The organism is Rhodococcus sp. KRD175 (assembly GCF_017168275.1).
Lineage (GTDB): Bacteria > Actinomycetota > Actinomycetes > Mycobacteriales > Mycobacteriaceae > Rhodococcoides > Rhodococcoides fascians.
On sequence record NZ_JABFAQ010000015.1, the window covers coordinates 79,499 to 275,588 of the forward strand.

The 196,090-nt window shown below is 64.9% G+C and carries 187 protein-coding genes, 1 tRNA gene and 3 pseudogenes; 99 read left to right on the forward strand and 92 right to left on the reverse strand.

Annotated elements, in window-relative coordinates; translation table 11 throughout:
• Both J1M81_RS26490 and J1M81_RS20670 read left to right on the forward strand, forming a co-directional pair.
• Positions 1 to 1,107, forward strand: a pseudogene (locus tag J1M81_RS26490) (ATP-binding protein); the annotation flags it as partial.
• Positions 1,097 to 1,648: a phosphatase PAP2 family protein gene (locus tag J1M81_RS20670; protein ID WP_027495902.1), complete on the forward strand. Its 552-nt coding sequence runs from the start codon at positions 1,097 to 1,099 to the stop codon at positions 1,646 to 1,648. The pseudogene J1M81_RS26490 and the gene J1M81_RS20670, both read left to right, overlap by 11 nt.
• Here the strand turns inward: J1M81_RS20670 and J1M81_RS20675 are convergent.
• A complete protein-coding gene (locus tag J1M81_RS20675) occupies positions 1,617 to 1,760 on the reverse strand; it encodes a hypothetical protein (RefSeq protein WP_167327272.1) in 144 nt (47 codons plus the stop codon). The genes J1M81_RS20670 and J1M81_RS20675 overlap by 32 nt on opposite strands.
• Positions 1,761 to 1,901: 141 nt before the next feature.
• A complete protein-coding gene (locus tag J1M81_RS20680) occupies positions 1,902 to 2,141 on the reverse strand; it encodes a DUF2530 domain-containing protein (RefSeq protein WP_027495903.1) in 240 nt (79 codons plus the stop codon).
• 59 nt (positions 2,142 to 2,200) lie between these two features.
• On the opposite strand from J1M81_RS20680, the gene J1M81_RS20685 reads away from it, so the two are divergent.
• From J1M81_RS20685 to J1M81_RS20695, 3 genes are read left to right on the forward strand one after another with little or no spacing between them, the layout of a single operon-like run.
• Positions 2,201 to 3,652 carry an NCS2 family permease gene (locus J1M81_RS20685; RefSeq protein WP_027495904.1) on the forward strand — a complete coding sequence of 484 codons (1,452 nt, stop codon included), beginning with the start codon at positions 2,201 to 2,203 and terminating at the stop codon, positions 3,650 to 3,652.
• Between the two features lie 52 nt (positions 3,653 to 3,704).
• Positions 3,705 to 4,133, forward strand: coding sequence for a MarR family winged helix-turn-helix transcriptional regulator (locus tag J1M81_RS20690; protein ID WP_027495905.1), 429 nt, complete (start codon positions 3,705 to 3,707; stop codon positions 4,131 to 4,133).
• A gap of 57 nt (positions 4,134 to 4,190) precedes the next feature.
• The gene (locus tag J1M81_RS20695; protein WP_032365881.1) at positions 4,191 to 5,462 is read left to right on the forward strand and encodes an MFS transporter; all 1,272 of its coding nucleotides are present in this window, start codon (positions 4,191 to 4,193) and stop codon (positions 5,460 to 5,462) included.
• A gap of 6 nt (positions 5,463 to 5,468) precedes the next feature.
• On the opposite strand, the gene J1M81_RS20700 is transcribed toward J1M81_RS20695, so the two are convergent.
• From J1M81_RS20700 to J1M81_RS20720, 5 genes are read right to left on the reverse strand one after another with little or no spacing between them, the layout of a single operon-like run.
• The gene (locus tag J1M81_RS20700; RefSeq protein WP_027495906.1) at positions 5,469 to 6,074 is read right to left on the reverse strand and encodes a response regulator transcription factor; all 606 of its coding nucleotides are present in this window, start codon (positions 6,072 to 6,074) and stop codon (positions 5,469 to 5,471) included.
• Positions 6,071 to 7,207, reverse strand: coding sequence for a sensor histidine kinase (locus tag J1M81_RS20705; RefSeq protein ID WP_045842048.1), 1,137 nt, complete (start codon positions 7,205 to 7,207; stop codon positions 6,071 to 6,073). Before J1M81_RS20705 ends, J1M81_RS20700 begins: the two co-directional genes overlap by 4 nt.
• Positions 7,208 to 7,243: 36 nt before the next feature.
• Positions 7,244 to 8,017, reverse strand: coding sequence for an ABC transporter permease (locus tag J1M81_RS20710; protein ID WP_032372958.1), 774 nt, complete (start codon positions 8,015 to 8,017; stop codon positions 7,244 to 7,246).
• A complete protein-coding gene (locus J1M81_RS20715; protein ID WP_032372957.1) occupies positions 8,014 to 8,964 on the reverse strand; it encodes an ABC transporter ATP-binding protein in 951 nt (316 codons plus the stop codon). Before J1M81_RS20715 ends, J1M81_RS20710 begins: the two co-directional genes overlap by 4 nt.
• A complete protein-coding gene (locus J1M81_RS20720; protein ID WP_206498738.1) occupies positions 8,961 to 9,188 on the reverse strand; it encodes a hypothetical protein in 228 nt (75 codons plus the stop codon). Before J1M81_RS20720 ends, J1M81_RS20715 begins: the two co-directional genes overlap by 4 nt.
• 167 nt (positions 9,189 to 9,355) lie before the next feature.
• On the opposite strand from J1M81_RS20720, the gene J1M81_RS20725 reads away from it, so the two are divergent.
• From J1M81_RS20725 to J1M81_RS20735, 3 genes are read left to right on the forward strand one after another with little or no spacing between them, the layout of a single operon-like run.
• Entirely contained in the window at positions 9,356 to 9,910 is a 555-nt protein-coding gene (locus tag J1M81_RS20725; RefSeq protein ID WP_027495911.1) for a CcdC protein domain-containing protein, read from the forward strand.
• Positions 9,907 to 11,025, forward strand: a complete 1,119-nt coding sequence (locus J1M81_RS20730) for a sensor histidine kinase (protein ID WP_206498739.1) — start codon at positions 9,907 to 9,909, stop codon at positions 11,023 to 11,025. Before J1M81_RS20725 ends, J1M81_RS20730 begins: the two co-directional genes overlap by 4 nt.
• A 21-nt stretch (positions 11,026 to 11,046) precedes the next feature.
• Positions 11,047 to 11,694 carry a response regulator gene (locus J1M81_RS20735; RefSeq protein WP_206498740.1) on the forward strand — a complete coding sequence of 216 codons (648 nt, stop codon included), beginning with the start codon at positions 11,047 to 11,049 and terminating at the stop codon, positions 11,692 to 11,694.
• Positions 11,695 to 11,699: 5 nt separating this feature from the next.
• Here the strand turns inward: J1M81_RS20735 and J1M81_RS20740 are convergent, their stop codons facing one another.
• A complete protein-coding gene (locus tag J1M81_RS20740; RefSeq protein WP_032365886.1) occupies positions 11,700 to 12,899 on the reverse strand; it encodes a GNAT family N-acetyltransferase in 1,200 nt (399 codons plus the stop codon).
• Between the two features lie 75 nt (positions 12,900 to 12,974).
• Between J1M81_RS20740 and J1M81_RS20745 the strand changes: the two genes are divergently transcribed.
• Together J1M81_RS20745 and J1M81_RS20750 are read left to right on the forward strand one after the other, a co-directional pair.
• The gene (locus J1M81_RS20745) at positions 12,975 to 13,778 is read left to right on the forward strand and encodes an RNA methyltransferase (protein ID WP_032372954.1); all 804 of its coding nucleotides are present in this window, start codon (positions 12,975 to 12,977) and stop codon (positions 13,776 to 13,778) included.
• Positions 13,775 to 14,038, forward strand: coding sequence for a DUF2537 domain-containing protein (locus tag J1M81_RS20750; protein ID WP_206498741.1), 264 nt, complete (start codon positions 13,775 to 13,777; stop codon positions 14,036 to 14,038). The genes J1M81_RS20745 and J1M81_RS20750 overlap by 4 nt, the downstream gene beginning before the upstream one ends.
• 92 nt (positions 14,039 to 14,130) lie before the next feature.
• Here J1M81_RS20750 and J1M81_RS20755 read toward each other — a convergent pair whose 3' ends face one another.
• From J1M81_RS20755 to J1M81_RS20775, 5 genes are all read right to left on the reverse strand, one after another.
• Positions 14,131 to 14,898: a hypothetical protein gene (locus tag J1M81_RS20755; protein ID WP_206498742.1), complete on the reverse strand. Its 768-nt coding sequence runs from the start codon at positions 14,896 to 14,898 to the stop codon at positions 14,131 to 14,133.
• 63 nt (positions 14,899 to 14,961) lie between these two features.
• Positions 14,962 to 15,861, reverse strand: coding sequence for a septation protein SepH (gene sepH / locus J1M81_RS20760; protein ID WP_032399886.1), 900 nt, complete (start codon positions 15,859 to 15,861; stop codon positions 14,962 to 14,964).
• 111 nt (positions 15,862 to 15,972) lie between these two features.
• Positions 15,973 to 16,644, reverse strand: a complete 672-nt coding sequence (locus J1M81_RS20765) for a rhomboid-like protein (RefSeq protein ID WP_206498743.1) — start codon at positions 16,642 to 16,644, stop codon at positions 15,973 to 15,975.
• 91 nt (positions 16,645 to 16,735) lie between these two features.
• Positions 16,736 to 17,857, reverse strand: coding sequence for a phosphoserine transaminase (gene serC, locus J1M81_RS20770; protein WP_032371301.1), 1,122 nt, complete (start codon positions 17,855 to 17,857; stop codon positions 16,736 to 16,738).
• A gap of 69 nt (positions 17,858 to 17,926) precedes the next feature.
• The gene (locus J1M81_RS20775; RefSeq protein ID WP_032371300.1) at positions 17,927 to 19,045 is read right to left on the reverse strand and encodes a citrate synthase 2; all 1,119 of its coding nucleotides are present in this window, start codon (positions 19,043 to 19,045) and stop codon (positions 17,927 to 17,929) included.
• A gap of 134 nt (positions 19,046 to 19,179) precedes the next feature.
• On the opposite strand from J1M81_RS20775, the gene pdxH reads away from it, so the two are divergent.
• The 5 genes from pdxH (at position 19,180) to J1M81_RS20800 (ending at position 24,375) form a co-directional block, all read left to right on the forward strand.
• The gene (pdxH, locus tag J1M81_RS20780; RefSeq protein ID WP_206498865.1) at positions 19,180 to 19,797 is read left to right on the forward strand and encodes a pyridoxamine 5'-phosphate oxidase; all 618 of its coding nucleotides are present in this window, start codon (positions 19,180 to 19,182) and stop codon (positions 19,795 to 19,797) included.
• A 5-nt stretch (positions 19,798 to 19,802) separates the two neighbouring features.
• Complete coding sequence (locus J1M81_RS20785) at positions 19,803 to 21,125, forward strand: MFS transporter (RefSeq protein WP_052053171.1); 1,323 nt, start codon at positions 19,803 to 19,805, stop codon at positions 21,123 to 21,125.
• Positions 21,109 to 22,038, forward strand: a complete 930-nt coding sequence (locus tag J1M81_RS20790; protein ID WP_032385849.1) for an aldose 1-epimerase family protein — start codon at positions 21,109 to 21,111, stop codon at positions 22,036 to 22,038. The genes J1M81_RS20785 and J1M81_RS20790 overlap by 17 nt, the downstream gene beginning before the upstream one ends.
• Positions 22,035 to 23,006, forward strand: a complete 972-nt coding sequence (locus J1M81_RS20795; RefSeq protein WP_206498744.1) for a carbohydrate kinase — start codon at positions 22,035 to 22,037, stop codon at positions 23,004 to 23,006. The genes J1M81_RS20790 and J1M81_RS20795 overlap by 4 nt, the downstream gene beginning before the upstream one ends.
• A gap of 70 nt (positions 23,007 to 23,076) precedes the next feature.
• Positions 23,077 to 24,375, forward strand: coding sequence for a citrate synthase (locus J1M81_RS20800; RefSeq protein WP_027495925.1), 1,299 nt, complete (start codon positions 23,077 to 23,079; stop codon positions 24,373 to 24,375).
• A gap of 198 nt (positions 24,376 to 24,573) precedes the next feature.
• Here J1M81_RS20800 and J1M81_RS20805 read toward each other — a convergent pair whose 3' ends face one another.
• Complete coding sequence (locus tag J1M81_RS20805; RefSeq protein WP_032372949.1) at positions 24,574 to 25,191, reverse strand: TetR/AcrR family transcriptional regulator; 618 nt, start codon at positions 25,189 to 25,191, stop codon at positions 24,574 to 24,576.
• A 95-nt stretch (positions 25,192 to 25,286) separates the two neighbouring features.
• On the opposite strand from J1M81_RS20805, the gene J1M81_RS20810 reads away from it, so the two are divergent.
• Positions 25,287 to 26,057, forward strand: coding sequence for an alpha/beta hydrolase (locus tag J1M81_RS20810; protein ID WP_308051294.1), 771 nt, complete (start codon positions 25,287 to 25,289; stop codon positions 26,055 to 26,057).
• Positions 26,058 to 26,118: 61 nt separating this feature from the next.
• Here the strand turns inward: J1M81_RS20810 and J1M81_RS20815 are convergent, their stop codons facing one another.
• Positions 26,119 to 26,919, reverse strand: coding sequence for a carbon-nitrogen hydrolase family protein (locus J1M81_RS20815; RefSeq protein ID WP_027495928.1), 801 nt, complete (start codon positions 26,917 to 26,919; stop codon positions 26,119 to 26,121).
• Positions 26,920 to 26,965: 46 nt separating this feature from the next.
• Between J1M81_RS20815 and J1M81_RS20820 the strand changes: the two genes are divergently transcribed.
• Positions 26,966 to 27,607 (forward strand): GntR family transcriptional regulator, encoded by a 642-nt coding sequence (locus J1M81_RS20820; RefSeq protein WP_032365894.1) that lies wholly within the window; start codon positions 26,966 to 26,968, stop codon positions 27,605 to 27,607.
• On the opposite strand, the gene J1M81_RS20825 is transcribed toward J1M81_RS20820, so the two are convergent.
• On the reverse strand, positions 27,579 to 28,928 hold the full coding sequence (locus J1M81_RS20825) for an MFS transporter (protein WP_032372947.1): 1,350 nt from the start codon (positions 28,926 to 28,928) through the stop codon (positions 27,579 to 27,581). The two genes, J1M81_RS20820 and J1M81_RS20825, sit on opposite strands and share 29 nt — an antisense overlap.
• A 130-nt stretch (positions 28,929 to 29,058) precedes the next feature.
• On the opposite strand from J1M81_RS20825, the gene J1M81_RS20830 reads away from it, so the two are divergent.
• Positions 29,059 to 29,733 (forward strand): DUF2848 domain-containing protein, encoded by a 675-nt coding sequence (locus J1M81_RS20830; RefSeq protein ID WP_094666158.1) that lies wholly within the window; start codon positions 29,059 to 29,061, stop codon positions 29,731 to 29,733.
• A gap of 84 nt (positions 29,734 to 29,817) precedes the next feature.
• Positions 29,818 to 30,177: an FKBP-type peptidyl-prolyl cis-trans isomerase gene (locus J1M81_RS20835; protein WP_027495932.1), complete on the forward strand. Its 360-nt coding sequence runs from the start codon at positions 29,818 to 29,820 to the stop codon at positions 30,175 to 30,177.
• Between the two features lie 11 nt (positions 30,178 to 30,188).
• Here the strand turns inward: J1M81_RS20835 and J1M81_RS20840 are convergent, their stop codons facing one another.
• Genes J1M81_RS20840 through J1M81_RS20850 form a run of 3 tightly spaced genes read right to left on the reverse strand, consistent with a single transcriptional unit; the run spans position 30,189 to position 32,431 of the window.
• Positions 30,189 to 31,490: a sensor histidine kinase KdpD gene (locus J1M81_RS20840; RefSeq protein WP_027495933.1), complete on the reverse strand. Its 1,302-nt coding sequence runs from the start codon at positions 31,488 to 31,490 to the stop codon at positions 30,189 to 30,191.
• The gene (locus tag J1M81_RS20845; RefSeq protein WP_032388603.1) at positions 31,487 to 32,215 is read right to left on the reverse strand and encodes a response regulator transcription factor; all 729 of its coding nucleotides are present in this window, start codon (positions 32,213 to 32,215) and stop codon (positions 31,487 to 31,489) included. The genes J1M81_RS20840 and J1M81_RS20845 overlap by 4 nt, the downstream gene beginning before the upstream one ends.
• Before the next feature lie 9 nt (positions 32,216 to 32,224).
• Positions 32,225 to 32,431: a hypothetical protein gene (locus tag J1M81_RS20850; RefSeq protein WP_032365896.1), complete on the reverse strand. Its 207-nt coding sequence runs from the start codon at positions 32,429 to 32,431 to the stop codon at positions 32,225 to 32,227.
• A 151-nt stretch (positions 32,432 to 32,582) separates the two neighbouring features.
• Here J1M81_RS20850 and J1M81_RS20855 point away from each other — a divergent pair, with 151 nt between their 5' ends.
• Positions 32,583 to 33,911 carry a deoxyribodipyrimidine photo-lyase gene (locus J1M81_RS20855; protein WP_206498746.1) on the forward strand — a complete coding sequence of 443 codons (1,329 nt, stop codon included), beginning with the start codon at positions 32,583 to 32,585 and terminating at the stop codon, positions 33,909 to 33,911.
• 6 nt (positions 33,912 to 33,917) lie between these two features.
• Here J1M81_RS20855 and J1M81_RS20860 read toward each other — a convergent pair whose 3' ends face one another.
• Both J1M81_RS20860 and J1M81_RS20865 read right to left on the reverse strand, forming a co-directional pair.
• The gene (locus J1M81_RS20860) at positions 33,918 to 34,820 is read right to left on the reverse strand and encodes a DMT family transporter (RefSeq protein WP_032372942.1); all 903 of its coding nucleotides are present in this window, start codon (positions 34,818 to 34,820) and stop codon (positions 33,918 to 33,920) included.
• 70 nt (positions 34,821 to 34,890) lie between these two features.
• Positions 34,891 to 36,747 (reverse strand): propionyl-CoA synthetase, encoded by a 1,857-nt coding sequence (locus tag J1M81_RS20865; protein ID WP_206498747.1) that lies wholly within the window; start codon positions 36,745 to 36,747, stop codon positions 34,891 to 34,893.
• Positions 36,748 to 36,939: 192 nt separating this feature from the next.
• On the opposite strand from J1M81_RS20865, the gene J1M81_RS27055 reads away from it, so the two are divergent.
• The gene (locus J1M81_RS27055) at positions 36,940 to 37,371 is read left to right on the forward strand and encodes a hypothetical protein (RefSeq protein ID WP_032372940.1); all 432 of its coding nucleotides are present in this window, start codon (positions 36,940 to 36,942) and stop codon (positions 37,369 to 37,371) included.
• A gap of 18 nt (positions 37,372 to 37,389) precedes the next feature.
• Here J1M81_RS27055 and J1M81_RS20875 read toward each other — a convergent pair whose 3' ends face one another.
• The 6 genes from J1M81_RS20875 to J1M81_RS20900 all read right to left on the reverse strand — a co-directional run bounded on the left by J1M81_RS20875 (position 37,390) and on the right by J1M81_RS20900 (position 42,343).
• Positions 37,390 to 38,883 (reverse strand): carboxyl transferase domain-containing protein, encoded by a 1,494-nt coding sequence (locus tag J1M81_RS20875; RefSeq protein ID WP_206498748.1) that lies wholly within the window; start codon positions 38,881 to 38,883, stop codon positions 37,390 to 37,392.
• A gap of 10 nt (positions 38,884 to 38,893) precedes the next feature.
• On the reverse strand, positions 38,894 to 40,093 hold the full coding sequence (locus tag J1M81_RS20880; RefSeq protein WP_206498749.1) for an ABC transporter permease: 1,200 nt from the start codon (positions 40,091 to 40,093) through the stop codon (positions 38,894 to 38,896).
• Entirely contained in the window at positions 40,090 to 40,983 is an 894-nt protein-coding gene (locus tag J1M81_RS20885; protein WP_032381681.1) for an ABC transporter ATP-binding protein, read from the reverse strand. Before J1M81_RS20885 ends, J1M81_RS20880 begins: the two co-directional genes overlap by 4 nt.
• A 16-nt stretch (positions 40,984 to 40,999) precedes the next feature.
• The gene (locus J1M81_RS20890; RefSeq protein ID WP_206498750.1) at positions 41,000 to 41,554 is read right to left on the reverse strand and encodes a hypothetical protein; all 555 of its coding nucleotides are present in this window, start codon (positions 41,552 to 41,554) and stop codon (positions 41,000 to 41,002) included.
• Complete coding sequence (locus J1M81_RS20895) at positions 41,551 to 41,823, reverse strand: helix-turn-helix transcriptional regulator (RefSeq protein ID WP_032365905.1); 273 nt, start codon at positions 41,821 to 41,823, stop codon at positions 41,551 to 41,553. Before J1M81_RS20895 ends, J1M81_RS20890 begins: the two co-directional genes overlap by 4 nt.
• A gap of 64 nt (positions 41,824 to 41,887) precedes the next feature.
• Positions 41,888 to 42,343, reverse strand: coding sequence for a MarR family winged helix-turn-helix transcriptional regulator (locus J1M81_RS20900; RefSeq protein ID WP_206498751.1), 456 nt, complete (start codon positions 42,341 to 42,343; stop codon positions 41,888 to 41,890).
• Positions 42,344 to 42,411: 68 nt separating this feature from the next.
• On the opposite strand from J1M81_RS20900, the gene J1M81_RS20905 reads away from it, so the two are divergent.
• Positions 42,412 to 43,254, forward strand: coding sequence for an alpha/beta fold hydrolase (locus tag J1M81_RS20905; protein WP_206498752.1), 843 nt, complete (start codon positions 42,412 to 42,414; stop codon positions 43,252 to 43,254).
• A gap of 64 nt (positions 43,255 to 43,318) precedes the next feature.
• On the opposite strand, the gene J1M81_RS20910 is transcribed toward J1M81_RS20905, so the two are convergent.
• The gene (locus J1M81_RS20910; protein ID WP_206498753.1) at positions 43,319 to 44,950 is read right to left on the reverse strand and encodes an ABC-F family ATP-binding cassette domain-containing protein; all 1,632 of its coding nucleotides are present in this window, start codon (positions 44,948 to 44,950) and stop codon (positions 43,319 to 43,321) included.
• Positions 44,951 to 45,007: 57 nt separating this feature from the next.
• Between J1M81_RS20910 and J1M81_RS20915 the strand changes: the two genes are divergently transcribed.
• Together J1M81_RS20915 and J1M81_RS20920 are read left to right on the forward strand one after the other, a co-directional pair.
• On the forward strand, positions 45,008 to 45,856 hold the full coding sequence (locus J1M81_RS20915) for an aldo/keto reductase (RefSeq protein WP_063216894.1): 849 nt from the start codon (positions 45,008 to 45,010) through the stop codon (positions 45,854 to 45,856).
• A gap of 69 nt (positions 45,857 to 45,925) precedes the next feature.
• Complete coding sequence (locus tag J1M81_RS20920; RefSeq protein ID WP_206498754.1) at positions 45,926 to 46,747, forward strand: uroporphyrinogen-III synthase; 822 nt, start codon at positions 45,926 to 45,928, stop codon at positions 46,745 to 46,747.
• Here J1M81_RS20920 and J1M81_RS20925 read toward each other — a convergent pair.
• Positions 46,744 to 47,817: an NAD(P)-binding domain-containing protein gene (locus J1M81_RS20925; RefSeq protein ID WP_206498866.1), complete on the reverse strand. Its 1,074-nt coding sequence runs from the start codon at positions 47,815 to 47,817 to the stop codon at positions 46,744 to 46,746. The genes J1M81_RS20920 and J1M81_RS20925 overlap by 4 nt on opposite strands.
• Before the next feature lie 55 nt (positions 47,818 to 47,872).
• Here J1M81_RS20925 and J1M81_RS20930 point away from each other — a divergent pair, with 55 nt between their 5' ends.
• The 3 genes from J1M81_RS20930 (at position 47,873) to J1M81_RS20940 (ending at position 50,802) form a co-directional block, all read left to right on the forward strand.
• Positions 47,873 to 48,604: an enoyl-CoA hydratase gene (locus J1M81_RS20930; protein WP_206498755.1), complete on the forward strand. Its 732-nt coding sequence runs from the start codon at positions 47,873 to 47,875 to the stop codon at positions 48,602 to 48,604.
• On the forward strand, positions 48,601 to 49,935 hold the full coding sequence (locus tag J1M81_RS20935) for an ammonium transporter (RefSeq protein ID WP_206498756.1): 1,335 nt from the start codon (positions 48,601 to 48,603) through the stop codon (positions 49,933 to 49,935). The genes J1M81_RS20930 and J1M81_RS20935 overlap by 4 nt, the downstream gene beginning before the upstream one ends.
• A gap of 192 nt (positions 49,936 to 50,127) precedes the next feature.
• Entirely contained in the window at positions 50,128 to 50,802 is a 675-nt protein-coding gene (locus tag J1M81_RS20940) for a hypothetical protein (protein ID WP_027495954.1), read from the forward strand.
• Between the two features lie 67 nt (positions 50,803 to 50,869).
• Here the strand turns inward: J1M81_RS20940 and J1M81_RS20945 are convergent, their stop codons facing one another.
• Positions 50,870 to 51,817: an alpha/beta fold hydrolase gene (locus J1M81_RS20945; protein WP_206498757.1), complete on the reverse strand. Its 948-nt coding sequence runs from the start codon at positions 51,815 to 51,817 to the stop codon at positions 50,870 to 50,872.
• A gap of 196 nt (positions 51,818 to 52,013) precedes the next feature.
• On the opposite strand from J1M81_RS20945, the gene shbA reads away from it, so the two are divergent.
• Together shbA and J1M81_RS20955 are read left to right on the forward strand one after the other, a co-directional pair.
• Entirely contained in the window at positions 52,014 to 52,595 is a 582-nt protein-coding gene (shbA, locus tag J1M81_RS20950; protein WP_135046580.1) for an RNA polymerase sigma factor ShbA, read from the forward strand.
• Positions 52,596 to 52,708: 113 nt separating this feature from the next.
• A complete protein-coding gene (locus J1M81_RS20955) occupies positions 52,709 to 54,355 on the forward strand; it encodes a cytosine permease (RefSeq protein WP_206498758.1) in 1,647 nt (548 codons plus the stop codon).
• A gap of 313 nt (positions 54,356 to 54,668) precedes the next feature.
• Here J1M81_RS20955 and htpG read toward each other — a convergent pair whose 3' ends face one another.
• Complete coding sequence (gene htpG, locus J1M81_RS20960; protein ID WP_032385717.1) at positions 54,669 to 56,594, reverse strand: molecular chaperone HtpG; 1,926 nt, start codon at positions 56,592 to 56,594, stop codon at positions 54,669 to 54,671.
• Between the two features lie 85 nt (positions 56,595 to 56,679).
• On the opposite strand from htpG, the gene J1M81_RS20965 reads away from it, so the two are divergent.
• The 13 genes from J1M81_RS20965 (at position 56,680) to J1M81_RS21025 (ending at position 71,769) form a co-directional block, all read left to right on the forward strand.
• Positions 56,680 to 57,804: an MBL fold metallo-hydrolase gene (locus J1M81_RS20965; protein ID WP_371833685.1), complete on the forward strand. Its 1,125-nt coding sequence runs from the start codon at positions 56,680 to 56,682 to the stop codon at positions 57,802 to 57,804.
• A gap of 19 nt (positions 57,805 to 57,823) precedes the next feature.
• Entirely contained in the window at positions 57,824 to 60,220 is a 2,397-nt protein-coding gene (locus J1M81_RS20970; RefSeq protein ID WP_206498760.1) for an HAD-IC family P-type ATPase, read from the forward strand.
• 41 nt (positions 60,221 to 60,261) lie between these two features.
• Positions 60,262 to 60,450 carry an antitoxin gene (locus tag J1M81_RS20975; protein WP_032373084.1) on the forward strand — a complete coding sequence of 63 codons (189 nt, stop codon included), beginning with the start codon at positions 60,262 to 60,264 and terminating at the stop codon, positions 60,448 to 60,450.
• Between the two features lie 76 nt (positions 60,451 to 60,526).
• A complete protein-coding gene (locus tag J1M81_RS20980) occupies positions 60,527 to 62,152 on the forward strand; it encodes a Na+/H+ antiporter (RefSeq protein ID WP_032399860.1) in 1,626 nt (541 codons plus the stop codon).
• Between the two features lie 29 nt (positions 62,153 to 62,181).
• Positions 62,182 to 63,363, forward strand: a complete 1,182-nt coding sequence (locus tag J1M81_RS20985; protein WP_206498761.1) for a S9 family peptidase — start codon at positions 62,182 to 62,184, stop codon at positions 63,361 to 63,363.
• A complete protein-coding gene (locus J1M81_RS20990; protein WP_206498762.1) occupies positions 63,360 to 64,532 on the forward strand; it encodes a sensor histidine kinase in 1,173 nt (390 codons plus the stop codon). The genes J1M81_RS20985 and J1M81_RS20990 overlap by 4 nt, the downstream gene beginning before the upstream one ends.
• A complete protein-coding gene (locus J1M81_RS20995; RefSeq protein ID WP_206498763.1) occupies positions 64,529 to 65,332 on the forward strand; it encodes a LytTR family DNA-binding domain-containing protein in 804 nt (267 codons plus the stop codon). Before J1M81_RS20990 ends, J1M81_RS20995 begins: the two co-directional genes overlap by 4 nt.
• A gap of 13 nt (positions 65,333 to 65,345) precedes the next feature.
• Positions 65,346 to 65,705 (forward strand): hypothetical protein, encoded by a 360-nt coding sequence (locus tag J1M81_RS21000; RefSeq protein WP_027495968.1) that lies wholly within the window; start codon positions 65,346 to 65,348, stop codon positions 65,703 to 65,705.
• A gap of 6 nt (positions 65,706 to 65,711) precedes the next feature.
• A complete protein-coding gene (locus J1M81_RS21005) occupies positions 65,712 to 67,454 on the forward strand; it encodes a cation acetate symporter (RefSeq protein ID WP_032399855.1) in 1,743 nt (580 codons plus the stop codon).
• Between the two features lie 201 nt (positions 67,455 to 67,655).
• Complete coding sequence (locus J1M81_RS21010; protein ID WP_063216896.1) at positions 67,656 to 67,955, forward strand: DUF485 domain-containing protein; 300 nt, start codon at positions 67,656 to 67,658, stop codon at positions 67,953 to 67,955.
• A gap of 11 nt (positions 67,956 to 67,966) precedes the next feature.
• Positions 67,967 to 69,601 carry a cation acetate symporter gene (locus J1M81_RS21015; protein WP_206498867.1) on the forward strand — a complete coding sequence of 545 codons (1,635 nt, stop codon included), beginning with the start codon at positions 67,967 to 67,969 and terminating at the stop codon, positions 69,599 to 69,601.
• Positions 69,602 to 69,685: 84 nt separating this feature from the next.
• Positions 69,686 to 70,117: an SRPBCC family protein gene (locus tag J1M81_RS21020; protein ID WP_027495972.1), complete on the forward strand. Its 432-nt coding sequence runs from the start codon at positions 69,686 to 69,688 to the stop codon at positions 70,115 to 70,117.
• Between the two features lie 20 nt (positions 70,118 to 70,137).
• On the forward strand, positions 70,138 to 71,769 hold the full coding sequence (locus J1M81_RS21025; protein WP_206498764.1) for a substrate-binding domain-containing protein: 1,632 nt from the start codon (positions 70,138 to 70,140) through the stop codon (positions 71,767 to 71,769).
• A gap of 114 nt (positions 71,770 to 71,883) precedes the next feature.
• Here the strand turns inward: J1M81_RS21025 and J1M81_RS27060 are convergent, their stop codons facing one another.
• Complete coding sequence (locus J1M81_RS27060; protein WP_346742265.1) at positions 71,884 to 72,327, reverse strand: hypothetical protein; 444 nt, start codon at positions 72,325 to 72,327, stop codon at positions 71,884 to 71,886.
• 110 nt (positions 72,328 to 72,437) lie between these two features.
• Here J1M81_RS27060 and J1M81_RS21030 point away from each other — a divergent pair, with 110 nt between their 5' ends.
• Positions 72,438 to 73,493, forward strand: a complete 1,056-nt coding sequence (locus tag J1M81_RS21030; RefSeq protein WP_241258319.1) for a VWA domain-containing protein — start codon at positions 72,438 to 72,440, stop codon at positions 73,491 to 73,493.
• A gap of 1 nt (position 73,494) precedes the next feature.
• On the opposite strand, the gene J1M81_RS21035 is transcribed toward J1M81_RS21030, so the two are convergent.
• On the reverse strand, positions 73,495 to 74,232 hold the full coding sequence (locus J1M81_RS21035) for an energy-coupling factor transporter transmembrane protein EcfT (protein WP_094621639.1): 738 nt from the start codon (positions 74,230 to 74,232) through the stop codon (positions 73,495 to 73,497).
• On the reverse strand, positions 74,229 to 76,259 hold the full coding sequence (locus J1M81_RS21040; RefSeq protein WP_283348542.1) for a DUF2232 domain-containing protein: 2,031 nt from the start codon (positions 76,257 to 76,259) through the stop codon (positions 74,229 to 74,231). Before J1M81_RS21040 ends, J1M81_RS21035 begins: the two co-directional genes overlap by 4 nt.
• 39 nt (positions 76,260 to 76,298) lie before the next feature.
• On the opposite strand from J1M81_RS21040, the gene J1M81_RS21045 reads away from it, so the two are divergent.
• Positions 76,299 to 77,555 carry an MFS transporter gene (locus tag J1M81_RS21045; RefSeq protein WP_283348543.1) on the forward strand — a complete coding sequence of 419 codons (1,257 nt, stop codon included), beginning with the start codon at positions 76,299 to 76,301 and terminating at the stop codon, positions 77,553 to 77,555.
• A 29-nt stretch (positions 77,556 to 77,584) separates the two neighbouring features.
• Here J1M81_RS21045 and J1M81_RS21050 read toward each other — a convergent pair whose 3' ends face one another.
• The 7 genes from J1M81_RS21050 to J1M81_RS21080 form a co-directional block, all read right to left on the reverse strand.
• Complete coding sequence (locus J1M81_RS21050) at positions 77,585 to 78,967, reverse strand: DEAD/DEAH box helicase (protein WP_027495978.1); 1,383 nt, start codon at positions 78,965 to 78,967, stop codon at positions 77,585 to 77,587.
• A gap of 223 nt (positions 78,968 to 79,190) precedes the next feature.
• Positions 79,191 to 80,546 carry an HNH endonuclease signature motif containing protein gene (locus tag J1M81_RS21055; protein WP_206498766.1) on the reverse strand — a complete coding sequence of 452 codons (1,356 nt, stop codon included), beginning with the start codon at positions 80,544 to 80,546 and terminating at the stop codon, positions 79,191 to 79,193.
• 106 nt (positions 80,547 to 80,652) lie between these two features.
• Positions 80,653 to 80,728 (reverse strand) — tRNA-Arg (locus J1M81_RS21060).
• Between the two features lie 115 nt (positions 80,729 to 80,843).
• On the reverse strand, positions 80,844 to 81,470 hold the full coding sequence (locus J1M81_RS21065) for an isochorismatase family protein (RefSeq protein WP_206498767.1): 627 nt from the start codon (positions 81,468 to 81,470) through the stop codon (positions 80,844 to 80,846).
• A 142-nt stretch (positions 81,471 to 81,612) separates the two neighbouring features.
• Positions 81,613 to 84,084, reverse strand: a complete 2,472-nt coding sequence (locus J1M81_RS21070; RefSeq protein ID WP_206498768.1) for an FtsX-like permease family protein — start codon at positions 84,082 to 84,084, stop codon at positions 81,613 to 81,615.
• On the reverse strand, positions 84,081 to 84,797 hold the full coding sequence (locus tag J1M81_RS21075; protein ID WP_196250983.1) for an ABC transporter ATP-binding protein: 717 nt from the start codon (positions 84,795 to 84,797) through the stop codon (positions 84,081 to 84,083). Before J1M81_RS21075 ends, J1M81_RS21070 begins: the two co-directional genes overlap by 4 nt.
• A 74-nt stretch (positions 84,798 to 84,871) precedes the next feature.
• Positions 84,872 to 86,104, reverse strand: coding sequence for a CdaR family transcriptional regulator (locus J1M81_RS21080; RefSeq protein ID WP_032399852.1), 1,233 nt, complete (start codon positions 86,102 to 86,104; stop codon positions 84,872 to 84,874).
• Between the two features lie 334 nt (positions 86,105 to 86,438).
• Between J1M81_RS21080 and J1M81_RS21085 the strand changes: the two genes are divergently transcribed.
• A complete protein-coding gene (locus tag J1M81_RS21085; RefSeq protein WP_206498769.1) occupies positions 86,439 to 87,344 on the forward strand; it encodes an acyl-ACP desaturase in 906 nt (301 codons plus the stop codon).
• A 103-nt stretch (positions 87,345 to 87,447) separates the two neighbouring features.
• Positions 87,448 to 88,308: a universal stress protein gene (locus tag J1M81_RS21090; RefSeq protein ID WP_032365951.1), complete on the forward strand. Its 861-nt coding sequence runs from the start codon at positions 87,448 to 87,450 to the stop codon at positions 88,306 to 88,308.
• On the opposite strand, the gene J1M81_RS21095 is transcribed toward J1M81_RS21090, so the two are convergent.
• The 3 genes from J1M81_RS21095 to J1M81_RS21105 are packed head-to-tail and all read right to left on the reverse strand — an operon-like array spanning position 88,301 to position 89,988.
• Positions 88,301 to 88,627, reverse strand: coding sequence for a cupin domain-containing protein (locus J1M81_RS21095; RefSeq protein WP_027495987.1), 327 nt, complete (start codon positions 88,625 to 88,627; stop codon positions 88,301 to 88,303). The genes J1M81_RS21090 and J1M81_RS21095 overlap by 8 nt on opposite strands.
• Before the next feature lie 54 nt (positions 88,628 to 88,681).
• Positions 88,682 to 89,191 (reverse strand): dihydrofolate reductase, encoded by a 510-nt coding sequence (locus J1M81_RS21100; protein WP_206498770.1) that lies wholly within the window; start codon positions 89,189 to 89,191, stop codon positions 88,682 to 88,684.
• Positions 89,188 to 89,988, reverse strand: coding sequence for a thymidylate synthase (locus tag J1M81_RS21105; RefSeq protein ID WP_283348544.1), 801 nt, complete (start codon positions 89,986 to 89,988; stop codon positions 89,188 to 89,190). Before J1M81_RS21105 ends, J1M81_RS21100 begins: the two co-directional genes overlap by 4 nt.
• A gap of 29 nt (positions 89,989 to 90,017) precedes the next feature.
• Between J1M81_RS21105 and J1M81_RS21110 the strand changes: the two genes are divergently transcribed.
• Positions 90,018 to 90,884, forward strand: coding sequence for a DNA-formamidopyrimidine glycosylase family protein (locus tag J1M81_RS21110; RefSeq protein ID WP_206498771.1), 867 nt, complete (start codon positions 90,018 to 90,020; stop codon positions 90,882 to 90,884).
• On the opposite strand, the gene J1M81_RS21115 is transcribed toward J1M81_RS21110, so the two are convergent.
• Positions 90,877 to 92,421, reverse strand: coding sequence for a carboxylesterase/lipase family protein (locus J1M81_RS21115; protein WP_206498772.1), 1,545 nt, complete (start codon positions 92,419 to 92,421; stop codon positions 90,877 to 90,879). The two genes, J1M81_RS21110 and J1M81_RS21115, sit on opposite strands and share 8 nt — an antisense overlap.
• 74 nt (positions 92,422 to 92,495) lie before the next feature.
• Between J1M81_RS21115 and J1M81_RS21120 the strand changes: the two genes are divergently transcribed.
• The 5 genes from J1M81_RS21120 (at position 92,496) to J1M81_RS21140 (ending at position 97,724) form a co-directional block, all read left to right on the forward strand.
• A complete protein-coding gene (locus J1M81_RS21120; RefSeq protein ID WP_206498773.1) occupies positions 92,496 to 93,056 on the forward strand; it encodes a molybdenum cofactor biosysynthesis protein in 561 nt (186 codons plus the stop codon).
• 125 nt (positions 93,057 to 93,181) lie between these two features.
• Positions 93,182 to 94,573, forward strand: coding sequence for a GntP family permease (locus J1M81_RS21125; protein WP_032399900.1), 1,392 nt, complete (start codon positions 93,182 to 93,184; stop codon positions 94,571 to 94,573).
• A gap of 29 nt (positions 94,574 to 94,602) precedes the next feature.
• Positions 94,603 to 95,814 carry a CaiB/BaiF CoA-transferase family protein gene (locus tag J1M81_RS21130; protein ID WP_206498774.1) on the forward strand — a complete coding sequence of 404 codons (1,212 nt, stop codon included), beginning with the start codon at positions 94,603 to 94,605 and terminating at the stop codon, positions 95,812 to 95,814.
• Positions 95,815 to 96,738, forward strand: a complete 924-nt coding sequence (locus tag J1M81_RS21135) for a hydroxymethylglutaryl-CoA lyase (protein WP_032365945.1) — start codon at positions 95,815 to 95,817, stop codon at positions 96,736 to 96,738. It abuts the gene before it with no gap.
• Positions 96,735 to 97,724, forward strand: coding sequence for a D-glycerate dehydrogenase (locus J1M81_RS21140; protein ID WP_032373066.1), 990 nt, complete (start codon positions 96,735 to 96,737; stop codon positions 97,722 to 97,724). Before J1M81_RS21135 ends, J1M81_RS21140 begins: the two co-directional genes overlap by 4 nt.
• Here the strand turns inward: J1M81_RS21140 and J1M81_RS21145 are convergent.
• Positions 97,712 to 98,485 (reverse strand): IclR family transcriptional regulator, encoded by a 774-nt coding sequence (locus J1M81_RS21145; protein ID WP_080733203.1) that lies wholly within the window; start codon positions 98,483 to 98,485, stop codon positions 97,712 to 97,714. The two genes, J1M81_RS21140 and J1M81_RS21145, sit on opposite strands and share 13 nt — an antisense overlap.
• 90 nt (positions 98,486 to 98,575) lie before the next feature.
• Between J1M81_RS21145 and J1M81_RS21150 the strand changes: the two genes are divergently transcribed.
• Positions 98,576 to 99,982 carry an APC family permease gene (locus J1M81_RS21150; RefSeq protein WP_032373064.1) on the forward strand — a complete coding sequence of 469 codons (1,407 nt, stop codon included), beginning with the start codon at positions 98,576 to 98,578 and terminating at the stop codon, positions 99,980 to 99,982.
• 5 nt (positions 99,983 to 99,987) lie between these two features.
• Here the strand turns inward: J1M81_RS21150 and J1M81_RS21155 are convergent, their stop codons facing one another.
• Entirely contained in the window at positions 99,988 to 101,418 is a 1,431-nt protein-coding gene (locus tag J1M81_RS21155) for an NAD(P)/FAD-dependent oxidoreductase (RefSeq protein ID WP_206498775.1), read from the reverse strand.
• 29 nt (positions 101,419 to 101,447) lie between these two features.
• Here J1M81_RS21155 and J1M81_RS21160 point away from each other — a divergent pair, with 29 nt between their 5' ends.
• Entirely contained in the window at positions 101,448 to 102,206 is a 759-nt protein-coding gene (locus J1M81_RS21160) for an SDR family oxidoreductase (RefSeq protein WP_032381715.1), read from the forward strand.
• 101 nt (positions 102,207 to 102,307) lie between these two features.
• On the opposite strand, the gene J1M81_RS21165 is transcribed toward J1M81_RS21160, so the two are convergent.
• The 3 genes from J1M81_RS21165 to J1M81_RS21175 are packed head-to-tail and all read right to left on the reverse strand — an operon-like array spanning position 102,308 to position 104,587.
• Positions 102,308 to 102,553 (reverse strand): DUF2630 family protein, encoded by a 246-nt coding sequence (locus J1M81_RS21165; protein ID WP_027496002.1) that lies wholly within the window; start codon positions 102,551 to 102,553, stop codon positions 102,308 to 102,310.
• A 16-nt stretch (positions 102,554 to 102,569) separates the two neighbouring features.
• Positions 102,570 to 103,826 (reverse strand): hypothetical protein, encoded by a 1,257-nt coding sequence (locus tag J1M81_RS21170; protein ID WP_206498776.1) that lies wholly within the window; start codon positions 103,824 to 103,826, stop codon positions 102,570 to 102,572.
• The gene (locus J1M81_RS21175; RefSeq protein ID WP_027496004.1) at positions 103,823 to 104,587 is read right to left on the reverse strand and encodes a crotonase/enoyl-CoA hydratase family protein; all 765 of its coding nucleotides are present in this window, start codon (positions 104,585 to 104,587) and stop codon (positions 103,823 to 103,825) included. The genes J1M81_RS21170 and J1M81_RS21175 overlap by 4 nt, the downstream gene beginning before the upstream one ends.
• A gap of 60 nt (positions 104,588 to 104,647) precedes the next feature.
• Here J1M81_RS21175 and J1M81_RS21180 point away from each other — a divergent pair, with 60 nt between their 5' ends.
• The gene (locus J1M81_RS21180) at positions 104,648 to 105,250 is read left to right on the forward strand and encodes a TetR/AcrR family transcriptional regulator (RefSeq protein WP_027496005.1); all 603 of its coding nucleotides are present in this window, start codon (positions 104,648 to 104,650) and stop codon (positions 105,248 to 105,250) included.
• Positions 105,237 to 106,853: an acyl-CoA dehydrogenase family protein gene (locus J1M81_RS21185; protein ID WP_206498777.1), complete on the forward strand. Its 1,617-nt coding sequence runs from the start codon at positions 105,237 to 105,239 to the stop codon at positions 106,851 to 106,853. Before J1M81_RS21180 ends, J1M81_RS21185 begins: the two co-directional genes overlap by 14 nt.
• Positions 106,854 to 106,918: 65 nt before the next feature.
• On the opposite strand, the gene J1M81_RS21190 is transcribed toward J1M81_RS21185, so the two are convergent.
• Both J1M81_RS21190 and pgi read right to left on the reverse strand, forming a co-directional pair.
• Positions 106,919 to 107,887, reverse strand: coding sequence for a type IV toxin-antitoxin system AbiEi family antitoxin domain-containing protein (locus tag J1M81_RS21190; protein ID WP_206498778.1), 969 nt, complete (start codon positions 107,885 to 107,887; stop codon positions 106,919 to 106,921).
• 154 nt (positions 107,888 to 108,041) lie between these two features.
• Positions 108,042 to 109,691 carry a glucose-6-phosphate isomerase gene (pgi, locus tag J1M81_RS21195; RefSeq protein WP_206498779.1) on the reverse strand — a complete coding sequence of 550 codons (1,650 nt, stop codon included), beginning with the start codon at positions 109,689 to 109,691 and terminating at the stop codon, positions 108,042 to 108,044.
• An 83-nt stretch (positions 109,692 to 109,774) separates the two neighbouring features.
• On the opposite strand from pgi, the gene J1M81_RS21200 reads away from it, so the two are divergent.
• The gene (locus J1M81_RS21200) at positions 109,775 to 111,226 is read left to right on the forward strand and encodes an NAD-dependent succinate-semialdehyde dehydrogenase (RefSeq protein ID WP_032385838.1); all 1,452 of its coding nucleotides are present in this window, start codon (positions 109,775 to 109,777) and stop codon (positions 111,224 to 111,226) included.
• A 44-nt stretch (positions 111,227 to 111,270) separates the two neighbouring features.
• Here J1M81_RS21200 and J1M81_RS21205 read toward each other — a convergent pair whose 3' ends face one another.
• The gene (locus tag J1M81_RS21205) at positions 111,271 to 111,561 is read right to left on the reverse strand and encodes a chorismate mutase (protein WP_027496010.1); all 291 of its coding nucleotides are present in this window, start codon (positions 111,559 to 111,561) and stop codon (positions 111,271 to 111,273) included.
• Between the two features lie 328 nt (positions 111,562 to 111,889).
• Here J1M81_RS21205 and pcrA point away from each other — a divergent pair, with 328 nt between their 5' ends.
• Positions 111,890 to 114,379 carry a DNA helicase PcrA gene (gene pcrA / locus J1M81_RS21210; protein ID WP_032388643.1) on the forward strand — a complete coding sequence of 830 codons (2,490 nt, stop codon included), beginning with the start codon at positions 111,890 to 111,892 and terminating at the stop codon, positions 114,377 to 114,379.
• Between the two features lie 73 nt (positions 114,380 to 114,452).
• Here pcrA and J1M81_RS21215 read toward each other — a convergent pair whose 3' ends face one another.
• On the reverse strand, positions 114,453 to 115,457 hold the full coding sequence (locus J1M81_RS21215; protein WP_027496012.1) for a M23 family metallopeptidase: 1,005 nt from the start codon (positions 115,455 to 115,457) through the stop codon (positions 114,453 to 114,455).
• A 232-nt stretch (positions 115,458 to 115,689) separates the two neighbouring features.
• Here J1M81_RS21215 and J1M81_RS21220 point away from each other — a divergent pair, with 232 nt between their 5' ends.
• From J1M81_RS21220 to sucD, 3 genes are all read left to right on the forward strand, one after another.
• Positions 115,690 to 117,552: a hypothetical protein gene (locus tag J1M81_RS21220; protein WP_206498780.1), complete on the forward strand. Its 1,863-nt coding sequence runs from the start codon at positions 115,690 to 115,692 to the stop codon at positions 117,550 to 117,552.
• 146 nt (positions 117,553 to 117,698) lie between these two features.
• The gene (gene sucC, locus J1M81_RS21225) at positions 117,699 to 118,862 is read left to right on the forward strand and encodes an ADP-forming succinate--CoA ligase subunit beta (RefSeq protein ID WP_027496014.1); all 1,164 of its coding nucleotides are present in this window, start codon (positions 117,699 to 117,701) and stop codon (positions 118,860 to 118,862) included.
• An 8-nt stretch (positions 118,863 to 118,870) separates the two neighbouring features.
• Positions 118,871 to 119,782 (forward strand): succinate--CoA ligase subunit alpha, encoded by a 912-nt coding sequence (gene sucD, locus J1M81_RS21230; protein ID WP_027496015.1) that lies wholly within the window; start codon positions 118,871 to 118,873, stop codon positions 119,780 to 119,782.
• A 118-nt stretch (positions 119,783 to 119,900) separates the two neighbouring features.
• Here sucD and J1M81_RS21235 read toward each other — a convergent pair whose 3' ends face one another.
• Positions 119,901 to 120,074 (reverse strand): hypothetical protein, encoded by a 174-nt coding sequence (locus tag J1M81_RS21235; protein WP_155288490.1) that lies wholly within the window; start codon positions 120,072 to 120,074, stop codon positions 119,901 to 119,903.
• A 155-nt stretch (positions 120,075 to 120,229) separates the two neighbouring features.
• Between J1M81_RS21235 and J1M81_RS21240 the strand changes: the two genes are divergently transcribed.
• The 11 genes from J1M81_RS21240 to J1M81_RS21290 all read left to right on the forward strand — a co-directional run bounded on the left by J1M81_RS21240 (position 120,230) and on the right by J1M81_RS21290 (position 133,156).
• On the forward strand, positions 120,230 to 120,718 hold the full coding sequence (locus J1M81_RS21240) for a hypothetical protein (protein ID WP_094716661.1): 489 nt from the start codon (positions 120,230 to 120,232) through the stop codon (positions 120,716 to 120,718).
• 9 nt (positions 120,719 to 120,727) lie between these two features.
• Positions 120,728 to 121,069, forward strand: coding sequence for a DUF2200 domain-containing protein (locus J1M81_RS21245; RefSeq protein ID WP_206498781.1), 342 nt, complete (start codon positions 120,728 to 120,730; stop codon positions 121,067 to 121,069).
• A gap of 65 nt (positions 121,070 to 121,134) precedes the next feature.
• Positions 121,135 to 122,358: an acyl-CoA dehydrogenase family protein gene (locus J1M81_RS21250; RefSeq protein ID WP_206498782.1), complete on the forward strand. Its 1,224-nt coding sequence runs from the start codon at positions 121,135 to 121,137 to the stop codon at positions 122,356 to 122,358.
• 107 nt (positions 122,359 to 122,465) lie between these two features.
• Entirely contained in the window at positions 122,466 to 123,590 is a 1,125-nt protein-coding gene (gene sfnG / locus J1M81_RS21255; protein WP_027496019.1) for a dimethylsulfone monooxygenase SfnG, read from the forward strand.
• A gap of 93 nt (positions 123,591 to 123,683) precedes the next feature.
• Positions 123,684 to 124,901, forward strand: a complete 1,218-nt coding sequence (locus tag J1M81_RS21260; RefSeq protein ID WP_206498783.1) for a DUF5336 domain-containing protein — start codon at positions 123,684 to 123,686, stop codon at positions 124,899 to 124,901.
• Positions 124,902 to 124,973: 72 nt separating this feature from the next.
• Entirely contained in the window at positions 124,974 to 126,443 is a 1,470-nt protein-coding gene (locus J1M81_RS21265) for a DUF6350 family protein (protein WP_206498784.1), read from the forward strand.
• A gap of 79 nt (positions 126,444 to 126,522) precedes the next feature.
• Entirely contained in the window at positions 126,523 to 127,137 is a 615-nt protein-coding gene (purN, locus tag J1M81_RS21270; protein ID WP_032365923.1) for a phosphoribosylglycinamide formyltransferase, read from the forward strand.
• Positions 127,134 to 128,690, forward strand: a complete 1,557-nt coding sequence (gene purH / locus J1M81_RS21275; protein ID WP_032365922.1) for a bifunctional phosphoribosylaminoimidazolecarboxamide formyltransferase/IMP cyclohydrolase — start codon at positions 127,134 to 127,136, stop codon at positions 128,688 to 128,690. Before purN ends, purH begins: the two co-directional genes overlap by 4 nt.
• 149 nt (positions 128,691 to 128,839) lie before the next feature.
• The gene (locus J1M81_RS21280; protein WP_241258320.1) at positions 128,840 to 129,754 is read left to right on the forward strand and encodes a hypothetical protein; all 915 of its coding nucleotides are present in this window, start codon (positions 128,840 to 128,842) and stop codon (positions 129,752 to 129,754) included.
• 70 nt (positions 129,755 to 129,824) lie between these two features.
• Positions 129,825 to 131,210: a sigma 54-interacting transcriptional regulator gene (locus J1M81_RS21285; protein WP_027496024.1), complete on the forward strand. Its 1,386-nt coding sequence runs from the start codon at positions 129,825 to 129,827 to the stop codon at positions 131,208 to 131,210.
• Positions 131,210 to 133,156 carry a VWA domain-containing protein gene (locus tag J1M81_RS21290; protein ID WP_206498785.1) on the forward strand — a complete coding sequence of 649 codons (1,947 nt, stop codon included), beginning with the start codon at positions 131,210 to 131,212 and terminating at the stop codon, positions 133,154 to 133,156. The genes J1M81_RS21285 and J1M81_RS21290 overlap by 1 nt, the downstream gene beginning before the upstream one ends.
• Here the strand turns inward: J1M81_RS21290 and J1M81_RS21295 are convergent, their stop codons facing one another.
• From J1M81_RS21295 to rpmB, 7 genes are all read right to left on the reverse strand, one after another.
• On the reverse strand, positions 133,157 to 133,729 hold the full coding sequence (locus J1M81_RS21295; protein ID WP_308051295.1) for a DUF1707 domain-containing protein: 573 nt from the start codon (positions 133,727 to 133,729) through the stop codon (positions 133,157 to 133,159).
• 25 nt (positions 133,730 to 133,754) lie between these two features.
• Positions 133,755 to 134,219, reverse strand: coding sequence for a hypothetical protein (locus J1M81_RS21300; protein WP_027496026.1), 465 nt, complete (start codon positions 134,217 to 134,219; stop codon positions 133,755 to 133,757).
• A gap of 46 nt (positions 134,220 to 134,265) precedes the next feature.
• Entirely contained in the window at positions 134,266 to 135,192 is a 927-nt protein-coding gene (locus J1M81_RS21305) for an AEC family transporter (RefSeq protein ID WP_032365917.1), read from the reverse strand.
• 81 nt (positions 135,193 to 135,273) lie between these two features.
• Complete coding sequence (gene rpsR / locus J1M81_RS21310) at positions 135,274 to 135,528, reverse strand: 30S ribosomal protein S18 (protein WP_008719028.1); 255 nt, start codon at positions 135,526 to 135,528, stop codon at positions 135,274 to 135,276.
• Between the two features lie 14 nt (positions 135,529 to 135,542).
• Positions 135,543 to 135,848: a 30S ribosomal protein S14 gene (rpsN, locus tag J1M81_RS21315; RefSeq protein WP_094644502.1), complete on the reverse strand. Its 306-nt coding sequence runs from the start codon at positions 135,846 to 135,848 to the stop codon at positions 135,543 to 135,545.
• A 3-nt stretch (positions 135,849 to 135,851) separates the two neighbouring features.
• The gene (gene rpmG / locus J1M81_RS21320; RefSeq protein WP_170944568.1) at positions 135,852 to 136,022 is read right to left on the reverse strand and encodes a 50S ribosomal protein L33; all 171 of its coding nucleotides are present in this window, start codon (positions 136,020 to 136,022) and stop codon (positions 135,852 to 135,854) included.
• The gene (rpmB, locus tag J1M81_RS21325; RefSeq protein WP_032365915.1) at positions 136,019 to 136,255 is read right to left on the reverse strand and encodes a 50S ribosomal protein L28; all 237 of its coding nucleotides are present in this window, start codon (positions 136,253 to 136,255) and stop codon (positions 136,019 to 136,021) included. Before rpmB ends, rpmG begins: the two co-directional genes overlap by 4 nt.
• Before the next feature lie 137 nt (positions 136,256 to 136,392).
• Here rpmB and mrf point away from each other — a divergent pair, with 137 nt between their 5' ends.
• From mrf to J1M81_RS21350, 5 genes are all read left to right on the forward strand, one after another.
• Positions 136,393 to 137,625 (forward strand): ribosome hibernation factor-recruiting GTPase MRF, encoded by a 1,233-nt coding sequence (mrf, locus tag J1M81_RS21330; protein WP_094716652.1) that lies wholly within the window; start codon positions 136,393 to 136,395, stop codon positions 137,623 to 137,625.
• Entirely contained in the window at positions 137,622 to 137,882 is a 261-nt protein-coding gene (locus J1M81_RS21335; protein WP_032385686.1) for a type B 50S ribosomal protein L31, read from the forward strand. Before mrf ends, J1M81_RS21335 begins: the two co-directional genes overlap by 4 nt.
• 3 nt (positions 137,883 to 137,885) lie before the next feature.
• Positions 137,886 to 138,053, forward strand: coding sequence for a 50S ribosomal protein L32 (rpmF, locus tag J1M81_RS21340; RefSeq protein WP_206498787.1), 168 nt, complete (start codon positions 137,886 to 137,888; stop codon positions 138,051 to 138,053).
• A 76-nt stretch (positions 138,054 to 138,129) separates the two neighbouring features.
• On the forward strand, positions 138,130 to 139,194 hold the full coding sequence (locus J1M81_RS21345; RefSeq protein ID WP_206498788.1) for a VIT1/CCC1 family protein: 1,065 nt from the start codon (positions 138,130 to 138,132) through the stop codon (positions 139,192 to 139,194).
• Between the two features lie 315 nt (positions 139,195 to 139,509).
• Positions 139,510 to 140,691 (forward strand): RtcB family protein, encoded by a 1,182-nt coding sequence (locus J1M81_RS21350; protein ID WP_206498789.1) that lies wholly within the window; start codon positions 139,510 to 139,512, stop codon positions 140,689 to 140,691.
• A 93-nt stretch (positions 140,692 to 140,784) separates the two neighbouring features.
• On the opposite strand, the gene J1M81_RS21355 is transcribed toward J1M81_RS21350, so the two are convergent.
• The gene (locus J1M81_RS21355) at positions 140,785 to 141,081 is read right to left on the reverse strand and encodes a hypothetical protein (protein WP_032399837.1); all 297 of its coding nucleotides are present in this window, start codon (positions 141,079 to 141,081) and stop codon (positions 140,785 to 140,787) included.
• A gap of 434 nt (positions 141,082 to 141,515) precedes the next feature.
• Between J1M81_RS21355 and J1M81_RS21360 the strand changes: the two genes are divergently transcribed.
• Positions 141,516 to 143,234: a metallophosphoesterase gene (locus tag J1M81_RS21360; RefSeq protein WP_206498790.1), complete on the forward strand. Its 1,719-nt coding sequence runs from the start codon at positions 141,516 to 141,518 to the stop codon at positions 143,232 to 143,234.
• Positions 143,235 to 144,325: 1,091 nt separating this feature from the next.
• Here the strand turns inward: J1M81_RS21360 and J1M81_RS21365 are convergent.
• Both J1M81_RS21365 and J1M81_RS21370 read right to left on the reverse strand, forming a co-directional pair.
• Entirely contained in the window at positions 144,326 to 144,736 is a 411-nt protein-coding gene (locus tag J1M81_RS21365; protein WP_206498791.1) for a nuclear transport factor 2 family protein, read from the reverse strand.
• Between the two features lie 95 nt (positions 144,737 to 144,831).
• On the reverse strand, positions 144,832 to 145,392 hold the full coding sequence (locus J1M81_RS21370; protein ID WP_032386475.1) for a PadR family transcriptional regulator: 561 nt from the start codon (positions 145,390 to 145,392) through the stop codon (positions 144,832 to 144,834).
• A 90-nt stretch (positions 145,393 to 145,482) separates the two neighbouring features.
• Between J1M81_RS21370 and J1M81_RS21375 the strand changes: the two genes are divergently transcribed.
• Positions 145,483 to 146,262 carry an SGNH/GDSL hydrolase family protein gene (locus tag J1M81_RS21375; protein WP_206498792.1) on the forward strand — a complete coding sequence of 260 codons (780 nt, stop codon included), beginning with the start codon at positions 145,483 to 145,485 and terminating at the stop codon, positions 146,260 to 146,262.
• Positions 146,263 to 146,296: 34 nt separating this feature from the next.
• On the opposite strand, the gene J1M81_RS21380 is transcribed toward J1M81_RS21375, so the two are convergent.
• Genes J1M81_RS21380 through J1M81_RS21390 form a run of 3 tightly spaced genes read right to left on the reverse strand, consistent with a single transcriptional unit; the run spans position 146,297 to position 149,457 of the window.
• Positions 146,297 to 147,613 (reverse strand): triacylglycerol lipase, encoded by a 1,317-nt coding sequence (locus tag J1M81_RS21380; RefSeq protein WP_206498793.1) that lies wholly within the window; start codon positions 147,611 to 147,613, stop codon positions 146,297 to 146,299.
• 54 nt (positions 147,614 to 147,667) lie between these two features.
• On the reverse strand, positions 147,668 to 148,654 hold the full coding sequence (locus tag J1M81_RS21385) for a phytanoyl-CoA dioxygenase family protein (protein WP_052061261.1): 987 nt from the start codon (positions 148,652 to 148,654) through the stop codon (positions 147,668 to 147,670).
• A complete protein-coding gene (locus J1M81_RS21390) occupies positions 148,645 to 149,457 on the reverse strand; it encodes a class I SAM-dependent methyltransferase (RefSeq protein ID WP_057473594.1) in 813 nt (270 codons plus the stop codon). The genes J1M81_RS21385 and J1M81_RS21390 overlap by 10 nt, the downstream gene beginning before the upstream one ends.
• Positions 149,458 to 149,520: 63 nt before the next feature.
• Between J1M81_RS21390 and J1M81_RS21395 the strand changes: the two genes are divergently transcribed.
• Positions 149,521 to 150,381 carry a methyltransferase domain-containing protein gene (locus J1M81_RS21395; RefSeq protein ID WP_206498794.1) on the forward strand — a complete coding sequence of 287 codons (861 nt, stop codon included), beginning with the start codon at positions 149,521 to 149,523 and terminating at the stop codon, positions 150,379 to 150,381.
• 48 nt (positions 150,382 to 150,429) lie between these two features.
• Here the strand turns inward: J1M81_RS21395 and J1M81_RS21400 are convergent, their stop codons facing one another.
• The 5 genes from J1M81_RS21400 to J1M81_RS21420 form a co-directional block, all read right to left on the reverse strand.
• Positions 150,430 to 151,359 (reverse strand): aldo/keto reductase, encoded by a 930-nt coding sequence (locus tag J1M81_RS21400; protein ID WP_206498795.1) that lies wholly within the window; start codon positions 151,357 to 151,359, stop codon positions 150,430 to 150,432.
• Positions 151,360 to 151,425: 66 nt separating this feature from the next.
• Positions 151,426 to 154,311: an aminotransferase gene (locus J1M81_RS21405; protein WP_206498796.1), complete on the reverse strand. Its 2,886-nt coding sequence runs from the start codon at positions 154,309 to 154,311 to the stop codon at positions 151,426 to 151,428.
• Entirely contained in the window at positions 154,304 to 155,965 is a 1,662-nt protein-coding gene (locus tag J1M81_RS21410) for an amidohydrolase (RefSeq protein ID WP_206498797.1), read from the reverse strand. Before J1M81_RS21410 ends, J1M81_RS21405 begins: the two co-directional genes overlap by 8 nt.
• Positions 155,962 to 157,203, reverse strand: coding sequence for an MFS transporter (locus J1M81_RS21415; protein ID WP_032391862.1), 1,242 nt, complete (start codon positions 157,201 to 157,203; stop codon positions 155,962 to 155,964). Before J1M81_RS21415 ends, J1M81_RS21410 begins: the two co-directional genes overlap by 4 nt.
• A gap of 2 nt (positions 157,204 to 157,205) precedes the next feature.
• On the reverse strand, positions 157,206 to 159,230 hold the full coding sequence (locus J1M81_RS21420; RefSeq protein WP_032399240.1) for an amidase: 2,025 nt from the start codon (positions 159,228 to 159,230) through the stop codon (positions 157,206 to 157,208).
• A gap of 105 nt (positions 159,231 to 159,335) precedes the next feature.
• Here J1M81_RS21420 and J1M81_RS21425 point away from each other — a divergent pair, with 105 nt between their 5' ends.
• Positions 159,336 to 159,959 (forward strand): TetR/AcrR family transcriptional regulator, encoded by a 624-nt coding sequence (locus J1M81_RS21425; protein WP_032367318.1) that lies wholly within the window; start codon positions 159,336 to 159,338, stop codon positions 159,957 to 159,959.
• A gap of 24 nt (positions 159,960 to 159,983) precedes the next feature.
• On the opposite strand, the gene J1M81_RS21430 is transcribed toward J1M81_RS21425, so the two are convergent.
• The gene (locus tag J1M81_RS21430; protein WP_206498798.1) at positions 159,984 to 162,194 is read right to left on the reverse strand and encodes a bifunctional diguanylate cyclase/phosphodiesterase; all 2,211 of its coding nucleotides are present in this window, start codon (positions 162,192 to 162,194) and stop codon (positions 159,984 to 159,986) included.
• Positions 162,195 to 162,427: 233 nt separating this feature from the next.
• On the reverse strand, positions 162,428 to 163,027 hold the full coding sequence (gene wrbA / locus J1M81_RS21435) for an NAD(P)H:quinone oxidoreductase (RefSeq protein ID WP_032367317.1): 600 nt from the start codon (positions 163,025 to 163,027) through the stop codon (positions 162,428 to 162,430).
• Positions 163,028 to 163,164: 137 nt separating this feature from the next.
• On the opposite strand from wrbA, the gene J1M81_RS21440 reads away from it, so the two are divergent.
• Positions 163,165 to 164,343 carry an acyl-CoA dehydrogenase family protein gene (locus tag J1M81_RS21440; RefSeq protein WP_206498799.1) on the forward strand — a complete coding sequence of 393 codons (1,179 nt, stop codon included), beginning with the start codon at positions 163,165 to 163,167 and terminating at the stop codon, positions 164,341 to 164,343.
• A 29-nt stretch (positions 164,344 to 164,372) separates the two neighbouring features.
• Here J1M81_RS21440 and J1M81_RS21445 read toward each other — a convergent pair whose 3' ends face one another.
• Positions 164,373 to 164,978, reverse strand: coding sequence for an NAD(P)H-dependent oxidoreductase (locus J1M81_RS21445; RefSeq protein WP_206498800.1), 606 nt, complete (start codon positions 164,976 to 164,978; stop codon positions 164,373 to 164,375).
• A 79-nt stretch (positions 164,979 to 165,057) separates the two neighbouring features.
• On the opposite strand from J1M81_RS21445, the gene J1M81_RS21450 reads away from it, so the two are divergent.
• Complete coding sequence (locus tag J1M81_RS21450; protein WP_206498801.1) at positions 165,058 to 165,633, forward strand: TetR/AcrR family transcriptional regulator; 576 nt, start codon at positions 165,058 to 165,060, stop codon at positions 165,631 to 165,633.
• 19 nt (positions 165,634 to 165,652) lie between these two features.
• Here the strand turns inward: J1M81_RS21450 and J1M81_RS21455 are convergent, their stop codons facing one another.
• Positions 165,653 to 167,077: an amidase gene (locus J1M81_RS21455; RefSeq protein WP_206498802.1), complete on the reverse strand. Its 1,425-nt coding sequence runs from the start codon at positions 167,075 to 167,077 to the stop codon at positions 165,653 to 165,655.
• Positions 167,078 to 167,382: 305 nt separating this feature from the next.
• Between J1M81_RS21455 and J1M81_RS21460 the strand changes: the two are divergent.
• A pseudogene (locus J1M81_RS21460) lies at positions 167,383 to 168,902 on the forward strand (AbgT family transporter).
• Between the two features lie 27 nt (positions 168,903 to 168,929).
• On the opposite strand, the gene J1M81_RS21465 reads toward J1M81_RS21460, so the two are convergent.
• Positions 168,930 to 169,919: an Lrp/AsnC family transcriptional regulator gene (locus J1M81_RS21465; RefSeq protein WP_094650787.1), complete on the reverse strand. Its 990-nt coding sequence runs from the start codon at positions 169,917 to 169,919 to the stop codon at positions 168,930 to 168,932.
• A 108-nt stretch (positions 169,920 to 170,027) separates the two neighbouring features.
• Complete coding sequence (locus J1M81_RS21470; RefSeq protein WP_206498804.1) at positions 170,028 to 171,032, reverse strand: 1-aminocyclopropane-1-carboxylate deaminase; 1,005 nt, start codon at positions 171,030 to 171,032, stop codon at positions 170,028 to 170,030.
• Between the two features lie 99 nt (positions 171,033 to 171,131).
• Between J1M81_RS21470 and J1M81_RS21475 the strand changes: the two genes are divergently transcribed.
• On the forward strand, positions 171,132 to 171,806 hold the full coding sequence (locus J1M81_RS21475; protein WP_206498805.1) for a GntR family transcriptional regulator: 675 nt from the start codon (positions 171,132 to 171,134) through the stop codon (positions 171,804 to 171,806).
• 60 nt (positions 171,807 to 171,866) lie between these two features.
• On the forward strand, positions 171,867 to 172,292 hold the full coding sequence (locus tag J1M81_RS21480) for a nitroreductase/quinone reductase family protein (protein WP_032407238.1): 426 nt from the start codon (positions 171,867 to 171,869) through the stop codon (positions 172,290 to 172,292).
• Between the two features lies 1 nt (position 172,293).
• On the opposite strand, the gene J1M81_RS21485 is transcribed toward J1M81_RS21480, so the two are convergent.
• Positions 172,294 to 172,443, reverse strand: a complete 150-nt coding sequence (locus J1M81_RS21485) for a hypothetical protein (RefSeq protein ID WP_206498806.1) — start codon at positions 172,441 to 172,443, stop codon at positions 172,294 to 172,296.
• Positions 172,444 to 172,548: 105 nt separating this feature from the next.
• Between J1M81_RS21485 and J1M81_RS21490 the strand changes: the two genes are divergently transcribed.
• On the forward strand, positions 172,549 to 173,268 hold the full coding sequence (locus tag J1M81_RS21490) for a GAF and ANTAR domain-containing protein (RefSeq protein WP_032366830.1): 720 nt from the start codon (positions 172,549 to 172,551) through the stop codon (positions 173,266 to 173,268).
• Between the two features lie 13 nt (positions 173,269 to 173,281).
• On the opposite strand, the gene J1M81_RS21495 is transcribed toward J1M81_RS21490, so the two are convergent.
• Positions 173,282 to 174,517: a glycosyltransferase gene (locus J1M81_RS21495; protein WP_206498807.1), complete on the reverse strand. Its 1,236-nt coding sequence runs from the start codon at positions 174,515 to 174,517 to the stop codon at positions 173,282 to 173,284.
• A 549-nt stretch (positions 174,518 to 175,066) separates the two neighbouring features.
• On the opposite strand from J1M81_RS21495, the gene J1M81_RS21500 reads away from it, so the two are divergent.
• The 4 genes and pseudogenes from J1M81_RS21500 (at position 175,067) to J1M81_RS21515 (ending at position 179,062) form a co-directional block, all read left to right on the forward strand.
• Positions 175,067 to 175,546, forward strand: coding sequence for an STAS domain-containing protein (locus J1M81_RS21500; protein WP_206498808.1), 480 nt, complete (start codon positions 175,067 to 175,069; stop codon positions 175,544 to 175,546).
• A gap of 82 nt (positions 175,547 to 175,628) precedes the next feature.
• Positions 175,629 to 176,768 (forward strand): glutamate--cysteine ligase, encoded by a 1,140-nt coding sequence (locus J1M81_RS21505; protein WP_206498809.1) that lies wholly within the window; start codon positions 175,629 to 175,631, stop codon positions 176,766 to 176,768.
• Between the two features lie 106 nt (positions 176,769 to 176,874).
• On the forward strand, positions 176,875 to 177,348 hold the full coding sequence (locus tag J1M81_RS21510) for a Fur family transcriptional regulator (RefSeq protein ID WP_045842162.1): 474 nt from the start codon (positions 176,875 to 176,877) through the stop codon (positions 177,346 to 177,348).
• A gap of 131 nt (positions 177,349 to 177,479) precedes the next feature.
• A pseudogene (locus J1M81_RS21515) lies at positions 177,480 to 179,062 on the forward strand (peroxidase family protein).
• A gap of 11 nt (positions 179,063 to 179,073) precedes the next feature.
• Here J1M81_RS21515 and J1M81_RS21520 read toward each other — a convergent pair.
• Entirely contained in the window at positions 179,074 to 179,358 is a 285-nt protein-coding gene (locus J1M81_RS21520; protein ID WP_052061266.1) for a DUF3263 domain-containing protein, read from the reverse strand.
• Positions 179,359 to 179,645: 287 nt separating this feature from the next.
• Here J1M81_RS21520 and J1M81_RS21525 point away from each other — a divergent pair, with 287 nt between their 5' ends.
• Positions 179,646 to 180,155 carry a CinA family protein gene (locus J1M81_RS21525; RefSeq protein WP_032399247.1) on the forward strand — a complete coding sequence of 170 codons (510 nt, stop codon included), beginning with the start codon at positions 179,646 to 179,648 and terminating at the stop codon, positions 180,153 to 180,155.
• A gap of 52 nt (positions 180,156 to 180,207) precedes the next feature.
• Complete coding sequence (nadE, locus tag J1M81_RS21530) at positions 180,208 to 181,062, forward strand: ammonia-dependent NAD(+) synthetase (RefSeq protein WP_032399248.1); 855 nt, start codon at positions 180,208 to 180,210, stop codon at positions 181,060 to 181,062.
• An 18-nt stretch (positions 181,063 to 181,080) separates the two neighbouring features.
• Here nadE and J1M81_RS21535 read toward each other — a convergent pair whose 3' ends face one another.
• The 3 genes from J1M81_RS21535 to J1M81_RS21545 all read right to left on the reverse strand — a co-directional run bounded on the left by J1M81_RS21535 (position 181,081) and on the right by J1M81_RS21545 (position 183,060).
• A complete protein-coding gene (locus J1M81_RS21535; RefSeq protein ID WP_032399249.1) occupies positions 181,081 to 181,584 on the reverse strand; it encodes a DUF6328 family protein in 504 nt (167 codons plus the stop codon).
• A 51-nt stretch (positions 181,585 to 181,635) separates the two neighbouring features.
• Complete coding sequence (locus J1M81_RS21540) at positions 181,636 to 182,097, reverse strand: STAS domain-containing protein (RefSeq protein ID WP_206498810.1); 462 nt, start codon at positions 182,095 to 182,097, stop codon at positions 181,636 to 181,638.
• 132 nt (positions 182,098 to 182,229) lie between these two features.
• Entirely contained in the window at positions 182,230 to 183,060 is an 831-nt protein-coding gene (locus J1M81_RS21545; RefSeq protein ID WP_052061267.1) for a GAF and ANTAR domain-containing protein, read from the reverse strand.
• Positions 183,061 to 183,350: 290 nt separating this feature from the next.
• On the opposite strand from J1M81_RS21545, the gene J1M81_RS21550 reads away from it, so the two are divergent.
• Both J1M81_RS21550 and J1M81_RS21555 read left to right on the forward strand, forming a co-directional pair.
• Complete coding sequence (locus J1M81_RS21550; protein WP_032399250.1) at positions 183,351 to 183,764, forward strand: hypothetical protein; 414 nt, start codon at positions 183,351 to 183,353, stop codon at positions 183,762 to 183,764.
• 214 nt (positions 183,765 to 183,978) lie between these two features.
• The gene (locus J1M81_RS21555) at positions 183,979 to 184,890 is read left to right on the forward strand and encodes a manganese catalase family protein (RefSeq protein ID WP_206498811.1); all 912 of its coding nucleotides are present in this window, start codon (positions 183,979 to 183,981) and stop codon (positions 184,888 to 184,890) included.
• Between the two features lie 69 nt (positions 184,891 to 184,959).
• Here J1M81_RS21555 and J1M81_RS21560 read toward each other — a convergent pair whose 3' ends face one another.
• From J1M81_RS21560 to J1M81_RS21580, 5 genes are all read right to left on the reverse strand, one after another.
• Positions 184,960 to 186,492 carry a YdiU family protein gene (locus tag J1M81_RS21560; protein WP_206498812.1) on the reverse strand — a complete coding sequence of 511 codons (1,533 nt, stop codon included), beginning with the start codon at positions 186,490 to 186,492 and terminating at the stop codon, positions 184,960 to 184,962.
• 77 nt (positions 186,493 to 186,569) lie between these two features.
• Positions 186,570 to 187,610: an agmatine/peptidylarginine deiminase gene (locus J1M81_RS21565; protein ID WP_206498813.1), complete on the reverse strand. Its 1,041-nt coding sequence runs from the start codon at positions 187,608 to 187,610 to the stop codon at positions 186,570 to 186,572.
• Positions 187,610 to 189,001, reverse strand: coding sequence for an NAD(P)/FAD-dependent oxidoreductase (locus J1M81_RS21570; protein ID WP_206498814.1), 1,392 nt, complete (start codon positions 188,999 to 189,001; stop codon positions 187,610 to 187,612). The genes J1M81_RS21565 and J1M81_RS21570 overlap by 1 nt, the downstream gene beginning before the upstream one ends.
• A 174-nt stretch (positions 189,002 to 189,175) precedes the next feature.
• A complete protein-coding gene (locus J1M81_RS21575) occupies positions 189,176 to 190,324 on the reverse strand; it encodes a hypothetical protein (protein ID WP_052061275.1) in 1,149 nt (382 codons plus the stop codon).
• A 47-nt stretch (positions 190,325 to 190,371) separates the two neighbouring features.
• Positions 190,372 to 190,632 carry a hypothetical protein gene (locus J1M81_RS21580; protein WP_155288564.1) on the reverse strand — a complete coding sequence of 87 codons (261 nt, stop codon included), beginning with the start codon at positions 190,630 to 190,632 and terminating at the stop codon, positions 190,372 to 190,374.
• Positions 190,633 to 190,776: 144 nt separating this feature from the next.
• Between J1M81_RS21580 and J1M81_RS21585 the strand changes: the two genes are divergently transcribed.
• The 3 genes from J1M81_RS21585 to J1M81_RS21595 all read left to right on the forward strand — a co-directional run bounded on the left by J1M81_RS21585 (position 190,777) and on the right by J1M81_RS21595 (position 193,772).
• A complete protein-coding gene (locus J1M81_RS21585; RefSeq protein WP_155288565.1) occupies positions 190,777 to 191,307 on the forward strand; it encodes a hypothetical protein in 531 nt (176 codons plus the stop codon).
• A 148-nt stretch (positions 191,308 to 191,455) separates the two neighbouring features.
• Complete coding sequence (locus J1M81_RS21590; RefSeq protein ID WP_206498815.1) at positions 191,456 to 192,898, forward strand: PepSY domain-containing protein; 1,443 nt, start codon at positions 191,456 to 191,458, stop codon at positions 192,896 to 192,898.
• A gap of 70 nt (positions 192,899 to 192,968) precedes the next feature.
• Positions 192,969 to 193,772 (forward strand): DNA-formamidopyrimidine glycosylase family protein, encoded by an 804-nt coding sequence (locus J1M81_RS21595; protein ID WP_032399285.1) that lies wholly within the window; start codon positions 192,969 to 192,971, stop codon positions 193,770 to 193,772.
• Positions 193,773 to 193,784: 12 nt separating this feature from the next.
• On the opposite strand, the gene J1M81_RS21600 is transcribed toward J1M81_RS21595, so the two are convergent.
• The gene (locus J1M81_RS21600; protein ID WP_032374855.1) at positions 193,785 to 194,504 is read right to left on the reverse strand and encodes a GAF and ANTAR domain-containing protein; all 720 of its coding nucleotides are present in this window, start codon (positions 194,502 to 194,504) and stop codon (positions 193,785 to 193,787) included.
• A gap of 219 nt (positions 194,505 to 194,723) precedes the next feature.
• The gene (locus tag J1M81_RS21605) at positions 194,724 to 194,894 is read right to left on the reverse strand and encodes a CsbD family protein (protein WP_027495724.1); all 171 of its coding nucleotides are present in this window, start codon (positions 194,892 to 194,894) and stop codon (positions 194,724 to 194,726) included.
• A gap of 151 nt (positions 194,895 to 195,045) precedes the next feature.
• On the opposite strand from J1M81_RS21605, the gene J1M81_RS21610 reads away from it, so the two are divergent.
• The gene (locus tag J1M81_RS21610; RefSeq protein WP_027495725.1) at positions 195,046 to 196,038 is read left to right on the forward strand and encodes a YihY/virulence factor BrkB family protein; all 993 of its coding nucleotides are present in this window, start codon (positions 195,046 to 195,048) and stop codon (positions 196,036 to 196,038) included.
• Positions 196,039 to 196,090: the final 52 nt, after the last annotated feature.

Below are 196,090 nucleotides of genomic sequence, written 5' to 3' on the forward strand. Positions count from 1 at the left end.
CTTCCGGGGTGGCTCGGGAGTCTGCCACTCGAAGACGACGAGGGCGAATTGCGCAGTGCGGACGAACTGTTGCTGCCCGGTGCACCGTTGGCGAGGCTGTTGGTTCGGGATTCGCCGTTCGGTGTTCTGTCGGCGGCCTCGGTGGCCAGGTTCGGTGAGCGGGCCCTGCGCGCGGTGGGCGTCGGCTGGGGGTTCTCGGTGGTGCGCGACGAGTGTCCGACGGGGCCGGATCACGACCTGGACGACGAGCCCGCCTGGTGGTCGAGTCTGGCCACGGAGCCGGAAACCCTTGTTGCGGTTCGTGATCTCGACCTGGTCCGGTCGGATGCCTGGGCCGAAGCTCTGACGATTCTGCTCGACGAACCGAGTACCCGTGCAGCCATGACCGACCGGGACGGCTACACGGCATGGTGGCTGCGACGTCATGCGCTGATCGACAACCGCTCGCCGACCACGTTCCGGGCGCCGTCGGACGAGACGTTCGCCGGTCTGCTCGATCCGTTCGATCATCCGCGCGCCGACGAACTGCACGCGGTGCTCGCCGCGTCGACGTGTGAGAGCGTCGAGAGCGCGCGGGTGTTGTTGCGTGCACTCGAGGACCCGCAGCGACATCCGACGGCGGCGGTGATCGCGCGCACGCACACGCTGATCGCCAGTGCCGTCCTGGATCGACGCATCGACGTGGCGGATCTCGATCCACCGGATCGCGTGCGCACTCTCGGCGGCACCGTGGCCGATGCGTCGGACGGGTTGGTCGTCGATGCGCCATGGCTGGCACCGGTCGTGCCACCGGAGGTGGCGGTGCTCTCGGACATGACCACGGCAGCCGCGTTGGCCGATGTCCTCGACATCAGGCGGGCGTCGGAGGCCATCACCGGCGAGGTTCGCGGAGTCGGACGCGTCAGCTCGTGGGATCGAGAGCCCGGGGCCGTGCTGGCCTGTGCGGTGCTGGGTCTACCGCTGCCGACAGGTTCGGTGGTGGTGCACCGCGAACTCGTGGTGCGGTTGTCGGGGGCTGTCAGCGGTGACCGTGCTGTGCCGTGGTGGGTGACCGCGGACGGAACAGTGCATTGTGTGGAAAGTTGGGAGCGACCTCGTGGGGCCTGACCATGCCGTGTTGGAGTGGATGGTCGAGCATCGAGTCGGCTGGGTCACGACGATGTTCTGGATCATCACCACGGTGGGGAACACCTTCATGATGTTCGTGTTGTCCGCGGGGGTGTGGGGCGCGTTGCTGACGTCCAAGAGGACTGTCGACGCGTGGATGGTCGCGGGTTCGATGCTCACCGGGTGGGGGCTGATGAATGCGCTGAAGTTCGCGTTCGCGCGGGAACGTCCACCGATTCCTGAACGCCTGGTGGAGATTTCGAGCCATTCGTTTCCGTCCGGCCACGCGACGATGTCGATGTTGCTTGCCACGGTGGCGATCGCGGTGATGCTGCGATCGTCCACTCCGTGGCTGCATCGGCCGGTGCTACTGACGTTGCCTGTGGTCGCGGCCCTGCTGATCGGATTCTCTCGGATCTATCTGGGTGCGCACTGGACGACGGACGTGCTGGCCGGCTGGGTGTTCGGTGCCCTGTGGGGGCTGGGTTGGATCTACGCCGAAAAAGCGATCAGCGCGAGAAATCCGAGCGCTGCGCGATAACGAGGAGCTCGTCACGCATGGCCGGGCTGGAGACAGCGTTGGCGCGTGCGTAGAGGGCGCGGAGCGAGCGGACGTGGTTGCGGCGGTTGCGGTACTGAGCGACGAACTTCATGGCCTGTGCTTTCGTGGATCAAAGGTTATCGAAACTGACATAACCTATGCTCCACGTTAACTCTGTGTTACTCAACCGGCTGAGGGGTTAGTTTGCCCACGTCAGAACGGTTTTCGTGATCGGGCTAACGTGATCCTGATCTCAATCGAGGCCGCGTTGGGCGGTTCTGCTGCCGCGTCGTGACGCGGCTCTCTGCGCCAGGAACAGAGCGAACCCGACAGCGCCGACCGCGATGCCGGACCAACACGTCGCCACCGCGTCGTCGCTGCGGTCGCCGGTGGCGGTGAACACGACCAGCGCAACGATCCAACCGAGGATGCCGATCGTCAACACCGGCACCGGATCGGTGAGGCGGGGCGGGATCTGCGGGACGTCGGCCACGAATTCACGCTACGCCACCATATTTCGCCAACCCTCGCGGTGTGCTTTATCTTTCACTCATGCCTATGTCGTCGCGATTACTCGACAACTACTTCAAGATCACCGAGCGCGGCTCGACTGTGGGTTCCGAGGTTCGCGGCGGTGTCGTCACTTTCGTGGCGATGGCCTACATCGTCGTGCTCAACCCGCTGATCCTCGGTAGTTTCTCCGCCGACGACGCAGCTGCCAAGACCGACGTGCTCGGCAACATCCTGCCCGTCGCCCAGGTTGCCGCCGTGACGGCACTGGTCGCCGGCTTCATGAGCATCGCGTTCGGCATCATCGCCAACTACCCCTTCGGTATCGCGGCCGGCCTCGGCATCAACACTCTCCTGGCCGTCACCATCGCTCCTCAGGTCAGTTGGCCCGAGGCCATGGGCCTGGTCGTCATCGACGGCATCATCATCGTTCTGTTGGCCGTCACCGGCTTCCGGACGGCGGTGTTCAACGCGATTCCGCCCGAACTGAAGGCTGCGATCGCCGCAGGCATCGGTGCCTTCATCGCGTTCATCGGCTTGGTCGATTCCGGCTTCGTACGCCGGATCCCCGACGCCGCAGGCACGACGGTTCCCGTCGGCCTCGGCATCGACGGGTCCATCGCGTCGTGGCCGACGGTAATCTTCGTGTTCGGGTTGTTGCTGATGGGTGTGCTCGTGGTGCGCAAGGTCCGCGGCGGTCTGCTGATCGGCATCGTGGTCACGACGGTGTTGGCGGCCATCATCGAGGCGGTCACCGACGTGGGGCCGTCGAACGGCGTCGACCCCAAGGGCTGGAACCTGTCCGTGCCGCAGCTGCCCAGCGTTCTCGTACAGTCGCCGGACCTGTCGCTGGTGGGCAACGTCGACCTGTTCGGTGCGTTCACCCGCATCGGTGTGCTGGCCGCGAGTCTGTTGGTGTTCACGCTCGTCCTCGCGAACTTCTTCGACGCGATGGGAACGATGACGGGTCTGGGTAAAGAAGCGAATCTCGACAAGGACGGCACGCTGCCCAACATCGGCAAGGCGTTGGTCGTCGAAGGTGCCGGAGCCATTGCGGGCGGCGGCGCGTCCGCATCGTCGAACACGGTGTTCGTCGAGTCGGCCTCGGGAATCGCGGAAGGCGCACGCACCGGACTGGCCAACGTCGTCACCGGCCTGCTGTTCCTGCTGGCGATGTTCTTCACCCCGCTCACGGCTGTCGTGCCCATCGAGGCGGCTGCTCCGGCGCTGGTGGTGGTGGGTGCCCTGATGATCGGTCAGGTTCTCCACATCGACTTCAAGCGCTTCGATTACGCGCTGCCGGCCTTCCTCACCATCCTGGTGATGCCGTTCACTTACTCCATCGCGAACGGTATCGGCGTCGGTTTCATCACGTGGGTCGTGCTCGCCGTCGGTTCGGGCCGAGCGAAGACGGTACATCCCCTGTTATGGGTCGTCGCGTTGCTGTTCGTGGCGTTTTTCGCAGTCGGTCCCATCACGGATGCGGTTACCTGATGCTGGGTCGGTACCAGGGCGTATTCTCTGCGCTGTGACGTCGGGAAACAGTGTGAAAGACAATCGGGAATTGGCAAGCGACCTGTCGCTTGCGGTGGTGAGGTTGACTCGCCACCTTCGAGGTAGGCGAGTGGACTCGCAAGTGTCGCTCACTCAGCTGTCGGCTCTGGCCACGCTGAGTAGGGAGGGCGACATGACGCCTGGCGCGTTGGCGGCTCGGGAGCGGGTTCAACCCCCGTCGATGACGCGGGTGATCGCGTCGTTGGCCGAGCTGGGTCTGGTGGAGCGCACGCCGCATCCCACCGATGGCCGTCAGGTGATCGTGTCGTTGTCGGCGGCCGGCAAGGAACTGATCGCGGACGAGGCGAGTGCTCGCGAGGCGTGGATGACCGCACAGCTGGCAGGCCTCGGACCCGAGCAGCTCGCGACGCTGCGAGATGCGGTGAGCATCATCAGCGCATTGGTCAGCGACTCCGAGTAGTTACCTAGGTTTATTATTTGACCTGTGGCTCCAGTTTCACGTACGTCCGGCGCGACGATGTTCGCTGCTCTGAAGACTCGCAACTACCGATTGTGGGCGTCGGGGCAGATCGTCTCGCTGGTCGGAACGTGGATGCAGCGGGTGGCCCAGGACTGGCTCGTGCTGACGCTCTCCGGCGGCAACGGCTTTGCCGTCGGAATCGTCATGGCCCTGCAATTCGGGCCGACGCTGTTTCTGTCGGTGTGGGGCGGAGTACTCGCAGACCGGTACGACAAGCGCAAACTCCTCATGATCACCCAGGTGTTCGCCGCAGTCTGCGGTCTGGTGCTGGGTGTGCTCGATGTCGGCAACATGGTCGAGCTCTGGCACGTCTATGTCATCGCCTTCATCCTCGGCTGCTCGTCTGCCATCGACGCGCCGGTGCGGCAATCGTTCACCATCGAGATGGTGGGCAAGGAAACTCTGTCCAACGCGATCGCGTTGAACTCGATGACGTTCAACATGGCGCGGATCGTCGGGCCTGCGGTGTCGGGAGTGCTCATCACCCTCGTCGGTACCGGCTGGGTGTTCCTGATCAACGCGGTGTCGTTCGCCGCGGTGTTCGGTGCCCTCTTGGCGATGAACGTCGGTCAACTCTTCCGTGTCGAACCGGCACCGCGCGCCAAAGGGCAGGTACGGGAGGGCTTTCGCTACGTCTGGGGGCGGGGAGACCTACGAGTGTTGCTGGCGACGGTGTTCATGGTCTCGACGTTCGGTCTCAATTTTCCGCTGAGTCTGTCGGTGCTGGCGCGCAACACGTTCGGCAGCGGAGCCGACGCATACGGGTTGCTGTCGACCACCCTCGCGGTCGGCACGCTCGCGGGAGCGACCCTGGCGGCCCGGCGCGCCACCGCCCCTCGATTGCGGCTCTTCATCGGTGCGGTCATCGCGTTCGGTCTGTTCGAGTTACTCGTGGGATTGATGCCCAATTACGTTCTCGTGGCAGTGCTGTTGGTGCCCACCGGCGCATTGACGCTGACGTTCACGACGTCGGCGATGAACATTCTGCAGATGTCGGTGCCGTCCGACATGCGCGGCCGCGTGATGGGCATCTACATGCTGTGCTTCCTGGGCGGAACTCCGCTGGGCAGCCCGGTGCTCGGCTGGCTCGCCGACGCCCTCGATCCACGCGCACCGCTGTTGTTCGGCGGTGTCATCTCATTGGCGACGGGACTCTTCGCTGCCGTGTATCTGCTGCGGCACAACAACTTGCGGATCACCGTGGTACCGCCCGCCGACGGTCACCGGCTGCCCACCCTCGACACGGTGGCCGCAGCCGCCAAGGTCTGACGCTCCTCAGATCCACCCGTGGCGTCGGGCCAGTGCGCAGGCCTCGTGCCGGTTCGCCGCCCCGAGTTTCGCGGCCGCCGCAGACAGATAGTTGCGGGTGGTCCCGGGTGACAGATGCGCGCGCTGCGCGATCTCCGCGATCGATGCGCCGTCGGCGGCGAACTCGAGCACATCGGCTTCCCGCGGTGTGAGCGGTGAGTCCCCGGCCCCGATGGCTTCCGCGGCGAGCGTCGGGTCGACGTACCGCCCGCCGCCGTGCACGGTGCGCACCACCTCGGCCAGGGTGGCGGCCGAGGTGGTCTTGGGGAGGAACCCGCGCACGCCGGCCTCGAGCGCCTTCTTCAGGTAGCCCGGCCGACCGTGGCTGGTGACGATGATCGACGCGCAGGTGGGCAGTGTCTCGGCAATTTTCTGCGCCGTCTCGATGCCGTCGATCCCGCCCATCTGCAGGTCCAGCACTGCCACATCGGGTGCCAGGGCCGCGGCAACCGTCAGGGCCTTCTCGCCCGAATCGGCCTGTCCGACGATCTCGATGTCGTCCTCCAGATCGAGCATGGTCGCCAGCGCAGATCGAATGAGGTTCTCGTCGTCGGCCAGTAGAACTCGAATCATGGTGTGGTCCTCGGGTTCTGGGGCGATGTGGGCAACACTGCGATGAGGGTGAATTTCTCGGTTGTCTGCTCCGTGCGCAGTTCCCCTCCGACCGCGACCAAGCGTTCCCGTAGGCCGCTCAGACCCGTGCCGTCGTTGCGGCCGTTCGGCGCACCGGGGTGGTCGTTGGTCAGTCGAATACTGCTGTCGGTCAGTTCGATTCGGCAATAGGTGGCCGCGGAGTGACGCAGTATGTTCGTCACGCCTTCACGAACCACCCAGGCGGCCGCCTCGGCCCCCCGCTCGGACAGTGCCGAGGTCTCACCGGTGAGCTCGGTGGATATCCCGGCCGCCGACAGGAGCGAGCGGGCACCGTCGAGTTCGCCTGCGACATCCACCGATCGATAGCCGCGCACCAGCTTTCGGGCGTCGGTCATCGATTCCTGCGCCAACGCGCGCACCTCGTCCATCTGCGTCGCGGCGCGGTCGTCACCCCTGCGGGCCAGCGTCGCGGCAAGTTCGCTCTTGACCGCGATGGCCGAGAGTGCGCGCCCGACGACGTCGTGCAGATCGCGCGAGAACCTCAGGCGCTCCTCTGCGACGGAGAGAGCTGCGGCTGCGTCGCGGGTGGCGTCGAGTTCGGTCACGATGCGCAGCAGCCACGCCGACAGTTGCACGGTGAAGGCCATGAAAGCGATGAAGACGCCGAGTATTACCGTTTCCAGCGCCGGGGTTCCCACGGCCGCGGCAATCGCGGCGGCGGCCACGGCTGCCGCGAGAGACCAGCGCAATCGAATCAGGGTCGCGACCGCGGTGGTCACGAGTACGGCGGCCCAGAGCGCGTTGCTCGTCGTCCCTCCGGCAACCAGCACCACAGCGGCGACGGACATGATCGCCAACGGGATTCGAGGGTTGGCCGTCGACTCGCCGCCGAGTGCCGGGGTGCGCTGAACGACCACGAAAGCGGCGGCGGCACACACCGCTGCCGCCACCGTCGATCGATAGTCGTCGTACTGAAGCGTCGTCAGCATCGCGCCGACAGCGACACCGACGGTGATCAGCAGGAACGATTGGCGGGTGTAGACGCGTACCTTCTCCACTGCACTGCTGTCGTTCCAGCCGTGCAGTGGATTGAGGTACTCGTACAGCTTCATGATCTCCAGCCTTGCAGACGGACGACGACAGTGTGATCAGGACCGCGGTTCCCAGCGGAAGTGGGTGCGGGCGATCAGCAGGCTGCCGAGAATCCAGGCCAGCATCACCGCCACCGGCATGGCGGCCTCGCCGAAGGTGGCGGCGAACCCGACCGACGCGTCGCCGGGGGTGGTGGTACCGAACCAGCCCAGATTCAACAGGTCCGACACCGCGGCCATGGGAGTCAGCTCGACGACTCGGCTCAGTGAATCCGGGAGAACGTCGCGCAGCATGGCCGAGCCGGCCATGGCGATCAGAATGACCGGCAGACTGGTGATCTGCGCTGCTTCCGCATTACGGGTGAAGGCAGACGTGATCAACGCCAGTGCGGCGAACAGTGCCGCGCCGCCGAGGAGGGCAACAGCGACGAGCAGGACGTTGGTGGGAATGGGCCCACCGAAGGCCAGCACTACAGCTCCGACGATCAAGCCCAGTACGACGGTGAGGACGAACGAGGGGACCGCCGGCCCCAGCAGAATCTGAATGTCCGAGCTTTCGCCGGTGCGAAGTCGCTTGAGTACCAACTCGTCTCGACGTGTGGCGTAGATCGAGAGCATGTTGTAGTAGACCATGAACACCAGCAGGAACAGCGCGAAGAACTCGAGTGCCGCTCCCACGCCCACGTCGGTCAATCCGTCGTCGCCCCGACTGCTGATGATCAGCATGACCACCGGTAGCACGAGAGGTATGACGGTCGCGTTGAACAGTAGTACTCGGTTGCGTCCGAGCAGTGTGAATTCTGCTCGCGACAGGGCGGTCATTGTGCTCATGCGCTCATCACCTCGGTCTTGTCATCGGCTGGTTCGTCGATAGGGGAATTGTCGAATTCGTCTGCGATGGAGAGGAACACGGTTTCGAGCGATGCCGCGCGGGCGTCCAGTCCGTGCAGGGTCACCCCGTTGTTCCGAGCCCACAGCAGCAGATCGGTCAACGTCTCCTGAACCGAGGACGTCTGGATCGAGACCGTCTCTCCCGAGACGTCCATGGATGTGCCCGGCAGCGACGGCAGTGCCGTTCCAGGGGCCTTCAGTTCGATCTTCGCCGGATGGTCGGCGACCACCTCGTCCACCGTGCCGCTCCGAACGACTCTGCCGCGGTGCATGATCGCGAGTCGATCGCACAGTGACTCGGCCTCGTCGAGGTAGTGCGTCGTCAACATGATCGTGACGCCGGAGTTCTTCAGTTCCTGGATCAACCGCCATGTGTTGCGGCGACTTTCGGGATCGAGACCGGTGGTCGGCTCGTCCAGGAACAAGACGCGCGGACGGCTGATGATCGCGCATGCCAGGTCCAGCCTGCGCTGCTCGCCGCCGGACAGGAATTTGACCCGCGTATCGGCACGGTCGGCCAGGTCCACGCGACCGAGTACCTCCGCCACCGGCAGTGGATGGCTGCAGGTGCCCGCCCACATCCGAAGACTCTCGGCGGTGGTCAGATCCTGAGGCAGTCCGCCCTTCTGCAGCATGATTCCCAGAGCAGGCCGAACCTTGCGGCGATCGGCCACCGGATCCATACCCATGATCCGCACCGTGCCCTTGCTGGGTCGCGAAAGGCCCTGAATCACTTCGAGAGTGGATGTCTTGCCCGCACCGTTGGTGCCCAGTAGGCCGAACAGCTCACCCTCCGCGACATGGAGATCGAGAGCCTGGACGGCCTCGTACGCGTTCTTGCCCGATCCGTAGCGGCGAGTCATCCCGTCGACGTCGATGATGGTCATGATTGCGTCCCCCAATGGCGCAGTCCGATGACGAACCGGACACCCATGAAGGCGACGATGACGCCCAGTGCGACGAACGCCGGAAGGGACGGGCCGACAATCGCGAACAGCACGGCGATGATCGCGATGCTGATGACGATGACGACGATCTCACGCGCCAACGTCGGAGCCGGCCCGAGCTCCATCAGATCGGTGAACAGATTTCCTTCGTCTGGTTGCTTCATGACTACGATCCTGCTGCGCGTCGAGCACCGAAAACAGTGCAGCGCATCATGACCTGAGGTGACACCGTCACGGTCCAGCCATGACAAACGTCATGCGCGCGTGTCTCCACCCGATCTCCACCCGTGGGTCGATGTGCCCCCACCGCGATCTTCGTAGCGTTGCTGCCATGAACATTGCAACGATTGCTCTCGTAGTCCTTCTGGTCGGATACCTGCTGGTGCGGCGCATGACCGGCCAGCTCATGGAAGCTCGGCGCATGCTGGTGCTTCCGGCGATCCTCGCCGTCGCCGGACTGGCGTCACTGAATTCGACGGCGCTCTCGGCCACGGCGATCGGGTTCTTGCTCCTCGGCTGTGTCGTCGGAGCCGTGTTCGGGGTGGTCCGCGGCTACACCGTCCGGATCGCCGAGCGGGACGGAGCGGCATGGATGCGTTACTCGTTGGCGTCGGTCGGCCTATGGGTGGCCGCGATCGCGGTGCGCCTCCTCCTCGTGCCGGTGGAGAATGTCGTGGATCCGGCAGCAGCGTCGGTCGCCGGGCAGGCCACCATGTTGGCCGTGGGGGTCGGATTCCTCGCCGAGTCGGTCGTGGTGCTCTACCGAGCCATGCATTCCGAGGCCACCATCGTGTGGCGAGCCGACAAGTCCGGCAACCACACGTTGTCGCCTACGCTGGCCGACATGCACAGTCGGGTTCGCGAAGGACGGGCGAAGATTCGGTGACGTCGGCACCCACGCCGGACGTACGGTTACCCGCACTCGACAGCTTCCGGCTGTCGAGTCGGCCGTATGTCACGGCCGTCGTCGTCGTGGCGGCGTTCGCGACGTCGGATCTGCACGATCCGCTCGTGCTCACGCTGCTCGTCGTCAACAGTCTCGTACTGGCGGCCTCGACGGTGTCGCGACGGTCGACCGGTCTCCGGCTCTCGCTCGCCGGGGCCGGCATCGCACTGGTCGCCTCCGCCGCGATTCTTCCTCTGGGCGGAACCGGGGTCGCAGCAGCGTTTCCGTTCCTGTTCGCCGGACATGCCGGGTGGCGGTTCAAGCCGTCGATTGCGTTTCCGTATGCGGTGTCGCTCAGCGTGGCGTGCGCGTGCGCGCTGTGGATCGCCGATCACCATGGTGTCGACGGGTGGCCATGGGCCGCCGGTCTTTTCGCCGGGTGGCCGGTACTGATCGGGTATTCACGACGCAGTCGTCTGGACGCACTGCGCAATGCCCGGCGCGCCACCGACGCCGAATTGCGCGAGCATGCCCTGGCCGAGCGGGCCCGTATCGCACGCGACATCCACGACGTTCTCGCGCATTCGCTGTCCGGGGTCAATATGCAGCTCGAAGTCGCCGACGCGTTGCTCGACGCCGGTCGCGCCGACGAGGCCAGAGCCGCGGTGAGCAAGGCGCAGAGCCTCGCTCGCGAGGGCCTCACCGAAACCCGCAGGGCCGTGCAGACTTTGCGTCAGGACGTGCTGCCCCTGGTGCCGACGATGGCCGCTCTGGTGGACGCGGACGGGAACTTCCGGGTCGAGGGCGAGGCTGTCGATCTCGATACGCCGCAGTCGCAGTTCCTGGTTCGGTGCGCGCAGGAGGCGCTGACCAATGCCCGTTCTCATGCTCCCGGAGCGGCAGTCGACGTAGTGCTTCGCTTCGCGGCAGAACAGGTGGAGCTCTCCGTGACCAACGGCCCGGCCCAGTCGCCGCCGAAACCGGTCGACAGTACCGGAATGGGGTTGGTCGGCATGCGCGAGCGCGCCGCACTGGTCGGCGGATCGATCGCGGCGGGTCCGGACGGGCGGGGTTGGACTGTCCGTGCCACAGTTGCTGTGCCGCAACCACACTGAAGACGACACGAAGGTGAGGGTATGAGCATTCGGATAGTGATCGCCGACGATCAGGCGTCGGTGCGCGAGGCGCTGGCGACGATGCTCGATCTGATCGACGACATCACCGTCGTCTCGACCGCGACGGACGGCGATGGCGCGGTCGCCGCAGTGCAGGCCGCGATGAGTACCGAATGCCTCGATGTCGTGCTGATGGACCTGCGGATGCCGGGCACCGACGGGATAGAGGCGACCCGAATACTGAAGGGGCTCTTCCCCGATCTACCCGTGGTGGTGTTGACGACCTTCTCCGACGAACGCTCGATACTCGATGCACTCGGTGCGGGCGCACGCGGATATCTCACCAAGGACGCCGGAAGGGTCGAGATAGCGGCGGCATTGCGGGCGGCGGCAGCCGGGCAGTCCGTACTGAACCCGGAGGTACAGGCTCGGCTGCTCGGAGCCGTCGAGCACTCCCGTCCGCCCGAGATCCCAGCTGGTTTGACCCCGCGTGAGGTCGAGGTCCTACGCGCGATCGCGGCCGGTCTGTCGAACCGCGAGATCGCTCAGCAGATGTTCGTCAGCGAGGCAACGGTCAAGACACATATCAACCATCTGTTCGCCAAAGCCCGACTGCGAGATCGAGCGCAGGCCGTGCACTTCGCCTTCACGCACGGGCTGGCGGGATAGTCGCGTCAGAAACCCCAACCCATGACGGCGGGACGCGCTGTTCCGAACGTCAGATCGAGTGCGTGCAGTGATTCTTCGTTGCGGGCGGTGAGGCGATTGGCCGCGGCGAACAATCGGGCTCGGTGGGTACCGAAGTAGATGCTGGCGAGTACGTCGATGTCGAGTTCGATGTCCGGCTCGGATTCCACCCGTGTGCAGGTGGCTCTGCCGTCCGTGACGGTCAGCGAATAGGTACCGCCTGCGTCGAGGAAGGGGTCGCGGACGGCGATGATCAGTGATGTGTCGAGGGCATAGGTGCGCGCCTCGAGGGCAGCCTCGACATGCATGATCCGGGCCCACAGAGCGTCGTGGTGAGCCGTGACCTTCGGCAGCCGGTTGTTGGTCAGCAGGAACGGCAATGCCTCGTCCCGTGCCTGCCGTACCTCGATGGTGTCGACCAGGTCCACGCCGACGAGGATCTGCCACAGCGCGGCGTAGGCGTCGTCGGTCACCGCGATGAATTCCTCCACCACGACCCGGCTCGGGTTGCGTCCGCGTCGGTAAGCGACGTAGCCGTCGGGATGTACGACGAAGAACAGTGCGGTCAGTCCGCCGCGTCGGTTCTCGCGATCGGCGAAGAAGCGCTCCCAGCGGATCGGCGGCTTGGGCTGCGCGCCTGCGGTCTGCTGCTGCCACCGGTGGTAGATGTCCGGGAGCAGTTCGGTGGCCTCGGCCGATTCGATCAGCCGCACACCCGTCGCCGGGGGAGCGTCCTTGCGGAACTGAGCGAACCGACGGTCGATCGAGACGCTGATCTCCTCGGTCACCGGCCCGTACCCGAAGCGTCCGTAGATCGTCGCCTCGCTGGCCGTCAGCAGAGACAGCGGCGCACCCGCGTCGTTCAGAGCGCGGTGCTGCTGGGTGAACATCGATCGCAGAATGCCGCGTCGGCGATGTGTCGGCGCGACGGACACCCAGGACACTCCCGATGCCTCGACCTGAGCTCCGCCGGGAACGGTCACCGACATCGGGAAGTGCATGGCCACACCGACCGGGGTCTCGCCGTCCCACGCCAGGTAGACGTGCTCGGACTTCGTCAGGATCTGCGTCTCGGCCAGGTCCTCGGCGTTCTGGTGCTCGCCGAACGCATGGGCGTCGAGCAGCGCGACGGCATCCCAGTCGTCGTCGGTGGCGGTACGGATGGTGATCGATTCGTCGGTAGTCATCGCTCACAACTTTTCCATACCGGGGTGGTGGTTCGCCGAGGGACTGCCAGAAATGCCGGGTGAGAAGATGAGCAGGTGGTGCATGTAATCGACATCGACGATCCCCTCGACCCGCGGCTCGACGACTTCCGCGACCTCAATTCCTCGGACAGGCGCCCCGATCTACCCGAGGGCAAAGGGTTGGTGATCGCGGAGGGCGTGCTCGTCGCGCAGCGCCTGCTGAGCTCGCGTTTTCCGATGATCAGCCTGCTGGGTGTGGATCGACGGCTCGACGCGTTGCGCGAGGACCTCGCCGATTCGGACGTTCCGTTCTATCGGACGTCGGCCGAGGTGATGGCCGAGGTCGTCGGCTTCCACCTCAACCGTGGTGTGTTGGCGGCGGCGAACAGGCCGCCGGCCCTCGATCTGGACGAGGTGCTGGCGGGCGCGAGCACGGTCGCGATTCTGGAAGGCGTCAACGATCACGAGAATCTCGGGTCGATGTTCCGCAATGCGGCCGGTCTCGGGGTGGACGCGGTGTTGTTCGGGGCCGCCTGCGCCGATCCCCTGTACCGACGGTCTGTCCGGGTGTCGATGGGGCATGTGCTCCGAGTGCCGTTCGCGAAGGTGCCCGAGTGGCCTCGTGGCCTCGATCGGGTGCGGCGGCACGGTTTTCAGCTGATCTCGCTGACGCCGAACCCGGAGGCGGTGTCTCTGGCGACGGCGATGACGGGGGAGAAGGTCGCGTTGCTGCTCGGTGCCGAGGGGCCGGGTCTGACCGAACACGCCATGCGCGCCACCGACATTCGCGCTCGTATTCCGATGGCGCCCGGTACCGATTCACTCAATGTCGCGACGGCCGCGGCGATGGGCTTCTACGAACGGGTGCGTCTGACGTGAAGGATCCGGACGTTCGCTGGACCGGTGTCCCGGTTGCCGTGATCGCGGCGATCCTCGTCGCGGTGGCACTGACGGCGTTCGGCCTGGAACTGGCCAGAGTTCATCCGCTGCTCGCGATCGGCCTCAACCTCGTCGTCGTGGCAGGCGCAGCCCCGACGGTAATGCGGTGGTTCGGCGTTCCGGTATGGCGTTGGGCCGTGTACGGAGCGAGCGCGGGGGCGGTACTGAGCTTCGTTGCGCTGGCGGCTCTGGCGTTCTGAGCCGGCCCGGGCAGGGTTGCGCACTACCGGCGACGATCGGCGGAATCCCGTCGATTGCCGGTCGTTGTGGGCAACGGTGCCCACCCGAGCCACTATTTGCGGGAGAACCAGCGCTTCTTCGGTCGCGGTGCGGGCTCGGCCGATTCCGCTGCGGGTGCATTCTGGACCGGAACGTTCTGGGGCTGCGGCTCTTGGCCCGGTACGTACATGGTGAAACCGCAGACAGGCAGCGCATTCGGGTCGAGCTCGCCGGGCTTCGGGGCACCGGTGTAGCGGAAGCCGAGCCATTCGGCGTTGGCGGCTTCGGCGAATTCCTGGGGGTGGAACGGCAGTGACTGCGGATCCGGCATCACTCCGGGCGGATAGATCAGCGGGTGGTCACCGGCCCAGAACGGACGCTCCCACACCAGAGGCAGCCCCACGTCCTCGTAGATGTAGACGGGGGTGGCGCTGAACGAGCGTCGGAACTCACCGCGCTCCCAGTAGGCGAACGCACCCCAGGCATGCTCGGGGTCCGAGGCGACGAGGTAGGTGTGCTCGGAGGCCAGTGGGCGGGTGACGGATTCGGGAAGGGTCGACGGCGTGGGCACCGACAAGTTGGATCCGCAGACGACGGTGACGCCGGGGTAGCACCCGATGAACACGTGATCGTCGTCCACACCCGCCGAAGTCGAGATGGGTCCCTGCTCGAGGGGGACGGCCGTGAGATGGGGGTAGAGCCGTCCGACGAGCGCACTGGCGGCGTTCCAGTCGGAGGTGGTGGCTTCTCGCAGTACCGATATGGGATCCGGTGCGTCCACGTACCAGATCGTTGATGCTTTGGCCCCCACTACCGGCACCTCTCTCTCCGTGACTTCCATCGAAGCCTACGGTGTGGGTGTCGGCACTCCGACATCGCGCGGCACATCGGTCACACGAAGAACTCAGTTGTGACCGCTGCTGCGCACACCGAGCAGGACGTCTTCCCACGATGGCATGGCCGGCTTGCCACGCTTGTCCTTGCCGCTGGTGTGACCGGCGGCAGGCTTGGGTGCGGGCCTGGGCTCCCTGGCCGCCGGTTCGCGTGGCTGCTCGGGCTCGGGAGTCGGCGCATCGTCCACCTCGACGTCGATGGTCTCGGCGTCGATCTCGCTGTCGGCGGTGGTGCCGTAGTACTCGTCGAAACTCTGCTGCGAGGTCTCGTCGTCGGAGTCCTCGGCGGAGGCAAGTGCACGTACCGGGGCCAGGCCGCGGAGTTGACGTCCGAAGTCCGGGTCGATCAGTTCGCGTGCGGTGTCGTCGAGCGGAGCGATGGTGCCGCCGTGACCGTCGGGCAAGAACTGCCAGTGCGCTTTGTTGGTGGTGCGCCCTGCCTGCCACTTCAGCTGGGCGACCCACTTGTTGTCCTCGTCGCGCCAGGCGTCCCACGCCGCGTCGTCGAGGTTGTGTCCGCGCGCGCGGAAGGCGAGGGTGACGATGTCGAGCAGGGTCTGCACAGCCGGGCCGTCGTGCCGCAGCGGATGTCCGGCCTGGGCCATGGACGCTGCCTGCGAACGCTCGAGCAGTACGGGGTGCGCGAACACCTCGACTCGGCTGATGGCCATTCCGGAATCTGCGGCGACCTGTTCGATGGTCGCGCCGCTGCGGATACGGGCCTGGATTTCCTTCGGCCGGAGCAAGCTGTCCATTTCGATCTCAATCTGTCCTAGTCGAGCGATGTCTCCGCGTGAGGCTGCGCGGAGTTTGTCGTCGGCTGGAAGCCGGAATCTGTCGCCGGTTTTGGGATCTGCGCACACGACGAACTTTCCGTCGGCCTCGAGACCCACCACACGTAAGTCTCGCACCTTGACCTCCTCATCGCGCCGGCTCGCGATACCGTCGAATTCGAGCCTAGTTCACCTACCGTATTCGGCGGGTGTCCGACACGCCTCGCGGCGGTGGCGTCGGTTTCTTTCTCAGAGAGTAGACAGCTGCGCGCTCGGTTGCACCCGATCGGCCGAAGTCGAGTCGATTCGATTGCGCGACAACGGCATTGAATCTCGACGAAGAAAGAATACGCCGAGTCCGAGCCCGATGGTCAGCGCCAGTGCGTGGCCGGCAGCGGTGAACGAGGGATCGGTGATGGCTCCGACGGCGACAACGGCGATCCACAATGCGCCCCACACTGCGCGCCACGGCATCGTCAGGTATCGAATCAAGGAGCCCGCCACCGCAGCTGCGGCATAACTGACCCCGACGTCGACGGCTACGGCCAACGAGTCGGCAAACCAGTCGACGTGGATGCCGACGAACAACCCGACAGCCACCAGTGCCGTCGCGCCGATGTGCCCGGCGGAGAACGTGAGCAGAAACCGGCGCCACCCCGAGACCCACTCGGCGACGGCGAACAGGATGGCGACCGAGGCGAGCCACCACCAATCGGGCCGGCCTTCGGTGAGGAAGGCGCTGGTGACGAGCGTGGCGAGATGACCGTCGGTGAGATTGTGCAGGTTGGTGCTCGCGGCGTGCAGCACATGCCAACGATCGTGCGGCCCGATCTGCCCGAGAGTGACGGTTCCTGCGGCTGTGAGCAGGCAGTACACGAGCGTCACCCGCAGTCGTAGAACGACGGACAGGAGCCTGGACATGCGAACGCTCCCTCCGAGGTCGTTACGCTTGCGTAATTGATAGCAAGTGTAGGCCTCGGAGGGAGCGCTGTAGCTGTGAGTTGGCTGCCGACTAGCTCAGCGTGGAGACGACCCAGTCGATGCTCTTGGTCAGTGCGGTGATGTCGTCCGGCTCGATGGCCGGGAACATACCGACACGCAGCTGGTTGCGGCCGAGCTTGCGGTACGGCTCGGTGTCGACGACGCCGTTGGCGCGCAGGATCTTCGCAACCTGGGCTGCGTCGACCTTCTCGTCGAAGTCGATCGTGCCGACAACCTGGCTGCGGTGATCCGGGTTGGTCACGAACGGCGTTGCGAATTCACTGTTCTCGGCCCAGTCGTACAGGCGTGAGGACGAGTCCGCGGTCCGCTTCGTGGCCCAGTCCAGGCCACCCTGGGAATTGAGCCATTCGATCTGGTCCGCGAAGAGCAGAAGCGTCGCCACTGCGGGGGTGTTGTAGGTCTGGTCCTTGCTGCTGTTGTCGACGGCGATCGGCAACGACAGGAAGTCCGGAACCCACCGGCCACTGGAGGCGATCTCGTCGACGCGGGCTAGCGCGGCCGGGCTCATCAGCGCGACCCACAGGCCGCCGTCGGCGGCGAAGCATTTCTGCGGAGCGAAGTAGTAGACGTCGGAATCGGCGACGTTCACCGGCAGTCCGCCGGCACCGGAGGTGGCGTCGATCGCGATGAGGGCGTTCTCCGAGCCGGCCGGACGGCTGACCGGGATGGCGACGCCCGTCGAGGTCTCGTTGTGGGCCCAACCGATGAGGTCCACGGACGGATCCGACGTGGGCTCGGGCGCGCTGCCGGGCTCTGCCTTGACGACGATCGGATCGCCGATGAACGGGTTGTTCTTGGCCACCGAGGCGAACTTCGAGCTGAACTCACCGTTGGTCAGGTGCAGCGACTTCTCCCGGATGAGACCGAACGCAGCGGCATCCCAGAACGCGGTGGTACCACCGTTGCCGAGGACGACCTCGTAGCCCTCGGGGAGCGAGAACAGGTCTTTCAGACCACTGCGTACACGTCCGACGACGTCCTTGACGGGCTTCTGCCGGTGGCTGGTGCCGAACACGGACGCACCGACGTCGACCAGGGACTGCAGCTGCTCGGGGCGAACCTTGGACGGGCCGCAACCGAAGCGTCCGTCGGCGGGAAGAAGATCGGCGGGAATGATCGGCAAATCAGCCATGGAGTAGCGCGTCCTAGCGTCGATGGAATATGGCCTCCACAGGCTAGTCGGGTGTCATGACACCGTCGACTACCGGATCAGCTCCCAGCCGTCGACGGAGTCGGGGGTGCGCGGTTCGGGGCCGGTGTAAAGGGCTGCCGGGCGCACCAACTTGCCCAGGCGTTTCTGCTCGAGAATGTGAGCGCACCAGCCGGCGGTGCGTCCGCAGGTGAACATCGCGGGCATCATGTGCGCGGGTACCTCGGCGAAGTCGAGGATCACGGCGGCCCAGAACTCGACGTTGGTCTCGATCGCACGATCGGGGCGGCGTTCGCGCAGTTCCGTCAACGCGGCCTGTTCGAGCGCGGCGGCAACCTCGTAGCGCGGAGCGTTCAGTCTCTTGGCGGTGGCGCGCAGAACACGAGCGCGAGGGTCCTCGGCGCGGTAGACGCGGTGCCCGAAGCCCATGAGCTTTTCCTTGCGGTCGAGGATCCCGGTGATCAGCGCGCGGGCGTCGCCGGTCTTCTCGACTTCTTCGATCATGGGCAGTACGCGGGCCGGGGCGCCGCCGTGCAGTGGGCCGGACATCGCGCCGATGGCTCCGGAGAGGCATGCTGCGACGTCTGCTCCGGTGGAGGCGATGACGCGGGCGGTGAACGTCGATGCATTCATGCCGTGTTCGGCGGCCGACACCCAGTAGGCGTCGATGGCGGCGACGTGGGCGGGGTCGGGCTCGCCCTTCCAGCGGACCATGAAGCGCTCGGTCACGGTGGCCGCCTGATCGATGCGGCTCTGGGGCACAGCGGGCTGGTAGATCCCGCGAGCGGACTGCGCGACGTAGGACAGCGCCATCACCGAGGCGCGGGCCAGGTTGTCGCGGGCGGTGCTGTCGTCGATGTCGAGTACCGGCTGATACCCCCAGATCGGAGCGAGCATCGCCAGGCCTGCTTGCACGTCGACGCGGACGTCACCGGTGTGGATGGGCAGGGGGAACGGCTCGGCCGGTGGCAGGCCGCGGCCGAATTCCCCGTCGACCAACAGCGCCCACACATCGCCGAAGGTGACGCCCTGTGCAACCAGTTCCTCGATGTCGACTCCGCGGTAACGCAGTGCGCCGCCGTCCTTGTCGGGCTCGGCGATGTCGGAGGTGAAGGCGACCACACCTTCGAGACCGGGAACGAAATCTTCGGGAACGTGTTGAACAGCCATGGTCTGTGGACTCCCTCGTCGCGACTGCGCCCGGCTCTGCGCCGCATCCGGGCGTGCTTGCGGAAACCATAGCGAGCTTTTACGCGGGAGTAGCGTCTGGGTTCGTGTCTGCAGACGAACAGCGCCTGGCCACCATGCGAGTGGACTACGGCGAGCCCAAGGATCTCGACGTCGACGCCCTGAGCGACGGCTGGTTGCCACTGGCCCGGCAGTGGCTCTCGGACGCCGTTGCCGCGAATCTGCCCGAGCCCAACGCGATCGTGCTCGGCACGGTCGACGCTGCCGGTAGGCCCGCGACCCGCACCGTCCTGTGCAAGGACCTCGACGCCGAGGGCGTGGTGTTCTACACCAACTACGACTCGGACAAGGGCCGCGCATTGGCGTCGACGCCGTACGCGTCCATCACCTTTCCGTGGATCGGCATCGCCCGTCAGCTCACCGTCCGCGGACCGGTCACCAGAGTCGACCGCGACACCACCGAGGCGTACTGGCGGACGCGACCGCGCGGCTCGCAGCTGGGCGCATGGGCGTCCGAGCAATCGCGAACCGTCGTGTCTCGTGACGCTCTCGCCGCGCAACTGGCCGAGGTCACCGCGACGTTCGACGGGCGCGAGGTGCCGGTACCGCCGAATTGGGGCGGCGTCCGCGTCGAACCGGAGATCGTCGAATTCTGGCAGGGTCGAACCAGCCGGATGCACAACAGAATTCGAGTGATGCCGGCGAGCGGTGTGATCGAGCGACTGCAACCGTGAGCGGGCTGCGCGGCATCCTGGCCGACACGACCCCGCTGAAGACTCCCGCATATCGCCGCCTGTGGCTGGCGAACATCGTCACCGTCATCGGCGCGCAGCTTTCGATCGTCGCTGTGCCGCAACAGGTTTATCAGATCACCCTGAGCTCGGCCTACGTCGGCTTGACGGGCGTGTTCGCTCTGGTGCCCCTCATCGTGTTCGGGCTGTGGGGCGGGGCCCTGGCCGACGTGATGGACCGCCGAACCTTGTTGATGATCACCACGTTCGGCCTGATCGGAACGTCGGCACTGTTCTGGTTGCAGGCGTTCCTGCAACTGAACAACGTGTGGATCGTGTTGGTGCTGTTGGCAGTTCAGCAGGCCTTCTTCGCCGTCAATCAGCCGACCCGCAGTGCGATACTGCCGCGAATCCTGCCCGCGGGGCAGTTGCCCGCCGCGAACTCTCTGAACATGACGGTGATGAACTTCGGTGCCATCGCCGGTCCGCTCAGTGCAGGCATCCTCATCTACTACATCGGACTGGAGACGCTCTACCTGATCGACACCATCGCACTGTTCGCCACGCTGTGGGCGGTGATCAGGCTGCCGGGCATTCCGCCGGCCAAGTCCGGTCAACGCGCCGGATTGCGTTCGGTGTTCGAGGGTTTCGCGTACCTCGCTACCCAGAAGGTGCTGCTGGCGTCGTTCGTCGTCGACATCATCGCCATGGTGTTCGGGATGCCTCGGGCGCTGTTCCCGCAGATCGCCCACGACAGTTTCGGGGACCCGGCCTCGGGTGGGCCGGTGCTGGGCATGCTGTTCGCGGCGATGTCCGCGGGAGCGGTGCTCGGTGGAGTGTTCTCCGGTTGGCTACCGCGCGTGCGGCGTCAAGGCCTTGCGGTGTTGATCTGCATCGTCGTCTGGGGCGTGGCGATGATCGGATTCGGGCTCGCCGTCGGTGCGGCGACCGACGGAGCGACGACGGTTGCCCTGTGGTTCGCACTGGCGTTTCTGGCGCTCGGTGGCGGTGCCGACATGATCTCGGCGGCGTTCCGCAGCACGATGCTGCAGACGGTGGCGACCGACGAGATGCGCGGCCGACTGCAAGGCGTCTTCATCGTCGTCGTCGCGGGAGGGCCCCGGATCGGCGATGTTCTGCACGGCGCGGCAGCGGCCTCGGTGGGGACGGCCGCGGCCGCCGCAGGAGGTGGTGTGCTGGTGGTCATCGGTGTCTCGATCGCAGCCCTCGCGCTACCGGCATTCATTCGCTACCGGGTCGGCGCAATCGTCGGTAGCAAGACGGTGGACGACACCGTCGTGGACAATGGCTCGCATGGCTCCCACAGCTGAGGCGCAGACGTATTCGTTGACGAGCGGCAAGTATCGCGCCGACGTCGCTGCTGTCGGAGCGGGCCTGCGGGTCCTCGAGTACGACGGCTCACCGCTCACCGAAACGTGGGAGGCGGGCACCAAGCCGCCGCTGTCGGCGGGACTGGTGTTGGCCCCGTGGCCCAATCGAACGGCCGACGGAACGTTCACGTTCGAAGGCGTCGAACATCGGTTGGAGATCACCGAACCGGCCCGCAACAACGCGAGCCACGGTTTCGTCCGACGGGTGGAGTGGACTCTCGACGAGCACACCGAGTCTCGCGTCGAGCAGAGCGTGGACATCGGCACGCACGAGGGTTGGCCGTTCTCGTTGCGATTGACGGTGGCACACGAGCTGTCCGACGACGGTCTGACGGTGACCGCGTCGGCGACGAACACGGGCGAATCGGCTGCGCCGTACGGAATGGGATTCCATACCTACGTGCGTGTGGGGGACGTACCCCTCGACGAATGCACGCTCGAACTGTCCGCGGGTACGCGGCTGCCGCTCGATCCGGTACGCAATCTGCCCGTAGGACTTTCGGTTCCGACGGCCGATACCGAGTACGACTTTCGGCAGCCTCGGAACCTCGAGGGCGTGCAGCTCGACACTCCGTTCAGTGCCTCGGTGCCGGACGTAGACGGACGCGCGAAGCACACACTGCGTGGCCCCGACGGCACCGCGACGGTGCTGTGGACCGACAGCAACTTCGGGTGGGTGCAAGTGTTCACCGCCGATCCCGCCAACGATCAGGCGTACCCGGATCGGGGACGTGCGTTGGCGATCGAACCGATGACCTGCCCGCCCGACGCGTTGAATTCCGAGATCGATCTGATCGTGCTCGACCCGGGGCAGACCTGGTCCGGCAGCTGGGGAATGGAGTACGAGAAGTGACGATTCTGGTGTGCGGCGAAGCATTGGTGGATCTGGTGCCGGTGCACGAGGGGCCGCTGCTCTCACCGAAACTCGGCGGCGGGCCATTCAACGTCGCCATCTCGATCGGCCGGTTGGGGTCGCCGGTTGCCTATCTCTCCCGCATCTCTCGCGACTCGTTCGGCGAGCAGATCCTGGCGAGTCTGCGCGATGCCGGGGTCGACATCTCGTGGGTGCAGCGCGGTGACGAGCCGACGACGTTGGCGATGACGACCCTCGCCGAGGACGGCAGCGCCGAGTACTCGTTCTACGCCGATGGCACGGCAGATCGACTCGTCGCCGATCCCGGTGATCTGCCCGACGAGATCAGCGTTCTGTCCTTCGGCACGTTGTCGTTGCTGTACGAGCCCGGCGCGTCGGTGTACGCCGAATTGCTGCATCGAGCTCGGGCCGCGGGCAAGCTGACGATGCTCGACCCCAACATTCGCCCGGCCGCCATCGACAGCACCAGCGGCGACATCACCGCCGACGGATTTCGCGACCGCTTTCGCTCGTGGTTGCCGAGCATCGACATTCTCAAAGTGTCCGAGGACGACTCGCACTGGCTGGGACTGGGCACCCAGGGCACCACCGTCGACGACTGGCTCGCCGCCGGGGTGACCGCGGTGGTGATGACCCGCGGCGGAGACGGTATCTCGGTGTTCACCGCACCCGAGGAGGCCCCGGCGTCTGGGGTTGTCGCAGCCGACGAAATCTCGGTGCCTGGAGTGGCCGTCGACGTCGTCGACACGATCGGCGCTGGTGACACCGTGCACGGCGCACTGTTGAGCTACCTGGAAAAAGAGACCATTATCACATCGAAAGCGGTACAGGAGATGACCGGGGAGGATTGGCGGCAAGCTCTTTCGTTCGCTGCCACGGCAGCCGCGATCACGGTTTCACGACCCGGTGCCGACCCTCCCTGGGCGTCCGAGGCACCGAGAGACTAGTTTCACTAGCGACGTTAGAACTGTCCGTTTTAAGTACGTGTCCGTTACACGAGTTCGAGAGGGACCATTCGTGCCCGCTGAGAATGATGCCAAAGCCACCCTCACCTACCCCGGTGGCGAATATTCCATGTCGATTGCCGAGGCCAGTGAAGGCAACAACGGTATCGAGCTGGGAAAGCTGCTGGCGACCACCGGCTACACGACGCTGGACGGCGGGTTCGTCAACACCGCGTCCACCAAGTCGGCCATCACGTACATCGACGGTGACGCGGGGATCCTGCGCTACCGCGGTTACCCGATCGAACAGCTTGCGGGCAAGTCGTCGTTCATCGAGGTCAGCTACCTGTTGATCTACGGGGAGCTGCCGTCCGAGGACGAGCTCGAGACGTTCACCGACCGCATCCGTCGCCACACGTTGCTGCACGAGGACCTCAAGCGTTTCTTCGACGGCTTCCCGCGCAACGCCCACCCGATGCCGGTGCTGTCGAGCGCGGTCAACGCACTGTCGGCGTACTACCAGGATTCGCTAGAGCCGAACGATCCCGAGCAGGTCGAGCTCTCCACCATCCGTCTGCTGGCCAAGCTGCCGACCATCGCGGCTTACGCCTACAAGAAGTCGGTCGGTCAGCCGTTCCTCTACCCGGACAACTCGAAGAGCCTGGTCGAGAACTTCCTGCGCATGACGTTCGGCTTCCCCGCCGAGCCGTACGAGGTCGATCCCGAGATCGTCAAAGCACTCGACATGCTGCTCATCCTGCACGCCGACCACGAGCAGAACTGCTCGACGTCGACGGTCCGCCTCGTCGGATCCTCGCAGGCCAACCTCTTCACCTCGATCTCCGGCGGCATCAACGCGCTGTGGGGCCCGCTGCACGGCGGTGCCAACCAGGCCGTGCTCGAGATGCTCGACAAGATCAAGGCCGAGGGCGGCGACGCCACCGACTTCCTGCGTCGAGTGAAGAACAAGGAAGACGGCGTCAAGCTCATGGGCTTCGGACACCGGGTGTACAAGAACTTCGATCCGCGCGCGACGCTGGTCAAGGAAACCGCACACACGATCCTGGGCAAGCTGGGCAACGGCGACGAACTGCTCGAGATTGCACTCAAGCTCGAAGAGACCGCGCTCACCGACGACTACTTCGTCGAGCGCAAGCTGTACCCCAACGTCGACTTCTACACCGGCCTGATCTACCGCGCGATGGGCTTCCCGCCGCGCATGTTCACGGTGTTGTTCGCGATGGGCCGTCTCCCGGGCTGGATCGCGCACTGGCGCGAGCAGAACGAGGACACCACGGGCAAGATCGGCCGTCCGCGCCAGATCTACACCGGCTACACCGAGCGCGACTACCAGGACGTCAGCTCCCGCTAGTTCTTGCTGCACGACAACGCCGCCGACTCCCTCGGGAGCCGGCGGCGTTGTCGTTGTCGGCCTGCGTATCCCGCCGAGTTCGCAGTTACGCAGGCGATATGGGCTGTTTCGTCGACACAACTGCGAACTCGGCGCGTGACGGGGCTTGGTGTCCCGGCGAACTCGAAGTTATGGACGAGATTCGGCCGGAATTCGTCCCTAACTTCGAGTTCGCGGCCGCAATTCTGTCCGAGCGTGTGCGATGAACCACTGCTCCCATTGCTCGGAGGTCCATCCGCGCTCGCGGGTCAATCTCAGCCACACCGAGCGAGCCGTGAGCAACCACATGGCGTCGACGACGATGTCCGGCGGAGGACCGTCGAGAATCAGCCCTGCTGCCCAACGGTTCTCGTCCCATCGCGTTTTCTCTCGGACCGAGAGCCGCTGCGCAGCAACTGGATCCACTACTGCGGCCTCGTCCAGCACGTGTTGTATGGCCGCGGATCGCTCATGTGCCCCGCGGAGCCACGCCGCGCCGGCGACGAGTCGTTCCTCGAACGTTCCGGTGCCCATCTTCTCGTAGTCCGGCAACTGGCGGACGGGCGAGTCCAGGCCGTTCGAGAGCGCACTGTCGATGCATCCGTCCAGTAACGCGAGCTTGCCGTCGAATTGTTGGTAGACGGTCTGCCGGGTCAGACCGGCCTCCGACGCGACGTTGGCCATGGTGGTGGCGACCCATCCTCGACTCAAGAACATCGCATGTGCGGCGTCGATCACTGCGGCGCGGTTGAGTCGAGCGCGCTCGGTGCGCAGGTCCGACGAGTAAGTCCTGGCCATGAGATGCAGTCTAGACATAATTGAGATTACGCTGTGTAATGTTAAATATGAACGAATACCACTTTCCTACTCGACTCGGTCGGTTAACCGTCCGAGTGACGGGCACGGGACCGCCGGTTGTGCTGTGGCACAGCATGTTCGTCGACTCCTCGAGCTGGGATCGCGTCCTGTCGGAGCTGGCTGCAACTCGGACTGTGCACCTGGTCGACGCCCCATCCTGTGGTTCGAGCGACCCGTTGAGCGAAGCCGCCGATATCTCGGCGTGTGCCGATGCCGCTGTCGAACTACTCGAAGAGATGCAGCGCCGATGGGGATTCGGCAGCGTCGATTGGGTCGGAAATGCCTGGGGTGGTCATGTCGGTATGGAGGTAGCCGCGCGACGACCGGATCTGATCTCGACCCTCGTTGCGATCAGTGCGCCGACGCATCCCATCGACGAGGCGTTGCGTCGCAAGGTCCGCATGCTGCTGCCGCTGTATCGCCTTGTCGGGCTTCGTGGCCCGGTGCGATCGGCCATCGAGGAAACCATTTTCACCGATCATTCCCGAGCTCACGACCCCGAGGCGGTGCAGTTGCTGCGCGACACAATCGGGCGGGCGGGCCGTCGCCTGGCCATCGAAACGGCGATTCTGAATCGAACGGACTTGAATTGGGCTGCACAGGCCTTGACGTGTCCGACGCTGTTCGTCACCACCGACGATCGTGGTGAATGGACGCCGGAGGAGGCCCGCGCCGTGGTCGCCACGATGGTCGATGCGCGCGAGGCCACCGTCAGCGGCGCGCGGGTGATACCGGCGTTGGAGCAGCCGGATCGATTGGCCGAGGTGGTCGACGAGTTCTGGTCCAGGCGCGCAGATCCTCGCTGAACTCGAGGTTATGGACGGATTTGGGCCAGAATTCGTCCATAACTTCGAGTTCGCGGCGCGCTCAGGCGTCGAAGTGCTTGCGGTTCTTCAGCACTGGCAGGTTCTTGCGCACGGCGTCGACCAGCTCGGTATGGATGTCGATCGTCAGCATGCCGGGTGTCGCGTCGAGTTGGCCGAGGATCTCGCCGGTGGGGGAGCAGACGATGCTGTGGCCGACGCCCAGTGGGGCATTGCCTTCGGCGGCAGCAGGTTCGGCTTGATCGCAGGCCGCGATGAAAGTGGTCGAGTCCAGGGCGCGTGCGCGGGCGAGCAGGGTCCACTGCTCCACTTTGCCGTCACCCGATCCCCAGGACGCCGGTACCACGACGAGTTCGGCACCGAGGTCGCCGAGTTTCTGGAACAGGGCAGGGAAGCGAATGTCGTAGCAGGTCGCGAAGCCGACGCGGACTCCCGCGATGTCGAGCACGAGCGGGTCGGAACCCGGTGCGACGGTATCGGATTCGGCGAATCCGAACGCGTCGAACAGATGAATCTTGTCGTAGCTCGCCTCGACGCCCGGGCCGGTGACGAGCAGTGTGTTGGTCACTCTGTCGTCGGGCGCGGGAGTGAACATTCCGGCGACGACGGTGATGCCGGCGTCGGACGCGATCCGACGAACGGTCTGTGCCCATTCGCCGTCCAGTGGCTGCGCGAACTTTCGGATGGGTCCGCCGAAGCAGCGCATCATCGCCTCCGGGAACACGACGAGGTCCGAGCCTGCGTGCGCCGCGGCGCGGGTGTGGGTCTCGATGAGTTCGAGGTTCTCGGTGGGGTTTTCGCCACTGGTGATCTGGGCCAGGCTGATGCGGATAGTCGAGCTCACGGTGTGACTCCTGGTTTCGTCGGGGGAAGACAGGTATACATATCGTATGCAACCACTGTCGGGGAGGGACAAGGCGTACCAGTTCGTCCGTGATCAGGTGTTGTCGTCACCGGCCGCCACCGGCACTTTTCTGAACGAACAGGAACTTGCGACTCGAATCGGCGTATCGCGCACGCCGGTCCGTGAGGCGTTGCTGATGCTGCAGTCCGAGGGTCTGGTCGAGATGGTGCCCAAGCGCGGTGCTCATGTGCCGGCGATGTCCGGACGGCAGATCGCCGAATTGATGGATCTGCGAGGCGTTCTGGAACGGCACGCGGCGTCGCGGGCGCTGCGTGCCGGTGACGCTCCGATCGCGGCGATGCAGCATGCGTTGCATCAGCAGGAGCTGCTGATGAATTCCGACAGCACCGACGCTCCCAAGGAATTCATCGACTGGGACGGGACGTTCCATCAGAGTTTGATCGATTCGGCGGGCAGTGATCTGCTCTCGCGCACGTATGCCGGTTTGCGGGCGCGTCAGCTCCGAGTGGGCTTGAGTGCGTTGTTCACCGCCGCCAACCGGCAACACCGAGTGTGCGCCGAGCACCAGGCCATCATCGACGCACTGAGTGCCGGCGACGAGGGCCTGGTGCACGAGAAGATCGACGCTCACCTCGAGGTCACGCTTCAGACTCTGTTGCGCGCGTAGCATTTTCGTGCTGCTGGCCCAGCAGCACGTAGTGCTCGTCCTCGGTGGGGTCCGGGTTGCGTCCGAGGGCGAGGCCGACGAGTGTCACGGCGCCGACAACGACGATGTACCCGGCGATCGGCACCCAGCTGTCCGTCTTGTCCAACAGGTAGACGAAGATCAGCGGAGCCATCGCACCACCGAAGACACCGGCGATCGTGTACGCCAACGAGCTGCCGGTCGAGCGCAATCGAACGCTGAACTGCTCGGTGACGAATGCTGCCTGTGGCCCGTACATGAACGAGTGGAACGCCAGGCCCACCACCACACCCAGGATCAGCAGCGGTAGCGATCCTCCGCCGATGACGAGGAAGAAGATCGCACTCCACGCGACACCGCCCACGGCTGCGACGCCGTAGACGAGGCGTCGGTTGATGCGGTCGGACACTGCTCCGGCGAGCGGGATCAGGCCGAGTTGGCATGCCGACCCGATCAGAATGGCGGTCAGTACCTCACTGCGCTCGAAGCCCAACTTCTGTGTGCCGTAGGTGATCGAGAAGACGGTGAACAGTGCGTAGATGACGTCCGGCGCGACACGAGACATGATGCCTGCCACCAGGGGTCGCAGTTCGGTCTTGAACACTTCGCTGATCGGTGCCTCGGAACGTTCGCCGCTTTCCTGCAGCGCCTTGAACACCGGGGTGTCCTCGAGCTTCAACCGGATCCACAGACCGAATCCGACGAGTACCGCGGAGAACAGGAACGCCACGCGCCATCCCCAGGACTCGAACTGCTGGTCGGTCAATGTCAGCGTCAGAACGGCAAGTGCACCGTTGGCGAGCAGGTTGCCCGCGGGTGGTCCGATCTGTGCTGCGGAAGACCAGAATCCGCGTTTGCGGGGATCGCCGTATTCGCTCGACAGGAGAACGGCTCCGCCCCATTCGCCGCCGACGGCAACGCCCTGACAGAAGCGCATCGTGACGAGAATGATCGGTGCCGCGATGCCGATGGAGTCGTATCCGGGGATCAGACCGATGGCGAAGGTCGTGACGCCGATCAACATCAGGGTGATGACGAGGAGCTGTTTTCGTCCGATGACGTCGCCGAGCCGGCCGAAGACGAACCCTCCGACCGGACGGGCGACGTACCCGACCGCGTATGTCGAGAAAGCCAGCAGAGTCCCGGTCAGTGGGTCGCTGTCCGGGAAGAAGACCAGCGGAAGCACCAGAGCTGCGGCGGCCGAGTAGACCGCGAAGTCGTACCACTCCAATGCCGTTCCGGTGAGGCTGGCCGCAAAGGCCTTGGCCAGGCCTTTTCTATCTACCGAAACAGGTTCGGTCATGACGACTCCTTCGTGTGCCTGGGATCACTCTATCCGTTGTACGTGCTCCATACTTGCTGTATACAAGACGTATGCGCAAGCCTTTGTGCGCATCGGAAACAGAAAATTTACGAGGAGAGGGTCCTTACTGATGCTCACATTCACGCTGCCCGACGGCACCTCCGAATCGGTCGAGGTGAACGCGTTGCTCAACGCCGGGTACGCCGGACGCAACCAGGAGGAGGTGGCGTCGCACATCGCGGAGCTGGCCGAACTGGGCGTTCCGGCTCCGACGGTGACCCCGGCGCTGTATCCCATTTCGCCGTACCTGGCGCAGCAGACGGACGCCGTTGCCGTCCAGCACGGCCGTACGTCGGGCGAGGCCGAGTGGGCGCTGGTGATCCTGGGCGACACGATCGACGACGTGCTGCTGACGGTCGCCTGCGATCACACCGACCGTGACCTGGAGGTGCACAGTGTCGCGTGGAGCAAGAACGCGGCTCCCGATGTGCTCGGCACCGGCGCGTGGCGTCTGTCGGAGGTCGCCGATCGGCTGGACGAGATCACCTTGACCGCGTGGGCGGACGGCGTCGCAATTCAGACCGGAACACTCGGTGATCTTCTCGCTCCGCACTACTGGCTCGACGTGCTCGCTGACCGTGGACTGTTCACCCGTGGAACCGTGTTGATCTCCGGCACCATCTCGATGCACCCCGGTGTGAACCAGTTCGCCGACACCTGGAAGGTCGAGATGGCCGACCCCGCAACCGGCAATACGCTGACCTGCGAATACAAGACGATGTTGATGCCAGCTCCGATCGGCTGACCGTGACGACGTAAAATCGGTGCCGACCATGCCCAGAACACCGCAGTCGGCGTCGGCGGGCCGGCACAACCGCAGGAGACTTCAGTGACGAAGCCAGTGATCGAATTTCAAGCCGGACCGGCACCGTTGGATCTGGTGACGGTCGACCTCGTCGAAGGTGACGGCGCAGAGGCAGTACCGGGCGGAAACGTAGAGGTGCACTACGTCGGCGTCGAGTTCGACACCGGCGAGGAGTTCGACTCGTCCTGGAACCGCGGCGAGTCCATCCAGTTCCCGCTCCGAGGCCTCATTCAGGGCTGGCAGGACGGCATCCCCGGGATGAAGGTCGGCGGACGCCGCCAGCTCACCATCCCGCCGGAGCTCGCATACGGCCCCGCCGGCGCAGGTCACCGTCTGTCCGGCAAGACGCTCGTCTTCGTCATCGATCTGCTCGACGTCAAGTAGCAGATCTCTCGTCAGCGGTCCTGTAGCTCGAGCACCAATCGGGCACCCCCGAGGGGGCTGTCTGCCAGATATGCGCGGCCACCGTGCAATTCGGCCTGCTGGGCCACCAGCGCGAGACCGAGGCCGGAGCCGCCCTTCGCGGCTCCGGCTCCACGCTCGAAGCGTCCGAACACCGACTCGCGTTCGTCCACCGGAACGCCGGATCCGTTGTCGTCGATCAGGATTCGGACCAGCGCGTCCGCGCGCTCGACGCGAATGACGACGGTGCTCGCCCCGCCGTGACGGACGGCGTTGCCGATCGCGTTGTCCACCGCGAGTCGAACTCCGGTGGGGAGTGCGCGAATCGTGATCTCGCACTCCGGTTCCGACTCCACCCGAACGTCCAGACCCGGGTGCTGACGCTGCGCGTCCTGCGCGGCGACGTCGCAGATGTCGATGATGTCGGTCTCGACCCGGTCGCCCTCGCTGGACAATTCACCCGATGCCAATCGTTCGAGCGCGGTCAGGGTCGTCTCGACTCGGCCCTGAGTGCGTTCGAGGTCGGTCAGGATTTCCTGTTGCTGCGCGCGCTCGAGATCGAGGGTGCGCAACACTTCGATGTCGGTACGCATCGCAGTCAACGGGGTGCGCAGCTCGTGGGCCGACACGGCCGCAAAATCGCGTGCCGTGTCCAGGGCGGCATTGGTGCGTTCCTGTGCCTCGTTCAGTCGGGTGAGCATGCCCCCGATCGCGACCGCGAGCTCGTCGGCCTCGGTGACTCCGGTTCGGGTCTGCGGCGCCGACGGAGGCTGAGCGCTGACCTGCCGCGTCAGCGTCACCAGCGGTCTGACGGCACGTCCTCCGAACAGCCAACCCAGGCCCGTCGACACGGCGACCGCAGCCAGCCCCAGCAGGATCACCTGTCTCTGTTGCTCGTCGGTCACCTGCTGCGCCTCGATGGCCGGGACACCGATGGAGATGGACACGGACGAGACCACGGTCGAGGTCGCGGTGTAGACCCGAAACCGCTGACCGTCCACATCCACTGTCTGAGAACCGGTGTCGAGGGCCGGCAACCGCGTAGGAGTCGAGGCGACGACGATGTCTCCGCTGCGAATGGTGACAGCGAACGCTCCGGACAGCTGATCGATGAAGGCTTCCAGCGTCGACGAGTTCGGGACCAGCACCTGCGATGCCGTCGTCAGACGCTCGTCGAGCTGGTTGACGTTGTTGCGGGAAATGGCCACCGACGTCACCACGGCCAGGGCCGCCACGACAAGGGTGGCACCGAGGGCCGTCGCCGCCGCGACCCGGGCGCGAAGCGAGAAACTCATACCGACTCCCGCACGACGAAGCCCACACCGCGGACGGTGTGCAGGATGCGCGGCGAGCCGTCGCTCTCGAGTTTGCGGCGTAGATAGCCGACGAACACGTCGACGACGTTGGTGTCGGCGACGAAGTCGTAGCCCCAGACCAATTCGAGGAGTCGCTCACGCGTCAGTACGACGCCCTTGTTGCGAGCAAGAATGGCCAGCAACTCGAACTCGCGCTTCGTGAGATCGATGTCGACGCCGCCGCGGTGCACTCGGTACCCCGCGATATCGACAACCAAAGTGCCCACGGCGACAGCCGAATTGGGGATACCGGGATCGACTGCGGGAATGACCGGACTGGTGCCGCGCCGTCGGAGCATGGCCCGGATGCGGGCCACCAGCTCGGCGAGCACGAACGGTTTGGTGAGGTAGTCGTCGGCACCGGATTCGAGACCGGCGATGCGATCGTCCACGGAGCTGCGGGCACTGAGAACACAGATCGGAATGTCGTTCCCCATGGCGCGCAACGCAGTCACGACGCTTGCGCCGTCGAGCACCGGCATGTTGATGTCGAGCACGATCGCATCGGGCGAGGTGCGCGACACGACGCCGAGCGCCTCGGCCCCGTCCGACGCCGTGATGACCGTGAAGCCGGACAGGCGCAGGCCGCGCTGCAGCGACGACAACACATCGGTGTCATCGTCGACGACGAGGACGGTGGCGGGGGTGCTCGGCGATTCGGTCACCTCCCAATGCTAGGCAACCCAGCTGTCTACGGTGGTACGCCGCTCCTCGGGCGTCTTGGCGAAGAATTCCTCGAGGGCCGTGCGGCGATCGACGTCGGCGTCGAGGGTCCAGGCGAGGGCGGGTGCCTTGGCATAGAGCTGCTCGTAGTACTTCTCGAACGTGCAGGTGCTCTCGACGAGGGAGAGGGCACCGGGGAAGGGGCGGATGTTCGTCATGATGTTCTCTCCTCTGCTCGCGGCTGATCGGCGTATTTCCCAAGGTAGGGGGCGATGTTGCGGCGTCGGTGAGCATGGATTGGCGATTCTCTGAGAATCCCCGAAACAGCGATGGGGGTTGCTCGTAGCCGGGTTGGGTAAGACTGACGGCATGTCGCTCGTTTGGTTTCGCCGTGATCTCCGACTGGGGGATCTGCCCACCCTCACCGCCGCTGCCGAGTCCGGGGATCCGGTACTGGGGCTCTTCGTACTGGACGACCGATTGCTGAAGCCCTCCGGCGGTCCGCGCAAGGACTTCCTGTTCCGGTCGCTCGAGGCACTGGACGAGCAGCTCGACGGCAGGCTGATGGTGGTGCACGGCGACCCCGAGACGGTGGTGCCGAAGGTGGCGAAGGCGATCGACGCCGACGAGGTCCACATCAGCGCCGATTACGGTCCGTACGGCCGGTCGCGGGACCAGCGCGTCGGCGAGAAGGTGACGCTGGTCGAGACCGGTTCGCCGTATGCCGTTGCGCCCGGACGGATCACCAAGAACGACGGTGAGCCGTACAAGGTGTTCACGCCGTACTCACGGCAGTGGATGGAACACGGTTGGCGCGGACCGGCCGATACGTCCGCGAAAACCGTGACGTGGATCGACCCCGACCACGTGAAAGGCGTGAAGAGGGCGAAAGTTCCGAGCGAGAACGAGACCTCCGACGCCGATGCAGGCGAGCAAGCCGCACGGGCGCAGTGGAAGGATTTTCTAGACGACGTCTCGAAGTACGACGACGAACGCAACCGCCCCGACCTCGATTCGACGAGCCGGATGTCGGTGCATCTGAAGTACGGCACCATTCATCCGCGAACCATGCTGGCCGACCTGGGCAAGCTCCGCAACGAGGGTGCCGCTGCGTATCGGAGGCAGATCTGCTGGCGAGACTTCTACGCCGACATCCTGTTTCAGCGCCCCGACAGTGCGCGCGAGAACTACGTCAAGAAGTTCGACAAGATCGAACTGGACTCGGGCAAGCACGCCGACGAGCTGTTCGAGGCCTGGTGTAAGGGCGAGACCGGCTTTCCGATCGTCGATGCCGGTATGCGGCAATTGAACTCGGAGAAGTGGATGCACAACCGAGTCCGTATGATCGTCGCGTCGTTCCTCGTCAAAGACCTGCACCTGCCGTGGTGGCGAGGTGCCCGCTATTTCATGCAGCATCTCGTCGACGGCGATCTGGCCAACAATCAGCACGGCTGGCAGTGGACCGCGGGCACCGGTACCGACGCCTCGCCGTACTTTCGAGTGTTCAACCCGATCACCCAAGGTGAGAAATTCGATCCGACGGGCGATTACGTACGGCGCTGGGTGCCGGAGCTACGCGGTGAGGAGGGAAAAGCCGTGCACACGTTGAAGTTCGGCCGACCCAAGGAGTACGTGGATCCGATCGTCGACCACAAGCACGAGCGTGAGGTTGCTATCGCTCGGTTCAAGGCCCTGTGACGGCTGCTATCTCCTGCGGGACAATCCGACACCCACGAGGCAGATGACACCGCCGACGACGGCGAGAATGTGCGGTATCTCGCCGAGCAACAACCAGGCCAGAGTGATGGTGATCGGCGGCACCGCATACGTGGTGATGCCGAGCTTGCCTGCGTTCATGCGCGTCAGCGCATAGGCCCAGGTGCTGAACGCCAGCGCGGTGGGAACCAGGCCGAGGTAGAGCAGTCCGCCGGTGGCTCCGGCCGAGGCGGTGGACAGGTCGTCGAGCAGAGCAGGCGCGAACGGGAGTGTGCAGACCGCCCCGATGGTGCAGGCCATCCAGGTGACCTGCAGGCCGGGGACCGTGCGCAGTACCGGCTTCTGGCTGAGTACTCCGATCGCATAGGTCACTGCGGATACGAGACACAGTGCGATGCCGAGGAAGTCGGCGTCCGTCCTGGTGGTCGAGGTGGTGGTGACGGCGGTGACGACGCCGACCATGACGGCACCGGCGAACGCGATACCGGCACCGATCACCAACCACTTCGGAAAGCCCTCGCCCAGAAGCAGACCGGCGAACAGCGCCACCAGGATGGGGCCGATCTGAATGATCATCGACGTCGTTCCGGCGTCGACACGTTGCTCGGCGGCGTTGAGGGCGACGTTGTAGACGCCGAACCAGAACACGCCGACGCTGGCGATCTGTAACCACTGCGTGCGGTTCGGCTTGACCCACTGTCTCCTGACCAGCACGATCGCGCCGAGGGCGCACGATCCGATGAGGAGCCGGCCCAGAGCGAGTGGGCCGGCACCGAACGACTCGCCGACGCCGCGGATGGCGACGAAGGCCGAGGCCCACGAGATCACCGTGACGGTGACCGCACCGAGTGCGAGCCAGTCGACGGCGGGGCGGGTGTCGAGATCTGTCATGCCGAGGACGCTATCGTGCGGGAGTGCCCCATGGCGCGCGGGTTTCGGCCATGGTTGCTTCGGTTTCCGCCTATCTGCCGAGTAGCTTCTCCAGTGCATCGAGGACTGCGGGATCCTCAATGGTCGACGGCACGCCGTATTCCTCGCCTGCGACGATCTGACGCATCGTCTTCCGCAGGATCTTGCCCGATCGGGTCTTCGGCAGCGCTCCGACGATCGTCACGTCGCGGAACGTTGCGAGCGCACCGATCTGATCGCGAACCATGGCCACCAATTCGGTGCGCAGCTGTTCCTCGGTGATGTTCTCGCCGGCCTTGAGCACTACATAGCCGCTGGGACGCTGTCCTTTGAGGTCGTCGTGAATACCGATGACGGCGCACTCGGCGACGGCCGGATGGCCGGCGAGTACCGCCTCCATCGATCCGGTGGACAGACGGTGTCCGGCGACGTTGATGACGTCGTCGCTGCGACCGAGTACGTAGACGTACCCGTCGGCGTCGATGTAACCGGAGTCGCCGGTGAGGTAGTAACCGGGGAAAGTATCGAGATACGAACGCTGGAAACGTGATTCGTCGTTCCACAGTCCGACCAGTGCACCGGGCGGCAGTGGCAGCTGCACGACGATGTTGCCCTCCGAGCCTGCGTCCACGGGATTACCGGACGCGTCGAGGATACCGACCTGAAATCCCGGTACCGGCACGGTCGGCGATCCGGGTTTGATCGGAAGTGGTTCCAGCCCGCGAAGGTTGGCGCAGATGGCCCACCCGGTCTCGGTCTGCCACCAATGGTCGACGACGGGTCGATCGAGGGTGCGTGAAATCCACTCGTACGTATCGGGATCGAGGCGTTCACCGGCGACGAACAGTGTCTCGAGCGAGGACGTGTCGTATTTCTCGAGCTCGGCGGCGTGCGGATCGACCTTGCGAATGGCGCGTAGCGCGGTCGGTGCGGTGAACAGGGCCCGCACACCGTGGTCCTGAATCACCCGCCAGAACGCGCCTGCATCGGGAGTCCCGACAGGCTTGCCCTCGTAGAGAACCGTTGTGGCACCGGCGAACAGCGGGCCGTAGACGATGTACGAGTGTCCCACCACCCACCCGACGTCGGAGGCTGTCCACATCACCTGACCGGCATTCACGTCGTAGATGTTGCGCATCGACCACGTCAACGCGACGGCATGACCGCCGTTGTCGCGCACCACGCCCTTGGGCTTGCCCGTCGTACCAGACGTGTAGAGGATGTACAGCGGATCCGTCGCCGCCATCGAAACCGGTTGTGCGGCGGATGCGTCGGCGATGAGGGTGTCCCAATCCAGCCACTCGTGTTCGCCGGGAATGCCCTCTCGTGATTTTACGATCACGGCCGGTGTGTTCGCGGTCGTGAGCGTCAGGGCGCGCTGCACCAAGGGGAGGTATTCGATGACGCGACCCGGCTCGAACCCACCGCTCGCGGTGATCAGCAGCACCGGCTCGGCGTCGTCGATTCTCGCTGCGAGCTCCTTGGCCGCGAAGCCGCCGAACACCACCGAATGCACCGCGCCGAGCCGTGCGCACGCGAGCATCGCGATGACGGCCTCGGGAATCATCGGCAGATAGATGACCACGCGGTCGCCCGGTCCGACGCCCTGCGCGCGCAGCACCCCGGCGAAGCGCGCGACCTGGTCGAGAAGTTCGGCGTAGGTGTAGCTCCGGGTGAGCCCGAGCATCGCCGAGTCGTAGATCAGTGCGGTCCGATCCCCGTGGCCGGCGTCGACGTGCCGATCCAGGGCGTTGACGCACGTGTTGAGACGGGCTCCGGGAAACCACTGCGAACCGTCGAACGCCGTGGTGGGAGGGGTGTCCCAGTCGACTCCCGACGCGGCCGCCAGCCAGAAATCCTCGCGGTTCTCGATGCTGCTGTCGAATGCCTGCCGATACTCGCCACTCATGTCTGCGAGCGTAGTTCGAGGTGGGGTGGTCCGGGCCGGGTTGCGCACTACCGGCGACGACCGGCGGAATCCCGTCGACCGGCGGTCGTTGTGTGCACTGGTGCCCACACGCCGTCAAGATTCACGGCCGAGGCGTCAAGATTGCGTCAACACCCCTGTTCGACGCCACCGCCCGGCGCAAGACTTCTTCTCATGACTCTTGTGGACATTCTTCCGTCTCTCGGTGCCGCCTATGTGTCGCGGTGCGATCCAGCGCTCTGGCCAGAGGACACTCACTGTGTGTGCGGCCGCATCACCGTCGACGGCGTCGCGCTCGAGGATGTGGCCGATGCCGAGGGCACTCCGGTGCAGTGGGGTCGGATTCTGATCACTCGCGTGCGGTCGGTCATCGCCGGCGAGGTGGGCGTCGATGCGGAGTTCGGTGATCTTCAGCAGGCAGTAGTGGTCAACCGGCACTCGGTGGGCCCGGTGGTCAAGGTCGACGTGCACGGTCCGGGGCGCAGTTGCGTCAGTCCGGTCGAGTTGCCAGCCGACCTGCGTGCGGGCGACGTAGTAGCGCTCGTGACCTCGCACGTGCACGGCGGAGCCTGCGGTCGTTCCGCAGGCTCCACTCCGGTCTCGTAGCAGGGGTCGAGTTTCCACTCACAAGGCGACCCCGAGAGTGCGGTAGCGGCCGAGTCTCGCACTCGTCCGAGCTGCCGCTTCGAGGGTCGACAGCTCGCGTAGTTCGCGGACAATGGCATCGGCGATGCGACCGGAGAACGCGGCCGGTTCGTCGGCTGCATCGGGGAGTTCGGGAACGATGGCGTCGACGATGCCGTCTCGCAGCAGATCGACCGACCGAATGCCCTGAGCCTCGGCCATGTCCGGTGCATGGGCGGTATCGCGGTGCACGATGGCACTGGCACCCTCGGGTGGAAGTGGTGCGAGCCAGGCATTCTGGGCACACAGGACGCGGTCGGCGGGCAGCAGTGCGAGTGCTCCGCCGCCGGTGCCCTGGCCCAGTAGTACCGACACCGTCGGGGTGTTCACGGTGACCAGGTCGGAGATCGACCGCGCGATCTCGGGAGCGAGACCACCCTCCTCGGCTTCCTTGGACAGTGCTGCGCCGAATGTGTCGATGACGAGTACCAGAGGTAGCCGGAGTTCCTCGGCCAGGCGCATGCCGCGGCGAGCTTCTCGTAGTGCGGCGGGTCCCATCGTTGCCGTGGCGGTGCTGCTGCTTCGGTCGTTGCCGAACAGCACGCAGGAGACACCGCGAATGCGGCACAGGGACAACAGGATCGAGGTGTCGGCCTCGCCCTGGCCGGTGCCGCTGAGCGGAACATGTTCGGCCGCAGCATGTTCGATGATCTGCCGAATCCCTGGACGATCGGCGCGGCGCGACGACTGCACCGAGTGCCAGGCCGATTGCTGGGGAATGCTCGTACGTTCGACTTCGGGAACGTCCGTCCACACGGATGCGTCGACGATCACTCGCAGCGTGCGGATCAGCAAGTGACGCAATTGCTCGACCGGCACCACACCGTCGATGACACCGTGCTGGTACAAATTCTCGGCGGTCTGGACGCCATCGGGAAATGGCTTGTCGTACAGGGCCTGATACACCCGCGGGCCGAGGAACCCGATGAGGGCCTCGGGTTCGGCGACGGTGACGTGGGCCAGTGAACCCCAGGATGCGAAAACGCCTCCCGTCGTCGGATTGCGGAGATACACCACATACGGCAGGTGCGCCGCTTTGTGTGCGGTGACGGCGGAGGCGATCTTGACCATCTGCACGAAGGCCAACGTTCCCTCCTGCATGCGCGTGCCGCCGGAGGTGGGGGAGGCAATGAGTGGCAGGCCCTCTGCAGTGGCGCGCTCGATTGCGGAGGTGATGCGCTCGGCCGCCGCGACGCCGATCGATCCGGCGAGAAACGCGAACTCGCAGGCAACGATTGCGACGCGTCGGCCGTCGATGGTGCCCTCGCCGGTCAACACCGATTCGTCGACGCCACTCTTCTCGCGAGCCTTGGCCAGATCCTTCAGATAGGACTCCCCAGGATGGACGTCCACGGGCGTGGAGTCCCACGACACGAACGATCCGCCGTCGAGAACGGAATCGAGAATCTCGGCGGCGGATGTCCGTGGGCTCATGGCGCGAACTCTATCGAGCGAATGCTTCCTTCCACGAGACGGTCTTGCCGATCCGAAGAATGGAGCGCTGATAGATCTTCGCTGCGCCCATCGCCAGGATCGCGGTGGTGATCACCATCAGGACTGCCGAACCGACGATCTGCACCGGCGAGGTCACGCCCGCGGCGATGCGCAGCGGCATCATGATCGCCGAGAACGGCGGGATCCAGCTCAGCGTGTTGGCGAGAGTGCTCTCCGGATCGCTGACGGAATAGAAGGCCGCGAAGAACATGGCCATGATCAGGATCAGCAGTGGCATGGTCGTCGAGTTCACGTCCTCCTGCCGCGAGACCATGGATCCGCCCGCTGCGTAGAGCACCGCGAAGAACGCGAAGCCGAGAATGAACCACGCGAGTGTGGCCGCGAAGACACTCACCGCGGCACCGGTGACGGTGAGTACGCCTGTGCCCAATCCTGCTCCCACACCGGCAATTCCGTACAGAGCAAGCTGCAGGATGCCGACCGCACCGATGCCCAGAATCTTGCCCCAGAGCAACTGCAGGGGGCGAACGGTGGAGAGCAGCAGTTCGACCACGCGCGAAGACTTTTCTTCGACGACGCCCATCGCGACGTACATGCCGAAGCCGATGATCTGTGCGTACAACAGGAACACGGCCGACAGGGCCAGGGCTGTCCGCTGACCGGCCTCGGGGTCGGGCGGATCGATCGCGTCGACGGTGACCGTCGCGGCACTCGTCGCTGCCCCGAGCTCGTTCTGGTCGACACCCTGTTGCGCCAGTGCAGCATTCGTGGCCTGCGTCGCGACACTGCCTTCGACGACGGCGCGCAACGTGCCGGTCAGATCGGACTCGGTGACGGCGGTGTACGCGCCCGCAGTGCCGTCGGGAACCAGCGCCACATCGAGATCCCCGGATTCGACGCCACTGCGCGCGGCCGCCGCGTCGGCAACGTCACGGACTTCGACGGGGCTACCGACGGCGTCGCCGGTCGCCTCCAATACCGTTGCAATGGACTGGTCCCCGGCGACGCCGATGACGTCGCGCTCTTCGTCACCGCTGCCGGAGAAGATCGAGAATGCGATGATGCCGCCGACGATGACGGCCAGGATGATCACGTTGCTGATGACGAAGCTCTTCTTCATCACCTGAACGGTGAACTCGCGCTTGGCTATCAAGGACACTGCGCTGAAGGAGTTCAGTTGGGAGCTCATGCCACTACCGCCTCTCGGAACAGGTCGCTCAGGGAAGGTTTCTGGATGGAGAATTCGTGTACCGGTCCGGTCGCGAGAGCGGCCCGCAGGACTTCTTGATCATCGGCTCCCGGTGCCAGCCCGAGAACGGTGACGCCGTCGCTGTGCCCGAGTGTGCTCACTCCGGCGATGCCCGACGCCCATCCGGGCGCAGCGTTCGGTGCGTGGACGTGCAGGTGCGAATCTCCCGATCCGCGTAGTTCGTCGACGGTACCGACGGCTTTCATCGAGCCTGCGGCGATGATGCCGACTCGGTCGCACAGGCGTTGCACCAGATCGAGTTGGTGGCTCGAGAACACCACCGGCACTCCGGCAGCGGCCTTTTCGCGCAGTACCTCGCTCATGACGTCGACGGCGATCGGGTCGAGGCCGGAGAACGGTTCGTCCAGCACGAGCACTGCGGGGTCGTGCACCAGCGCGGCTGCCAACTGCACGCGCTGCTGATTCCCCAGGCTCAGTGCGTCGACGGTGTCGTTCACTCGCTCGTCGATGCCGAGGCGTTCGGTCCAGCGAATCACTGCGGCTTTGGCATCCTTCGACGAGAGGCCGTGTAGCTCGGCCATGTACGCCAATTGCGGGCCGACCTTCATCTTCGGGTACAGCCCGCGTTCCTCCGGCATGTAACCGATGGTGCGGCGGACATCGAGGTCGACGGGCTTGCCGCCCAACAGAACCTGGCCGGAATCTGCCGACAGGACTCCGAGCGCGATGCGCATCGTGGTGGTCTTGCCCGCGCCGTTGCTGCCGACGAAGCCGAACAGTTCGCCCGGCCGGACGTCGAAACTCAGGTTGTCCAAGGCGATCTTGTCGCCGTATCTCTTGGAGACGGAGTCGATCGTGAGGGTGCTCATGGTGCCCTTTCGGTCGTTACTGCTGGTCGAACTCTTCGGTGTCTTCTGGTTCGGGGTCAGGGGCTATCCACGCGAGAATCATTGCGGGGGAGCAGATGCCGGTCATCAGTGCGGCGAGAGTCCATCCGCCACCTGCGTAGGCCAGGCGCGGCATCTCGTCGTTCGCCGTGGACAGGAAGATGGACGCGAACGCCGCCGCCATCACCAGGGTCTGCGTGACGGTGAGGCGGATGGATCGAGCTTCGTTGCGCTGCTGCACTTCCCACTCGTCGAGTGCTCCTACCGGTGCGTCTCCGTGCCGGCCCGAGACCGTCTGGAGAACAGTCCACACCGGTATGAACACCAGGGCGGCCGGTATCCATCCGATCGCGAACCACTTCGAGAACAGGCTGCCGATACTGACGACGAAAAATGCGAAGAGGAGTGCAGCCACAGCGACAACGAGGATTCGGCGTCGATGCTGGGTTCGCCAGGCGGGTAGCCAATGCCGTGTCTTGGCGTCGTTCTCGAGGAATCGCCGGGTGCGATACGCCTGATAGCGGGTGAGGATGTCGGAGCCGGGCGTGGTCATCGATCCTTTTCCTTTCGGAAGAGTTCGGCCGAGAGTGGTCCGAGTTCGGTGCGTGAGAACACCGCTTCGATCGGCAGATCGAAGACGTCGCAGATGCGCATCGCGAGGTCCAAGCTCGGGTAGTGGTCGCCTCGTTCGAGGGCACCCACCGTCTGGGGATTCACTTCGACGAGTTCGGCCAGTTGCGCGCGGCTCATCTTTCGTTCTGCCCGCAGAACACCCACCCTGTTGTAGATCGGGAGCGCGGTACCGCGCTTGACGGGGCTCATGACAATGAAGTGTTGTATAAACCCAACGATGTGTCAACAGGTGATAACAAAACTGCCGATTTGTCTACGGGGTGTGCTGCTCCCGAGTGGAGGCGACGATGGCACGCATCGTGGTCAGAAACTCATCGATCGTTGCCCGCTGCTCTGGCGTGAAGCGGGCGAGCTCGTCGACGGCCTGGCCGATGACGGGGCCGAAGAACGTTGTCCCGAGTTCCGACGCGTGCGCAGTCACGCGCAGCAATACTCGCCGGCGATCGGCCGGGTCGGGTTCACGTAGTACCAAGTCCCGCCTGCACATTCGATCTACCAAGGCTGTTACCGACGCGGATTCCAGGCCCAGCTGGGTTCCTAGCCAACCGGGCGTAGCGCGCGTTCCGGCTCGGTCCGCGTCGAGGAGACAGATCAGCGCCCGGATGTCCGTCGGGTGGAGTGCATGTCTCTGCGCGAATTCTGCGCCCAGAAGATCGAGGTCGACCGTCAGTGCGCGTAGCTGATGGACGGTAGAGGCGGGCTCGGTCATGTGCTGATCCCTCGAGAGATGCTGGACGGGAAGTCTCTCTATTGTCTACTATCTCGATCATCGAGAGAATGGGGGCATCAGTGACGCTCGACCGATTCTTCACCGCCTACGACCGAGTGCTGCAGAAGTGGCCGGCGGATACCCAAGCCATCGACGTGGACACGGTGTACGGCACCACGCGAATCAACGCCTGCGGACCCGTCGACGGCCCGGCGCTGGTGCTGCTCCCTGGGGCGGGTGCCACGTCCACCGTGTGGTTCGCCAACGTCGAGGCGCTCTCGCAGCGATATCGGGTGTACGCGGTCGACCTCATGGGCGACGTCGGACGGAGCGTGCCCGGTGAGCAGTCCATCGACTCCGTGGACGAGCTGCTGAACTGGGTGACGGCGGTGCTGGATGAACTGGGCCTTCGAGCTGTGGCACTGTGCGGCCATTCCTACGGCGCGATGATCGCTCTGGCGTACACCTTGCGCAACGAGAGCCGCGTGGATGCGTTGACCCTACTCGATCCCAACGCATGCTTCGGCTCCATGAGTCCGCGGTATCTGCTGCATGCCCTGCCGATATTGCTCGCTTCCAACGAGAAACGGCAGCGTGCTTTCGTCCGATGGGAAACCGATGACGCGCAGTTGGATCCGGATTGGCTCGACGTACTTGCTCTGGGAGCCGCGCATGCTCCGACCACAAAAACCATTGTTCCGAAACGGCCGAATCCTGCTACGTTCGCGAACTTCGGTGTAGCGACAACCGTGGTGCTGGCTGGGAATGGCAAGGTGCACAATGCCGCTCGAATCGAATCGGCGGTCCGAACCGCCCTGCCTGCAGCGCGGACCGTGATACTCGACGGAGCCACGCATCACACGTTGCCGATGCTTCCCGCCGCCGAGGTGAACGAAATTCTTCTCAGTTGACGAAAATCGGGTGCAGCTAGCCGCGCTCACCACCGCGGTCAGCTGCACCCGATTTCACTGCGACCTACTTCTCTCTCAGCTGCCCATCGTTCATCGTCCAGTGACGAGTGCTGCGAACGGTGTCGAGCATGCGGCGATCGTGGGTCACCAGCAGCAGGGTGCCCTCGAAGTTTTCCATCGCGCGTTCGAGTTGTTCGATGGCGGGCAGGTCGAGGTGGTTGGTGGGCTCGTCCAGCACCAGCAGGTTCACGCCGCGGGCCTGTAGCAATGCGAGTGCGGCACGGGTTCGTTCACCCGGCGACAAGGACGACGCCGGCCGCAGTGCGTCGTCGCCGCGCAGCCCGAACTTGGCCAACAGTGTGCGGACCTCGGCGTCGGGCCACTCGGGAACTGCTGCACTCAAGGCGTCGGACACTGTTCCGTCGCCGACGAAATAGGCTCGTGCCTGGTCGATTTCGCCGATCGCCACACCCGAACCCAGTGAGGCCGTTCCCTCGTCCGGCGTCAACCGGCCCAGCAGTACCGACAGCAGCGTCGTTTTGCCGGAGCCGTTGGGTCCGGTGATGAGGATGCGATCGCCCCAGTCGATCTGCGTCGTCACCGGACCGAAGGTGAAGTCCGATCGGCGTACGACGGCTCCGCCCAACACCGCGACAACGGTCCCGCTGCGAGGAGCCGCCGCGATCTCCATCCGCAGTTCCCATTCCTTACGGGGTTCCTCGACCACCTCGAGTCGCTCGATGCGGCGCTGTGTCTGCCGAGCTTTCGCGGCCTGCTTTTCGGTCGACTCGGCGCGAGTCTTGCGGGCGATCTTGTCGTTGTCGGTGGCCTTGCGTCGCGCATTGCGGACGCCCGATTCCATCCAGTTCCGCTGCATCTGCGCGCGAGACTCCAACGCCGACTTGGTGTCTGCGAACTCGTCGTACTTCTCCCGTGCATGCTGGCGCGCAATTTCACGTTCCGCGAGATAGGACTGGTAGCTGCCGTCGTACACATCGATGCGACGCTGCGCTCGATCGAGCTCGACGACACCGGTCACCGTCCGCGCCAGAAACTCGCGATCGTGACTGACGACGACGATGGCCGCCCGCGTCGCGACGACGAATTGTTCGAGTTGCTCGAGGCCTGCGAGGTCCAGGTCGTTGGTGGGCTCGTCGAGCAGAAGAATGTCGTAACGCGCGAGGAGAATCGCGGCGAGCCCGGCTCGGGCGGCTTGCCCACCCGATAGATCCGTCATGAATGCGCCGCCGTCGACATCGAGGCCCAGATCCGCGAGCACCTTCGCCGTTCGCTCCGCCAGATCCGCGCCGCCGAGAGCCAGCCACTTCTCCAGCGCCGGGGTGTAGAGGTCCTCGTCACTCGAACCCAACGCCTCGGCGGCTGCGTTCATGGAGGCTTCGGCATCGGTGACCCCGGTACGCCGGCCGAGGAAATCCAACACCGTCTCCCCGGCGATGCGCTCGGGCTCCTGCGCAAGATAACCGACGGTTGCGTCGGGCGGGCTGGTGTAGATCTCACCCTCGTGATCGGCCGTTCCCACGCCCGCCAGCAGCGTCAACAGCGTCGATTTACCGGCACCGTTCGCACCGACCAACCCGATCACATCACCCTCGGTCACCGTCAGATCGAGTCCGGAGAACAGGGTTCGATCGCCGTGAAAGGCGGCCAGATCGTCGATGCGGAGCGTGGCAGTCACTGGACCAGTATCCCCGGGACCGGGAACAGATTCACAGCGCCGTCCGTTGGCATTCGTATGACGTATTCAGCCGAGACCAGTACTGTCCCGACCATCGTGCTCAACGACGGCACGTCGATTCCCCAGCTCGGGTTCGGTGTGTGGCAGGTTCCCGACGACGGTGCCCAGGCCGCCGTGTCCGAGGCGCTGAAGGTCGGGTACCGCAGCATCGATACCGCCAAGGTGTACGAGAACGAGGCCGGCACCGGCAAGGCCATCGCGGAGTCCGGCATCGCGCGCGACGAGCTGTTCGTCACCACCAAGCTGTGGAACGACGATCAGGGCTACGACTCCACCTTGAAGGCCTTCGACGCCAGCATGGATCGTCTGGGCCTCGAGTACCTCGACCTGTACCTGATTCACTGGCAGCAGCTCGATCGCGACAAGTACATCGACACGTTCAAGGCGTTCCAGAAGCTGAAGTCGGACGGCCGCATCGGTTCGATCGGCGTCTCCAACTTCACCATCCCCACGCTCGAGAAGCTGATGGACGCCGTCGGTGAGGTCCCGTCGGTCAACCAGATCGAGCTGCATCCGCGCTTCATCCAGGAAGAACTGCGCGCTTTCCATACCTCGAAGGGCATCGCCACCGAGGCGTGGAGCCCGCTCGGCTCCGGCACCGTTTTGGACGATCCGGCCTTTGCGCCCATCGCCGAGGCACACGGCGTCACCCCGGCGCAGGTGATTCTGCGCTGGCACATCCAGCTCGGCAACGTCGTGATCCCCAAGTCGGTCACCCCGGAGCGGATCGCGAGCAACTTCGACGTGTTCGGCTTCGAGCTGAGCAACGACGAGATTCAGCAGATCAACGCTCTGGACACCGCCGACGGCCGCACCGGCCCGGACCCGGACAAGTTCAGCAGCTGACCCGCCATGTGAGTGGAACTTCGTAGTGGACTACGAAGTTCCGCGCACATGGGGGCCTAGTCTGTACCCATGTCGGAACCGCTCGCAGGCAAGACCGTTGCCCTCACCGCCGAGCGGCGTGCAGACGAATTGGCCACCATGCTCGAACGCCGCGGCGCGAACATCGTTCACGCCGCGGCGATTCATGTTCTGCCCCTGATCGACGACTCGGAGCTGAAGTCGGCTACCGAAGGCATCGTCGATCGTCCCCCGCAGATCGTGGTGATCAGCACCGGTATCGGCTTCCGTGGCTGGCTCGATGCGGCGGCCGAATGGGGTGTGCGCGACGACCTCCTGGCAGCGCTCGGGCACACGCGAATCATTGCGCGTGGCCCCAAAGCGCGTGGTGCGATCCGGGGTGCCGGGCTGCGTGATGAATGGTCGCCCGCCACCGAAGCATCGCAGGAAGTTGCCGATCATCTTGCTGCCCAGTGTATTTTCGGTGCCGACATCGCCGTGCAACTGCACGGCGTCATCACCGAATGGGAACCGACGATTCACCTGAGCGATGCTCTGAGCGAACTCGGCGCGCATGTACGCCCGATCCCCGTGTACCGCTGGATCCGCCCCGTCGATCAGGCCCCGCTCATGGACTTGTTGGCACAGATCATCGAGCATCGAGTGGACGCAGTGACGTTCACGAGCGCTCCCGCCGTCGCCTCCCTGCTGTCGACGGCCAAGGACAACGGCATGCTCGACGCCTTCCTCGCCGCACTTCGAGGCCCCGTCGCCGCGATCTGCGTGGGGCCGGTGACGTCGGCCCCGTTGGATGCGTTGGGCGTTCCGACGTCGATGCCGGACCGTGCGCGTCTCGGCTCCCTGGCCAAGTTCGTCGTCGAGCACCTGGGTTAACCCAGAGTCTCGAGCAACTCCGTCACCGCTGCTCGCCCGGCCCGGTTCGCCCCGATCGTGCTCGCGGACGGGCCGTACCCCAGCAGGTGGACGCGATGGTTCGCGGCCACCCGGGTGGTCAGCCTGCCGTCCATGACGATTCCGCCGCCGTGCCCGCGCAGTCGCAGCGGGGCAAGGTGATCGAGGGCGCTGCGGAATCCGGTGGCCCACAGGATCACGTCGGCGTGCTGGGTCGAACCGTCCTCCCAGACAACGGAATCGGCGGTGATCGAGGAGAACATCGGCTTGCGTTCGAGAGCGCCACGTTCGCGTGCGGCAGCCAGCGACGGGGTGAGCAACAGGCCGGTCACCGAGACGACCGAGCCCGGCGGCAGGCCCGCACGCACCCGCTCCTCGACCATGGCGACGGCTTTGCGTCCGGCGTCGTGGTCGAACTGGCTGTCCCGGAACACCGGTGGTCGACGCGTCACCCATGTTGTTGTGGTGAACTGCGAGATCTCGTCGAGTAGCTGCACGGCCGAGATTCCGCCGCCGACCACGACGACGTGTTTGCCGGCGAACTCGTCCGCAGTTCGGTAGTCCTTGGTGTGCAGTTGTCTACCGGTGAAGGACTCGGCTCCGTCGTAGTGCGGAACGAACGGCTTCTCCCACGTTCCGGTCGCATTGATGAGGCCCTCGGCTATGACGACCGTGTCCCCGGCCTCGACCCGAAAGAGTGGTTCGCGGTCGCACACGACGGTCACCGTGACGGGGCGTCGGACATGCAGTTCGACACGTTCCTCGTACGCGCGGTAATAGCGGGGAACCGCGTCGGCTGCCGCGATGGATTCGGGTGGCTCTTCTCCCAGCGTGTCGGCGAACGGCATCCCGGGCAGATCGTGCACGCCGTTGACGGTGCTGAGCGTCAGCGATGGCCACCGGAACTGCCAAGCACCGCCGGGTCCGGGGGAGCGGTCGAGCATGACGAAGCCCGCACCTGCGGCAAGTCCGGCCCGCCGGAGGTGGTAGCCGGCCGAGAGCCCAGCCTGGCCGGCACCGATGACAGCAACCCGAGTGTCGATCACGAGTATCAGTAGATCAGGCCCCGCCCTGTGACCGCGGCTACCAGCCGGTAACCTGCTCGGCGTGATCGGACACACTCGTGACGGCGATGTCGTCATCCTGGAATTGCAGCGACCGGACAAGCGCAATGCGCTGAGCACGGATCTCTGTGTCGCGCTACGACGCGAAGTCGAGCAGGCGGATGCCGACGGCGCGCGGGTCGTGGTGATCACCGGACAGGGCAGTAGCTTCTGTGCCGGTGCCGACCTGACCGGAGATGCGTTTCCCGACGCGTTCGGCGAGACGCTGGAAGGCATGCTCGATGCCATCGAGCGAGTGTCCGTTCCGGTGGTGGCGGCGATCAACGGGCCTGCCGTCGGAGCGGGGACGCAACTGGCCATTGCCTGCGACCTGCGGGTGGTCGCACCCGAGGCATTCTTCGAGATTCCCTCCACGCGTCTCGGAATCGCAGTGAGCAACTGGACGATCAAGCGGCTGGCGGCATTGGCCGGCGGCGGCGTGGCGCGCACGATCCTGCTCGGCGGCGAACGGGTGCACGCCGATCAGGCGTACACGTGCGGTCTGGCCAATAAGCTCGGCGATCGCGATGTTGCCGTGCAGTGGGCGCACTCGATCACTGCCCTTGCACCCCTGGCGCTGCGACACCTCAAACTGGTGTTCAACGACGACGGCGCGCACGACGATCCGACGCCCGCACAGCGCGCGGCATTCGAGGCCGCGTGGAGCAGTGCGGACATGAAGGAAGCGCGCCGCGCGAGAGCCGAGAAGCGCGCACCGAAATTCGTGGGCAAGTGATCAACGGAGCGCCCGACGCGGGCGACACGGCCTGGTTGCTGGCGAGCACCGCGCTGGTTTTGCTGATGACGCCGGGCTTGGCCTTCTTCTACGGCGCCATGGTGCGCTCGAAGAGCGTGCTGAACATGATGATGATGAGCCTGTCGGCCATCGCCGTCGTATGGCTGCTGTGGTTGGCGTTCGGGTTCTCGATGGTGTTCGGCGACAACGTGATCGGCGGCTGGATCGGAAACCCGTTGCAGTACGCCGGTTTCGAGGGTTTGCTCGGCGGCGTGTACACCTCGGCGGCGGGCACGGTGTCGATTCCGTTGGTGGGGACCGTTCCGGCGTTGGTGTTCGCAGCGTTCCAGGCAGGATTTGCCATGGTGACGGTCGCGCTGATCTCCGGTGCCGTCGCAGACCGGATGCGTTTCGTGCCGTGGGTGCTGTTCGCGGCCCTGTGGTCCACGCTGGTGTATTTCCCTGTGGCGCACTGGGTTTTCTCGCTCGACGGGCTCACCAGTGAGTTCGGCGGGTGGATCACCAACAGGCTCGGCGCGATCGACTTCGCCGGTGGCACGGCCGTGGAGATCAACGCGGGTGTGGCCGGGCTGGTGCTGGCCCTCGTGGTCGGCAAGCGGAGCGGGTGGCCGCGAGATCCCATGCGTCCGCACAATCTTCCGGCCGTCATGCTCGGAGCCGGACTGCTCTGGTTCGGCTGGTTCGGTTTCAACGCGGGCTCGTCGTTGGCGGCCGACGGCGTCGCCGCAGTGGCGCTGGTGAACACGATGGGCGCGGGCGCGCTGTCGATGGCGGCGTGGCTCGTCGTCGAGAAATGGCGGGACGGGCACGCGACGTCGTTCGGCGCGGCGTCCGGAGTGGTGGCCGGACTCGTCGCGATCACGCCGTCGTGTACTGCCGTCACACCGATTGGTGCAGCCGCGATCGGCATCGTCTCGGGCGCGTTGTGCGCGTTGGCGATCGGCCTCAAATATCGCTTCGGCTACGACGATTCACTCGACGTCGTCGGTGTGCATCTCGTCGGCGGTGTCGTCGGAACGCTGATGATCGGACTCGTCGCCAGTGCGCAGATGCCGGCGGGCAAGGACGGTTTGTTGTACGGCGGCGGTCTGCATCAACTCTGGGTGCAAGCCATCGCCGTCGTGGCGGTGTTCGCGTACACGGCAGTCGTCACCACCGCTATCGCGTTCGCGATCAAGGCCGTCATGGGCGTGCGCGCCGACGCGCAGCACGAGGCCGACGGCCTGGACAAGCACGAGCACGCCGAGTCCGCCTACGACTTCGGAGTGGGCCACGGAGGCAGCAACAAGCCTGGTCTTTTCGGTAAGTAGGGGCAAACCCTGCGCGTCCTTTACGAACCGATCGGTCGCTGAAAGTCGTTCTGTCCCTTTCGCGTTGATGCGATCGATCGTTGTTCGGTTCGACCCCTCTCGTTCATCTTCGGTTCGCTCTTCACGCTCGTTGTGCCCATACCTTTTCGCTGCTCGGTATCGAGAGATGGACACGACGAAAGACTGAGGAACATGAAGCTGACTCGATTCGCGGCAACGTCCGCATTGGTCATTGCAGCGATGACGACCGCCATGGGCACCGCCTATGCGGATCCGGCACCGGCTCCCGCCGCTGCCGTCGGGTGGAACGTCACCCAGGCCGGCAACCAGGTCCTCGTCGACACGACGGCCGGCACCCTGAGCAACGAAGACAACCACCTGGTCGTCCGTGACGCCAACGGCGCACTCGTCGACTCCGTACCGCTCGCCATCGCCGCCGACGGATTCTCGCACCCCGTCGCTGCCGACATCGACGGCAACCACGCCACTCTGACCGCAGATGTCTCGCCTGCCGCGGCAACCCCGGTCTCCACCTCCCTTCCCGGCCTGCAGCAGGTCGACCTGCCCGCCGCAGTCGCAGGCGTCAAGGACAACCTCAGCCTCACCGCCTCCGTCGGTGGATTCCTCGGTGCTGCAACCGGAATCGTCGGCGGATGCATCCTCGGAATCATCACCGGAGTCGTCGTGACCGCACCGGTCGCGACTCTTCTCGGAGCAGGCCCCATCGGCGGCTGCGTCATCGGCGCAATCGCCCTCGGTGCCATCGGATCGCTCGCCGGCACCTCCGCCGGTGGCCTCGGCGCAGTCATCGGTAACGCCGGACAGTTCATCCAGCTGCTCAACGCTCCTCCCGCAGTGAAGAAGTAACATCGCCTCGACAACAGTGCTGTGGCCCGCATCGGATATCCGGTGCGGGCCACAGTCGTCGAAAGGTCTAGCGAGCCAAGGCGAGATCCCCCACGTGAGCTCGCCGAGCTGCCGTCACGAGTTCGACGATGGCGTCCGCCACCTCGTGTGCTCGTTCGAGAATCACCATGTGTCCGGCCTGTGCGATACGTACCAACCGTGCATCGGGCAGGTGGGCGGCGAGGGTTTCCGAGTGTCGCATCGGCGTCATCAGGTCGTCCGAACCGCACAGCACCAGCGTGGGAATCGAGGCCAGCGCGGCCAGACCGGCCACCTCGTCGAGTCCGCGGAACGCGCCGAGGAAGCCGGCCATCGTCACGATGGACGTGTCGCCGAGCATGGCCGTCGCCAGAGTGACCACCCGCGGGCTGACTTTGTGGGAGCCGCATCCCGCCGTCCTGACGATGGGCGCGCACACCCCGCGACTGAGCCTCTTGGCACCCGACATCAATCGAGGGGCCCGTCGAACAGCTGCCTGAAACGCCGACACGGCCGGATGCGCGAGGCAGCGACCGAGCCCGTCATCGGTGATCCCGCCTGCGGACGTCGCGATCAACCCGACCCCGACGAGGCGCGAGCCGACGGCATCCGGGTACTGACGCGCGTAGGAGAGCGCCGTCATGCCGCCCATCGAGTGTCCGATCAGAACGAACGGCCCGACCGGTACAACAGCGCGGATCACGTCGGCCAGGTCCTCGCCGAGCTGATCGATGGTGCAGCTGTCGGGCGATGCGGCACCGGATTCGCCGTGGCCGCGGTGGTCGTACAGAACGATTCGCGTGTTCTCGCCCCAGACATCCTCGACGTGGGTGCGCAGCTCGGTCCAGGACTGCATCCGCAGGCAGTGCCCATGGACGAACACAACGGTCAGAGCCGCATCGGGCCGTCCGAACTCGCGCACTGCGAGCGTGGTGCCGTCCCCTGCGGCGACGGTGCTCCGGCGACCGACCAGGTGGTTCTGCTCACTGGTACTCATGTGCGCTCCGCGGTGTCAGGGTCACGTGACGCGACGTGGATGTTGTCCGGTACGTCGCTCGGACGACACGCCGTGTTACCTGAGTCACATTTTTTTCGATTGTGGAAGCCGATCCGACCAAGCCGAACGGTCGGCTGCCTCGAAGTACTGGTGAGCGTTCAGGTGAGGGCGCGCGTTGCCAAGAAGGAGATCGGCCATGAGCACTTCCATGGACACGCTCGAAGACGTCGTACCGCGGGCCGTCGCGGGCGACCGTGCCGCACTCGAACGCGTACTGGTGTTGATCCAACCTCCGATTCGCCGCTACTGCGCTGCCCGCATCGGCAATCTCGATGTCGCGGCCGACGACGTGGTGCAGGACGTCTGCCTCGCTCTGGTCACCGCGATACCCAAGTACCGCGACATGGGCAAACCGTTCATGGCATTCGTCTACGGAATCGCTGCTCACAAACTGGCCGATGCCGGCCGACGATCGGCTCTGCGGCAGACGTTCTCGACGGCCGAGCTGCCCGAGGAAGTGTCGGGTGAGGACGGTCCCGAGCAGGTCGCGCTCGGCGACGAACTCCGCTCCCATGCGCAGGCCCTGATGAACACCCTGCCCCCGAAGTACAGCAAGATCATCCTGATGCGAGTGGTGTGGGGCCTGACGGCACCGCAGACGGGCGAAGCTCTGGGAATGACGGCCGGTGCAGTGCGGGTCGCCCAGCACCGGGCGATGAACATGCTGCGCGCCGAACTGTCGAACTTCTCGCTATTGGCGGCCCGCACAGCTGCCTGACACCGCCCGGTGGATGGGCGTCCGAGACGTATGTCCGAAAAGCCGGTTCGATTAACACCAGCTACATCGGCGCAAGACACGTCGGCAACGTGGCGGTTCTACGTTGTTGATCCATGACCGCCGTACAGCCAGCGCCGACAGATACCGCGCTGAAAGAGACGCTCGAGGACTACACGCTGCGCTTCGCGCCGCGTAGCTACCGTAAGTGGGGGACCGGTGTTGTCGCGACGTCCGCGCTCGGCGGCATCGCCTATCTCGCGGATTTTGCCATCGGTGCCAATATCGGAATCTCGTACGGAACCGGCAATGCACTGTGGGGCATTCTGGTGTTCGCCGTCGTCATCTTCCTGACCGGCCTTCCGCTTGCCTACTACGCGGCCCGTTACAACATCGACCTCGACTTGATCACGCGTGGAAGCGGTTTCGGCTACTACGGATCGGTCGTCACCAACGTCATCTTCGCGACGTTCACGTTCATCTTCTTCGCGCTCGAAGGTTCGATCATGGCGCAGGGACTCGAACTGGGGCTGAGCATCCCGTTGCCCATCGGGTACGCGGTCTCGACCATCATGGTGATCCCGCTGGTCATCTACGGCATGAAAGCCCTTGCCAAACTTCAGGTCTGGACCACCCCGCTGTGGCTCGTTCTGATGGTGCTGCCGTTCGTGTACCTGGTGATCGGCAATCCCGACTCGGTGGGTGAGTTCTTCGCCTACGGTGGTCAGGACGGGGCCGACGGCAAGGGCGTCAACGTCGGGTCGGTGATGCTCGCCGCAGGCGTGTGTCTTTCGCTCATCGCGCAGATCGCCGAGCAGATCGACTACCTGCGTTTCATGCCGCCCAAGACTCCCGAGAATTCCCGACGCTGGTGGACGGCAGTACTTCTCGCCGGACCGGGGTGGGTCATCTTCGGTGCCCTCAAGCAGGTCGTTGGTCTCTTCCTCGCCGTGTACCTGATCGCCAACGTCGTCGACGGATCCAGCATCGCCAACGAGCCGGTGCACCAGTTCCTGGAGATCTACGAGAACTTCATGCCGGGCTGGCTCGCCATGACCCTCGCGGTGATCCTGGTCGTCATCAGCCAGATCAAGATCAACGTGACCAACGCCTATTCGGGATCGCTGGCGTGGACCAACTCCTACACCCGCCTCACCAAGACGTATCCGGGCCGCATGGTGTTCGTGCTGTTCAACCTGGCCATCGCGCTGATCCTGATGGAAGCCAACATGTTCGACTTCCTCAACAGCATCCTCGGCTTCTACGCCAACTGCGGTATCGCGTGGATCGCGGTGGTGGCCTCGGACATCGTGTTCAACAAGTACATCCTGAAGCTCTCGCCCAAGGTGCCCGAGTTCCGACGCGGCATGCTCTACAACATCAACCCGGTCGGCTTCGGATCGATGGCGGTGTCGGCAATCCTGTCGATTCTGGTGTTCTTCGGGGCGTTCGGATCTGCGATCAAACCGTATTCGCCCATTGTGGCTCTCGTTCTTGCACTGGTACTTCCGCCCATCCTGGCGGTGGCGACCAAGGGCAAGTACTACCTGCGACGCACCGATGACGGCATCGATCTGCCGATGTTCGACGAGCACGGCAACCCGTCCGACGAGCTCGTGATGTGCCACGTCAGCGGCATGGAATTCGAGCGACCCGACATGATCGCGTCCAACGTGCCGGGGCCCAACGGAGAAAAGCAGTACATCAGTTCGCTGTCACTGAGCACCGACAAGACGGGGGAGCACATTCTCCCGCCTCAGTGACCCAGCATGTGAGTGGAACCTCGTAGCAGGCTACGTGTGCTGTCTTGATACATGTGGGACACGGGTGTCTCGATACATGTGAGACACGATTCTAGGCTGCGGGGCGGTGGAGTTGTCCTTGGTAGCGCTTGTCGGTGTTCAGGTGCCATCCGGGCATCCGATCTGGCCATGGATTACTCCATAGCCGGTCACAGTGCCCCGCAGCATCATCACAGCCCGTGTGTCACATGTCCGTGGACATCTCGTGTCTCATATGTCCCCAGACTGAACACGTAGCAGGCTACGAAGTTCCACTCACATGGGGCGAAGCCGCTCAGATGGTGCGCGTCAACCGATCGGCGAGCAACTTGGAGAACTTCGCCGGATCCTTCAGCTCGGTTCCCTCGGCGAGAAGTGCCGTCGCATAGAGCAATTCGGCGGTCTCGGCGAGGTGCGGATCGTCGCTGCGATCCTCGCGGGCCTTCTTCAGTCCCGTCACCAGGTCGTGGTTCGGGTTGAGTTCGAGGATGCGCTTGGAGGTCGGCACGAACTGGCCCGAGGCCTTGTACATCTTCTCGAGCTGCGGGGAGAAGCTGAACTCGTCACCGACGACGCAGGCCGGTGACGTCGTCAGCCGCGTCGACAGACGTACCTCCTTGACGTCCTCGCCGAGGGTGTCGGTCAGCCAGGTGAGCAGGTCGGCGAATTCCTTGTCCTGCTCCTCGCGCTTGGCCTCGGACTCCTTCTTTTCTTCCTCGGTGTCGAGGTCCACCTCGCCCTTGGCGATGGACTGGAACGACTTTCCGTCGAAGTCGGTGACGTTGCCGACCCACACCTCGTCGACCGAGTCGGTGAGCAGCAGCACCTCGAGCCCGCGAGCCTTGAACGCCTCCATGTGCGGCGAGCTCTCGATCTGCTGACGCGATTCGCCCGTCATGTAGTAGATCTGCTGCTGGCCGTCCTTCATCCGGTCCACGTACTCGGCGAGGGTCGTCAGACCCTCTTCGGAGTGGGTGGACGCGAACGACGAGATGCCCAACAGGGTTTCGCGGTTGTCGGAGTCGGAGATCAGGCCTTCCTTGAGGACCGTGCCGAACTGCGACCACAGCGTCTTGTACTTGTCGGGCTGCTCGCTCTGCAGCTCCTTGACGGTCGAGAGCACCTTCTTGGTCAGGCGACGGCGGATCGCGCGGATCTGCCGGTCCTGCTGCAGGATCTCGCGAGAAACGTTGAGCGAGAGGTCCGCTGCATCCACGACACCCTTGACGAAGCGCAGGTACTCGGGCAGCAGTTCCTGCGAATCGTCCATGATGAACACGCGCTTGACGTACAGGTGTACGCCGGCCTTGCTCTCGCGCATGAACAGGTCGAACGGTGCCTGCGACGGAATGAACAGCAGCGCTTGGTATTCGAACGTGCCCTCGGCCTTGAACGGAATGACCTCGAGCGGCTCGTCCCAGGCGTGGCTGACGTGCTTGTAGAACTCCTTGTATTCCTCCTCGGACACCTCGTCCTTGGAGCGGGTCCACAGCGCCTTCTGCGAGTTGATCGTTTCCGTCTCGATCGTGACGGTGTCCTCGCCGCCTTCCTCTTCGCTCTTGACGCGCTTCTCGACGTCGATGCGAATGGGCCAGGCGATGAAGTCGGAGTACTTCTTGACCAATTCCTTGATCTTGCGCTCGGACGCGTAATCGTGGAGGTGGTCTTCCTCGTCGGCGGGCTTGAGAGCCAGCGTGACCGAGGAACCCTGCGGGGCGTCGTCGACGTCGGTGATCTCGTAGGTGCCCTCGCCGGTGGATTCCCACTTGGTGGCGGTGCTCTCGCCGGCCTTGCGGGTGAGCAGCGTGACCTTCTCGGCCACCATGAACGTCGAGTAGAAGCCGATGCCGAACTGGCCGATCAGCTCCTCGGAAGCCGCGGCATCCTTGGCTTCCTTGAGCTTCTTGCGGACCTCGGCGGTGCCGGACTTGGCGAGTGTGCCGATGAGGTCGATGACCTCCGAGCGCGACATGCCGATGCCGTTGTCCCGGATGGTGAGGGTACGAGCGGAGGAGTCGATGTCGATCTCGATGTGCAGATCCGAGACGTCGACGTCCAGATCCTTGTTGCGGTACGACTCCAGGCGCAGCTTGTCCAGCGCGTCCGAGGAGTTCGAGATCAGTTCACGGAGAAAGCTGTCCTTGTTGGAGTAGATGGAGTGCACCATCAGATCCAGGAGCTGACGCGTCTCCGCCTGGAATTCGAGCTGTTCGGTACTCAATGTCTCCCCTTCTAGCAGCAAAACCGACGCAAATATTCTACGGCAAGGCTACGGGTGAGCTGCGAAGACGTCGGCGCCGCCTACTGTGGGGGCCGTGACGAAGACGAAGTTCGTACTGGGAGCAACGGCAGCGTTGAGCGGGGCGTGGTTGGCGCGTGCGCTGTGGGGTCTGCCGTCGGCCATCGGTGCCAGACGCGTGCACATCACTCCCTACGCGGCCGGGTCGCCGCGCTACCGCGATCGCCGGTTCCACAACTCCGACCCCAGTTCCAGTTACGTGCCGGGCCGCGGTGACAAGGGCGAGAAGAACATGTTCGTCTCGCTCGTCACCGAACGCGGCAAGGGCAAGCCTCAGCGGCCGATCCCGTTGGCCCCGCCGATCGCTCCGGTGGATGCCGGTGAGCTTGCGGTCACCTGGTACGGACATTCGAGTGTGCTCATCGAGGTCGACGGCTATCGCGTTCTTGCCGATCCGGTGTGGAGCAATCGCGTGTCCCCGTCCTCGGTGGTGGGGCCGGCGCGGCTGCATCCGACGCCGGTCGAGTTGATCGACCTTCCGCGGGTCGACGCCATCGTGATCTCCCACGATCACTACGACCATCTCGACAAGGCGACCGTGCAGAAGCTGGCGAGCACACAGTCGGCCCCGTTCGTGGTGCCGCTGGGTATCGGCGCGCACCTGCGCAAGTGGCGGGTGCCCGAGGAACGCATCATCGAGCTGGACTGGGACGAGCAGACGAACATCGGCGGCCTCACCGTCACCTGCACCGAAGCTCGACACTTCTCGGGCCGCGGTCTGACCCGGGACTCGACGCAGTGGGCGTCCTGGGCGTTCGCCGGTCCGGTGCGGCGTGTCTTCTTCGGCGGCGACACCGGTTACACACCGAAGTTCGCCGAGATCGGCAGCAACTACGGACCGTTCGATCTGACGCTTCTTCCCGTCGGTGCCTACGACGTTCGGTGGCCGGACATTCACATGAATCCGGAGGAAGCGGTCACCGCGCACGTGGATCTGACGACGTCGGGCATCTTCGTGCCCATTCACTGGGCGACGTTCAACCTGGCTTTTCACCCGTGGTCCGAGCCGATCGTGCGACTGCACGCCGCCGCTCAGGACGTGGGTGTGCAGGTTGCGGTACCGATGCCGGGTCAACGCATCGACGGTACGAGGGCCCTGCACGACGATCGCTGGTGGTCCCGGCTGGGCTGACCGGGTTTAGGCTGCACTCATGTCTATCGACGCCGATGCACAGCAGGATACCGGGCTGACCGAGGCGGAGGTCGCCGCACTGCGGGCCGAGGGGAAATCGAACGACGTTCCCGCTCGCGCTTCACGCTCGGTTCGCGACATCGTCCGGGGCAATGTGTTCACCCGAATCAACGCGATTCTCGGTGTGCTGCTGATCATCGTGCTCTCGACGGGCTCGGTGATCGATGGCATGTTCGGCCTGTTGATCGTCGCGAACAGTGGCATCGGAATCATTCAGGAGATCCGCGCGAAGCGCACGCTGGATCGGTTGGCCATCGTCGGTCAGAACAAGCCGCAGGTGCGACGCGACGGTGTCTCGCAACAGATTCCGCCCGACGAGGTCGTCCTCGGTGACATCGTCGAACTTGGACCGGGTGATCAGATCGTCGTCGACGGCGAGGTCATCGAGACGGCAAGCCTGGAGATCGACGAGTCGCTGCTCACCGGTGAGGCCGATACGGTGCACAAACTCGAAGCAGCGCAGGTACTTTCGGGCAGCTTCGTCGTCTCGGGCAGTGGGGCCTACCGGGCAACGAAGGTCGGACGCGACGCCTATGCTGCCAAGCTCGCCGAAGAGGCCAGCAAGTTCACCCTGGTCAAGTCCGAGCTGCGCAGCGGTATCGACAAGATCCTGAAATTCATCACCTACCTGATGATTCCGGCCGGGGCGCTGATCATCTACAACCAATTGTTCTCCAGCGGGCAGGCTCTGCGGCCTGCCTTGAACGGTATGGTCGCGGCGCTGGTCCCGATGGTCCCCGAGGGTCTGGTGCTGATGACGTCGATCGCGTTCGCGGTGGGTGTCATCAGGCTCGGGCAACGGCAGTGCCTGGTGCAGGAATTGCCTGCCATCGAGGGGCTCGCGCGCGTCGACGTGGTGTGCGCCGACAAGACCGGCACTCTCACCGAGAACGGCATGCGGCTCTCGGAATTGGTGTTGATCGACGAGCACGACTCCGACTCGGTGCCAAAAGTATTGGCGTCTCTGGCGTACGACGACCCGCGGCCCAATGCCAGTGTGCAGGCCGTAGCCGAGGCGTACCCCGACGCGCCGGGGTGGACGCAGAGCGCGGTGGCCCCGTTCTCCTCGGCCAAGAAGTGGAGCGGTCTGTCGTACGGCGAGCACGGTAACTGGCTGCTCGGTGCCCCGGACGTGTTGCTCGACCCGACCTCGGAGACCGCTCGACAGGCCGAAGATGCCGGCTCCAAGGGTCTGCGGGTACTGCTGCTCGCCAGCAGTGACCTCGCCGTCGACGACACCGCGGCGCCGGGAGTCGTCACCCCGCGGGCTCTGGTGATTCTCGAGCAGAAGGTGCGCGAGGACGCCCGAGACACGTTGGAGTACTTCGCAAGTCAGCACGTTCAGGTCAAGGTCATTTCCGGGGACAACGCCGTGTCGGTCGGCGCGGTCGCCGGCTCGCTCGGACTTCCCGGTGGCGACGCCCCGATCGACGCACGTGACCTGCCCGAGGATTCCGAGCAACTGGCCGACTCCGTGCAGAACTCGACGACGTTCGGCCGCGTTCGGCCGGACCAGAAGCGTGCGATGGTGGGCGCGTTGCAGTCTCGAGGTCATACCGTTGCGATGACCGGTGACGGCGTCAACGATGTGCTCGCATTGAAGGACGCCGATATCGGTGTCTCGATGGGCTCGGGTAGTGCGGCCACGCGTGCCGTCGCGCAGATCGTGTTGTTGGACAACAAGTTCGCCACGCTGCCCTATGTCGTAGGGGAGGGGCGACGCGTCATCGGCAACATCGAGCGCGTGTCCAACCTGTTCCTGACCAAGACCGTGTACTCGGTGTTGCTGGCGTTTCTGATCGGGCTCTCGGGAGTGCTGTCGCAGGTCTTCCATTTCGAGCCGATCCCGTATCCCTTCCTGCCGAGGCACGTGACCATCGCCGCGTGGTTCACCATCGGCATTCCGGCGTTCGTGCTCTCGCTGGCCCCGAACAACGAACGGGCACGCAGCGGGTTCGTCTCGCGGGTGATGCGGTTGGCCGTTCCGTCCGGGTTGATCGTCGGCTCGTGCACGTTCGTGTCGTATCTGCTGGCCTACGCGGGTCCGAACGCCACCGAGACACAGGTGACCCAGGCGAGCACCACCGCACTGATCACGTTGATCATGATCGCGCTGTGGGTCCTGGCCGTCGTCGCGCGGCCGTACACCTGGTGGAAGGTGGTGCTGCTCGCGGGATCCGTCGGCGGATACCTGTTGTTGTTCGCAATCCCGTTCTGCCGCACCTTCTTCAAGCTCGATCCCTCGAACGTCGGTGCCACCACGAGCGCGTTGATCATCGGCGCTGTCGGTATCGCACTCGTCGAGGTCGCCCACCGATTCGGATCGGTACTGCGCAACCGGCAGGAGCGAACGTAAACTGCAGGTGTTCCGTTTCACCCGACTGGCAGGAGAGTTTCATGGGCTTCGCAGACAATTTGAAGGGCATGGTCGACAAGGGCAAGGACCTTGCGGCAGAGAACGCGGACAAGATCGACGACGTCGTGGAGAAGGCCGGGGACTTGATCGACAACAAGACCGGCGGCAAGTACGCGGACAAGATCGACAAGGTGCAGGAAGCAGCCAAGAAGGCAATTCCGGACAAGTAGGTCGATTCGGACCGTCCACCCGGTGTTCGGGTCGTCGGTGGTGCCGTAGGGCGCTGCGGGCGGCAGAATCGGGCGGGTGGACGGACCGGTACTTCTTCTCGTAGTCATCTTCGCGATCGCGGTCGCGGGATTCGCCAAGCGTCTGGACCTGCAGGTCCCGCTCGTTCTGGTGACCGTCGGATCCATCGCATCGTTCGTGCCCGGCGTACCGCACATCAGTCTCTCGCCCCAGCTCATCCTCGGTGTCGTGCTGCCGCCGTTGCTGTACTCCGCGGCGCTGAACTACTCCTTCGTCAGTTTTCGCCGCAACATCGGTCAGATCCTGCGCCTCGGTCTGGTGATGGTGATCGTGACGACCGTGGCCGTCGGGTACTTCGCCAACCTGCTCGTTCCCGAGCTGACCCTGGGCGCGGCCCTCGTGCTCGGTGCCGTCGTGGCCCCACCCGACGCGGTCTCTGCGATCGCCGTCGGCCGCAAGCTCGGCCTGCCCGCGAGAATGATGGCCATCCTCACCGGGGAGAGCCTGGTGAACGACGCGGCTGCGTTGACCTTGTTCACCTTGACCGTTGCGTCGGTGACGGGCAGTCGTATCGAACTCGGCTCACCGGTCCTGTTCTTTCTGTACGAGATCGTCGGCGGCGTGCTGGTCGGATTCGTCCTCTCGCGCATCGTTCGTTTCGTGCGAAACCGGATCGCCGACTCGGCGCTCGAGACGGTGCTCGGACTCGTCCTGCCGTTCGCGGCCTATCTGGCAGCGGAAGAGATTCACGCGTCCGGCGTGTTGGCCGTCGTCACCGCAGGTTTCGTACTGGGCCGTGTCACGGCCGACGTGTCGGTCTCGACCCGGGTGCAGGAGCGCCAGGTGTGGCCGACGGTGGACCTGCTGCTGGAAGCATTCGTGTTCGCGTACATGGGTTTACAGCTGAAGTTCGTCATCTCCGAGGTGCAGCGCGAGGGTCTTCCGGTGCATCACATCTTCGGGTACGCGCTGCTGGTGCTGCTCGTGGTCATCACCGTTCGTCCGGCTTGGATCTTCTTCAACTCGGGGAGAAACCTGCTCTTTCGCACGGTGTTTCGCCGCGAGGGGGTGGCCGACGGCCTGACGTGGCAGCAGAACCTGGTGCTGTCGTGGGCCGGGATGCGCGGGGTGGTGACTCTCGCCGCAGCCGCGGGTGTCCCGTTCACCACCGTGCTCGGCGACGAATTTCCCGGGCGGGCGGTGATTCAAGCCGTCGCGTTCGTCGTCGCAGTCGGAACGTTGCTGCTGCAGGGCCTGACGCTTCCGCTCCTTATTCGACGATTGGACGTCGCCGATCCACTCGAGCAGCAACGCAACGACAACCAACGATTGCTCTCGCAGGCCATCGCCCGCACGGCTGCCGAGACCTACCTCGAGCGGGCCGCGAAGGACGGCATCTCCGGCGTCGACAGTGATCGGGTAGCCGAGGTGATCGCGCGCGTGCGACGGTCGGTGCGGGCCCGGATGGACGCGGACGAGACCGAGGACCGGGAGAAGCGAATCGCGGCGGCCGGCGCGCTGTTCGACACCCTGCGGCACAATGTCCTGGTCGCGCAGCGGGCCGCACTGATCGCCGCCCGCGACTCGGGGGAGTTGGACGACGAAGCCCTACGCGCAGTGTTGAATGGTCTGGACGTGGAAGAGATCGCGGCCGAGGCACGCATCGAACGACGCACGACGTAGACGACGAACACAGTGGGAGCGCTGAGACAGTGAGGTCGACCGGACTGGTGGCCGCCGCGGCACTGGTGTTCGCCCTCGCCGCGTGCAGTTCGCCTGCCGTGCCTCCCGTGGCTCCGGCACCCACGTCGAATCCGGCACCCGAGGGCTCCGACCGCGGTTCGATCGTGTCGTCGATGCCGCTCGGTCAGGTCGACATCGGTGTCGCCTTCCTGGGTGGATCCGCCACGAAGATCGTCTACCGCACCACGGACGGCGTCACCGGAGGCGGAACCGAGACATCGGCAACCGTGTTCGTACCCAAGGGTTCTGCGCCTGCCGGTGGCTGGCCGATCGTCTCGGTCGGGCACGGTACCACCGGTGTCACCGACGAGTGTGCGCCCTCGCTGTATCCGAACCTGTTGGGCACCATCGGCCTGGTGACGCCCTTCCTCGAGCGCGGCACCGTCGTGGTGGTGACGGATTACCAGGGTCTGGGGACTCCGGGAGATCCGGCGTATCTGAACATCGATGCTGCGGCCTACGACGTCATCGATGCCGTGCGCGCCGCGCGTACAGTGGTGCCCGACGTCGGAACCCGATGGGGCGCCATCGGCACTTCTCAAGGGGGACAAGCAGTCTGGTCCGCTGCCGAGCGTAATGCGGAGTACGGCGACGGTTTGGAACTGGTCGGAGTCGCCGCGCTGTCGCCTGCAGCCGATCTGACGCGGTACTTCGCAGCCGACACCGAACAGACCCTGTCCCGTCAGTTGCTGGTGCCGTTTCTCTACGAGGGTCTGCACGTCACGGATCCGAGCGTCGAGCGCTCCGACTACATCCGCGGCACCTTCGCCGACAACGTGACCGCGCTGACGGCGTGCAGCGATCTGCTCGGTTTCTCCAAGGCCGACGCGGGTGCCGTCATCGATCCGGCCGATGCTGTCCCGGCCGATGACCGGGCCGCGAATCGTATGACGGACTGGCTCCGATCGGTGGCGCTGCCGACGTCCCGCACCGATGTTCCGCTGTTCGTTCTGGTCGGCGAGCGCGACGACCTGATCGATCCGCAGTGGACTCGCGACGCCGTGGCGAAAGCCTGCGGACTCGGCGACGACGTGGAACTGCGTTCGGAACCCGAGCAGGGGCACGCGGATCTGGCCGCCAACGCGATCGGCGTCGACTGGCTCGTCGAGCGTTTCCTGAACGTGCCCAACTCGACCACCTGCGCACGATGACCGCGGCACTGGCGTGGATGGCGGTGATCGTGGCGGCGATCGTCACCGCCATCGCGCTGATCAGCCTGCGTGGCCGACGCGATCTGACCACCCCGGAGGAGCGCGCGGTTCATGCCACCCTGCATACCGCGTCGTTGGCGGCGAAGCCGCTGCGGAACGGTCTCGATGCCCGCTCGGCTGCCGCCGCTGCTCCCCATCTTCGAGTCCTGACCGGGGCGGATGCATTGGGTATCTGCGATCCGAGTGCGTCGCTGCTGGCCTGGGACGGGCCGTGGCCGGAGTTGACTCCGGCGTTCGTGGAGGCGGCCAGACGCGCCGTCGACGGGCAGCGGCGAGTGCTGGTGCGGCTTCCGCTCGGCTCGATCCACGAGGTCAAAGCACTGGTGGTGCAGCCGTTGATCGACGAGGATTCGCCGGTGGTGGGGGTGCTCGGTGCCGCGGTGGTGGCCGAACCAGGGCCGGGGATGCTCGGGGCCATCGCCGAGGTCGCGCGCTACGCGTTCGGTCAGATCGAACTCGCCGAACTCGACGCATCGCGGGCGCGGTTGGACCGAGCCGAGGTGCGTGCACTCCGGGCCCAGATCAGCCCGCATTTCATCTACAACGCGCTGGGCACCATCGCGTCGTTCGTCCGTACCGACCCGGATCGGGCACGGGAACTGGTGCTCGAATTCGCCGATTTCACCCGGTACTCCTTCCGCAACGCCGGGGAATTCACCGTGCTCGCCGACGAGCTACGCAACATCGATCGGTACCTGACGCTCGAACGGGCCCGGTTCGGCGATTCGCTGCAGGTCACCCTGCAGGTGGCTCCCGAGGTGCTCGGGGTGGCCCTGCCTTTTCTGGCACTGCAGCCGCTGGTGGAGAACGCCGTCCGGCACGGGTTGTCGGGCAAGGCCGACGGCGGTCGCGTCACGATCATCGCCGCCGACGAGGGCACCGACGCCGTGATCAGCATCGAGGACGACGGAGTGGGAATGGACCCCGAGGTACTGCGATCGGGCAGCATGCACACCGAGGATGCGGCCCACGTCGGACTGGCGAACGTGGACGATCGGCTGCGGGCGGCCTTCGGAAACGACTACGGTCTCGTCGTGGACACCGCACCGGGAGCAGGCACGAAAGTGAGCATGCGGGTGCCCAAGTTCAGGCCGGGGGTGCGGGCATGACGCATCCAGCGAACTCCGGTTCGTCGCGCGGGCTGGTCGTGCTGGCGGTCGACGACGAGCGGCCCGCCCTGGACGAGCTGGCTTTCCTGCTGCGCGAGCAGGAGGCCGTGGCCGAGGTGCACACCGCGCAGGACGCGACCACCGCCCTGCGCCAACTCAAGCAGACCTCCGGTCAATCCGTGGTCGATGCAGTGTTCCTCGACATCAACATGCCCGGCCTCGACGGCCTCGAGCTCGCCGGAATCCTGTCGGCGTTCGCTCGGCCACCTGCGGTCGTGTTCGTCACCGCGCACGACGATCGGGCATTGGCTGCCTTCGATCTGGGCGCGGTGGACTACCTCCTCAAGCCGTTGCGCGACGACCGCTTGGCCGAGGCCGTCCGACGGGTTCTGCTTGCCCGTCGTCGGCCCGCCGAGTCGGGCGAATCGGCTGCCGACGAGGTCATCCCGGTCGAGCTCGGTGGAACCACCACGCTGGTACACCGGTCGTCGGTGGCATGGGTGGAGGCCGACGGTGACTACGCGCGGCTGCACACCGCCACCGGTTCGCACCTGGTGCGAATTCCCATCTCGGCTCTCGAAAGTCGTTGGGCCGATGCCGGTTTCCTGCGAGTGCATCGTTCGTATCTGGTTTCGCTTTCGTTGGTCACCGGAATCAGAAGCGTCGGTTCGGGCTTGGTGGTGTGTCTGCGCGCCACCGGCGCGCTGCCGGCCTGTGAACTCCCGGTGAGCCGGCGGCACACCAGAGAACTGAAGGACCGGCTCGTGCGCGGTCCGCTGCAGTCGTGGTCGTCACGGTGACGAGAGGTGCGCGGTGAGTCAGCCGCACCGGGAGCGGGTGGTGCTCTCGCAGCGCCGCGGCGCGCGCCTGGTGCGCACCCGCGTCGAGGTGCAGGAGCAAACCGAGGTGGGCGACGCGCTGGTGCGAAGCCTGGTGCGTGCGCAACTCCTGCTGTCGCTGCGCCTGGCAGTGATGACGTTGTCGATCCTGTTCGCGATTCCCCTGTTGGGCATGCTGCTCACCCGTTTCACCGATGTCGCGCCGTTCGGTATCGGGTTGCCGTGGTTGCTGCTGGGGGTGGCCATCTATCCGTTGCTGTTCGGCGTCGGCCGCGCGTACGTGCGCCGCGCCGAGCGTAACGAGGCCGAGTTCGTCGGCCTGGTCGAGGACTAGGCGCCGGTGAACGGATCGATACCCGTCGCGACACTGATTGCGTTGATCGTGGCCGCGGTGGCAACTGTCGGCATCGGTGTCTACGGAGTTCGATTGGCCCGCACCACGTCCGACTTCCTGGTGGCCTCGCGGACCGTCGGACCGCGGTGGAACGCCGCGGCCATCAGTGGCGAGTACCTTTCTGCCGCATCGTTTCTCGGTGTTGCCGGTCTCATCGCCAAGTACGGTGCCGATGCGCTGTGGTATCCCGTCGGCTTCACGGCAGGCTATCTCGGTCTACTGCTCTTCGTCGCCGCCCCACTGCGCAGGAGCGGTGCGTACACGGTGCCCGACTTCGTCGAATTCCGGCTCGGCGCACCATGGTTGCGTACCGTGGCCATGCTCGTGGTGGTGGTGATCTGCGCGCTGTATCTGGTGCCGCAGTTCCAGGGCGCAGGCCTGACGCTGAACATCCTCCTCGGGGTGCCGGGCTGGGTGGGAGCACTCGCGGTCGGTCTGATCGTCATCGCGAACGTCGTCGGCGGCGGAATGCGCTCGATCACCTTCGTGCAGGCGTTCCAGTACTGGCTCAAGCTCACCGCGATCGCCATCCCTGCGCTGGTGTTGACCGTCCACTTCGTCGCCGACGACCGCAGCGTCGGTACCGCGGCCCCGCCGACCGTCGCCGAGCAGACCCGGGTCGACATCACCACCGACGTGCTCGTGCAGGTCGACTCGCCGATCGTGGTGTCCGTGGCAGGAACCCTGGACGAGCAGAGCGTCGACGGACGTGTGACTCTCGATGCCGGCGAACACCGGCTCGGGTCCGGGACACTGCTCACCCTCGACGCAGGCTCGCCGGTTCCGGTAGTCGCCGGCGCGCCGACCACCGACCGCGCCTGGGCGATGCCCGGCGGGGGACTGGGCGGTCAGCACCCGCTCTACCAGGTGTATTCACTGATCCTGGCCACGTTCCTCGGCACCCTCGGGCTGCCGCACGTGCTGGTGCGGTTCTACACCAACCCCGACGGCCGAGCCGCGCGATTGACCTCGCTGACCGTGCTGGCGCTGCTCGGCACGTTCTATCTGTTCCCGACGGTCCTCGGAGTGTTCGCCCGGCTCTACGTGCCGCAACTGCTCATCACCGGTGCCTCCGACGCCGCAGTGTTGCTGCTGCCCGGCTCCGTGCTGTCGGGGGTACCCGGCCAGCTGCTGGCCGCACTCGTCGCCGCCGGTGCTATCGCCGCCTTCCTGTCCACGTCGTCCGGCCTGCTGGTCAGCATCGCGGGTGTCCTGAGCACCGACGTGCTCTCGGGCAAGGTCCGAGACTTTCGTGTCGCGGCCGTCCTTGCCGGCGCAGTGCCACTTGCACTGTCGATCGGCGTTGTCTCACTGGATCTCTCGCGTACCGTCGGGCTCGTGTTCGCCGTCGCCGCGTCCACGCTGTGTCCGCTGCTCGTGCTCGGCATCTGGTGGCGCGGACTCACCGCAGCAGGAGCCGCGGCCGGGCTGTTCCTCGGCGGCGGACTCTCCCTCGTCGCCGCGTCGATCTCCGTCGTCACCCCCATCTCCGACGGCGTCCTCGGGGGCTGGGCGGCAGCGATACTCGGCTACCCGGCCGCGGTCAGCGTTCCCGTGGCCTTCGCCGCGATGATCGTCGTCAGCCTCGCCACCCGGCGAACAGTGCCGTCGGACATCTCCCGAATCTTCGCCCGATTGCACCTGCCCGAAGGCCTCGACATGGGCAAAGACCGAGAGCGCGAGCTGTAGCGAGAGGAGGCCGTTCGTCGGGTCTGCGCTACCGCTCGTCGCACACTCCCGCAGCCCGTCGTGTGATCGACGCCACCCCCTGATGTTGTGACCTGACTCTCACTACTGTTCCGAGTCAGCTACAGCTCACATCTACTTCAGGAGTCCAAGGTGACCGCACCGGAAACCAATTCGCCACCGGACGCGCAAGCGTTCGTCGACATGCAGGCCAGTCCCGAGTTCCAGGAACTCCGGCACCGCCTGCGTAGCTTCGTGTTCCCGATGGCCGGGTTCTTCCTGGTCTGGTACGTCATCTACGTGCTGCTCAGCACCTACGCCGTCGACTTCATGTCGACCAAGGTGTGGGGCAACATCAACGTCGGTCTGCTGCTCGGCCTCGGCCAGTTCGTCACCACGTTCGCCATCACCGGCATCTACGTGCGGTTCGCCAACCGTGAACTCGATCCTCGCGCCGCAGCCCTGCGCGCCGAGATGGAAGCCTCCCAGGGAGCGAAGCCGTGAATGTAGAAGCCGTGAACATTCTTGCCCAGGCCGCCGACACCACCGTCGGTGAACCGCTCGTCAATATCGCGATCTTCGGCGCGTTCGTCCTCATCACGATGGCCGTCGTCATTCGCGCCTCCAAGAAGAACGCGACGTCTGCGGAGTTCTTCACCGCGGGCGGCGGATTCTCCGGACCGCAGAACGGCGTCGCCATTGCCGGTGACTACCTCTCGGCCGCAAGCTTTCTCGGTATCGCCGGTGCCATCGCCGTCTACGGCTACGACGGCTTCCTGTACTCCATCGGGTTCCTCGTCGCCTGGCTCGTCGCGCTCCTGCTCGTCGCCGAATTGCTCAGGAACACCGGCAAGTTCACGATGGCGGACGTGCTGAGCTTCCGGCTCAAGCAAGGCCCGGTGCGCACCGCGGCCGCACTGTCGACCCTGACGGTGTCGCTGTTCTACCTGTTGGCTCAGATGGCAGGTGCCGGCGGACTCGTCGCACTGCTGCTCGACATCTCCGACCGCACCGGGCAGTCCATCGTCATTGCCATCGTCGGTGTGCTGATGATCGCGTACGTGCTCATCGGCGGCATGAAGGGCACCACGTGGGTGCAGATCATCAAGGCCGTTCTGCTCATCGCCGGCGCCGCATTCATGACCGTGCTCGTGCTCGCCAAGTTCGGCCTGAACTTCTCCGAGCTCCTCGGTAGCGCGCAGGCAATGGTGTCGAGTTCGACCGATGCAGCAGTGAATGCCCGTGACGTCATCGAGCCCGGTGCCCAGTACGGCGGCAGCGCCACCTCGAAGATCAACTTCCTGTCGCTCGGCATCGCACTCGTCCTTGGTACGGCAGGCCTGCCGCACGTGCTGATGCGCTTCTACACGGTGCCCACCGCCAAGGAAGCTCGTCGCAGTGTCGTGTGGGCCATCGCGCTCATCGGTGCGTTCTACCTGTTCACCCTCGTGCTCGGCTACGGCGCCGCAGCGATCGTCGGACCCGACCGCATCCTGGCCTCCGCCGGCGGTCAGAACTCCGCAGCCCCGCTGCTGGCCTTCGAGCTCGGCGGCGTCATTCTGCTCGGCGTCATCTCTGCGGTCGCCTTCGCGACCATCCTCGCCGTCGTCGCCGGATTGACGATCACCGCGTCGGCGTCGTTCGCTCACGACATCTATGCGAGCGTCATCAAGAAGGGCAAGGTCGACGACAAGAAGCAGGTCAAGGTCTCGCGGATCACGGCCGTCGTCATCGGCATCCTGGCCATCGGCCTCGGCATCCTCGCGAACGGGCAGAACATCGCCTTCCTGGTGGCGCTGGCGTTCGCCGTCGCGGCAGCAGCGAACCTGCCGACCATCCTGTACTCGCTGTTCTGGCGTCGCTTCACCACCACGGGCGCACTGTTCAGCATGTACGGCGGCCTGATCTCGACGATCGTGCTGATCATCTTCTCCCCGGCCGTGTCGGGATCGAAGACGTCGATGATCCCCGGCTCGGACTTCGCATGGTTCCCGCTGTCCAACCCCGGCATCGTGTCGATTCCGTTGGCATTCATCCTCGGTATCGTCGGAACGCTGGTCTCGAAGGACACCGAGAACACCGACAAGCAGGCCGAGATGGAGGTTCGCTCTCTCACCGGCATCGGTGCGGAGAAGGCCAGCGCCCACTGATCCACCTGTAGAACTGTTCGCGAAGTGCCCGTGTGAGCAAGGCCTCACACGGGCATTTTTCGTCCAGCGGTTACCATCCCTGCTGTGGCCAAGCTGAAGGTTTCCCTCGACGTCCCGCTGACTCCCGAGCAGACGTGGGCGCATGCGTCCGATCTGTCCGGCTACGAGCAGTGGCTCTCCATCCACGAAGCGTGGCGCGGTGAGCTGCCCGAGCAGCTGGCCGTCGGCACCACCCTGGACTCCATCGCCAGCGTGAAGGGCATGCGCAACCGCGTCTCGTGGAAGATCGAGTCCTACGATCCGCCCCGGAAGCTCGAGCTCAAGGGCAACGGTAAGGGCGGAGTGAAGATCGGTCTCGACCTGTCTGTGAAGTCCAAGGGTGACGGGTCCGAGATCACGATCGACGTCAACCTGGGCGGTGCCCCGTTGTTCGGACCCATCGGGTCCGGTGTCGCTCGCGCGCTCAAGGGCGACATCGAGAACTCGCTGAAGACGTTCGTCAAGATTTACGCCTGACGGTGTAGGAGTGGAGATACATGCCCGGTAGGCACAGTGCGCCGTCGTCCGCGACGGGCAACAGAGGGTTCGCCAAGTACGTCGTCGTTGCCGTCGTCCTGCTTCTGATCGTCGCAGGCGGAGTGTTCGTGGCGCAGAAGGTCTTCGGCAGCGACTGCGGTGACCCGTCGAACTACACGTTGGCTGCCGACCCCGCGATCGCGCCGGTACTGCAGAAGATCGTCGACGACTCCGCGCCCGAGGATCTCGGTTGTGCCGAGGTGGCGGTGACGGCGATGGAGTCGGGTCAGGTGTCGGCCGCAGTGGCCAAAGGCGACGACGTTCCCTCGCTCTGGATTCCCGATTCGTCGCTGTGGGTCGGCAAGACAGTGCGATCGACCGCCTCGCTGATCGACCTGGCGAGCCAGTCGGTGGCGAGCACCCCGGCCGTCCTCGCAACCCGCAAGGACGAGGTTCCGTTCTTCGACACGTGGCTCACCGCACTGAAGCTCGAAGGTTTGCGCATCGGTAATCCGTTGGCCAACACCATCTCCGACGCGGCGATCCTCGGGGCGGTAGCCGAGGCGGGTGGAGACGAGAAGGCCCTCGATGCGGTGTCCACGGCGCTCGTGCCGATCGCTCAGGCTCAGGCCGCCACCCGAGGCGAAGCCGATCCCACCACCCGGTTGGACGATCTGGTGGCCGACGGCGGCGTGGCCGTGGTGTCCGAGCAGACCATGTTGCAGTACCGAAACGACACCGGTGCCGAACTCGGTGCGACGGTGCCGCCGACGGGCAGCATCTTTCTGAACTTCCCGCTGGCCGTCACCGAGCCTGCAGGCGAGCGGCACGACAGCGCGAAGTCGGTCGGCACCGCACTGGCCGCGGTCATCGAATCCGATCGAGGTCGGGAGATGTTGTCCGAGGCCGGTTTTCGGTCGGAAGACGACGCGCCCCTCGATTCGGATCGTGGTATCGGTGCCGTCGAGAGTCTGGCGATCGGCGACCAGCAGGCTGCCGAATCGGTGCTGCGTCAATATCAGGTGCTGGCGCTCCCGTCGCGAACGCTCGTGATGGAAGACGTGTCCGGCTCGATGAACTACAGCGCCGGGGCGAACACCCGGATCGCGATGACGGTGCAGGCCAGCGAGACCGGGAATCGACTGTTTCCCGACAACGCGTCGATGGGATTGTGGGCCTTCTCCATCGGACTCGGCGGCGGCGATCAGGATTACCGTGAGCTGGCACCGATCCGGCGCATGGACGAGAAGGTCGGCAACACGACCCAGCGGGAAGTGCTGCTGCAGCAGACCCGCACCCTTCCGTCCCTGGTCGGTGGTGGAACCGGACTGTACGACACCACGTTGGCCGCGTTCCGCACCGTGCAGCAGGGCTACGACCCCGACGCGGTGAACAGCGTCATCATCCTCACCGACGGTGCCAACGAGGACCCGAACAGCATCTCGCTCGACGAGCTGCTGGCCACACTGCGTACCGAACAGGACCCGTCTCGTCCGGTCGTCATCGTCACCATCGGTATCACCGACGACGCCGATGCGGGTGTGCTGCAACGAATTTCTGCTGCCACCGGGGGTACCAGCTTCGTGGCGCGAAACCCCGCCGAAATACCGAACGTCTTCGTCAATGCACTGAGAAGCCGTTCCGGTCGCTGACGGGAGCGGCTATGCTGTGCGCCGCGTGCTCTCCGTCACGTGGGGTAGTGCGGAGAAGTCCCGCAACACAGTCGTGTCGGGGGTATAGGTAGGGGAGCCAGCGATGTCGGGACGTCACAGCGGCAGTAGTCGCAGGTTCAGTCCTGCCGTGACCTGGGGCGCGGCCGCGCTGGCAGTAGTCGTGGTCGCGGCCGGAGGCTGGTTCGGCGTCCAGGCCGTACGCGCAGCGGGTTCGGACTCGTGCGAATCGCTGGACACGGTCTCGCTCGCGGTGGACACCTCGATCGCCGAACCGGTGCAGCAGATCCTGGCCCAGGCGGGCGAGGTGGACCGCGGCTGCGTCGACTTCGAGGTGCGGGCCGAGCGCCCCACCGACACGGCGACCGAGATCGCAGGTACCGACGAGAAGCGCCCCGACCTGTGGATCCCGGACTCGACGTTGTGGCTGCTCAAGACTTTGCGTTCGACCGGAGCCCTGCCCGAACTCGCCAAGACATCGGTGGCGAACACACTGCCCGTGCTGGTGTCGGCCTCCGAGGCCGCTCCGGTGACCGACACCTGGCTCAGCGTGCTGCAGATGCCGGGCCAACGCTGCGATCCTCGGTGCGCTGGCCGAGTCCGAGGTCGCGATCTCCGACGCCAAAGCCGTGTCCGCCGCTCTGGTGCCCATGGCACAGGACTTCGGCCGGATAGCCGACACGCCCCACGACACCCCGGACCTCGTCGCCCAGGTGGCGACCGAGGGCGGAACCAGCGTCGCCACCGAACAGGCCGTGCTGGCCTACGAGGCAGCGAACCCCGGATCGTCGCTCACCGAGTCGGTGCCGCCGACGGGCAGCTACTTCCTCAACTACCCCCTCGCCGTCACGGCTCCGGCCGGGCCGGAGCACGACCGCGTCAAGGCCGCCGGGGCCGCGTTGGCGTCGGTGCTGGCCTCGCAGTCGGCGACGGACACACTCGTTGCAGCAGGCTTCCGAACGTCGAGTGGAACCCCCTTGGCCGACGGCAGAGGCGTCGGCTCGGTGGCCGCGTTGGAAATCAAGAATTCGTTGTCGATCGAGACCACGCTGCGCGATTGGGCGGTACTCGCGTTGCCGCTACGGACCCTCGTCGTCGAGGACGTGTCGGGTTCGATGGCGGCCAAGTCCGGCGACTCCACCCGCATCGCGTTGACCGTCGATGCGTCGCTCGGTGCCAACGATCTGTTCAGCGACCAGACGCAGATGGGGCTGTGGGCCTTCTCCATCGGACTCGGTGGTGGAAAGCAGGATTACCGAGAACTGGTGCCGCTCGGCCCGGTCAGCAACACGTTCGACGGTAAGCCGCAGCGTCAGGCCATTCTCGATGCAGTCCGTGGGCTACCGGCTCTGGTCGGAGGCGGGACCGGACTCTACGACACGACGCTGGCGGCGTTCCGACGTGTCAAGGAGGGCTACGACCCCGATTACGTCAACAGCGTCATCATCCTCACCGACGGCGCGAACGAGGACAACGGCAGCATTTCTCTGGATCAGCTTCTCGCTGCCCTGCAGAAGGAGCAGGATCCGGTGCGTCCCATCGTGATCATCACGGTCGGTGTCACCAGTGATGCCGATCCGGTTGCGCTGCAGCAGATCTCCGCGGCCACCGGTGGTACGAGCTATGTCGCGGAGGATCCCCGCGATATCCCGGACGTGTTCGTCAAGGCGTTGAACTCGCGCACCGAGCGTCTCGCGGGGGAGTAGCTCACCGCAGCAGGAAGCTGATCGTGATCGCGGCCGCGCAGGCCAGCGTCACCACCACCAGTGTCGCCGCGTCCGAGCCCTTGAAACGTGCCTCGGTGGCGGTGATCATGCCGGTGCCCCCGCGTGCGGTGATGGCCTCACCCATCTCGTCCGCGCGCCTGATGGCCACCGACATCACCGTGGTCACGATGTCGACCAGCGAATTGTCCGACGCACTGTTGACCACGGGTTTCGGTCGCAGCCGTCGGGCGGCGTTGAGGGTGCGCATCTCCTCGATGAGCAGCGGAAGCGACCGCAGGCTGAGCGCCACGGCGATCGCCCACTCGTCGACCGGCAGCTTCAGCTTCTTCAGCGGTGCACCGAGTTTCGACACCGCCGGAGCGATGTCGCTCATCGACGTCGTCCACCCGATCATCATCGATGCGCCGAGCAGAACGAACACGAACAGCGTGGCACGGAAGTACAGCAGAACCGCTGCGCCGCCGATGGGCAGATTGATCAGTGCTCCGACGCCGAAGAGCGCCCAGATCCACCACGGTGGCCGAGGTAGAGCCGTGATCGGAATGTGGGCGATGACAGCCGCGACGATCAGCAGCGCGAACACGATGCCGAGGGCAGGCCACGTCGGGGCCACGACGAGGGTGATGCTGAGCAGCAACACCACGATGAGTTTGGTGCCCGCCCACAGTCGATGAATGGGTGAGAACCGCGGAACCTGGCGCAGTACGACGGTCGTCACGAATGCACGCTCCCATGAATCGAATCGGAGACGATGTGGCCGTCGGCCATCGTGATGGTTCGACTGCAGACGGCGTCCATACCGTCCACGTCGTGCGAGATGACCACGATCGACACGCCGCGCTCACGCAGGCCGGCGAGGACGCCGATGATGTCGTCACGTCCGGGTGGGTCGAGTCCGGCCAGAGGCTCGTCGAGCACCAGGATGCGGGGTCGACGAGCGATCAGACCGGCCAGCACCACGCGTCGCATCTGTCCGCCGCTGAGCGAGTCGACGTCGCGTGCGGCCAGTGACCGGTCGAGGCCGACGGCATCCATCGCGGCCGACACTGTGGCAGAGCCGGTTTCGGGTCCCGCGGCCGCGGCGATGTCCTCGGAGACGGTCCGCCGCTGCAACTGCAGGCGCGAATGCTGAAAGGCCAACCCGACGTCGCCGACTCGCGACGTCATCGCCTTTTCGTCGAGCTGCGCGACGCCGGTGGTGGGCCCGGTCAGCCCGGCCATGATCCACGCCAAAGTCGACTTGCCCGAACCGTTTCCGCCGAGAACGAGAACTCCCTCGCCTCGCTTGACGGTGATGTCGACGCCGTTCAACGCCGATTGTGCCCACGGGGTGCGCCTGTTGTAGACGTGCCGCACGTCGCGTAGTTCGAGCAGGCGCGGGCTCGAATTGTCGTGCAGCACAGCAGTGTTGCCGGTCCTGGTCTGCATCCACAGAGTGTCGTGCTCCACCTGCATGCCCTCGTGTAAATGTACGACGCGATCAGCGGCAACAGTTTCCGAGACATGATGGGTGACGAGTACGACCGACATCCCGTGCCGACGGGGCAGTGCCGCGAGTAGCGAGACCAGATGCTCTCGGCCCGAGGCGTCGATCATGGCGGTTGCCTCGTCGGCAATCAGCAGAGCGGGGCGACGAGCCAGGGCCGCGGCGACGGCAAGTCGCTGCATCTCGCCGCCGGAGAGCGAGGCCGTGTCGCGAGCACCCATGCCGCCTAACCCCACCTCGTCGAGCAAGGCGTCGACGTCGGGGCGAGAGTCGCCGGGCGGCAGTCCCCATACGACGTCGTCGGCGACGCGGGTGCCGAGGATCTGACTTTCGGGTCGCTGCAACACCACTGCGGTGCCGCCGTACCGTCCGAGTCCGGTGGAGCCGGGACGAGTCACCGACCCCTCGGAGGGTTCACGGCCTGCGAGGATGCGCGTCAGCGTGGATTTGCCGGATCCGTTGTGGCCGACGATCGCGACGAATTCTCCCGGTTCGATGTGCAGGTCGATGCCGCTCAACGCTGCCGATCTGCTGCCGGGATACCGGTAGCCCACGGCGGTCAGGGTGACAGGCAGTGGCGCGATCTCGTCGTCGATGCCCGAGACGAACGGCTCCGGTGTGGGGATGGCCGAGAGGCGATCGAGGATGGCGGTGAGGATCAGCCACGCGAACAGAGTTCCGGTGACGATGCCGAATGCGATGGATCCGCCGACCCACCACCACCAGTTGTCGAGTACCGCTGTGCTGCTGCTGCGAATCACATCGGGGATGCCTTGCGGGGCGGATGCGCGCTCGAACAGACGAGAGATGCCTTCGATGGTGTTGCGGAGCGTCTCGAGAAACAGCTGCCGTAGCGGGACGAGGATCAGCAGCAACAGCACCGCGAGGGCTCCGAGTGCCGGTCCGACGATTGTCGACGTGACGAGCACGCCGAACAGGCCTTGCTTCCGGCGCTTCGCCCGGCCGACCAGACCGCCCAACAACGCCGCACTGGCCACGGTGAGCGCCGTCTGAGTGCCGGCCGTGACGAATCCTACGAGTGTGCCCGCTACCGCTGAGGTGACCAATGCTCGCGTGCGATAGCGCAGGGCCACCACCGACATGGGAATAGCAGCGACTACCTGCAGAATCGCTGCCATCGGCACCAGCACGCCGATCACCGTCAGCGCGACGGTGAAGCTGCTCATCACCGCAGCGGTCGCCAATTCTTGCGGACCGAGGGGCCCGGACTCGGGACGGTGGGCAGCGCTGACGGTCACCGCTCCAGTGTGCCAGCTCGACTGAGGCACACTGTCTGCGTGACTTCCGAGATCGCGACCCGCAGGCGACTTCATCCGGCATGGATCGTCGCCGCGGTGGCCTTCCTCGCTCTCGTCGGTGCGGCGGGGTTCCGGGCCGCACCGAGCGTGTTGATGGTGCCGCTGCAGGAAGAGTTCGGTTGGCCGCGGTCGATGCTGTCGCTGGCGGTGGGCGTCAACCTGGTGCTGTTCGGTCTGACGGCACCGTTCGCCGCGGCGTTGATGGAGCGTTTCGGGATCCGAGCTGTGACGTCGACGGCGTTGGTCGTCGTGGCCGCGGGCAGCGCTCTGAGTGTGTTCGTGACCCAGGCGTGGCAGTTGGTGTTGACGTGGGGCGTCATGATCGGGTTGGGCACCGGGTCGATGGCTCTGGTGTTCGCGGCGGTGGTGACGAATAGATGGTTCGTGCAGCGTCGCGGGCTCGTCTCGGGCGTGTTGACCGCGGGCAGCGCGACGGGGCAGTTGATCTTTCTGCCGTTGATCGCTCAGCTGGTCGACCGATCCGGTTGGCGCGCAGCGTCGTTCCTCATCGCCGGGGGCTCGCTGATCGTGGTGCCGTTCGTGTTGCGGTGGCTGCGCAACATGCCGACCGATGTCGGCGTGACTCCGTACGGCGCACCCGCCGACTACGTCCCGCCGGCGGCGGTGTCGACCGTGAACCCGGCGCGCGCAGCGGTACAGGCTCTACGCGACGCGAGCCGAGTACGAACCTTCTGGGCGTTGGTGCTCGGATTCGCGATCTGTGGCGCAACGACCAACGGGCTCATCGGAACTCACTTCATACCGTCGGCGCACGACCACGGAATGCACGAAACCACCGCAGCGGGTCTGCTGGCGGTGGTGGGAACCTTCGACATCGTCGGGACGATCGCATCGGGTTGGCTGACCGATCGAGTGAATCCGCGGTATCTGTTGGCAGCCTATTACGGCTTTCGCGGAATCTCGCTGCTGTTTCTGCCGTGGTTGCTGTCGGCGACCATCCAACCGTCGATTGTCATCTTCGTGGTGATCTACGGATTGGATTGGGTGGCAACGGTTCCGCCCACGATTGCACTGTGCCGAGAGGTGTTCGGCGACAAGGGTTCTCTGGTGTTCGGGTGGGTCTTCGCCTCACACCAGATCGGAGCGGGCATCGCATCCGTCGTCGCGGGCGTCGTGCGGGACGCCACCGGTGCGTACACGATGGCGTGGTTCGGCGCGGCCGGCCTGTGCGCGGTTGCTGCCGTCGTGAGCATCAGAACAGGAAAGCCCTCGTAGCGAGGGCTTTCCTGTTTCCGAAGTTCGGGTCAGCGGCTGCGCTGGCTCGTGGCCGGGCCTGCTGCGCGACGGCTGTGGCCGCCGCCACCGCTACGCGGCTGTCCACCGCTACGCGGCTGTCCACCACTGCGCGGCTGACCACCCGAGCGGGCCGGGCCGCCGCGTCGCGCGTTGTTGTTGCGCGGGGCTCCGGTGCGTGCCGGTGCCGGCTCTGCCTTCGGTGCAGGCTCGACGTAGCGGGCCTGCTCGCCGACGAGGTTCGCCACTGCAGGCGAGTCGGCGGTGACGCGGATCGGGGTGACCTTGATGTCGGCCTTGCGTAGCAGAACTGCGGTGTCCTTGCGCTGCTCGGGCAAGACGACGGTCACAACGTCGCCCGCGCTTCCGGCGCGTGCCGTGCGGCCGGAGCGGTGCAGGTACGCCTTGTGCTCGGCCGGGGGATCGACGTGGACGACCAGCTGAACGTCGTCGACGTGGACGCCGCGGGCTGCGACGTCGGTGGCGACGAGCACGCGGGCCTGGCCGGAGGAGAAGGCCGCGAGGTTGCGGTCACGTGCGGCCTGCGAGAGGTTGCCGTGCAGGTCGACGGACGGGATTCCGGCGTCGGTGAGCTGCTTGGCGAGCTTGCGGGCCTGGTGCTTGGTACGCATGAACAGGATGCGGCGTCCGGTGCCGGAGGCGAGCTGGTGAACCAGCTTCTTCTTGGCTTCGACGCCGTCGACCTCGAACACGCTGTGGGTCATGGCCTCGACGTGCGAGGTCGCCTCGTCGACGGAGTGCGTGATCTGGTTGTGCAGGAAGCGCTTGACCAGTTTGTCGACACCGTTGTCCAGCGTCGCCGAGAACAGCATGCGCTGACCCTTGTCAGGGGTGGCGGCGAGGATCCGGGTGACGACGGGCAAGAACCCGAGGTCCGCCATGTGGTCGGCCTCGTCGAGGACGGTGATCTGTACGCCGTCGAGGGTCAGGTGGCGCTGCTTCATGAGGTCTTCGAGGCGTCCGGGGCAGGCGACGACGATGTCGACACCCGACTTGAGTGCGGAGACCTGGCGAACCTGCGAGACACCACCGAAGATCGTCGTGACCTTCAACGAGTATGCGGCGGCGAGGGGTTCGATCGCGACGGCGATCTGGGTGGCGAGCTCACGCGTCGGCGCAAGGATCAGTCCGCGCGGGCGGCCGGGCTTGCGGTTGCCGGGGAGTTGGCCGGCGAGGCGCGCGACCATGGGGATGGAGAATGCGAGTGTCTTTCCGCTGCCGGTCTTTCCGCGTCCGAGTACGTCGCGTCCCTGCAGTGTGTCGGGGAGCGTGTCGGCCTGGATGGGGAAGGCCTCGGTCTTGCCCTGGCTCGCGAGTACGTCTGCGATGGCCTGGGGTACTCCGAGTGCAGCAAAAGTCTGTGGGGTCGTCATTGTGATGAAAAGTGCCTTTCGGGCAGGGTGTTGCACCTGCGGGCCTTAGGGCCGAGATGCAAGGTGGCGAGACTGCCGGTGGGCAGTTTCGATCGCCGTAAGAGAAGCCTGTGCGGGGTGCACATGGTGATTCGGGAGCATTCCACGACGTCTGACGTGCAGTTACGCGCGTCGATACCGAGTGTAACCGAGTGCGGACCCGATCTCTTCCCGCGGTCGACGGTCACGCGGCGTCGGAGCCGAACAGTCCGTCGATGTAGACGTTCTCCGCCGGCGAGCTGTAGAGCTCGACCACCGGCATCGGCGGCGCGCTCGAATCGTACGTGTGCCCGGTGGGTGAGATGAGCCTGTACCGATGTCGCGCGTTCCGTTTGTCTCGTAGTGCTTCGGCCGTCCAGCCTTCGCCTTCTTTCGCGTAATTGCATGCGGCACAAAGACCTGCGCCGTTTTCGGCGCTGGTCGCTCCGCCCGCCGTGTGCGCGATGATGTGGTCGTGGTGCCGGATGGGCGCGTCGCACCACGGGGTGCGGCACGTGCGATCGCGGAGATCGATGAGGCGTCCCAATGCGGTGGGAAATGCGCGGGATGTGGATTCGACGGCTGTCAATGCGCCGGTTTTCGGGTGGGCATAGAGGCGACGTAATGCGACGCGCGTCTCATTGCCCTGCGCATCGTCGAGTGCGTCGCGCACGAGTTGGCGTGCGACGTCCGACGGGATGTCGCCGTAGCCGTGCAGATATGCGGACGTGTCGCCACCGGCGAGCAGGGTCGAATCCGAGATGACGATGTCGACGGTGACCGGTGGACCCTGAGCGGCCGATGCGCCGGTGACTCGCTCGAACACCAGGTCGGCCATGATCTGGTCACGGCTGCGTGTGTCGCCACCTGCGTTGATGACGGTGTCGGCGTCGCGCCGCAGGGTCGCCCACATGCAGACGGTCTTCTCCATCGAGGTGAGCGCGGTGAAGAATCCCATCGATTCGGGTGCGGGGCGCGTACTGACTCGGCGTGCGGCGTATGCCTTTGCGCGTCGCTTGACCTGGGAGGCGGCGTCCAGTTCGTTGGCGAGTGCGCGGGCGCGACCTTCGATGGTGCGATTTCCTGCGCCGGCGAGGGTGGCGGGGTCTGCGCACAGGCGTTCATCGATGGTTCGGCGATCGTCGACGGTGAGGCACGCGGTTTCGCGGGCGAGAATCATGACGCGCCACTCGTTGAGTTCGCCGGCTTTCAGGCGGGCCAGGGTGTGTGGCATTTCGTGAACGAGCGCACGAGCAAGCCCGAGATGAGTGCCGCCGCGGTTGGGTGACTCGCGTCGGGCCAGACCGATCTGCGACGCAATTCCGGTGCGCCACTGCGCTTTCGGTTTGCCACGTTCACGACGTTCGGTGCTGATCACGGTTGCAACGGCATCGGTCACCACGGCTTGGGTCGCCACGCTGACGCATTTGACGGTTTCGAGAGCAGAGATGAGATCGATGCCCGCTGCTGCGTCGACAACTATGTCGGACGCCTGCAGACGCGCAACGAACCTCAACACCTCAGCGGATGTGAGCGGTGATTCTGGTATAGCTGTGACCACGAGTTCCTCCCCAGTACTCGAATGCATGTTCGAATGTACGCCGGTTTGGAGGGGAGGGCAATAGGGCGGGGTGTGAAATCTGAGAGTGCGCGCCGAAAAGCGATGCTGGTGCCCTCGGCAGGATTCGAACCTGCGACCTACCCTTTAGGAGAGGGTTGCTCTATCCCCTGAGCTACGAAGGCTGGTGATCGAACGAGTGCTCCAAAGTCCCTGTGCGGCAGGGTCTTTCGATCAGTCGAACAATCGGGTCGCGGGTGGGTCGCTGTCGTACTGCACAGCGGGCCCACATCGCGGTCGTCAGTCTAGCGGTCCGCACCGCAGATCGTGAAGCAGGTTCGCGCTGCTGGTCACCACACCGGTCAGTGATGTGATCAGTTTCAGGGCGGTGCGGTGCTGGTGGGCGGTGTAATCGGCGACCGATTCGATGCCGACGAAGCACTGAATGTCTCGGGCGAAAGCGTCGAACGTCGTCGCGAGAATTCCCGCCGAGGCGAAGACGCCCACGATGACCAGCTGGTCACGGCCTCGTCGGCGTAGTTCGACCTCGAGATCGGACGCGTAGAACGCGCTGTAGCTACGCTTCGCGATCGGAACGAAGTCCGGCTCGGCGACCGCCACGTCCTCGGCAGACGGGCCCAACCCCCACATCGGTCCCAGCAGCCCACGCTGCTCGATCGTGTCGGACGGCCGTGGCCCGCTCGCCAGAATTGGCACTCCGACGGACCTGGCGCGCGCGACCACCGCCGACGCTTCCTCAGCCACCCGCGCATGAACCGAGGAGTGCAGCACGTTCAGGTAGTACGGCTGCATGTCATGAACCAGAAGTGCCGCGCGCTCGGGCCGCAACTCCCACTCGGGACCACCCACACAGTCGCGCAGAGTCTCGACCGCGTACTTCTCTACTTCGACGCTGAATGTGGCCACGTCGGTCATCCTCGTACAAACGCGCGCGCATTTGCCAGACGCGCGCAGAGTCGTCAGCCGCTGGCTGTCTATTTCGCTCGCACCTGACGAACGCGCGCGCGTTTGCGAATCCCGAGGCCGAGAACCCGATCGCCTGTCACCGTCAGTCCGCCGCAATAGCATCCACGATGTTCAGGCGTGATGCGTGAACCGCAGGCGGAGCCGATCCCATTAGTGAGAGGCCCAACGCGACGAGTCCGTACAACAGCACCGTCCAACTGGCGTTGTACTGCACGGGAATTCCGATGCTGGCACCGAGGATCAGTGTGCTCAGGTATTGCAGGCCGGCACCGATGATCAGCCCCAGGATGCCGCCGACAATCCCCACGGACAGTGCCTCCGCCAACACCATGCGTGCCAGGGTTCCTCGGCCGCCGCCCATGGCGCGCAGTACTCCGAGTTCACGTCGACGTTCGAGTACCGACAGCGTCAATGTGTTCAGCAATGCGACGGCAGCGACCAGTGCGACGATCCACTGCAGTGCGATGGCCAGCGCACCGGATTGGCGGATGGCCGCGCTGGTGCCCTCGAGTGCCGCGGCGCCCGTGTACACGAATGCCTCGGGCGGCAGTGTCGATCGCAGCGAATCCTGCACGGCTGCAACGTCTCCGTCGACGGTGATCTCGAGGTACGTCGCACCCGGGCGGTCGTAGAAGCGCTGCATCGATTCCAGTGAGATCGCCATCGTTCCGCCGGCGGCGTTGATGTAGTCCACGAGATCGAGCACGCGTACGTTCTGCACCCCGGTCGGCGTCGGTAGATCGATGGCGTCTCCCGCCGTCACTCCCAGCGTCGTACCGAGCGCCTTCGAGAGCACCACCCCGTCGCCCGCGAGCAATCCGGCGCGTACGTCTGTGGGGAGCGAGGCCAGTGTCACCGCGTTGCTTCCGTCGGCGACGCCTTGGATGGAGACCAGCTCGTCGTCGATGGTCGCGTAGGCCCACTGCCCTTCGACGACGCGGGAGACGCCGGGTGTCGCCCGCACGGCCTCGTCGACGGCGGCGGGAACGATCGGGCCCGACGGTATGGCGTCGGGTGAGCTCATCGATACGTACAGGTCCGTGTCGGCGAGCGACGACAGTGACTCGGCGGCGGAGTCGGTCATGTTCGTCAACGAACCGGACACTCCCACACTGACTCCCACGGCGATGACGATGGTCATCACCGTCGCCCAGATGCGCCGCGGGGCGCGTTCGATCGTCGCGGTGGCGAGCCGTCCGGCACCACCCCATCGGCGGGGCACAGCGCCGGTGGCCCAGACGATCGGCCCGGTTCCGCCGACGCACAGTGCGACGACGCCGAACATGAACAGGGCACCGGCACCGAGGGTCAATTGCCCGTCCACGTTGACGGCGAACACGAACGATCCGGCGATGGCGAGCAGACCGAACACCGTGGCGGCCAACGTGAACGACAGTTTCGGACCACCGGTTGTTTCTCCGCCACCGACCGCCAATGCTTCGATCGGCGAGATGCGATACACCTGAACAGCAGCCAGAGCGGACGCGCCGACGCAGGCCAGCACGCAGGCCACGATCGCGACGGGAATGGCGAAGCTCGGCAACACGTATTCGATTCGCGCATCGAATGCTTGCGACAGGAACGGCGGCAGGCTCTCGATGGCAATGCGGCCCATGATGATTCCGAGAGGTACCCCGACGGCACCGCCGACGAGACCCACCAGTACCGACTCGAACAACAGGTCGCGGACGATGTCCGCGCGCCGACCGCCGACCGCTCGGAGCAGGGAGATGGTGGGGCGACGCTTGGCGATGGCCATGTTCATGACGTTGAACACCAGGAACGCCGCGACGACGAACGCGATGAGGGAGACCATCAGCGTCGCATTACGCGTCAGGCTCATGGCCTGATCGGCTCTGTCGGCCCGAAATTCCGGATTCATCACCGACACTCGGCCGGCCAACGCCGCGTCGAGGTCCGATCGCAGGTCGTCCCCGCCACCGAGAACGAAGATCGAATCGAGCTGACCCGGACGGTCGGTCAACGCCTGCGCGGTGGGCAGCAACGTGACCGCGAACATGCCCCCACCGATGCGCTGCGTACCAGGGCCGTCGATCACGCCCACTACCGCAGTGGGTCGGTCGGCGATCGTGACCGTGTCACCCTGCGTCAATCCCGTTGCTGCTCCGACCAATACGCCCGACGGGTCGGACAGCAGACCCGCTGCGTTGCCGACCGCACCCTGCAGATCGGACTGCAGTGCCGTGATCGATGAATCGACACCCAGTACCGTCAGCTCGCCGACATCGGATCGTACGATGCTGCGGAGCAGGGGTACCGCCGCATCGACGCCCGCAACACCGCGTACGGCGTCGAGTTCGTTCTGGTCGAATCCGGAATCGGTCACGCCGACCACTTCGTACTGCGCGTTGCCTGCGATCGACACCGCCAGACGTTCGACGGATCCGGTCAGCGACCCGTACGTGCCGAGGACGGCGATGAGCAAACCCGCGGCGACGGCCACGACTCCCGCCGAGACCAGCGAACGCACCCAGTGCATTCGGAGGTCTCGGAGGCTGATGACGCGAAATCTGCTGAGCGCGGTACCGATCACCGAGGTGTACCAGCGGTGTCGGTGTCGGTGTCGGTGTCGACGCGGCCGTCGATCATGCTGACGACGCGATCGGTCGACCGAGCCGCCTCGAGGTCGTGGGTTGCCATCACCACTGCCCGACGCCCCTCGCTGCCGTGGGCTACGTCGGCAAGAATCTCGAGGACGTTGTGGGAGGTCTTGGAATCGAGGTTGCCCGTCGGTTCGTCGGCGATCAGCAGCGCCGGGTCCATCATCAGGGCTCGGGCGATGGCGATACGTTGAATCTGGCCGCCCGACAGTTGCGCCGGGCGGTGTTCGGACCGCTGCGCCAGCCCCACCATGTCCAACAGCCGCATCGCGTCGGCTTTCGCCTTCTTGATGGGGGTTCCGTCCAGCAGCTTCGGAACGGCGACGTTCTCCCACGCCGACATGGTCGGCAGCAGGTTGAAGAACTGGAAGACGAAGCCCACCTGATGGCGTCGGAAATCGGACTGTGCGTTGTCGTCGAGGGTGGTGACCTCGACGTCGTTGAATCGGATGGACCCGGCCGTCGGGGTGTCCAGCGCGCCGAGCATGTGCAGCAGTGTCGACTTACCTGCTCCGGACGGCGCGACCAGCGACACGAACTGCCCACCGTCGATCGTGAGATCGATGCCGTCCAACGCACGGACCGGTTGTTCGCCGGTGGGGTACTCCTTGACCACGCCGGACAACTGGAGCTTCAACTTCGTCATGCATGATCCCCTGCTTCTCGAATACTTCCGACGCTACCTGCCGTCGGGTCGAGAAACCGGTCGGAGTTCTCAGATCACGCTGCGCCGCGCGAGGATTCGAGCCGTCTGGCCACCAGTGCCGCCTGGAGGTGGCGGATACCGGAGGGACGAGTCGGGTCGAACCCGGTCAGTTGTGCGATTCGCTTGAGGCGATAGTCGACGGTGTTGGTGTGCAGATGGAGTTGCCGGGCGGAGCGCTGACGGTTGAGGTCGTGCGAAATGTGGATCTCGAGGGTCTCGAGCAATTCGGGTGACGAATCGAGTGGCTCGAGGATCTGGGTGAGGTGGCGTCGACCCGGTCCGGGACGAGTGAGCTGGTACTCGAGCACCAGGTCGTCCATCCGGTACAACCCGGACGGGCGGTGCAGCTGATGAGCCAGGGACAGCAGTTCGTGGACCTGGTCTGCTGCGGTGGGAATGTCGGCTGTCGCAGCCTGCTCGGCGGTGGCGGTGACGGGGACCTCTGCGGCGGTACCGATGCGGTGCACCAGCGCCTCGACCCACTCGTCGTCGTGGACGCCGGGGATCAGGACGGTTCCGCCCTCGGTGCTGAGCAGCGACAGGGGAGTGCGTCCGCACACGGTGGCCAGTTCGGCCTGCACGCGACGCAGCTTGCGCCGTGCAGCCACCGTCTTCTGGATGTTGGGGTCGTTCTCGTCGGGGTGCGGCGGTACCGACAGTGCGAGCACGAGGTAACTGTCGGCGAGTTCGATGCCCGACTGGCGGGCCATCGAGACGGCGTTGTGTCCGCTCAGCAACGAGGTGACCAGCGTGTGCGCGGCTGTGTGATGCTCGCTCGCCACCGCCTGAAGCTCTTCGACGTAGCTCTTGCTGGCCGCGATCGAGACCTTCTCCGACAGCAGCACGAACATGCGCGCAGCCTCGATCAACTGGGCGGCGTCGCCTTCTCCTGCCCGCTTGGACACCAGATTCCAACCGATCTGAATGCCCTCGTGGTAGACGCTGAGGACGGACTCGAGCGGGACACCCTCACGAGCCCATTGACTGGCCTTGGCGCGCAGTTCGGCCAAGTCGGACTCGGCAGGTGCGCGTCGCTCGTCGAGCATCTGCACGGCGATGCTGATGCACTTGACGGTGAATTCGGTGACGTCTCCGTGGAGTTGTTCACCGGGAAGTGAACCGCAGGGAGTATTGGCGGCGAAGTGGCCTACCAGGAGGCGCGCCACTGCGCGAAAATCGCGAAGGGGAGCCGAAGCAGGCTGCCCTGCGACCATGATTTCGAGGCCAGTCGAGTTGTGAACGGTCACAGATCAACCCTTCGTGTTGGATTCTTCAGGTTTTGAGAGAGCTACCGTACTCACGCGTAGAAACGCGCTTCCTGTCGTGAATCTATACAACTTCAGCCGAAATGGCAGGTTTTTCAAACTTTGAGTTTGTTTCCTGGCCTCTAACAGGATCGATCATAGGTTGTTATCTACGTGTGATCCATGGTTTCGGCAAAACTCGTTGTGATTTATCTCGAGCGGGCCACGAGGGGCCTTGCGACTTGCCCTAAACAATGCAGAAGGCGGTCCCATCGCCTGCGCTACGCGCCTACTTTGATCTCGGATCGGTCCGGACGAGCGGGGTGAGAGGACGAGTATGCGCAGCGACATCGGGCAGTTCACGGTTCTACGGGAACTGCAGCCGACGATCGACGACAACCTCGCGCGCCACCGCTCGACAGCTGTCTCCTGGCAGCCCACGGATTTCGTCCGGACCGAGATGTACTGGGGAACGCGTACGTCACCGCTGACCGAAGCCGCCAAGGCGGCACTGGTCACCGATCTCCTCACCGAGCAGAACATTCCGCTGTATCGGTGCGAGGTCGCGGCGTCGGGCACCGGCTCGTGGCCTGCCTGGCTCGCCGAGTGGAGCGCCGAGCGCACCCGGCATGCTGCAGCCGTCACCGACTATCTGGTCGCCACGCGCAGTGTCGATCCGACGGCACTCGGTCGAGCTCGCGCACAGTGCAAGACGGTGGGATTCGACTCCCCGATGAACGGCGCTCACCTCCTTCGTTCTCTGGCGCAGGTGACCCTCGACGAAACGATCAGTAGCGTCTGCCATACGAATACCGCGCACCAGTGCCACGATCCGGTTGCCGATCGCTTGCTCGGCCGGATAGTCGGCGACCAGAAACTGCACGTCACCTTCTTTGCGAATCTGGTGTCGGCAGCGCTCGACGTCGCCCCCGCTCCGACCGTCACGGCAATCACCGAAGTAGTCATGAACGCGCAGTTGCCGGGTACCAACCTGCCCGGCTTCGGTCGGAGCGCCATGCTCATCGAGCGGGACGGGATCTTCGATCTTCGACGTCATCTCGACGAGGTGCTGCTGCCGACGCTCACGCGGTGGCGCGTCTTCGAGCGGACCGACCTGGGCGTCGGTGTCCGCAGCCGCGACCAATTGGCCGACTACCTGGTCCATCTCGACACCCGGGCCGCGGCAGCCGAGGCGAACCGCACCCGAACTCAGGGGTACGCAGACGCGCTGCGCGCCAGCTGACGTGAGTGCATCACGCCTCCGGTGACCGTTCATCGACTAGCCTGAACCCCTGTTCGTCATTCACCGAGCCAGCGGGCTCGGGGCTACTACCGGAGGCCGGCACGTGACAGGGCATCGACCGATCATCGTCGGCATCGACGGTTCCGCTGCGGCCGACAAGGCTGTGATCTGGGCGGCCCTGTGCGCTCGGCGACGGGATCGGCGGTTGCACATCGTGACGGCCGTCGACATGCCGGGCGTTGTCGATCTGAGCGAATTTGCAGGCGAGGCAACGGAATTCGTCGCCACTGCAAAGTCGCGGCTCGCGGCCGCGGAAACGCTGGCCGTGTCGGTCGTCGACGACCCGACGTTCGAGGTGACCTCGAGTGCCGTCGAGGGCGGCGTGATGGACGTACTCATCGGCGTATCGGCCCAAGCCGAGCTCTTGGTGATCGGAGCGAGCGAAACGGGCGCTGTCACACTCTCTCTGGCCGCCCACAGTGTGTCACCCGTCGCCGTCGTACGCGGCCGGGACATCGACGGCCGTCCCGTCGCCGAGGGCCCGGTCGTCGTCGGCGTGGACGGATCCGACGTCAATCAGGCAGCGGTCGAGTGGGCGTTCGTCGAGGCCTCGGCACGTGATGCACCGTTGATCGCGGTACACGTGTGGTCCGACGTGGATCTGACGCGCTCGTTCGGTCGCGCGCCCGCGGATTGGCAGGCCATCGCCGACACCGAGGAAGCGTTGCTGGCGGAAAGTCTCGCCGGGTGGCAAGAGCGATTCCCGGAGGTCGACGTCCAACGCGTCGTCGCCCAGGATCGCCCCGTTCGAGTGCTCAGCGGACTGTCCGAAACGGCAGCCGTGATCGTGGTGGGTAACCGGGGGCGCGGCGGATTCGGGGGAATGCTGCTGGGGTCGACGAGCTTCGCTCTGGTCAACACCGCAGATTGCCCGGTGTTGGTCGTCAGGAAAGCGGTCACATAGCGACGGTCAGCAAGAAGCTGACGTCTTCGAGCGCCTCGACGCTGTGCCGTGCGTCGGGGATGACGAGGAGATCGCCGGTCGAGCCCTTCCAGGTCTTCTCACCGCTGATCAGCTCCAACTTGCCGCTGAGGACGAGGACGGTCGACTCACCGCTGAGATCGTGTTCGGCCAGCTTGTTACCCGCGGCCAGCGCCACGACGGTCTGCCTCAATTTGCGACTGTGGCCGCCGTACACCGTCTGCGAACTGCGGCCACTCGACGCGCCGACTGCGAGCTTGAGTTGCTGACGGGCAAGTGCGGTGAGTGACTTCTTGTCCATAGCCGCCAGTATGACGCACCACCCGCAGCCGCGATGGGGGAATCATGAACGCGCTCAAACAGTTTGGGTAGGCTTCCCGTACTCCACATATCTGAACTGCCTACCGTCCACTCTGCTGGTGAGCCAGTCGCCCGTCTTCTTGATCCAATCGCCTTCCACCGTTGGCGCATCCGTATCGCCCGGTACCTCGACATCGATCTCGGTCACATGCAGGGTTGTGGCGAATGGCATTGCCGATCGGTAGATTTCACCGCCGCCGATGATCCACGCGGTCTCGCCTCCGGCCAGCGCCAGGGCTTCGTCCACCCCGCCGCAGGTCTCGGCGCCGGGTGCGTCGAACGAGCGATTGCGAGTGACCACAATATTGCGTCGGCCCGGGAGCGGTCGAAATCTTTCGGGCAGAGACTCCCAGGTTTTGCGTCCCATGATGACCGGATGGTTCATCGTCGCGGCTTTGAACCGGGCCATGTCCTCCGGTACTTCCCACGGAATCCTGCCGGCTTCGCCGATTTTGAGGTTGGAACTCTGCGCCCAGATCAGGCCGACCTCTCTCGATGCACTCACACCGCTACCGGGGCCTTGATTGCAGGGTGGTGCTGATAGTCGACGATCTCGACGTCGTCGAAGGTGTAGTCGAAGATCGAATCCCGCTGTGCCAGTTTCAGAGTCGGGTAGGGGTACGCCTCGCGGGAGAGCTGCTCGGCAACCTGGTCGCGGTGGTTGTCGTAGATGTGGCAGTCGCCCCCGGTCCACACGAACTCGCCGACGTCGAGGCCGGTCTGTGCGGCGACCATGTGGGTGAGCAGTGCGTAACTCGCGATGTTGAAGGGGACGCCGAGGAACATGTCTGCGCTGCGTTGATACAGCTGGCACGAGAGCTTGCCGTCGGCGACATAGAACTGGAAGAACGCATGGCACGGCGGCAGGGCCATCTGCGGGATTTCGCCGACGTTCCACGCCGAGACGATCATTCGCCGCGAATCCGGATCGGTCTTCAGAGTCTCGATGACCTGGCTGATCTGGTCGATGTGCTCGCCCGACGGGGTCGGCCACGAACGCCACTGCACTCCGTAGACGGGGCCGAGTTCGCCGTCCGGCGCTGCCCACTCGTCCCAGATGCTGACGCCGTGTTCCTGCAGCCACGTGACATTGGAGTCTCCGCGCAGAAACCACAGCAATTCGTAGACGATCGACTTGAGATGGACCTTCTTGGTGGTGATCAACGGGAAGCCCGCGGCCAGATCGAAGCGCATCTGATGCCCGAACAAGCTGGTCGTCCCGGTTCCCGTCCGGTCGGATTTGGCTGTACCGGTGTCGAGGATGCGGCGCAGCAGATCTTCGTACGGAGTCGGAACCATCACGACGGCTATCGTAGCTGCATACTGGACGCATGCCGGAATTACCCGAGGTGGAGGCCCTTGCCGGCTTCTTGCGCGAGCATGCCGTCGGTGCCGTGATAGGCCGCATCGACATCGCGGCGCTCAGCGTTCTCAAGACCTTCGATCCGCCGATCACCGATCTGCAGGGTCGCGACGTCACCGATGCCGCGCGGTTCGGAAAGCATCTGGCGCTGCAGGCGGGTGACCTGTGGCTGATCACCCACCTGTCGCGAGGGGGTTGGCTGCGATGGGTGGACAATCCCAGTGTTGCTCCGCCGAAACCGGGCAAGGGGCCGCTGGCGCTGCGGATCCACTTCTTCACTCCCGAGGGCGCAACCCCGGCCATCGACCTGACCGAAGCCGGTACCAAAAAGCGATTGGCGGTCTGGGTGGTCCGTGATCCTCAGCAGGTTGCGAGCATCGCCCGGCTGGGGCCGGACGCGATGACGATCACCGAGCTCGAATTCGCCGAGATACTCGGCAGCACCACAGCTCGTCTGAAGACCTCGTTGGTGGACCAATCGTTGCTCGCCGGAATCGGCAACGCCTACTCGGACGAGATTCTGCACGTCGCCAAGCTCTCGCCGTTCGCATCGTCCAGCAAGCTCGACGCGGAAGCCGTTTCGGTTCTCTATGCCGCGATGCGCTCGGTCCTGTCCGACGCGGTGGACCGCTCGGCCGGGCAGGATGCGGCGCGCCTGAAGGGGGAGAAGCGATCCGGCATGCGGGTGCACGCCAGAACCGGGCTACCGTGCCCGGTCTGCGGAGATCCGGTGCGCGAGGTCGCCTACGTGGACCGCTCTTTTCAGTACTGCGCGACGTGCCAGACGGCCGGCAAGATTCTTGCCGACCGCCGGATGTCACGGTTGCTCAAGTAGCGGGTTCGAGCGTCTGGCTGGCGTAGCCGCGATAGCCTTCCCACGCTTTGCGGCGATCGCTGCGCGGATCTCTCTGCACCCGGGTGCGCGTGTCGAAGATCAGCGTCTTGCGCTCGGCTTCGTCGTAGGCCGGCCACGATTCCAACGGCTTTCCGTTGGTGGCGAACGCAATCCAGTGTGACTGCACCTGCTCGGTGACCTCCGCGAACGACTTTCGTCCCCCTGTCGCGGTCAAGGCCTTGCCGAACAACGTCTCGTTGATGCCGAAGACTGCGAACAACTCGAACCCGTGAGTGGCGTCGAGGCCCAACAACTTCATCGACCGAGGGGCGAAGTCGAAGCGATAGAAGTACGTCGGTGCGTGACGCGAATGTCCTTCGGCCACTTCGAGAGACGGCTTCCAGAACGTGAAATCCCCGCCGAAGTCGATGGCGGCCCGCTCGCTCGGGTATCCACGGTATCCGCCGGTGACAACCGGTTCCGCCGCGGGATCGGTGAGGGAGAAGAGTTTGGAAATGCGTTCGGGGTTGGTGGGCAACGCGTCCAGAAACTTCGGAAACAGTGTTCCCTCACGGGCGTTGGTGCCGATGATCAGCGGCACATTGTGTGCGGTGCCGTTCGCGTACGCCTCGACCGGATCGACAGGAAGGAAGTCACCGTCGATCACCGGGCCGAAGGGGAGCAGGCCGGGAGTGCGGTGCAGCGTGGTGAGTCCGAGCTTGGTGCCTGCTCGGCCGAGTGCAAGTACCTCGGCGTTCTCCAGGGTTTCCACCGCGGTCTCGGCGGTGCCTCCGAGGTACCCGACGTACTCGCTCGCCCACTGGTCCGCCCGGTGCTTGGCGGTCGTCATGCCCGGTGCTGAGCTTTCGGCAATTGCCTGGGCGAAAAGGCCTTTCGCGGCGGGCACTGTCATCAGGGTGGTGACGGCATTGCCGCCTGCGGACTCGCCGAAGACGGTGACGTTGTCGGGATCTCCGCCGAACTCGGCGATGTTGCGCTTTACCCACTCCAATGCCGCCACCTGGTCGCGTAGTCCCAGGTTGGAATCGAACGGCCGCTCGGGGGTCGAGAATCGCGACATGTCGAGGTAGCCCAAAGCGCCGAGTCGGTAGTTGACCGACACGTAGATGATGCCGTCGCCGTCCTGCAGCGAGCGCCGGACCAGCGAACCTCCGCCGTACAGCGGGGTGGCCGACGTGCCGAGGGTGTACGCACCGCCGTGGATGAACACCATGACCGGTCTGGGTGTCGTGCTCGGCGTGCTCGGTGCCAGGACGTTGAGTGTCAGGCAGTCCTCGCTCGACGGTTGGTACTTGCCGATTGCGAGCATCGTGCCCCGCTTGTGCTGAACGGATGCGTTGCCCCACTCGGTCGCGTCGCGCACGCCCTGCCACGGCTGGGTGGGTTGAGGTGCGCGAAACCGAAGCGGACCGACGGGAGGGGCGGCGTAGGGAATGCCCCGCCAGGTGGTGAGATTGCCGACCGGCTTTCCCTCGATCATGCCGTCCGTAGTGGTCACGCGTGTTTTCACAGCCATTTCGCGATACTACCGGGCGCTTCTTACCCGGTGGTAAGAACCGGCAGGGTCGGGTACCGGGCAGACTCGAAAGCATGCCTTTCGAGTATCGAGCCGAGATAGTGGAGCTGCTGCGAGCGCCCTCGCACGCGTACTTCGGGAGATCCAAGGACGGCCCGGCCGAGGTGCCGACCGAATTGCCGGACAGCGTCGAGATCGTCGCCCACAAGGGCATCCGCGGCGATCGCTTCTTCGGGGTCAAGGCTCATACCGAGGCAGCGGTGAGCTTTCTGGCACTCGAAGCCTGGGACGCCGTCGGCGAGGTACTGGGCTTCGACGTTCCCGACCCGGCCGTGGCCAGACGAAACGTTGTGGTCCGCGGGTTGGAACTCGACCCACTGCGCGGACTGGAATTCGAGCTCGATTCCGGTGACGGCTGGATTCGCTTCCGGGGCGGCCGACCTGCCCATCCGTGCGCGTGGATGGACCGCATGGTGGTCGACGGCGCTCGCAAGGCACTGATCGGTCGCGGTGGATTGCGGGTCGAGCCGCTCTCGGACGGAATCCTGCGAGTCGGGCCGCTGTCGGTGCGTTCCCCGGTCGAACTGGATGCCTCGCGAGCTGCGCTGTCGATTCGGCGCGCACAGCCCATCTGACGCAAAGCTGGGGGTCACTCTTGCTCACAAAGTAAATCTGTGCCCATAATGTGAGCAATGGTGCGACGCATCACACCGGCCCGTCATGCATGGCGGCGGTCACTCTCTGGTGGAAAGACCTACCGATGTCCGATTTGTGGATCGTGATCAACACCGTCGTCGCAGTACTGGCGGTGGTGGTCTTCATCGTTCGTTTCCATTTCAACCCGGTGATCTCGCTGGTGCTCGGGGCTGCGTACCTGGGCCTGGCGACCAAGCTGGGAGTGTCGACCTCTGTCGACACGATCACCGGCGGATTCGGCGAGATCATGGCCGAGGTCGGATTGCTCATCGCGTTCGGCGTCCTGATGGGTTCGGTGCTGCAGGAGATGAGCGCCATCCAGCGTCTCGTCGGCACTTTGCTGAGAGCCTTCGGCCCCAAGCGGCTCCCGTACGCGCTGTCGCTGACCATCGCGACTCTTTTGCAGTCCATCTTCCTCGACGTGTTGCTCGTGATCTCCGCACCGCTCGCTCGCAACCTCGCACCCAAGATCGGCAAGTACGGCACGGCGAGGATGGCGACGGCGCTGGCCATCGCTCTGGAATGCGGCATCGTCTTCATGGTCCCCGGAGTCGCGACGCTGGCGTTGGCCGGACTGCTCGGCGTGCCGTTGGGCAAGATGATGATCTACGGACTGATCCTCATCGTTCCTGTCGTCGTGCTGTCGGTGGCCATCATGTCGTTCGTTTTCCGGCACGGTTGGTGGAACGAGGAGAAGGACGAGCAACAGATCATCGCGGTGTCGGAGCCGGTGGTCTCGGAGCCTGTCGAGTCCGACGACGAGCCCCTCGGCGCCGGCGGCGGCGTGGCCCAAAAGGTGCGCACCGAGAAGCAGACCTCGCTGCTGGTGTTGCTCTCGCCGTTGCTGCTCGCGCTCGTCCTGATCGCCATCGGTGCCGTTCTCGAAGTCGCCGAGATCTCGGTTCCGGTAGTCGAATTCATCGCCAGCCCGGTCATCGCGCTGCTCCTCGGACTGGTCGGGACGTGCCTCATCGGCCGTTACCACGTCGGCGAGGAGCGGGTGGAGAAAGCTCTCGCTCGTGGATTCGCCGAGAGCGGTCAGATCCTCATTCTCACCGGTGTCGGTGGATCGCTTGCAGCCGTCATCAACGAGGCGGGTCTCGGCGACATACTGGGCCAGTACTTCACGGCCAGTACCGCGGCTCCACTGTTGATGGTGTGGGTCATTGCGGCCGCGTTGCACATCGCGGTCGGATCGGTGACGATCTCCGCCATCACCTCGGCCGGCATCCTCGCGCCTGTCGCGCCGCTGATCGGTCTCGACCCGGTGTTCATCGCGCTCGCCGCCGGTGCCGGATCACTGTTCGCCGTGCACGTCACCAGTAACACTTTCTGGCTGCTGCAGTCCTTGATGGGCCAGTCGACGAGGGGCACACTCAAGACGTGCTCGGTGGGTGTGTCGGTGGCATCGGTCATTGCCATTGCCTTGATCGTGCCGATGAGCTGGATCCTGTGACCTCTTCCGCGAATATCGAAAGGAACACAATGGCATTGCCGCTCAGTGGAGTTCGAGTTCTCGAACTCGGCAACTACATCGCCGCACCCACGGCGGCCAGGATGCTCGCCGATTTCGGTGCCGAGGTGATCAAGGTCGAAAGGCCGGGTACCGGTGACGAATTGCGCAATTGGCGGCTGTATTCCGGTACGACGTCGATGCTGTACCGCACGATCAACCGGAACAAGAAATCGATCGTGCTGGACCTGCGCACCGAGCAGGGACGCAAAGATGTGGTCGACCTCGCCGCGCACTGCGACATCGTGCTCGAGAACTTCCGGCCCGGCACACTCGAGAAGTGGGGGATCTCGCCCGAGGTTCTCAGTGCCGCCAACCCGGAGCTGATCATCACGCGTATCTCGGCATTCGGGCAAACCGGTCCGATGTCGCAGCGACCCGGATTTGCCGCTGTGGCAGAGGCGTACGGCGGCTTCCGCAACCTCGTCGGTGATCCGGACAGGCCGCCCGTGCGGGTCGGTGTGTCGATCGGCGACTCGATCGCCGGTCTCTATGCGGCGTTCGGATGTGTCATGGCGTTGTTCCAACGACAGACGCAGCGTGCAGCAGAGAAATCGGACCCGTTGTCGCTCGAACTGCGCTCCATCGACGTGGCCTTGAACGAATCCATTCTGTCGATGATGGAGTCGCTGATTCCGGATTATCTGGCGTACGGCGTCGAACGCGAACGGACGGGCGGCCGAATGGAGGGCATCGCGCCCTCGAATGCGTACCCGTGCAACGACGGTCACTCGATCATCATCGCCGGTAACGGTGACGCCATCTTCCAGCGCTACATGGAGACCATCGACCGTCCCGATCTAGGAGCCGATCCTGATCTTGCGTCCAACGCCGGCCGGTGGCGTCGCCGGGACGAGCTGGACGCCGCTATCTCGGCCTGGACCGGATTGCGTTCGCGCGCCGAGGCATTGAAGATCCTCGATGCCGCGGGGGTGCCGTCGGGTCCGATCTACACCGCCGCGGATATCGTCGCCGACGAACAGTACGCGGCCCGCAACATGATTCAGCACTTTCCGGTCGACACCGGCCAGGAAGAGCCCACCGACGTCGGGTTCGTCGGAGTCGTCCCGGTGATCGGTGACGCATCCCTGCCGATCCGTTCGGTCGGGCCGGATCTGGGCGAGCACACCAGAGAAGTACTGTCGACGCTGCTCGGCCGCACCGACGAAGAGATGGGCCTGTAGATGTACCGATTCACCCCCACCGCGGAGCTACGCGACGTCACGATGCGCGACGGGCTACAGCTCACCGGCAAGATGCTCCCCACCGAACGCAAACTCGAGATCATCAGGGCCCTCATCGAACTCGGCGTGCCGGCACTCGAGGTCGGCTCGATGGCACGCGGCGACAAAGTGCCGCCCATGGCCAACACCCTCGAGGTCATCGGCGAGCTGACCGCCGAGGAACTCGAGCGATGCTGGGTGTGGGTCGCCACTCCACGCCACGTCGAGAAGGCCGCTGCTGCAGGGGCTCGCAACTTCCAGTACTGCTTCTCCGCGTCGGACTCACACAACCAGGCCAACATCGGGCGCACCACCGAGGTGTCGCTGGCCGCGATGCCCGATGCCGTCGACATCACCCGCTCGGTGGGCGGACAGATCGAGCTGTGTATCGCAACGTCGTTCACCTGTCCTTTCGAGGGACAGGTACCGCCGGATCGGGTCATCGAGATCGCCAACGACGAACGAGCCACGGGCGCAACGGATATTGTCATCTGCGACACCCTCGGACAGGCAGTACCGGTTCAGGTGTCGTCGCTGATCTCACGGGTGCGCGCGGAAACTCCGGACCGCCGGGTGGTGTTCCACGGTCACGACACCTGGGGTCTGGGCGTCGCGAACACTCTCGCCGCCATCTCGGCCGGAGCCGCGATGGTCGACGGTTCGCTCGGCGGACTGGGCGGCTGCCCCTTCGCCCCCGGTGCCAGTGGCAACACCTCGTCCGAGGACATTCTCTTCGCGACGAGGCCGGATTGGTTCGAGCCGAAGACGCTGGCACGCATGGTCTCTCTGTCGGAGGGCCTGCTGGTCGAACTGGAGGAGCCCATGCGATCGAAAACCGTGCAGGGTGCCAGGTCCGAGGCGCACGTGTTCGAGTGGGTCGTATGAGCCGCATTCTCGTCACGTCGGAAATCCCGGCTCCCGGCATGGACATTCTGCGGGCCGCCGGCGAGGTCGACCTCCGCGAGTTGGACCACGAGCAGTTGGTCGAGGCATGCGCCTCGGGGGATTACTCCGTCGTGGTCTCCCAGCTACGCGACCGGTTCGATGCGAAGCTGCTGGCCTCGGCATCACTCGTCGGGATATCCAACTATGCCGTCGGATTCGACAACATCGACATCGCGGCCGCCACACGCTACGGAATCACCGCCGCGAACACTCCAGGTGTGCTGACGGATTCGACCGCAGACATCGCGATGCTCCTCATCCTGTCCACGGCCCGCCGTGCCGTCGAGGCCGATGCCTTCGTTCGGTCCGGATCCTTCACCGGGTGGGAGCCCGAACTGCTGCTGGGCAGCGATGTCTCGGGCCGTGTGCTCGGCCTTGCCGGTTTCGGTCGTATCGCTCGGGCCACCGCTCGGCGGGCACTGGGTTTCGGCATGACGGTGAAGTTCTGCCCCCGGCCGCCCGGCGACCGCGAGGTCTCCGACGACGAACTCGGTGAGTTCGCCGGCCGCGTCGAACAGGCGGCGTGGGACGACATCGTCGCAACGAGTGACTTTCTGTCGCTGCACGTCCCGTTGTCGGACTCCACCCGGCATCTGGTCGATGCTGCCGTGTTCGAGGCCATGAAGCCGTCGGCGATTCTGATCAATACCGCGCGAGGGCCAGTGGTCGACGAGGCAGCGCTGGTGATTGCTCTACGTGAGAAATCGATCGCTGCAGCAGGATTGGACGTCTACGAACGCGAACCTGCGCTCGAACCGGGCCTGGCCGAACTGTCCAATACCGTGCTCCTACCGCACGTGGGCAGCGCGACGGTCTCGGTGCGCTCGGAGATGGCGCGCCTGTGCGCCACCAATGCCGTGGCGATGCTGCGCGGTGAGCTCCCGCCGCACCCGGTCAATCCCGAGGCCTGGGGTCACGCGGGGTAGCGGCCGCCGAGGGTCCGGGTGATCTGTTCGGCATGCGAGATCAGCAGGTCCACCCAGGCCTCGCACTGCGACTGCGGCATCCGTAATGTCGGGCCGCTGATGGTGACGGCACCGACGATGTCCGAGGCCGAATCGAACACCGGAGCGGACAGCCCCGATGCGCCGGTTTCGCGCTCACCGGTGGTGATCGCGTAGCCGTCGGACCTTGTCTGCGCCAACAGTTCCCGCATCGTCTCGGCCTCGGTCACCGTCTGCTCGGTCAACGATTCGAGTTCGCGGGACAGAACACGCTCGGCCAGGTCCGAGTCCCAGGCCAGTAGGACACGGCTGGCCGATCCTGCGCTGAGCGGAATGACCTTGCCGACGTACATGTCTCGTCGCAACGCATGCCGCGTCTCGGCAATGGCCACGCACACGCGGTAGTTCTGCTCGGGCCGAAAGAAGCACGCTGTCTCGGTCGTCAGATCGCGAATGTCCTTGAGGATCGGATTGACGACCGACAACACGTCGAGATCCTTGGTCGCCGTCGCGGCCCAGTACGCCATCCGCACCCCGATGCGGATGCGATCGCCGCCTCGATCCAGAAAGCCCTGTTGAACCAGGTTGGTGACCAGACGCTGCACCGTCGAGGTGGGCAGCCCGGTGCTCTGCTGAATCTCGCCCAGCGTCATGGCCGGGCGATCGAACGAGAACGCATCGAGAATCTCGGTGATCTTGCCCAGCACGAGAAGCGGCTGCTGCTTCGGCGAATTCTCGGTCACTCGACCAATCTACTCGGCAACGCGGGAGACGACCCGAGTGATCGCGTTCGGTGTCAGCATTGTGCTCCCAGTACGGGTAGCGTCCCAACGATGTCCGAGCGACGTACTCTGACCACCGGGCGAGTAGTATTTCTGGTGGTTGCTGCCGCAGCACCGATGGCGGCCATGATCGGTAATGTGCCACTGGCATTGATTCGCGGAAACGGGGCGGGATTGCCTGCCGCCTACGCGATCAGTGCCGTTGTGTTGCTGTGTTTCTCGGTGGGTTTCGCGGCGATCGCACAGCAGGTGTACAGCACCGGGGCGTTCTACACCTACATCGGTCTCGCGTTGGGTAAACCGCCCGGAATTGCTGCCGCATATGTCGCAGTTGTCGCATATACGTCACTTGCATGCGGGCTTTCGGGCGCATTCGGCTACTTCACCCATTTGGTCTTCGCCGATTCGGGCATCGATATTCCGTGGTACGTCTTCACCGGCGTTGCCGTGGTGATCGTGGCAATTCTCGGGTTTCGAAATGCCGACCTCTCGGCCAAGGTCTTGGGGACATTGATGGTGCTGGAGTTCGCTTTTCTGGTGGTGTTCGACGGCTTGGTCGTCGTGCAGAAGGGTGCTGCCGCAGTGCCACTGGAGTCGTTCACACCCACTCAGGTGTTCTCCGGTTCGCTCGGTATCGCCATGATGTTCGCCTTCTCGAGCTTCATCGGGTTCGAATCCGCAGCGTTGTACGGGGAGGAGACCAAGGACCCGCGGCGAAGTATCCCGCGTGCGACGTTCATTGCGGTGTCGATCATCGCGGTCTTCTACGTCACGACGAGCTGGATCGTCGTCGGTGCGGCAGGCGGCGTCGACGCTCCGGCGCTGGCCCAGACCGAACTGGGCAACCTACTGTTCACGCTGGCGCGTGAGTACGGCGGAACAGTGCTGTACGACGGAACCGCAGTGCTGCTGTGCACCAGCGTGCTCGCGTCGTATCTTGCGGTGCACAACGCCGCCAGTCGTTATCTGTTCGCGCTGGGGCGTGAGCGTGTACTTCCGGTGTGGCTCGGCCGAATTCACCCGCGGCACGCGAGCCCGCATATCGGTAGCATCACCGCATCGGTGGTGGCAGCGGTATCGCTGACGGGCTTCGCGGTGGCCGGTGCCGACCCCTACCTGAGTTATGCGGCCGGTGCCATCGGCCTCGGCACTCTGGGTGTCATTGCGCTGCAGGCCGCCGCGGCACTGTCGGTGGTCGTGTTCTTCATCGGCCATCCAGATCGATCCGTGTGGCGCACCGCGATTGCCCCGGGCATCGGATTTCTCGGGTTCACGACCGGATTGATCCTCGCCGGAACGCATTACAGCGTGCTCACCGGATCCGATTCTGCCGTCGTCAACGCGGTACCGGTGGTGCTCATCCTCGCAGCGATCCTCGGGGTCCTGGTTGCTCTACGCCTGAGGCGAACCGACCCGACAACTTACGCAGGCATAGCTGCGGCATATGCGCGGAGCTGAACCTGTCACCGGCGCGATTCGAGTAGCCGGAGCCAGATTTCGCTGACCGTCGGATACGACGGCACCGCATGCCACAGATCGTCGAGCGATACCTTCCCGACCACGGCAACGGTGGCCGCGTGCACCAATTCCGCCACCCCCGGCCCGACGAAGGTCGCCCCGACGAGAGTGTCGGTGGCCCTGTCGATCACCAACTGCGCACGACCCGAATAGTCGTCCTGCTGTAGGGAGGAACCCGCGACGGCGATGTCCTGGGCCGCGATCTCGACGTCGATACCGGCTTCGCGCGCCTTGGCCTCGGTGAGCCCGACCGAGGCGACCTCGAGGGGCGTGAAGACGACCTGGGGAATCTGTCCGTGATCAGCGGTGGCGCGAAACTTCTTGTGATCGAGCGGCTTTCCTTCGGCCCGGGCGGCGATGACGTCACCGGCCACCCGTCCCTGATATTTACCCATGTGCGTCAACGGTGCCCGGCCGTTGAGATCGCCGACGGCATAGAGCCAGTCGTGGTCTCCCACAGTGAGGTGGTCGTCGACGTCGACGTATCTGCCGTCGGGAAGACCGACGGAGGACAGTCCCAGATCCGAGCTCGTCGGGGAGCGGCCCGCCGCGACCAGCACCTCGTCCACGACGAGGTCCTCGCCGCCGACCGTGAGAGTGACCGGACCACCGTGGATTCGGCCGACGCCGGTGTCGGCGGGATCTTGCCGCGACACAGCCGTCAGGGACGCGTCGAGCATGATCGTTGCGCCGCGTTGTTTCAGTGCATCGGCGACGAGTTGTCCGGCGAACGGCTCGGAGCCGGCCAGCAGGGACGAGCCGCGCACGATCATCGTGACTTTCGCCCCCAGGGACAGCAGCCACGTCGCTGCCTCGCTCGCCACGACACCGCCGCCGATGATGGCCACGTGGCCGGGGGTCTCGTGAATGTTCGTGGCGTCGCGGGAGATCCACGGCCGGGCGTCGCGAAGACCAGGCGTGTTCGGTACCGACGCGGTCGTGCCGGTAGCCAGCACCACTGCGTGCCGAGCTGTGAGCGTTCTGCCGTCGACCTCGACGGTCTTGACCCCGCTGAGCCGTCCGTGGCCACGGATTACCGAGATGCCCGCGGACTCGGCCCACGACACCTGCGACGAGTCGTCGAGGCCGTGCGTGAAGGATTCGCGTCGGGCCAATACGGCGTCGGCGTCGAGGGGTTGGTCGCCGACCAGTTCTTTCACACCCGGCATGTTTCGGGCGGTATCGAGCACCTCGCTCGGCCGCAGGAGCGCCTTGCTGGGCATGCATGCCCAGTACGAGCATTCGCCGCCGACGAGTTCGTGTTCGACGATGGCGGCGGTGCGGCTGCTCCCTTGTATCGCGTACTGCGCGGCATTCTCACCGACGGGTCCTCCGCCGATGACGATCACATCGAATTCCGAGCTCTCTGGGGCCATTGCTCCACAGTGACATAGGCTCCCCGCTTATGGCGACCACTCGGAGCAAGATTCTGATCACCGGCGCGAGTTCAGGACTGGGCGAGGAGATGGCGCGCCGCTTCGCGGGCATGGGCCGGGATCTCGCACTCTGTGCGCGACGGGTCGAGCGGCTCGACGAGCTCCGCTCCGAACTCATGACGCAGCATCCCGGGATCACCGTGGCGGTGCGCGCACTCGACGTCACCGATCACGATGCCGTGGTGACGGTGTTCGGCGAACTGCGCGACGAGTTGGGCGGCCTGGATCGAGTTGTCGTCAATGCCGGACTCGGCAAGGGTGCGAAGATCGGATCCGGTCGCGCGGACGCCAATCTGCAGACCGCACGCACCAATTTCGTCGGTGCGCTGTCGCAGGCCGAGGCTGCGTTGGCGATATTCCGGGCCCAGAAGCACGGGCACCTGGTGTTCGTCTCGTCCATCAGCGCCGATCGGGGTCTGCCCGGTGCCAAGGCGACCTACTCGGCCAGCAAAGCGGCGGTGGCCTCTCTGGGAGAATCGTTGGCCACTGAGCTGGCTCGCACCGACATCGTCGTCACGACGCTGCTGCCGGGCTTCATCGCCACCGACATGTCGGCCGGCGCAGGTGACAGTGCTGCTCTCACAGCCACTCTGGACGAGGGCGTCACCGCGATGGTCCGGGCCATCGAAAGCGAAACGCGCCGCGCCGCGCTGCCCGGCCTGAAATGGCGAGGCATCGACGCGGCGCTGCGGTTCCTGCCGAACGTGCTGACGGATCGAATGGTCTGAGCGCAGGACTGGAGCTTGGGGAATGACCCGGTTACTGCAGGAGTGGAGCCTGCGGAATGACCCGGTTACTGCAGGAGTGGAGCCTGCGGAATGGCCGGACGTTACTGCAGGTATCCCTCGACCTGGTTGACGCTGTTGGCCGTCGCGGAGTCGGGGTCCTTGCCTGCGTCGATGCGTGCGCGGCGCTGCCGGAGCAGGTCCCAGCACTGATCGAGAGCGTGTTCGAGTGACGCGAGCTGCGCCTTTTCGGTGTCGGGGTCGATCTCCCCGGCCTGGGTGTCGGTGCGCAGCTTGTGCTCGGTGGCGATCAGCTGCTGAATCTTGGTGTGGATATCGTGCTCGTTCATGGCTGCAACGGTAGACCTACCAGGGTGTACCGGCCAGGTTTCGCCGCGCCAGAGCGCGGTGCACCGCTGCGGTGAGCTCTGCCGCCGATCCGACCAGCGCGTCGTCGGTGCACACCAGGGAGAGTGTGTAGCGCCCGTCCATCCGGGACAGGTAGGTCGACAGCCTGATCGTCGACAGCGGGATCGGTCCCGTCGGTGCGGGGTGGATCGCGCGGGTGGCCAGACCGCAGGATCGATGTGACCCGAGGGTCGTCAGCGCATGCGGAATGTCGCCGATGTTGGAGCACAACACTTCTCCGCGCCCCGGCGTCGAGGTCAACTTCGCCGCGAGGCGGTGGGGGAGCAGTTGGACGACCTCGGGCGGGTACCCCGCGGGGGCTCCGACGGGCGCGGCGAAGGCAGCTTTGCACGCCGCGCGCACTGCCGTCGGCGAATCGTCTCCGCGAACGTCGACGGTGGCCATCCCGATCGAGTTCGCGTCGCCGGATCCGGTGCGGAAGGGGATGTCGACGGTCACCGTGGGTGAGCCGAGTTCTGCCATGGTCGCGGCGACGACGCACACGAACAACGAATTGGGTGAGCCGCCACCGAGCTCGGCAGCCGAATCCCACTGCGCTGCATCGACGTCCACGACCACAGAGGAGGCCCGTCGAACACGGTGGGGGCGTGTGCGATTCGAGTCGGATGCCGTGAATGCGCGCAGCTCGGCCCGAGCCTTCGCACTCACCCACAGTCGAGCGGTCGCGACGATCGACCGCACGAGCACGGTGACGATCATGCGCAGAGCGTCCGCTGCGTCCGAACCGGGGGAGGCGATCGGTTCGGTTTCTACCGAGCCCGAAAACGACTGTGCAGCAGCGTCGATGAGCCCACGGGCATCGGCGAGCGCATGCGAGCACACCAGCGATACGACGGTGCCGCCGCCGGCCAGCGGAGCTGCCGTCAACCGCCACCCCGGTCCGTATTGCGGATCCAACTGCACATCGGCCTGGTGGTCGGCCCACTCGATGGCGTCGTCGACCGGCTCGGAGGCGACCGTCAGCGGCAGCGACGTGGAACAGACGTCCCATCGGAGCCGGGCACCGGGGATGCGAGGCACGCCGACCTGTCGACCCAGCTGCCCGCGTGCGAGCGCAGCGTGTACCCGTTCGAGTTCGTCCTGGGTCACCGACTCGGCAGCACGCCAAATACCCTGCAGTGCAATCGGTGTGCCGTACCCGCGATGTGTGCGGAGAAAGATCTCGTCGATCACCGACAGGCGGGTCGAGATCACGGACTGGGGGTACCGTGTCGCCCCGCGCCCGAGGCGAACCGACTCGCTCCGGTGAGCGCGTCGGCGGTGATCGAGATGGCACCGTGCCGAAACTCGTTCTTCAGCGCGGCTTCCTCGTCGAGGCCGTCCTGCTCGAGGACGGACAGCCGGTCCTCGCGCATGCAGGTCTGGGGCAGCAACGCCAGTTCGGCGGCCAGCGCCTCGGCCTCGGATCGGGCACGACCGACCGGAACCACCCGGGTGATCAGACCGATGTCCAACGCCTCCTGGGCGGCCACGGCGCGTCCGGTGAGAATCATGTCCATCGCTCGTCCGGTGCCGATGATGCGCGGCAATCGCACTGTGCCGCCGTCGATCAAAGGCACGCCCCAGCGCCGACAGAACACGCCGAACGTGGCGTCGTCCTCCGCGATGCGTAGGTCGCACCACAGGGCGAGTTCGAGCCCACCCGCGACGGCGTATCCCGACACCGCGGCGATGACCGGCTTGGACAACCGCATTCGCGTCGGGCCCATCGGACCGTCGCCGTGTTCGGTCGCGTGGTTCGACCTGGGTGTGCCGAGCGCCTTCAGATCGGCACCCGAGCAGAAGGTTCCGCCTTCGCCCCACAACACGGCAACCGACGCGGATTCGTCGGCATCGAATTCCTCGAAGGCCTGGGTGAGTTCCTGAGCAGTGGGCCCGTCGACGGCGTTGCGTGCCTCCGGGCGTGAGAGGACCACGGTGGTGACGGGGCCTGATCGTTCGATCCGTACCGGCATGGTTACGAACCTACTCGAGTCCCCTTGCGTGAAGCACTGAATCAGTGCTTCAATCCTTCAATGCCCTACCGGCGAACACCCGCAGTGCAGGCCCGGCTCGATGCCGGCCGAACGAAACTGCTTGCTGCCGCCGTCGAGGTCCTGTCCACCAAGGGATACGCGGGCCTGTCGGTGGCCTCGGTCGCCGCGGCCGCCGGCGTGTCCGCGGGCAGCGTCTACACGCACTTCGACGGCAAATCCGACCTGGTCGTCGAGATCTTCCGGCAGGTCTGCACCCGAGAAGTGGCTGCGGTGGTCGCCGTCGCCGCACACGGCAGCACATCCGAGCGAGTCGCCGCGGTGGTGCAAACCTTCGCCGGGCGGGCCCTGAAGAACCGCACGATGGCCTACGCGCTGCTCGCCGAACCGGTCGATCCAGCAGTGGACGCCGAGCGGTTGGTGTTCCGGCGCAAATTCACCGCTGCGTTCGCCGACGCGATCGTGGCAGGAATTGCGGCCGGGGAAATTCCCGATCAGGACGCGGCGATCTCGGCCGCCGGCCTCGTGGGTGCCGTCGGCGAAGTGCTGGTCGGTCCGTTGTCCTCGCACGAGTCCGTGGACGTGGTTCCCGGTCTCGTCGCTTATTCGTTGCGTGCGTTAGGAGTTCGAGATGAACACACATGAGGTCTTCAATCAGGCGACCGACCTGACGCCCTACGACGTGTCCGACGACGCCTCGCTGCTGGACGGTCTCGACCGAACCGGCGGCGGCTGGGCGCGCGACGAGGTGCGTCAATTGGGCGCTCTCGCAGGCGGAGTCGAGGTCCAGGAGTGGGGCAGGCTCGCGAACGAGAACCCACCGGTGCTCAGGACTCACGATCGGTACGGCCATCGCGTCGACGAGGTCGAATTCCATCCGCACTGGCATGATCTGATGACCGTCGCGGTGCAGCACGGACTGCACGCCAGCCCGTGGACGGACGATCGAGTGGGTGCGCACGTGGCCCGCGCCGCGAAATTCTACGTATGGGGACAGGCCGAAGCAGGCCACATGTGCCCGATCTCGATGACCTACGCCGTCGTACCGGCGTTGCGGCACAACCCCTCTCTCGCCGCGCAGTTCGAGCCTCTGCTCGCGTCCCGGGAGTACGACTTCGGGCTGCGCGAGCCGTCGAGCAAACGCGGCTTGATCGCCGGTATGTCGATGACGGAGAAGCAAGGCGGCTCGGACGTTCGCGCCAACACCACCACCGCTACCCCGTCGTCGGACGGCACCTATTCGATCGTCGGCCACAAGTGGTTCACCTCGGCACCGATGTCTGACATGTTCCTCACCTTGGCCCAGGCACCGGGCGGGCTGTCGTGCTTCATGTTGCCGCGGGTGCTGCCCGACGGCACCCGTAACCGAATGATGCTGCAGCGCCTGAAGGACAAGCTCGGCAACAAGTCCAACGCCTCGGGAGAACTGGAATACGACGGTGCGACCGGCTGGCTCGTCGGCGAGGAGGGCCGCGGGGTGCGCACCATCATCGAGATGGTGAACATGACCAGATTGGACTGCGTCATCGGCTCTGCTGCCGGTATTCGCAACGCCACTGTCCGCGCGGTGCACCACGCACGTCACCGAGCCGCGTTCGGAGCTGCGCTCGTCGATCAGCCGCTGATGCGAAACGTATTGGCAGACTTGACCATCGAATCCGAAGCGGCGACCGCCGCCATGATCCGGTTGGCACAGGCCACCGACGGTTCCGCTCGCGGCGACGAGCAGGAGAGCGCCCTACGCCGAATTGCGTTGGCCGTCACCAAGTACTGGGTGTGCAAACGAGCGCCGGCCCACGCCGCCGAAGCACTCGAATGCCTGGGCGGCAACGGCTACGTCGAAGAATCGGGCATGCCTCGGTTGTTCCGCGAATCGCCGCTGATGTCGATCTGGGAGGGCTCGGGCAACGTCGCCGCACTCGACTCGCTCCGCGCACTGGCCCGTCAACCCGACAGCGTCGAGGCGTTCTTCGGTGAGATCGGCAAGGCGTCGGGTGTGGACTCTCGCCTCGACGACGCCATCGCCCGCGTCGGGAAAGAACTCTCCGACACCTCCGACATGGAATACCGCGCCCGCCGCGTCGTCGAACTGATGGCACTGACCTTCCAAGGTGCGCAACTGGTGATGCACGGAAACCCCGCAGTGGCCGACGCCTTCTGCGCGAGCCGACTCGATCGAGACTGGGGCATCGCCTTCGGCACCCTGCCCGTCGGAGTCGATACCTCAGCTGTGTTGGCGCGGGTGTGACGATTTGGCTCCTGTCCTGCGGATCAGCTCCCCACATTCGTAAATGTGACGCCGATCGGAGTCGGTTATCCAAAACTGGGGAGCTGATCCGCCGCCATCCGCTGGTCGCCGAACCATCCGCTGGGTGCCGGTAGCGCAGCTGCGCGGGCGAAGGCCTGCTCGAAGCGGCGAAGCAGTGCTCGGGGATCGTCGAGTTCACGCCAGTTCCACCGCACGATGACCCAACCCAGTTCGCGAAGTCGGTCCTCGCGATACTTCTCATCCAACAGAAAGCGTTTCGAGTCGTACTTCGATTCGCCGTCGAATTCGCCGATGACACCCAGCTCCCAGAACAGGAAGTCGACTCTTCCCACGAAGCGGCCGGCTCCGTCGTGCACCCATTGGTTGAGCAGAGGTGTGGGGAGCGGGAGGGTTTCGAACAGCACTCGGCTGCGCGATTCGCCGACGCTCTCACTACGCCCGTTCATAAGAGACACCGCGCGGCGGGCGGCTGCGATGCCGGTTCGGAATCGTGCGGATTCGACCGCGTGGGCCAGCGCGTCCGAGTCCGTGTGGCCGGATCTCAGTGCACTGTCGCCGACGCATACCGATCGATCCACACTGCTGGTGCGAGCGATGTCCACGACCGTTCGAGCCGCGGTGGTGACCGGGTAGCCGTTGACGGTTGTGCGTTCGGCGGGGTCCAATGTAGTCCCGTGGAGAATTCGGAGCGGGCGACGCTTGCTCGCGTAATCGAGACCGTGTGTCATGTGTACCTTGTCGAGCGGCAGCTTCCAGACGTCGAAGCCCCAGGCGATGGCCGCCGAGACGTGGCTGAGCACTTCGTCCGCCGGTGCGGACATCAGATACGACCGCGTCAGCAGGAAATGACGTTCGGTCGGGCTGGCCTCGTGCATCAGCGTGGTGGGCACATAGAAGCCCGGTCGCAGCACCGACAATTCACCGGCGCGGCGCAGCCTTTTCAGGTCGTCGTCGGTCAACCCGAAAGTAAGTGCGTCAGCTCTGGTGAACAGGTCGGTGTGAGGTAGGTCCATGGATGCTTGGACGCGCCGACCGTCGATTCGGATCCGTATGCAGCGAAAAAGCTCCCCAGTTTCGGATATCCGACGCCGATCGGAGGCATAAATCCGAAACTGGGGAGCTGATCTGCGTCCCGGCCGGGCCCGACCGACCTCAGGCCGACCAACCTCAGACCGAACGACCCCGCTGCGATCGGTACCAGCGCACCAGGGCGTCGGTGGATGAATCCGATTGCACGGCAGGGGCTTCGGCGTCGGTGAGTACCGGTGTCAGTTCGAGTGCCTGGGTCTTACCGAGTTCGACGCCCCACTGGTCGTAGGAGTCGACGCCCCAGATGACGCCTTCGACGAAGACCTGGTGTTCGTACAGGGCGATCAATTGTCCGACGACGGACGGGGTGAGTTTGGGGGCGAGGATCGAGGTGGACGGTCGATTGCCCGGCATCACCTTGTGCGGCACCACATCTGCGGGTGTGTCCTCGGCGGCGATTTCCTCGGCGGTCTTGCCGAAGGCGAGCACCTTGGTCTGGGCGAAGAAGTTGCTCATCAGCAGGTCGTGCATCGAGCCGGTGCCGTCACGGGTGGGCAGGTCGTCGGTGGGCTCGGCGAAACCGATGAAGTCCGCAGGCACCAAACGTGTTCCCTGGTGCAGCAATTGGTAGAAGGCATGCTGTCCGTTGGTGCCCGGTTCGCCCCAGAAGATTTCGCCGGTGGAGGTGGTGACGGGGGAGCCGTCGGCCTTGACGGACTTGCCGTTCGACTCCATCGTCAACTGCTGCAAGTACGCGGCGAAGCGGGAGAGATCATTCGAATACGGCAGCACTGCACGGGTTTCCGCGCCGAAGAAGTTGCTGTACCAGAGGCCGATGAGGCCGAGCAGAACTGGTGCGTTCTCGGCGAGCGGTGTCGACCGGAAGTGCTCGTCGATCCGATGAAAACCGTCGAGGAATTCGGCGAATGCCTCTTTGCCGACAACGGCCATGACCGACAGCCCGATTGCCGAGTCCACGGAATAACGTCCGCCCACCCAGTCCCAAAAGCCGAACATGTTGTCGGTGTCGATGCCGAAGTCCGCGACGCGTTCGGCGTTGGTGGACACGGCGACGAAATGCTTGGCGACGGCGTCCTCACCGAGTGCGTCGACGAGCCAGCGCCGGGCTGCGGTGGCGTTGGTCAGCGTCTCGAGGGTGGAGAAGGTCTTGGAGGCGATGATGAACAGCGTCGACGCCGGGTCGAGTCCGGCGAGCGCGCCGACGAGATCGGCGGGGTCGACGTTGGAGACGAATTTCGCCGAGATCCCCGCGTCGGCGTAGTGACGGAGTGCGTTGTAGACCATGACCGGGCCCAGATCGGATCCACCGATACCGATGTTGACAACGGTGGAGATCTTCTCGCCGGTGGCACCGACCCATTCGCCCGAACGCACGCGATCGGTGAATTCGCCCATGGCCGTGAGGACTTCGTGTACATCGGCGACGACGTCCTGGCCGTCGACGGTCAACGACGCGTCGGCCGGTAGACGCAGCGCGGTGTGCAGAACAGCGCGATCCTCGGAGGTGTTGATGTGGTCGCCTGCGAACATGGCGTCGCGCTTGCCTTCGACGTCGGCGGTGCGGGCCAGTTCGATCAGCAGGGCGAGAGTCTCGCTGGTGACGCGATGCTTGCTGTAGTCGATGTGAAGATCCGCGGCGGCGAGGGTGAAGGTGCGCCCTCGGTCGGCGTCATCGGCGAACAGAGTTCGGAGATGAGTATCGGCAATCTCGGAGTGGTGATCGGTCAGTTTCTGCCAGGCATCCGTGCCGGTGATATCGACGCTCATACGAACCAACAGTAATCCGGTGCCGAGTCATGCGCGCGTCGTTTGTCGTTTGCATCGGGCGCTGCGGAGGCATCATGGACGGTATGGACCAACGTGCATTGATCGAATCGATTCCGGCAAAACTGTGGATCGGCGGCAAGGCCGTCGACGCCGAGGGCGGTAAGACGTTCGCGGTGAACGATCCGGCGACCGGCAAGCCCCTGACGGAGGTGGCGGACGCATCCCCGGCCGACGCGATGAAGGCCCTCGACGCGGCTGCTGCGGCGCAGAAGAGCTGGGCGGCAACACCTGCCCGCGAACGCAGTGAAATTCTTCGAGCGGCGTTCGAGAAGGTCACCGAACGTGCCGACGACATCGCGCTGCTGATGACCCTGGAGATGGGCAAGGCCCTCGCGGAGTCGAAGGCCGAGGTGAAATACGGTGCGGAGTTCTTCCGGTGGTTCGCCGAGGAAGCGGTGCGCATCGGTGGTCGCTACACCCCGGCCCCGGCGGGCAACGGCCGCATTCTCGTGACCAAGGCTCCGGTCGGCCCGGTACTGGCGATCACCCCGTGGAATTTCCCGTTGGCGATGGGCACCAGGAAGATCGGCCCTGCCCTGGCCGCCGGCTGCACAATCGTGGTCAAGCCGGCACGAGAGACCCCGCTGACGATGCTGCTGCTCGCGCAGATCTTCGACGAGGTGGGTCTACCGGAGGGCGTGCTCTCGGTGCTGACGACCTCGAAGTCCGGCGACGTCACCGGGCCGCTGCTCGAAGACCCGAGGCTCCGCAAACTCACCTTCACCGGATCCACCGGCGTCGGCAAATCGCTCGTCGAGAAGTCCGCGACGAGGTTGCTGCGGACGTCGATGGAACTCGGTGGCAATGCCCCGTTCGTGGTGTTCGACGACGCGAACATCGACGACGCGGTGGACGGCGCGATGCTGGCGAAGATGCGCAACGGCGGCGAGGCCTGCACGGCGGCGAACCGTCTGCACGTGCACAACAGCGTGCGTGAGGAATTCACCACCAAGTTGGTGGCGAAGATGTCCGAGATGAAGCTCGGACCCGGCGTCGACCCCGACACCAAGCTCGGACCGCTGATCAACGCAGACCAGCTCGAGACCGTGCAGGAGCTCGTCGACGATGCAGTGGAGAAGGGTGCGACGGTAGCGCTCGGCGGTAGCGCACCGGGTGGCGACGGCTACTTCTACCCGGCGACCGTGCTCACCGACATGCCGACGTCGGCCCGCATTCTGAAGGAAGAAGTGTTCGGCCCGGTGGCCCCGATCGTCGGATTCGATACCGAACAGGAAGGAATCGACGCAGCCAACGCCACCGAGTACGGCTTGGCGTCGTACATCTACACCGAGAGCCTGGATCGCGCGCTACGAGTGGCCGACGCGATCGACAGCGGCATGGTGGGTGTCAACCGCGGAGTGATCTCGGACGCGGCAGCACCGTTCGGTGGAGTCAAAGAATCCGGATTCGGCCGTGAGGGCGGATCCGAGGGAATCGAGGAATACCTCGAGACCAAGTACATCGCACTGAAGTAGAGCATCGGTTGGGCGTGCATCCTGCGCGCCCAACCGGGGTTCGGTCAGTGGCCGAGGCGACCGCGGCCGAGGCGGAGCAGGAGCATGGCCAGTGTGTGGCCTTCCTGACCGAGGCTGCTGAAGCGCTCGAGAACTTTCATCTCACGGCTGTGCACGAGGCGCGGGCCGCCGGACGCCATGCGGGTGCGTCCGATGATCTGCGAGACCTCGGAGCGACGCCGCACTGCCGCGAGGATTTCGGCGTCGAGACGGTCGATCTCCTGACGCAGGTCGTTGATCTCGGCTTCGCTGGAAGGCAATGCAGTCTCTGAATCGATCTTCGTCGTCATAGCCATCGTCTCTCCTCGGGTCACATCTTGGATCGTTGCGTCGTCCGGCACCGTTACGCCTTTCGTATTCGGAACTGCAGCGGCTGTCGGCTGGGTTTCGTCTCGAAGGACCGAGATCGACGAGATTCCCGCCGGGAAAGCTGGGGCGTTACGACTGTCGACAGGCTCCCGCTCGTCCGGCTGCGCAGTGGCCGATCCGACGCAAGCGATGACGCACGACTTTTTCGATCACCGATCCAGTGTGCCACGGGGTAACCGTCCTGAAAAGTCGGAGATGACGCCGACGACCACGGGATGTGGGTTTGTCGGTACGCGCCGGTAGCCTGGCCAGACGATGAACACATTCCTCCAGGGCCTCGAGTCCCGTAAGAACACCTCGTCCGACGCGCTGCTGGAGGGGCTCAATCCTCAGCAGCGCGAGGCCGTCGTGCACACGGGATCGCCGCTGCTCATCGTGGCCGGTGCAGGCTCGGGCAAGACAGCGGTGCTGACGCGTCGCATCGCGTATCTGCTCGCGGAGCGGGGGGTGTCGCCGGGGCAGGTCCTGGCGATCACGTTCACCAACAAGGCCGCCGCCGAGATGCGCGAGCGAGTGGCAGGTCTGGTGGGGCCGCGGGCGAACGCCATGTGGGTGTCGACGTTCCACTCCAGCTGCGTGCGCATCCTGCGCGCCCAGGCGGCATTGTTGCCGGGATTGAACTCCAACTTCTCGATCTACGACGCGGACGACTCACGCCGGCTGCTGACAATGATCTCCAAAGACCTGCAGATCGACACCAAGAAGTTCTCGGCTCGTCTGCTCTCGACGGCGATCTCCAACCTCAAGAACGAGCTGATCGGCCCGGACAAGGCCGCCGAGGACGCCGACGGCGACCCTGCTGAGCTGCCCCGACTCGTCGCGAAGGTCTACCGCATCTATCAGCAGCGTCTGCGCGCGGCCAACGCCATGGACTTCGACGACCTCATCGGCGAAACGGTGGGAATTCTGCAGGCCTTCCCGCAGGTGGCGCAGTACTACCGACGCCGGTTCCGGCACGTACTGGTCGACGAGTACCAGGACACCAACCACGCCCAGTACATGCTGGTTCGCGAACTCGTCGGCACGCCCGATGCAGACGGCGCGCTCGAGGGCACCGTCGCGCCGGGTGAACTCTGCGTGGTGGGTGACGCCGATCAGTCGATCTACGCATTCCGCGGCGCGACCATTCGCAACATCGAGGAGTTCGAGCGCGACTACCCCGACGCTCGCACCATTTTGCTCGAGCAGAACTACCGATCGACGCAGAACATTCTGTCGGCGGCCAATGCCGTCATCTCGCGCAACATCGGACGGCGCGAGAAGAAGTTGTGGACCGACACCGGTGAAGGCGAACTGATCGTCGGGTACGTCGCCGACAACGAGCACGACGAGGCGTCGTTCGTCGCGTCGGAGATCGATCGTCTCGTCGACAGCGGGGATGTGCGTTTCGACGAGGTGGCGGTGTTCTACCGGACCAACAACTCCTCGCGCGCGCTCGAAGAGATCTTCATTCGTCTGGGTCTGCCGTACAAAGTCGTCGGCGGCGTCCGGTTCTACGAGCGCAAGGAGGTCCGTGATCTCGTTGCGTACCTGCGCGTGCTGTCCAACGAAGACGACACCGTCAGTATGCGGCGCATCCTCAATACCCCCCGCCGCGGCATCGGAGACCGCGCCGAGGCGTGTGTGGCCGTGCACGCCGAGCAACGCGACATCAGCTTCTCGCGAGCGCTGCACGACGCGGCCGCGGGCAAGGTGGCGTTGCTCAACTCGCGGCAGCAGAAGTTGATCGCTCAGTTCATGGAACTGCTCGACGAGTTGCGTGCCGTCCTGACGGCCACCGACGGAGACGGCAACGACATCGCCGATATCGGCGACGTGGTCGAAGCAGTACTGGACCGCACCGGCTACCGCGCCGAGCTCGAGGCCAGTAGCGACCCGCAGGACGGTGCTCGCCTGGACAACCTCAACGAATTGGTCAGCGTCGCACGGGAGTTCACGTCCGAGGCGCGTAACCAGGCCGCAGTGGCGGAAGAGGCGCTCGAAACAGGTGACGATCGGAACGACGACGACGGTGGTGTCGACGGTCTGGCCGAGCCCGGTTCGTTGGCCGCTTTCCTCGAACGAGTTTCTCTGGTTGCCGATACCGATCAGATCCCCGACTCGGGCACCGGCGTCGTGACGTTGATGACGCTGCACACCGCCAAAGGGCTGGAATTTCCGGTCGTCTTCGTCACCGGGTGGGAGGACGGCCAGTTCCCGCACATGCGTGCGCTCGGTGATCCGAACGAGCTGTCCGAGGAACGACGGCTGGCGTACGTGGGCATCACTCGCGCGCGGCAACGGCTCTATCTCACGCGCGCGATCATGAGGTCGGCGTGGGGTCAGCCCATCGCCAACCCGGAATCACGCTTCCTGCAAGAGGTTCCCCAACATCTGATCGACTGGCGTCGCGAAGACCCGGGCACCGGCGGCGGCCGCGCAATCGGCGGCGGTAGATCCGGCAGCTACGGATCGAACAGTTACGGCTCGGGCGGCGGTTACGGCTCGGGCAACTACGGCTCCGGTAGCTACGGCGGGTCGTCGAGTCGTGGCCAGAGTTCGTCTCCGAGCTTCGGTGCCGCGAAGGGCCGAAACTCCAATCTGGTTCTGGCTGTGGGTGATCGAGTCAGCCACGACAAGTATGGACTGGGTACGGTGCTCGAATCCACGGGTGCCGGAGTCAAGGCTATGGTGCTGATCGATTTCGGCTCGGCAGGTCGCGTCAAGATGATGCTCATCGGCGGCGTCCCGATGACCAAGCTGTAGAAGTCCCGACAACGCGAAAGCCGGGCCCTGCGAAAGCGGGGTCCGGCTTTGTTGTGAAGCGATGGAGAAGGACTCAGTCCATTTCGGGTCCGAGGGAGATTCCTCGGGACGCGAGCCAGGGGAGGGGATCGATCTTGACCTCACCCGGGAGATGAACCTCGAAGTGCAGGTGCGGGCCGGTGGAGAAGCCGCGGTTGCCCATGGTTGCGATCTGGTCGCCGGCCATGACGTTCTGGCCCACAGTGACTGTCGAGGTGTCGATGTGGCCGTAAACCGTGATCGTGCCGTCGGCGTGCTGCAGGCGAACCCACATTCCGAAGCCCGACGCGGGACCGGAATCGATCACCTTGCCGTCGGCGACGGCGTAGATGGGGGTTCCGATGGCATTGGCGACGTCGACGCCGGCATGCAGGACGCCCCATCGAGTGCCGAAGTTGGAGGTGTACGTGCCCTGAGCCGGGAGGGAGAACAGCGGCCGACGGGCCGCGGCCTCGCGTGCGGCCCGCTCTTCGCTGAAACGCTGGCCCTTGGCAAGCAGGTCGTTGAACTGGCTGAGGTCGACCGGTGCGGCGACGCTGAGGATCTGCGGTGCCTGCGAGGGAGTTGCGCTCGAAGCGTCGGCTACCGGCTCGTCGGCCTGCGGTGCGGTGGTGGCTGCGAGTGCTGCGGCGGCCGGTGCTTCACCCGCGGCGAGTGCGTACTCGGAGGTGGCGACTGCAGTGGGCGCATCGTCGTTGATGACGGCTTGCCCTGCGGCAACGACGGCACCGGCGGCCACGGCCAGCACGGCGGCGCGACCCTTCAGTGCGGTCGGAGGAACGGGGATGCGATGCGCTCCGCCGCGACGAGCCACGGGTGCGGCGTCTGCGGTGGTTGCGTAGGTCGTGACGACGGTCGGTGTCTCGTCGGCTGCTACTGCACCGGCGAAATCGGCTTCGACGTACTCGTACGTGGGGTAGGAATAGGCCTCGTATGCACTCGGCTCGGTGGTGGGCTCGTAGCTGTACACCGTGGTCGCGTCGTCCGCCGTCGGGCGAGAGAATCGGCTGGAAGTAAAGGACGCGCGGTGCTGCTGCAAGACCTACAACCTCCGATATCTGTGACCTGGCCGTTACTGAAAGACTCGGCAGACGGTAACGAAATGGTTGCGGCGCGCGCAAGTTAACAGCCGAAACCAGTGCAATATGTGAGATGGCTCACAGGGTGACCAGGGTTTATGTAGTGACACGCCACATCCGTATTCGGACACGAATGCGGCACGCACCGTGACCGACGGCTGGGGACGCGACCGAGCCGATACCGTCCTACGGGTGCCGACCCCCACCTTCGACGACTCGTCCGCCCACGGCTCCGACCGAGCCGAACCGCAACGTATCGCGCCGCAGGACGCCCGCGGCGGCGTGGAGGATCATTCGCCCACGTCGCGCATCGTCGTCGCCGTCGTGCTCGCTGTCGTCGCCGCACTGTGTGCCGCTGCAGCTCCGTTGATCGGCGTCGTCCAGGCCGTCGACGGTTCGCCGGTGGGCGGCGGAGTCTCGTCGGCCGCTGTGCTGGCCGTTTCGCTCCCGGTCGTGGTGGCGGTTGCCGCCGCCGTCAGTGCTGCGATGCGACGCGTCGAATTCGGTGCCGCTCTGCTCTCAGGCTTCGGCGCGGTGACGCTCGGAATCGCGATCCTCGATCTCGCTGTGCTGTCCGATCCGATCGATGCGAACCGGCTCGAGCTGTTCCGTCCCCTGAGCGCCGCGATGCTCGACGCCACCCTCGGCTCTCATGTTCTGCTCGCCGGTCACGCTGCGTCGGTTCTGGCGGGTGCGGCGGGGTGGTCGGCAGTGCATCGTGCAGCGCTCGGTGACGGGTACGGACATTCGGTCTACTCGGAGCACGTGGGACGAGCGACAGCGGGCCGGGTGGGTCCGCTGTTGTCGATCCTGCTCGGAGCGTTCGGTGTCGTGGCCGCCGCAGCGGCGTTCGCCTCGCTGTACCGGTCGGCCGATCCGGTGGTGATCGTCTCGGCGGTGGTGGAGTCGCCGGTGTTCGTGGCGGTGGGGTCCGCGCTGGTCGGAATCGGCGCACTCGTGGTCACGGCCTCGGCGTTGGCGTCGCTCTCGCCGGTGGTCGCGTCCGGTGCCGCCGTCGGCGCGGGTCTCGGGGTCCTCTCGTTCGCGGGTGTCGGTCTGCTCGCTGGAGTGGCTACCGGTGCTCGGATCGAGGCCGGCCTCGGGGCATACCTCGGCACCGTTGCCGGGCTCGGATTGACCGTCGGAGGCGCTGTACTCGCACCTGTTGCCTCCGGCCGTGATCGCCGCGCTCTGGCGGCGGCGCGATCCGTCGCCGAGGGTGGTCGGGGTCCGCGCGGGGTCGCCGGGCCCGGCACCACGAGGTGGCATGCGGCAGCAGGCAGTGCGGGCGTACTTGCCGGCGTACTGCTGGTGGTGGGGTCGCTGTTGCCGATTCTCGAGACCGACGCCGCGGGAACTGCGCCCACGATCCTGGCGACCCGCGTGGTGCTCATAGCGGGCTTCGTCTCGATTCTGGCCTCGGTGCCGCTGCTGTTCTCCGAGTTCGCTGCGGCGGCTCGTCCGTTCTTGTCCGTCTTCTGGCTCGCCGCGGTGTCGGCCGCGGCGGCCGTGTTGCAGTCGGTGGTGCTGGCCGAGGACCTCGCGGGCGTCGATACCGGGACGGGTGCCCTGCTGATCATCGCGGGAGTCGTGTTCGCGGCCGTCACCGGACTGCTGGCCCTGTTCGCCGGATCGGCCGAGCGTGACGACGTCGACACGTCCGAGGATGCGGCCACCTACTTCCCGGTGCTGGGAACTGCGCTCGTCGGGGCCCTTCTACTGGCAGTCGGATTGGCCCTGCCCCTGTATCGAGGCAGCGATCTGACCGCGGCGACCATCACCGAGTTTCCGTGGGGTTGGGACACCTGGGGGCAGCTGCTGCTCGCTGTCGGCGTCGTCGTCGCCGCCCTCGTTGCCGCCCGGGCCCGCCCCGCGCGTGGCAGCGTTCTGCTCGTCGGTGCGGCCGTCGCGGGCGTCGTTCATCTCGCGTCGTGGCCACTGACGTCCGCTCGCGCAGCCGACCCGGAGATGGGACCCGGTGTGGTGCCATCGGTCGCCGGAATCGTCGTTCTCGGTGTCGCGGCGGCACTTTCGGCTCGTCGCACCGATCGGTGACGCCGGTTTCACTGCGGCCACAGCGGTGAGATAGACCACATAGCATCCATGCGCCCGATGCGCCGTCGGGGCACCTGGATAAAGTCCATGCTCAGACCCGCTCACACCCCTGGAGCGGGCGTCAACGTAGACGAGACGGTGAGCTGATGGATCTCTTCGAATACCAGGCGAAGGAATTGTTCGCCAAGCATGGCGTACCCACCTCCGCCGGTCGTGTCACCGACACGGTCGCCGGAGCAACACAGATTGCCGAAGAAATCGGCAAGCCAGTAATGGTCAAGGCGCAGGTCAAGGTCGGCGGCCGCGGCAAGGCCGGCGGCGTCAAGTACTCCAAGGACGTCGCAGCAGCAACCGAGAACGCCGAAGCGATTCTCGGACTCGACATCAAGGGCCATGTCGTCAAGAAGCTTCTCGTCGCAGAAGCCTCCGACATCGCCGAGGAGTACTACATCTCCTTCCTGCTCGATCGCACCAACCGCACCTACCTCGCGATGTGTTCGGTCGAAGGTGGAGTCGAGATCGAGGTGACGGCGGAGGAGAACCCCGACGCACTCGCACGTATCCCCGTCGACGCAGTCAAGGGCGTCGACCTCGCGTTCGCTCGTGAGATCGCCGAGAAGGGCAAGCTGCCCGCCGAGGTGCTCGACGCCGCTGCGGTGACCATCCAGAAGCTGTGGGAGGTCTTCATCAACGAAGACGCTCTCCTGGTCGAGGTCAACCCGCTGGTTCGCACCCCCGACGATCAGATCCTCGCCCTCGACGGCAAGGTCACGCTCGACGCCAATGCAGACTTCCGCCAGCCCGGCCACGCCGAGTTCGAGGACAAGGACGCAGCCGATCCCCTCGAGGCCAAGGCCAAGGAGAACGACCTCAACTACGTCAAGCTCGACGGACAGGTCGGCATCATCGGAAACGGTGCCGGACTGGTCATGTCGACCCTCGACGTGGTGGCATACGCAGGCGAGGCACACGGCGGCGTCAAGCCGGCCAACTTCCTCGACATCGGCGGCGGCGCTTCGGCCGAGGTCATGGCCGCAGGCCTCGACGTCATCCTCGGTGACGAGCAGGTCAAGAGCGTGTTCGTCAACGTCTTCGGTGGCATCACCGCGTGTGACGCAGTCGCCAACGGCATCGTCGGCGCGCTGAAGAAGCTGGGCGACGACGCCAACAAGCCGCTGGTCGTCCGTCTCGACGGCAACAAGGTCGAAGAGGGCCGCAAGATTCTCGCCGACGCCGCGCACCCGCTGGTGACGCTCGCCGGAACCATGGACGAGGGCGCCGACAAGGCCGCCGAGCTGGCAGCGAAGTAGAGGAAACAATGTCTATCTTTCTGAACAAGGACAACAAGGTCATCGTCCAGGGCATCACCGGCGGCGAAGGCACCAAGCACACCGCCCTGATGCTCAAGGCCGGCACCCAGGTCGTCGGCGGCGTCAACGCACGTAAGGCCGGAACCACGGTCAAGCACGTCGACGCGCAGGGCAACGACATCGAATTGCCGGTGTTCGCTTCGGTTTCCGAGGCCATGGAGAAGACCGGAGCCGACGTGTCCATCGCGTTCGTGCCGCCGGCATTCTCCAAGGACGCCATCGTCGAAGCGATCGACGCGGAGATTCCGCTGCTCGTCGTCATCACCGAGGGCATCCCCGTGCAGGATTCCGCATACGCGTGGGCCTACAACGTGGAGAAGGGCAAGAAGACCCGCATCATCGGGCCGAACTGCCCCGGAATCATCACTCCCGGTGAGGCATTGGTCGGCATCACGCCCGCCAACATCTCGGGAACCGGCCCCATCGGCCTGGTCTCCAAGAGTGGCACCCTGACCTACCAGATGATGTTCGAGCTCCGCGACTTCGGATTCTCGACGGCCATCGGCATCGGCGGCGACCCCGTCATCGGAACCACCCACATCGACGCCATCGAGGCGTTCGAGGCGGACCCCGACACCAAGATCATCGTCATGATCGGCGAGATCGGTGGCGACGCCGAAGAGCGTGCAGCCGACTACATCAAGGCCAACGTGACCAAGCCGGTCGTCGGCTACGTCGCAGGCTTCACCGCTCCCGAGGGCAAGACCATGGGCCACGCCGGCGCCATCGTCTCCGGCTCGCTGGGAACGGCACAGGCGAAGAAGGACGCACTCGAGGCCGCAGGCGTCAAGGTCGGCAAGACGCCGTCCGAGACCGCTGCCCTCGCGCGCGAAATCCTGGAATCGCTGTCCGTGAAGTAGGACTCGCTTCTGAAAGAGCCCGCCACCGATTCGGTGGCGGGCTTTTTCGTGCCCCAATCCCTTGTGCGCGTTTTGCGTACCTGAAGGTACGCAAAACGCGCACGACGTATGGGCAGCGCTATTCGGTCTCGAACTTGTCCACTCGCCACAGGACGAACACTGTCATCGCTCCGAACAGCGCCGCCGCGAGTGCGTAGTAGAGCGATTCGAAAGTTCCTGCAGCCCAAGCCAGGACGATTGCGGACATCAGAAACAGCGCGACTTTGAAGTACTCGAACCTCTTGCGTGTCATGTCTTGCCCTCCCGTTCGGCGATGTCGCTGCCCATTCTTCCTGAAAAGTGTTGTGTTGCATAGTAATTGAAATGCACAATGAAGGTAAAGGGGGGTCAATAGCTAAAGTAACGACACTGTGCAACAATCTCAGCGACACCGTTCGGGGAGGGCTGATGTCGGAATTTCTGCACCGTCTGTATCGACAGGGGTGGCACGCGGACCCCGCTGTACGACCGGTCGGCCGGTTGATGATCGCGGCCATGGTGGTGTCGTGCCTGTATGCACTCGCCTCGGTGGCGCTGGCGAAGTCGCTGGCGGATTTCCAGATGCATCGACAGGGCATGGACGACGGCTCCCTACCGGCCTCGGCGAAAGCGATCGTCTACGGGGCCTACTCGCTGCGGGTGATCACCGTGGTCAGCCTGATCTTCGGCTACTCGTATCTTGTCCAGCGACTCTCCAGGCGCAGTCCATCCGAACATCGGCTCTTGTTGAGCTGGAGCATCTTCGGAGTTGCTGCCTACTCCTACCTGATCTTCACCCCGAATCTTCCGTGGACCCACGTGGTGCAAGCGATTCAAGTGGTCATCCTGCTGGCGGTCGCAGTGCTGCTGTTCACGCCTCGTGTGCGGGCCTACTTCGCGGGCGCGTCGGTGGACTAGATTGGCTCCGTGCACAACATCTTCACCACCGCCTTCGTGACGGTCCATCGGCTCTACATCAACAAGGTGGAGCGAAAGGGCCGCACCGAAGCGGAGGTCGACGAGATCGTCCGGTGGTTCACCGGGTTCGATCAAGCGACACTGAAAAAACACCTCGAGGCGGAGACGACATTCGAGGACTTCTTCGCGGCGGCGAACCTGAACCCGAACGCGACACTGATCACCGGAGTGGTCTGCGGCATCCGCGTCGAGAATGTCGAAGATCCCCTGATGAAGAAAATCCGATTGCTGGACAAGCTGATCGACGAGCTGGCCAAGGGCAAGAAGATGGAGAGAATTCTGCGTGGGTGATCCCGTTAGAATCACGCTGAATCGAACTGTGGTCATTGCTTCGACGCGGGACTTCACTGTGCGTCATGACAACTACCGAAAATCGTGCACTCGCCAAGAACTGGCCCGACGCTCCGACCACTGCCGCCGGATGGGTTTCTCGCGCAGGTGAGGTAGCGCAGCTTCTCGCTGTCGACGCCGTTGCTCGCGACAAGGGTCGTGAGCTTCCGTCCGCCGAGGTTCAGTTGCTCAAGGACGCCGGGCTCGTCACGCTGCTCGGTCCCGTCGAGCACGGTGGCGGCGGCCAGGATTGGCCCACGGCCTACCAGGTGATTCGCACCGTCTCGAAGGCCGACGGCTCGATCGGTCAGCTGCTGGGCTACCACCTTCTCTGGTTCTGGGCCGCGCGTCTGGTCGGTACTCCCGAGCAGATCGAGGCCGTCGAGGCCGATGCCACGAAGAACAAGTGGTTCTTCGGCGGTGCCGTCAATCCACGCGACAACGACGTGTCGGTCACCGACGAGGGCGACACCATCGTGTTCGACGGTTCCAAGACGTTCTCCACCGGCAGTCGTGTCTCGGACGTGACCGTGCTCGAGGGTGCGCTCGAGGGCAGTACCGATCACGTGTTCGCTATCGTGCCGTCGAACATCGAGGGTCTGTCCTTCCACGACGACTGGGACAACATCGGCCAGCGTCAGACCGAAAGTGGCAGCGTCACGATCGACAAGGTTCGCGTCGAGTGGGCAAGTGCAGCGGGGTTCGTGGACAAGGTGTTTCAGCCACGCGTCTACAACACCCTCAACGTGCCGACCATTCAGTTGGTGTTCGTCAACTTCTACCTCGGGATCGCGAGGGGTGCTCTCGAGGAGGCCGCGTCGTACACCAAGGACAAGACTCGCGCGTGGCTGCACAGCACGGTGGACAAAGCAGTCGACGAGCCGTACATCATCGACATCTACGGCGATCTGACTGCCAAACTGTGGGCCGTCGAAGCTCTGGCCGACGCAGTTGCGTTGGAAGGACAGAAGATTCACGACAACGCGTGGAACGTCACCGCCGAGGAGCGTGGTGACCACGAGGTGCGGGTGGCCGCAGTCAAGGCTCGCGCCACCGACGTCTCGCTCGAGATCACCTCGACCGTGTTCGAGGCCCTCGGTGCCCGCGCCACGGCCAGCAAGTATGGGTTCGATCGCTTCTGGCGCAACGTCCGTACCCACACCCTGCACGATCCGGTTGCCTACAAGCGACGCGAAGTCGGCCGCTGGGTGCTCACCGGAGAGCTGCCCGAGCCCACCTGGTACTCGTAGTCCCAAATTTCCGGCCCCGATCCGACCCCCGATTTCCGGATGAATGTGCCATCCACGCCATCTGAGTGCGTGGATGGCGCATTCATCCGATGAAGGATGACGCACACATGAGCACCGAAAAGATCGCCGACGCAATCAAGTTCGCGTACTGGGTTCCCAATGTCTCGGGTGGCCTGGTCACCAGCACCATCGAGCAACGGACCAGTTGGGACTACGAGTACAACAAGAAGCTGGCGCAGACCGCCGAGAACAACGGCTTCGAGTACGCGCTCAGTCAGGTCCGTTACGAGGCGAGCTACGGGGCCGAGTTCCAGCACGAGTCGACGAGCTTCTCGCTCGCGTTGCTGTTGGCCACCGAACGTCTGAAAGTCATTGCCGCCGTGCATCCCGGGCTCTGGCAGCCTGCCGTGTTGGCCAAGCTGGGAGCGACGGCTGACCACCTCTCGAACGGCCGTTTTGCGGTCAACGTCGTCAGTGGCTGGTTCAAGGACGAATTCACCCACCTCGGTGAGCCGTGGCTCGAGCACGACGAAAGATACCGTCGCAGTGCCGAATTCCTGCAGGTGCTGCGCAAGATCTGGACCGAGGACGACGTGGATTTCCGGGGCGATTTCTATCGGATCCACGATTTCACGCTCAAGCCGAAGCCGCTCAACACCCCGGAACGGCCCAATCCTGAACTCTTCCAGGGTGGTAACTCGTCCGCCGCGCAGGAGAATGCCGGCCGGTACTCCGATTGGTACTTCAGCAACGGCAAGGATTTCGACGGCGTCACCGAGCAGCTCGACAACCTGCGTCGAGTCGCGCGCGATCACCGGCGTGAGGTCAAGTTCGGGCTCAACGGCTTCATCATCGCGCGAGACAGCGAGAAGGAAGCGCGAGATACGTTGCGAGAGATCATCGACAAGGCCAACAAGCCTGCCGTCGAGGGTTTCAGAGGTGCGGTGCAGCAGGCGGGCAATTCGACGGCCGACAAGAAGGGGATGTGGGCCGACTCGACGTTCGAGGACCTCGTTCAGTACAACGACGGGTTCAAGACGCAGTTGATCGGCACCCCGGAGCAGGTTGCCGAACGCATCGTCGCCTACCGACGCCTCGGCGTCGACCTCGTTCTCGGAGGCTTCCTGCACTTTCAGGAGGAAATCGAATACTTCGGAGCGAAGGTGCTGCCGCTGGTGCGGGAGCTCGAAGCGGCCGAATCGAACGACCACGAGTTGGTCACGTCCCACTGACCTGGAGTTCCTCGAGCGGTCGGGTCCGTGCAGTAGCGTGAGATCTCGGACCCGACCGACCTGGGTACGGCACTATCAGGATGAGGAGACGCGATGACCTACTCGCCCGGCAGCCCTGACAACGGGGGCTCCAACTCTGGTGGCTACGGCGGAGGCGGACCGTCCTACGGCCCCCCGTCCACGCCGAATCAGTCCACGCCCAATCAGCCGAATCAGCCGTCGTCGGGTGCCTATCCCCAGTCGGGTCAGAACCAGGCGTTCCACCAGCCGTCGGTATCCAACCCGTTCGGCCCGCCCGTGCCAGGAACCTCCGCTCCGAGCGGGTCCGCGCCGGGCACGTCCGGGCACTCGACGAAGTCGTCCGGTGCCGGGCTCGCGCAACTGCCGAAGATCCTGACCTTCGTGGTGCTCGGTCTCGGTATCGTCAACTTCCTGCTCGGCCTGCTCGATTTCGTCACCGCCGAAGTGTCGTCGTCCGAGCAACTGCCCAGCGGCATCCAGACCTCGTTCAGCACCAACTTCTTCGAGTCCGGCGGAAGTGCGGCGTCGATCGCGTTTCTGCTCGCCGCCGGTCTGATCGCAGGTGCGTCGCTGCTGCAGAAGGATGCCCGGAACCAGGCCGTGATCGCGGCACTGGCCATCGCCGGATTCCTGGTGCTGGTCTTCCAATCGTTCAGCCTGCCCAGTGCCGAGGGCAACGAGTTCGCCAGCACCAGCAGTTCGCTCGGAATCGGCGCGATCCTGGTACTCGTGTTGGGCTTCGTGCAGGCAGCGGCCGCTGTGGTTGCGCTGCTGCTCGATGCAGGCATCGTCAAGGCCCCGGCACCCAAGCAGTCCGGCTTCGGGAACCAGGGTCAGCAGTCCGGTTACGGCCAACAGAATCCCTACAACGCGCCGACGACGTCGTTCGGTGGACCGTCCGGACCGCAGAACTACAGCAACCCGCCGGCCTACGGTCAGGCCCCGTCGAACACGACAGGCTCGTCGAACTTTGGGCAAGCACCGAGTGGACAGGCTTCCGGCCAGCATTCCTACGGTCCCGGCGCACAGTCGCCGTACGGCAATCAGCCTGCGCCGAACACCGGACCGCAGGGTGGCTATTCGCCGCCGCCCTACACCGGTCCGAGCGGTCCGCCCGCAGGGCAGGCCTACCCGCCGAACCAGTACCCGTACGGTGGCCAGCCGTCCGGTTACGGTCAGCCGTCGAGCACACCCGACGAGTCCGAGTCGGGCTCACAGTCGACGCCGTACGGCGCACCGACTCAGTCGTTCGGTGCGACTCCCGCCGACGACGACAACAAGCGCGACTGATTTCGCACGTCACACTCGACTTCGCGGCGCGCCTGACCGGCGTGCCGCGTCGTTGATGCGAATCTCGTAGTGATGAGCGATCTATTGAACCGAGATACTCGACGCGCGGCCGCACGCAGTTCCCGTGTGAGCACCGGGCCTACGCCCGATCAGTCACGAACGCTCGCTGCAGTGGCCTTCAAAACCTCCGGGCTGGTGGTGGTCATCGCCACGACTCTGGTCCTGATCACCCTTGTCTCGGTCAACAGCGATCTCACCGGAACCCTTGGTGCCATCGCCGGTTCCTGGTTCGCGGTGCACCTGGTGCCGCTGAGTATCGGTGGCACGTCGATGGGCGTCGCCCCGATGCTTCCCACCCTCGTCGTCGCCTGGTCCGTCGCACGCACGGTTCACCACGCGGTGGACGAGACCACCGACCGCCGCATGGTCAGGTGGGTGTTCGCCGCGTCGATGGCCGGACCCCTCGCTTTCACGGCCATCGCTCTGGCCGTCGCCAAGGATGCGTCGACGGTCATCGGACTGTCGAGCCCCAACGCACTCGTCGCCTTCTCGTGGGTGGCCGGAGTGCACGCAGCGGCCTCGGGCACCGGCCTGATCCACGCTCGCTGGGATGCCCTGGTGATCGATCGACATCTTCCAGATTGGGTACGCGCACTCGTTGCGCCGCTCGTGCGGTCCGTTGCGGTGCTGACGGCAGGCGGTGCCGCCATCGTGCTGTTTGCGCTGCTCGCCTCCTGGGACACCGCCGGTTCGCTGCTCGACAACGGACGCACCCTCGTCGGCATGCTGGGACTGACCGTGCTGTCGGTGCTGTACCTGCCGAACATCGTCCTCGGTGCCCTCGCCGTCGCGACGGGGTCCTCGGCGAGCTTCGGAGACGCAACGGTCAGCCTGTTCTCGACGACGGGCGGGCCGCTCCCGCCGCTTCCGATCCTCGCCGTCCTCCCCGAGGGCTCCGCGCAGACGATCTGGATCGTCATGCTCGTCGTTCCCATCGCAGCCGGGCTACTTCTGGGACGCGACTGCGCGATCCGAAGCGTGGACGTCCAGGTCGCGGTCTCCTCGGTGTGGGCGGTAGCCGCCGTCACCGGAGCCCTCGCCGCGGTGTTCGGCTATGCCGCAGGCGGGAACCTCGGCACGTTCGGAACAGTCGAAGTCACCGTGTGGAGCTTCGCACTGTTGACCTTCGCCTGGCTCGGCGTCGTCGGATCCGTTTCGGCGGCCATCGTCGTGTGGCGTCGAGCAGACCCGGAACCCGACCACGAACCCCACGACCGATCCGGTACCGAGCAGCCCGTGCCGGCGACCGTGCCCGCAGTAGACCTGGCCATTCGAGCGCCTGCGTCGGAGCCGGACGAGGCTGTCGCGGACACCGTCGTCGAGGCCGAGGTCGTCGACGAGAAGCCGGTCGTGACAGTGGAAGCAGACGATCCGATCGCGGCAGACGCCGAATCCGAGGAACCGCTCGAGGCCGAGATCGTCGCTCCGCCCCCGGCCCAGGACGACGCGTCGAGCACTGCGGAGGACGGACCTGCCCGGTAGGGGCGCGGGTCGGAGCGACTAGGCTTTCTGCTGGCTCGAACGATCCCCTCGATACCTCAGGAGTAGTGCGCTGACTGCCTTGCGTGAGACACCCGCGCGGGTCGTCGTCCTCGCGTCGGGGACCGGCTCGCTCCTGCAGTCGCTCGTCGCCGCGACAACTGCCGAGGACTACCCGGCACGCATCGTGGCCGTCGGAGTCGATCGAGAGTGCGCGGCCGCTAGTCATGCCGACGATGCCGCGATCCCACATTTTCGTATCGGCTTGCGAGACTTCGCCGATCGGTCTGCCTGGGATGAGGCGCTCACCGACGCTGCACTGGGGTTCGAGCCCGATCTGATCGTCACCGCAGGGTTCATGAAGATCCTCGGTCCTCGATTTCTCGACGCGTTCGCCGGCCGAATCGTCAACACGCACCCCGCGCTGCTGCCGTCGTTCCCCGGTGCGCACGCCGTTCGAGACGCGCTGGACCACGGCGTGAAACTGACCGGTTCGACGGTGCATCTGGTCGATTCCGGTGTCGACACCGGGCCGATCCTGGCTCAGGAAGCCGTGCCCGTTCTCGACGGCGACGACGAAGCGGCATTGCACGAACGCATCAAGACTGTGGAACGACGGTTGCTGGTCGACGTGATCGCAGCGGTCGCAGCCAAAGGTGTCACCTCCGATGGACGAAAGGCTCAGATAATCCGATGAGTGAACGTAAAGCGGTGCGCCGCGCACTGGTCAGTGTCTACGACAAGACCGGACTGATCGAACTTGCGACCGGTTTGCATGCCGCGGGCGTCGCTCTGGTGTCCACCGGATCGACGGCGAGCAAGATCGCCGACGCCGGAATCCCGGTCACCAAGGTCGAGGACCTCACCGGATTCCCCGAAACCCTCGAGGGTCGCGTCAAGACGCTGCATCCTCGCGTCCATGCCGGGGTCCTTGCCGACACCCGCAAGCCCGAGCACCTGGCTCAGCTGGACGAGCTGGGCATCGAGGCGTTCGAGCTCGTCGTGGTCAACCTGTACCCGTTCACCGAGACCGTCGCCAGCGGTGCGACGCCCGACGAATGCGTCGAGCAGATCGATATCGGCGGCCCGTCGATGGTGCGCGCCGCGGCCAAGAATCACCCGTCGGTCGCGGTTGTCGTCGACCCGAGCCGGTACGACGACGTACTCACCGCTGTCTCCGGTGGTGGATTCACGCTCGCCGAGCGCACATCTCTTGCCGCGCAAGCGTTTCAGCACACCGCGGCCTACGACGTCGCAGTGGCGTCGTGGATGTCGAGCGTCCTGACTCCCGACACCGAGACTGTGTTTCCCGAGTGGATCGGTGGCACATGGGACCGCTCCGCAGTACTTCGGTACGGCGAGAACCCGCACCAGAAGGCTGCCCTGTACGTCGACTCCTCCGCTGCTGCCGGCATCGCTCAGGCCGAGCAGCTGCACGGAAAAGAGATGTCGTACAACAACTTCACCGATTCGGATGCGGCCTGGCGGGCAGCGTTCGATCACTCGGAGCCCACCGTCGCGATCATCAAGCACGCCAATCCGTGCGGAATCGCCGTCGGCACCGACATTGCCGAGGCGCACCGAAAGGCGCATGCGTGCGATCCGGTGAGCGCCTACGGCGGCGTCATCGCGGCCAACCGTGAGGTCACCGTCGAGATGGCCGAGCAGGTCGCCGAGATCTTCACCGAGGTGATCATCGCGCCGTCCTACGCCGACGGTGCACTGGGAGTGCTGCAGCGCAAGAAGAACATTCGAGTTCTGCTCGCAGAAGCGCCGCCCACGTCGGGGGTCGAACTCAAGCCGATCTCCGGCGGGGCACTGCTGCAGCAGAGAGACGTCATCGACGCCGACGGCGACGATCCGGCCAACTGGACCCTGGCCGCCGGCGAACCCGCCGATGAGCAGACCCTCAAGGATCTCGAATTCGCCTGGCGTGCAGGACGAGCCGTGAAATCCAACGCAATTCTGCTCGCCCATGACGGCGCGTCGGTCGGCGTCGGAATGGGCCAGGTCAACCGCGTCGACGCCGCCCACCTCGCAGTCCAGCGTGCCGGGGATCGCGTCGTCGGTTCGGTCGCATCCTCCGATGCCTTCTTCCCGTTCCCCGACGGCTTGCAGGTCCTCATGACGGCGGGCGTCAAAGCCGTTGTGCAGCCCGGTGGTTCGGTCCGCGACAACGAAGTGATCGCTGCTGCCCAGGACGCGGGCGTGACGCTGTATCTGACGGGTTCGCGGCACTTCGCCCACTAGCTGCTCCGTCGAGATCGCAGTTGTGCAGCCTTTTACACCATTTCCGCTCGCGTAATTGCGATCTCGACGATCTGTGGATGAACGAAACCATAATCCACAGATTGGCCTGCTGGCCGTTTCGAGGGGCTCGACCCTGCCAGGGTTGAGCGATGGGGATCGAGTCAGGACCGTTTCGTGGGTCGGTTGCAGTGCAGTCGGGAGCATTGAGTCGTCACCGACTGAGCCGCGACTATGTACGAGTGTTCCGTGACACCTATGTGCCCGCGAGAACCACCCTGGATGCGCGGACCCTGGCTGTGGCGGCATCTGTGTGCGTCGGCAACAGCGCAATTGTCGCGGGTACTTCGGCGGCCGCCATACATGGCGCGCGATGGGTCGACGCCTCGGTGCCGCCTACCGTGCTTGCGCGCGAAAAATCACATCGAATACCAGGGCTGATCCTCCGGCGCGACTCGATCGAGCCCGCCGATGTGCTCGTTGTCGGCGGGGTGGCGGTGACCACCCCGGTGCGGACCGCGTTCGATATCGGGCGATGGGTTCCGCCACCGCAGTCCGTGATCTTCCTCGATTCACTCATGGCCGCGACCGGCCTCGAGCGGGATGCGGTGAGTGCATTCGCGTCACTGCGTCCGGGGTGTCGGGGTATCCGGGTGCTGCTCGACGCCCTCGGTCGGGTGGATGGAGGCGCGGAATCGCCGCAGGAGACGCGCACCCGACTGTTGCTGATCGACGCTGGACTTCCGAAACCCACCACCCAGATCGACATTCGAGATGCGCGTGGTCGATTTGTCGCGCGGATCGACATGGGGTGGGAGAGGTGGCGTGTCGGGGTGGAATACGAGGGCGTGCAGCACTGGCTCGACGAGCGTCAGCGACTCGAGACATCGAAAGGTACGAGGACTTGCAGCAGTGCGATTGGCATATCGTTCGAGTCAATTCCGAACAACTCCGCCGTCGTCCCGACGAAGTGGTCCGCCGAGTTCGGGCCAAGCTCCGTGAGGCAGGAGCACCGGTCTAGCGAGATCGCAGTTGTGCAGGGGATTTGTCCAGTTCGGGTGGCATAAGTGCGAACTCGGCGGAACCACAACGGACCACTAGATGGCAGCAATCGTCAAACGCTCGTAGCGTGGAGAAGTGACCTCCACCAAACCTGGCATCTCCACTCTCGGCGAACTCAAGGCATCCGGACATCGGCAGCGGTCGATCAAGGAAGAGCTCCGCGAAAATCTTTTGACGGCGTTGCGTGACGGCGAAGATCCGTGGCCGGGGATCGTCGGCTTCGGGTCGACGGTGCTGCCGCAATTCGAGCGCGCGATTCTGGCCGGTCATGACGTCGTTCTGCTGGGTGAGCGTGGGCAGGGCAAGACGCGTCTGCTGCGTACCCTCAATCTGCTGCTCGACGAGTGGGTGCCGGTGATCGCCGGTGCCGAACTGGGCGAGCACCCGTACGAGCCCATCACCCCTGCGAGCATTCGTAGAGCGAAGGAACTGGGCGACGACCTGCCCATCGAGTGGCGGCACCGCAGCGAGCGGTACGCAGAGAAGCTCGCGACCCCGGATACCTCGGTGGCCGACCTCGTCGGCGATGTCGATCCGGTGAAGGTCGCCGAGGGCCGCAGCCTGGGCGACCCGGAGACCATTCACTTCGGTCTGGTTCCGCGGAGTCACCGCGGCATCGTGGCGATCAACGAGCTTCCCGACCTCGCCGAGCGCATCCAGGTGTCGCTGCTCAACGTCATGGAGGAGCGCGACATTCAGGTCCGCGGGTACACCCTGCGGCTCCCGCTCGACGTCATGTTGGTGGCCAGCGCCAACCCCGAGGACTACACCAATCGCGGACGCATCATCACCCCGCTCAAGGACCGCTTCGGTGCCGAGATCAGAACGCACTACCCGCTCGAGCTGGACGACGAGGTAGCCGTCATCGATCAGGAAGCGGACCTGCAGGCCGAGGTCCCGGCATACCTGCTCGAGGTGCTCGCTCGATTCACTCGGCTGCTGCGCGAATCGCCGTCGGTCGACCAGCGCTCCGGCGTCTCGGCGCGATTCGCGATCGCCGCAGCCGAAACGATCGCTGCCGCAGCGGTTCACCGCGCCGCAATACTCGGCGAAGCAGACGCCGTGGCGCGGCCGGTGGACCTGGGAACGATCATCGAGGTGCTGCGCGGCAAGGTCGAGTTCGAGTCGGGCGAAGAAGGCCGCGAAATCGAGGTCCTCGAACACATGCTGCGACGCGCGACGGCCGATACCGTCCGGGCACACTTGGGTGGCCTGAACCTCGCGGCGTTGGTGACGGCCGTCGAGACCGGCGACCCGATCGTCACCGGCGATCGCATCACCGCAAAGGCTCTGCTCGACGAGCTGCCCGACGTGGCCGTGATCGGGGACATCACCGAGCGGTTGAAGGCGACCTCGGACGGCGAGAAAGCAGCCGCCGTCGAACTGGCGCTCGAAGGTCTCTACCTCGCGCGGCGAATCTCCAAGGATCCCGACGACGACGGCCAGACGGTGTACAGCTGATGCGTCGCTCCAGGTACGGGCGCTATCACGAGGGCCCGGATCCACTGGCTCCTCCCGTCGATCTGCGGGAGGCGTTGGATGCGATCGGCGAGGACGTCCTCGAGGGGGCGTCGCCTCGCCGGGCGTTGCAGGAGATGCTGCGGCGCGGAACGAAGAACATGCGCGGGCTCGACGACCTCGCGGCCCAGGCTGCCAAGCGTCGCCGAGATCTGTTGAAGCAGAACAACCTCGATGGCACGTTGCAGGAAGTGCGTGAGCTGCTGGACGAGGCGGTGCTCGAGGAGCGTAAGGCGTTGGCGCGTGCCCTCGACGACGATGCGCGGTTCCAGGAGATGCAGATCGGCGATCTGTCTCCGTCGACCGCCCAAGCGGTGCAGGAGCTCTCGGATTACGACTGGCGTTCGTCGGAGGGGCGCGAGAACTACGAGAAGATCAAGGATCTGCTCGGCCGCGAGATGCTCGATCAGCGATTCGCCGGCATGAAGCAGGCTCTCGAAGGTGCCACCGAGCAGGATCGCCAGGCCATCAGCGAGATGCTGAAGGACCTCAACGAACTGCTCGACGCCCACAACAAGGGCGAGAACACCGACGAGCAGTTCGACGAGTTCATGAACAAGCACGGTCAGCATTTTCCGGAGAATCCGAAGAATGTCGACGAGCTACTCGATTCACTGGCGGAAAGGGCTGCCGCCGCGCAGCGACTACGCAACTCTCTGACTAGCGAGCAGCGAGCCGAGTTGGATGCGTTGGCCCAGCAGGCCTTCGGTGATTCGAACCTGCTGGATCAGCTCGATCAACTGGATCAGAATCTGCAGCAGGCCCGGCCCGGTGAGGACTGGGACGGTTCGCAGAACTTCCGCGGCGAGAACGGAATGGGCCTCGGTGACGGTACCGGGGCACTGCAGGACATTGCCGATCTCGAGAATCTGGGCAATCAGCTCTCGCAGCAGTACAACGGGGCGGCGCTGGACGATATCGACGCCGATGCCCTGCTGAAACAGCTCGGACCGGAGGCTGCTGCCGACGCCCGGATGCTCTCGGAGCTCGAAAAGGCGCTGCAGCAGCAAGGTTTCATGGACAAGGGTGCTGACGGTCAGTGGCGTCTGTCGCCCAAGGCCATGCGCCAATTGGGGCAGTCGGCGCTGAAGGATGTCGCTGGAAAGCTGTCTCGACGCGGCGGCGAGCGAGATACTCGTAAGGCCGGCGCGATGGGTGAGCCGACGGGAGCGTCGCGCACCTGGGAATTCGGCGACACCGAACCGTGGGACGTGACCCGCACGGTCAACAATGCCGTCTTGCGTACGGCTGCACAGGGATCGGGCTTTCCGGTGCAGCTACAGGTGACAGATGTGGAGATCAGCGAGACCGAAACCCGGACGCAGGCTGCGGTGGCGTTGTTGGTCGACACGTCGTTCTCGATGGTGATGGACGGCCGCTGGGTGCCGATGAAGCGCACCGCACTGGCTCTGAATCATCTGGTGAGTACTCGTTTTCGCGGTGACGATCTGCAGCTGATCGGATTCGGCAGGCATGCACAGACTTTGACGGCCTCGGAGCTCGCCGGCCTGGACGGTGCCTACGATCAGGGCACCAATCTGCATCACGCGTTGATGCTCGCAGTGCGGCATCTGCGTCGTCATCCCAATGCGCAGCCGGTGGTCTTGATCGTCACAGACGGTGAACCGACGGCTCATCTGGAGCCGGACGGCCATGCGTATTTCGATTACCCGCCGTCGTCGAAGACGTTGGGGTTGACGGTGCGTGAGCTCGATACCGTCGCGAAACTCGGTGCGCAGGTGACGATTTTCCGTCTCGGCGACGATCCCGGTCTGGCCCGGGTGGTCGACAAGATGGCCGAGCGGGTCGGCGGCCGGGTGATCGCGCCGGATCTGGACGGATTGGGTGCTGCGGTGGTGAGCGACTACCTCAAGCGTCGGCGATCGTAGTCATTTCTCAGCTGCCTTGATGTCCACCGAGACTCCGCCCCAGAAGGCGAGTCCGGTGATCACCACTCGGGGCGCACCGGGGTGAGTGGCGCTGACGTGCTCGAATCCGCCCATGATTCCGGTGCCGCGGACCTCGACGCCGATGCCGGGCGGCACGGTGATCTCGGTGCCGCCCATGATCGCGACGCAGTTGATCGTGGTTTCCTGGGCCGAGAACGTCGCTCGGCGTAGGTCGAGTTGCACTCCGCCCCAGAAGGCGAGGGCGTCGATGCGTGCGGCGACGGTCCATTCGCCTTTGCGTACCGATCCGCTCATGATCGCGATGGCCCGATCGGTCTGGGGCGCACCGGTCTGCGTCGTCTGCGGAGGTGGGGTGAGGGCCAGATCGTCGGTCAACAGGTCCAAGTCGCCGTAAGTCTTCGCTCGGTACGCCGCGGCCGTCCGCTCGTCGTACTCGGTAACGGTCAGTTGACCGTTGGCGAACGCGTCGCTCAGCAGCTGCGCCACGAGGTTGCGATCGGCATCGGCAGCGCGCACCGTACTTCGATTTCGGTCGGGTAGTTGGTCGCTCACCGGTCGGACATTACCGGCGACCGGGTCAGGCCGCATTCAGGATTGCGCGATGACCCAGCGGCGACGCCAGCGTGATCTGCATGGTGGCGTAGACGGCAACCATGATGCAGGACTTGTCCTCGGCGTCCGGTCTGGTCCCGGTCCGCAGTTCGATCGTGACGGCCGTATCGGTCTCGGTCACCGTCGCGTCGGCTCCGTAGCACTCGGGCGTGCCGGTGACGAAGTGCACCGCGATGGTGTTGGGGGAGACCTGGCTCCACGACTCGAACGGAGTGGTCGTCGCGCGGATCAGATCCGGGGTCGACTCGAACATCGTGCCGACGTCGCCGACGGGAACTTCGTGGGGGACGGGCGGCGCGCTCGGTTGCTGGACGAACCCGATGGGGGTGGTGGAGTTCGTTGTCGGTGTCGTCTCGTCGTCGTCACCGGCGGCGGTGCTACAGCCGGCCAAGAGCAGGCACAGCATGACACCTGCAGCGAGAAACCTCATGAACCCAAAGTAGCGCTGGGAGCTGAGGAGAACCTTTGCGTTCGTCTCATGCCAGCAGCACCGTGACGAGTGCGATGACGGGAATCGAGACCAGGGTCGTGACGAATGCCGTGTCACGGGCCAGAACGACCCCTCGCTGGTAACGGCTCGCGAAGACGAAGACGTTCTGCGCCGTGGGCAGTGCCGAGACGACGACGATGGCGAACAGGTCGTGCCCGTCGAGGCCGAAGACGAATCGGGCCATCAGATACCCGAGCAGGGGCTGCAGCGCCATCTTGAACAGGGTCGCCAGAGCCACGTCTCGTCGCGGGCTGATGCCCTTCTGCAGCACCCGCGCGCCGTACAGCGACAGTCCGAACGCGAGCAGTGCACCCGGAACGGACAGGTTGCCGACGAGTTGGAACGGCTGCATGAGCGCCTCGGGGAGCTCGAATCCGGTGATCGACAGTACGAGACCCGCGGCCCCGGCCAGCACGATCGGGTTTCGGAACGGCGTCGTGACCGTCTTGAACAGAGAGACCTCGTCGATTTTGGTGGAGATGTCGAGGACGGTCACCGCGATCGGCGTGTAGATCATGATCTGGAACAGCAGCAGGGGAGCGACGAAGTTGGCGTCGCCCAGAACGAACACGGCGATCGGGATACCGAGGTTCGCGGCATTGACGTAGGAGCTCGCGAGGGCGCCGACGGTCGCGTCGGGCACGGCGCGTTTCAGCGCGAGCTTCGCGATGACGAAGTAGATGGCCCCGACGAGCAGCGCTGTGGAACCGGCGACGGCAAGAACGGGGGACAGGATGACCGACAGGTCCGAATTGGCCAACGTGACGAACAGCAGCGACGGTGTCGCCACGAAGAAGACCAAACGGCTCAGAACAAACTGGCCGTGTTCGCCGAGGACTTTCAGATGGGCGAGCAGGTAGCCCAGTGCGATGACGACGAAGATGACGGTGAAGCCTTCGAGAACGCCGGACATCGTAGAACTGCTCGTTTCTTGCTGGGAACGACAGAAAGGCCACGTAGCCCCAGGGCTACGTGGCCTTTCTCGAAAGCTGATTCAGCGGCTGGTGAACGGCAGCAATGCCATTTCACGAGCGTTCTTCACTGCAACAGCGACCTGGCGCTGCTGCTGCGGGGTGAGCCCGGTGACCCGGCGGCTACGGATCTTGCCGCGGTCGGAAATGAACTGACGAAGAAGGTTGATGTCCTTGTAGTCCACCGTGGTGACCTTGGCGGCATTCAACGGGTTCTTCTTCGGTCGACGACCCGCCTCTGCGCGGACCTTCTTCGACGGTGCTCTCTTGACTGCCATCTCTACCTTTTCCCTTACCAGCTCGACTTGTGGACGCCTGGCAGCTCCCCGCGGTGAGCCATCTCGCGCATCTTCACGCGGGACAGCCCGAATTTCCGTAGGTAACCGCGCGGACGTCCATCCGCAGCGTCACGATTGCGCAATCGTACCGGACTCGAATCGCGTGGCAGACGCTGCAGTGCCGCCTGGGCCTTCGCGCGCTCGGAATCGCTGCTCGAGGGCTTGCGAATGATCTCTTTGAGCTCGGCGCGACGCGTTGCCCAGCGGGCGACGACGACCTTGCGTTGCTCGTTCTTCGCGATCTTCGATTTCTTGGCCACCGGTCAGCGCTCCTCTCGGAAATCGACGTGCTTGCGGACGACCGGGTCGTACTTCTTCATCACCAGTCGGTCGGGATCGTTGCGACGGTTCTTGCGGGTGACGTAGGTGTAGCCGGTACCCGCGGTCGACTTGAGTTTGACGATGGGGCGGACGTCGGTGCTCTTGCCCATCAGATCTTCTCCCCACGTGCGCGGATCTTGGCCACCACGGCGTCGATTCCGTCGCGGTCGATGGTCTTGATGCCCTTGGCCGAGAGCGTGAGGGTGACGCGGCGTCCGAGGCTGGGGGCGTAGTAGGTCTTGCGCTGAATGTTGGGATCCCACCTGCGGCTGGTGCGCACGTGGGAGTGCGAGACCGACTTTCCGAAGCTGGGGGTGCGGCCGGTGACTTGGCAGTGCGCTGACATGAGCACTCCTTTCTTGCCGTTATGACAATCGTTTTCGACAAAGCGTTCAAGCGAATGTAGCGTGCATCCTCAGAGAATGACAATCGTTGTCGAGAAGAAAGGCGCTCGTGAACACATCACCGGACGATCGAACCCCGATGGTCCTCGTCTCCGGCTGGACCGGAGCCATGGACGCTGTCGTGACATCGCTGCTCGCGCCGGGAACTGTCGCAGTCCGCCACGACCTGAGCCGCGTCACCGAGGGCGTCGTACGCCGAACGTTGTTCGTCCTGGGTGAGAACCCGCGCGAGACGATCTTGGAACTGGCGCACGGCTGTGTCTCCTGCACGCTGCGCGAGGACCTGCTGCCGCTGCTACGTGCACTGTCGAGCCGCAGCAGTGTTGATCGCATCGTGCTCGTTCTGGACCCTGCGCTCGAGCCCGAGGCGTTGTGCTGGGCGGTGGACAACGTCATCGTCGCCGACGTGGTGGGGCAGATCGACGGACCGGCCTCGAGGGACGTACGTATCGAGGCCGTGATCGGCTGCCTCGACGCGGCAACCTGGTTGGCCGACGCCACCGGCGACGACACCTTGGCCGACCGCGGCATCGTCGCCAGCGGTGACGACGATCGAACCGTCGCGCAGCTGGTAGTAGGCCAGGTCGACTACTCCGACGCGCTCGTCGTCACCGCAGGTCCCGAAATCGACGCGTGGGAGCGCGCCAGGCTCGCGGCTGTCCTCGCGCGGTTGGCACCGAACGCACCCGTCGTCTGGGTTTCGCAGGACTCGATGGTCGACGGCCCAGCAGTTCTCGCGGCCGTTCCCTTCGATGCCCGGCGCGGTGAGATCACGGACGCCCACTCTCCGCTGTTGCGCGGCCAGCCGCCCTTGTCCGTCGACTGCGGAGTCGCACTCGTGGAGTTCACCGCAACTCGGCCGTTCCATCCCGAACGACTGCACGAGGCCATCGACGTGTTGCTCGACGGCGTCGTCACCGCCCGTGGACGGGCGTGGGTGGCCACGCAACCCGACGAAGCGCTGTGGATCGAATCGGCCGGCGGCGGACTACGGGTGGCGAGCGCCGGAAAGTGGCTTGCGGCAATGTCTCCAGTGGAACAGGATCGCGTCGACACCACCAGGCGAGCGATGGCTGCGCTGCGGTGGGACGAGCAATTCGGTGATCGAGACACGTCATTGGTGATCTTGGTACATCAGGCCGACCCCACCGAGATCGACCGAACTCTGCAGTGGGCGTTGGTGTCCGACGACGAGATGACCGATCCCGCTCAGTGGACCACGTGGACCGACCCGTTCGGCCAGTGGCACGAAGACCCCTGCGAGAGCAGTGAATCCCCCTACGCAGACCAGTCACGAGAGGCAACAGAATGAAGCCAGGCATCCACCCCGATTACCACCCGGTGGTGTTCCAGGACTCGAGCACCGGGAACAAGTTCCTCACTCGATCCACCGTCACGTCAACCCGCGAAACCGAGTGGGAAGACGGCAACACCTACCCCCTGATCGTCGTCGACGTCTCGTCCGAATCGCACCCCTTCTGGACCGGGGCGACACGCGTCATGGATACCCAGGGACGCGTCGAGAAGTTCGAGAAGCGCTACGGCCGTCGAAGCCGAAAGGAGGCGTGAGACATGGCTGTTCCGAAGAGAAAGATGTCGCGTTCCAACACGCGTAGCCGACGGGCACAGTGGAAGGCCGTCGCCCCGGATCTGGTGACGGTGCGTTTACAGGGTCGAGAGTTCAGAGTGCCGCGCAGGTTGGTCAAAGCAGTTCAGGCCGGCGTCTACGACCCGAGCTGACTGCCCCCTCGTGCGCGTTGTGCGCCCTTCCAGGTACACCAACGCGCACGAGGGCGGAGCCCGGTACGTTTGCTCGATGGACGGAACGGAACCCTCGTCGAAGGACGTCAAGCGATGGCGGCAGTACCTCGCCGACGAGCGGGCCGAGGCCGCCGTCTATCGCGACCTGGCAGGTAGGCGCAACGGCGAGGAACGCGACATTCTGCTCGAGTTGGCCGACGCGGAAGGTCGCCACGAACAGCATTGGCGCAATCTGCTCGGCGATCGCGTCGGGATGCCGCTCAAAGGCGACATTCGTACCCGGATCCTCGGTGTGCTGGCGCGCCGCTTCGGATCGGTGTTCGTGCTCGCCCTCGCGCAACGCGCCGAGACCCGCTCGCCCTACGCGACCGACGCGGATGCGACCGACGCGATGACGGCCGACGAGCAAATTCACGCCGAGGTGATCCGGGCACTGGCCGCCCGTGGCCGCAATCGACTCTCCGGCACGTTCCGCGCCGCGGTGTTCGGTGCCAACGACGGATTGGTGAGCAACCTCGCCCTGGTGCTCGGCATCAGCGGATCCGGGGTGTCCAACCAGATCGTGTTGGTCACCGGACTCGCCGGCCTGCTTGCCGGTGCGCTGTCGATGGGAGCAGGCGAATACGTCTCGGTGCGCTCGCAACGCGAACTACTCGAGGCATCGTCGCCCGACAGCGCCGCGAATGAGGCCGTTCAACACCTCGACGTCGACGCCAACGAACTCGCCCTCGTCTACCGCGCTCGCGGAATGACCCACGAGGAAGCCGACGCGAAGGCCGCGGACGTCATTCGAATGCTGCCCGCCGTCGAAGAGCCGGCCACCGCCATCGACGAGCACGAATCCATCGGAACCGGACTCGGTGCCGCCGCAGCGAGCTTCTGCTTCTTCGCCTCCGGTGCCGTCATCCCGGTGTTGCCGTACCTATTCGGTCTCGAAGGCTATGTGGCCCTTGCCGTTGCCGCAGTACTCGTCGGACTGGCGCTGATCTGTACGGGCCTGATCGTCGGACTGCTCAGCGGCGGTCCGCCCGTCAAACGCGCACTGCGCCAACTCGCCATCGGATACGGCGCGGCCGGGGCGACGTATCTACTGGGACTCGCATTCGGTGGGGGAGTGTAGGTTCCGCGCTGCGTTCTGGGCAGGAATGCACAAATGCGACGCACATCGACGGGATCCCGTCCGAGCGGCGCACTACTGTGCATTCTGTCCCGTCTGCCATCCTCGCGTTCGAATTAATTAGTTCGCGTCGGAGTCTTTTCGCTCGATAGGGTCGTCGCCATGCGCGCCACTTGTCTGCCTTGTGCCGCTCTCTACGCGAGAGCCGGTCTGGGCATTGTGCTGCGCGCATATTCATCTGAGCTGCGTGCTGCTCTCACCGGTAAACAGCGACCCATCGAATAGCTCTCTCTCGCCGAGGGGGCAGAAAGGAACATCATGCCCCCGAACAAGGTGGGCTTACGCCTGCTCAATTGGGCGTCACAACTCGAGGACAAGACACTCGAGCAGGCCCGTGAAACAGCATCCATGCCGTTCGTGCATCCGCACGTCGCTCTGATGCCCGACGCACACAGTGGAATGGGAAGTGCTGTGGGGACGGTCATTCCGACTCTTAATGCGGTGATTCCCGCCGCCGTCGGAGTCGTTATCGGCTGCGGAATGATCGGTGTCCGAACGGAATTCACGCTGGGTGACCTAGGCGGACGTAACCTGACGGATTTGCGTCTGGCGCTCGAGGCGAGCATTCCGCTGTCGCCGGGCAACTACAACGTCGGCGTCGATCGGTGGAATTTCACCGCGTCGAAACTGCTCGAGCTCGAGGAATTGGCGGTTCGTGATGACGTCGAGCTGAATCACTCGCCGCAGTGGCGTGAGCAGCTCGGTTCGTTAGGCGGCGGCAATCATTTCGTCGAATTGTGCCTGGACGAGAAGGATCGAGTCTGGTTGTTTCTGCACAGCGGGTCGAGGGGCGTGGGAAACAAGATCGCAAAGAAACACATCGCGATCGCGCAGCGTCTGTGTGCGCAGTGGTGGATCTCGTTGCCCAACAAGGACTTGGCGTACCTGCCCGAGAGCTCTCGTGAATTCGGGCAGTACATCCGAGAACTGAGCTGGGCGCAGCGGTTCGCGTACCTGAACCGGGCCGAGATGATGGACCGATTCGGCGCGGTGTTCGCCGAATGGATGGGAACGGACAACCACCGCGAGGTCGAGCGGATCAACTGCCACCACAACTACACGGTGAAGGAAACGCATTTCGATAGGGAAGTGTGGCTCACTCGTAAAGGTGCAGTCGATGCACACGAGGGTGTGAAGGCGATCATTCCCGGATCAATGGGAACGCGCTCGTACGTGGTGGTCGGAAAGGGTTCCAAGGCCGGCCTGTGCTCGGCACCCCACGGTGCCGGTCGACAGTTCTCTCGGACCGAGGCCAGGAAGCGGTTCACCCACGAGAACCTGCAGGAGCGGATGAAGGGGATCGAGTTTCGCGACAGTGCCGACTTCATCGACGAGATTCCCGACGCCTACAAGTCCATCGATGTCGTGATGGAGGACGCCCGCGACCTGGTGAGGGTCGAGCACGAGCTACGCCAGATTCTCAACGTCAAGGGGACCTGACGGATCCGGGCCTGAACCTGTTGAACGACGAAGGACGCGCACCGAGATCACTCTCGATGCGCGTCCTGCGTGTCGTTCAGGGGAGGAGAAGACTCACTCCTCTTCGGGGCACGAGAAGGTGATGGTCACGTTGCTGCGGTCGATGGGCGCGAAGTACACCGAGCGTAGGGCCGTTGCTGTGCGATCTGCGAGTGCGCAATCGTTGATGGGGCCGTCGAGCTTGACCAGCATCAGGTTGCCGCTGTCCTTGATGATTGCTCGCGCGGCGGAGATCGACTTGCCCTCGATCTTGTCCTTGAAATCGGGCACATCGGCGGCCTGCGCCAGCGGGGCGAATCCGACCGCACAGGCAATGGACAGTGCAGCTACGGTCAACGACTTCTTCAGCATGACATCTCCTCGGTTTTCAACTGTTGGCTCCCGTTGACTGGCTGCAGCCACAGGGGCGCGTGCAATCACCGGAGGTGTATAACTCACGTCGAACTTCAGCCAACGGGCGCTGACCTCAAGTTTCGTGAACAGAGTAACAGCGGATCCCGCGGGCGGCGGGGCAGTTGGCCCCGAACTGATCGTGTTCGAGGCCGCGTATGTCCGTTTCGGTTGGACGGGCACACCGACATGGGCTCGATTGCTTGTGTTTCGCCCAATCTTTTTCCGTGGTCGGCCCCGATACCCGCACCACCGCTCGATGGCCGGCGCGGGGCTTTCCTCCCCGACGGGATTGTCCACGTTCGTCCCGTTGTGCATCGGTGTTCTCCACTTGTTCACCTGAAGTGCTCCGTTCCGTTCAGCGCCCGAGGGGCCTTCACGGTCACCATCGATTCATGACGCTCAATCCCGCAGGCGAGACCGTCGCGACCGGTATTCCGGGGACGCTCGCCGAGAACATGACGATGGCCGAGCAGCACGACTGGCATCGGTCGTTCCTGCGACGGCACCCGGTGAGTCGACGCAACTTTCTGGTCGGTGCCGCAGCGACGGCAGCCGCGGTGGGCGTCGGGAATTCGGTGTTCGCGCGCACCGCCTATGCGCAGGACGCGCCGCTGGCGGTGGCCGGTCGACACATGGGCTTCGGCAACGACCCGGCGACGCAGTTGCGATTCTCCGCTCAGCTTTCCCGTAATCCCGGCATCACCGGTGTCTTTCTCGATCACGGCCCGACGCCTGCGCTGGGTGCGACGACCTCCGCCGAGGTGCGCAACCTCGTCAGCCAAGTCCCGCAGACCGATGGCGGCATTCTGTCGGCTGAGCAGTACTACGTGCACGTGCCCGTCGACAATCTGACGCCCAAGCTGCCGCACTATTACCGATGGCGTACCGCGGACGGTTTCGTCAGCGACATTCGCAGTGCATCTCCCGCGCTGCCGACCGGACGCATTGCTCCGTTCCGTTTCACCATGATGGGGGACCAGGGCGTCGACGAAACACCCTCGCAGCCAGCGGGTCTGGTGGCCGGCGACTACGACGACCTGTACTACAAGGCCGACAACGAACCGTCGGTCAAACACGCGCGCAACATCAATCGCCAGATCGAGGCGTCGCGTCCGGACTTCCATATACTTGCCGGCGATATCGCCTACGCGGACCCGTCGGGTGCCGGTCTGCCACCGCAGTTCGCGGGCCACGGCAAGACGCCACCGAAGGGGTTCGACAAGTTCAATCCCTTCGTCTGGGACGGCTATTTTCAGGCCATCGAGGCCAGCGCATCGACGGCACCGTGGTTGTTCGCCACCGGTAATCATGACATGGAGGCGCTGTACAGCCCCAACGGATACGGCGGCCACGCTGCACGTCTCGATCAGCCCAGCACTGGCCCGAAGGGGTGCCCGTCGGCGTATTCGTTCGTGTACGGCAACACCGCGGTGCTCTCGCTCGACGCGAACGACGTCAGCTACGAGATCAAGGCCAACACCGGCTACAGCGGCGGAGCCCAGAACACCTGGGTCGAGCAGACTCTCGCCAAGTATCGGGCAGACCCGAACATCGACTTCATCGTCTGCTTCTTTCATCACTGCGCCTACTCGACCACGTCGACGCACGCGAGCGACGGCGGCGTACGTGACGCGTGGGTATCGCTGTTCGACAAGTACGAGGTCGATGTGGTGCTCCAGGCGCACAACCACGTGTTCGAGCGCACCGATCCGATCCGCTCCAACCGTGCGACGCGGGTCGCCGGCGACAACGCCACGGTTCGCGGAAAGACCGACGGCACCGTGTATTACACCGTCGGCGGGGGTGGCCGTCCGCGTTACACCTTCCAGGACGGCGAGGGCGTCAGCTATCGTGGCCACGAATTGCCCGACACGGCAGTTCCGAACAGCTACGTCTGGGCACCCGACGGCACCAAGTCGGCGGAGTCGATCACCTGGTCGCGAGTGAGATTCCTGAACTACTCGTTCGTCAGAGTCGATGTGGTGCCGGGTATTCCGGGTATCAAGGCCAGCACGATGTCCATCGGAGCGATCGACGAATACGGCAACGAATTCGATCGCCTCACCTTCGAGCGTGACATCCCGGTGGGCCCGATCTTCGGTTCCTCCTGAGTGCCCATGTGAGTGGAACTTCGTAGCAGGCTACGTGTTCAGTCTGGGGACATATGAGACACGAGATGTCCACGGACATGTGACACACGGGCTGTGATGATGCTGCGGGGCACTGTGACCGGCTATGGAGTAATCCATGGCCAGATCGGATGCCCGGATGCGGACGGCTCGAACACCTGCGCGGCTCCGCACTCGGGTTCCGCAACCTGACCAACTACATCGCCCGAAGCCTGCTCGAGACCGGCGGATTCAGACCCCAACTCCTACACCCCCGATTGGGATGAGCCGCTTTCCCGTCGGGGCCGCGAGTCAACCGTTCGCCCTCACGCCAGGCAAGACCGAAACCAACCACAACGGGACTGCGCGAACGACCGGGTGTTTGTCGGTCCAAAGAATACTGATGTTCGTTCGAGCCAGTGGGCCGAGGTGTCGGATGTGTTGTACAACGTCGGTTTACAACTACCGTATTTGGGTGGAGTTGGGTCTCGGTGTCACGAGCGTGTCACATGTTGGTACCTACGAGAGTGGATTCGGATGGTCCCGCTTGGACGGTCGATGCAGGTCAGCAGCTCCATGGTGGTTCCATGCGGACGTATCTGGTTGTCTCGCAACATACTTGTAAGCGAGCGGTCAACGGTTCAATCCCGTTAGGAGGCTCTCTTGGCTCCGATTCCGTCCCTGGGATCGGAGTTTTTGCGTTTCGTCGCGGATCGACTCCTCGGTTTCGGATACCCGACGCCGATGGGAGTCGGATATCCGAAACGTGGGAGCTGATCGAGCGGACGGCCCGCATCTACGCCCTTCGTCGGAATCCACACCCTTCGTAGGAGGTGTCGATTCCGATTGGGGGCGTGAATTCAAGTCATCGCTGCGCGACCGCGGGCCCACCACATCGCCACGGGTCGGAATACGACGAGCCGAGTCGTCGTTGACTCCATCGACGGTGTTCGATCCCAATGCCCCGGGTACCAACCATCAGCCGCTACGAGCGGCCACCTGCCGAGAGGCGCACTGGCGAACACCGTCACCCAATACTGATCAGAGCCGCGCACCCAGAGGTGCGCGGCTCTGTTCGTTCCACAAGCCCGGTATCACTGCTTGTCTTGCTTCTCTGCGGAAGCCATCGAACCCATTTCGGCGGCGAATTCTGTCGCCATGGCCTTCGAGAGTGCCTGCGCAGCCGACAGCGGACGCACCATCACGGTGAAATTGTCGATCAGGCCGTCGGAGTTCAGGTGGAGGATGTCGCAACCGTGGACGGTCACGTCGTCGATGCGGGTCTCGAAGAACAGGACGTGATCACGGCCGCCGATGTCTTCGACGGTTTTCACGTAGCGAAGGTCCTCGAAGACGCGGGTGACGGCGCGCAGAATAGCCGCGGTCGTTTGCTTGCCGCGGTACGGCTTGAATGCGACGGGGGAGCTGAAGACGACGTCGTTGGCCAGGGTGGCGGCCATGGCGTCGTGGTCGTTGGCCTCGACGGCCTGTCGGAACTGCTGCACGCGTCATCTCCTGGGTGGGGCCAGGGCCTGAGGCGCCCTCGGCTGGTGACCGAAGACTACACAACTTTGCGACTATGAAAGGGTGTTCGGCGGGATCATCCGCGTTCAGCGCGGGTGTCGAGTACTTCGAGGACGCGGGCACCCCAGCGAAGCGATTCCTCCTCGAACATCCGTCCGCGCATCAGGGTGAGATACGGGCCGATGCGATCGGCGGTGGCCAGGAACTCGGTCTCGGTACGTCCGTCGAGCAGGCGGTGCGCCATCCGGTCGTACCGAGCCAGCTTGTCTCGTGAGAGCTGCATTCGTTCTCGGATCGCATCGGTCATCGGCTCGAGGTCCCCGGCTTCGAGAGCGTGGATAGCCACCAGGTGCTCGTCGCGAATGGCCGGAAGCTTCGGTTGCCGATGGCTCACCTGGCGCAGCGCTGCACGTCCCTTGTCGGTGAGGCTGAACAGGCGTTTGTTGGGTCGACCGTCCTGTTCGACCAGTCGCGCCGAGATCACCTCGTCCTGGTCCATTCGGTCGAGTTCGCGATAGAGCTGTTGGGGAGTGGCAGTCCAGAAGTTGGCGACGGTTGCGTCGAACGCCTTGGACAGGTCGTAACCCGACATCTCCCCGTCGACCAGTGCGGCGAGCACAGCATCACGTAGCGACATGATCAAGGACAGTACCCGTCGCGAGGTGGCGGGCAGGCCAGATATTAGACAATTTGTTGTATATTGACGTCAAGTGAAAGAACGGTGGACGTGGTGGATCGGACGAAACAATTGCGATACGTAGCCCTGGGCGACAGCCAGACGGAAGGGCTGAACGACGGCAACGACGACACGGGCTTTCGTGGTTGGGCCGATCGGCTCGCCGAGCACATGGCCGAGAGTGCAGACGAGGTCGTCTACGCCAACCTCGCGGTACGTGGTCGTAAGGCTGCGCAGGTCAAGGCCGAGCAGTTGCCGGCTGCGTTGGCGTTGAAGCCGACGGTCGCGTCCGTCGCTGCCGGTGTCAACGACATCTTGCGTCCGCAGTTCGATGCGCGGACCGTGGCAGGTGAAGTGGGCGCAATATTCGCCGCGCTCCGAGCGGCCGACTGCACCGTGATCACCATGACGTTTCCCCGCCTCGCTCACCCGGTCCCCGGAAGGACCGTCATCGCCAGGCGTATGACCGAGCTCAACGCCGAGATTCGCAGAGTCGCAGCCGAATCCGATGTCGTGGTGATCGACCTCGAGAAGCACGACGTGGCCTCCGATCCTCGGCTATGGAGTTGGGACCGACTGCATCTGAACGAGACGGGACATGCGCGACTCGCTGCGGCCGCCGCCTACGCCCTCGGTCTACCGGGCGCTACCGACGCATGGAATCTCCCGTTGGCACCGCTCGCCAGCCCGCGCCTGCACTCCCGAGTTCGCGCCGACCTCACCTGGGCCGGAATGTTTCTCGCGCCGTGGTTGACTCGTCGAATCCGCAGACGATCCTCGGGCGACCGTCGTATGGCGAAGCGGCCGGAGCTGACCTCGGTACTCGGGTAGAGCCGGGCGAACCGACGCGAGCAGACCTGGTGAATCAGAATCCCGGGCCGAGATCTGCAGTGTTATCGACCAGGCTGCGCCGCATCCAGCTGTACACCCTCTCGTCGTTGAGGAGGGTGAAATGGTGAGCACTGTAGATCGCGAGACCGTCGTCCGGTCGAAGTCCTATGTTGCGGAGCTTGTTTCGACCTCCGGCGCTGTCGGTACGGACCAGACCGTCGCCCACGAAGACTCCGACCGGGTTGCGTGGACTTCCGGTGACGACCGCGGACGCGTGATGATGACGCACCCGTTCCGGAACCGAGATGTCCATGGCTGCACCGATATCGAAGCTGTCGGTGTAACGAGCATGACCGTCCTCGTCGGTGATCGCTCCGTGGATCAGATCACGGATTCCGGCACTTCGACGCGCCAGTAGGTTCGCGAACGGCCGGGTCTCGGGTACGAGTGCCATTGCGGCCGCGGCGACGTGGACGCCGTGAGCAAGTGGCGCGCCCAGATGTGGTGTCCCCAGAGTGAATACGTCCGTCAGCAGATCCACCCATCGTCGACCGCCTTCGGCAGCGTGGTGAGCAGCGCTGCGTGAGACCAGCCCGCCCATGGAATGTCCGACCAACGTGATCCGGTGTACCCGGACGGGCCATGCCGGTACGAGCTGCTCCAACAAGTCCGACAGGTCGACGCCATTCGACGCAATTCGCCGTCCGGTGTTGTAGCGCAAAAAGATCGAGGTCGTCCCGGCTTCGGCGTCCAGCCGCTCTCCGTATGTGGGCCGCCCACCGAGCCGCCATGCGTATTCCGTTTCGACCAGCCCATGGACGAACACCACGAGGTGCGCTCCCGCAGTGGGAAACCCGGCGGCCAAGGCTCGGTACTCCGGGGGTACAGGGCGTCCGTCGACTCGAATCGACATCGGATGGGCCAGTACCCGGGCTGTTCTCTCCATGTCGTCGCCGATGAGACCGTTCAGAACGGCGATGGTTTGCGCGCCACGGCTGGTGTGCGACGGTGACGGCCGCGAGTCGTCCTCGGCCACGTCGTCGCCGTCGGTCAGGGAGCCGTCAGCCAGGGAGCCGTCGGTCAAGGAGCCGACGATCTTGGCTGCGCCGGTGCAGGCGGCCGCGATGCTCGCGTACGTGCCGGCGGCGATCGCGTCGTGCATCAGTTGTGTCGGCAGGGCGGCGGGACCGATACCGAGCTTTACGGCAGCAAACGTGCGTCGTGCAATTGCCGAGTGGACCGCGCGAACGCCACCCGCAGCCGACGCCAACTCGCGAAGTGTGAGCTCGCCGAGCTCACCCCACTCCTGTGTGCGCCGAGATTTCTTCCCCGGTCCAGGTTTCGTCCCCACCGGATTCAGTGTACGCACGTCCACTGAAACTGCTGGCCCCGCAGAATCGGCGTCTCAGTCCCGGCGGCCGACCACCGGGTTGAGCTCGGAGTTCGCGAGGCCACCGGGCTCGATGCCGGGGAGGAATTCGCGCCAGGTGCCGCTGATCAGGGTCGGCGACTCGACGACGCGGGTGCCGTCGGCGAAGTAGGTGGTGGCCAGTGCGCGACGCGGCTGTGTCGTCCGGTTCGGGCCTGCGGTGTGGAAGCACAGCGCGGAGTGGAACGATACGTCTCCCACGGCGAACGGCTCGGACTCCACCGCAACGTTGCGCGTGCGGAAGCGCTGGGTGACGGCCTCGTCGTAGGAGGTGCCGACCTTGTCGAATTTGAGGTCTGCGACTTCGCCGAGAACGTCGCGTCCGCGCGCGAACGACAGTGGACCCATCGGGCCCGGAATGGCCGACATCGGCATCCAGGCGGTGACGGCGTCGGTGGTCTGCAACGGGAAGTGCTCGGCGTCGTGGTGCCACGGTGTGCGTCCGCAGCCGGGCTCCTTGGACAGCGCATTGTCGTGGTACAGCCGAACGCCGGGCACGTCGAGCAGTGCCGCGGCCAGGCCGCCGATCCGGGGTGACAGTGCTACGGCACGCATCAGGTCGTCGTGGAGCCACATCTGCTCGAGCGCGGTGAACCGGCCCGCAACGTCGTCGCCGTGCTCGGCTCGCAGTAACTCCTCGAGCCGCTCGGCGAGGCGTCGTACGACGGCAGGCGAGAACACCGCGGGCAGCCGCACGAAGGCGTGTCGCGCGAATGCGTCGACGGCCGCCGGGTCGAGATCGTAGGGCTCGGCGAGTTCGTGCTCGACTTGTTCGTCCGTGGCGGCCTCGACATCCGGCAGTCCAGGGCCATCGACGAGTTCTGCGGGTGCGGCGTCGTTGGCGGCCAGCGTGACGTACCAGTCCCACCAGTCCTGATCGTTGCCCGCCCAGTCCTGGTCGATACCGCCCTCGCGATTGCGTTCGGGCAGAAGCTCGTTGGTGGCAGGGTTGTTCAGAGCCACAGCAGGGCCGCCTCGTGCGAGAAGGTGTAGGAACCGGACGCGTCGCGACACGAAGCGAGGTAGTCACCGAGCACGGGGGCCGCCTCCATCTCGTCGAGGGACACGGAGTCGTCGAAGGCACACCGCTGCAGAAAGCCCTCGGCGACAGCGCGATCGGACGTTCCGGTGGTGTAAGAGACGCGCTGATCACGCACGTCCGCACCCGCGCGGATCAGCGCGTCACGCACCTGCTCGGCCGTCGTGTACGGCGTCGCTTCGCGCACGCCGGCGCGGAAGGCATCGTAGAAGGCGATGTAGTGGGAGGCTTCCGTTGCCTGCGCGACCAGACCGAGACCACCGGGAGCCAGTGCGGCAACGAATCTTTCGGCTGCGGCATCCAACTCGGCGGGCGGAAGGGCGTAGAGCGCGTGAGTGGCCCACACGACGTCGTAGCCTGCGTGATCGGCGGGCAGATCCTGCAGCGTCATCACCAGATCGTGCCGCGCGACGAAAGGCGCGGCCAGAGCTCCACGTGCCTCGGCCACCGAGAATTCGGATGGGTCGAGCAGGTCGTAGGCGACCTCGGGTACCGCGGACAGGTCGGTGTAACGACGGAGCGCAGTGGGGAACTTACCGCTGCCGCAGGCCACGTCGAGTAGCGACCAACCCTCGTGAGCCCGGCCGGCGAGCAGCGTCGGCCAATCGGCTGCCAACGCCAGCTGGTGATAGTCCTCGGTGGCCAGAGCGTAGAACGCCTCCATACCCGTGCGGCCCGCCTCGCTCCAGTGCTCGAGACTGCGTTCGGCTGTGTCTCCGCTGCTCACGAGATTCCTCCTAGGAAGCCAACTACGACGCACCGGCCGGGGCGTCATGGTTGACTCGGTCCAATGTCCAACATAGCTCCGAATTCGCCGACCGACACTGCCGTCGTGCTCATCGACGGATTGCGGGCGATGCGGCGCGGGGCCGAGGCGCTGGCGGGCCTGCCGCCCGAGTCCTACGCCGAGCACCACGCCGCCTTCGAGATGCTCTCCGATCAGCGCGGTCTGATCGCCCAGCACTTCGCAGATCGGCTGGCCGGGATGGGGAACGGACCGCTATCGGTGCTGTCGGTGGGCTGCGGGGACGGTTCGCTCGATGCCAGGCTTGCAGCGGGCCTGGTGCTGCGGGCACCCGGCCGTACGGTCCGGTACGTCGGCATCGACCCCTGGATCGGCAGTACCGAGCTCTTCGCCGCCACGATGGCGGCGCTCGAGGCCGCCGAACTCGACGCCCACGCGTACGTTGCATCGTTCGACGACGCACCCGTCGACGAGACTTTCGACGTCGTGATGTTCGTGCACTCGATGTACTACGTCGCAGACTTACGAGCAACGTTGCGTGCCGCGCTCGCCCTGCTGCGACCCGGCGGCGAACTGTGGGTGGCGATTGCGCCGACGGCCGCGCTCAACGCACTCGTCGAAGTCCTCGCCCCTCCACTCGAGGGCCATCGGCAGTGGTTCAGCGCCGACGTCGAGAAAGCATTCGTCGACGCCGAGATCGTCCTCGACGACACGGTGACTCTCGATGCGCTGGTCGATCTTTCCGCCGCGAGCGACGACGTGCTGGACTTCGCGGTGCAAGCCCGGTTGACGCCCGAGCTGCACGAGCCGGTGCGGGCCTACCTCGCGGCGGTATCGGTTCCGGATGCGGTTGGCGGGCTTCGAGTTCCGCATCCGGTCGACGTGTTCAGCGCGACCCGTCACTGAATGCCTCGACGCCACTGAACGCGCCGATTCGAGAAAGGTGGACGGAGGTCAGGTCCAGGCCATGCGGGAGCGGTTGTCCCAGTAGCTCTGCGGCGACTCGGCAATGTCCAGGTCGGCAATGTTCAGGTCGCCGGCCGCGATCACGTCGTGGTCGATGGAGAGCGCAGCGATGTTCTGTTCGAGTTGCGCCACCGTGGCGGCACCGGAGAGCACCACATCGGCCCACGGTTGCGCGAGGGCGACGGCCAGTGCGAGCGCGTCGCGTCCGACTCCGGCCGAGTCGGCGAGCGCGGAGAGTTCGGAGTTCTCGGCGACGAGTCGGCCGTTCGCCATCGCCTCTTTGACGACGACGAACCAGCCGGCCTCGTGCGCCTCCGCCAGGGCGGGGGCGACGGACGGTTCGAGGGGGTTCCACGTCGACTGCACCGAGCCGAACACCCCGGTAGCGAGCGCGGCACGCACGACTTCGGCCTGGTGCGGCCCGCTGGTGCTGATGCCGATGCGCGTGCCACCGGCTGCCAGCGCGCGTAGATCGTCGAGCAGGGCTGCGTCGCGAAGGGCAGGGCTGTCCGGGGTGACGCTGTGAATCAGGTAGTGGTCGGGCTTTCCGCCGAGGTCGCGCACGGTAAGCGGCCACTGCTCGGCCAGACGTGCAACCGAGTGTTCCTTGACCTCGTGTACCTCCGCGCCCCGCTGGAAGTCGGCGACATAGGCATATCCCCACTTCGAGCCGATCACGAGTTCCTCGCGCCGGTTCGGACGGGCAGACAACCAGCTGCCGAGGAACTGCTCGGCCAGACCGTAGGAGCGGGCGACGTCGAAGTGCCGAATGCCACTGTCCCAGGCGGCGTCCAGTACTGCGTGGCAATGTTGCTCGAGCGCAGCCGGGTCGAACCGCCCGTCCACCGCACACGAATGCCCGATGGTCAGATACTCCGGGCGTCCGAGTGCGGCAAGTCCGAGACCGAGTTGCGTCATGCCCTGAATACTCTCATCACTGCCGCCCTCGGAGCCTCGCCGCGAAACCGAGGAGCCGATTCGCCCTTACCAGCCGGTGGTCAGGACTCTGTTCAACGAGTCGACGAAGTAGTCGACCGATTCCTTCGAGACGCACAGGGGCGGTTTGATCTTGAGCACGTTCTGGTGGTCGCCGGTGGGTTGCATGACGACTCCCAGTTCGAGGAGCCGGTTGCAGATGGCCTCGGTTTCCTCGGTCGCAGGCTCGAGGGTGGTGTGGTCACGGATGAATTCGAGTCCCAGGTACAGACCCGATCCGTGCACGGTACCCACGATCGGATCCTCAGCCGCGAGCGCTTGCAATCGAGACTTCAGGTGCCCACCGACGACGCGCGCGTTCTCCTGCAACCCCTCTTGTTGGATGACGTCGAGCACGGCGAGGCCGATCATCGACGACACCGGGGACCCGCCCGTCGACGAGAAGAAGTAACCACCGGTGCGGTAGCGGTCGGCGATCCTCCGGGAGGTCACCACAACGCCGACGGGTTGGCCGCTGCCGATCGATTTCGCGACCGCCACGACGTCGGGAATCGCCTGCTGTTGCTGGAAGCCCCAGAACCATTCGCCGAGTCGGCCGTAACCGACCTGCACCTCGTCGGAGATCGCAAGGCCACCGTGCCTGCGGACGGCGGCGTACACCTGCTGGAGGTAGCCGTCGGGAAGTGCGACACCTCCGGCGTTGCCGAAATAGGACTCGGCGATGAACCCGGCGGGGAGAGTCCCTGCAGCGGCCAGGTCGTCGATGAACTGCACGGCCTCGGGGGCGTAGCGGGCCGCATCGTCACCGCGGTGCTTTCCTCGGTAGGAGTTCGCGGCGTCGACGGTGTGTACCCAGTCCGGCCGGGTGGCAAGGGCATTGGGATTGTCGGCTATCGAGGTCGAGACGGCGTCGCTGGCGAAGGTCCACCCGTGGTAGGCCTCTTTCATGGCCACGATGTCGGTACGTCCGGTCGCGGCCATCGCGATGCGGATGGCGAGATCGGTGGCCTCGGAACCGGAGTTGACGAAGAACACGGTGTCGAGTTCGTCGGGGAGGGTCGCGGTGATGCGTTCTGCGAATTCCGTGATCGCACGATAGTTGAAGCGCGAGTTGGTGTTCAGCAGTTGCATCTGCCGATGGGCGGCCGCCACCACCTTCGGGTGGGCATGGCCGACGGACGCGACGTTGTTGACCATGTCGAGGTAGACCCGGCCGTCGACATCGGCCAGGTACTCACGCCACCCCCGCTCGATGCGGGGCGGCTCCGCGTAGTAGTGCTCCTGGACCTCGGCGAGCAGCCGTTCGCGGCGCTCGAGGGTGTCGTCCTCGGGGGCGACGACGGTAGGGGGCAGCCCGAGTGCCGGCGCTGGGTCTCCGGCGAGTACCGACCAACCGTGGGAATACGAGGGCTCGACGCGCAGAGGTATCGGCCCCGAGTCCGCGCGCGTGAGCTGAACGTCGATCGGTGTACGCGCCGGCAGCACAGGGGTATTCGGCGAGTTCTGCACTCCGACGAAGTGGACGGCGTCGTCACCGAACGTGACGGTGATGCCGTCGTCGGTGTGCGTGGTGTAGCAGTCTGCAGGCACGTCGAGCGTGGTGTCCTGGGCGAGCCAGATGGTCAGCGCAGTGGAGATCGTGGCCGGCTCTGTGGGAGTGCGGCTGGGTCCACCGGTGAGTCGAGCAGACCACGCAGGTACCACTGCGGCGGGAGCGCCTGCATCGAGTGCGGCAAGCGCGGCGGCCGTCAGGGTGTGTCGGTCGAGCCAGCGCCCTTCGTCGTTGACGGTCGACGTGGTGCCCGCGTCGATGGTCACGGCGTCGGACATACCGGCGACCAACGGTTCGCCCTGCCAGGTCGGTCGCGGCCGGGCGTCCAAACCCAGTGCCCGACGGATGGTTTCGGTCATCACGGCGCAGGGCACCGATGCTGCTTGGGTGAGGATGCGGAATTCGCGATCCAGCGCGGAGTCGGCGTACGAGTTCCCGGCGTCGAGGCGTACCTGCTGACGGCCGCTGAGTACGAGTACCACTCCGCGCAGGGTGACCAATGGCCACAGTGCCTCGATCTCGTTCTCGCTCAGCGGACGTGCGGCATGGAAGGCGCGGATGGCGGGCAGTGCGTCGACCGGCGCGAAGCCGTCGTGGTGCAGCAGCGAGGACAAGGTCACCGCAATTTCGTTGACCGCCCACGATCGACTGACATCGCCGAAGTCGATGACGGCGTCGGGGAGCGACCCGGGTGCAGTCGGCGCGAGAACGTTGTCGTCGGTGATGTCGAAGTGACCGAGTTGAAGGGGCAGGTCGGCCGACACCGAATGCAACTGATGCATGGACGATGCGGTGACGTCGGTGATGAAATCGCTGACATCCTGGTCCGGCTCGTCGGGCAACAGCGTCGCGATGACGCGATCGGCATGGCGCAGATCCCATTGCAGCACCCGGCCCGACGCCGGGTGGTCGACATCGGAGAGTGCGACGCTCACCTTTCCTGCGAGTTCACCCATCCGCGCGGTCGTGGCGGGGGAGAGATAGTTCGAGCCCATCAGCGTTGTCCCCGAGATGAATTCGATGACCCGGCCGTGGATGCGCCCCTGCGACGAGTTCCACCATGCGGACATCGGTCCGCGCGGGCCGACGACCACCTTGGGGGTACGCAGCGTCGGCTCTCGCTCGGCAACGATGCTGGCGGCGAGGTCCTGCAACTCGATCTCGGACTCGCTGAACACCGGGTTGCTGAGCTTGAGGACGCCGACCGGGGCACCACTGTCGATGTCGCGAACCACGAAGTTCTGGTCCTGTTGGCTGCCCAGTTCGGTGAGGGTGCATGCCAATCCGAAGTTTAGTTCCATCAGCCTACGAACCTCGTCGGACTCGAGGGTCGGCGTCGGTAGCTCGGGCTGGGCGAAGAAGTCGAACACGGTGTCAGACATGGGTATCCTCGGTCTCTTTCTCGAACACGGTCTTGCCGCCGACGATGGTGCGCACGACCGACACAGCCAACAGAGTGCCTCCGTCGAGTACGTCACCGTCCAGTACGACGAGGTCGGCGTACATACCGGGTTGCACTCGACCGACCCGCGAATCGGCACCGAAGGACGCGGCGGAGTCGAATGTCGCGTGGCGTAGGGCGGCGTCGAGCGGCACCGCGAACTGCGGCTCGTTCGGTGGCAGCGAGTGGTCGGTGGCCGAGCGTCTCGTCGTGGCGATGTACAAATTCGCCAGCGCCTCGTGGGGCGCGGTCGGGGCATCGGTGCCGAATGCCAGGCGGGCCCCCGCAGCGGTGAACAACGTCCACGGGTAGCCGCGTTCGACGCGGTCGTCGCCCAACTGTGCGCGCCAGTTCGGTTGGATCGCAGGGTCGGAGTGCACCGGCTGTACCGATGCCGTGATGCCCAGCCGAGCCATTCGGTCGGGTGTCCGATCGCTGACGATTTCGAGGTGCTCGAGCCGCGGTCGCCGATCCCACGGCGCATTGACGTCGATCATCTCCTCGAGAACATCGAGGGCCATGTCGCTGGCCAGATCGCCGATGGCATGGATGGCCAGACGCAGTTGTGCAGCATCCGCGGCGACGACGACGGGTAGAAGGGCCTCGGCGCTCCACAACAGGTCTCCGTTGGTGCCGTTGGCGTACGGGTAGTTCAACGCTGCGGTACACGCGTCGATGACACCGTCGAGTACGAGCTTGATACCGACGAGCTCGAGCCACGGTGTCGGGTCGTTCCGCAGCTCGAGAACACGGTTCACCTGGTCCAGATTGCGCTGCGCGTCACCGGTATCGACGACGAGCCAATGCGCCGAGACACGGACCGGTAGCCGGCCTCCCGAGCGCTGCGCGACACCGCACAGCGCGCGCCAGCCGTCTTCGTCCATCCCCATGTCGACGACCGAGGTGACACCGGCGGCCGCGAACGCGTCGAGCGCAAGCCCTATGTGTCGCTCTCGATCCTGGTTCGAGGTGACCGAAGACAGGTAGGCCCAACCCAATTCGTGCGCGGCGCGTTCGTACATCATCCCGGCGGGTGAGCCGTCGGGAAGACGCGAGATCCGGCCACCGGCCGGATCCGTTGTCGTCGCGTCGATTCCCATCGCTTCGAGTGCGGCGGTGTTGACCCAGATCGAGTGCATGTCGTTGGAGTCGAGGAACACCGGAATGTCCGAGACGACCTCGTCGAGCATGGCTGCGGTGGGTTCACCGTCGATGGCATCGAAGAGCCATCCGCGGCCGCGCAGCATGGTCGCCTCGGAGCCGAGGGATTCTCGTGCGTCGACCAGCCGGCGTCGAATCTCCGCGAGATCGCCTGCGTCGGTGAGGGCTACGCTGCTGAGCCCGGCACCGAGCCACAACAGGTGTACGTGCGAGTCGACGAATCCGGGGAGGACGAATCGGCCTTCGAGGTCCACCGTGACGTCGGCGGACGCCGCGTGCGTGGTGCCGGGCAGGTGCACCTCGGCGATGTGGTCGCCGTCGATCACCACACGATCGGCCTCGGCCAAGCTACCGTCGGCGACGGCCTCCAGAGTGCCGGAGGAACTGAGGATCCTGCCGTTCACCAGTGCGGTCCGGGTGGTCGGGGTTGTCATCGAGATGTCTCCTGCGGTAGCGAATCCGATTGCCGTGCTTGGTTTTCTGCCTGTTCGACGCGGGTGGACAAGCGTGCGACGAGAACGACCGGTACGACCAACAACCAACTGGTCACGCCTACGACCCAGCCGAATGTGCTGTAGCCGAACGACTCCACGAGCCAACCACCGAACGCTGGAGCGAAACTGGTACCCACGAGATACACGCCGAGCGAGGGACCCGAGAATCTGCCGTTGGCATCCAGTGCGGCCGCGGTGGCGATGAAGAACAGGAAGGCCGCCAGGTACACCGAGTTCCACGCGACGAGGAGCACGCCGTACACCGTGGGATCGGTGGCGAGGGACGTACCGAGTTTCAGGGCACCACCGACGATCAGTAGGACCGCCATCGGAAGTGCGCGGCCCACCCGGTCGCCGAGCAGGATGAGCACGAGGGCGGCGAAGAATCCCCCTGCGCTGGATGCGCTGAGAACTACACCGAGTGCTGCGTCGCTCAGCTGCGCATTGTCTGCGCCCATGGTGCCTGCGATCGCCCAGAGTGAATCCTCGCTGATCGCCCACACCGCGTACATCACCAGCAGGGACACTCCGGCAACTGTGATGCGCCGCGTGCCGACCGAGGCCGGCGGCTCCACAGCCCGTCGCACCGGGTCGGGTGAGTCGAGTACGGGTGCGGCGGGCAACCAACCCGACGTCACCAGGAGAACGACCGCCAGAGCCGCGACGAATCCGTAGACACTGCCCAGGCCGACCCCGACCAGCGGGATCACCGCGAGGACGAGGGTCACGACGGCTCGGTTGACGAGTCCGTTGGCGGCCGACATCCGGTTGGGATTGCGCAGTGCCGCCAGAGCTGCACCGCTCGCGGCCAGTGCGCCGCCGGCTCCCGCACCTCCGACGATGACGCCGACGACAGTGACGGTGGCACCGAGCGGGAACGCAGCGACACCGAATCCGAGTGCGGTCACCACGAGACCGACTCGGGCTACCGCGATCCGCCGCGACCCCTCGGCCAGTCGGGTGACCGCGATACAGGCCAGCGCGGTGGCGAGCAGCGAGCCCGTCATGATGGTCCCCGCCTCGGCGACGCTGACGCCGAGGGAGTCCTGGAGTGCGATCACCATGAACGGCAACAGGTTTGCGGTCAGCAGGCCGAGTACGGACATGCCGAATGTCGACGTCGCTCGTCGAGTGTTCAGTGGAAGCCGGGTGGCGTCGGGCGTCAGTGGAATGGTCATGATCAGAGAGGCGATCCGTCGGTGGTCGCCATGGCACCGGCGACACCACCGTCTGCGCAGCGGGCGACGGCGACGACGAGGGGACCGTACGGTGCCCGCCACTCACTGTGCAGGGTGTCGTACGAACCCGGCGGAATCGACACTGTCCCGGTGACGGCGCTGCCCGTCGTGTGGAGCGGCACCCGCACTCCGTCGACGAAAGCCTGTACGTCGTCGATGGAACCGCCGTCGATCCGGACGGCGAAGGTGAGTTCGTCGCCCGCGGATCCCGGCCGAATCTGCACGTCGGTCACTGCGATGGAGGCATCCGAGTCACCGGCACCGACGATGCCGTCGAACACGTGCTCGTCGGTCAGTGCCGGGGTGCGTGCGGGAGCCACTCGTCGTGCCCCGAGGGCGTCGACGGAACGGGCGAGACGCAGCAGGGTCGAATCGGAGTAGGCCGCACCGGCCAGGGTCAAGCCGACCGGCATCGACGTGTCGCTCATCGACCCCATGGGAACGGTGACGGTGGGTATGCCGAGGTGGCGGGGCACGAGATTGCCGTTGGCCACCCAGACTCCGTTGCGCCAGGCGATATCGGCGGACGCGACGTCGACATCGGCGTCGGCGGGACCGACATCGGCGACGGCAGGAAAGACGACTGCGTCGAACCGGTTGTCCTGCAACCACTTCTCGAAGTCGACGCGGCGGACCTCTTCCAATCCGCGCATGCCGGCCTCCACAGACGGAATGCGATCGAACGGCGTCACCCCTGCCTTCGCCATGGGAACGTAGTCCGCCAGATCGTAGGCCGTGTCGAACGGCAGAATGCCGTAGCGATCGGGTAGCGCGCCCGTGGGATGCGGGAAGATGCGCGCCCCGTCGGTCTCGGCCAGGCCGCGCAGACCGGGCTGCCCGTTCGAGGCCAGGAAGCTGTCGAACGCCCACACCGAGAGCTCTTCCAGCTCGCGGTCGAGGAACTCGGCGGGAACGAGACCGCGGTCGACCATGGTCTGCGAGTTCGGGTGCAGGCCTTCGTAGTTCTCCACGACGGGGAAGTCGGTTTCGATCACTTCTGCGCCTGCAGCCACCAGATCGTCGCGCATGGAGTGCCACAGGGTCATCACCGAATCGCGGGTGTGGATCGGATATGCGCTGTCGGGATCGCCGTTGACGTACAGGCGAGGTACGGCGAGCCGGAGCCCCTGCAACGGCAGTGGCGGCAATTCGGTGAAGGACGCGGGCCGAACATCCGAGGCCGGGGGGATCGACACCCACTCCTGCATGCGCCACAGGTCGCCCTCGGTGACCGCGTCCTCGGCCACGACCACGTCCAGTAGGTGCAGTAGGTCGTCGACCGTACGGGCATGCGGCACAACGACATCCATCGTGGGCACCAACGGCCAGTTGCCCCGCACCGAGATCACCCCGCGAGAGGGCGTGTAGGCGACGAGCGCATTGTTCGACGCGGGTGCGCGGCCCGAGGACCAGGTTTCCTCGGCGAGTCCGAAGGCAGCGAAACTCGCAGCTGTCGCCGTACCCGAGCCGTTGGATGATCCCGAGCCGAACGCCGAGGTGAGAAATTCTGCGGAGTAGGGACTTTCGGCGCGTCCGTAGAGTCCGCGCTGCATTCCACCCGCTGCCATCGGCGGCATGTTGGTCAGGCCCAGGCAAATGGCACCTGCCGCTCGCAGCTGGGCCACGGCGAAGGCGTCGTCGGTCGCGACGAGGGTCTCGAATGCGGGCGAGCCGGCCGTCACCGGGAGGCCGCGCACCTTGTAGCTGGACTTGGCGGTGTAGGGGATTCCGTCCATCGGGCCGAGGGTCTGCCCAGCGCTCCGGCGCCGGTCGGCTGCGCGGGCTTCCTCGAACGCGTCGGGGTTCAGTACCGGGACGGCGTTGAGACTGATGCCGGTGCGGTCGTAGTGCCCGATTCGATTGAGGTAACGCGCTACCAGTTCGACGCTCGTCACAGTGCCCTCGGCGAGCGCGGCGGAAACGCCGGCGACATCGGCCTCGACCACGGTGAAGGAAGAAGAAGTCATGACAGAACTAAAACACACACTGTCGGTTTTGGGAACGGGTGAATCGAAAAAAATCCCGACATGCAAGGCTGTCCGTACTCGACGACCGCCCGAGAGGAGGCGACCATGGCACGACCACCTCGCGCCATTCTCAGCCGTGACCTGATCGCCCGCACCGCATTGGCCCTGGTCGATCGGCACGGAGCCGACGGTGCGAGCATGCGGGGCGTGGCGCTGAAATTGGGCGTGAACCCTACTTCCCTCTACAACCACGTCGCCGACCGCGCGGCGATGATCGAAGACGTCCGAGCTCTGGTCTCGGCCCGAATCGACTCGGCACCGCTACGCGAATTGCCCTGGGAGGAGGGCCTCGTCGAATGGGCGAGGTCCTATCGATTGGCGTTCGCGGAGCATCACCGCGCCGTTCCCCTCCTCATGACCACACGCGCATCGACCCCGGTGCTGTTGGCGGAGTACGAGGATTTCTCTGTTGCCGCAGAGGCGGTGGGCTGGGCGAGCAGGGACGTGTTGCCTCTGCTGACCGCGTTCGAATCGTTCATCCTCGGCAGTGTCCTCGACATGTCCGGCCCGAGTGTCGTATTCGATCCTGCCGGCCAGGAGGAGGCTTTCCCGCGGTTGGCCGCGGCCTACGAGACCGTCCAACACGAGGATGCCGACGATCCCATTGCCACCCGCGCCTTCGAGATGGGTCTGGCGATGCTCGTCGCATCGGCGCGCCCCCGGCGGTGAGATCGAGGCCCGTGTTCGACGTGCTCAGCGTTGTCGCGCTGCGCTGTCACGGGACAGCAGCAGTGCCGTGTGCTCGGCGTCGGCGGGCCGACCCAGCAGAAATCCTTGCACCAGATTGCATCCCGCTGCGGTGAGAGCGTCGAGTTGAGCCTGCGTCTCGACGCCTTCGCCCACGACTGTCACGCCGTAGGCTTTCGCCAGTGACACGATGGCGGTCAACACTTCTCGTCCTCGCTCGGTGTCGAGAGCGTCGATGTACGTTCGGTCGATCTTGAAGCTGCCGATCACCGGGAATCGTTCGAGGTAGGCCAGGCTGCTGTAGCCCTTCCCGACATCGTCGAGTGACAACGCAACTCCCATCTCGTGGAGTCTCGCCAAGTTCGATGCAACGGTGCCGGTGTCGGCGAGCCATTCCGTCTCGGTGAGTTCGAGAACGACGCCGTCAGCGTGCGCACCGGTGGTGAGCAGGGCGGCAGCCACTCGATCGGGAAAGGCCGGGTCGCGCAGTTGCAGCGCGCTGATGTTGACGCGCATGCCGACGCAGCCCAGCCCGCGCCAGTCGACGAGTTGTCGACAGGCGGTGGTGAGGGCCCAATCGTCGAGAAGCGTTGCCACACCCGTGCGTTCGGCCACGGCAACGAATTCGGACGGTTCGATGGGACCGAGGTTGGGGTGCTGCCAACGCGCCAGAGCTTCGACGGAAACGATGTGTCCGGTCTCGACGTCGATCACGGGCTGGTAGTCCAGTGTCAGGTCGCCGGAGGCCACGGCGCGGCGCAGGTCCACCGACATGGAGCGCACCCGGTCGGCGTCGTAGAGGTCGCTCGAGTCGAAGACGGCGTGCCCGGCCCTGGTGTCCTTGGCGCGGTACATCGCCAGGTCGGCCGATCGAAGGAGCTCGCGTCGGGTCGAGCCCGCAGTGGACACCGCAACTCCGATGCTGGCGCTCACCGGAATCGGGTCGTCGCCCTCGTCTTCCGCGGTAGGGGCGGCGAGAGCGGAACGGATGCACTCGGCGACGCGTTCGGCATGTGCGACGTCGTCGATGTGATTGCAGATCATCAGGAATTCGTCACCGCCGAGCCTGGCCACGGTATCGCCGGGTCTCGCGGTCGCGGCCAGGCGGCGTGAGAAGTGCACGAGTGCGCGGTCTCCGACGTCGTGGCCGAGGCTGTCGTTGATGATCTTGAAATCGTCGACGTCGAGCAACAGCAGGGCCACTCGGCCGCCGGTGTCCGCGACCTGTGCGAGCGCAGTGTCGATCGCGTCGTACGCCACCGCCCGATTCGGTAGTTCGGTCAAGGGATCGTGCGCGCTGCGCCAGCGCAGCTCGCGGTCGAGTTCCACTCGTTCGAGTGCAGCGGAGAGCACTCCGGCGACTGCGGAGACGAATGCGATATCTCCGTCGCCGAAAACGTGTGGTTCTCGGCCGAACAGGATCAGTACGCCCCACAGCCCGGCACCGATGGTGATCGGAACGGCGGCACCGCTGCGAAAGCCCAGGGCAGCCATGGGCGAGGTGTCGAATCGTGTTTCGGATTCGACGTCGGAACACACGGTGATCGCCCTTCGCGCCAGGGCGTAACCGGTCAACGACCCGTCGCCGGTGGCAAGCACGAAATCGTGTGGGAGCGTGCGGGTGATCGCGTCGACGGACAGAAGCGGGTCGGTCGAGTCCTCCGAACGTCGGGCCAGGGCCGCAGACTCGACGCCCACCAACTTGGCCGCCGTGCTCGTGGCCGCAGTCAGCACAGTATCGAAATCCGCAGTGACGGCAAGTGCGCTCAATTCGGCCAGTGCCCGTTGCTCGACTGCGATTCTCTCCGCCGATGCAGCCGCGGCAAGCAGGTCCAGATCGCGCTGGTGTCCACGGGTGCGGTCACGGACGATCGTGGCGATCAGGTCGGGTTCTAGCCCGGAACGTCGGACGACGAACGTGGACAGGGCAACGGGAATGCCCGCGCCGGAGACGAAGTGGCGTAATTCGGTACGGCCCTGCCAGTGACCGGTCGTCTGCAATGCATGTTCGACGTCACCGGAGACTTCGAGCCCGCGGGCCGTGAAGAAATCTGCGGTGGTCAGACCCGTCGACGGCAGTTCCTCCAGGCCGACCAGGCGGAGGCCGACCGGATTGACGTCGATCACGCTGCCGGAGAACGCGGACAGGGCCACCATGTCGGGGGATTCGTCGAACAGGGCGCGGAGAACGAGCGGATCGAAGCCGGGATCGTTCATCGATGTCCGTTTCGCACTCGTCGCAGCGACGAGTCGGTGGGCGACGCCACCGACCGATCGCAGAAGTCAGCGGAGTTGCTGTTCCCTGCACACAGCATGGCGGTGCACGCCCGAGATGACAAACACGCCGTTTGTCATCACGCATGTACTACGTCCGGGTCCGCACTGGCGATGTGCGGACCCGGACGCGAACGCGAATCGGGCGGTCTTCTCGAGGTGAGGAGAGCCGGCCTCTATTTCGCCAGAGCCTCGGCGATGGTGACGACGCGCGTGGCCATGTGGGTCAGCGCTGCGCTGGTTGCGTCGTCGAGTTCGTTCTTGTTCTCGGGTCCGGTGACGTGGCTGACGCCGTAGGGGTTGCCGTCGGCGAACTTCAGTCCGTCGGTGTATCCGGGCGGAACCAGGATGCCGCCGAAGTGCATCAGCGAGGTGTAGAGACCGATGAGCGTGGTCTCCTGGCCGCCGTGCGCGGTCTGGCTCGAGGTGAAGGCGGCGTATGCCTTGTTCGCAAGTTCACCCTTGGCCCAGTAGCCGCCGAGCGAGTCCATGAAGTTCTGGAACGGTGCTGCGGTGCTACCGAAACGCGTCGGTGATCCGAGGATGACGCCATCGGCCCAGACGATGTCGTCGCCGCTGGCAGCGGGAAGATCCTTGGTTGCCTCGTAGTTGGCGGACCAGGCGGGGTTCTCGGCGAAGGTGCTGGGGTCGCGCGTCTCCGCGATGTGCCGCACGCGTACTTCGGCTCCAGCCGCCGTCGCTGCGTCGGCGAGCTTGTTCGCCATCGTGGATCCGTGGCCGGTTGCGGAGTAGTAGATGATTGCGATCTTCGTCATCGATGAGACCTTTCGTCGGGTGGACATCCGAAGTAGTTGCGATGTCAACTGTATTCGATGGTACTCAATATGATTGTTGTGTCAACTACTCGCGGCTGTCGGTTGTCCGATCCGTGGGCAGCGTCGATAGTGGTGCCATGACCGTGCGCAATGCCGAGGTACCCGACGACGTCTTCGCGGACGTGAAGAAGCAGGTCTCCCAGTTCGTCCGATCGCGGGTGGTTCCGCGTGAACTCGAGATCATGAACGCCGATTCGATTCCCGACGATCTCCGGAGACAGTCCGCCGAGATGGGGTTGTTCGGATACGCGATTCCGCAAGAGTTCGGTGGTCTCGGCCTGGACTTGGTTCAGGATGTCGAGATTGCCATGGAGCTCGGCTACACCACACTGTCGTTGCGGTCGATGTTCGGCACCAACAACGGAATCGCGGGCCAAGTGCTCGTCGGGTTCGGCACCGACGAGCAGAAGGCAACGTGGTTGCCCGGCATGGCGGCCGGCGACGTCGTTGCGTCGTTCGCGTTGACCGAGGACGGTGCCGGCTCGAACCCGGCAGGGTTGAGAACGACTGCAGTAGTGGACGGTACGGGCTGGATCATCAGCGGAAGCAAGCGCTACATCACCAATGCGCCCATCGCGGACCTGTTCGTCGTGTTCGCGCGAGTGGACCCGAAGCCGAACAGCGGCAACGGGATCGCGGTGTTTCTGGTCCCCGCCGACGCTGCGGGTGTCGAGGTCGGTGACAAGGACGCGAAGATGGGTCAGCAGGGAGCAGGAACCGCGGATGTGACGTTCACCGACGTCGAGGTCGACGCCGACGCCCTGGTGGGCGGCAACGGTGACATCGGATACCGGGCGGCGATGACGTCGTTGGCGCGCGGCCGCGTCCACATCGCAGCTCTCGCCGTCGGTCAAGCGCAGCGTGCCCTGGACGAATCCGTCTCCTACGCTGCGTCTTCCACGCAGGGTGGCGAGCCCATCGGCAATCATCAACTCGTCCAGGCGATGATCGCCGACCAGCAGACGGGAGTCATGGCAGGCCGGGCCATGGTGCGTGAGGCTGCCCGGGCCTGGGTGGAGGACACCGATCGACGGATCGCGCCATCGGCGGTGAAGCTGTTCTGCACCGAGATGGTCGGCACGGTCGCTGACCTCGCGGTCCAAATCCACGGCGGCGCAGGGTATATGCGCGGCGTTCCGGTCGAGCGAATCTATCGAGATGTCCGTCTTCTCCGCCTGTACGAGGGCACCAGCGAAATTCAGCGGCTGATCGTCGGCGGCGGTCTGATCCGTGCCGAGCAGAAGCGGATCCGCTGACCACACTCGTCGAGTGTGGTTACTACAGGTCAGGTGAGCACGCGCTGCGCGGCGACCCGGTCTGCGACAGTGCTACCGACAGTGGCGATCTCGATGGCGAGTTCCTCGCGACTCCTGGTGTCCGACCCGTATACGAAGTTCGTGGAGCCCACTGTGGCACCGCAGTATTCGATTATTCCGCGCTCGATCTGCGTTCGAATGGCCTGATGGACGCCATGGCGCTCGAAGCTGTCTGCATCGTCTCCCGCGACGACGACCAGATGGATGGTGAGTCGGTCCAGCTTCTTCACGAATACTCTGTCCCCGTATTCGTAGGCCCAGCCCTCGACGAACACGCGGTCGATCCAGCCTTTCAGTAGTGCGGGCATCGACCACCAGTACATCGGGAAGACGAGAACCAGGTGTTCGGCGCGGTCGATCCGTGCCTGCTCCTCGGCTACATCGGACGGTGTACTCCCGTTTCCGCGATACAGGCTCAGATCCGCAGCCGAAAATCGTGGATCGAAGCTCTCCGCGGCGAGATCTGCGGTCTCCACGGTGGTGCCGGTGGATCGGATGGCCTCGACTACGGAGTGAGCGACCTGATGGGTCAGAGAGTGCGGGTCGGGATGGGAGACTACGACGAGCGTGTTCATGGCTGTTCCTTCGGCTGGGGAAGATCGGCTATGTACGAACAGTAGGTTACTATTAGTACATAAGCAAGGAGGTGGCGGAATGGCACGGACGAGGCTGTCGCGCTCCGATCGAAACGCCCAGTTGATCGAGGTGTCCTGGGCTCTCGTACGCGCCGAAGGAGCCGACGCGTTGACTCTCGGACGGCTCGCAGAGCATGCCGGTGTCGCGAAACCGGTGGTGTACAGCCACTTCGCTTCCCGCGCCGAACTTCTTGCCGCTCTGTTCACCGAATTCGATGCCAGGCAGGCGGCGATGCTGGAGGAATCTCTCGACTCGGCACCCATGACGGTCCGCGGTCGGGCGCAGGCCATTGCCGACTCCTACGTGGGGTGCACATTGGCCCAGGGGAGGGAATTGACGGGTGTGCTTGCGGCACTCGAAGGTTCGCCCGAACTCGAACAGGTCAAGCGCACCGCCGAGCGCGCCTACTTCGAGCGGTGTCGGGAGATTCTGCGTCCGTTCACCGATGCCGACGGCATGTCCACGCCATCTCTGACCGCGGTCTTCGGGGCCGCAGACGCGTTGTCCCACGGTGCCGTATCCGGGTCAGTCACACCGGCCGAAGCGATCGGGGAGTTGACCGATCTGATCGTCGCCGCGGTCGATCGGTCCTGAATTCGGCCCGTCGGACCTGTCAGACGGTGGCGGCCGCCGATGCGGGGGCACGACGGTGGAATGCCGTCTCGGCTTCGAATGCATGTGCCACCCGAAGCAGCAGGTGATCGGCGCGATCGGCGGTGACGATCTGCAATCCAACCGGAAGGCCGGATGAGCTGAAGCCGCCGGGCATCGACAGTGACGGTAGGCCTGTCGCCGAGATCAGCGAAGCGGCCCGCATCCAGTCGAGGTAGTTGTTCATCGGGGTGCCGTCGACGACGGCGGGGTACTCCTCGTCCGCGGGGAACGGAAGTACCTGAACGGCAGGCGCGATCAATACGTCGTATCGCGAGAAGAACTGTCGCACTGCAGTATCGAGATTCTTGCGAGCGGTGTTGGCGGAGATCATGTCTCGTGTCGTGAGCGCCATTCCCTTGTCGACGTTCCACTGCACGGCGCTCTTCATGCGGTGCCGGTGTTCGTCCAACAGTTGCCCGTAGGCGGTGGCGAAGTCGAAGGCACGCGTCGTCTGGAACACCTCGTCCGCGTCGGACAGGTCCGGGCAATCGACGTCCACACTGGCACCGAGTTGCTCGAACACGTGCAGTCGGCGGCTCAGGACGTCGATCACCTCACGGTCGACGGGTACGCCGAGACCGAAATCCGTTGTCCACGCGACTTTCAGCCCACGCAGCGAGCCGGCTTCCTCCGAGCGGTACGAGTCGTCCAGCGGGAGACCACGAGGACTGGACGAATCCGGACCGGCGAGTGCGCGCATCAGAAAGCGCACGTCCTCGATGTCGTGCGCGAGCACGCCCTGCCGAGCGATCCAGGCCCACGGGTTCTTGGCGGGCAGCATCGGAATTCGGCCCAACGACGGCCGGTATCCGACGAGGTTGCAGAACGATCCCGGAGTGCGCAGCGACCCGCCCATGTCCGACCCGTCGCCCGCCGGTTGTATCCCGGCGGCGATGGCGGCGGCGGCACCGCCACTGCTGCCGCCGGCACTGCGAGTCGGATCGTACGGATTGGTGGTGGTACCGAACAGCGGATTGAAAGTGTGTGAGCCTGCAGCGAATTCGGGAACGTTGGATTTGCCGGTGGTGTTGACACCTGCGCGCTTGAGGCGGGCGATGATGCCCGAGTCCTCGGTGGGGACGTTGTCGGCCAGAATCGGCGAGCCGAAAGTCGTGCGCAGACCGGCGGTCAGGTGGTTGTCCTTGTGCGTCATCGGGACGCCGTGCAGAACGGGCAGTGCCTCGCCGGACACCGTTGCGCGGTCCGCTGCACTCGCACGTTCGGTCGCCCCATCGATGTCGAAGGTCACGATCGCGTTGACGACAGGGTTGACGTCGTCGATGCGAGCCAGATGCGAGTCGAGCGCCTCGCGGGCCGAGATCTCGCGATCGCGGATGTGTGCCGCGAGCGCGCGCAGGGACAGTGACTGAATGTCGCCGGTCATGAAACTCCTCGCTTCGATCCGGATCGGCCGGAGTTGTTGTCGGAAGCCTGTTTCAAGACTGCACCACCGCGCGGAGCCCACCGGGCTATCGTCGTCCATTGAGCGTCTTCGCCGTTGGATTGGCGGTTTCGCTCAGACGGCCGAAAATTTCACACATGCAACATATCGGCAACGTGAACCGACTTGAGTGAGCAGGACATCCGAGCCCGGGGCTCGGTCGCAATCCGACGGTATGCGAAAGAGAGTCAATCATGTCCAGTCAGATCGACGGTCCACCGGCAACTGCGGATGCGCCCGAAACACGAATGCCCTGGGGACTGAAGACACTGTTCCGTCTCGTGTCCAGCATCGAACGCGTCGGCAACAAACTGCCGCACCCCTTCCTGCTGTTCTGGCTTCTGGCCGCAGTGCTGGCAGTGGTCAGCGCGATCCTGGCCGCACTGGGCACCGGGGTGGTGCTACCCAGCACCGGTGAGGTGTCGATGGTTCGCAGCCTGCTCAGCAGTGACGGCGTAGCCATGATCTTCGGGACGGCACTGGACAACTTCGCGGGGTTCGCGCCGCTCCCCATCATCGTGACCGTCATCCTCGGCGTGTCCGTCGCCGAGCATTCCGGTGTGCTCACCACGCTGCTGCGCGCCACCATCGTGAAGCTGCCCGCCAAGTGGGTGACGTTCTCGGTTGCCTTCGCCGGGACCATGTCTCACGTCATGTTCGACGCGGCATTCATCGTCGTCCTTCCGCTGGCGGCAATGGCGTTCAAGGCAGCGGGCCGAAGTCCTGTGCTGGGCATGATGGTGGCGTTCGTCGCCATCGCCGGTGGCTACAACGCGTCACCGTTGATCACGCCCAGCGATGCCATCATGTCGTCGTTGACGACCTCCGCCGCTCAGATCGTCGATGCCGATTACAGCGTGACCCCGGTGGACAATTACTTCTTCAGTCTCGCGTCGTCCCTGGTGATTTCGATCTTCATCACCCTGGTGGTGGAGTTGGTGATGGCCAAGCACATGAATCTCGATGCCGACGAGGGCGTCGAGGACGGCGCAGAAAAGCTGGCACTCGATCTCGAGCCGATCGAGAAGAAGGGAATGCGCCGCGCCGGAGCAGCTTTGGCGGTGTACGTGGCCGTCGTCGTCGCGGCACTGCTTCCTCCCTCGTCGCCGCTGCGTGGTGAGGACGGCGGGTTCGTACAGTCGATCGTGCTGCAGAACATCGCGTTCTTCGTCGCGATCGCCTTCGTCCTGGTCGGATGGGTGTACGGACGCACTACCGGCAGTCTTCGGCAGCTCCGTGAGATTCCGGAATCGATGGCCGTCGGCATCGAGACCCTTGCTCCGATCCTGGTGCTGTTCTTCGCGATTTCGCAGTTCCTCGCCTACTTCAAGTGGACCGGCATCGGCAACGTCGTTGCGGTCGAGGGCGCGGAACTGCTGAAAGCCGGGGGATTACACCCCCTCGTGGTGTTCGCCATGATGCTGGTGCTGATCTTGGTGATGAACCTGCTCGGCACCAGTGGTTCGGCCATGTGGTCGATGCTGGCCCCGGTTCTCGTGCCGATGCTCATGTACATCGACGTCAACCCCGAAACCACCCAGGCCGTCTACCGAATCGCCGATTCCTGCACCAACGCGATGACCCGATGTCGGCCTACTTCGTGCTCACCCTCGGACTCATCCAGCGCTACAAGAAGAATGCAGGCATCGGTACCCTCGCCTCGTTCACCATCCCTGTCGCGCTGGGCATGCTGATCGTGTGGGCGGCGTTGTTCGCAGTCTGGTACATGCTCGGCATCCCGCTCGGCCCCGGCGCACCGATCCGTTGACCGCAGTGACTGCCGCGTCGTACCGGATCAATACAGGTACGACGCGGAGTCCGCGGCCAGCAGACGGTTGCCGCTGCGTTTGGTGGCCCGCAGAATCGACACCACCGAGATCGCGTCGGCCAGGGTGGCCCAGTCCGACGCAGTTGTCATGCGATGCAACGCCATTCGGTCCGGGCACGCGAGGTTGACGAGCAGACTGTCCGAGCCCGCGAGGGCCACCGCATATCGAACCTCCGAATGTGCGAGCAATAGCTCGACCAGTGCTTCGTGGTGTCGAGGCGGAACCTTGACCCAGGCAAGGGCTTCCGCCGAATACCCCAGCAGCGCCGGCTCGACGACCACCCGCAGTCGGGATTTGTTGGTCTGCTCCAGCGTGTCCATGTGGCGTCGGACAGTGTTCTCGGTAGCGCCGACGACGCGCGCGATGTCCGAGGTGGGCGTCCGGGCATCCTCGGCCAGGACGCGCAGAATGCTGCGGTGCAGGGTCGAGATCTCCGGTCCCACACGGCCGTCCGGTTGGTAGCCCTCGTGTACGGGAGGCGTCAGGGCCGCGATCTGGTGCGAATTGAGAATCGCCGGCCGCCACTCGCGGACCGAGCGATAGACCCGCGTGATGGGATCGACCCTGATGCGTCTGATCCCGGTGATGCCGGGTAGGTCGTCGAGCATCAGATCCGCCAGATGGGCATCGTCGACCAGGACTTCGGCGACGCATTCCTCGTGCCCCGACGTGGCGTACACGAACATCGTGTCGTCGCGGCGCGCCAACCCGACTGCAACGGCACGTGCCATACCGACGTGACATCGAGCTCGCAGAACGACCGCGCCTGTCGCGCCGATGACGCCGACCACGCGCACGTCCCCGGAATCGAGTAGTTCCTTGCCGCGTCGGGTGACGGTGCGTTCGGGTTCACCGAGCGCCTCGGCGATGCTGACCCAGGACGCCCGGGGATTGACCTGCAGCGCCGCCGTGATTCGGCAACTCAGCGAGTCCAACTCGTCGGAGCGCTGCCTCATGCGTACACCTTCGCTCGTCGTGCCGACTCGGGTCGGCCGGTGCAGAAACAGGTTCGGTGCCCGAGGATCACCTGTCGATCCTCGGGCACCGGTACCGCGAAGTCCAGCTCAGAAGATTCCGCTGTACGCGTTGAGGGCGGGCTGACCACCTAGGTGCGCGTAGAGAACGGTGGAGTCCTTGCCGATATCGCCCTGCTGAACCAGATCGATCAGTCCGGCCATGGACTTGCCCTCGTACACCGGGTCGATGATCACGCCTTCGAGACGGCCGGTGAGCTTGATTGCCTCGATCGTGGAGTCGACGGGAATTCCGTAGTAGTCGCCGGCCCAGCCTTCGAGGACGGTGATCTCGTCGTCGCGAAGCTCGCGTCCCAGTTCGATGAGTTCTGCAGTGTTACGGGCGATTCGGGCCACCTGATCGCGGGTCTGGGCGATCTTGGCGGACGCATCGATGCCGATCACTCGACGTGGCCGTTCCTGTCCGGCGAACCCGGCGATCATGCCGGCATGCGTCGACCCGGTCACGCTGCACACGACGATCGTGTCGAAGAAGACGCCGAGCTCCTCTTCCTGCTTCTGTACTTCGTACGCCCAGTTGGCGAAGCCCAGTCCGCCGAGCTTGTGGTCGGAGCCGCCTGCGGGAATGGCGTAGGGCTTGCCGCCCGCTCGCTCGACGTCCTCGATGGCCTTCTGCCAGCTGTCCTTGAATTCGATTCCGAAGCCCGACGGATCGAGGCGGACATCTGCACCCATGATGCGGGAGAGCAGGATATTGCCAACCTTGTCGTTGACCGAATCCGGCCAATCGACCCACTTCTCCTGCACGAGAACGGCTTTGAGTCCGAGCTTTGCGGCGACCGCCGCCACCTGCCGCGTGTGGTTGGACTGCACGCCACCGATCGAGACCAATGTGTCGGCACCCTGGACGAGAGCGTCCGGGACGATGTACTCGAGCTTGCGAGTCTTGTTGCCGCCGTAGGCCAATCCTGCGTTGACGTCTTCTCGCTTGGCCCAGATCTTGGCCCCGCCGAGGTGCGCGCTCAGTCGTTCCATCGGGTGAATCGGGCTCGGGCCGAAGGTGAGGGGATAACGCTCGAAGTCCGCGATCGCCACGTGGTTCTCCTTTGATCGGTGTGTCATGCAGGATGCAATATATCGCATACTGTACGTGGGATGCCTCGCCAGCGAAAGCGGTGGGCTACGATATTTTGCATGCCGGTCCCCGTCGAGCTCGGAAAACACAAGCGCTCGCTGCTACGTGACAACGCCTATGTCTCGATTCGCGACGCCATCGTCGACGGCACCTTCGCGCCCGGCGAGCGGCTGCGGGATGCCGAACTCGAGCAGTGGCTCGGAGTGTCGCGTACACCTATTCGCGACGCCATGGCCAGGCTGGAACTGGCGGGCCTCGTACACACCCAGCCCGGGCGTTCGACCATCGTGTCGACCATCGAACGCAAGGCGGTGTTGGACGCGCAGGCGGTCGCGGCATCGATGCATGCCCTCGCGGTCCGGACGGCTGTACCGCTGATGAACAAGCGCGACATCGCCGCGATGCGTCGCGCCAACAAGGATTTCGCCGCCGCATTCACCCGAGGCGATGTGGACCTCGCGCTGGCCGGTGACGACGCGTTCCACGCAGTCGCCGTCGAAGCGAGTCAGAATCAGGTCGTGGTCACGGTTCTCGAGCAGGTGACGCCGACCCTGCGCCGGCTCGAACGACTACGGTTCGCCTCGCTGGTGGGCCGCGATTCGATAGCCCAACACGAACGAATCATCACGCTGTGCAGTGGGGGTGACGCGGACGGCGCGGCCGCTGCCGTGCAGGAGAATTGGGAGTCGTTGTCTTTGCTCGTCGATCACGAGGACGGAATACCGGGAAGCTGACACCGTCGAACGCCGGCGAAAAGCGGAGTGGCCGCGCCGCATCGGCGGCATAATCGGCCCATGGCCGACTTCAACGAGATCATCATCGACGAGTTCCGAAGCAACAATGGCCACGTGTCCACGGCCGGCTTCGGTGATTCGCTCGTCGTTCTGCACACGATCGGTGCCAAGAGCGGTGCGGTGCGGCTCAACCCGCTCATGGCGATTCCGGAGGGAGAGAGCTGGTTGGTGGTCGGCTCGGCTGCCGGGTCACCGAAAGATCCAGCGTGGGTGCACAATCTGCGCGCCCATCCGGCCATCGACATCGAGACACCCGGGGACGGAGGCATTCGCACCGTTGCCGTCGACGCCGACGAGATTCCGGAATCCGAGTGGGACCGGCAGTGGCAGAAATTCCTCGATGCCTCGGACGGATTCGCGAAATACACGGAGACGGCCGAGGGCAGGCGGTTTCCGATCTTCCGTCTGACCCCGACCGCCCAGTGAATCAGTTCTGCGTGTCGTCCTCGGGCGGGTGTGGGACGTTCTCTTCGTCGACGTGAGCACCGACTGCAGCCTCGTCGGAAGATTCTTTGCGCGGACCGTCGTTGCTGCCCTCGGATGGGATCTCTGCACCTGCATCGGTCGGCATGGTCATGAGCACTCCTGATCGTCGGTCGGTTGGTTGCTGTGCTCTGCATGCCCCGCTTCCGGTGGACTCAACCGTCGAGCGGTCGATTCCTGTTGACTAGCATCGTCAGGTATGGGACCCGATCGATCGATGACAGCTCGCGACCTCACACAGGCGATTGCCGAAGCGACGAGGTCATTTTTCGCACCGTCCAGTCTCGACGAGACTCTGCGCGGCGTGACGGAGAGCGCCCGATCTCTGATACCCGCGGTCGATTGCGCCGACATTCTCGTGGTGGCGGGGCCGAAGAAGTACCAGTCGCACGCCGCGACCAGTGAGCTGCCGGTGCGCCTGGACGCAATGCAGGAACGCCTCGACGAGGGGCCGTGCATCGATGCCGCACGAAGCGAGCTGTTCGTGCGGTGCAACGACTTCCGCTCCGATTCCCGCTGGCCACGTTTCGGTCCGGAGGCGGTGGGAGCAGGGGTTCTCAGCAGCCTGTCCTTCCGCCTTTACACCAACGAGGACACCATCGGGGCGCTCAATCTGTTCGCACTGACCAGTGATGCGTTCAGCGACGAGGACGAGGAACTCGGTCGCGTGCTCGCAACCCACGCTGCGGTGGCGTTGTATGCAGCGAACAAGACCGAGCAATTCAAGTCCGGCTTGGCTTCACGGGACATCATCGGCCAAGCCAAGGGCATGTTGATGGAGCGGTACGGAATCGATGCGGTACAGGCGTTCGACTTGATTTCACGGCTGTCGCAAACCCAGAACGTCCCGGTGGCCACCTTGGCCGCAGAACTCGTCGACCTCGGTTCCGAATCGAACAAGGAACGCTCGTCCAGATAGGCTCGCCGGCTGTTCACACCGTGTGCCGACGAGAGGGTGCAGTCGGCGGCACCGGATGGTCGTGAGTCGAGCCGGCTTGCTGGGTCGACCCGGCGTTCACTGTCGACCCGGTCTGTGCGGTTGCCTCGTAGACGCGTGAAGTGTCCTCGGCGATGCGGTCCCACGAGAAGCGAGATTGCGCACGGTCGGAGCCGGACACTCCCAGCTCGAAACGCCTGGACTCGTTGCGTAGCAGCAGGGCCAGCTCTCGTGCCAAGCGACGACGGTCGCCCGGCCTGATCGAGCGGCCGGTGACCCCGTCGATCACCAACTCTCCGGCGTAGCCCACTCCGTATGCGACGACGGGAAGTCCGCACGCCATGGCTTCGAGGGTGGCGATCCCTGCCGATTCGGTCGGGGACAGGCAGACGAACACGTCGGCCGACCTCAACAGCGACGACATGTGGCGATGGCGGACCGGGCCGGTGAACACCGTGCGCCCGGCCATGCCGTGTGCTGCGGCGACCGTGCGTAGCTGCGCCACGCCGCTGGATTCGCGTGGCTCGCCGCCGACAACGACCAATTCGGTGTCGTCGAGTTTTCCGAGCAGTTCGATGATCGTCGATACCTCGGCGTCCGACCCGACGGTCGCCACCCGACACGCAGCACCGCTGCGTGGTGCAGTCGGTCCGGATGGATCGAAGTCACTCAGATCCACCCCGGTCGGGACGATGGACACCTTGGCTCTGGCGACGCCCATCCGCGTCAACATGTCGGCCTCGTCGGGACATGACGCGATGATGCGGCTCGTCGATCGAGCGATCTTCTTCTCCATAGCCGCCCGGGGAACCACCGAATAGGTGCCTGCCGTCGGGGGCCCGGATCGGTCGGTCGCGGCGAGACCGTGGAACGACATCACCGTGGGGACGCCCGTCGCGCCGGCGGCCAGTACGGTTGCCAGCCCCGACACCCATGAATGTGCATGTGCTACATCGGGTTTCGTTCGGAGCAAGTGATCGCGGAGCGAGGAGGCGAACGCACTTGTGTGAGGTATCGATTCCTCTTCGGTCATCGGGACAGCAGGCCCCGCAGACAGGTTGACCACCCGGTAACCGTCGGGGGTGAGCAGCTCGTCCTCGTGATCCGGGTTCTGCTTCCTGGTGTACACATCGACTCGGGTGCCGGCGCGGGCCAGCGACGAGGCCAGCCGATCGAGCTGGGCAGCCGATTGTTCTGCCTCGATGCCGGCCGCATCATTTATCGGACTCACGTGTTCGGAGACAAGCGCAACGTGCATATCGATTCGATCCCTGATGGGTTCGCACGGCCCCTTTCGGGCGCATAGCCCGGCACCGGTGAAGGGTGTGGGATATGCCGACCCGATTTTGGAGTCAGCGTGCTCGAGACGCGGCCAGAACGGTCATCGCAACTGGGCGTCGAACAACACCCTATTACGTGCAGCCGCGTTGCGAAACCTCACACGAGGGAGTTGCCATCGCTGGAACGCTCACAACGGGCCGAACCGACGTGCCTTGCGGCCGAAGCGGGGAGCGTGTTCGCTACGGCTACCGCGCACTGGATTGCGGTCGGTTCAACCGTCAACCGCCGACAATCGAAGCAGCGTAGCGGGTTTCGCCGGACGCAATTGTGTATACACTGTCTGCACGCGGTTGAGGAGAAGCCCCGTAGTCAGGAAGTAGCGACTGCGAGATGTGCCCGACCGCGCTCTTCGACACCCGATAGTCCGAGACTCGTTTTCTCGAGAACTGGTGTCAGAGGCAGCCGACAGTCTCCGGTCGCGAGCCGGTGGAGGTGGGCAATGGTGTTTCTACGGTCGGTGCACAGTGATCCGGAATCGATTCGATTGTCGTTCTGCGGGCCGGACAATCCCGAGGACGGCGCATTCGCGCTGTCCGTGGACGAACTCGTCGGCGGACCGGTCGTCATCCGCATCGTCGGGTCGATCGACAGATCGGCAATTCCGGTCATAGGCGAATGCGTGTCGGAGGCCATCGTGTGCGGGCGGTCGCTGGTCGTGGATCTGCTCGATGTCGAATTCGTCGACCCCGCAGTGGTTCCCGTCCTCTCGGCAGCTGCCTCGCGGCTCGCTGCGCACCGGTGTCGCGCGATCGTCGCCTGTACACCCGAGCTGCAGCGACAACTCGATCCGAGTGGTGTCCACCTCGGTACGGAGTGCGTCCGCAGCGTCGCGGACGCCGTTCGAAGTGCGGTGAAACCGGCGAGATCCGAAGAGGTTCCGCATTCCTGCACAGGCGAGACGCCTGCGCGGTCGGCGTGACCGGCAGTTCCGCACCGCGCACGATCGTCGCCGCGGTGTATCTCGCGGTGGTCGTCGGCGATCACCCGGGCGACAGCGCCCGATGAGTGCAGGGGCAGTCCCCACGGTTGGAGTGGAGGAGGAGTTCTTTCTCGCCGACATCGACATGCTGCGTCCGGTGGCGGTCGGCCCCGGTGTCGTCGCGCATGCCCGAGCTGCGGGAATCGATGCCGTCTCGGAGCTGACCGAGGTGCAGGTGGAGGCCAATTCGCCTCCGCTGCAGTGTCTTCGCGAGTTGCGGGAGAACGTGATCTCCACCCGCGCCACGCTGTCGGCGGTGGCCTTGGCGCAGGGTGCCCACTTACTGGCGGCAGGTGTCTCGCCGGTTGCGCCTGCTGATCGTGGCCGCCTGCCCATCTCGGACGGCTCCCGCTATCGGCGTCTTGCCGAGACCTACGGGGCACTGGCAGAGAGCGTTGCCACGTGTGGGGGTCACATTCATGTCGAGGTGCCGGACAAGGAGACGGCGATCGGGGTATGCAATGTCGTGCGGCCCTGGCTCCCCACGCTTCTGGCGTTGACGTCCAACAGCGCGATACACGACGGCGTCGACACTCGGCACTCGAGTTGGCGTTCGACGGTGTGGGGCAGGTGGCCGACGGCTGGTCCGCCCCCTCACCTGAGTTCGACGGCGGAGTACGACGACCTGGTCGGCTCGATGATCGAGACCGGGATGATTCTCGACGAAGCATCGCTCTACTGGGATGTACGGCCCAGCTCCCACCAGCCGACGGTCGAGGTGCGGGTCGGCGACGTACCTGCCGTCGCCGAGGAGGTGGTGTTGTCCGCTGCACTGGTCCGCGGTCTCGTCGTCACGGCCCTTCGGTCCATCGACCGCGGCGAGCCGGCACTCGTCGTGGCCGGCAATCACCTCGCAGCGGCATACCACCGTGCCCGCATGGATGGATTGACCGGCGTCGCAGTGGATCCGAGCACCGGGAGACCGGTGTCGGCATCGAGTCTGCTCCGATCGCTCGTCCGCTACGTGGAACCGGCGCTGACCAGCGCAGGCGACCTCCGCTGCGTGCAGACTTCTCTCGAACGGTTGACGCACCTCGGGAACGGCGCGCAACGCCAACGCCGGATTTTCTCGCTTAATGCAGACGCTGCCGCCGTCGCTGCTCACGCAGCCCGTTTCACTACTGCCGAGTGGAACTCGCCGGTGGCACGGGACGCGGGTTGATCGCGGTGGCCGGCCTCGTCTGCAGGCGGCCGTGCCCGCGCCGCGACAATCGACCGATTCCAGGAAACGATCGACGATGCGACCGAAGGTGGTTATCGTGAAAGCCATGGCAAGCACTTCCGCCAGCATGCTTCGTGACGCCGGACTGAGGGTGACGCGTCCCCGAGAGTTGGTTCTCGATATCGTTGATGCACAACCGCATTCCGATACCGACACCATCTTGCGACTGGCGCGCGCCACCCTGCCCACGGTCTCGAAGCAGGCCGTGTACGACGTGCTCGATGCGTTGACTGCATCGGGTTTGGTTCGTCGTATCCGCCTCGCGGGTCACTCCGCACGTTACGAAACCAGGGTGGCAGACAATCATCACCACATCGTCTGCCGTTCCTGTGGTTTCATCGTCGACGCCGACTGCGCCACCGGTGAGCCACCGTGTGCACGACCCGCCCGAGATCACGGTTTCGTCCTCGACGAGGCCGAGGTGACCTACTGGGGAACGTGCCCCAGTTGTGCATCCGACCGATCGATCGCAGCCCGCGATCGTCCATCCACAATGCCCATCGGAAAGGACAATTCGTGACCTCCGACGCACGCTCACCCCACTCCGCCACCGAGACCGCCAGCACCAGCGAGAGCGAGAATCCGGTCATCGAGTCGCCGAAGCCCAAGGCGCACGCACCGCTGACGAACAAGGACTGGTGGCCGGAGCAGATGGACCTGTCCATCCTGCATGCGCATACCTCCAAATCGAACCCGTTCGGCGAAAAGCTCGACTACAAAGCGGAATTCGAGAAGCTCGACGTGGACGAGCTCAAAGCCGACGTCGTCTCGGTGATGACCACTTCGAAAGATTGGTGGCCGGCCGACTACGGCCACTACGGCGGACTCTTCATTCGTATGAGCTGGCACGCCGCCGGCACCTACCGCACGTTCGACGGACGAGGCGGTGGGGGTCAGGGCGCGCAACGCTTTGCGCCACTGAACAGTTGGCCGGACAACGCCAACCTGGACAAGGCGCGTCGGTTGCTGTGGCCGGTCAAGCAGAAGTACGGCAACAAGATTTCGTGGGCCGATCTGCTGGTGTTCGCCGGTAACGCGGCGCTCGAGTCCATGGGGTTCGAAACGTTCGGATTCGGCTTCGGTCGGGAGGACATCTGGGAACCGGAAGAGGTCTTCTGGGGTCCCGAGGATCAGTGGCTGGGCACCGACAAGCGATTACCGACATCTCCATGCGGGCAGATCCGGCGTACGAGAAGATCACTCGGAGGTGGTTGGATCACCCCGAGGAGCTCTCGCTCGCGTTCGCCAAGGCGTGGTACAAGTTGCTGCACCGCGATATGGGACCGGTGTCCCGGTACCTCGGGCCGTGGGTTCCCGAACCTCAGCTGTGGCAGGACCCGGTTCCATCGCCGCACGGTGACCTGATCGACGAGGCGGACGCATCTGCGTTGAAGTCGGCGATCCTCGACTCGGGCTCGACGATCGCTCAGCTCATCGGTGTCGCGTGGTCGTCGGTCAGCAGCTTCCGAGTCACCGATTACCGCGGCGGTGCCAACGGCGCTCGGGTTCGGCTCGAGCCACAGAAGAGTTGGGAGGCAAACGAACCCGAGGTCCTCCGCGAGGTGCTCGCAATCTTGGACGGTATACGCGAAAAGTTCGAGGGCTCAGCGGCCGGTGACAAGAAGGTCTCGCTCGCCGACGTCATCGTGCTGGCCGGCAATGCGGCCGTCGAGAAGGCCGCACGCGACGCCGGTTACGAGGTGACCGTCCCGTTCCGGCCGGGTCGCACCGACGCGACGCAGGAGCAGACCGACGTCGAATCGTTCTCGGTACTCGAGCCACGAGCCGACGGGTTCCGCAACTACGTGGCTGCAGGGGAGAGCACTCCCGAGCAGGTGTTGTTCCTCGATCGCGCCTACATGCTGAATCTGACTGCGCCCGAGATGACGGTTCTTCTCGGCGGTCTTCGAGCCTTGGGGGCCAACCACGGTGGTTCGAGCCATGGAGTGTTCACCGATCGCCCCGGAGTTCTGAGCAACGATTTCTTCGTCAATCTGCTCGACTCCGACACCGAATGGGCGACGAGTGAGGACGGCACCTACGTCGGCACGGATCGTGGCTCCGGCAGCCAGAAGTGGACAGCGACATCGATCGACCTGGTGTTCGGGTCCCATTCACAACTGCGAGCGCTGTCGGAGGTGTACGCCCAGGCCGACAACGGTGGCAAGTTCGTCGACGACTTCGTGGCCGCGTGGGCGAAGCTGGCAGACAACGATCGATTCGACATCCGGTAGCGCGGAGCCGATCACCGGGTGAGCCAGATGCGCCTTCTGGCAATGGCTTTGATTCGCGTCACCATGACAGGGCTGAGGCCGAACTCGCCGAACACGCTGCCGGGGTCGCGGTCGAGGATCTCCAACACGGTGCGGTAGTAGTCCTGAGTCGACATCGCGAAGGCGGACCGGATTTCGTCGTCCGGTCCGCCTCCGTGGTTGACCCATCTCAGGGCGAAGTCGATCATGGCGCGGTCTGTGTCGGAGTAGAACGCTACCGGTCGCTCTGCCCCCGCAGAGATACGTCGATTCGGCATAACACACCTCCTGGAACTGACTGTCGATCCGAAATTAGCACTGCTCGCGAACACGTGCCAAGGGTCCGGTATCTGCGATAAGGACCCGAATATCGGTCGTAAGCCCCGTGTTTGGACTGCCGTCGTGCGTGGAAGTCGATACACAGCTCGGCGTACGCGCCCGGGCCGTGCGGTCGAGCCAGGGGCCGGAGGTTCAACCCCTGCAGCCTCCGGCCCCGCGCCCACAGAACCAGTCGCTGAAACAATCCGGCGAACACCTTCGACGAATCAGGTACGGAGAGTGTGTGATGGACACCGATGCAGAACAGCGTCTAGCGACCGAGGCCGACGCCTCCTCGGTATGTAGGAAGATTGCCGACCTGGCACAGACGTACGACATCGCGATCGGCACCGCCGAATCGCTGACCGCCGGAAATCTCGCGGCCATGCTCGGCAAGGCACCGTCCTCGGGGCAGTGGTACCGCGGCGGAATCGTCGCGTACCACGAGAGCGTGAAGCACACTCTGCTCGAGGTCCCCGACGGCCCGGTCGTCAGCGAACAGGCCGCGACGGCGATGGCTCGATCGACGGCGTCGCTGGTCGGCGCACATCTGACGATCGCCGTCACCGGCGAAGCCGGGCCGCAGAGCCAGGAAGACCAACCACCGGGGACGGTGTGGGCAGCGGTGTACGACCGTGGCGACGTGAGCACCGAATGCAAGCACTTCGACGGTGAACCGGAAGAAGTTCTGGCCCGGACCATGGCGTTTTCCCTCGATACCCTGCTGCGCCACGCGCGGAAACGGGCCCACGGGTAGCTGACGCCGGGGGAGTGCAGACAACTGTTCGTCAACGAGATCGGAGCGCAGTATGAGTACCGATTCCAGTATCCGAAGCCGTATTCAGCACGAGCTGGGTGTTCGGCCGTCGATCGATCCCGACGAGGAAATCCGCCGCCGGGTCGGTTTCCTCGCCGATTATTTGAGGGTCAGTGGCACAGCGGGTTTCGTGCTCGGCATCAGCGGGGGACAGGACAGCACCCTGGCCGGAAAGCTCGCTCGGCTGGCCGTTCGCGAGGCCGCGGAACTCGGTAACCAGGCCACATTCGTCGCGGTGCGTCTGCCGTACGGAACTCAGGCGGACGAAGCCGACGCCGTCGTCGCACTCGACTTCATCGAGCCGGACCGGACGGTCACTGTCGATATCCGCGACGCCGTCGACGCCTCGGCGCGCTCGGCCGCCTCGGCGCTGGATACTCCGCGTATCGCGGACTTCGTACGGGGCAACATCAAGGCGCGCGAACGCATGATCGCGCAGTACACGATCGCCGGCCAGGAGAATCTTCTGGTGGTGGGTACCGATCACGCGGCCGAGGCGGTGACGGGCTTCTTCACCAAATACGGTGACGGAGGCGCGGACGTCACTCCGCTGAGCGGTCTCACCAAAAGCCAAGGTGCGCAGCTCTTGCGGCACCTGAACGCACCGGAATCGACGTGGCGCAAAGTGCCGACAGCAGACCTGGAGGACGACCGTCCCGCGCTCCCGGACGAACAAGCACTCGGCGTCACCTACGCACAGATCGACGCATACCTGCAGGGCGGACCCGTCGACGACGATGCGGTGGACACCATCGAGCGCTGGTTCGACAAGACCCGGCACAAGCGCGCCATGCCGGTGGGGCCGGACGATCGGTGGTGGCGCACGGCCGTCGACTGCCGGCCCTGAGGCACCGTCGACGAGACGTTATCGACGGCGGTGGATCCGGGGCAGTAGGAACCAGAACGCGACGGCGGTCGACGCCACGACAGCGGCCGCGGGGGCTGCGGCGCGCACACCGAGCACTATCTCGAACGTCAGGGCGGCAGCACCCACCAGTGTCACTCCCAACATGGCGAGACCGCTGATGGCGAGTATGTTGCCGACGCGCACTATGACCCCTATTGCACGCTGCCGGAACAGGAGTCGGTGCATGCTGACGGGAGCCACCAACAGGATCGTCGCAAGCATCGACGCCGACACCGTCGTCAGATACACCACGTGGCCGGCCGTGGACAGCCCGTCGAAGCGGGCCTGGAACGGCAAGGTCATCAAGAACCCGGTCAGAAGTTGTACACCGGTCTGTACGACACGGAGTTCCTGTAGCAACGACGACCAATTGCGATCCAACTGCTGAGTGGGAGTTTCGTTGCGCGCTTTGTCGTTCCACGCACGGTGGTCCTCGTCCTCGTCCTCGTCACCCGTCGTCATCGACCAAGACTAGTGCGATCTCGACGGGTAGGCGGTGGAAATCTTACCGGTTCACGCAGTGTGTACATCCGCGGTCGACGTGCCGGTCGCACACTCTGGACACCCGGCACCGGACTCGGACGAGCCCGATGCTCCGGTTACGGACTTCGTCAGCGACGAACCGACGGACTCGAGGGCCGAATCGATATCGGTGAAAATCGGAATCGCAGCATCGAGTCCGACCAGATGCATCGGCCGCCCCGTGGTCGGCCCGGATGCGACCACCACCAACGAGGTTGAGCAGCATGCCTTTCGGCGAGCTGCGAGAAGCACGCTCATGCCGACGGAGGCCAGGAAGGACACCCCCGAAAGATCGACGATCACGGCTGCCGGCGCTGCCGTGACCGCTTGTTCGATGTGGTGGGCGAGATCGGACGCGGTCGCGAGATCCACTTCTCCGTTGACCCGCAGAACAATTGCGTTGTCATGGTGTTCGCTGGCGATGCCGAGCCCGAGCAACTCGTTGTGTTTCATAGGGGGTCACCGTCCTTACCCTGTGCAGTGGCATGTCCGTCGAACAGCGCACTGCGGCGTAACCGAGACCGGCAAGGATTGCAGAACCGAGGCGAACCCGGTGCGAGCGGCGCTGTCGACTGCGGGCAGGGGCTACACCACGCTGTCCGAATCATACCCACTGTTCGTTTCTTCGTGCAGGCCGGTTCGAGAGTTCGAATGTTCGGCAACCGACTCGATCATCGCCGACGCAATCTCGCTGACCTTGATGTTTCTGTTCTGCGACTGCTCGGACAGCAGGGCGAACGCGTCGTCGGCGGAGATTCCGCGCATCGCCATGATGATTCCTTTCGCCTGGTCGATGTCAGCTCTCGTTTTCATCGCTGTCCGCAGGCCGGTGATTTCTCGTTCGGCCGACCGGGCGCGCTCGGTGATCGCGATGACGGTCTCGATCGAGGTGGCGAGCAGGGCCACCGAGACCTCGTCGAGTGGGTCGAAGCCGTCGGCACCCGTCCCGTAGATGTTCAGCGACCCGTGGCGGTGCTCGTCGGGCGTCAGCGGGGCCGACAAATAGCTGTGGACGCCCAGATCGGCCACTGCGGCAGCGAAGCGAGGCCAGCGAGCTACTGCCTCGTGCGCCTGTGCGCGAACCATACGTCCGCTGCGGATGGCGTGCAGGCAGGGGCCTTGACCAGCGCGATACTGGTCGGAATCGATGTCGTGCACAGCGGGGTCGGTGGACGCCACGGTTCGCGGTCGGCCGGTGTCGTCGAGCATGGTGATGCCGACGAGATCCGCGTCGGGAACCACGGCTGCGACCTCGGAGCACACGGCTTGAAGAACGGCATCGACGTCGGCACCGGTCAGGATCTTCCCCTTGATTCGGCGCAACGCTTGGATGTATTGCCCGATCCGGGCGAACGCCGAACCCGAGGCGTCCGGTGCGTCGTGAAGACGGTCGTCTTCGATGGAAAAGTCACTCATCTGGTGGGCTCGTTTCGGTCGGGCCCCCGCATGGACAGCAGGCAGCCACTCGTCAACTCCCGGCCCCGACTCGACCGAACGGGGTCATAATATACAGAGCCTCGCGGGTGCATTCGCACCTGTCCCGAGCGCACGCCCGCGGCCCCGCCGAACGCAGGGGTGGTCGCATCCAGGCCCGAGTCGGGGTATCCTACACGGTGATTGGGTGGAGACCACGCCCGCAGAATCGACTGCGGTACGAACCACGATCTTCCCCTGCCACAGTCTTCGATCTGTGGAGGTCAATGCCCATGATTCCCGAATCCTCGTCGTTTTCGATGTCCGTCGACCGCGGAGACGACGGCCCCATCGTCGTCTCGGTGCAGGGCGCACTCGAGATCCCCGGCAATACCCGCCTGTTGGCAGACTGCCTGGCGGGGTCCGTGCTCGCCTACCGACCGATGGTGGTCGACCTGGTCGGTGTCACCGAGATCGGTGATGCCGCAACCACGTACATCGTCGACGCGGCCCATCGGCTGTTGTGCCGTGGGTTTCGCCTCACCGTCGTCCTGGCCTCCTCCGCTGCCGACCGTAATGTGCGACGGCTCAGCGAACGTGTGCACGTCGAGCGTGCCGGCTCGCTCGGTCGGGTCGTCGGCGCGGCGACGACGCCTTCGCGACCTCGAGTCGCTGCAGTGGACGCACTGCAGGGGACTTACCTGTAGGTCGATAGCACCGCGGCCCTCGTGCGGACGGTGCTGCGGAAAGCCGTGTGTACCCGGATGTTCCGCCGGTGTCCGTCGTCGAGGCGTGAAGAAGTCGCGGTCCCGGCCTGTGTATCGAGTTCTAAACCCTTGCAGTGCAATGTGTTTGCTGCGAATTTCGGCGGGTAGCCGGATCGAGTCACCTGCTCGAACTTCGACCCGAACTGGAGTCCCTATGTTCCGACACACCGACTACCTACAATTCGATGCCAAGCCCGAGAAGCCGGATCCTGTGTACGCACACAAGCTTCAGGAGCTCATCGGTGGTGCATTCGGCGAGATGACCGTGACCATGCAGTATCTGTTCCAAGGCTGGAACTGTCGCATGGAGGGCAAGTACAAGGACCTGATCATGGACATCGCGACCGAAGAAATGGGTCACGTGGAGATGCTGGCCACCATGGTCGCTCGTCTGCTCGAAGGTGCACCGGCCACCGAGTCGACCAAAGCCGCTGCTACCGATCCCGTGGTAGCGGCAGTGATGGGCGGCATGGACCCGCAGCAGGCGATCGTGTCCGGCGGCGGTGCGCTCCCGGCGGATTCCAACGGCTATCCGTGGAACGGTCGGTACATCATCGCCAGTGGCAACCTGCTCGCAGATTTTCGTGCGAACGTTGCCGCCGAGGCGCAGGGGCGGCTGCAGACCGCGCGTCTGTACAACATGACCGACGACCCGGGCGTCAAGGCCATGCTGCAGTTCAATCTCGCTCGCGATACGCACCATCAGAACCTGTGGCTCGCTGCCATCGAAGAGCTGCAAGCCGACGGACTCGAGGACGTCGTAGCACCGAGTGCACTTCTCGACGAGGAGGCATCCGAGCACGCAACCGATCTGTGGCACCTCTCGGACGGTGAGTTCTCCTCGACCGGTGGCTGGGCGAATCGGCTTGCGCCCGACGGCAAACGGCAGATGGGGTTCCTCGCCGATCCGCAGCCTCTGGGCGGGAAGGCAGCCGCGCCTGCACCCGATCCGAAGTTGTACGCGACGTACGACGGGGCCAAGGGAGATCCCGCGTCGGCCGCACTGGGTACCGAGAAGGGCGTCATGGGGAAGATCAAGGACGCCCTGGATCCCGACGAGAAGTAGGCCCGAACTCCCTGTGCCGCACAGCAGTTGCGACGCGAATATCGCGTCGCAACTGCTGCGGTCAGCTGACTACGTCCCGCAGAACGTTCGGAACCCTGCGCTGAAGTCGACGGGCGCGGGTCCGGCGTACTGCGACAGCTCATCCCGACCGTCGAACGGATTCGTCACGACCGACAACAAGCGGTCGAAGGGCGCGAGGTCGCCCTCGGTCGCTGCTGCCAGCGCCGCGTCGACCATGTGGTTTCGAGGAATGTACGCGGGGTTCACTCGGTCCATGGCGTCCGAGACGGACCGGAGGTCGTGGCCCCGCTCGAGCACCGCTGCGCGCCATCGTTCGAGCCACGGTGCAGCTGCCTCGTGCGGTACGAGTGACGCAAAATCTGCGTCGTTGCCCCGCAGATTTTCCGCCAACGCGCGGAAGGTCAGGGTCCAGTCGGCACGATGATCCCGCAGAAGCACGTGCAGTTCGTCGAGGAGACTGCCGTCCGGTTCGATCGCATCGAGGCCGAGCTTGGCGGCCATCAGGTTCTCGTAGTGCTGTCGGTAGCGATCACCGTAGGAGTCCAACACCGTCGTCAGCGCGCTGATGGCGCGGTCCGGAACCGAATCGACCAGCGGCAGTAGTGTTTCGCCGAATCGTGCCAGGTTCCAACCCAGGACGGCGGGTTGGTTGCCGTACGCGTAGCGGCCGCCGTGATCGATCGAGCTGAAGACCGTTGCAGGATCGTAGGCGTCGATGAACGCGCACGGCCCGTAGTCGATCGTCTCACCGGAGATCGTCGTGTTGTCGGTGTTCATGACGCCGTGCACGAAGCCGACGGACATCCACTGCGCCACCAACTGCGCTTGCTTGTCGACGACGGCCTCGAAGAATGCGAGGTATCGACTCTCCGCGCCCTCTGCCGGGAGTTCGGCAAGCTCGGGATAATGACGCGCGATGGCGTAGTCGGCCAGGCTGTGTGCGAGGCCCTCGCGGCGGGCCGCGAACTCGAAGGTACCTACGCGCAGGTGGCTCGAGGCAACCCGAGCCAGCACTGCGCCGGGCTGCGGACCTGCCTCTCGAACCACCTGCTCACCCGTCGTGACGACGGCCAACGACCGAGTGGTCGGGATGTGCAGAGCGTGCATGGCCTCGCTGATCAGGTACTCGCGCAGCATCGCACTCACCACCGCGCGCCCGTCTCCGCCGCGGGAGAACGGCGTGGCACCGGAGCCCTTGAGATGCAGATCGACTCGTCGGCCGTGTTCGTCGTGCAGCTCGCCCACAAGTAGTGCTCGACCGTCGCCCAGCAACGGCACGAATCCGCCGAACTGATGACCGGCGTACGCCATCGCCGAGGGGGTCGAATCGGCCGGTGCGAGAGCCCCGGACAACACGCCTGCGCCCTGCTCGGAGCGCAGCATCGACGGGTCGAGCCCCAGTGACCTGGCGAGGTTCTCGTTGAGGATCAGCACCCGCGGATCCGGTGCAGGTGCGCCCTGCCACGGCACCGTGAAGCCGGGAACGTCGTCCACCAACGTTGACTCCAGTCCCCATGACGATGGGACCGATGAAGGCGGGTTGTCGGACGCAGCTACCGGTCCCGTCGCGAATTCACTCATACTCCAGGGGTACCACGAGATCGGGTAATCACACCGATCTGCGTGGAATCACGACTCGGCACCTGCCCCGCGTCCACTCAGTCCGTCTGAGCCTGTGGCCGGTTCTGTGTGATGCAGTGAATTCCGCCCCCGCGGGCGAAGAGTGGCCGAGCGTCGACGGTGACGACGGTGCGGCCCGGGTATGCCGCCGACAGAATGGCAGCAGCCTCTTCGTCCGCGGGATCGCCGTAGCTGCAGGCGATCACACCGTCGTTGACGACGTAGTGGTTGATGTAGCTGTAATCGACGAAGCCCTCCTCGTCGCGGAGAATCTCCGGTGCCGGAACTTTCACGATGGTCCATTTCTCACCGCGTGCGTCTGTGCTGTTCTCGAAGATCTCGAACACGGCCTTGCTGATATCGTGATCGGGGTGTTCGGGATTGCGTTGGTCGTGCACCAGAACGACGCCGGGCGAGGGGATGGCAGCGACGATGTCGACGTGGCCTCGGGTTCCGAACTCGTCCGCGTCACGGGTGAGTCCACGAGGAAGCCAGATCACCGTGGTGGCGCCGATCGTGCGGGCAAGTTCGGCCTCGACATCGGCCTTCGACAGCGTGGGATTGCGACCGGGATCGAGTTGTACCGTCTCGGTGACGAGAACCGTTCCCAGTCCGTCCACCTGAATACCGCCGCCCTCGTTGACGATCGGTGAATCGATCATCTCGGCACCGGACTTCTCGACGACGAGCGCGCCGATCTTCGAGTCCTTGTCCCAGCGCGCCCAGTCCTGCGCGCCCCAGCCGTTGAACACCCAGTCGACGCCGCCGACACGGCCGTCCTCGGACAGCACGAACGTGGGCCCGATGTCGCGCATCCAGGCGTCGTTCAACGGTGCCTCGAGGATGTCGATGGGGAAAGCGCTCTCGAAAGTCAGATACGTGCGTGCGACGGCACTTTCGGCGGGGTCGACGACGACGGTGACCGGCTCGAATCGTGCGACGGCTCGCGCGACCTCGGCCCACGTGGTGCGAGCCTCGTGGTGCTCCTCGGGCGTGTCACCGAGCGAATACCCCTCGCACGGATAGGCCATCCACGTCCGTTCGTGCCGAGCGCCTTCCGCTGGCATCCGCCACTGCATCACTGCCTCCCACACGCAGCGGCGGGCATGTCGTGGCCGATTGTCGACACGATGTCCGCGGCGGTGCGGTGACCCATGCGGATTGCGCCGTCGACGTGTTGGTAGCCCTCCGCGGCGATGTCGGAGCAGGAGAAGTGAATCGGGCCGACGGGGGTGCGGCTGTCCTTGCCGTAGCGGTGCAGACCCCCCAGATCGAAGCTGGCCGCGTACGCACCACGGGTCCATTCTTCCGAACCCCAGTCCGACTCGTAGTAGACGACCGGCTCGGTTGCCTTGGGCCCCAGGTAATGTGCGATCGATTCGAGGATCTTCGCGCGGCGCTCCTGCTCGTCGAGCTCGAACATCGCGTCGGCCTTGGCGTCGGACACGAAGCCGACCAGTGTTCCGCGGCTGTCCTGATGGTTGGTGTTGTCGTACACCTCCTGCACGATCTCGGAGGCACCGAAGCCGGTCCCCGACAGCCCGTCCTCGCGCCAGAACGGGGTGTCGTAGACGGCATGGACTTTGATCACCAGTCCGAGGGACTGATGCTGGTGCATCTGATGCTGGCGACGCGGGAGTGGCGGGTCGTAGGAGATACGCAAGTACAGGTTCGGCGGAACGGCGAGAACGACCCGCTTGGCGTGTACCTCGATGTCGCCGTCGGCGAATACTGTTGCGCCGTCGGAGTTCCACCGCACCGTTCGCACCGGCGCGGCGAGGATGACGTCGTCGCCGAGGGCGGCCGCCATGCGGATCGACACCCGCTGCATGCCACCGACGACGCGCTTGTCGAGGATGAAGTTCTCGTCTACCAAGTGCGAGAACGATCCCGCCGATGCGGCCATCAAGACTGCTTGCAGTGCCGAGAACGCGTGCGCAGGTTTGGTGAGCATGCCACCGGCGATGAACATGCCGATGTTTCCTCGTGCCTCGGCATCGTCGGACTCACGAATCAGCCACTGCTCGAACGAGATCGTGTCCAGTTCACGCGCCAGCGGGTGCGCCCACGGCTCCTCGGGGCCGACCTGGGCGGCCAAGTCGTCGAGCAGTGCGACGAGTCGGTCCATCTCTTTCTCGGTCGTCTCGTCGACGGGGAACGAGTCACCCGAGTAACGGGTGCGCTCGCCCGCGGCGGAGATGTAGACGGACTCGCCCTCGCGGTATCGGTCGAACGTCTCGAGGCCGAGCTCACCGATCAGCGCGATGAGAGATTCCTGATCGGGTGAGACCCACTGACCGCCGATTTCGAGGCTCGCACCGTCGATGGTGTTCGTCCAGGTACGTCCTCCGACGCGGTCACGCGCTTCCAGCACGGCGACGGACAATCCTGCTTTGCGGAGCTCGGTTGCTGCGGCCAGGCCGGAAGGGCCGGCCCCGACGATAGCGACGTCGCGTTCCAGAGTGGGCACTGTCGGGCTCCTTTGGTTGCATTACTGCTGATTCGGCCGTGCGATCTCGATTCTGTCCGGGATCGGCCCGAAAGCACACGCGACGAATTGGCTACTCCCGCGAGATCGCACGCTACATTTCGGCCAACAGGTCCTGTGCTCTCCGTCGTCGCGACGGCACCCCGGTGACCCGGCCTAGGGCTGGGCTTTGCTGAATTCTTCGGACCCGGCTTTTTCCGCGCGTGACCGTTCTGCGCTGTGCTGGCGCCGGAGCATTTCTCGGTGGCCGTACGTAGCGTTGAGGATGTCGCTGCGATCGGACACCGACGAGCCCACTGCTCCAGCGACCGTGCCCAACGACGCCGCCAACCAGGCCAGTGACAGGTAGTCCGCCGTATTTGCTTCTCGCCCGATCTGAGCGGTGAGGAACTCGGGCGAGATCACCACGGCAGCAGAGAGCAACACGACCGCGAACAGAACGGCATACATACACAGCACGCCGGCCACGACGGTGCCGAGAGTGGCAGAGTTGTATATCCAGCGATCGGTGGTCGAGGAGCGGAACCGTCGGTGCTCCCAGAGGCCGTGCGGAAAGATCAGCCACACCGTGATGGCCACGATGGCGGCGACGCCGATCAGTGTGAGCCGGGCAGGTGTCATCGAGGCCGCCATCTGCCAGATGCTCGCGTAGAACACACCGAACGCCGACGCGGCGCTCGCGGCCGCGAGCACGCTCGACAGTGCGGGGACGAGACGCCACGGCCGATTGCAGCGAATCATGCCCATGATCATGCGTGTTCGGCCGAACATGCCGGGAGTGAGCAGGATTCGCTCGCCGCCACCGTCGGGGTCGGGGCCCGGAGCCCACTTGGACATCGACCGTCGCAGGTGTGGCCGCGAGGCAGTATCGCTGCGGAGGAGATCGTGCACGATGGCGATGGCCACCGCCACAGCGCGACGCCGTACTCCTATGGTGCCGAACGAGGGTACGTACAAAGCACCGGTCGAACCGTCACGCAATTCGGCGACGACGGGGCTGGCCCCGACGCGTCGCGGAACCTCGGAGATGCAGAGCACCAGGTCGAATGTGTTGGTGGCCTGAATGGCCTCCAGCCACTGACCCAACGGCGCAGAACCTGCCTCGGTGGGAGGCAGCGTGACTGCGGGCCGGGCCGTGTCCAGTCGGGCATCGGTTCCGTCGATCGTGATGGTGGGCGGAAGTTCCTGTTCGATGGCGGCCGCTATCGTCGACGCGAATCCCTCGTCGGCCACCAACCCGATCGTGATCGTTCGTTGTCCTTCGCTTTCGGCCCCCGAGCCGTTGTCTGTCTTGTCGAAAACCATCTTGTCGCGGTACCCCGGACCAGGCGCCCTCACACACCGAGCCGACGTCAGCACACGGGTTCGGGTTCACCATTCGAGATCTGGAAGCGGCTGTGCAGTGCGTCCAGTTGGCGGTGCAATTCGTACAGCGCCTGCTTCTGAGCGCGGGCCTCGTCGGTGTGCCACTTCGCGCTGCGGGGGTCGCCCACCCTGAAGGCCTTGTGGGCGTAGTTCTCGGAGACCTCGATTCGGCTCGATGTCGACGCAATTTCGGCCGCGAGCATGTTGGCGAACACACGGGCCTGAGCCACATCCGAACTGTCCGGCACGGCAATCCTCTCTGAACGTGGCGTGATACCCGCGATCACCATAACGGACCTGAAAAAGACCGCTGGATCGGTTTTCGCGTACAAACCATGCGACAGAAGCAAGACGTCACTGTGTCTACCGAAACGGGTAGTAGTCTGCTGTTCGTGCCCGCGACCCCGGACGGATCCGCAGCCCTGCGCGGGTCTGCCGTCGGCGCTCTGACGGCAACGATCACCGCCACCGCGCACGCGGTCGGCGGCGGTATGTTTCCCTCCGACGCCGCGTTCGTCCTGTTGGCTCTGGTGTGCGCGGGACTCGGTTACGCTGCCGCCGCCGTGCCGATCGTCATCGCGCCTCGCCTGCAGCTGATGGCGACGCTGGCCGCTGCGCAGACGATCGGACACGTGCTGCTGACGATCGTCGACGGCGATCACCACGGTTCGGTGCTGACACAGCAGATGCTTGCGGCCCACGCGATCGCGATCGTCGTCGGCGCGGTGATCGTGCACGGGGCCGAGCGTGGGATCTCGCACGCAGCCACCGTTGTTCGTCGAATACTCCCGATACTGGCAATTCTCGTCGTCGACGACTCGCAGAGTGCCGCCCCGCTTCCGCTGTATCGCACACCCGGCGTCCACCGGCTCCTCGATCTCTCGGGCTCCGGGAACCGCGGACCGCCTGCCGTGTCGTACTGACCGCAGCCTCCCATCACGACCGCTCCTGCACCGCGGGGGCGAGCAGAGCTGCGGCAATTTCTTCACGCGCACAGCACGATTCGCTCGACGTCGAGTCGACCCGTGCCCACGGCGCGCGCCCACCCCTGCCCTCACGAAACGAGCTCTCATGTCCACACCGGAAAAGGAACGCGTCGCCGATCCTTCCCCGCCCACCCGTTCGGCCGGCCCTCGCAGCTGGCGTCCGCTGATTCTTCGTCTGCACTTCTACGCGGGCATACTCATCGCACCGTTCATCCTGATCGCCACCGTGAGCGGCGGCCTCTACGCCGTCGCCCCGACCATCGAACAACTCGTCTACCGCGACTATCTGCACGTCGACTCCACCGGACCGGCTGTCCCGGTCGCCCAACAGATCCGAGCCGCTCAGGCCGAGAGGCCGGATCTGACCGTGTCGGCCGTGCGACCCGCTGCCGACATCGGCGACACCACCCGAGTGCTGTTCACCGACCCGACCCTCGGCGAATCGCGACGACTGGCCGTCTTCGTCGATCCAGCCACGGCGTCACCGGTGGGTGAACTTGCCGTCTACGGCTCCTCGAGCGCCTTGCCGGTCAGAACGTGGATCTCCGAACTGCACCGACACCTGCACCTCGGTGAACCGGGCCGGATCTACAGCGAACTGGCCGCATCCTGGTTGTGGGTGATCGCGCTCGGCGGCCTGTACCTGTGGATCGATCGCTACCGACGCAACCGAGACCGGGCGACACTGCTCACCTTCGATCGTGAATCGAAGGGTCGCAACCGATCCTTGAACTGGCATGGCGTAGCCGGTATCTGGATCGCTGTAGGTCTGATCTTCCTCTCCGCCACCGGACTCACGTGGTCCACCTACGCGGGCGCGAACGTCACCGACCTCCGCGCGGCGCTGAGCTGGACGACCCCTGCCGTCGCCACGACCATCGGTTCCTCCGACACGGCGACCATGGGGGATCACTCGGGGGATCACTCGGGCCACGGTGGGCATTCGATGGACATGTCGGCCGATGCGTCGGCGACAGACAGCAATGTCGGCCGCATCGATTCGGTAATCGATACTGCCGCAGCGAACGGCATCGACGGAGCGGTGGAGGCGTCGATCCCGGCGTCGGACGACGTGGCGTTCGTCGTCGCCGAAACCCGTCAGCCCTGGGTGATGTCGAACAACTCGATCTCGATCGACGGCAGCACCGGCGCGGTGATCGACACCCAGTACTTCGCCGACTGGCCGGTGGCAGCCAAGCTGGCGGCCTGGGGAATTCAGTTGCACATGGGCACGCTGTTCGGTGTGGCCAATCAGATTGCCCTGGTTGGGCTTTCACTCGCCTTGGCATCGGTCATCATGCGCGGCTACATGATGTGGTGGAAGCGTCGCCCCACGAAGAGCGCTGGACTCACCGCAGGCCGGCCGCCTCTGCGTGGGGGACTGCGCCGCATCTCGCCGATCTCCGCGGTGCTCCTCGCCACGGCTGCCGTGGCCGTCGGCTGGTTCCTGCCCTTGTTGGGGCTGAGCCTGGTCGCCTTCCTGGCGGTCGACTTCATGGTCGGATACGTCAGGCGGCCCGCGCACTGACGCGAGGAGGACGACGCGCTCTCGCCGGTCGGTCCGATTGCTTCTGCCGCCCTCGGGATACTCGGAGACCATGCCCGAAGGAGACACCGTCCATGCGCTCGCCGCGCGATTGCGGCGAGCGCTGGACGGCGTCACGCTACGGGCAGGGCGACTGAACGTGCCCGCACACGCCGTCGAGAATCTCGCCGGGCGAACCGTCGTCGCGCACCGGACGCACGGCAAGCATCTGTTCACCGATTTCGACGACGACACCACGCTGCACACCCACCTCCGCATGACGGGATCGTGGACGGTGGTGCGAGCCGGCCGCTCGATACCGCGGCGGGTGCAGCCCGACGTCCGCGTGCGGCTGGCCGCGGTGGACGGGCCGGCCGCGTACGGAATCCTGTTGCCGGTCGTCGACTACGGGTACAAGGCCTCGATGAATGCGCTGGTCGCGCATCTGGGACCGGACCCATTACACGCCGAGTTCGACACCGATCGTGCGGCATCGAACATCCTCGCGCAGGGGTCTCGGCCGATCGTCTCTACCCTCCTGGACCAGCGGGTCATCGCGGGACCCGGGAATCTATGGGCGAACGAGCTGTGTTTTCTGCGTGGACTGTGGCCCTGGGCTCCGTCGGCAGGCGTCGACGCGGAGAAATTGGTGACTCTGCTCGAGCGGGCGATGCGGCATTCGGCGAGCACCCCCGGGGCCATGCAGGTCACCACCGGCGACACCCGTCGCGGCCGGACGCACTGGGTCGCCGGACGAGCAGGTAAGCCGTGTCTGCGGTGCGCGACCGTCATTCGTGTCGAGGCCGACGTGCCGAACGACCCCGATCGACGTCGAACATGGTGGTGTCCGCACTGCCAACCGGAGCCAGGGCGTTGACCGCGGGCAGGGTCAGAACGTCGAGTTCGTCGGGTGGTCGGCGTCGACGAGATCGCGAGCGACGGTGTGCAGGGGAAGGTTCTGTTGCTGCGATAGTTTCGCCAGTAGGTCGAACGCCTGTACTGCGTCGAGGTCGTAGCGTTCCATGATCATGCCTTTTGCCTGGCCGATGATGTCCCGGCTGGCCAAGCCGGTCCGGAATTGCTCGGTGTCGCGGGCACTGAGCATTGCGATGGCAGCATGCGCAGACAAGGCCTCCCCGATCGCTACCGCATCGGCGTCGAACGCTCCGGTGACGTCGCTGTACAACACCAGGGCCCCGAGGTCATCGGCGTTGCTGTAGAGCTGAAAGGCCGAGAGCGACTTGAAACCGGCCTCGATGGCCATCGCAGCGAACTGCGGCCATCGCGGTTCGGTTGCCAGATCGTAGGACACTACGACGTCGAGGTGACGGACCTCGGTGGGAATCGGACCTTCGTCGAGTTCGTACTGCAACCGACACAGCTTCTCGGCGATCGGGTCCGTCGATGCGACGACAGTGCGCTCACCCTTGTTCACCGTGGTGATGCATCCGGTGGTTGCGCCCGGAATGAGCCGAATCGCCATTCGGAGAATCTCACTCAGCGTCTGCGGCATCGACCGATGCGTGTCGCGCAGCGATCGAGCGAACTGCGCGAGCGACAGTGCTTCGGACGTTCGAGACGTGTCTTGCTCGGCCGGTGAATCAGTCATTCACACGATCCTCTCGCGCGGTGGACCGTCGACGTCGTCGCGTCGGCGAGATCCTCGATCGTGCGCCTGCTTCTGGACGCCCTGTCCCGACCTCGAGGCCGGATCAATGGATTTTATACGGTTCGCGATGCGGTGGTCCGGTGAGTATCGCGGCGCATCATCGCGGGATGCACGAAGGGCCGCCGATCATTCGATCGACGACCCTTCCGGGGCTGCTGGTTACTTGAAGGTGTCCTTGATGTTCTCGCCGACCTTCTTGACGCCGGCCGAACCCTGATCCTTCTTGCCCTCGGCCTCGAGGTCCTTGTTGTTGGTTGCGTCGCCGACAACTTCCTTCGCCTTGCCGATGGCGTCCTCTGCTGCGTTCTTGGCCTTGTCGATGAAGCTCATGGCGAGTTCCTTTCTCGGTTCGGGTTGTTCTCGAAGGGTTGGTCGGAGCTCGACCGACGAAGCGCACGTCCAGACTGTGAGAGCTGGGTCACACCTAAAGCCGGAGCGTCGACGTTTCCGCAGGCTCGTCGCTGGCTACATTCGACCGATGATGGTCGCGAAGGTGGACAACTTCCAGCGCAGGCACCCCTCGGCAGGTTTCCCGCTGGCGGTGCTCTACAAATTCATGGACGACCGGGGCGGCTACCTCGCGGCATTGATCGCCTACTACTCGTTCCTGTCGCTGTTTCCCCTTCTGCTGCTGTTCACCACGCTGCTGGGCATCGTGCTGGCCGGAGACCCGGAGCTGCAGACCCGCATCATCGACTCGGCGATGAGTCAGATCCCGGTCATCGGTGACCAGCTCGGTCAACCGGATCGCCTCAGTGGCGGAACCACGGCCATCGTCATCGGCGTCGTCGGGTCGCTGTACGGCGGACTCGGAGTGTCGCTGGCCGTGCAGTACGCGATGAACACCGCGTGGTCGGTGCCGCGCAACGAGCAACCGGACCCCATCAAGGGTCGGCTGCGCGGATTGTTGCTGCTCAGCACTGTCGGCACGGCGATCATCGGACTGACGGTGCTGAACGGCGTCGCGTCCTCGGGCGTGTTCGGATTCGCCGGTGGTGCGCTCGCACTCGTCGGAGCGGTGGTGGTCAACGCCGCCGTCTTCACCGCGGCCTTCCGAATCGGCACCGCGCGGGACCTGAGCGTGCGCGACGTACTCCCCGGCGCAGCGATCGCGGCGGTCGTCTGGCAGGCGCTGCAGTCGTTCGGCGGCATCTACATCCGCTACGTCGTGGGCAACGCGAGTGCAAGCAACGGCATCTTCGCCATCGTCCTCGGTCTGCTCGGTTTCCTGTACGTCGCGTCGGTGCTGATCGTGCTGTGTATCGAAATCAACGCCGTGCGCGTCGACCACCTGCATCCCCGGGCTCTGTTGACGCCGTTCACCGACAACGTCGAACTCACCGAGGGTGACAAGAACTCCTACACCGGTCAAGCAGAAGCGCAGCGTAACAAGGGATTCCAAGACATCACCGTCACGTACGACGAGCCGAATTCGGTGGTGGACGAGGACTCGTCGAGCACGCGAGGCGACTGATCAGCTCCGCAAACGCGCGCGCGTTTGCGGAGCTGATCAGTCGCCTCGCGTG

Bases quoted from the DNA above. Each gene is read 5' to 3' on its own strand.
- J1M81_RS20675 (WP_167327272.1), bottom strand. From the start codon at position 1,760: ATGAAGTTCGTCGCTCAGTACCGCAACCGCCGCAACCACGTCCGCTCG.
- J1M81_RS20685 (WP_027495904.1), top strand. From the start codon at position 2,201: ATGCCTATGTCGTCGCGATTACTCGACAACTACTTCAAGATCACCGAG.
- J1M81_RS20695 (WP_032365881.1), top strand. From the start codon at position 4,191: ATGTTCGCTGCTCTGAAGACTCGCAACTACCGATTGTGGGCGTCGGGG.
- J1M81_RS20700 (WP_027495906.1), bottom strand. From the start codon at position 6,074: ATGATTCGAGTTCTACTGGCCGACGACGAGAACCTCATTCGATCTGCG.
- J1M81_RS20705 (WP_045842048.1), bottom strand. From the start codon at position 7,207: ATGAAGCTGTACGAGTACCTCAATCCACTGCACGGCTGGAACGACAGC.
- J1M81_RS20710 (WP_032372958.1), bottom strand. From the start codon at position 8,017: ATGAGCACAATGACCGCCCTGTCGCGAGCAGAATTCACACTGCTCGGA.
- J1M81_RS20715 (WP_032372957.1), bottom strand. From the start codon at position 8,964: ATGACCATCATCGACGTCGACGGGATGACTCGCCGCTACGGATCGGGC.
- J1M81_RS20720 (WP_206498738.1), bottom strand. From the start codon at position 9,188: ATGAAGCAACCAGACGAAGGAAATCTGTTCACCGATCTGATGGAGCTC.
- J1M81_RS20725 (WP_027495911.1), top strand. From the start codon at position 9,356: ATGAACATTGCAACGATTGCTCTCGTAGTCCTTCTGGTCGGATACCTG.
- J1M81_RS20735 (WP_206498740.1), top strand. From the start codon at position 11,047: ATGAGCATTCGGATAGTGATCGCCGACGATCAGGCGTCGGTGCGCGAG.
- J1M81_RS20740 (WP_032365886.1), bottom strand. From the start codon at position 12,899: ATGACTACCGACGAATCGATCACCATCCGTACCGCCACCGACGACGAC.
- J1M81_RS20755 (WP_206498742.1), bottom strand. From the start codon at position 14,898: ATGGAAGTCACGGAGAGAGAGGTGCCGGTAGTGGGGGCCAAAGCATCA.
- J1M81_RS20765 (WP_206498743.1), bottom strand. From the start codon at position 16,644: ATGTCCAGGCTCCTGTCCGTCGTTCTACGACTGCGGGTGACGCTCGTG.
- serC (WP_032371301.1), bottom strand. From the start codon at position 17,857: ATGGCTGATTTGCCGATCATTCCCGCCGATCTTCTTCCCGCCGACGGA.
- J1M81_RS20775 (WP_032371300.1), bottom strand. From the start codon at position 19,045: ATGGCTGTTCAACACGTTCCCGAAGATTTCGTTCCCGGTCTCGAAGGT.
- pdxH (WP_206498865.1), top strand. From the start codon at position 19,180: ATGCGAGTGGACTACGGCGAGCCCAAGGATCTCGACGTCGACGCCCTG.
- J1M81_RS20790 (WP_032385849.1), top strand. From the start codon at position 21,109: ATGGCTCCCACAGCTGAGGCGCAGACGTATTCGTTGACGAGCGGCAAG.
- J1M81_RS20805 (WP_032372949.1), bottom strand. From the start codon at position 25,191: ATGGCCAGGACTTACTCGTCGGACCTGCGCACCGAGCGCGCTCGACTC.
- J1M81_RS20820 (WP_032365894.1), top strand. From the start codon at position 26,966: ATGCAACCACTGTCGGGGAGGGACAAGGCGTACCAGTTCGTCCGTGAT.
- J1M81_RS20825 (WP_032372947.1), bottom strand. From the start codon at position 28,928: ATGACCGAACCTGTTTCGGTAGATAGAAAAGGCCTGGCCAAGGCCTTT.
- J1M81_RS20830 (WP_094666158.1), top strand. From the start codon at position 29,059: ATGCTCACATTCACGCTGCCCGACGGCACCTCCGAATCGGTCGAGGTG.
- J1M81_RS20840 (WP_027495933.1), bottom strand. From the start codon at position 31,490: ATGAGTTTCTCGCTTCGCGCCCGGGTCGCGGCGGCGACGGCCCTCGGT.
- J1M81_RS20850 (WP_032365896.1), bottom strand. From the start codon at position 32,431: ATGACGAACATCCGCCCCTTCCCCGGTGCCCTCTCCCTCGTCGAGAGC.
- J1M81_RS20855 (WP_206498746.1), top strand. From the start codon at position 32,583: ATGTCGCTCGTTTGGTTTCGCCGTGATCTCCGACTGGGGGATCTGCCC.
- J1M81_RS20860 (WP_032372942.1), bottom strand. From the start codon at position 34,820: ATGACAGATCTCGACACCCGCCCCGCCGTCGACTGGCTCGCACTCGGT.
- J1M81_RS20865 (WP_206498747.1), bottom strand. From the start codon at position 36,747: ATGAGTGGCGAGTATCGGCAGGCATTCGACAGCAGCATCGAGAACCGC.
- J1M81_RS27055 (WP_032372940.1), top strand. From the start codon at position 36,940: ATGACTCTTGTGGACATTCTTCCGTCTCTCGGTGCCGCCTATGTGTCG.
- J1M81_RS20875 (WP_206498748.1), bottom strand. From the start codon at position 38,883: ATGAGCCCACGGACATCCGCCGCCGAGATTCTCGATTCCGTTCTCGAC.
- J1M81_RS20880 (WP_206498749.1), bottom strand. From the start codon at position 40,093: ATGAGCTCCCAACTGAACTCCTTCAGCGCAGTGTCCTTGATAGCCAAG.
- J1M81_RS20885 (WP_032381681.1), bottom strand. From the start codon at position 40,983: ATGAGCACCCTCACGATCGACTCCGTCTCCAAGAGATACGGCGACAAG.
- J1M81_RS20890 (WP_206498750.1), bottom strand. From the start codon at position 41,554: ATGACCACGCCCGGCTCCGACATCCTCACCCGCTATCAGGCGTATCGC.
- J1M81_RS20895 (WP_032365905.1), bottom strand. From the start codon at position 41,823: ATGAGCCCCGTCAAGCGCGGTACCGCGCTCCCGATCTACAACAGGGTG.
- J1M81_RS20900 (WP_206498751.1), bottom strand. From the start codon at position 42,343: ATGACCGAGCCCGCCTCTACCGTCCATCAGCTACGCGCACTGACGGTC.
- J1M81_RS20905 (WP_206498752.1), top strand. From the start codon at position 42,412: ATGGGGGCATCAGTGACGCTCGACCGATTCTTCACCGCCTACGACCGA.
- J1M81_RS20915 (WP_063216894.1), top strand. From the start codon at position 45,008: ATGACGTATTCAGCCGAGACCAGTACTGTCCCGACCATCGTGCTCAAC.
- J1M81_RS20920 (WP_206498754.1), top strand. From the start codon at position 45,926: ATGTCGGAACCGCTCGCAGGCAAGACCGTTGCCCTCACCGCCGAGCGG.
- J1M81_RS20940 (WP_027495954.1), top strand. From the start codon at position 50,128: ATGAAGCTGACTCGATTCGCGGCAACGTCCGCATTGGTCATTGCAGCG.
- J1M81_RS20945 (WP_206498757.1), bottom strand. From the start codon at position 51,817: ATGAGTACCAGTGAGCAGAACCACCTGGTCGGTCGCCGGAGCACCGTC.
- shbA (WP_135046580.1), top strand. From the start codon at position 52,014: ATGAGCACTTCCATGGACACGCTCGAAGACGTCGTACCGCGGGCCGTC.
- J1M81_RS20955 (WP_206498758.1), top strand. From the start codon at position 52,709: ATGACCGCCGTACAGCCAGCGCCGACAGATACCGCGCTGAAAGAGACG.
- J1M81_RS20970 (WP_206498760.1), top strand. From the start codon at position 57,824: ATGTCTATCGACGCCGATGCACAGCAGGATACCGGGCTGACCGAGGCG.
- J1M81_RS20975 (WP_032373084.1), top strand. From the start codon at position 60,262: ATGGGCTTCGCAGACAATTTGAAGGGCATGGTCGACAAGGGCAAGGAC.
- J1M81_RS20990 (WP_206498762.1), top strand. From the start codon at position 63,360: ATGACCGCGGCACTGGCGTGGATGGCGGTGATCGTGGCGGCGATCGTC.
- J1M81_RS20995 (WP_206498763.1), top strand. From the start codon at position 64,529: ATGACGCATCCAGCGAACTCCGGTTCGTCGCGCGGGCTGGTCGTGCTG.
- J1M81_RS21010 (WP_063216896.1), top strand. From the start codon at position 67,656: ATGCAGGCCAGTCCCGAGTTCCAGGAACTCCGGCACCGCCTGCGTAGC.
- J1M81_RS21025 (WP_206498764.1), top strand. From the start codon at position 70,138: ATGCCCGGTAGGCACAGTGCGCCGTCGTCCGCGACGGGCAACAGAGGG.
- J1M81_RS21030 (WP_241258319.1), top strand. From the start codon at position 72,438: ATGGCACAGGACTTCGGCCGGATAGCCGACACGCCCCACGACACCCCG.
- J1M81_RS21050 (WP_027495978.1), bottom strand. From the start codon at position 78,967: ATGACGACCCCACAGACTTTTGCTGCACTCGGAGTACCCCAGGCCATC.
- J1M81_RS21075 (WP_196250983.1), bottom strand. From the start codon at position 84,797: ATGACGAAGTTGAAGCTCCAGTTGTCCGGCGTGGTCAAGGAGTACCCC.
- J1M81_RS21085 (WP_206498769.1), top strand. From the start codon at position 86,439: ATGCGCAGCGACATCGGGCAGTTCACGGTTCTACGGGAACTGCAGCCG.
- J1M81_RS21095 (WP_027495987.1), bottom strand. From the start codon at position 88,627: ATGGACAAGAAGTCACTCACCGCACTTGCCCGTCAGCAACTCAAGCTC.
- J1M81_RS21110 (WP_206498771.1), top strand. From the start codon at position 90,018: ATGCCGGAATTACCCGAGGTGGAGGCCCTTGCCGGCTTCTTGCGCGAG.
- J1M81_RS21115 (WP_206498772.1), bottom strand. From the start codon at position 92,421: ATGGCTGTGAAAACACGCGTGACCACTACGGACGGCATGATCGAGGGA.
- J1M81_RS21120 (WP_206498773.1), top strand. From the start codon at position 92,496: ATGCCTTTCGAGTATCGAGCCGAGATAGTGGAGCTGCTGCGAGCGCCC.
- J1M81_RS21125 (WP_032399900.1), top strand. From the start codon at position 93,182: ATGTCCGATTTGTGGATCGTGATCAACACCGTCGTCGCAGTACTGGCG.
- J1M81_RS21130 (WP_206498774.1), top strand. From the start codon at position 94,603: ATGGCATTGCCGCTCAGTGGAGTTCGAGTTCTCGAACTCGGCAACTAC.
- J1M81_RS21135 (WP_032365945.1), top strand. From the start codon at position 95,815: ATGTACCGATTCACCCCCACCGCGGAGCTACGCGACGTCACGATGCGC.
- J1M81_RS21140 (WP_032373066.1), top strand. From the start codon at position 96,735: ATGAGCCGCATTCTCGTCACGTCGGAAATCCCGGCTCCCGGCATGGAC.
- J1M81_RS21150 (WP_032373064.1), top strand. From the start codon at position 98,576: ATGTCCGAGCGACGTACTCTGACCACCGGGCGAGTAGTATTTCTGGTG.
- J1M81_RS21155 (WP_206498775.1), bottom strand. From the start codon at position 101,418: ATGGCCCCAGAGAGCTCGGAATTCGATGTGATCGTCATCGGCGGAGGA.
- J1M81_RS21160 (WP_032381715.1), top strand. From the start codon at position 101,448: ATGGCGACCACTCGGAGCAAGATTCTGATCACCGGCGCGAGTTCAGGA.
- J1M81_RS21165 (WP_027496002.1), bottom strand. From the start codon at position 102,553: ATGAACGAGCACGATATCCACACCAAGATTCAGCAGCTGATCGCCACC.
- J1M81_RS21175 (WP_027496004.1), bottom strand. From the start codon at position 104,587: ATGCCGGTACGGATCGAACGATCAGGCCCCGTCACCACCGTGGTCCTC.
- J1M81_RS21180 (WP_027496005.1), top strand. From the start codon at position 104,648: ATGCCCTACCGGCGAACACCCGCAGTGCAGGCCCGGCTCGATGCCGGC.
- J1M81_RS21185 (WP_206498777.1), top strand. From the start codon at position 105,237: ATGAACACACATGAGGTCTTCAATCAGGCGACCGACCTGACGCCCTAC.
- J1M81_RS21190 (WP_206498778.1), bottom strand. From the start codon at position 107,887: ATGGACCTACCTCACACCGACCTGTTCACCAGAGCTGACGCACTTACT.
- pgi (WP_206498779.1), bottom strand. From the start codon at position 109,691: ATGAGCGTCGATATCACCGGCACGGATGCCTGGCAGAAACTGACCGAT.
- J1M81_RS21200 (WP_032385838.1), top strand. From the start codon at position 109,775: ATGGACCAACGTGCATTGATCGAATCGATTCCGGCAAAACTGTGGATC.
- J1M81_RS21205 (WP_027496010.1), bottom strand. From the start codon at position 111,561: ATGGCTATGACGACGAAGATCGATTCAGAGACTGCATTGCCTTCCAGC.
- pcrA (WP_032388643.1), top strand. From the start codon at position 111,890: ATGAACACATTCCTCCAGGGCCTCGAGTCCCGTAAGAACACCTCGTCC.
- sucC (WP_027496014.1), top strand. From the start codon at position 117,699: ATGGATCTCTTCGAATACCAGGCGAAGGAATTGTTCGCCAAGCATGGC.
- sucD (WP_027496015.1), top strand. From the start codon at position 118,871: ATGTCTATCTTTCTGAACAAGGACAACAAGGTCATCGTCCAGGGCATC.
- J1M81_RS21235 (WP_155288490.1), bottom strand. From the start codon at position 120,074: ATGACACGCAAGAGGTTCGAGTACTTCAAAGTCGCGCTGTTTCTGATG.
- J1M81_RS21240 (WP_094716661.1), top strand. From the start codon at position 120,230: ATGTCGGAATTTCTGCACCGTCTGTATCGACAGGGGTGGCACGCGGAC.
- J1M81_RS21250 (WP_206498782.1), top strand. From the start codon at position 121,135: ATGACAACTACCGAAAATCGTGCACTCGCCAAGAACTGGCCCGACGCT.
- sfnG (WP_027496019.1), top strand. From the start codon at position 122,466: ATGAGCACCGAAAAGATCGCCGACGCAATCAAGTTCGCGTACTGGGTT.
- J1M81_RS21260 (WP_206498783.1), top strand. From the start codon at position 123,684: ATGACCTACTCGCCCGGCAGCCCTGACAACGGGGGCTCCAACTCTGGT.
- J1M81_RS21265 (WP_206498784.1), top strand. From the start codon at position 124,974: ATGAGCGATCTATTGAACCGAGATACTCGACGCGCGGCCGCACGCAGT.
- purH (WP_032365922.1), top strand. From the start codon at position 127,134: ATGAGTGAACGTAAAGCGGTGCGCCGCGCACTGGTCAGTGTCTACGAC.
- J1M81_RS21280 (WP_241258320.1), top strand. From the start codon at position 128,840: ATGGGGATCGAGTCAGGACCGTTTCGTGGGTCGGTTGCAGTGCAGTCG.
- J1M81_RS21290 (WP_206498785.1), top strand. From the start codon at position 131,210: ATGCGTCGCTCCAGGTACGGGCGCTATCACGAGGGCCCGGATCCACTG.
- J1M81_RS21300 (WP_027496026.1), bottom strand. From the start codon at position 134,219: ATGAGGTTTCTCGCTGCAGGTGTCATGCTGTGCCTGCTCTTGGCCGGC.
- J1M81_RS21305 (WP_032365917.1), bottom strand. From the start codon at position 135,192: ATGTCCGGCGTTCTCGAAGGCTTCACCGTCATCTTCGTCGTCATCGCA.
- rpsR (WP_008719028.1), bottom strand. From the start codon at position 135,528: ATGGCAGTCAAGAGAGCACCGTCGAAGAAGGTCCGCGCAGAGGCGGGT.
- rpmB (WP_032365915.1), bottom strand. From the start codon at position 136,255: ATGTCAGCGCACTGCCAAGTCACCGGCCGCACCCCCAGCTTCGGAAAG.
- mrf (WP_094716652.1), top strand. From the start codon at position 136,393: ATGGTCCTCGTCTCCGGCTGGACCGGAGCCATGGACGCTGTCGTGACA.
- J1M81_RS21335 (WP_032385686.1), top strand. From the start codon at position 137,622: ATGAAGCCAGGCATCCACCCCGATTACCACCCGGTGGTGTTCCAGGAC.
- rpmF (WP_206498787.1), top strand. From the start codon at position 137,886: ATGGCTGTTCCGAAGAGAAAGATGTCGCGTTCCAACACGCGTAGCCGA.
- J1M81_RS21345 (WP_206498788.1), top strand. From the start codon at position 138,130: ATGGACGGAACGGAACCCTCGTCGAAGGACGTCAAGCGATGGCGGCAG.
- J1M81_RS21350 (WP_206498789.1), top strand. From the start codon at position 139,510: ATGCCCCCGAACAAGGTGGGCTTACGCCTGCTCAATTGGGCGTCACAA.
- J1M81_RS21355 (WP_032399837.1), bottom strand. From the start codon at position 141,081: ATGCTGAAGAAGTCGTTGACCGTAGCTGCACTGTCCATTGCCTGTGCG.
- J1M81_RS21360 (WP_206498790.1), top strand. From the start codon at position 141,516: ATGACGCTCAATCCCGCAGGCGAGACCGTCGCGACCGGTATTCCGGGG.
- J1M81_RS21370 (WP_032386475.1), bottom strand. From the start codon at position 145,392: ATGTCGCTACGTGATGCTGTGCTCGCCGCACTGGTCGACGGGGAGATG.
- J1M81_RS21395 (WP_206498794.1), top strand. From the start codon at position 149,521: ATGTCCAACATAGCTCCGAATTCGCCGACCGACACTGCCGTCGTGCTC.
- J1M81_RS21400 (WP_206498795.1), bottom strand. From the start codon at position 151,359: ATGACGCAACTCGGTCTCGGACTTGCCGCACTCGGACGCCCGGAGTAT.
- J1M81_RS21405 (WP_206498796.1), bottom strand. From the start codon at position 154,311: ATGTCTGACACCGTGTTCGACTTCTTCGCCCAGCCCGAGCTACCGACG.
- J1M81_RS21410 (WP_206498797.1), bottom strand. From the start codon at position 155,965: ATGACAACCCCGACCACCCGGACCGCACTGGTGAACGGCAGGATCCTC.
- J1M81_RS21415 (WP_032391862.1), bottom strand. From the start codon at position 157,203: ATGACCATTCCACTGACGCCCGACGCCACCCGGCTTCCACTGAACACT.
- J1M81_RS21420 (WP_032399240.1), bottom strand. From the start codon at position 159,230: ATGACTTCTTCTTCCTTCACCGTGGTCGAGGCCGATGTCGCCGGCGTT.
- J1M81_RS21425 (WP_032367318.1), top strand. From the start codon at position 159,336: ATGGCACGACCACCTCGCGCCATTCTCAGCCGTGACCTGATCGCCCGC.
- J1M81_RS21430 (WP_206498798.1), bottom strand. From the start codon at position 162,194: ATGAACGATCCCGGCTTCGATCCGCTCGTTCTCCGCGCCCTGTTCGAC.
- wrbA (WP_032367317.1), bottom strand. From the start codon at position 163,027: ATGACGAAGATCGCAATCATCTACTACTCCGCAACCGGCCACGGATCC.
- J1M81_RS21440 (WP_206498799.1), top strand. From the start codon at position 163,165: ATGACCGTGCGCAATGCCGAGGTACCCGACGACGTCTTCGCGGACGTG.
- J1M81_RS21445 (WP_206498800.1), bottom strand. From the start codon at position 164,978: ATGAACACGCTCGTCGTAGTCTCCCATCCCGACCCGCACTCTCTGACC.
- J1M81_RS21450 (WP_206498801.1), top strand. From the start codon at position 165,058: ATGGCACGGACGAGGCTGTCGCGCTCCGATCGAAACGCCCAGTTGATC.
- J1M81_RS21455 (WP_206498802.1), bottom strand. From the start codon at position 167,077: ATGACCGGCGACATTCAGTCACTGTCCCTGCGCGCGCTCGCGGCACAC.
- J1M81_RS21465 (WP_094650787.1), bottom strand. From the start codon at position 169,919: ATGAGGCAGCGCTCCGACGAGTTGGACTCGCTGAGTTGCCGAATCACG.
- J1M81_RS21475 (WP_206498805.1), top strand. From the start codon at position 171,132: ATGCCGGTCCCCGTCGAGCTCGGAAAACACAAGCGCTCGCTGCTACGT.
- J1M81_RS21480 (WP_032407238.1), top strand. From the start codon at position 171,867: ATGGCCGACTTCAACGAGATCATCATCGACGAGTTCCGAAGCAACAAT.
- J1M81_RS21485 (WP_206498806.1), bottom strand. From the start codon at position 172,443: ATGACCATGCCGACCGATGCAGGTGCAGAGATCCCATCCGAGGGCAGC.
- J1M81_RS21490 (WP_032366830.1), top strand. From the start codon at position 172,549: ATGGGACCCGATCGATCGATGACAGCTCGCGACCTCACACAGGCGATT.
- J1M81_RS21500 (WP_206498808.1), top strand. From the start codon at position 175,067: ATGGTGTTTCTACGGTCGGTGCACAGTGATCCGGAATCGATTCGATTG.
- J1M81_RS21505 (WP_206498809.1), top strand. From the start codon at position 175,629: ATGAGTGCAGGGGCAGTCCCCACGGTTGGAGTGGAGGAGGAGTTCTTT.
- J1M81_RS21510 (WP_045842162.1), top strand. From the start codon at position 176,875: ATGGCAAGCACTTCCGCCAGCATGCTTCGTGACGCCGGACTGAGGGTG.
- J1M81_RS21520 (WP_052061266.1), bottom strand. From the start codon at position 179,358: ATGCCGAATCGACGTATCTCTGCGGGGGCAGAGCGACCGGTAGCGTTC.
- J1M81_RS21525 (WP_032399247.1), top strand. From the start codon at position 179,646: ATGGACACCGATGCAGAACAGCGTCTAGCGACCGAGGCCGACGCCTCC.
- nadE (WP_032399248.1), top strand. From the start codon at position 180,208: ATGAGTACCGATTCCAGTATCCGAAGCCGTATTCAGCACGAGCTGGGT.
- J1M81_RS21535 (WP_032399249.1), bottom strand. From the start codon at position 181,584: ATGACGACGGGTGACGAGGACGAGGACGAGGACCACCGTGCGTGGAAC.
- J1M81_RS21540 (WP_206498810.1), bottom strand. From the start codon at position 182,097: ATGAAACACAACGAGTTGCTCGGGCTCGGCATCGCCAGCGAACACCAT.
- J1M81_RS21545 (WP_052061267.1), bottom strand. From the start codon at position 183,060: ATGAGTGACTTTTCCATCGAAGACGACCGTCTTCACGACGCACCGGAC.
- J1M81_RS21550 (WP_032399250.1), top strand. From the start codon at position 183,351: ATGATTCCCGAATCCTCGTCGTTTTCGATGTCCGTCGACCGCGGAGAC.
- J1M81_RS21555 (WP_206498811.1), top strand. From the start codon at position 183,979: ATGTTCCGACACACCGACTACCTACAATTCGATGCCAAGCCCGAGAAG.
- J1M81_RS21560 (WP_206498812.1), bottom strand. From the start codon at position 186,492: ATGAGTGAATTCGCGACGGGACCGGTAGCTGCGTCCGACAACCCGCCT.
- J1M81_RS21565 (WP_206498813.1), bottom strand. From the start codon at position 187,610: ATGCAGTGGCGGATGCCAGCGGAAGGCGCTCGGCACGAACGGACGTGG.
- J1M81_RS21575 (WP_052061275.1), bottom strand. From the start codon at position 190,324: ATGGTTTTCGACAAGACAGACAACGGCTCGGGGGCCGAAAGCGAAGGA.
- J1M81_RS21590 (WP_206498815.1), top strand. From the start codon at position 191,456: ATGTCCACACCGGAAAAGGAACGCGTCGCCGATCCTTCCCCGCCCACC.
- J1M81_RS21595 (WP_032399285.1), top strand. From the start codon at position 192,969: ATGCCCGAAGGAGACACCGTCCATGCGCTCGCCGCGCGATTGCGGCGA.
- J1M81_RS21600 (WP_032374855.1), bottom strand. From the start codon at position 194,504: ATGACTGATTCACCGGCCGAGCAAGACACGTCTCGAACGTCCGAAGCA.
- J1M81_RS21605 (WP_027495724.1), bottom strand. From the start codon at position 194,894: ATGAGCTTCATCGACAAGGCCAAGAACGCAGCAGAGGACGCCATCGGC.
- J1M81_RS21610 (WP_027495725.1), top strand. From the start codon at position 195,046: ATGGTCGCGAAGGTGGACAACTTCCAGCGCAGGCACCCCTCGGCAGGT.